This window comes from Algoriphagus alkaliphilus (genome assembly GCF_900103735.1).
Lineage (GTDB): Bacteria > Bacteroidota > Bacteroidia > Cytophagales > Cyclobacteriaceae > Algoriphagus > Algoriphagus alkaliphilus.
Genome location: NZ_FMXE01000003.1, coordinates 1 through 230,686 on the forward strand (window position 1 = coordinate 1; position 230,686 = coordinate 230,686).

185 protein-coding genes, 2 tRNA genes and 5 pseudogenes (1 of these 192 cut by a window edge) are annotated in these 230,686 nt (G+C 42.0%); 95 read left to right on the forward strand and 97 right to left on the reverse strand.

What is annotated here, in order from left to right:
- The 3 genes and pseudogenes from BLQ81_RS01525 to BLQ81_RS01535 all read left to right on the forward strand — a co-directional run.
- Positions 1–220: pseudogene (locus BLQ81_RS01525) on the forward strand (IS4 family transposase); the annotation flags it as partial.
- A 294-nt stretch (positions 221–514) separates the two neighbouring features.
- The gene (locus BLQ81_RS01530) at positions 515–1,231 is read left to right on the forward strand and encodes a hypothetical protein (protein ID WP_139183541.1); all 717 of its coding nucleotides are present in this window, start codon (positions 515–517) and stop codon (positions 1,229–1,231) included.
- A 27-nt stretch (positions 1,232–1,258) separates the two neighbouring features.
- Entirely contained in the window at positions 1,259–3,070 is a 1,812-nt protein-coding gene (locus tag BLQ81_RS01535) for a glycoside hydrolase family 2 protein (RefSeq protein ID WP_092728201.1), read from the forward strand.
- Between the two features lie 93 nt (positions 3,071–3,163).
- Here BLQ81_RS01535 and BLQ81_RS01540 read toward each other — a convergent pair whose 3' ends face one another.
- The 17 genes and pseudogenes from BLQ81_RS01540 to BLQ81_RS01605 form a co-directional block, all read right to left on the reverse strand.
- Positions 3,164–3,829, reverse strand: a complete 666-nt coding sequence (locus BLQ81_RS01540; protein WP_092728202.1) for a CAP domain-containing protein — start codon at positions 3,827–3,829, stop codon at positions 3,164–3,166.
- A gap of 215 nt (positions 3,830–4,044) precedes the next feature.
- A complete protein-coding gene (locus BLQ81_RS23065; RefSeq protein WP_092728203.1) occupies positions 4,045–4,230 on the reverse strand; it encodes an ATP-binding protein in 186 nt (61 codons plus the stop codon).
- Positions 4,163–4,591 (reverse strand): PAS domain-containing protein, encoded by a 429-nt coding sequence (locus tag BLQ81_RS22890; protein WP_262481035.1) that lies wholly within the window; start codon positions 4,589–4,591, stop codon positions 4,163–4,165. Before BLQ81_RS22890 ends, BLQ81_RS23065 begins: the two co-directional genes overlap by 68 nt.
- Positions 4,580–4,861 (reverse strand): annotated as a pseudogene (locus BLQ81_RS22895) (PAS domain S-box protein); the annotation flags it as partial. The pseudogene BLQ81_RS22895 and the gene BLQ81_RS22890, both read right to left, overlap by 12 nt.
- Positions 4,862–4,888: 27 nt before the next feature.
- Positions 4,889–5,683, reverse strand: a complete 795-nt coding sequence (locus BLQ81_RS01555) for a PAS domain-containing protein (protein ID WP_317042012.1) — start codon at positions 5,681–5,683, stop codon at positions 4,889–4,891.
- A gap of 574 nt (positions 5,684–6,257) precedes the next feature.
- Positions 6,258–6,506 carry an acyl carrier protein gene (locus tag BLQ81_RS01560; protein ID WP_092728206.1) on the reverse strand — a complete coding sequence of 83 codons (249 nt, stop codon included), beginning with the start codon at positions 6,504–6,506 and terminating at the stop codon, positions 6,258–6,260.
- Positions 6,507–6,510: 4 nt separating this feature from the next.
- Entirely contained in the window at positions 6,511–7,386 is an 876-nt protein-coding gene (locus BLQ81_RS22570) for an efflux RND transporter permease subunit (protein WP_245693124.1), read from the reverse strand.
- A 78-nt stretch (positions 7,387–7,464) separates the two neighbouring features.
- Positions 7,465–8,175: an efflux RND transporter permease subunit gene (locus BLQ81_RS22575; protein WP_245693125.1), complete on the reverse strand. Its 711-nt coding sequence runs from the start codon at positions 8,173–8,175 to the stop codon at positions 7,465–7,467.
- A 6-nt stretch (positions 8,176–8,181) separates the two neighbouring features.
- Positions 8,182–8,484, reverse strand: coding sequence for a WHG domain-containing protein (locus BLQ81_RS22580; RefSeq protein WP_245693126.1), 303 nt, complete (start codon positions 8,482–8,484; stop codon positions 8,182–8,184).
- Between the two features lies 1 nt (position 8,485).
- The gene (locus BLQ81_RS22585; protein WP_245693127.1) at positions 8,486–8,800 is read right to left on the reverse strand and encodes a TetR/AcrR family transcriptional regulator; all 315 of its coding nucleotides are present in this window, start codon (positions 8,798–8,800) and stop codon (positions 8,486–8,488) included.
- Between the two features lie 62 nt (positions 8,801–8,862).
- Entirely contained in the window at positions 8,863–10,011 is a 1,149-nt protein-coding gene (locus tag BLQ81_RS01575; protein ID WP_092728207.1) for a glycoside hydrolase family 26 protein, read from the reverse strand.
- Positions 10,008–11,624: a glycosyltransferase family 2 protein gene (locus tag BLQ81_RS01580; RefSeq protein WP_092728208.1), complete on the reverse strand. Its 1,617-nt coding sequence runs from the start codon at positions 11,622–11,624 to the stop codon at positions 10,008–10,010. The genes BLQ81_RS01575 and BLQ81_RS01580 overlap by 4 nt, the downstream gene beginning before the upstream one ends.
- The gene (locus BLQ81_RS01585; RefSeq protein ID WP_092728209.1) at positions 11,614–13,185 is read right to left on the reverse strand and encodes a tetratricopeptide repeat protein; all 1,572 of its coding nucleotides are present in this window, start codon (positions 13,183–13,185) and stop codon (positions 11,614–11,616) included. The genes BLQ81_RS01580 and BLQ81_RS01585 overlap by 11 nt, the downstream gene beginning before the upstream one ends.
- A gap of 368 nt (positions 13,186–13,553) precedes the next feature.
- Positions 13,554–15,209, reverse strand: coding sequence for a sodium-dependent transporter (locus tag BLQ81_RS01590; protein WP_092728210.1), 1,656 nt, complete (start codon positions 15,207–15,209; stop codon positions 13,554–13,556).
- 54 nt (positions 15,210–15,263) lie between these two features.
- Positions 15,264–15,758, reverse strand: a complete 495-nt coding sequence (locus BLQ81_RS01595; RefSeq protein WP_092728211.1) for a hypothetical protein — start codon at positions 15,756–15,758, stop codon at positions 15,264–15,266.
- A gap of 65 nt (positions 15,759–15,823) precedes the next feature.
- Entirely contained in the window at positions 15,824–16,168 is a 345-nt protein-coding gene (locus tag BLQ81_RS01600; protein WP_092728212.1) for a hypothetical protein, read from the reverse strand.
- Positions 16,169–16,235: 67 nt separating this feature from the next.
- A complete protein-coding gene (locus tag BLQ81_RS01605) occupies positions 16,236–17,699 on the reverse strand; it encodes a glycoside hydrolase family 32 protein (protein WP_245693128.1) in 1,464 nt (487 codons plus the stop codon).
- 129 nt (positions 17,700–17,828) lie between these two features.
- Here BLQ81_RS01605 and rfbA point away from each other — a divergent pair, with 129 nt between their 5' ends.
- The gene (gene rfbA / locus BLQ81_RS01610; RefSeq protein ID WP_092728389.1) at positions 17,829–18,689 is read left to right on the forward strand and encodes a glucose-1-phosphate thymidylyltransferase RfbA; all 861 of its coding nucleotides are present in this window, start codon (positions 17,829–17,831) and stop codon (positions 18,687–18,689) included.
- 101 nt (positions 18,690–18,790) lie between these two features.
- On the opposite strand, the gene BLQ81_RS01615 is transcribed toward rfbA, so the two are convergent.
- The 7 genes from BLQ81_RS01615 to BLQ81_RS01645 all read right to left on the reverse strand — a co-directional run bounded on the left by BLQ81_RS01615 (position 18,791) and on the right by BLQ81_RS01645 (position 23,848).
- Positions 18,791–19,222, reverse strand: a complete 432-nt coding sequence (locus BLQ81_RS01615; protein WP_092728214.1) for a response regulator — start codon at positions 19,220–19,222, stop codon at positions 18,791–18,793.
- A 343-nt stretch (positions 19,223–19,565) separates the two neighbouring features.
- Positions 19,566–20,447, reverse strand: coding sequence for a CorA family divalent cation transporter (locus BLQ81_RS01620; protein WP_092728215.1), 882 nt, complete (start codon positions 20,445–20,447; stop codon positions 19,566–19,568).
- An 85-nt stretch (positions 20,448–20,532) separates the two neighbouring features.
- The gene (locus tag BLQ81_RS01625; RefSeq protein ID WP_092728216.1) at positions 20,533–21,552 is read right to left on the reverse strand and encodes a hypothetical protein; all 1,020 of its coding nucleotides are present in this window, start codon (positions 21,550–21,552) and stop codon (positions 20,533–20,535) included.
- A 3-nt stretch (positions 21,553–21,555) separates the two neighbouring features.
- Positions 21,556–21,867: a DUF3817 domain-containing protein gene (locus tag BLQ81_RS01630; RefSeq protein ID WP_092728217.1), complete on the reverse strand. Its 312-nt coding sequence runs from the start codon at positions 21,865–21,867 to the stop codon at positions 21,556–21,558.
- On the reverse strand, positions 21,867–22,400 hold the full coding sequence (locus tag BLQ81_RS01635; protein WP_092728218.1) for a hypothetical protein: 534 nt from the start codon (positions 22,398–22,400) through the stop codon (positions 21,867–21,869). The genes BLQ81_RS01630 and BLQ81_RS01635 overlap by 1 nt, the downstream gene beginning before the upstream one ends.
- A 132-nt stretch (positions 22,401–22,532) precedes the next feature.
- Positions 22,533–23,057, reverse strand: a complete 525-nt coding sequence (locus BLQ81_RS01640) for an acyl-CoA thioesterase (protein WP_092728219.1) — start codon at positions 23,055–23,057, stop codon at positions 22,533–22,535.
- 134 nt (positions 23,058–23,191) lie between these two features.
- Positions 23,192–23,848, reverse strand: a complete 657-nt coding sequence (locus BLQ81_RS01645) for a protein-L-isoaspartate(D-aspartate) O-methyltransferase (protein WP_092728220.1) — start codon at positions 23,846–23,848, stop codon at positions 23,192–23,194.
- Between the two features lie 107 nt (positions 23,849–23,955).
- Between BLQ81_RS01645 and BLQ81_RS01650 the strand changes: the two genes are divergently transcribed.
- Positions 23,956–24,546, forward strand: a complete 591-nt coding sequence (locus BLQ81_RS01650) for a riboflavin synthase (RefSeq protein ID WP_092728221.1) — start codon at positions 23,956–23,958, stop codon at positions 24,544–24,546.
- Positions 24,547–24,844: 298 nt separating this feature from the next.
- Here BLQ81_RS01650 and BLQ81_RS01655 read toward each other — a convergent pair whose 3' ends face one another.
- The 5 genes and pseudogenes from BLQ81_RS01655 to BLQ81_RS22590 all read right to left on the reverse strand — a co-directional run.
- Positions 24,845–25,954: a formylglycine-generating enzyme family protein gene (locus BLQ81_RS01655; RefSeq protein WP_092728222.1), complete on the reverse strand. Its 1,110-nt coding sequence runs from the start codon at positions 25,952–25,954 to the stop codon at positions 24,845–24,847.
- A 38-nt stretch (positions 25,955–25,992) separates the two neighbouring features.
- The gene (locus tag BLQ81_RS01660; RefSeq protein WP_092728223.1) at positions 25,993–27,018 is read right to left on the reverse strand and encodes a hypothetical protein; all 1,026 of its coding nucleotides are present in this window, start codon (positions 27,016–27,018) and stop codon (positions 25,993–25,995) included.
- A gap of 269 nt (positions 27,019–27,287) precedes the next feature.
- Complete coding sequence (locus tag BLQ81_RS01665) at positions 27,288–28,013, reverse strand: LuxR C-terminal-related transcriptional regulator (protein WP_092728224.1); 726 nt, start codon at positions 28,011–28,013, stop codon at positions 27,288–27,290.
- A 6-nt stretch (positions 28,014–28,019) separates the two neighbouring features.
- Positions 28,020–28,835: an alpha/beta fold hydrolase gene (locus tag BLQ81_RS01670; protein ID WP_092728225.1), complete on the reverse strand. Its 816-nt coding sequence runs from the start codon at positions 28,833–28,835 to the stop codon at positions 28,020–28,022.
- A 115-nt stretch (positions 28,836–28,950) separates the two neighbouring features.
- Positions 28,951–29,186 (reverse strand): annotated as a pseudogene (locus BLQ81_RS22590) (IS1595 family transposase); the annotation flags it as partial.
- Between the two features lie 222 nt (positions 29,187–29,408).
- On the opposite strand from BLQ81_RS22590, the gene BLQ81_RS01675 reads away from it, so the two are divergent.
- From BLQ81_RS01675 to BLQ81_RS01760, 17 genes are all read left to right on the forward strand, one after another.
- A complete protein-coding gene (locus BLQ81_RS01675) occupies positions 29,409–29,987 on the forward strand; it encodes a hypothetical protein (RefSeq protein ID WP_092728226.1) in 579 nt (192 codons plus the stop codon).
- Between the two features lie 14 nt (positions 29,988–30,001).
- On the forward strand, positions 30,002–30,805 hold the full coding sequence (locus BLQ81_RS01680) for a hypothetical protein (protein ID WP_092728227.1): 804 nt from the start codon (positions 30,002–30,004) through the stop codon (positions 30,803–30,805).
- Between the two features lie 75 nt (positions 30,806–30,880).
- A complete protein-coding gene (locus tag BLQ81_RS01685; RefSeq protein ID WP_092728228.1) occupies positions 30,881–31,558 on the forward strand; it encodes a hypothetical protein in 678 nt (225 codons plus the stop codon).
- Positions 31,559–31,594: 36 nt separating this feature from the next.
- Positions 31,595–32,209: a hypothetical protein gene (locus BLQ81_RS01690; protein ID WP_092728229.1), complete on the forward strand. Its 615-nt coding sequence runs from the start codon at positions 31,595–31,597 to the stop codon at positions 32,207–32,209.
- A gap of 69 nt (positions 32,210–32,278) precedes the next feature.
- Positions 32,279–32,812, forward strand: a complete 534-nt coding sequence (locus BLQ81_RS21900; protein WP_139183543.1) for a hypothetical protein — start codon at positions 32,279–32,281, stop codon at positions 32,810–32,812.
- Between the two features lie 227 nt (positions 32,813–33,039).
- Positions 33,040–33,456 (forward strand): hypothetical protein, encoded by a 417-nt coding sequence (locus BLQ81_RS01705; RefSeq protein WP_139183544.1) that lies wholly within the window; start codon positions 33,040–33,042, stop codon positions 33,454–33,456.
- Between the two features lie 12 nt (positions 33,457–33,468).
- Positions 33,469–33,891, forward strand: coding sequence for a hypothetical protein (locus tag BLQ81_RS01710; RefSeq protein ID WP_092728233.1), 423 nt, complete (start codon positions 33,469–33,471; stop codon positions 33,889–33,891).
- A 161-nt stretch (positions 33,892–34,052) separates the two neighbouring features.
- Positions 34,053–34,445: a hypothetical protein gene (locus BLQ81_RS01715; protein WP_092728234.1), complete on the forward strand. Its 393-nt coding sequence runs from the start codon at positions 34,053–34,055 to the stop codon at positions 34,443–34,445.
- Between the two features lie 83 nt (positions 34,446–34,528).
- The gene (locus BLQ81_RS01720; RefSeq protein WP_092728235.1) at positions 34,529–34,903 is read left to right on the forward strand and encodes a hypothetical protein; all 375 of its coding nucleotides are present in this window, start codon (positions 34,529–34,531) and stop codon (positions 34,901–34,903) included.
- A gap of 21 nt (positions 34,904–34,924) precedes the next feature.
- Positions 34,925–35,143 (forward strand): hypothetical protein, encoded by a 219-nt coding sequence (locus tag BLQ81_RS01725; RefSeq protein WP_092728236.1) that lies wholly within the window; start codon positions 34,925–34,927, stop codon positions 35,141–35,143.
- Positions 35,144–35,789: 646 nt separating this feature from the next.
- Positions 35,790–36,542 (forward strand): formylglycine-generating enzyme family protein, encoded by a 753-nt coding sequence (locus BLQ81_RS01735; RefSeq protein ID WP_092728238.1) that lies wholly within the window; start codon positions 35,790–35,792, stop codon positions 36,540–36,542.
- A 199-nt stretch (positions 36,543–36,741) separates the two neighbouring features.
- Positions 36,742–37,497, forward strand: coding sequence for a formylglycine-generating enzyme family protein (locus tag BLQ81_RS01740; RefSeq protein ID WP_175454145.1), 756 nt, complete (start codon positions 36,742–36,744; stop codon positions 37,495–37,497).
- Positions 37,498–37,602: 105 nt separating this feature from the next.
- Positions 37,603–38,061, forward strand: a complete 459-nt coding sequence (locus BLQ81_RS01745) for an HRDC domain-containing protein (protein WP_092728240.1) — start codon at positions 37,603–37,605, stop codon at positions 38,059–38,061.
- Entirely contained in the window at positions 38,058–39,125 is a 1,068-nt protein-coding gene (locus BLQ81_RS01750; protein ID WP_092728241.1) for an RNA-directed DNA polymerase, read from the forward strand. Before BLQ81_RS01745 ends, BLQ81_RS01750 begins: the two co-directional genes overlap by 4 nt.
- Positions 39,046–39,312: a formylglycine-generating enzyme family protein gene (locus BLQ81_RS23070; RefSeq protein WP_139183545.1), complete on the forward strand. Its 267-nt coding sequence runs from the start codon at positions 39,046–39,048 to the stop codon at positions 39,310–39,312. Before BLQ81_RS01750 ends, BLQ81_RS23070 begins: the two co-directional genes overlap by 80 nt.
- 19 nt (positions 39,313–39,331) lie before the next feature.
- The gene (locus BLQ81_RS01755) at positions 39,332–40,087 is read left to right on the forward strand and encodes a formylglycine-generating enzyme family protein (RefSeq protein WP_092728242.1); all 756 of its coding nucleotides are present in this window, start codon (positions 39,332–39,334) and stop codon (positions 40,085–40,087) included.
- A gap of 204 nt (positions 40,088–40,291) precedes the next feature.
- Complete coding sequence (locus tag BLQ81_RS01760) at positions 40,292–41,044, forward strand: formylglycine-generating enzyme family protein (protein WP_092728243.1); 753 nt, start codon at positions 40,292–40,294, stop codon at positions 41,042–41,044.
- Between the two features lie 257 nt (positions 41,045–41,301).
- On the opposite strand, the gene BLQ81_RS01765 is transcribed toward BLQ81_RS01760, so the two are convergent.
- On the reverse strand, positions 41,302–41,877 hold the full coding sequence (locus BLQ81_RS01765) for a hypothetical protein (protein ID WP_092728244.1): 576 nt from the start codon (positions 41,875–41,877) through the stop codon (positions 41,302–41,304).
- A gap of 338 nt (positions 41,878–42,215) precedes the next feature.
- Between BLQ81_RS01765 and BLQ81_RS01770 the strand changes: the two genes are divergently transcribed.
- Positions 42,216–42,977: a formylglycine-generating enzyme family protein gene (locus BLQ81_RS01770; RefSeq protein ID WP_092728245.1), complete on the forward strand. Its 762-nt coding sequence runs from the start codon at positions 42,216–42,218 to the stop codon at positions 42,975–42,977.
- A 212-nt stretch (positions 42,978–43,189) separates the two neighbouring features.
- Positions 43,190–43,669, forward strand: a complete 480-nt coding sequence (locus tag BLQ81_RS01775) for a hypothetical protein (RefSeq protein WP_092728246.1) — start codon at positions 43,190–43,192, stop codon at positions 43,667–43,669.
- Between the two features lie 18 nt (positions 43,670–43,687).
- Here BLQ81_RS01775 and BLQ81_RS01780 read toward each other — a convergent pair whose 3' ends face one another.
- The 4 genes from BLQ81_RS01780 to BLQ81_RS21910 form a co-directional block, all read right to left on the reverse strand.
- Positions 43,688–44,230 carry an NIF family HAD-type phosphatase gene (locus BLQ81_RS01780; protein WP_092728247.1) on the reverse strand — a complete coding sequence of 181 codons (543 nt, stop codon included), beginning with the start codon at positions 44,228–44,230 and terminating at the stop codon, positions 43,688–43,690.
- Between the two features lie 261 nt (positions 44,231–44,491).
- Entirely contained in the window at positions 44,492–45,154 is a 663-nt protein-coding gene (locus tag BLQ81_RS01785) for a helix-turn-helix domain-containing protein (RefSeq protein WP_092728248.1), read from the reverse strand.
- A 760-nt stretch (positions 45,155–45,914) separates the two neighbouring features.
- Positions 45,915–46,003, reverse strand: a tRNA-Ser gene (locus tag BLQ81_RS01795).
- Positions 46,004–46,215: 212 nt separating this feature from the next.
- Entirely contained in the window at positions 46,216–46,500 is a 285-nt protein-coding gene (locus BLQ81_RS21910) for a hypothetical protein (protein WP_139183546.1), read from the reverse strand.
- Positions 46,501–46,725: 225 nt separating this feature from the next.
- Between BLQ81_RS21910 and BLQ81_RS01805 the strand changes: the two genes are divergently transcribed.
- A complete protein-coding gene (locus BLQ81_RS01805; protein WP_092728251.1) occupies positions 46,726–48,027 on the forward strand; it encodes a PAS domain-containing protein in 1,302 nt (433 codons plus the stop codon).
- Between the two features lie 12 nt (positions 48,028–48,039).
- On the opposite strand, the gene BLQ81_RS01810 is transcribed toward BLQ81_RS01805, so the two are convergent.
- The 4 genes from BLQ81_RS01810 to recQ all read right to left on the reverse strand — a co-directional run bounded on the left by BLQ81_RS01810 (position 48,040) and on the right by recQ (position 53,471).
- Complete coding sequence (locus BLQ81_RS01810; protein ID WP_175454147.1) at positions 48,040–48,495, reverse strand: gliding motility lipoprotein GldH; 456 nt, start codon at positions 48,493–48,495, stop codon at positions 48,040–48,042.
- The gene (locus BLQ81_RS01815; RefSeq protein ID WP_245693129.1) at positions 48,488–49,858 is read right to left on the reverse strand and encodes a PSP1 domain-containing protein; all 1,371 of its coding nucleotides are present in this window, start codon (positions 49,856–49,858) and stop codon (positions 48,488–48,490) included. Before BLQ81_RS01815 ends, BLQ81_RS01810 begins: the two co-directional genes overlap by 8 nt.
- A 130-nt stretch (positions 49,859–49,988) precedes the next feature.
- On the reverse strand, positions 49,989–51,278 hold the full coding sequence (purD, locus tag BLQ81_RS01820) for a phosphoribosylamine--glycine ligase (protein ID WP_092728254.1): 1,290 nt from the start codon (positions 51,276–51,278) through the stop codon (positions 49,989–49,991).
- 15 nt (positions 51,279–51,293) lie between these two features.
- Positions 51,294–53,471, reverse strand: coding sequence for a DNA helicase RecQ (gene recQ, locus BLQ81_RS01825; protein ID WP_092728255.1), 2,178 nt, complete (start codon positions 53,469–53,471; stop codon positions 51,294–51,296).
- A gap of 97 nt (positions 53,472–53,568) precedes the next feature.
- On the opposite strand from recQ, the gene BLQ81_RS01830 reads away from it, so the two are divergent.
- Positions 53,569–54,537 (forward strand): KpsF/GutQ family sugar-phosphate isomerase, encoded by a 969-nt coding sequence (locus BLQ81_RS01830; protein WP_092728256.1) that lies wholly within the window; start codon positions 53,569–53,571, stop codon positions 54,535–54,537.
- Positions 54,538–54,543: 6 nt separating this feature from the next.
- Positions 54,544–55,620 carry a mannose-1-phosphate guanylyltransferase gene (locus tag BLQ81_RS01835; RefSeq protein WP_092728257.1) on the forward strand — a complete coding sequence of 359 codons (1,077 nt, stop codon included), beginning with the start codon at positions 54,544–54,546 and terminating at the stop codon, positions 55,618–55,620.
- Positions 55,621–55,775: 155 nt separating this feature from the next.
- Here the strand turns inward: BLQ81_RS01835 and rlmB are convergent, their stop codons facing one another.
- Complete coding sequence (gene rlmB / locus BLQ81_RS01840) at positions 55,776–56,552, reverse strand: 23S rRNA (guanosine(2251)-2'-O)-methyltransferase RlmB (RefSeq protein ID WP_092728258.1); 777 nt, start codon at positions 56,550–56,552, stop codon at positions 55,776–55,778.
- Complete coding sequence (locus BLQ81_RS01845; RefSeq protein ID WP_092728259.1) at positions 56,525–57,760, reverse strand: GWxTD domain-containing protein; 1,236 nt, start codon at positions 57,758–57,760, stop codon at positions 56,525–56,527. Before BLQ81_RS01845 ends, rlmB begins: the two co-directional genes overlap by 28 nt.
- A 61-nt stretch (positions 57,761–57,821) precedes the next feature.
- Here BLQ81_RS01845 and BLQ81_RS01850 point away from each other — a divergent pair, with 61 nt between their 5' ends.
- Positions 57,822–58,619 carry a class I SAM-dependent methyltransferase gene (locus tag BLQ81_RS01850; RefSeq protein ID WP_092728260.1) on the forward strand — a complete coding sequence of 266 codons (798 nt, stop codon included), beginning with the start codon at positions 57,822–57,824 and terminating at the stop codon, positions 58,617–58,619.
- A 134-nt stretch (positions 58,620–58,753) separates the two neighbouring features.
- On the opposite strand, the gene BLQ81_RS01855 is transcribed toward BLQ81_RS01850, so the two are convergent.
- Entirely contained in the window at positions 58,754–61,738 is a 2,985-nt protein-coding gene (locus BLQ81_RS01855) for a glycosyltransferase family 117 protein (protein ID WP_092728261.1), read from the reverse strand.
- A 169-nt stretch (positions 61,739–61,907) separates the two neighbouring features.
- Between BLQ81_RS01855 and trxA the strand changes: the two genes are divergently transcribed.
- The 13 genes from trxA to BLQ81_RS01920 all read left to right on the forward strand — a co-directional run bounded on the left by trxA (position 61,908) and on the right by BLQ81_RS01920 (position 74,474).
- Positions 61,908–62,228, forward strand: coding sequence for a thioredoxin (trxA, locus tag BLQ81_RS01860; protein WP_092728262.1), 321 nt, complete (start codon positions 61,908–61,910; stop codon positions 62,226–62,228).
- A 210-nt stretch (positions 62,229–62,438) separates the two neighbouring features.
- Positions 62,439–63,863 carry an MBL fold metallo-hydrolase gene (locus BLQ81_RS01865; protein ID WP_092728263.1) on the forward strand — a complete coding sequence of 475 codons (1,425 nt, stop codon included), beginning with the start codon at positions 62,439–62,441 and terminating at the stop codon, positions 63,861–63,863.
- A 107-nt stretch (positions 63,864–63,970) separates the two neighbouring features.
- Entirely contained in the window at positions 63,971–65,386 is a 1,416-nt protein-coding gene (locus BLQ81_RS01870; RefSeq protein WP_092728264.1) for a hypothetical protein, read from the forward strand.
- A 29-nt stretch (positions 65,387–65,415) separates the two neighbouring features.
- Complete coding sequence (locus tag BLQ81_RS01875) at positions 65,416–65,997, forward strand: YeeE/YedE family protein (RefSeq protein WP_092728265.1); 582 nt, start codon at positions 65,416–65,418, stop codon at positions 65,995–65,997.
- A 291-nt stretch (positions 65,998–66,288) separates the two neighbouring features.
- A complete protein-coding gene (locus BLQ81_RS01880) occupies positions 66,289–66,780 on the forward strand; it encodes a DUF6691 family protein (protein WP_092728266.1) in 492 nt (163 codons plus the stop codon).
- A 251-nt stretch (positions 66,781–67,031) separates the two neighbouring features.
- Complete coding sequence (locus tag BLQ81_RS01885) at positions 67,032–68,201, forward strand: MFS transporter (RefSeq protein WP_092728267.1); 1,170 nt, start codon at positions 67,032–67,034, stop codon at positions 68,199–68,201.
- Complete coding sequence (locus tag BLQ81_RS01890) at positions 68,201–68,914, forward strand: acyl-[acyl-carrier-protein] thioesterase (protein WP_092728268.1); 714 nt, start codon at positions 68,201–68,203, stop codon at positions 68,912–68,914. The genes BLQ81_RS01885 and BLQ81_RS01890 overlap by 1 nt, the downstream gene beginning before the upstream one ends.
- A gap of 135 nt (positions 68,915–69,049) precedes the next feature.
- Positions 69,050–70,102 carry a c-type cytochrome gene (locus BLQ81_RS01895; protein ID WP_092728269.1) on the forward strand — a complete coding sequence of 351 codons (1,053 nt, stop codon included), beginning with the start codon at positions 69,050–69,052 and terminating at the stop codon, positions 70,100–70,102.
- Positions 70,102–71,454 carry a hypothetical protein gene (locus BLQ81_RS01900; protein ID WP_092728270.1) on the forward strand — a complete coding sequence of 451 codons (1,353 nt, stop codon included), beginning with the start codon at positions 70,102–70,104 and terminating at the stop codon, positions 71,452–71,454. The genes BLQ81_RS01895 and BLQ81_RS01900 overlap by 1 nt, the downstream gene beginning before the upstream one ends.
- Positions 71,455–71,832: 378 nt before the next feature.
- Positions 71,833–72,819: a fatty acid desaturase family protein gene (locus BLQ81_RS01905; RefSeq protein WP_175454148.1), complete on the forward strand. Its 987-nt coding sequence runs from the start codon at positions 71,833–71,835 to the stop codon at positions 72,817–72,819.
- Positions 72,820–72,831: 12 nt separating this feature from the next.
- Positions 72,832–74,016, forward strand: coding sequence for a DEAD/DEAH box helicase (locus tag BLQ81_RS01910; RefSeq protein ID WP_092728272.1), 1,185 nt, complete (start codon positions 72,832–72,834; stop codon positions 74,014–74,016).
- Positions 74,017–74,026: 10 nt separating this feature from the next.
- The gene (locus BLQ81_RS01915; RefSeq protein ID WP_092728273.1) at positions 74,027–74,287 is read left to right on the forward strand and encodes a cold-shock protein; all 261 of its coding nucleotides are present in this window, start codon (positions 74,027–74,029) and stop codon (positions 74,285–74,287) included.
- Positions 74,280–74,474 (forward strand): cold-shock protein, encoded by a 195-nt coding sequence (locus tag BLQ81_RS01920; RefSeq protein WP_092728274.1) that lies wholly within the window; start codon positions 74,280–74,282, stop codon positions 74,472–74,474. Before BLQ81_RS01915 ends, BLQ81_RS01920 begins: the two co-directional genes overlap by 8 nt.
- A 57-nt stretch (positions 74,475–74,531) precedes the next feature.
- Here the strand turns inward: BLQ81_RS01920 and BLQ81_RS01925 are convergent, their stop codons facing one another.
- A complete protein-coding gene (locus BLQ81_RS01925) occupies positions 74,532–75,527 on the reverse strand; it encodes a 2-hydroxyacid dehydrogenase (protein WP_092728275.1) in 996 nt (331 codons plus the stop codon).
- 101 nt (positions 75,528–75,628) lie between these two features.
- Between BLQ81_RS01925 and BLQ81_RS01930 the strand changes: the two genes are divergently transcribed.
- The gene (locus BLQ81_RS01930; RefSeq protein ID WP_092728276.1) at positions 75,629–76,060 is read left to right on the forward strand and encodes a Dabb family protein; all 432 of its coding nucleotides are present in this window, start codon (positions 75,629–75,631) and stop codon (positions 76,058–76,060) included.
- Here the strand turns inward: BLQ81_RS01930 and BLQ81_RS01935 are convergent, their stop codons facing one another.
- Positions 76,061–76,468, reverse strand: coding sequence for a hypothetical protein (locus BLQ81_RS01935; RefSeq protein WP_092728277.1), 408 nt, complete (start codon positions 76,466–76,468; stop codon positions 76,061–76,063).
- A 98-nt stretch (positions 76,469–76,566) separates the two neighbouring features.
- On the opposite strand from BLQ81_RS01935, the gene BLQ81_RS01940 reads away from it, so the two are divergent.
- Positions 76,567–77,172 (forward strand): alpha-ketoglutarate-dependent dioxygenase AlkB family protein, encoded by a 606-nt coding sequence (locus BLQ81_RS01940; RefSeq protein WP_092728278.1) that lies wholly within the window; start codon positions 76,567–76,569, stop codon positions 77,170–77,172.
- 219 nt (positions 77,173–77,391) lie between these two features.
- Here BLQ81_RS01940 and msrA read toward each other — a convergent pair whose 3' ends face one another.
- Positions 77,392–78,471: a peptide-methionine (S)-S-oxide reductase MsrA gene (msrA, locus tag BLQ81_RS01945; RefSeq protein ID WP_245693130.1), complete on the reverse strand. Its 1,080-nt coding sequence runs from the start codon at positions 78,469–78,471 to the stop codon at positions 77,392–77,394.
- Between the two features lie 240 nt (positions 78,472–78,711).
- Here msrA and BLQ81_RS01950 point away from each other — a divergent pair, with 240 nt between their 5' ends.
- Together BLQ81_RS01950 and BLQ81_RS01955 are read left to right on the forward strand one after the other, a co-directional pair.
- Positions 78,712–79,329 (forward strand): outer membrane beta-barrel protein, encoded by a 618-nt coding sequence (locus BLQ81_RS01950; protein WP_092728279.1) that lies wholly within the window; start codon positions 78,712–78,714, stop codon positions 79,327–79,329.
- A gap of 292 nt (positions 79,330–79,621) precedes the next feature.
- Entirely contained in the window at positions 79,622–82,282 is a 2,661-nt protein-coding gene (locus BLQ81_RS01955; protein WP_092728280.1) for a PQQ-dependent sugar dehydrogenase, read from the forward strand.
- A gap of 42 nt (positions 82,283–82,324) precedes the next feature.
- Here the strand turns inward: BLQ81_RS01955 and BLQ81_RS01960 are convergent, their stop codons facing one another.
- The 3 genes from BLQ81_RS01960 to BLQ81_RS01970 all read right to left on the reverse strand — a co-directional run bounded on the left by BLQ81_RS01960 (position 82,325) and on the right by BLQ81_RS01970 (position 86,077).
- Positions 82,325–82,828: a hypothetical protein gene (locus BLQ81_RS01960; RefSeq protein WP_092728281.1), complete on the reverse strand. Its 504-nt coding sequence runs from the start codon at positions 82,826–82,828 to the stop codon at positions 82,325–82,327.
- A 518-nt stretch (positions 82,829–83,346) separates the two neighbouring features.
- Complete coding sequence (locus BLQ81_RS01965) at positions 83,347–84,699, reverse strand: sensor histidine kinase (protein WP_092728282.1); 1,353 nt, start codon at positions 84,697–84,699, stop codon at positions 83,347–83,349.
- Entirely contained in the window at positions 84,689–86,077 is a 1,389-nt protein-coding gene (locus BLQ81_RS01970) for a sigma-54-dependent transcriptional regulator (protein WP_092728283.1), read from the reverse strand. The genes BLQ81_RS01965 and BLQ81_RS01970 overlap by 11 nt, the downstream gene beginning before the upstream one ends.
- A gap of 487 nt (positions 86,078–86,564) precedes the next feature.
- Here BLQ81_RS01970 and BLQ81_RS01975 point away from each other — a divergent pair, with 487 nt between their 5' ends.
- From BLQ81_RS01975 to BLQ81_RS01990, 4 genes are all read left to right on the forward strand, one after another.
- Positions 86,565–87,815, forward strand: a complete 1,251-nt coding sequence (locus BLQ81_RS01975) for an efflux RND transporter periplasmic adaptor subunit (RefSeq protein WP_092728284.1) — start codon at positions 86,565–86,567, stop codon at positions 87,813–87,815.
- 182 nt (positions 87,816–87,997) lie between these two features.
- On the forward strand, positions 87,998–88,696 hold the full coding sequence (locus tag BLQ81_RS01980) for an ABC transporter ATP-binding protein (protein WP_092728285.1): 699 nt from the start codon (positions 87,998–88,000) through the stop codon (positions 88,694–88,696).
- 402 nt (positions 88,697–89,098) lie between these two features.
- A complete protein-coding gene (locus BLQ81_RS01985) occupies positions 89,099–91,459 on the forward strand; it encodes an ABC transporter permease (RefSeq protein ID WP_092728286.1) in 2,361 nt (786 codons plus the stop codon).
- 511 nt (positions 91,460–91,970) lie between these two features.
- Entirely contained in the window at positions 91,971–93,359 is a 1,389-nt protein-coding gene (locus BLQ81_RS01990; RefSeq protein ID WP_092728287.1) for an arginine decarboxylase, read from the forward strand.
- Between the two features lie 123 nt (positions 93,360–93,482).
- Here the strand turns inward: BLQ81_RS01990 and BLQ81_RS01995 are convergent, their stop codons facing one another.
- From BLQ81_RS01995 to uxaC, 6 genes are all read right to left on the reverse strand, one after another.
- The gene (locus tag BLQ81_RS01995) at positions 93,483–94,205 is read right to left on the reverse strand and encodes a DUF5715 family protein (RefSeq protein WP_092728288.1); all 723 of its coding nucleotides are present in this window, start codon (positions 94,203–94,205) and stop codon (positions 93,483–93,485) included.
- A 1,051-nt stretch (positions 94,206–95,256) separates the two neighbouring features.
- Entirely contained in the window at positions 95,257–97,038 is a 1,782-nt protein-coding gene (locus tag BLQ81_RS02000) for an acyl-CoA dehydrogenase (RefSeq protein WP_092728289.1), read from the reverse strand.
- Positions 97,039–97,169: 131 nt separating this feature from the next.
- Complete coding sequence (locus BLQ81_RS02005; protein WP_092728290.1) at positions 97,170–97,748, reverse strand: O-methyltransferase; 579 nt, start codon at positions 97,746–97,748, stop codon at positions 97,170–97,172.
- A 376-nt stretch (positions 97,749–98,124) separates the two neighbouring features.
- Positions 98,125–99,306 (reverse strand): mannonate dehydratase, encoded by a 1,182-nt coding sequence (uxuA, locus tag BLQ81_RS02010; RefSeq protein ID WP_092728291.1) that lies wholly within the window; start codon positions 99,304–99,306, stop codon positions 98,125–98,127.
- Between the two features lie 136 nt (positions 99,307–99,442).
- On the reverse strand, positions 99,443–100,264 hold the full coding sequence (locus tag BLQ81_RS02015) for an SDR family oxidoreductase (protein ID WP_092728292.1): 822 nt from the start codon (positions 100,262–100,264) through the stop codon (positions 99,443–99,445).
- A complete protein-coding gene (gene uxaC / locus BLQ81_RS02020; protein WP_092728293.1) occupies positions 100,264–101,703 on the reverse strand; it encodes a glucuronate isomerase in 1,440 nt (479 codons plus the stop codon). Before uxaC ends, BLQ81_RS02015 begins: the two co-directional genes overlap by 1 nt.
- A gap of 183 nt (positions 101,704–101,886) precedes the next feature.
- Between uxaC and BLQ81_RS02025 the strand changes: the two genes are divergently transcribed.
- Positions 101,887–102,912: a LacI family DNA-binding transcriptional regulator gene (locus tag BLQ81_RS02025; RefSeq protein ID WP_092728294.1), complete on the forward strand. Its 1,026-nt coding sequence runs from the start codon at positions 101,887–101,889 to the stop codon at positions 102,910–102,912.
- A 368-nt stretch (positions 102,913–103,280) separates the two neighbouring features.
- Here BLQ81_RS02025 and BLQ81_RS02030 read toward each other — a convergent pair whose 3' ends face one another.
- The 4 genes from BLQ81_RS02030 to BLQ81_RS02045 form a co-directional block, all read right to left on the reverse strand.
- Positions 103,281–104,966 carry a RagB/SusD family nutrient uptake outer membrane protein gene (locus BLQ81_RS02030; RefSeq protein WP_092728295.1) on the reverse strand — a complete coding sequence of 562 codons (1,686 nt, stop codon included), beginning with the start codon at positions 104,964–104,966 and terminating at the stop codon, positions 103,281–103,283.
- An 8-nt stretch (positions 104,967–104,974) separates the two neighbouring features.
- Positions 104,975–107,995 (reverse strand): SusC/RagA family TonB-linked outer membrane protein, encoded by a 3,021-nt coding sequence (locus tag BLQ81_RS02035; RefSeq protein WP_092728296.1) that lies wholly within the window; start codon positions 107,993–107,995, stop codon positions 104,975–104,977.
- Positions 107,996–109,179: 1,184 nt separating this feature from the next.
- On the reverse strand, positions 109,180–110,532 hold the full coding sequence (locus tag BLQ81_RS02040) for a Gfo/Idh/MocA family protein (RefSeq protein ID WP_092728297.1): 1,353 nt from the start codon (positions 110,530–110,532) through the stop codon (positions 109,180–109,182).
- Positions 110,533–110,543: 11 nt separating this feature from the next.
- A complete protein-coding gene (locus BLQ81_RS02045; protein WP_092728298.1) occupies positions 110,544–111,911 on the reverse strand; it encodes a 3-keto-disaccharide hydrolase in 1,368 nt (455 codons plus the stop codon).
- Positions 111,912–112,082: 171 nt separating this feature from the next.
- Here BLQ81_RS02045 and BLQ81_RS02050 point away from each other — a divergent pair, with 171 nt between their 5' ends.
- Both BLQ81_RS02050 and BLQ81_RS02055 read left to right on the forward strand, forming a co-directional pair.
- Complete coding sequence (locus BLQ81_RS02050) at positions 112,083–113,243, forward strand: THUMP domain-containing class I SAM-dependent RNA methyltransferase (RefSeq protein WP_092728299.1); 1,161 nt, start codon at positions 112,083–112,085, stop codon at positions 113,241–113,243.
- Positions 113,244–113,272: 29 nt separating this feature from the next.
- Positions 113,273–115,477, forward strand: a complete 2,205-nt coding sequence (locus BLQ81_RS02055; RefSeq protein WP_092728300.1) for a TonB-dependent receptor — start codon at positions 113,273–113,275, stop codon at positions 115,475–115,477.
- Here the strand turns inward: BLQ81_RS02055 and BLQ81_RS02060 are convergent.
- Positions 115,461–116,204 (reverse strand): 3-keto-disaccharide hydrolase, encoded by a 744-nt coding sequence (locus tag BLQ81_RS02060; RefSeq protein WP_092728301.1) that lies wholly within the window; start codon positions 116,202–116,204, stop codon positions 115,461–115,463. The two genes, BLQ81_RS02055 and BLQ81_RS02060, sit on opposite strands and share 17 nt — an antisense overlap.
- Positions 116,205–116,304: 100 nt before the next feature.
- On the opposite strand from BLQ81_RS02060, the pseudogene ypfJ reads away from it, so the two are divergent.
- A pseudogene (gene ypfJ / locus BLQ81_RS02065) lies at positions 116,305–117,203 on the forward strand (KPN_02809 family neutral zinc metallopeptidase).
- Positions 117,204–117,333: 130 nt separating this feature from the next.
- Here ypfJ and BLQ81_RS02070 read toward each other — a convergent pair.
- The gene (locus BLQ81_RS02070; RefSeq protein WP_245693131.1) at positions 117,334–118,560 is read right to left on the reverse strand and encodes an Nramp family divalent metal transporter; all 1,227 of its coding nucleotides are present in this window, start codon (positions 118,558–118,560) and stop codon (positions 117,334–117,336) included.
- 87 nt (positions 118,561–118,647) lie between these two features.
- On the opposite strand from BLQ81_RS02070, the gene BLQ81_RS02075 reads away from it, so the two are divergent.
- The 13 genes from BLQ81_RS02075 (at position 118,648) to BLQ81_RS02135 (ending at position 139,829) form a co-directional block, all read left to right on the forward strand.
- On the forward strand, positions 118,648–119,658 hold the full coding sequence (locus BLQ81_RS02075; RefSeq protein ID WP_092728302.1) for an alpha/beta fold hydrolase: 1,011 nt from the start codon (positions 118,648–118,650) through the stop codon (positions 119,656–119,658).
- The gene (locus BLQ81_RS02080) at positions 119,648–120,889 is read left to right on the forward strand and encodes a DNA recombination protein RmuC (protein ID WP_092728303.1); all 1,242 of its coding nucleotides are present in this window, start codon (positions 119,648–119,650) and stop codon (positions 120,887–120,889) included. The genes BLQ81_RS02075 and BLQ81_RS02080 overlap by 11 nt, the downstream gene beginning before the upstream one ends.
- A gap of 158 nt (positions 120,890–121,047) precedes the next feature.
- Positions 121,048–122,394: a Trk system potassium transporter TrkA gene (trkA, locus tag BLQ81_RS02085; protein ID WP_092728304.1), complete on the forward strand. Its 1,347-nt coding sequence runs from the start codon at positions 121,048–121,050 to the stop codon at positions 122,392–122,394.
- A gap of 3 nt (positions 122,395–122,397) precedes the next feature.
- Positions 122,398–123,846, forward strand: a complete 1,449-nt coding sequence (locus tag BLQ81_RS02090) for a TrkH family potassium uptake protein (RefSeq protein WP_092728305.1) — start codon at positions 122,398–122,400, stop codon at positions 123,844–123,846.
- A gap of 222 nt (positions 123,847–124,068) precedes the next feature.
- Positions 124,069–124,680 (forward strand): RNA polymerase sigma factor, encoded by a 612-nt coding sequence (locus tag BLQ81_RS02095; RefSeq protein ID WP_092728306.1) that lies wholly within the window; start codon positions 124,069–124,071, stop codon positions 124,678–124,680.
- A 266-nt stretch (positions 124,681–124,946) separates the two neighbouring features.
- On the forward strand, positions 124,947–126,044 hold the full coding sequence (locus BLQ81_RS02100; protein WP_092728307.1) for a FecR family protein: 1,098 nt from the start codon (positions 124,947–124,949) through the stop codon (positions 126,042–126,044).
- A 159-nt stretch (positions 126,045–126,203) separates the two neighbouring features.
- Positions 126,204–129,608 carry a SusC/RagA family TonB-linked outer membrane protein gene (locus BLQ81_RS02105; protein ID WP_245693132.1) on the forward strand — a complete coding sequence of 1,135 codons (3,405 nt, stop codon included), beginning with the start codon at positions 126,204–126,206 and terminating at the stop codon, positions 129,606–129,608.
- A 20-nt stretch (positions 129,609–129,628) separates the two neighbouring features.
- Entirely contained in the window at positions 129,629–131,110 is a 1,482-nt protein-coding gene (locus BLQ81_RS02110) for a RagB/SusD family nutrient uptake outer membrane protein (protein ID WP_092728308.1), read from the forward strand.
- 260 nt (positions 131,111–131,370) lie between these two features.
- Entirely contained in the window at positions 131,371–133,686 is a 2,316-nt protein-coding gene (locus BLQ81_RS02115) for a PSD1 and planctomycete cytochrome C domain-containing protein (protein ID WP_092728309.1), read from the forward strand.
- Between the two features lies 1 nt (position 133,687).
- Positions 133,688–135,142: a DUF1501 domain-containing protein gene (locus BLQ81_RS02120; protein WP_092728310.1), complete on the forward strand. Its 1,455-nt coding sequence runs from the start codon at positions 133,688–133,690 to the stop codon at positions 135,140–135,142.
- Positions 135,143–135,149: 7 nt separating this feature from the next.
- Positions 135,150–137,264 carry a c-type cytochrome domain-containing protein gene (locus tag BLQ81_RS02125; protein WP_092728311.1) on the forward strand — a complete coding sequence of 705 codons (2,115 nt, stop codon included), beginning with the start codon at positions 135,150–135,152 and terminating at the stop codon, positions 137,262–137,264.
- A gap of 106 nt (positions 137,265–137,370) precedes the next feature.
- Positions 137,371–139,113 (forward strand): GMC family oxidoreductase, encoded by a 1,743-nt coding sequence (locus tag BLQ81_RS02130; protein ID WP_092728312.1) that lies wholly within the window; start codon positions 137,371–137,373, stop codon positions 139,111–139,113.
- Between the two features lie 11 nt (positions 139,114–139,124).
- The gene (locus BLQ81_RS02135; protein ID WP_092728313.1) at positions 139,125–139,829 is read left to right on the forward strand and encodes a gluconate 2-dehydrogenase subunit 3 family protein; all 705 of its coding nucleotides are present in this window, start codon (positions 139,125–139,127) and stop codon (positions 139,827–139,829) included.
- A 545-nt stretch (positions 139,830–140,374) separates the two neighbouring features.
- Here the strand turns inward: BLQ81_RS02135 and BLQ81_RS02145 are convergent.
- Genes BLQ81_RS02145 through BLQ81_RS02155 form a run of 3 tightly spaced genes read right to left on the reverse strand, consistent with a single transcriptional unit; the run spans position 140,375 to position 144,881 of the window.
- Entirely contained in the window at positions 140,375–140,779 is a 405-nt protein-coding gene (locus BLQ81_RS02145) for a regulator of G-protein signaling domain-containing protein (protein WP_139183548.1), read from the reverse strand.
- A gap of 60 nt (positions 140,780–140,839) precedes the next feature.
- Positions 140,840–143,299, reverse strand: a complete 2,460-nt coding sequence (locus tag BLQ81_RS02150) for a ligase-associated DNA damage response DEXH box helicase (RefSeq protein WP_092728316.1) — start codon at positions 143,297–143,299, stop codon at positions 140,840–140,842.
- The gene (locus tag BLQ81_RS02155) at positions 143,289–144,881 is read right to left on the reverse strand and encodes an ATP-dependent DNA ligase (protein WP_092728317.1); all 1,593 of its coding nucleotides are present in this window, start codon (positions 144,879–144,881) and stop codon (positions 143,289–143,291) included. The genes BLQ81_RS02150 and BLQ81_RS02155 overlap by 11 nt, the downstream gene beginning before the upstream one ends.
- 131 nt (positions 144,882–145,012) lie before the next feature.
- On the opposite strand from BLQ81_RS02155, the gene BLQ81_RS02160 reads away from it, so the two are divergent.
- Positions 145,013–145,525 (forward strand): hypothetical protein, encoded by a 513-nt coding sequence (locus tag BLQ81_RS02160; RefSeq protein WP_092728318.1) that lies wholly within the window; start codon positions 145,013–145,015, stop codon positions 145,523–145,525.
- A 70-nt stretch (positions 145,526–145,595) separates the two neighbouring features.
- Here the strand turns inward: BLQ81_RS02160 and BLQ81_RS02165 are convergent, their stop codons facing one another.
- The 6 genes from BLQ81_RS02165 to BLQ81_RS02190 form a co-directional block, all read right to left on the reverse strand.
- Positions 145,596–146,192 (reverse strand): hypothetical protein, encoded by a 597-nt coding sequence (locus BLQ81_RS02165; protein WP_092728319.1) that lies wholly within the window; start codon positions 146,190–146,192, stop codon positions 145,596–145,598.
- Between the two features lie 12 nt (positions 146,193–146,204).
- Positions 146,205–148,565: a TonB-dependent receptor gene (locus BLQ81_RS02170; RefSeq protein ID WP_245693133.1), complete on the reverse strand. Its 2,361-nt coding sequence runs from the start codon at positions 148,563–148,565 to the stop codon at positions 146,205–146,207.
- 420 nt (positions 148,566–148,985) lie between these two features.
- The gene (locus BLQ81_RS02175; RefSeq protein ID WP_092728320.1) at positions 148,986–149,420 is read right to left on the reverse strand and encodes a hypothetical protein; all 435 of its coding nucleotides are present in this window, start codon (positions 149,418–149,420) and stop codon (positions 148,986–148,988) included.
- Positions 149,421–149,487: 67 nt separating this feature from the next.
- A complete protein-coding gene (locus BLQ81_RS02180; RefSeq protein WP_092728321.1) occupies positions 149,488–150,669 on the reverse strand; it encodes a class I SAM-dependent rRNA methyltransferase in 1,182 nt (393 codons plus the stop codon).
- Positions 150,656–152,053: a sodium:solute symporter family protein gene (locus BLQ81_RS02185; protein WP_092728322.1), complete on the reverse strand. Its 1,398-nt coding sequence runs from the start codon at positions 152,051–152,053 to the stop codon at positions 150,656–150,658. Before BLQ81_RS02185 ends, BLQ81_RS02180 begins: the two co-directional genes overlap by 14 nt.
- Positions 152,054–152,064: 11 nt before the next feature.
- Positions 152,065–153,684 carry an ABC-F family ATP-binding cassette domain-containing protein gene (locus tag BLQ81_RS02190; protein WP_092728323.1) on the reverse strand — a complete coding sequence of 540 codons (1,620 nt, stop codon included), beginning with the start codon at positions 153,682–153,684 and terminating at the stop codon, positions 152,065–152,067.
- 125 nt (positions 153,685–153,809) lie between these two features.
- Here BLQ81_RS02190 and BLQ81_RS02195 point away from each other — a divergent pair, with 125 nt between their 5' ends.
- From BLQ81_RS02195 to galE, 4 genes are all read left to right on the forward strand, one after another.
- Entirely contained in the window at positions 153,810–156,989 is a 3,180-nt protein-coding gene (locus tag BLQ81_RS02195; protein ID WP_245693134.1) for a PKD domain-containing protein, read from the forward strand.
- Between the two features lie 52 nt (positions 156,990–157,041).
- Positions 157,042–160,185 (forward strand): PKD domain-containing protein, encoded by a 3,144-nt coding sequence (locus BLQ81_RS02200; RefSeq protein ID WP_092728324.1) that lies wholly within the window; start codon positions 157,042–157,044, stop codon positions 160,183–160,185.
- Positions 160,186–160,214: 29 nt separating this feature from the next.
- Entirely contained in the window at positions 160,215–163,352 is a 3,138-nt protein-coding gene (locus BLQ81_RS02205; protein ID WP_092728325.1) for a PKD domain-containing protein, read from the forward strand.
- A 62-nt stretch (positions 163,353–163,414) separates the two neighbouring features.
- Positions 163,415–164,425 carry a UDP-glucose 4-epimerase GalE gene (galE, locus tag BLQ81_RS02210; protein WP_092728326.1) on the forward strand — a complete coding sequence of 337 codons (1,011 nt, stop codon included), beginning with the start codon at positions 163,415–163,417 and terminating at the stop codon, positions 164,423–164,425.
- 178 nt (positions 164,426–164,603) lie between these two features.
- On the opposite strand, the gene BLQ81_RS02215 is transcribed toward galE, so the two are convergent.
- From BLQ81_RS02215 to BLQ81_RS02255, 9 genes are all read right to left on the reverse strand, one after another.
- On the reverse strand, positions 164,604–165,554 hold the full coding sequence (locus BLQ81_RS02215) for a YihY/virulence factor BrkB family protein (RefSeq protein ID WP_092728327.1): 951 nt from the start codon (positions 165,552–165,554) through the stop codon (positions 164,604–164,606).
- A gap of 807 nt (positions 165,555–166,361) precedes the next feature.
- Positions 166,362–166,784, reverse strand: a complete 423-nt coding sequence (locus BLQ81_RS02220; RefSeq protein ID WP_092728328.1) for a PPC domain-containing DNA-binding protein — start codon at positions 166,782–166,784, stop codon at positions 166,362–166,364.
- Between the two features lie 216 nt (positions 166,785–167,000).
- Entirely contained in the window at positions 167,001–167,636 is a 636-nt protein-coding gene (locus BLQ81_RS02225; RefSeq protein WP_092728329.1) for a hypothetical protein, read from the reverse strand.
- Positions 167,637–167,924: 288 nt separating this feature from the next.
- Entirely contained in the window at positions 167,925–169,619 is a 1,695-nt protein-coding gene (ggt, locus tag BLQ81_RS02230; RefSeq protein WP_092728330.1) for a gamma-glutamyltransferase, read from the reverse strand.
- 19 nt (positions 169,620–169,638) lie between these two features.
- Entirely contained in the window at positions 169,639–170,160 is a 522-nt protein-coding gene (locus tag BLQ81_RS02235) for a TlpA family protein disulfide reductase (RefSeq protein ID WP_092728331.1), read from the reverse strand.
- 77 nt (positions 170,161–170,237) lie between these two features.
- Positions 170,238–171,338, reverse strand: coding sequence for a porin (locus tag BLQ81_RS02240; RefSeq protein WP_092728332.1), 1,101 nt, complete (start codon positions 171,336–171,338; stop codon positions 170,238–170,240).
- A 94-nt stretch (positions 171,339–171,432) separates the two neighbouring features.
- Positions 171,433–172,122 carry a potassium channel family protein gene (locus BLQ81_RS02245; protein ID WP_092728333.1) on the reverse strand — a complete coding sequence of 230 codons (690 nt, stop codon included), beginning with the start codon at positions 172,120–172,122 and terminating at the stop codon, positions 171,433–171,435.
- 12 nt (positions 172,123–172,134) lie between these two features.
- Positions 172,135–173,883 (reverse strand): TrkH family potassium uptake protein, encoded by a 1,749-nt coding sequence (locus BLQ81_RS02250; protein ID WP_092728334.1) that lies wholly within the window; start codon positions 173,881–173,883, stop codon positions 172,135–172,137.
- 170 nt (positions 173,884–174,053) lie between these two features.
- Complete coding sequence (locus BLQ81_RS02255; protein WP_092728335.1) at positions 174,054–174,713, reverse strand: metal-dependent transcriptional regulator; 660 nt, start codon at positions 174,711–174,713, stop codon at positions 174,054–174,056.
- A 223-nt stretch (positions 174,714–174,936) separates the two neighbouring features.
- Between BLQ81_RS02255 and BLQ81_RS02260 the strand changes: the two genes are divergently transcribed.
- A complete protein-coding gene (locus BLQ81_RS02260) occupies positions 174,937–177,192 on the forward strand; it encodes a TonB-dependent receptor (RefSeq protein ID WP_217636639.1) in 2,256 nt (751 codons plus the stop codon).
- Between the two features lie 523 nt (positions 177,193–177,715).
- Here BLQ81_RS02260 and BLQ81_RS02265 read toward each other — a convergent pair.
- Genes BLQ81_RS02265 through sdaAB form a run of 3 tightly spaced genes read right to left on the reverse strand, consistent with a single transcriptional unit; the run spans position 177,716 to position 181,109 of the window.
- Positions 177,716–179,035 (reverse strand): efflux RND transporter periplasmic adaptor subunit, encoded by a 1,320-nt coding sequence (locus BLQ81_RS02265; RefSeq protein WP_092728336.1) that lies wholly within the window; start codon positions 179,033–179,035, stop codon positions 177,716–177,718.
- A gap of 3 nt (positions 179,036–179,038) precedes the next feature.
- Positions 179,039–180,391, reverse strand: coding sequence for a TolC family protein (locus tag BLQ81_RS02270; protein ID WP_092728337.1), 1,353 nt, complete (start codon positions 180,389–180,391; stop codon positions 179,039–179,041).
- 40 nt (positions 180,392–180,431) lie between these two features.
- Positions 180,432–181,109 carry an L-serine ammonia-lyase, iron-sulfur-dependent subunit beta gene (sdaAB, locus tag BLQ81_RS02275; RefSeq protein ID WP_092728338.1) on the reverse strand — a complete coding sequence of 226 codons (678 nt, stop codon included), beginning with the start codon at positions 181,107–181,109 and terminating at the stop codon, positions 180,432–180,434.
- A gap of 165 nt (positions 181,110–181,274) precedes the next feature.
- Here sdaAB and BLQ81_RS02280 point away from each other — a divergent pair, with 165 nt between their 5' ends.
- The 6 genes from BLQ81_RS02280 (at position 181,275) to BLQ81_RS02305 (ending at position 190,788) form a co-directional block, all read left to right on the forward strand.
- Positions 181,275–182,078, forward strand: a complete 804-nt coding sequence (locus BLQ81_RS02280) for an aminotransferase class IV (protein ID WP_092728339.1) — start codon at positions 181,275–181,277, stop codon at positions 182,076–182,078.
- 124 nt (positions 182,079–182,202) lie between these two features.
- The gene (locus BLQ81_RS02285) at positions 182,203–183,846 is read left to right on the forward strand and encodes a sodium/sugar symporter (protein WP_092728340.1); all 1,644 of its coding nucleotides are present in this window, start codon (positions 182,203–182,205) and stop codon (positions 183,844–183,846) included.
- A gap of 10 nt (positions 183,847–183,856) precedes the next feature.
- A complete protein-coding gene (locus tag BLQ81_RS02290; protein WP_092728341.1) occupies positions 183,857–185,365 on the forward strand; it encodes a xylulokinase in 1,509 nt (502 codons plus the stop codon).
- Between the two features lie 34 nt (positions 185,366–185,399).
- Entirely contained in the window at positions 185,400–186,713 is a 1,314-nt protein-coding gene (gene xylA / locus BLQ81_RS02295) for a xylose isomerase (RefSeq protein WP_092728342.1), read from the forward strand.
- A 329-nt stretch (positions 186,714–187,042) separates the two neighbouring features.
- Positions 187,043–188,794, forward strand: coding sequence for a glycoside hydrolase family 9 protein (locus BLQ81_RS02300; protein WP_092728343.1), 1,752 nt, complete (start codon positions 187,043–187,045; stop codon positions 188,792–188,794).
- An 89-nt stretch (positions 188,795–188,883) separates the two neighbouring features.
- A complete protein-coding gene (locus tag BLQ81_RS02305) occupies positions 188,884–190,788 on the forward strand; it encodes a sialate O-acetylesterase (RefSeq protein ID WP_092728396.1) in 1,905 nt (634 codons plus the stop codon).
- Between the two features lie 242 nt (positions 190,789–191,030).
- On the opposite strand, the gene BLQ81_RS02310 is transcribed toward BLQ81_RS02305, so the two are convergent.
- Both BLQ81_RS02310 and BLQ81_RS02315 read right to left on the reverse strand, forming a co-directional pair.
- Positions 191,031–192,098, reverse strand: a complete 1,068-nt coding sequence (locus tag BLQ81_RS02310) for an alpha/beta hydrolase (RefSeq protein WP_092728344.1) — start codon at positions 192,096–192,098, stop codon at positions 191,031–191,033.
- A 4-nt stretch (positions 192,099–192,102) separates the two neighbouring features.
- Positions 192,103–192,630, reverse strand: coding sequence for a hypothetical protein (locus BLQ81_RS02315; protein ID WP_139183549.1), 528 nt, complete (start codon positions 192,628–192,630; stop codon positions 192,103–192,105).
- Positions 192,631–192,848: 218 nt separating this feature from the next.
- On the opposite strand from BLQ81_RS02315, the gene BLQ81_RS02320 reads away from it, so the two are divergent.
- The 6 genes and pseudogenes from BLQ81_RS02320 (at position 192,849) to BLQ81_RS02350 (ending at position 200,393) form a co-directional block, all read left to right on the forward strand.
- Positions 192,849–193,421, forward strand: coding sequence for a hypothetical protein (locus tag BLQ81_RS02320; RefSeq protein ID WP_092728346.1), 573 nt, complete (start codon positions 192,849–192,851; stop codon positions 193,419–193,421).
- A gap of 381 nt (positions 193,422–193,802) precedes the next feature.
- A complete protein-coding gene (locus tag BLQ81_RS02325) occupies positions 193,803–194,393 on the forward strand; it encodes a hypothetical protein (RefSeq protein WP_092728347.1) in 591 nt (196 codons plus the stop codon).
- Positions 194,394–194,643: 250 nt separating this feature from the next.
- Positions 194,644–195,801: an acyl-CoA dehydrogenase family protein gene (locus BLQ81_RS02330; protein ID WP_092728348.1), complete on the forward strand. Its 1,158-nt coding sequence runs from the start codon at positions 194,644–194,646 to the stop codon at positions 195,799–195,801.
- A 75-nt stretch (positions 195,802–195,876) separates the two neighbouring features.
- Positions 195,877–197,568 (forward strand): AMP-binding protein, encoded by a 1,692-nt coding sequence (locus BLQ81_RS02335; RefSeq protein WP_092728349.1) that lies wholly within the window; start codon positions 195,877–195,879, stop codon positions 197,566–197,568.
- 332 nt (positions 197,569–197,900) lie between these two features.
- Positions 197,901–199,184: pseudogene (locus BLQ81_RS02345) on the forward strand (MATE family efflux transporter).
- 333 nt (positions 199,185–199,517) lie between these two features.
- A complete protein-coding gene (locus tag BLQ81_RS02350) occupies positions 199,518–200,393 on the forward strand; it encodes a sulfite exporter TauE/SafE family protein (protein ID WP_092728351.1) in 876 nt (291 codons plus the stop codon).
- Between the two features lie 40 nt (positions 200,394–200,433).
- Here the strand turns inward: BLQ81_RS02350 and BLQ81_RS02355 are convergent, their stop codons facing one another.
- Both BLQ81_RS02355 and BLQ81_RS02360 read right to left on the reverse strand, forming a co-directional pair.
- Complete coding sequence (locus BLQ81_RS02355; RefSeq protein WP_092728352.1) at positions 200,434–200,820, reverse strand: hypothetical protein; 387 nt, start codon at positions 200,818–200,820, stop codon at positions 200,434–200,436.
- A 372-nt stretch (positions 200,821–201,192) separates the two neighbouring features.
- Positions 201,193–203,739 carry a TonB-dependent receptor gene (locus BLQ81_RS02360; RefSeq protein ID WP_092728353.1) on the reverse strand — a complete coding sequence of 849 codons (2,547 nt, stop codon included), beginning with the start codon at positions 203,737–203,739 and terminating at the stop codon, positions 201,193–201,195.
- A gap of 181 nt (positions 203,740–203,920) precedes the next feature.
- Between BLQ81_RS02360 and BLQ81_RS22595 the strand changes: the two genes are divergently transcribed.
- Genes BLQ81_RS22595 through chrA form a run of 4 tightly spaced genes read left to right on the forward strand, consistent with a single transcriptional unit; the run spans position 203,921 to position 206,536 of the window.
- The gene (locus tag BLQ81_RS22595; RefSeq protein WP_245693135.1) at positions 203,921–204,448 is read left to right on the forward strand and encodes a chromate resistance protein ChrB domain-containing protein; all 528 of its coding nucleotides are present in this window, start codon (positions 203,921–203,923) and stop codon (positions 204,446–204,448) included.
- Positions 204,445–204,807 (forward strand): helix-turn-helix domain-containing protein, encoded by a 363-nt coding sequence (locus BLQ81_RS22600; RefSeq protein WP_245693136.1) that lies wholly within the window; start codon positions 204,445–204,447, stop codon positions 204,805–204,807. Before BLQ81_RS22595 ends, BLQ81_RS22600 begins: the two co-directional genes overlap by 4 nt.
- Positions 204,808–204,846: 39 nt before the next feature.
- Positions 204,847–205,224, forward strand: coding sequence for a hypothetical protein (locus BLQ81_RS02370; RefSeq protein ID WP_092728354.1), 378 nt, complete (start codon positions 204,847–204,849; stop codon positions 205,222–205,224).
- Positions 205,211–206,536, forward strand: a complete 1,326-nt coding sequence (gene chrA, locus BLQ81_RS02375; RefSeq protein ID WP_092728355.1) for a chromate efflux transporter — start codon at positions 205,211–205,213, stop codon at positions 206,534–206,536. The genes BLQ81_RS02370 and chrA overlap by 14 nt, the downstream gene beginning before the upstream one ends.
- A gap of 12 nt (positions 206,537–206,548) precedes the next feature.
- Here chrA and BLQ81_RS22175 read toward each other — a convergent pair.
- A tRNA-Cys gene (locus BLQ81_RS22175) sits at positions 206,549–206,618 on the reverse strand.
- A gap of 85 nt (positions 206,619–206,703) precedes the next feature.
- On the opposite strand from BLQ81_RS22175, the gene BLQ81_RS02380 reads away from it, so the two are divergent.
- The 5 genes from BLQ81_RS02380 to BLQ81_RS02400 all read left to right on the forward strand — a co-directional run bounded on the left by BLQ81_RS02380 (position 206,704) and on the right by BLQ81_RS02400 (position 211,410).
- Positions 206,704–207,933, forward strand: a complete 1,230-nt coding sequence (locus tag BLQ81_RS02380; RefSeq protein ID WP_217636638.1) for a peroxiredoxin family protein — start codon at positions 206,704–206,706, stop codon at positions 207,931–207,933.
- Complete coding sequence (locus BLQ81_RS02385) at positions 207,933–208,556, forward strand: chromophore lyase CpcT/CpeT (protein WP_175454153.1); 624 nt, start codon at positions 207,933–207,935, stop codon at positions 208,554–208,556. The genes BLQ81_RS02380 and BLQ81_RS02385 overlap by 1 nt, the downstream gene beginning before the upstream one ends.
- A 110-nt stretch (positions 208,557–208,666) precedes the next feature.
- Complete coding sequence (locus BLQ81_RS02390) at positions 208,667–209,542, forward strand: DUF1684 domain-containing protein (RefSeq protein ID WP_092728358.1); 876 nt, start codon at positions 208,667–208,669, stop codon at positions 209,540–209,542.
- Positions 209,543–209,602: 60 nt separating this feature from the next.
- Complete coding sequence (locus BLQ81_RS02395; protein ID WP_092728359.1) at positions 209,603–210,883, forward strand: YeiH family protein; 1,281 nt, start codon at positions 209,603–209,605, stop codon at positions 210,881–210,883.
- A 113-nt stretch (positions 210,884–210,996) separates the two neighbouring features.
- A complete protein-coding gene (locus BLQ81_RS02400; protein ID WP_092728360.1) occupies positions 210,997–211,410 on the forward strand; it encodes an RrF2 family transcriptional regulator in 414 nt (137 codons plus the stop codon).
- 50 nt (positions 211,411–211,460) lie between these two features.
- Here BLQ81_RS02400 and BLQ81_RS02405 read toward each other — a convergent pair whose 3' ends face one another.
- The 8 genes from BLQ81_RS02405 to BLQ81_RS02440 all read right to left on the reverse strand — a co-directional run bounded on the left by BLQ81_RS02405 (position 211,461) and on the right by BLQ81_RS02440 (position 219,758).
- Positions 211,461–212,738, reverse strand: a complete 1,278-nt coding sequence (locus BLQ81_RS02405; protein WP_092728361.1) for a hemolysin family protein — start codon at positions 212,736–212,738, stop codon at positions 211,461–211,463.
- 505 nt (positions 212,739–213,243) lie between these two features.
- The gene (locus tag BLQ81_RS02410) at positions 213,244–214,059 is read right to left on the reverse strand and encodes a peptidylprolyl isomerase (protein WP_092728362.1); all 816 of its coding nucleotides are present in this window, start codon (positions 214,057–214,059) and stop codon (positions 213,244–213,246) included.
- 60 nt (positions 214,060–214,119) lie between these two features.
- Positions 214,120–214,539, reverse strand: coding sequence for a c-type cytochrome (locus BLQ81_RS02415; protein ID WP_245693137.1), 420 nt, complete (start codon positions 214,537–214,539; stop codon positions 214,120–214,122).
- A 158-nt stretch (positions 214,540–214,697) separates the two neighbouring features.
- Positions 214,698–215,372 carry a hypothetical protein gene (locus tag BLQ81_RS02420; RefSeq protein WP_092728363.1) on the reverse strand — a complete coding sequence of 225 codons (675 nt, stop codon included), beginning with the start codon at positions 215,370–215,372 and terminating at the stop codon, positions 214,698–214,700.
- A gap of 176 nt (positions 215,373–215,548) precedes the next feature.
- Positions 215,549–218,209 (reverse strand): DUF7133 domain-containing protein, encoded by a 2,661-nt coding sequence (locus BLQ81_RS02425; RefSeq protein ID WP_092728364.1) that lies wholly within the window; start codon positions 218,207–218,209, stop codon positions 215,549–215,551.
- 197 nt (positions 218,210–218,406) lie between these two features.
- Positions 218,407–218,871 (reverse strand): hypothetical protein, encoded by a 465-nt coding sequence (locus BLQ81_RS02430; RefSeq protein ID WP_092728365.1) that lies wholly within the window; start codon positions 218,869–218,871, stop codon positions 218,407–218,409.
- A 99-nt stretch (positions 218,872–218,970) separates the two neighbouring features.
- Positions 218,971–219,330, reverse strand: coding sequence for a diacylglycerol kinase (locus tag BLQ81_RS02435; protein WP_092728366.1), 360 nt, complete (start codon positions 219,328–219,330; stop codon positions 218,971–218,973).
- Positions 219,331–219,566: 236 nt separating this feature from the next.
- Complete coding sequence (locus BLQ81_RS02440) at positions 219,567–219,758, reverse strand: hypothetical protein (RefSeq protein ID WP_092728367.1); 192 nt, start codon at positions 219,756–219,758, stop codon at positions 219,567–219,569.
- 386 nt (positions 219,759–220,144) lie between these two features.
- On the opposite strand from BLQ81_RS02440, the gene BLQ81_RS02450 reads away from it, so the two are divergent.
- Together BLQ81_RS02450 and BLQ81_RS02455 are read left to right on the forward strand one after the other, a co-directional pair.
- Positions 220,145–222,901 carry a carboxypeptidase-like regulatory domain-containing protein gene (locus BLQ81_RS02450; protein ID WP_092728369.1) on the forward strand — a complete coding sequence of 919 codons (2,757 nt, stop codon included), beginning with the start codon at positions 220,145–220,147 and terminating at the stop codon, positions 222,899–222,901.
- A gap of 185 nt (positions 222,902–223,086) precedes the next feature.
- The gene (locus BLQ81_RS02455) at positions 223,087–225,852 is read left to right on the forward strand and encodes a carboxypeptidase-like regulatory domain-containing protein (RefSeq protein WP_092728370.1); all 2,766 of its coding nucleotides are present in this window, start codon (positions 223,087–223,089) and stop codon (positions 225,850–225,852) included.
- A 205-nt stretch (positions 225,853–226,057) separates the two neighbouring features.
- Here the strand turns inward: BLQ81_RS02455 and BLQ81_RS02460 are convergent, their stop codons facing one another.
- From BLQ81_RS02460 to BLQ81_RS02475, 4 genes are all read right to left on the reverse strand, one after another.
- Entirely contained in the window at positions 226,058–226,573 is a 516-nt protein-coding gene (locus tag BLQ81_RS02460; protein ID WP_092728371.1) for a hypothetical protein, read from the reverse strand.
- Between the two features lie 385 nt (positions 226,574–226,958).
- Positions 226,959–227,300, reverse strand: a complete 342-nt coding sequence (locus BLQ81_RS02465) for a nucleotidyltransferase domain-containing protein (protein ID WP_092728372.1) — start codon at positions 227,298–227,300, stop codon at positions 226,959–226,961.
- Positions 227,301–227,528: 228 nt separating this feature from the next.
- Positions 227,529–229,622 (reverse strand): M28 family peptidase, encoded by a 2,094-nt coding sequence (locus BLQ81_RS02470; protein ID WP_092728373.1) that lies wholly within the window; start codon positions 229,620–229,622, stop codon positions 227,529–227,531.
- Between the two features lie 150 nt (positions 229,623–229,772).
- On the reverse strand, positions 229,773–230,686 hold the 3' portion of the coding sequence (locus BLQ81_RS02475; RefSeq protein ID WP_092728374.1) for an amidohydrolase family protein. Its footprint extends 388 nt past the window's final position; 914 of the gene's 1,302 nt are visible here — the last part of the coding sequence; its start codon lies off the right edge, out of view; the stop codon is at positions 229,773–229,775.

The following is a 230,686-nucleotide window of genomic DNA, read 5'->3' on the forward strand; positions in this document are numbered from 1 at the left end:
CCAAATCTGGACCGCTTTGATCACCATCTTACTGCTCAAGGTCATGAAAGCTACGGCTAAATTTGGGTGGCACCTGTCCAATCTGGTCGCATTTATCCGACTGAATATCTTTGTCAAAATTGAACTCCAAAAATGGCTCGACAAACCCTTTGAAAACCATGAAAAACCACCTGCAAAAAGCCTACAGGGGGTTCTGTTTCCAGATTTCTACAAAAAATAGTCTCAACAAAAGAAAAACCCATAACTTCAACAATCCCTAAGATTGTTTAGGACAGCATTGATCGAATATGATTTGCAATAGCGATTACAGGTGAATTTTATAAGAAGTGGATTTTTATATATTAGGATAAAAGTTACTTTAGAATCTAAATTACTTTGATTTCTAGCGTCTATGCCCTTTCAGTTCATAATTTCCATGATTTTGTTGGTTAGTCCAATTGCAAATAGTAACCATAGTGTTGTTCCAAATTTGGTTTTTAACTTCGCGGAATTTGTTCCTTCAGATAGGATTTCGGTGAGGGAATCAAATACCGAATTACAAGTCACTGTCGGGGAGAAAATTTTTGTTTTTGGAAAAGCAAGAGGAACATTGGACAAGGTGAAAGTGGGAATGCATGTATTGCATTTCTCCCAAGTGCCTAATAATGAAGGTAATTGGAGTACGTTTACTAACGTAAATTGGAAAAAATTAAAGGACGGCTCGATTCAAATCCAATCTTCTTATAGACCTTGGCCTCATGTCTTAACTTGGACAGTCTTGGAAAATGGACAATTGAAGATGGTAGCCTCTGCTCCGCCGTCTGACTTTTCGGATTTGGGATGGTTGGGCTTGGGGTTTAACTATCCTGACCAAATGCTCTATCAGGTTTCTTGGAATTCAGCAGGGGCTGGTTTTGGTCAATGGAAAAATCAGAATTTTACACCCATGTCAAGTCCAGAAATAGCGATTCAGTCAGAGGATCCCGGATTTTTTCAACCATTTCAGACCGCTAAGCTGGAATTTGAATCCGTGACAATTGATGTGAGTACCGAAACAGCCGGCTTATTTTTAGGTCTTGGCCAATCTCACTTCGGTAATTCCACCTTGCCTTTTCTAAAATCAGATTTGGCATTCTTATTTAATAGGCCTGAAACCCAGCCTGCCAAAGAACCTCAAACTCCTTCAGCACTCGGATCAACACATCAGAGAGTTTTTTCAAGCCCCCTTGTACTTTGGTTTCATTTTCAATAAGTTTAATCTTCACCGTCCTAACCTACTATGAGACCTTTTTTCTTTTTTGCTCTTTTCTTGTTTTCCACTGTCAGTTTATCACAAACCACCCTAAAAACTCCATGGACTGACTTGGTAAATCTTGAGAATCCCCATCCGGAGTATCCAGAGCCCCAATTGCTACGGCAAGCATGGCAAAGTTTAAATGGGTCATGGGATTTTGCGATTTTGCCAAAAGGCAGCAGTCCTGAGACAGGATTTGCAGGGAAAATCACTGTTCCGTTTCCTGTAGAGTCCTATCTTTCAGGGGTTCAGCTCACGGTGGGATCAGAAAATGAACTTTGGTACGAACGACGTTTTGATTTGCAGTTGAGTCCCAAAGGAAAGCGGATAATTCTAAAGTTTGGCGCGGTGGATTGGGAGGCTGAAGTCTGGGTTAACGAAAAAAATGTAGGAAAGCATCAAGGAGGATTTGATTCTTTCAGTTTTGATATCACTGATTTTTTGGTAAAAGGGAAATCGCAAAAAATTCGGGTGAGGGTTTGGGATCCAAGCGATGCCGGACCTCAGCCAAGAGGAAAGCAAGTTAAAGAACCAAAAGGAATTTGGTATACTCCGGTAACAGGCATTTGGCAAAGTGTTTACATCCTTGAGGTGCCCTCAACACATGTTTCCTCAATCTATTCAACTACAGATTGGGAAAATTCAGCGCAGATATTCTATCCTGAAATCACCAATCCAAAGCCGGGTCAGGAAGTTGAGGTAACCTTATTGGACGGAGGTAAGCTTGTGTCAAGCTTCAAAGCCCAGGCCAATAAACCGCTGCCTGTTCGCCTTCAAAATCCAAAAACATGGTCGCCTGATTCTCCATTTCTATATGAGGTTAGTATTAAAGTACTGGAAGGAAAAAAGATTGTCGATCAGGTTACCTCCTATGCAGCATACCGAGACATAAGAATGGGGAAAGACGAAAATGGACACCAACGAATGTTCCTAAATGGGAAAGCTCTTTTTCAATATGGAACTTTAGATCAAGGCTGGTGGCCAGACGGATTGTACACGGCCCCGACAGATGAAGCGCTCCTTTTTGATATCCAAAAAACGAAGGAAATGGGCTTCAATATGATCAGAAAGCATGTAAAAGTAGAGCCAGCCCGCTGGTATTACCATGCTGATCGGCTGGGAATGCTTGTTTGGCAAGATATGCCAAGTGGCGATATGGGCAACCGTTGGGAAATCCGACCCGGAGTGATCCGTGAGGGAATGAATAAAAAGCGAACCGCAGAATCTGAGGAAATCTTCAAAACTGAATGGAAAGAAATTATCAATGAATTTCGGTTTTTTCCATGCATAGTTGCTTGGGTTCCATTTAACGAGGCTTGGGGACAGTTTAAAACAACAGAAATCACCCAAATGACCCGAGAACTTGATCCCAGTCGCTTGATCAATTCTGCGAGTGGTGGAAACTTCGAAATGGAAGGCACAAAAGTGGTTGGAGATATCATGGATTTGCACAATTATCCGGACCCGGTGATGCCGGATCCCAGAATTTTTGGAGAGAAAAATATTTTGGTTTTAGGAGAATATGGAGGCTTGGGATTGCCAATCGAAGGGCATACTTGGCAGATCAAGGATAATTGGGGCTATCAGAGTTTCACTTCAAAAGAAGAGTTGAAGGCACGCTACATGATTTTGCTGGAAGATATGGCTGAATTAATACCAAAGGGTCTCGCTGCTGCCATTTATACCCAAACCACAGATGTGGAAGTTGAAACCAATGGGCTCATGACTTATGATCGGAAGGTTATAAAAATCGCACTAGAGGAGTTGAGAAAGGCCCACGAAAAACTGTACAAATAAAGACCACTTTGGAGAGGCCGATAGAGGTCTTTTAAAAAAAAAGCTTTGGCCGCAAGGCAATTTGGGGAAGATTAGAGCAGTATTTAGAGTTTATCAGCTTCCAAAATTTTGGACTACCATAAAGTAGGGCATATTGTAAAAGCTTTTTTCGAGGTAAAGTCTTGCGCCACAACCGAGTGAGGTAAAGTTGGGATTGAGGATGTTTTGGCGATGTCCCGGTGAATTCATCCAAAGTTTCACCACTTCTTTTGCAAAGGAAATGTAGGTGTGAGGAGGGATTTTTTCACGCTTGGAAGTAAGTGCATAAGTAAATTCTCCGGAAGGATAGGGGGGATTTACCTTTCGTCCACTCTGGTACTGTAACCCATAAGTTGAGCAAATATTTTCTCCATAATATTTTGGATTTAATCCTTCCAAGTGAAATCGATCCTGCACTGTTCTTTTGATACGTATACTGCTAGTATGAGAGTAAAAGCCATATTTGACCATATCCTGGGCGTGTCCGGCAGCGACATTTTCGATTTTGGATTGAAATTCAAAAGGCTTAAGATTAGCCTTTTTTCGTTCTTCGTTGGTGACATAGAAAATTGCTGCCTGGAGCAGATCAAAGTTTACTTTTTTGAAATCAATCACTTCGTAGAGCGATTCTAAGCGGTAAAAAGTGCTCTCATTATAAACTTTATAGGATTCAGGAGTCCATGTCTGAGCCTGTGCAATAAAAGAGAGCAAAGAAAAACTCAAAATCAGCGGTGTTTTCATCTGTTTATAATTTGATTTTTATTGGTCAGATGGAATCTCGCAAGTTTGATAACCATTCCAGTGTGGGTCGCCTCCGACAAGCTTGATTTCATCGTATCAGTTTCTTAGCATTAGGACGAAGATGAAGTCCGTTTATTTTTAAAAACTGAAAATATTTTTATTTGAAATAAGAAGGTCAATTTTGATTTCTTGAAATCGACCACTTTCAAAAAAAACTATTTTTTGATTGTGAATGTGAATTCTGTCCCTACACCCACCTGTGATTTTAAGGTGATTTCTCCTTCTAAAAATTCCACTGCCTTCTTCACGATTGAAAGACCAATACCCGTACCGTCAAAATCCTTTCTGCCATGTAGTCGTCGGAAAAATATCCTGCATTGCCCCGACCACTCTGGTGACATTTCCTAAGTCATCTCTTATAAATATGGCCTTATCCAGTACGATAGCATAGGTGCCATCACTTTTGAGAAAACGGTACTCTTCCAGCCAGTTTTTTTTCGATGACTTTGGATCGATGTAAAGCTGGATTAATCTGAAAATTCTGTTACGGTCATCCGGATGGATTAAACTGAGCAGAAATTCAAAGCTTGGTTCGATTTTGCTCGGATTGTAGCCAAAAAGAGATAAAAAGCCTTCTCCCCAATAGAGGCTATTTTTCTTTCTATCGTAATCCCAAATCGCATCACTTGTGGCTTGTGTTACGATTTGATAACGCTCGATATGTTGAGCTGTGGATTTGCGACTTTCTACTAGTTCACTGATATTTTGGCCAGTACCAAAGATGCAAATCTCATCCTGATAAAAAAACCGTGAAACTGAAAAGAAAAAGGGAGTCTTCTTACCTGTTTTAGAAAGTATTTCCAATTCAAGGTCTGTAGCCCCTTCATCTATTACTTTTTTGATATGATATTTGATGGTGAGATTATTCTCGCCTGCAAAAAATGATTCAGGTGACATCTTTGTAATTTCATCCGATGAATATTCCGATTCCTTTTCCAGTTGATGGTTCCAAAGCAGGAGTTTTCCTTCTGTATTGAATTGAAAGAATACACTTGGTAATTACTGGATAAGCGACTGATTGAGGTTGATTTCATCTTTAAGCGCTTGACTAATTTGCCTTTCTTTGGTGATTTCGACCATTAAGCCCTGCAATTTGTAAGGCTTTCCCTTCCTTGAGATTACTTTTACCCGATCATTGAACCAGATAATTTTGCCGTCTTTTGCCAAAAACCGATAATCAATGGCATGATCTTTTATTTTTTGTGTTTCGTTATGGCAAGTTTGAATAGAATACTGGCGGTCTGCTGGATAAATATGATTCTTCCAAAAGTCTTTGGTTGCAAGCCACTCCTTTGAAGAATAGCCTTTGATTCGCTTAACTTGTGGACTGACATAGGTGAATTCAAAAGTGTTAGCATCAGCTTCCCAAAAAATCCCGTCTAAATTTTCAATTAAAGACCGATTTTTCTTTTTAACTGTTTTGAGTTTTTCTTTTGTTTGGACGTACTCTGTGATGTTTTGAAATACACCAATCAATTTTTTCTGACCGCTTTTTTCTTCAGAAATAAGTTTGCCTTTGGAATTTACCAATATTATTTCTCCGTCTTTCTTGATCAGTCTTTTCTTGATGTTGTATTCTTGGTTTTGAGAAATAACCTCCTGCATATGAAAAATTGCTTCATCCCTGTCATCTTCATGAATGATAGAAACCGCTGTGTCAAAGTTTACTTCAAACTCCTGAGGTTCATATCCCAACATTCGAAAAACATTGTCAGACCACTGGGTGGTATCGGTGTCCAAATTATACTTCCATGTTCCAGAGTTCGTCAGTGACTCAAATTGCTCGAGTGGCAGATGATAGGAAGCCCGGAATTGAAATTTTTATTATCTTCCTCCATACTGTTAAGTTTTTGGTAGAACGCAACATTTTGAAATAGACGGAAGAGCTGCAAGGCCCTCCGTCTTATTTGTTTTGAACTATTCAAAGATGAAATTTATTGGAAGAAATTTTATCTCGGATGCCAGTAATTTTGAATGAAAAGCTATTTAACTGTCCAAAGATGATTGGAATATATGTGTATCCGCACTGATGCACGTGGACTAGATTTGGGGTATTTTGTATGCGGATACACGTCCACAGACGACTGTCAACAGTCCACAGCACATTCAATTGGAACTTAATTCTACCTTTATTTGGGTACGTGCAGCTAACCGAATACACATATTGGAATAAGCAAGTACTGGTTTTAAATGCCTTGAAATGTAAATTAAATCCCTTTTTTGGATCCGAGTAAAGGTTTTTGATTTGGAGATAATCGTGGGAAATATCCACACTATTGGAAAAAAAAATCCCCAAAAGAAAAAAAATAAGAACAATTAATTACTCGAACGAAAAACAAAAAAGCGGAGATAAACCTCCGCTTTTCGATTAATTATTTTGTGGAATCGTAAGCAGCATTCGTATAACTTCTCTTGGAGTGCAGGCTTTTCCGAGCATTTCATCTTGGATACACACCTGAAGGTTGTATTCTAATTCGAATATCAAGCCGTTTATAAAAACGGGGTCCATGTTCAGTTGCTGAACGAAATGGTCGTTTTTACGCTGACCTGAAAGTGAGATTCCGTAGGAGTGAAATACTTCTACGGCTTTTTTAAGTTGTGTGAAATGTTGGCTCATGTGATCAAATTTTAGGAGGTAATGATTTATACATCACCGGAGTGACGATTCTTGAAAGTAAAGTGGAACTGATCAATCCTCCAATCAACACGATAGCAAGTGGAGATATCAGCGGATTGGTACTTAATGCAATGGGAATTAAACCTCCAATCGCCGTAATAGTTGTCAAAACAATCGGCAAAAATCGAATTTCTCCGGCTTCCCGAATTGCCGCGTCTAGTTGTTTTCCTTCCAATCGCAACTGATTGGTGAAGTCAACCAGCAAAATGGAAGTTTTCACTTCTATGCCTGCTAACGCAATCAGTCCTATAATTGCTACAAAGGACAAAGAGTTTCCGATAATCCAAAGTGCTGTCAAGGCTCCAACCATTCCAAGCGGAATTACAGAAAGTACGATAATGGTGCTTTTGAACGTTTTGAACAGAAATATTAATACGGCGATGAAGAGGAATACCGTGATAATTATCACGGTGTTAAATCCGGCAAAGGATTCTTGACGGCTCTCATATTCTCCCCCCATTTTGTAAGAATACCCGACAGGAAGACTAACTGCGTCCATTTTTTTCATGACTTCAGAAATCACCCGGTCGGAAAGAAAACTTTGATCCACGAAAGTTGAAACAGATACTGACCGGACTTTGTCGAAGTGATCAATGGTCAAGATGCTGCTTTCCAGTTCCAAAGTGGCGATTTGAGAAAGTGGTACTCGTACTCCCGTGCCAAGTTGATTGGTGATGTATACACCATCCAGATTAGCTAATGTTGCTTTTTCAGCCCTTGAGGAGGTTAAGAGAATGTTGCGCTTTTGCCCTATTGGATCGGTGAAAGACCCGAGGTTCAATCCCGTCAGTGCAAGCCTTACTGTTCGGTCGATATCCACAATATTGATCCCAGCTGCCTTGCTTTTTCTTTTTGAATGGCAACACGGACATCTGTTTTTAAATTTGACACCGGGTTATTAACGTAGATTGTTCCCTGAGTTTCCTTGATAAAATGCGGTGATCAGATCGATATTTTCCGGCAATTCACTTTTAACTTTAGCGATGGCTAATTGATACTTTTCCTGCACTGTGGAAATGTTGTTGCCTTCTTTGAGTGCCGCAGTCACAAAAATTGACCGATAGCCATTCAGACGGGTGATGTGTTTCGTTTCCTCAAAATCATTTTTCACATCGGCGACATCTTTCAGCTGGATAGTTTTACCATGTCTCGAAAAGACTATGGTCTCACTGATTTCTTCGGCAGAGGTGTAATTCCCGCTGGTTTTTACATTGAAGGTTTTGCTTCCGGCCTCTACCTGACCCCCCGGAATATTGCTCAATTCACTTTGGATACTCCCAATAATGGCATTCAGTGGAATGTTCATTTCGGCAATTTTATCCAGTTTGAGATCTACTCTTACGATTTGATCAGGGAGGCCAAACAGTGCCACTTTTTTCAATTCGGTGATTTTCTCCAATTCTTCCTGAAGTCTTTCGCCGTATTTTTTTAAGAGGTCTCGGGAGGCGTTTTCGCTTATTAAGGCGATCTGAAGAATATTGACATCTGAAGGACGGGCTTTATTGATCCTGATGGAAAATATATCCTCCGGATGATCCGGGCGAAGCGTATTTACCTTCCGGACAAGTTCCTGGTATTTTTCATTGACATCCTCGTTATGATAGAGCAATTTTTTTTAGAGTCTATCCAGAATTTTATAGAATTCTTCAAGTCCATCGGCCACAATGTTCTCCTGACGATGGGGCAGTACTACTTCGCATCGCTTCCTGATATTCAAAGAAACCAGTCCATGAACTGTAGCCCAGATCATGTAAGACAGTGCCTCGGGTTCGTGACCTTTGAAATGGCCCGCTTCCATACAGTTGTCTATTGTCATTCGGAGGTAATTAAATGTTCCTCCGAATTCTTTCCAATGATCATGTTCAGAATTGAAAACATGATCTAAAGGCGCTTCCTTGATAAACATAAGATCATACATATCAGGGTTTTTCCATAGCGAATCTTATATAAATACTTCCCATGGCTTTCAATCGCTCCATTGGGTTTCTCACGGAAGCCAACACCTGCATTTTTTCCATTAATTGAAGAAATCCTCCCTGATGCAATGCGTGAAAAATCTCGTTTTTGTCCCTAAAATAGTGGTAGATTATTCCCGGGCTGTACTCGATTCGGTCTGCAATATTTCGGATTGAGGTCTTTTCGACACCTTTCTCAAGAAATAGTGATTTGGCGGCAACCAAAATCCGTTCTCTCAACCCCTCTTTGTCCCGCTCTTTTCGATCTGTGATCCCCATACAATTTTATTGAACAATCAACTTTAATTGAACACTGTTTAAATTTTAAAATATTTTTAAAATTATTTTAACCGAAAAAGATTTGATCTAATCGAATCCAGAACAGCAGGATCGGAGGTTATTTGCCAATTGAGGCTTTGGTAGGTTGTGCTTGCGTCATTTCCATGATGAAAAAACATAAGACCTTTGACGCTTGGATATTTTTCTTCAAAACCACGAAATGCATCAGCATACCATTTGGATCGATCTCCTCCTACTGCAAGAGAACCAAATTCAGATATTAAAATTGGTTTCTTGAAGGCTTCCAAACTCGGATAATGATTTCCGAAAATCTCTTCAAATGTCCACCATTGACTCCAAGGTGCTACTGTTCCATAATTCAATGTTCCTGTTCCTGTCCAGTCCACCCAATCTGAACCTGGGTAGAAGGCATCAAATTCACCATAGGCGAGATGTGGGGCCCATACCCAAACGATATTGGTTGCTTTCTCACGGCGAAAAAGCTCCACGACATGTTTCCAGGCTGCTACAAAATCGCTCGGCTCGTTATTTTGCGGTCCCCAAGGATAGCGGTATGGGTCATTCATTTCATGGCCCATCCTCAACAATAGTGTGACTCCGGAGTTTCTGGCTTCGATAGCCCACTGCCTGAGGTAGTTGTCATACTTTCCGTCCACAATTCTTTTAAGCCCGTTTTTATTCGGATCCTGAGTGGCAGTCAAATCGGAATTTTCTCCCTCCGTGAAGTCATTAAGCCAGGGTTCCCAGGTAATCACAGGTATGGAACCCAATGCTGAAATAGATCTTACCTTTTCAATGGGGAATTTCTGTTCTCTTTTGCTACCCCATGCAGTATAAATTTGGATCAGTGGAAAAGTGGTTTTTAATGAATCTTCCAGATCTACGATGGGTTGCAGTGAAATGTCGGATCTGTTATCATAAGCCCCCAGGAGAATTCCTTTGATGTTCTTAAGTGAATCAACATTTCTCAAAGCAGGAGCCAGCCAACTTAGTCGCTGAGCCCTTGATACCGTTCTCCTCTTTAGAATATAATCTCCTTCCAAATTATGGACGGATTTATTCAGGGAATTGAAAAAATCCTGAACCGGTCCAGTGGATTTGTCACCAAAGAACGCTAATCCAGAAACCAAAGCCACACCTATTGCAATTGCTCCTAAAACCAATATCAGTCTATAAATTATTTTTTTCATTGTGTGGGTTGGGATGGATCTTTGGCAGAAATAGATTCAATTTTGACGTCTTCCCATGGGGAAGTCACTTTAAGCCGTCCTGATTCCCAGACTGCATACAGCGAGAAAATTGCCATAAGGAATGGAATAAATGCAAAGAATAACATTCCATAGGTAATTTCGGTACTTGCTAGAATCTGAACCTCAGAAAGAATGTATATACGCTGATAAATAATCCAGCCAAGCGTAATAAAAAAGAGGAAAATCTGAATCAACAAAGGCTTGGCAAAAGGGGAGATTTTGGTAATGACCGCTTGCTTTGCGGTGGGGATATAGGGGATTTTTTTGTCCAAGATTGAAAGAATAAATCCCAAAAGGAACACTGGCCAGCAGGCAAATTTCATCACCATACCTCGCCAATGTAGGCCACTTTCGTGACTTGGATGACAAAGCCACTGCTGTACTTGCAGGTAAATAGCGAGAGAAATCAAGGCAATAGGAAAGCCGAATTTGAGGAATTCCATAAAGTACATTTGAGCCGGTAGCAGTCCTGTCCAGAAAAACAGGAAAGGAATAAGGAGATAGATCAGAGTGGTAAATCCCTCCAGATAATACGTGCCGATGGTCAGGTAGGAGAGTTTCTGCCAAATGCTGAGTTTGGCCCAAAGCTTGGGGACTTCATCAAAAAGTACTTCATGGACTCCTCTGGCCCATTTGAGCTGCTGCTTACAGAAGGAACCAAAATCCTCAGGCACCAAACCACGAGCTACAATGGCCGGGTGATATACGGATTTCCATCCTTGTGCATGAATTCGGATTGCTGTCACCAGATCTTCTGCCAAACCGGTCCCATGGCCTCCCGCTGATTCCAGTGCTTTCCTCCGAAAGGTGCAATTGGCTCCGATGGCCACTGCACAATTGTAACCGGACATTCCCATCTGTGTCGGCCCGTAGAAGGTGTATGTTTGTTCTGCTGCCGCTGCTGCGGTAAAAGAGCGATATTGGTTGTAATAGCCTTGGGAAACTTGTACATAGCCTACTGTAGGATCTGAAAAAAAGCCCAAAACCTCATCGAGAAAATTTGAAAAGGGGATGTGATCAGGATCTAACACCAAAATAAATTCTTCTTCAGTTTTGGCTAGTGCTGCATTGATTTTTCCGGCTTTGGCACCGGGGATTCCCACCAACTCGAGCCAGACTGCCCCATGCTTTTCCGCCACTTTCCTGAAGGCAGGATCCTGGGTATCGTCAAGCAGGTAAGTGGTATGTGGGTAACTGATTTTTGCACAGGCTTCCAGGGTTTTTTCAAACATGGAGAGTGGCTCGCCCGGACTGCTTGTCGTGAAAATGGCAACACTTAGGCCCTCTGGCGCGGGTATTTTCTCAGGCCGTCTAAGTCCCAGGTAATTGATCCAAATTAGTATCAGACGGAGCATTCCATACCATAATACCATGGAAAGGATGATGAAAAGTCCAAAATTCCCGATATGTTCTTCCCTGAACCACCAGTCTCCAAATCTGATAATAGAAATCAAACCAGCTATGATTAATCCGCCAAGGAGGAACTTTTGGGATTTCTTCACGCGTGCAGCCCGTCGATAGATCCAAAGATCTTTGGAGGATTTATTGATCATTCCAGATTCTAAAGTTGTAATTCAGATTTATTGAATTGCTATCAAAGAATATGGTTTTTTGATAGGCATAGGTCAACAGGAGGGCTGATTTGGGACTTATTTCCCAATTTAAAACAGCATTAAAATCCAAAGGAATATAAGACGTTTCCACCAAAACGAGACTAATATCTTTATTTGAAATTGGAGCATTTGGATTCATGCCAGTCGAGCCAAAAAAAATCATGTTGGGATTGTCAATTTTTGCTGAAAACCCATAGTTACCCGTAAGGCTTAAGGCGATATTTTCGGAAAAGTTGATGGCGACTTTCCCCAAGGCTCCATGGACTTGTTGGTTTATAGGAGTGAAGTAGGGGGTGTACAATCCGGGAATGACAGCTCCAATTTCGGTGTTTTTCGGGGTATTTCGGATCGGTAGCTCCTCGGAAAATCTGACCTCTTTGGAATTGGAAAAATTCAAGGAATAGCCAAAATCAATTCGAAAAGCCGCTTGTTTCAGAATTGGCACTAATAACCATGCACCTAAGGTATTCACCGTATTTTGGTCTTCGAAAATAGTGTTTTGCCATGAAATTTTCCCTGTCCAGCTATTTCCAGTTTCCCTTCCAAAACTTGTCCGAAAAGACATAGGAATGATCGGATCTACAAGACTTGCTAAGGTGAAGAAATAAGCTTCCTGATCAGCTGAGAGACTCAATTCAAGATTTTTAGGAATTTTTTGGCGAAACTCTGCTCCGTAAGTAAATGAGAAACCTTCCCATACCGATGATTTTGCCATTCCACCCCTGAGAAGCAGTGAAGTATTGGTCTTTGGAATGCTGAATTTATTCGTAGCCTGTGCGATTTGTAAAGCTATCCCTGAGCTATAAGATCTGAATTCTGCTGAAAAACCCGGTTGAAAAATTGCTGATTGGTAAAAATTCCCGGTTGTGGAGAGATTAACAAATTGAAGGGGCTGGGAATCTGAAAAATAACCACTTCCTACGCTCAAATAGGGAGAGGTGCCTGTTCTGATCTCTTTTTTCAGTGTGTTTGCCAGCTCATTGTCAGGAAACGGAATTAAAATTTCATCGAGGTAATCATAAGACTTTTTTGGGGAACCGCCTTTCCAATAATTTAGCTCGGCTAATTTCTGATTGGTTTCAGGCTCATGCGGATTGATTTTCAAGCTTTCCTTTAGAATTTCCTGAGATTCATTCCAATCATTCAATTCATACAGAATTCTGCCATAGTCCAACCTTGCCCAGTAGAGATTAGGGTAAGTTTTCAGACTATTTCTAAAGTATGCTCTCATCGCATTGAAGTCTTTGCTCCAATACAGGGCCTGTCCCTTGACGCGGATCAGATTTTCTTCTCCGGGATGCGCTTTTTCGAGAGTTTCTAGAAGTTCTAATGCAGTTCGGATATCGCCCTGATTCAATTTGGACCTTGCCATGTCCAATGAATCATAGAAACCCTGAGATTGACCAATTGCCACAGAAATAAAAAAGCTGAATTGAAATACACCCAAAATAAGCCAAAGGCTAGCGATGCGTTTTCCAAATAGGAATCGTGCAATCTTCATTTGAACAATTTTAGGAAAATATGAATTGGGTGAAATTCAGTCCAATTATACTTGTTAAAGTTCAATTTTGGGTTATTCCCATTTTTCAAACTCAAAAAAAGAAGCTGTCTCATAAGGCTTTCCGATGTTAGGCTGTGCGCCTGTAAGCCGTCAAGGAGTGTCGAAGGCATCTGGAACGAATTCAAAGGTATTTCTACTTCTTGCCAAGGGGGCAAGCAGGCGTTCAATGTGACATTCGGGGTGAAAGAGACAGCTTTTTATTAAATTTTATTTTCCGGCTGGTTTTCTCAAAACCAGGAAAAAACAGTAAAGTGTCGCAGCAAGGATGAGTCCTTGAGTGACTATTGCTAAAATCAAAGCGGAGGTGTTCATATCAGTGTTCTTTTGCGATTTAACGTTGAATACCAAACTATGGCAGTAATTGTCAGAAAGAGAAATACCAGTTGAACTCGCGCTAAAGTCGAATAAAACATCTTTTTCTCAAAGAATTCCGCTTTTTCTGGATTTAAAAGGATTTGGGCTTGGATATCATCATGGGTAATTTTGGAAATCAGTGAACTGGAATCCAAGGAATAAAACTGTCCGTCCAATAAAGTGGCGATTGCACCTGACCAGTTATTTCCTTCGGGAGTAAACAATGCACCCACGAAAACCATCAAAAGCATCACTGGGGTTACATACTTGATAATCCATTTATAGACCATTGGGATTTGGATATCGGCACCTCTATTGAGCTCTGTCCAGCCTTTATCTATTCCAAAAACCCAGGCAAACAAAATGATTTCCAAAAGCGCAAATACCACTAAACTGACTGTTCCTGCCCAGTAGTCGTACTCATCGAAGTAGCCATACTGGTAAAATAAAACAGTCGGTAAACCCATCGCCAGTGCGATTAGTCCAAATGACACAGCACCTTTGACTTTGCCCCAGCCAAATTCATCCTTCATAAATCCCATCCATGGCGTACCCATTGCCAGTGAGGAGGTAATTCCTGCAAAGAACAATAAGCCAAACCAACATACCCCAGCAAAAGCACCAAAGACTGCTCCCCACTGCTGAAAGAGGTAAGGCATTGTCTGAAATGCCATCCCGAAGCCTGCATTTTCCAATACCCAATCTAAACCCAAAAATCCGGCAGCGATAGGTATCACAATCGCGCTACCTAGAAGCACTTCTACAAATTCATTGGTAAACCCTGCCGAAAGTGAATTGAGTGCGATGTCTTCATTTTCTTTGACATAGGATGCGTAGCATTGGATAGAACCCATACCGACGGATAAGGTAAAAAATATCTGTCCGGCTGCAGCCAGCCAAACTTTGGGGTCTGCCAAAGAGGTGTATTGAGGAGTCCAAAGGAAATTTATTCCGTCCCAAGCATTTGCATCAGGAAATTCCCCAGTTGCAAAATCTGCGCCCATGGTCCAGCCTTGGTAAGCCAAAATAATCCCGAAGATGATAAGCAGTGGCATTCCGATTTTTGCTACTTTTTCTATTCCCCCCAGTCCTGTGGAAAGGATGTAAACGTTCACTCCCAAAACCAAAATGTAGACGATCAAAGGAAGGAGAGGAATTCCCAAATTTGAACCGGTAAGGTTCACATACTGATCAAAGAATAGACTGACTTCTTCTTTTCCCATTCCTGTAAATGTCCCAAATACGGTGTGAAGTACATAAATGAAAGTCCAGGATTCGATGTAGGTGTAGTAGGCGACCACAGCGATATTGGTAAATATTCCAAAAACTCCGATGTATTTCCATATGGGTTTTTTACTCATCGAATCCAGAATATATGGCGTACTGTGATTGCCAAATTTACCCCCGTAGCGACCGATCGACCATTCTGTGAAAAGCAGTGGAATTCCCAACAGCAGAAAACAAATTAAGTACGGAATGATGAAAGCACCACCACCATTCTGAACGGCCTGAACAGGAAAACGGAGAAAATTCCCAAGCCCTACGGCATTGCCTGCCATCGCCAGAATCAGCCCAATGCGCGAACCCCAAGATTCATTTGTTACGCTCATAATAGAAGATTTTCAAAAGAAAGAAGGGCCCCTGAACCAGGGTGCCCTTTATTCTTAATTGCTTAACTGTTGATTAATAATTTGCGCCCAATTGGAAGCCAAAACAGTCTCACCGAGTAAATCGGAGAAATCTTCAGCAGAGTAAATAGGGAGATTGAGGGCAGGTTTGCCCGGGTTTTTGAATTGGATTTTAAGGAAAAGGTTTTCGAGAACTTTTCTTGAAGTTGAGGATTGTACAAGTTCCCGAAAAACTTCGTGTACAACTACCTTGCTCACTTCAGGCAGTGAAATGGCTATTTTCTCCTCGCTTTTTCCAAAATCACAATAAACAAGCGTTTGTTTCTGCGGATCAATACCAAGGATGTAGCGATTCCGCCAATCTTCTATCTTTTCCGGTTTTAGATTCAATCCGGAAATGAACTGATTGAATTTATCGTGAAATTCCTTTCTTTCCTTTTTGCTTTTCAGAGAATAATAAATGAAAATGGCGGATACAGCAGCTATAAATACACTTGCTATAACAAGTGTGGGAATATCAATATCGAACATGATTTTTTGGTAGATAAAATTTAAAATGTCTTTTAAGGCTTAAGTGCCGGATCAAAAAACACAGTCTACCACGTATAAAAGAAATAGAAAAAAGTGATTAATACGTCAAATAGTGGCCTTGACTTTTTAATAAAAGAAGGCGTATGAGTTTTAACTTTTAAGGAAAGCAGTTGGATGTGCCTATCAGAACTGATCAGATCAAAAAATCTCCATTCCGCTTTGAATCCCGGTACTTCAGGAATCTCACCCGAAGTGCGGATGATGAGTTCCGGGGATGACCACTCACTTAATATAGCGGTAGAAGATCCGTGATCAGCGTCTGATTGAATGTCGGGGGGAAAAGAAAAAACTGCAATTAACCCTAGTAGCCAAGAAAGGCTCAAGAGTAAGGCGATTTTCTGTTTTTTCATTTTATTGATTTCCAATTAACCTTCAAATGTAACAGATAAATAAGTGTTATTTCAAAGTGTAGTTCATCTATTTTTTCAGATTAAAAATTGATCCCTTTTCGATTCCCTGATTGAAGCTTAATTTTTTCCAAGGCGAGCTTTGGAAAAGGAGAGAAGTCAAAACTAGTTCGCCGTTGTTTACAAAAACTTCAACAGAACTTGCATCCAGAAATATCCTCAGGTCCTTTGCTTTCCAGCTCATCGGGGCAGAATGCATTGCAGCAAAGTCAGGATGAAAAGTACTCCTTCCTGCCTTAGACCTGTCAATAGAAACCAATCCCATTTCTTTGTTGATGCCGAGACTTTCTCCAAGTTCATTGGTAAGAGTTAATGAAAAACTGTCACTCCCATCAAGTGTTGCAACAATTTCCACTGCCTGTGAGGGCAATCCACTGCTCAAATCCACATCGATTTTTTCTCCCCGAAGCTTTTCCAATTCCTTAACAGGGGCAGATTTCAAAAGTAAGACCCCGTTTATGTCAATCAGGCTTAGCTCCCTGGCAATGGTCATGGCTGATCTCCAGGATTGCGTAGGAACTACCTGAGCATACAGCCAATTGCTCATCCAGCCGATGAAAAGTGTTCTTGGGTCCGATTTGGGAAGATTTGACCAGGTTACACCTGCGTAGTTATCCGGTCCGTAATCCAGCCACCGGATCATCGTGTCGTCAGGTGTGAATGTTCCATTTTCAAAGCTTCCGATGAAATATTGTGTTGCGGAGCCTTTTTGGGGTCCTCCGGGATTAATGCTGACAAGCAGGACCCATTTTTGGTCTCCGTTTGGCGCGGTGAAAGGGATCAAATCGGGACATTCCCATACGCCGCCATGTGCTCCGATCCCCTGTCCAAATTCACTCAGCAAACCCCAGTTTTTCAGGTCTGTTGAAGCAAAAAATTGAATCCGATCCTGCGCGGCCAAGGTCATCACCCATTGCTTAGTTCCGTCTGCTTGTGCTATTTCAGACACTTTGGGATCTCTAAAATCCCGAATCCCCTGATTTGGTAAGACCGGATTACCCTCATATTTGACCCAAGTTCTGCCTTTATCCGTCGAAAATGCTATGCCCTGACTTTGATAATCGCTTGCTCCGGATCTTTCTCCCTCCATATTATGATAGGTGTAAATGGCAACTATCGGCGGATTGTCCGTTGTACCTAATCCGGAAGTGTTTCCCTGATCATAGACTGCACTTCCTGAAAAAATATATCCCAAACTATCAGGGTAGATCGCAATCGGCAATTCCTCCCAATTGACTAGGTCAGTAGATATCGCATGCCCCCAATGCATTGGCCCCCATACGGTGCTATCTGGGTAATATTGGTAAAACAGATGATATTCACCATCCAGAAAAAACATACCGTTGGGATCATTCATCCATCCTTTGGCAGGAGTAAAGTGGTATTCAGGCCGAAATTCTTCTAATTGAGAAGGAGTGAAGTTCACCTCTGAATTGGATTGGCAGGAGAAAATAAGGATTAACAGTAGTGACAATGTGAGGTTTGAAATCGACCGAATCGGCATATTTTTTAATTTTAGTAAATAGGATGGGCTATTGGATCACAATTTAGTGCCAAATTCAACTTATATGACTTAGTTTTGTCCGAACTTTTTTTTAAAAAAATGAAAGGAATTATTCTGGCCGGAGGATCCGGTACCCGACTTTATCCATTGACCATTGCCGTGAGCAAACAGCTGATGCCGGTCTACGATAAGCCCATGATTTATTATCCGCTTTCTGTATTGATGATGGCCGGGATTCGTGAGATATTGATCATCACGACTCCGGAAGATTCCGACTCATTCCAGAGGTTGTTGGGGGATGGTTCGCAGGTAGGTTGCCGTTTTGAATATGCGATTCAGCCGAGTCCGGATGGACTAGCACAGGCTTTTATTATCGGAGAAAAATTTATCGGAAGTGATAAAGTTGCTCTGGTATTGGGGGATAATATTTTCTACGGTTCAGGTCTTCACAATACGCTTCAGGAAAACACCGATCCAGATGGAGGGGTTGTGTTTGCCTACCATGTAAATGATCCGGAGCGCTATGGCGTGGTCGAATTTGATGAAAATCAAAAGGCGATTTCAATTGAAGAAAAACCTGCTGATCCAAAGTCAAATTTCGCTGTTCCTGGACTTTATTTTTATGATAATCAAGTCGTTGAAATTGCAAAAAATATAAAACCAAGCCCACGCGGTGAACTTGAGATCACTGACATCAACAATGTGTACCTGAAGATGGGCAAACTCCAAGTCGCCATTCTTAACAGGGGAACGGCCTGGTTGGATACAGGAACGCACCAATCCCTGCTTCAGGCGGCGCAGTTTGTGGAAGTGATTGAAGAGCGACAAGGCTTGAAAATCGGCTGCATCGAAGAGATTGCCTACCGTAATGGATTTATTGGCAACGAGGAATTGCTCAAAGCAGCCGATAAATTAGGCAAAAGCGGGTATGGAGGTTATTTGAGGCGCTTAGTAAAATAGCTTTGTTCATAATCGTACAAAAGCCTGAGAATTTTCTCGGGCTTTTGTACGATTTTATGAGGGGAAATTCCATCAGTAAAAGTTTTCTCTGTTCTTACTTTTCAATCCTCGTAGAGTTTATGTTTTTTCAAAAAGTCGATGATATGTTTACCAGAAAGAGGTTTGGTGATGTAATCTAATACTTCTGGATAGGAAAATGCTTTGATACGATCATTTGAATCTATCGAGCTGGTAATAATTGATATTAAAAATAATTTTTTGATTTTAGGGTCTAGCTTAGTGAATTCATCTAAAAACTCCCAAGCATCCATAACTGGCATATTTATATCCAAAAGCAGTAAAATCTGCTCACCAGTGTCCTCGAATTCGTTATTTGAGACTTTTTCGCAAATCTCATCCATGGCCTTTTGGCCATTTTCAAAAATTGAAATGGTCCTATCAAAATCAATATTTCTTAGAATTTTACTGGCCACCATTCTCACAATAGCATCATCATCAACCAAGTAAACTTCCTTTATTTTAAATGAACTCATTTTCTTCTCCAAGTCTTCAAAAATTATATATCAAAATTAATAAATATGTGTATCCGCACTGATGCACGTGGACTAGATTTGGGGTATTTTGTATGCGGATACACGTCCACAGACAACTGTCAACAGTCCACAGCACATTCAATTGGAACTTAATTCTACCTTTATTTGGGTACGTGCAGCTAACCGAATACACATATTAATAAATAATAGGACAAAGATAATTTCATTTAATTTTAATTTGATTTTGCATTGATAGTATTAAAAACATCTTTATAAAAAGATATAGTTAAAAAGTTGACTCTAGATGTTTTGACTGTAATTTAAAAACACTTTGCCTTAAAAATCACATAATCTTTTTCCTCTTGAACCAAAGGAAAATCACCAAAGAAATCCCAATCATTACAATCCAAGTCAAATAATAGCCATTTGCCCATTGTAGTTCTGGCATATTGTCAAAGTTCATTCCATAAACACCTACTATAAAAGTCAGGGGTAGGAAAAAAGCCGAAAAGACAGTCAAAAGCTTCATTACCTCATTACTTTTTTGGGTAGTGAGGTTGAGGTGTGTATTTAAAATTGAAGTACCATCTTCAATTACCTCATCAAAATGAAGAATAAGATTGATACAGGTTTCTTTTAGATCCTGCAAAGCAGAATAATGGGCTTCTTTGACTTGAATTTGATTTAATACAACCTGAGTCAGTTGCAGGATTTTTTTACTGATTCGCGCTTTTGATTTCTGATAATAAAGTGCCTGAACAGAAATTTTCCCATGCTTACCCAAGAATATTTCTTTTTCATAATCATCCATTTTATCACTTAACCAATCCAAAGGAGCTTGAAATGTGAGTAACATTTGTTGAAAAATAGCGAGCATCAATTGTTCCGGATCCTGAAATTCATCCTCATAGAGATTTTCAAGAAATCCAAACGGCTTTTGGTGAATGGTGATCAATCGTCTTTCATTCATCACAAATGCGATCTTATTGGTTAGCTTGGTGACTGTGGCGTAATTATGGCTGGGTTCTACAGAATAAGCTCTGATGATGACAAAGGTAGTCCCATCCTGTTTTTCAATTTTAGGCAAATGGCCTGTCTGAAGTGAATCTTCAAGCAGCTTTAGTTCAAGATGAAAAGGTTCGGTAACTTCAATCAGTTCGTTTTTCTTAGGTTTTTGAAGGTCTAACCATTCAAAGCTGCTGTAATTTTTGATAAATCGGCTCATAAGGATTAGATTTCTGGGATTAAGTTTTGAGTTATACCTTTTTTAAATTAAGTAAAAAATCAACCTGATTATAGAATTGTAATTGTTACCTCATGATCTGTTCTAAACTTAGGCGAAGTATTTCTGCCATATTTTTACACTCCAGAAAATCCGGGTTTTTGTAATGCTTTGAAAGTTCTTCGCGCAACTGCTCCACATTAAAGAAAGGAGCGATATGATCATGTTCCATGGCCCGAAGCACGTCTTCGATTTCTTTGTGAGAGGACTTGAATCTTGTCGCAATTAGTGCGCGCTCCTCGCGTTGATACTGCCGCATTGATTCGGGAGTGATGTATTTCATCCCAAGTTCGATGAGGATGTTATTTTCTTTAAAATATTGAGGCAGGTAAATGGATTTTTTGCCTTCATAGGACTGTTGGTCAAAATCAATCGCACGAATCCGATAATGGGTTTCCTCAAAGTCAGGGGTGACATCCACTACAAAATTGGAGCTGTGCATGTCTCCCAAAAGCCGCACAAAGCAGCGCTCATTGAATTTAACAAACTCCTTGGCTAACCGAATGGGATTGAGGTTAGGATCATCGTTAAGCTGACGCATGAATTTATCCCCGGGAATCCCCGCAATATGCTCCTCGATCAGCGTGTCTCGATGTACTAGGTAGCTGATGCGATTGGGGGAAAGTAAATCCTCCAATTCAAGTCCATAAACCCGGGAGGCATCGGCATTTTTGATGTAGAAGTAGTCAAAATTATCGTTGATCCGGTTTACAATCCGTACCCGGAAAGGTTGGGTATTGCCATAGATACATAGGTCTATTCGATCTACATAAAGGTGATTCATTACGCTCATGTCGCCTCCGGCTTTCAGCAAAGCATAGATTTTTTTGACATTCAAGTGAATCTCTTCCCGGTCACTCTGATCATAAAAAACTGTTTCCCAAAGCGTATCCTGATCTTTGGAATCATACAGCGCAATGGAATTGGTGTACCGCAACAGCTCATGGTAATGGATAGGAATGTCCACCTCGCGGGCATACTTCACCAAGTAGCGCCTTAGTCCGGTGCTGATTTGATAAATCTGCTTTTTTCTGCTGATCAAAGCCATCGCTTAGAGTTCTACCTTCTGACTTTTTTTCAGGTTACGATCAAAAATGAAAGGGCCGAAGGGGAGGACTGAGGCAATAAGCGCAAAGAAGGTTCTGCCAAATTCCCATTTTAAGCTGGTAGCGGTAGGAAATACAACATAGATGTAAATCACAAACAAAAGTCCATGAATCCATCCTACATAAGTGACTGCCATAGGCTCATCAAACATATACTTTAAGGGCATAGCGATGAATAGTAGTATTAAAAAAGAAATTCCTTCGATTAGGCTGATCCATTTAAATCGTTTCGCCCATTTGGTTTGTTCGGTGTTCATTATCTTCTTGGAGTGAGATTGAAAAGGGCTTGAAGTGCCGTCCAAAGCTTCTTTTTGAGTGCTTTGTCTTCAGAGATACTACTCAGCGAGTCCGCAAAAAGATATTCTGTTTCATTCTCAGAATAAACTTCATAGGAGTGTGCCGGGACGGCATTGATAGGGTGTTTGATTCGGCCAAATTTTAAAACAATATGCGCATTCAAAGACAGGAAATCTTCCATGCTGCGATCTTCCAATACTTCTGAAGATACCATACCGACTTCCGTCATAGAATGACCGACTGCATTGATCATATTGACCAGCATTCCCAATACTTCAGTAGAAAGCTCGCTTTCCTCGTGCAATATCAATACCCCTTTTGAAAAATTTCCTTTTACCTGAATGGGTTCAATAATCGATTCAGACGATTCTACTTCTTTAGCAGCTACTGTTCTTCCTTCTAATTGTGCCAAAATTGCTTCTTGATCCTCTGGAATCAAATAGAGATCTTCTGTAATCAGTGACTGGAGTTCTGCGATAGTGTCATTTACCATGGGAGGAATTTGGGTAAAAAATGCCGATTGGCAAAGTATAGAACGGATTAATAAAAAGAGGTTCCAGGAAAGTTAATCTCATCAAGTCAGAATTAACGAACAATACCAATTACCTTTTTTTCCTCACATTTTTTATTTCACATCCAAATTGAATATGGATCTCAATTCAACGGCATCCTCAGGCTTCATCCGCTTAGCTAAAACCAGACGAAGTTGCCTTCTTCTCAGCGCACCGTCAAAAAGGTCTTTTTCCTCATCCGATTCCGGCAGAACTTCGGGTACCTCAATAGGTCTCCCATTTTGATCTACTGCCACAAAGGTGAAAAACGCACGGTGGGTCATGATTTTTTTTCTGGCAGGGATATCCTCTGCTGTCACCTCAATAAAAACCTCCATGGATGAATTGAAAGCCCGAGTCACTTGAGACCTTAGGGTTACCACATTCCCAAGATTGATGGGTTGTTTAAATGAAATGCTATCTGCTGAAGCAGTTACTACGATACGGTTGGAATGTTTTTGAGCGGCGATGGCTGCCACTACATCCATCCAGTGCATCAGTCTGCCGCCCATGAGGTTGTTCAGTGTATTGGTATCGTTAGGAAGGACCATTTCGGTCATGATGACCATAGATTCCTTTGCAGTCTTTTGCTTTGTCATAAAATAGGATTTAAGCAAAAATAGAAATAAAATTTTGTCTCCCTAAATCAAAAATCGTATTTCAGAATTTTATACTGTATCGCTGGTGTGGGAATTGGAAATCGTTGATAAATTTTCAGTGAAATCTCTACCCACTATTTCCATCCTTCTTTTCCCAAGAGTGGAACAAATGCAAATCCGTCGAATTCCTCGCGTATGACTTCTTTCGCGGATTTTTTGGTGATTTTCACCATGGCTTGTCTTTTTCGATCGCCTACCGGAATGACTAAAATCCCACCCACTTTCAATTGTTGGATCAATGCTTCGGGGATAACGGGCGCACCGGCAGTGACAATGATTTTATCATATGGTGCATGCTGTGGCAGTCCGGCAGTACCGTCTCCATAGAATAAATGAAGATCGATGCCCAGACGTTTGAGAAATTGCTGAGTTCCCTCAAAAAGCTTCTTCTGATATTCTATGGTGTAAACTTCAGCGCCTAAAAGATGCAGAATTGTTCCTTGATACCCTGATCCTGTGCCGATTTCTAAAATTTTATCACCCTGTTTGACATCCAAAAGCTCAGTTTGAAAAGCGACTGTATAGGGCTGGGAAATTGTTTGGCCTTCACCGATTGGAAAGGCCTTGTCTTCATATGCATGAGAAATCAGGGCCGAATCAAAGAAAAAGTGACGAGGCAGATTATTAATAGCGTCCAAAACCCGCTCGCTTTTGATACCCTTAGTACGAAGCTCGGCTACAAGTGCACGACGTTTTCCTTTGTGAAGGTAAGTATCTTCAAGTTTTAGCATGATGGGTGGTTTGGGTTTTCGAAGATAAATGAATATTTGCCTTACTTTGAACCTCGGATGGCATTTATTGCTTATCCTTTTGATCTTTCGAAGTTTAATTTTCAATCATGTTTACAGGCATAATCGAGTCTTTTGGTACAATAGAAAAAATCACCCAAGAAGGGAGCAATTTTCATTTTGACCTCAGTTCGCCTATCAGTCAAGAACTCAAAATCGACCAATCACTAGCCCATGATGGGGTATGTTTGACAGTAGTCAATGTAAGTCCAGATACCTATCGGGTTACCGCAATTGATGAGACGATCAGTAAAACCAACTTGTCCGGCTGGAGAGTAGGGAAGAAGGTTAACCTAGAGCGGTGCATGCCAGCAAGCGGTCGATTTGATGGGCATATCGTCCAAGGTCACGTAGATCAAACGGGAATCGTCAAAAGCATAGTTGATCAAGACGGGTCTTGGGTTTTTGATTTTGAATTTGATCAAACCACCGGAAACGTTACAGTCGAGAAAGGATCAATCACCATTAACGGAACCAGCCTGACTTGCTTTAATTCCGGATCCGGAAAATTTTCTGTAGCGATCATACCTTACACCTATGAGCATACCAGTTTTCATCAGCTACAAGTTGGGGATTTGGTCAATCTTGAATTTGACATTGTGGGGAAATATATCGCTCGTATGATCAAAGGATACACCTAAGATAGGTGTCTGATTTACAGTGCTTTTTTATCTTGTTGATAATCTATTGATTAATAAGCTAGCACCTTATTTAGGATATTGTTTTTCCAAAAGATACAGATATGGCTGAAGGGCATGATGCTTGAATACCTTTTCCTTTTCATCAGGATAAAGAAGAGAAAATCACGGGGAAAGCTGTGCCATGCATGGATTTACCGTGGCAAGAACAATCATTAGAATGATGAATTTTTTAATTTTCATAGTGCTAAAATGAATTGGTTTTTTGAAAATCACACCTCTTAAAAAACTACAAAAAGATTTATTGGTTTGATCCCAATGTTTTATTCGCAGGATCTTTTACAAGGCGAAAACCTACATTGGAAGTGCCGGAATCATAGGCTGTACCCTGTCTTGCAGAAGGCCGATAATTTACACAATAGTTGGCAGCACAAAGAAATGAGCCTCCCTTCATTACTCTTTCCATAGCAAAGGGATTGTCCGGATTATAGCAAGGATTCATTCCCGCATCCAATTTGGGTGCCTGTCCGGCAAGCCGTGCATATTTTAGAAAATCATACCAATCGGAGGTTAACTCCCATACATTGCCGATCATATCATAAAGACCAAATGAATTGGGAGAAAATGAACCAACTGGAGCTGAACCCATAAATCCATCTAAGCCATCATTTTTATGCGGGAAAACTCCCTGAAAGGTATTTGCCAAATATTGACCATTTGGTGTAAGTTCATCACCCCAGGCAAATCGCTTTCCATTTACCCCGCCTCTTGCAGCAAATTCCCACTCAAATTCAGTGGGCAGTCTTTTTCCAATCCACTTGGCATAGGCCTCTGCATCTTCGAAGGCAATGTGTACCACCGGATGATTTTCTTTCCCTATGATGGAACTCTCAGGACCTTCGGGATGCTTCCAACTCGCTCCGTTTACCCATTGCCACCATAGGGAAATGTCATTAGTCGGTACGGCATAGGGGGGAGGAGTGAAAACCATGGATCCAGCTACCAAAATGGATTCTTCTGGCTTTGGGGTGCCGGGAGGTAGCTGCTTTTTAAGTTCTTCCCATTCCGGTTTGCGTTCCGCCAATGTGAGGTACCCAGTAGCTTCTACAAATTTTGAATAGTCAGCATTAGTCACTTCGTAAGCATCCATCCAAAATCCCTGCACTTCAACTTGTACCGCCGGTTTTTCTGCTGGATAAGCGTCTGCATCGTTGGTTCCCATGGTAAACTTCCCGCCAGGAATCCAAACCATATCCGGTTCTTTTTGAGTAGGTTGTGGATCTGAAAAAATAACTGGAGCGGGTGCCAGAGCATTTTCCGCTGTGTTTTTTTTTGGAGAATCGCAGGAAAAAGCAGGTAATACTAAAACAAGCGCAGAAATTGGCAGCAAATGAAATGCGGGTGTTTTCATTTTACCAAGGTAATTGAAAAAGTTTTTTGTAACCAAGTCTAAGGGCCGGTATCGATCTTAATATCAATTTTGGAAATTTTGCTCTCCACTTTTTTTCGAAGTTTATTGAAAAACTGTTTTCGTTCTTTTTCACCTGTGCCACTGATCAGGGTGGATCTTTTCATCAGATTTTCCAGATTTCTAAACATTGAGTCATTGAATTTCGGATCCATGGACCCGATAAAATACATGACGCTGTGGTTGAGATAGGTGATTTTTGTGTCTCCCAATTCAGCCATAAAAGTATTGTCACCGAGGACAATTTCATTTAAATACATTTTGTATTCGGCACTGTCAACAGTTGGAGACTGGCCCAAAATCGATTTTTTACCAGTTTCTGCCATTTTTTCCAAATGATCAATCACTTCCAATACACAATTATAAAGGAAAATTGTGTCTTCAGTATGTTTGATCAATCCCATTTCATGATACACTTCAATCTGCCGTAAGGTGGTATTTAGCCCCTCTTCATTCCAGATTTCTGAAGTTGGTACCCGGTTATAGATTTTGATTGTTTTTTGGGTGATCTCACGATATTTTTCAAAATGGTTGTCCTCAATTGAAAATTTAACACTTTTGAGGTTTTCAAAAAGGAGGATTGATTTCATCCAAAAAAAGAATTTGAACCCTGCCAAAGCGGGATGATAGTAATGATGAAAAGGAGGCATGTCCTTCACCAAAAAATAAACGTGCTTATGACTAAAGCTGTTGACGAGATTGAGTTGGGCAAGAACATCCTCCATCCACTCCATAAAACTATCTTCCTTATAGGAATTGGTTTTGCCTTGAAACATGATGGAGTCAGAATTCAAACTAAAAAACTTATCCAAGGAAATATTAAACCGTTGACAAAGAATTCTCAATTCTTCGAAATCGAGTAGCTTTTCACCACGAATTCTCCGGTAAGCACTATCCATGCTGACATCAAGCGTTTCGGCTACTTCATCCACCAAGGAAGCATAAGATGGAATGGCTGACTTAAAACTTTGGAAAAACTGCGCCTGAATCGTAGAAGAAATCGTCATAATGGGCTTGGTTCAGAATGTTATACACACAAAAATGTACTTCAATGTAAGAAAAGTAAAGCTGAGATTCAAAAATTTTAGAAATAAAGTTCGGTTTTAAGCTAGTTCTAATTAAGTATATTTGGAACTGATGGTGCATATTTATCCCGCAAACATTTAGTTTTCAATTAACACAATTCCGAAGGAGTTTTCCAAGAAGCCCTAATCAAGGTTGGCAATTGACAATATTCAGACTCACAAATATTGTTTAATTAAAAAATAAAATTGGTCTAAATCAACTTATTTCGGCTAGAAAAAGTTAGTAAATCATACATGTTTTTACATCCAGATTTACTTTTTATATTTCTTCTGTGCGTGTCAACAGTAAGTTTACTAATGAAAAAATGATCGGCTATTTTTGTGCTAGATTCTCCTTTTATAAAGTAAGGTATTAGCTTTAATTCCGTATTTGAAAAAATTTTTTTTATGTCGCCGCAGATTTTTTTTTCGAAGTGATCACTGTTTAAATTGTTCAATTTAAATGACCAATTCACATATCCAGGGGTTTGAATAAAACTGATATCACTAAGAATAGTCACATTCGTCGACATTCTATGGTTATCATCTAAATGATAGATTGTGGTTTGTTTTAAAACTTGTGCATAGGTACCATCCTTTCTTTTTAACCGAAAAGTCAGTTCAAGGCAACAATTGTGATCCATCATATCATCTTCAATGGCGTGTATAATGGCTGATTGAGTCACTGTATTTACTAAAATTTTATCATCAGGATGAAAATTGCTAGCATGTTCTATGGAAAACTCATCATCATTAAATCCTAATACGTTTGCATTTCTGCAATAAACAATTTGATTTCTTGGAAAATCGTATATATAAAAACATTGCGTATTCAGAATCGGAATTGTTTGAAATTTTTGAATATCCTCCGCCGAATAATCAACATGATTAACCTTCTCTTTAACCTTTTTAAAAAATTCCAATAAATTAGAATTCATAATAAATCAATTATTATCTGTTATAAAATCAAGAATTAATCTATTGATTTCTTCCGGTCGATCTAAAAATGGATTGTGTGAGCTATGCTCAATAATATTCACCTCACCTCTCCATTGATTTTTGAAGGGGTATTTTGAAAAATATCCGGGATTACAAAGTTTATCATCTTCCCCAATAACTAGTGCATAGGGTAGTTTAATTGCATTCAGTACCCCTATTTCATCCATATAATTTTGATTAATTATGGACTCCCCAATTTTTTGACGGGCAAGCGGATCAGCCGATTCAACTGAGTCAACAACCTCATTATGATGAATAGTACCAGCTACATTATTTGATAAATCGATTACTTCTTCCTTACTGAGCTTCGCTTGAAACAATAAATTAGCTACTGGATTGGGTTGAAATGCAGCTGGAATATCCGCTGGTATTCCAAGAGGAGGCGTACTAACTGCTATAAAACCTTTTATTTCGTTGACATACTTACCTGCGAATTCAATTGCAATATGTCCTCCTAACGAGTGACCAACTAAGTATATGTCTTCAAGACTCAATGCTTGAATTACACTCCTAATTAATTCAGCGTAAAATGGAACGTTATATTCCTTCGTGGGTTGATCAGATCTGGAAGACCCTCCGAAACCGACTAAATCAAAGAAAACCAATCTGTAGTTGTTGAATCGCTCGCTATTCAACTGATTTCGAAAAAGCTTCTTAGACATTGAATTTCCATGAATAAAAAGAACAGTCGATTTTTTTTCAGGATTGACTTCAAGATATGAAATTGAATGTCCCAAAACAGATAGGGTGTTTTCTTTCATTGTAATTTAAAAAGGTATCAAATGTGAAATTTAATATTCAAATATTGGATTATCAGTTACTCTGTGAGTGGGGTTGGATAGAAACTATAATAAGTCGATCGAATAGACTTTTTCACAACTGTTTTCGGTTTAGTTTGTGACAAAACCCGTCCAAATAGTTCTGGGGCATTCTTTCGGAGATCATTCTGTATTTTTTAGATCACTATTAAAGTTATTTTTTGCCGTATAGGTCCATTTCAGGTCGAATTTACCTTCCATTGTAGGGGATAGATCAGTGACATAAACTGCCATGAAATCTTCAAAATTAGAATAAGTCGTACTGTCATCGGTCTGAAGAATTGCATTTTGGTGTCACTAAATACGTTTTAGTGCCTTCGAAAAGGAAATTTTACCTACTTGTAGGTATTGTAAACATTAAGATTTGTGCAAACATTTGAGGAAAATCAAAATCAGTTTGGTGTGACTTCAATCTCGGTATCAAAATAACGAAATTTTGATTTCGAAGGTAGATTTCTCCGTTTTTGTTGTGATTAAAAAGAGTTTTCAACGATAATAATTCTCTTTCTTAAAACTATGAAGATAAATATTCAATTAGTTTTTTTTCTCTCTCTATTTGCCGAGACAGCTTATGCCCAAATACAGCTTGAGGAAGGGGTTTATACCTCAGCCGATGGATACTATTCATTTCAAATGAAATTTGTTCCAGATGGAATAAAAGTTATCGAGCCTAACAGAAGTAATATTTACAGGCTTAGTTCTGATGGTCTTTATCGTCATAGTGAACAACAATACAGTAACTTTTATATCCGGGTCATTTCATCTAGAGAACTTCGAACCGGTAATGGGAAATCGCCTGAGAGTTACTTTAAATGGACTTCGCAATTAAATGAGGGCGAATTGGAAAGCAGTTCTCTGGATGATAAGTGTTTGGGGCTGGTGGAGAAATATCAAAAACTTGCAGGTGAAGACTATGAAACTCAAGCCTGGGTTTTTTGTGCTGCCGCTGCATTAGTCAAATGTGCTTCAAGCCCCGAAGGTTTTGAGGAGTATGCAAAAGACATAGTGCTTAGTATGAGGGAAATTGTAGTAAATCAAAATCATTGTCCTTGTCAAGATGTCATTTCTACTTCAATTTGGAATAAGTATAAGTAACTAATGCACAGATTATGTCAAAAAATATTTTTCTGTTATTCTTTTTATTCTGCTCGTTGGGATTCACGAGCTCACTTTTTGGGCAGAAATATTATGCTTTGGGTTATTTTTCAAGGAATCAAAACATGGTCTGCGGAAAATATGAAATTGCTGTAAATAAAGAAATTGATTTGGGATCCATCAGTGTTTCAGAATATCAAAAACAGTTTCAAAACGAATTATACACTCGATATGCCGAGAAAAATATAAGTGAAAGAAAGGCAATTGTTGTTTCTCCAAAACAAGTATTGATTGTGTATGCCTATAAAACTCGGCCTGATAAATATTGGGACAACTGTGTGACAGACGGAATTAGTCATATTGTGGCCAATACCATAAAAGAAGCAGAGGGCATATATAATGCTCGCAAAGAAAACCCTCAGGTCAGCTCCATGAATGAGCTATTTCGCTGGCAAGGAAATGCCAATGAGGTGGGTAAGCCAGGATTAACGGCCAATTATGAAGGGGTCAAAGTTGAATATACCCGACTGAGAAATGGTTCTGTTTTGGCAAAAGGTACGAATACCAATACGGATGTAATCGCAGTGATTCGTTTTAAAACCAATGGTGGTTCTGAAATAGAAACAATCGAAGTTCCACCAGGTGGGGGTTTCCAAAAGCAGGTAGATGAAAGCGATTATAATCTGGAAATATCCTTCAAGCCCGGAGCAAATACAGGTGCAGGTACTCTTGAAAAAGTGAAAAAGTTAATCAAAGACAATATTAAAACTTCTCCAAATGGAGAAATCAGAAATAATACAACTGGAGTGCGTGGATGATATAAGCAACTTTATTTGCCTTTTTAGGAGGAATATTATTTAAGAGACACATTAACAACATACTTGCTAAGCTAAATGAAATTTTCTAACACATTAAAATGCGCTTGTTTAATTATTGCATTTGCTACTACAGATTTTCTATCAGCTCAGACAGACCCGATAGCTCCAGTAGGCGAGCGGGATGTGTTTTTTTATTATTCAGAAGGAAAATTAGTAAATGATGATCGTGTCAAAATACTGATGATTAGTCAATATATATACAGATCAAAATATTCCTTTAATGGATACAAGGAAGTATTTGGATTCGATGGAGGAGATTTTGGAACTGTCATAACTTCAGTCACTAATGCAACCTCTGAACGACTGGAAGAAATAGAAAAAAATGAATATAATTCTAAATCAAAGAATAGATTTCATCAAATACAATTCACCTACCCTAAATTTGTTCAGGCGTCTTATGGGTTCGATAAAGTGACTTGTTTTTGTCCTGTAAATTCAAATGAACCAAGTGAATATGATAATACCACAAGTAGTTTCCTTTTTAAATGTCGAGAACAATTAATTGCTGAGTACCTTAAAAAGGGTTACAAAATTGTATTGTTTGAAAGTGATCAAATGTTTGAGCGACATCGATTTGCGAAGGAAGCTAATTTAGAACGTATCAATCCTCTTTCTGGATTACTATATGAATATTATGATAAGGGAGACATTTTAAATTTAACTAGGCGGTTTCAGGAGGAGCAATCTAAATAGATTTTAAATTGGTATATAATTAAACTAATAATATTTATGCTTAAAAGTATCCTAACAACATTCTTTCTTCTTTTCTTTTCTTTCACGCATGCTCAAACAATTGAGGAAACTAAGGCCTGGTTGATTTCTAAGCTTAAAAAAAGTGATGTTGTGAGATTACATAACGTTGGTGATCTTTACCAATCTTATAATAATTACAATACCATTGAGCAGGGTGAAATCACAATAGCCAAGGTAGTAAACTGTGAACTTAAGAACCAATTTTTAGAAATATCATTTTACGAGGAAATAAGGCCTTTGGAAACTGTTAGAGTTGTTTATGAATATAGTTATAAGATTGATTTATCCAAATTGGATACTCTTAAAATGAATAATCGAGATGGACGGTTTCTTTTTACTAATGGTAATCATATTTCGCAAGCATTAAAACGTAAACAGTATAAGTTATACAGGCAATACAGGGGAGGCCCTTATATGAATCAAGACACAGAGCAAACTGAATATAATTGGTCATACATAGGGTATGATGATTCTTGCCAATTAAAAATAAATGATAATGCGGAGCCTGATATGTATAATAGAATAGTAAAAGCTATAAAACACTATAGCAGGATTATGCCGATTGTGAATGAGCGAAAGGAAGTCTTCTAGCTTATATTGAATAGAATGGTTAAAAATTTATTGCATTAAAAAAATAAAATCCTATTAAATTAATAAGAAATGAATGAATTTGAACTTGGAAGGATAATTGAAAATATTTCTTCCCGACTAGAAAAATTGGAAACGAGCTTAATGAATTTTGAAAATTCAGATGCTTTGGTAGAAGAAACTGTTGAGGATTGTTTCACTGTTGAATTGACACCGGATTCAATCGAAAGATTGGAAAATAATTTCATCGTTAGAATGGATGATAATACGCTCGCTCCTAGAATATTTCTTACTGGCCAGAAAACAACTGGACGTGATCGCGAAGGTCGATGGGGACGATATAGCGGAACAGTGTGGCTTCAGGATAATGTCGGTCGAAATTTGGTGTGGTTTTACATTGAAACTGGTTCAGATAACATTTGTAATTTATTGTACCCAAACTTTGCCTCAGGCAGGGGAGCACACATGGAAGCTCGCAATACTCATGTTTGTCGTTTTGGCTGGCGCGGTTTGTGGCGTCCTGGACAAGGAGGTGCTTCAAGTTGGGGTAGGTTAGTTGATAGTAGAGGAAGTGGTTGGATCTGTAGATGGGGTGCAGGGTGCTAAGAGTCCTAAAGATTTAGGACTCTTTATTCGGGATAGTATGAGTTCTATTTTCGAGATGTTGTTTGCTAATTGAACTATACTCTGCCGAAGCCTCCAAATTCTAATTCCTTTCCGCCAATTACAAATTCCACCTATTTCTGAAGGTTAAGCAAGCCTAATTTCAAGCCTAATAGGAAATCATGTTTAGAACCATCCTTTGTTCAATACAAACTAAAAATATAAATCACATGAAAAAATTACTTAAATCTTTAAAAGTTAGGATATTAATGCTTATCCTATTACTTCCTTTGGTATCGCTGCTTTATGCATTTATCCCTAATAGCAAGAACCCCGTCATGACAGAAATTTCTTTAGATGAGGGTAAGGCGTGGTGGTTTACTTATCATTCAAATGATTTTTCAAAAAAGGCATATGTATCCCGAGTTTACAATAATGACTGCAATCATTGTCGGAATGAGATAAATGCTGCGTTTAGAAAATGGCTGGTGATGAATGACTACTTAACTCAAGTAAGCGGGGATCTCTATAGTCAACATGATGCAAGTGAGTCGTCATTACAAAAGAGGCGAGATGAATATATTTATAAATACAAACAAATGGGATATAGTGTCATAAACGTTTCATTTACTTATACTGAAGACTAAAAATTAAAAAATATGAAAATTAAATTTATTATCCCTGCCTTATTGATCATGTCTTTAGCTACAGGATCAAAAATGAAATCTAGTTCTGAAAAGAATTCAAGAACTTATGACCGTACTGTCTATATTTTTGCATTTATGACTTTGGATGACAACAGTATTCTTGTATCGAATGTATATCCTATCACAGATCGAGATGAGCTTAATACATATGATGAAGCAATGAATAAACTTTCTACCAAACTTTACGAACATGCAATTAATGAATTAAAGCTAAAAGGAAGAAGAAGTGAAGTTGGAGCAAATTACGAGTTTACGGATCGTAATAAACTCGAATCACGTCGAAAAGAAATTATTGCCTACAACAAAGGTCTTGGAAGGAAAATAGTATATCCAGCTGTAACTTTTGGTTTTTCGTTTGATTATCGAAGAGATTAAATTAATTATTAGCTCAATAATTTTATCAAACAATATATTTGAAACTCATCTTTAAAAGATAAAAACAATATGAAATCGAGCATGACTAGTACCTCACACACTGGGATGATTATAATGCATGCGAAGATTCCATATGGCCACTGAAAAAAAATTATATTCATATGAAAAAAGCCCTTTTAATTCTTGTCTTTCTAATTTGTGGTTCTTCGCTCTATGCTCAAAAGCATTATTTGCTCATAATAAAAGGTATATCGAATTGTAATGGTTATTGTTATGACGGTCTATTAGAGGAACATGTATTAAACACCAAGCAAGATGTCTTTACTTTAGAAAAAAAAATGAGGAATGAGTTAAGAGGGTATCCTTCATTCTACACCATTATGCCAAATGAAACCGCTATTTCGTTTGAATATCTCGAATCTGCAGGTAATTGTACCTGTAAGAAAGTCAGAGTTGTTAAATCTACCTCATATGAGTCAGCCCAAAAGGCCTTAGAAGAACATCGAAATAAGAAAGGGTTTGCTATTAGAGCGACGTTTAATCCAAGTAATTGACGGAGTTTATTTCAGAATTTTGTTTCAACTATGTTTAACCAACCAGAATTAATTATAAATAATTATATTCAATTTACTATACAATGAAAAAAATACTATTATTTAGTTTTCTGATAACATTAGCGCTTCCAAGTCAAGCTCAAGAAGGTAAAGCAACCAAAGAACAGACGGTTGAATATATAATAGATTATTTTAAAAGCTTATGGATGATCACTGACAGGTGTGAAATAAGATATTCTAAAGTTATTTCGGTCTTTGAATATGAATTTTCTTCCTTTTTCACTTTTTTTAACAATTCAAAAAGTGCATTAACTATTAGAATGGTTGGAGCAAGGAATAAGGTCAAAATTTATGATGATGCAAGGGAGAGTCCTTTTGAAAAGGAAGAGGAGATAAACTATGAATATATAATTTATTTAAACAAAATTAAAAAAATAGAATTAGTTGGTTCACCTTAGATTTGTGAGAGTTTGGATGGCATGCAAAAGCCAGGTGCTACCTATTTAGAATTTACTTCAATAATTGGTTCATCTATAGAATGTAAAATTAATGGTATTAAAAATGAGTCTAAAGTGGTAACTATTCCCATCAAAAATGGTAATGTTTCAAGTGATAGCAATAAAGATATCCAAATAGCTAAAGCCTTTGAACACCTTCGCAAACTTTGTGGGGCTCCTGAACCTCTTTCATTTGAATGATCTCGCCAATTCCAATTGCTTATAATAATCGTAAATACGTACTTACTATAATAAAAACCAAAACCCTAAATTAATTATTTCATGAAAAAGTATTATTTCTTAACGATCGGACTGATAATATCAGTACTTGCATTATTCAGTTTCACCAGCATCAATTACTCGAAGAATGAAGCTACTTAAACATCGTTGAGCAGTACCAGTGCCCCTACTTGGCATATTGTTTACTATGTCAATCGTGTGGAAAAAAGGTATTATATGAGTAGACCATTTCTAAACGACTGTTATCCATGTAGGGATGCAATAACTAAAGCGTATGCCAATTATCTCAAACAAAGTGGTTATCAAAAGACTGTAATGTTAAATGATATTGTGGTGTATAGTGCCAGTAAAGAAAGTGATATCAATCAAAGGGAAGACATGGAGATCGATAAATTCTATGATCATTTTGAATTAATTAGAGTTGGGTTTTCTTATCCTTGATATGAACTACCAAAAACATTTGGTTTTCTTACATCCTATCTTTTCAGTTTTATAAGAAAATCGGTTAAATACAGCCATAAGTTTAAAGCCCATGGCTCGTAGCATTGGATAGCTATCTACCTTTCCGGATTGATATAGTTAAAATTTATAACAAATAACAAATTTCATGAAAAAGACCATTCAAATTTTACTTGTATTAAACTTTCTAGCTTGTACTGCCAGCTATGTCAAAGCCCAAACCTTCCCTGAGATGATCACTGTAGAAGGCGGTACCTTTTCGATGGGAGACCTACGTGGTGATGGAGGTGAAGATCAGCTCCCAGTTCATAATGTGACACTTAAAACTTTTAAAATGGCTAAAACAGAAACCACGGTAGCACAGTGGAAAGCCTTCTGCAACAGCACAGGGCGATCTATGCCTTTTAAACGTTCAGAATGGATAGACAGCCATCCAATAGAAAATATAAGCTACACCGAAGCGGTCGCCTATTGCGATTGGTTATCCAAAAAAACGAATGCCGAATATCGCTTACCGACAGAAGCTGAATGGGAGTATGCTGCCCGTGGTGGAAAGTTAAGTAAAGGTACTAAGTACAGCGGGGGAGTTGGAATTGACCCTACCGGATGGTTTGATGAAAATAGTGGAGGTAAAACACATTCGGTAGCTACCAAAAAGCCCAATGAATTGGGCATCTATGATATGAGCGGCAACGTTTCAGAATGGTGTAGCGATTGGTATGGTGATTATCCTAGCGGTGCGGTATCAAATCCTACAGGCCCCGCGTCTGGTACCGATCGGGTTTTCCGTGGAGGCGGATGGAATAGCTACGAGGAATACTGCGAAGTATCCAGGCGAAGCTTCTTTTCTCCAGACAAACGTAGTGGCACTCTCGGTTTTCGTGTGGTGCTTTCCCAGTGAACAGCCGGGAGGTTCCACCCCTCCTTTAAGCCAAGGAACTTTTGTCAAGAAAGGCTGAGGGACGAGGCCTTTCAAGGCAAAAGTTTGAGACTTATCCTTTTGAATCAAGAATAAGGTTCGATAAATGGATAGAAAAATTAACGCTAAAATACAGAGCACAAAATTTCCGCTTTTACTTCTAAATCAAAAACACAAAAAAATGAAAGCATTATTTACAATCCTTCTCTGCCTGTCTCTATCACTTGTTTTTTTTACACACATGACCTATGCCCAAACTCTTCCAGAGATGATCTTAGTAGAGGGTGGCACTTTCCAGATGGGGGATGAGTGGGGATTGGGAGATGAGGATGAACTTGTCCATGAAGTGACCCTTCGCTCCTTTTCCATCTCCAAGACGGAGGTGACTGTAGGGCAGTACAAGCGATATTGCAGTGAGAGCGGTGTGCGTATGCCAAATCCACCTAATTGGGGGTGGATCGATAGTCACCCGATGGTCAATGTCTCATGGTTTGATGCGGTCAACTATGCCGACTGGCTGAGTGAGAAGACCGGTAAGCTCTATCGCTTGCCTACCGAGGCGGAGTGGGAATATGCAGCCCGAGGAGGGAAACACAGTGCCGGCTATAAATATAGTGGAGGGCAGAGTCTTCCACTAGTAGGTTGGTTTGGAGACAATGCAGACGGAAAGACACATCCTGTGGCTCAAAAGCGAGCGAACGAACCTGGGATCTATGACATGAGTGGCAATGTATGGGAATGGTGCAGTGATTGGTATGGAGACTATCCTAGCAGTGCAGTATCCAATCCGCGTGGCCCCTCTTCCGGCTCCGACCGTGTCTTGCGCGGTGGCAGTTGGGACGGCTCCGCAGTCTACTGCCGGGTGTCTGACCGCCTCTACTACGACCCGTCTGGCCGTGACGGCAGCGGCGGTTTTCGTGTGGTGCTTTCCCAGTAAACAGTCGGGAGGTTCCGCCCCTCCTTTAAGCCAAGGAACTTTTGCCAAGAAAGGCTGAGGGACGAGGCCTTTCAAGGCAAAAGTTCAACTAAAATCTCTGAAAGGATGCAGATTAAGTTATTTACTATCCCGCTCACAGATGATGGCTCGGCTCAGGATGAAATGAACCGCTTCCTTCAAGCACAAAAGATCGTCAAAATAGAGAGCCAGTTTATTTCCGAATCAGGTGGGGCCATGTGGTGCTTCTGCGTGTCTTTTTTGTCCAATTGCCATGGAAGTCAGACAAGCTACCCACTCGGCAAAAAAGTGGATTACAAAAATTTGCTCAGCGAAGAGGCTTTTCAGCGATTTTCAAAACTCAGGGATATTAGAAAAGAGCTTGCTTCTGAGGATGCAGTTCCGGCATATGCGGTTTTCACGGATGTGGAGCTTTCGGAAATGGCCAAATCAGAAAATTTGGATGCAACTTCCATTTTAGGGATTAGGGGTATAGCTGGTAAGCGATTTGAAAAATATGGAAAGGCCATGCTTGAAAAATACAGCGGGCAAGTTTCTCAGATATGAAAAGAGCAAATGATCTGATGAGTAAAATTTGCAGCCTTGAGAATCTGTATCTAGCCTTTTGGAAAGCTCGAAAAGGCAAGAATGGATATTCGTATGTAGAAGAGTACCGGGATGATTTAGAATCTAACCTATTCATCTTATCAGAGGAATTAAAGACTGGCATGATTTCGATAGGCAAGTATCATTACTTTAAAATATATGATCCCAAAGAACGGGTTATTTGTGCTGCTGCTTTTGGTGAGCGGGTGCTTCATCATGCCCTGATGAATGTATGCCATCCTGTTTTTGAAAAGTACCAAATCCACGACAGCTATGCGAGCCGTAGCGGAAAGGGACAATATGCTGCATTGGACCGTGCAATGAATTATCAAAACAAGTATCATTGGTTTGTCAAAATGGACGTCAGAAAATATTTTGACAGCATAGACCACGAAACTCTGCTCACCCTACTCAAAAGAAAGTTTAAGGAGGAGGGTTTATTGCAAATTTTCTCCAAGCTTTTGGCGACTTATTCTACAGCAGAAGGTAAAGGACTCCCCATCGGGAATCTGACCAGTCAATACTTTGCCAATCATTACCTTGCTGTCTCCGATCATTACCTCAAAGAAGTGCTTAGGGTCAAAGGCTATGTGAGGTACATGGATGATATGGTGATGTGGGGAGATGACGCTCATGATCTTCTGAGATCTGCCGAGGAGCTCAAGGGCTTTCTTTCCGAATATTTGAAACTTGAACTAAAGCCCTTTTGTATGAATAAAACTCATTTTGGGCTTCCGTTTCTGGGGTATGTGGTGAATAAAGACAAGCTTTTTTTGAACCAAACAAGCAGAAAACGCCTCAAGCAAAAGTTAAAAGTTTATGAGGAATATTTGATGGATGAGGTGTGGTCAGAAACAGAATACCAAAAAAGAACAAGTGCCTTGCTTGCCTCTGCCAATCATGCAGACACATTTAATTTAAGAAAAAAATTTGTTAGTTTAAGGAATGGTAGTCGAGAAAGCCTCCAACCGTGTCTTGCGCGGTGGCAGTTGGAACAACTCCGCAGTCAACTGCCGGGTGTCTAACCGCAACAACAACGACCCGTCTAACCGTAACGACAACAACGGTTTTCGTGTGGTGCTTTCCCAGCTTAAAAGGAGGGGTGGATGCCCGCTGTTAAACCGACTGCTATTTCCGGACCTCTTTTCAGGGGCAAATCTTCAGTACAGCATCGGGCTGGTAGTGATTGCGAACGTCCGATGCTTATTTTAAATCCAAAATCATATCAAATATGAAAACTATAGTACTTTTATTTTTCTCATTACTGATGAGCATTTCAGTATCTGCCCAATCCCCCACTACCTTCCCGGATAAGCCTGAGGTGATCTTTGTACGAGGAGGGACATTCAGTATGGGGAGCAACTCAGGGGATGATGATGAACGTCCGGTCCATTCGGTGACGCTCAGTGACTACTCGATTGGTAAATACGAAGTGACAGTAGGCCAGTATCGGGCTTTCTGTGAGGATCTTGGGAGACGGATGCCGGAGGAGCCTGAGTGGGGCTGGAATGATCGTCATCCCATAGTAAACGTGACATACAATGATGCAGTGGCCTATTGCAACTGGCTCTCTGAAAAGTTTGGTGGCAATTGGCGCCTGCCTACCGAGGCCGAGTGGGAATATGCATCCAAGGGAGGAAGCCAAAGCCGGGGCTATATCTATGCGGGAGGAAATGATATGGATATACTCGGATGGTACACAGATAACTCCGGGGCTCAGACAAATGCGGTCGGCAGGAAAAAGCCCAATGAACTCGGGATCTATGACATGAGTGGTAATGTATGGGAGTGGTGTAGGGATTGGTATGGGGCCTATCCTAGCAGTGCAGCAGCCAATCCCCGAGGTCCTTCCTCCGCCTCCTACCGTGTCTTGCGCGGTGGCAGTTGGAGCCTCTCCGCAGTCGTCTGCCGGGTGTCTTTCCGCATCAGTGGCATCCCGTCTAGTCGTTTCGGCAACCACGGTTTTCGTGTGGTGCTTTCCCAGTAAACAGTCGGGAGGTTCCGCCCCTCCTTTAAGCCAAGGAACTTTTGCCAAGAAAGGCTGAGGGACGAGGCCTTTCAAGGCAAAAGTTTGAATTTTATCTCGTAAAATAAAGCTAGAGACTAAATTCTAGGAGGGTAAATTAGCTTCAAAACATGGGGCTATTAGGTCAATGAAGGCTTGAGTTTAATTTCTTTATCAAAACTAAAAATGATAGTATTAATTACAATATTTCTTTGCCTATCGATTTCTGTTGGCATTTATGGTCAATCATCCAGTTCGCTCCGAGGTATACCTGAGGTTATATTTGTTAAAGGAGGCACTTTCAGCATGGGAAGCACCGCAGGCGAAGATCGTGAACGTCCCGTACGTTCGGTGACTCTCAATGACTTCTCTATTGGTAAAAATGAGGTTACCGTTTTACAATACAGGGTTTTCTCTGAAGATACTGGTAAGAAAATGCCTGATGAGCCATCATGGGGATGGCAGGATAATCATCCCATTGTGAATGTGAATTATAATGATGCAGTCGAGTATTGCGACTGGTTGGGTGAAAAATATGGGGATAAATGGAGACTTCCTACTGAAGCTGAATGGGAATACGCTGCACGTGGGGGAATACAGAGTAAGGGCTATAACTATGCAGGTGGAGACGATCTAGACTTGGTTGGATGGTATGCAAAAAATTCAGGTAATCAGGCCCATTCTGTCGGTCGAAAAATAGCCAACGAGCTCGGAATCCATGATATGAACGGCAATGTGTGGGAATGGTGTATCGACTGGTACGGAGAGTACAGTGGCAGCGCTGCTTCTAATCCAAGAGGCCCGTCTTCTGGTGTTAGTCGTGTTTTGCGCGGAGGCAGTTGGGTCAATTCTGCTGTCTACTGTTGCGTGTCTACTCGCCGTCACCTTGGTCCTTCTTATAGAAATGATTACAATGGTTTTCGGGTAGTGCTATCTTAATAAACAGCTTCATTTAGGCTCAGGAGACCTTGTTATTCGGGACTGAGAAGGACCTAACTTCTTAAGGTAGAAGAGTGCTATAATGCAGATTTTAATATTTAAAGACTGCGAATGTGGATCTTCATTGTTCCCTTTTCAAAGGACTATTTTCATATTTGAAGTTCCAACGTCAACTGGCACTTCAAGAGTAATAGGCAGACTTAATTAGGTTGCTGTTTTCATTGTGTACTATAAAATCATATAACCTAATTAATATGCTAATTGTTTTGCTTACAAAGTCCATAGTCTGAATACTTAGATCCTGCGAGTTTAATCCGTGCACTCAATTGCTCACCAATTATCTGATCCTCCCCATCGACTACCTTGTATTTAATAATCAAAAATGTTTCGTTATTCCCTTTAAATAAATAGGTTCCTGTAATCTGCCCATCAGCATCAATGGAGGAGCTTTTTTCAATCTCCAAAACTTTTAACTTTAATCCATCCGGGTAATCATAACTAGTTAGTTCGATCATTGTCCCTTTAGAGTTAATCTTCCCCGAGTATCCATTTTCAAAATAGCAATCAAATGAATAATCCTCTTTTACATAATTTGAAGTAATATTCAAAAGTGAGTCTAACCTTTCAGCTAGATCTACAACTATTGGAGATGGTTCCGATTGACTATTTATTGCGGCTCTATACTCCGCTCGAGAGGCTTTAATTTTGGTTTGAACCAGCGCTAAAGATTTATCAATGTAATTATGGTTCGTGGAAATCTCTTGGGCATTGGAAATTATTGGTGTCAGCATTATCACAAAAGAATACAGAAACAAATTTTTTGAAATTTTCATAAAGAAGTGGTTGATAGAAATGTTTCAATTGAAAGGATTAATTTACAATAAAGTAATAAACTATTCTAATATTTAAATTTTATTTGAATTTACGGAAACTACTTATTTTGAAAGTGTATTTGGAAAATACATGGTCCCCTTTAAAAGATTGGTTTAGAACTATTTGGGTGTAGATCAATTCAAATAATCAGGAATACTTTGATAAAGGCTTAGAAACCTAAAGTATTATCAACCTCATCTAACCTTATAAATAGCAGAATTTCATGCTCTAAGATTTCAATCTTTTTAAAAAACTAAAACCTAGCGATTCACTGCTTTTAAGAACAAATAAAAAAATCATGAAAATAAGCCTAATGATGCTTTTAGGTCTGCTTATGCTGGCCCACCTACATGCCCAAACTCTCAGGACTCCGCCACTCAAACCGGAAGTCGTTTTCGTCAAGGGTGGAACCTTTAAGATGGGCACCACCGAAGAAAATAAAGTTGAAATGCCAGTCCATGCAGTTACAGTCAGCGACTTTTCTATAGGGAAATATGAGGTGACTGTATCTCAGTATCGAGCATTTTGCAAGGAAACGGGAAGGAAAATGCCTTCCAAACCAGATTGGGAGTGGGTTGACAACTACCCAATGGTTAAAGTGTCTTACTATGATGCATTGGCTTATTGCAAGTGGTTAGGTGAAAAATTTGGTGGTACTTGGAGACTACCCACCGAAGCGGAGTGGGAATACGCCGCACGAGGAGGATCAAAAAGACGGGGTTATACTTTTGCTGGAGGAGATGATGTCTTCCAAGTGTGCTGGTTCTATGAAAACAGTAAATTTCAGGCAAATCCGGTAGGGTTAAAAACCCCCAACGAACTTGGCATATATGATATGTGCGGAAATGCAGGAGAATGGTGTGAAGATTGGTTTTATGAAGAATATTACTCCAGCAGTCCTAAAATTAATCCCAAAGGTCCAACTGAGGGGACCGAGCGCGTTATGCGAGGCGGAAATTGGTATTTAGTATATTGGTGGATCACTTCGACTCGTCGTTCATTTTCCACCCCAGATGAAATTAGCAGTTATAATGGTTTTCGTGTCGTACTTTCCAATTAAAACCCGGATTATGCATTAGGTTTCGTTATGAGGCTTGTAATTGCAATAAAATCAGGCTGTTTGGAGACTGAGTCATAGCACCGCTATGGTGAAGTCGAAAACAGCATGCAATAACTGATTTTGAAGCAATTACGGGCCGCAATAGAATAGCTAATGCATATTTCGGGTTAATGATAACCGTTTCTCTTAGCGAGGCTCTACAAAAATCAAAAATGATAGAATTTAAAAGATCCTTAATCTCTGAAAAATATCACTCCATTCAGATTCTAGAATGTCCGACCGATGTGATTCTATTTGCTGCACGTTTGGGAAGCGAAATGGTGACAGTGGAAAACTACAACCATTATAGAAATCCTAATTCTTTGTCTATTCGGATTCACAATGGGAACTCGACCCTTACGCCAAAGCTTAAACAATTCACCGCAGATTTTCAGATTAGCAAATCAGACTTTATTTCACTTGAGAAAATTTGGGATACCCAGGGCTGTTTTGCCGTATTCCACGAGAGTGAAGAAATCAGATTCAAATTGACTGACCTGAATCAAATAGCTCGATACAAAAGACTCGATAATTTCCGATGGACTTTGGAAATTGCTATTCCTGACAGTGCCTCCGGTGGTTGGGGACAGATTTCATCCCCTCAGAAAAACACCATTGATGCCATTGAAAAATATCTACAGGATCGAATTTAGTAGTATGCGATTGAGCTTTTAAAACTTCCGCCAACCCCGCTTTTCAACCGCCCGCACATTTTCAACAGTTTTCAATGTAAGCAGGTAGTTGTATAAGTGGTTTAGTTCCTCGTCGGAGGGATCACCTGAAAATTCTTTGATGTAGACAGCGTTTCCATAATTGTTTCTGGATTTCTCAGGGGAGTCATCCACTATGATGATTTGCTCGAGGGAAAAACCTTTCTTTTTTAATTTGTCAAGACGCTTTTCAAAATAATAGCTGTCCAAATTAAAATCCCGCTTCACTGTGCATCGACTATTTCCCCAAATCAATTCAAATTCAACAGATTCAGGTTTTATGTTTTTCACGATTTCATCAACATAGGCGTCGTCTGCCGAACTCCAAATGCCCACTCTAAAATGTCTGGAAATATCAATCAGGAATCGATCAAGGTGCGGGCGCTTGAAAACACAATACTTGTCAAACTCAAAGTCTGAGTCTTTTCCCAAGTCTTGTTCAGTAGCAAAAATAAGTGTTTCGTCTAGGTCAAGAATTAAAAGTTTGTCCGATTTTGCTTCCATTTTTTGCGTAAAGATTTTTAAGCGAATTGTTAGGGTGCTTGTTTAACCAATTAAGTAAAGATTATAAACCAGCTTCTTTTTTCTTCTTAGCCTCTTCCAGATATCCACAAATTTAAACATTTCATCAATATCAAGTTTATCAGCAGTTTTATCCTGTTCTTAATATCTTAAATGTTCATTACAGAATTCCAAGGCAGTCTTATTATCTTTAAGGTCTAAAAGTTTATAGATCCCCTCGGTACAATAAGTTTTGCAAAGGAGCTAAATCAAATCAAAGGCATGGGCAAATCGGATGTAGTCATACTGAGATTTTGCCTGCAGCTTTTCCTTAATATTTCTTCGGTGAGTGGTAGCTGTCATATCTGAGATAAAAAGAATTTCTGAAATTTCAGGGGAGGAATGTCCTAATGCCAAAAGCCTCAAGACCTCTTTTTCCCTCGTAGAGAGTTTGGAGAAAATTTGAATGTTTTTTCGAAGAAAATTATTTTCATCCAATATTCGCTGAGACTTGGCAGCGATATGGTGTTGGGCATCTACAGGGATTGAGGTCGTCAGGGTTAGGACCGGTTTATTATCTTTATCTCTTAGCAATATTTTTATACTACTAAGAAACCAAGCCCACTCCATGTTTGGCATTTGACGGACTTGTTGAAAAAAACTGACTATTTCATCGTCGTTATTTCGTTCCAGCAAGCCGAGGATTTTTGGAACATAATCTTTGGCGTCTTCCGGGTTAAAAAACCGTTCATGGTACTCCAAACCCATTTCAATTAATTCTTTTAAGCTTACACCTAGACCCTGAAGTGCCATCTCAGACATATAGACTACTGTTGAATCACGGATATCATGAATGATAATCATAGCAGGCAGGTTTTTTTCAATAGACTTTATCTCCTCGATTTTTTGTTTGATCAATTCGTTCATTGGGAAATTCTAATTGTTCTGCCTTTCTTTTTGTCGAGGTTAATTTAATTACATCTAAGAATTAAAAATCAAAATTGTTTGAAGTGAAATTTGATTCTTATAGTTCACATCCATGGTTAACTTAAATTTGAACAAACGAAACACAAAGGGGGAAGAGTAATCCTCCGTTTTTTATGACATTATTGTTTTTTGTGGCTTGGGCGACTCTAAGTTTTAATCTTTTGAGCTAATGCTAGAACCGCTGCAAATCGTCACCTTATTCCTTGGAATTGGATTTATTCTCTCCTTGATTCAGGATGCACATTTAAGGAAGCCCTTTCTTTCCAAGGCTGGATTCAGACTGGTTAGTTTTGGTTCGTTCTGTTTTTTTCTGTTGGGCTCTTTCGCTTCTCTGAAGTTTCTTTTTGGGTTCTAAAGCTTTTTTCAATTCGTACACATCGTACACATCGTACACATCGTACCCCTCGCACGGTACGAATCGTTCGAGGTCTGAAAGGGCAATCGGTTCAAATGAATTTGATTTCGAAAAGCATTACGAACCTATCCCCGGATTTTTCCTGATTTACTTAGGTAATTGGCTCGCTGCTTTGAAGCATATTAAAAAATGATTATTTCTTGATCGCTACTAACGATGATGGGTTTAAAAAATTAGCAGAAGTATCGAATCCAAAAACCGTTCAAATTCGCTACTAATTTCGCTACTAAAATCAAAAAATAAACCCTAACTATCAATATTTTAGATAGTTAGGGTTTTTACTTGCAGAGGGTGGGGGATTCGAACCCCCGGTACAGTTTAACCCGTACGACAGTTTAGCAAACTGTTGGTTTCAGCCACTCACCCAACCCTCTAATCCGGTTAGCTCTTTGGCTTAAGTGATGCAAATATAATCCAATTGAAAAGATTTAAACAAGAGCTGAAGGCTAAACAACCATTCTTTCACTAAAATCAAATTAATGCCCTGAAAATCACTTCAATATTTCTTGATTTTTTTAAAAAAAATTGAAAAATACCCAGTACTGGGTATTTTTTTGACAGATACTAAAGCTAATTTTATCGAAACTTAACTTTCAAAATGATTATTCAAACTATTAATTGTGATTTTTTGATTGAGGAAAGCGGCCGAACCAACGGCTGTATTTCGGTATATTCTGATTCCCTGGATGAAATCCAGAGACTTTTTGGCTCCTTGGAAATTGAGCGTTTCGATCGTACGGACTGGAAATATAAAGTATGCACCTGCAAACAGGATTTGGCCAACGCTTTGATACTGATGGTAAAGGAAATTAACTATTCCGATTTTACTCAGTCTAGATTCCAACAGGCATAGGTGCTGATTATTTACCATTTCGGGTATTTGATTTAAAACTTAAAAAAAAATTCTGTCGCCTTCCTCATTCTTTTTTGGGATGAAAAACATTTTTTATTTCAGTAGCATCTTTTTAGTGTCTTGGTAAGAATTATCTACTGATTTATTGAGAAATGAGATATATAATTCCATCATTAACCCCTTTTTTTTAATAAAATTTTTTACTCAAATTTCGGATAGTCATTCATTTACCGACCGAAAGTTTTGATCAGCACAGACAGTATCGAAAGCCTTATTCCTGAATTCCTGATGGATTCAAATCACTTTTTTCTCCTTGTCTCAGACATTGAGGGTAAGGTGGTGAAGGTTAATAGAGGTTTTGAGCGAATAAATTCTAACCCGGTCGATTTTCAATTTTCTGATTTTCTTTCTCCAAATTCAGAGAAGGAATTTTCTTATTCCTTAGAATTGATGTTGGGATCGCCAAAAATTAGAAGGCATTTGATGCTTGATCATCCTGCATTAAGAAATGAAGGTTTCTCACAGATTTGGTGGGAGTTTTCAGTAGTGACCACACAAGAGATGGATGTTTCCGGGATTATTGGGATTGGCGTGGGAATGCCGTTCCTCGAACAGGAAATGCCCTGGAATAATCTTGTGGACGTTCTTGGTTTTGGTGAGATAGTTTTAGACCAGGAATTTAAGGTCTTGTCTTGGGATGATCGAATTTTAGAATGGTTTGACCCTAAAGCTGAAAATTGGGAAGGGAAGGAAATATCCAAAACTCTTTTTTTCAAGGATTTGAATCAGTTTAATCATTTGCTCTCTCAAATTTCCTCGGGAGACAAGCCAATGTGCTTTTTGATTAACACAGATTATCCGGGTAAATCTTCTTTTGCGGCCTTGGTTACCCTTTCGCCTAAAGGATTTCATCTTTTTTTGATGCCAAAGGCAATTCCTTTTTATTCTAAACCCGAAAAACCTTTAATTCAGAACCAAATGCTTGCGCTATTTACCGGATCTGTATTCATCCTAAATGATGCCGGAAAACTTATCCAACAAAACGAATCTGCGAAAAATCTGGGGAGAATTTGGAAAGGAAGGGCCTACTCCGAGGGGTTTGCCTTAAGTTTTCCAAACCAAGCCAACCGCTTTTCCAAGCTTTTAAGGGCTATAGAAGATGCGAAAAAAGGACAAACCGAAGAATTGGAAATTAAGTTGTTGATGCCTAATCAAGAATTTGCTTTCTGGAATGTAACCATTAAACCTATTTTTTCTGACATAAAAATAGTTGAAGGCGTTTTAATTCAAGTAGTTGATACCACTCCAATCAAGTCTCAATTGGTAGTCCTGAACAGGGAAAATGACCGACTACGAGACCTGGCCTTGAGTCCATCTCATATTTTGAGGGGGCCACTTTCTTCGATGATGGGAATACTTGAATTGATGGATTTCAAGCAGTTGGATAGCGAAAATCAAAAGTTATTCGCTTACCTTAAGCCACTGACAAAGGAGTTGGATCAGGTTATTCGGCAGCATGCAAAAAAAATGAGCACCTTTAATTAAGGTGCTCATTTTTTATTGAAGGATTTTGAGTCCGATTGCTTCTATTCCCGGAAGATTATCCTGTCTCATGTACTGTAAAAAGATCAATCTTTTGGTTTTTTCTGACAGTTCAAAAGGCAATGTGTCATAAAAAGTGAAAGTATTTCCAAAGCCCGTCCCCTTTGGTTTTCCATTTTTCGAATCAAATAAAGGGATATTGATCAATTTATTATCCAAGACTAATCCCGAGGAATCCGCACTTATAATACGAACATAGAAGTTAGAAAAAGGATAGGTTTCATTGAAGCGAACACCTATGAGCTTTTTACCGCTAATTTGATCCAAGTCCATTAAATCAAACGCTACACTGTCTTTTTCGTGCCATGAATTAGACTCGAAGGAATGAAATTCTTCAAATAACCGGCTCTCTGTGCAGGAAAAAAGGAATGGCAACAGTGCCAAAGAAAGTAGTTTACCCCACTTATTCATTGCCACCATTGTTTGGTCCCTGATTTCTTCGAGGAGGAAACTTCCGATTGCCTTCGGTTTTATTTTCGATCGGTTTATTGATTTGATTTTGAGGTTTTTGGCTGGTTTCCTGATTCGAATTCGGCTTGGGCTTGTTGCGGTTTTTATTTCGTTTTTTTCTTGCTTCATTTCCCTCTTTAGATTCTGCACGGGGAACTGCCTGTGTCTCCGGAGTTTTTTGTTTTTGGGCATTCCCAAGCGGACTAGTTCCCTTGCCTGAAGACTGAGTTGCTTGAGATTTTTGTGAATTTGGTATCACGGCCTGGGTAGTCTTGGAAATATCTCCGTTGGGCTGACCTTCCAAACGGCCTTTATTTCTGGGCTTTTTCTTTTTCTTTTTGGTGAATTTTTTATCCAATAGTTCTAATTCTCGAGTAGACTGTGCAGCCAAATCTACCACATCGGAAGAATTGTCAACTTTTAAGTTAAAGACTTTTATCCCTTGTTCGTTTAATTCCTGAATCTCTTTTACACGCTCGCAAGTGATGTTGTGCCAATCATTGTCGTTATTATAGCTAAACCACATCAGCTTACGGAAGATGTCTGTTTTTTGAAGCTTTGCGGGTCCCGATTCGGTTAAGAGTGGTTTTTCGACCTGAGGAATGTCTTTGATGGCATCCATGTAGGTGTCTAATTCATAGTTTAGGCAGCATTTCAATCTTCCACACTGACCGCTGAGTTTGCCGGGATTGAGTGAAAGGTTCTGATACCTGGCAGCGGAGGTGGTTACATTCTTGAAATCCACCAACCAAGTAGAACAGCAAAGTTCCCGTCCGCAAACACCCACACCTCCAAGCCTACCAGCCTCCTGACGAAGTGAAATCTGTCGCATTTCTACCCGGATTTTGAACTCTCCGGCAAGTGATTTGATTAATTCACGAAAGTCTACGCGATCTTCAGCAGAATAGTAAAACGTTGCTTTGGAATTGTCCGCTTGATATTCTACATCAGACATTTTCATCTGAAGTTTAAACTCTTCTACTATTTGTCTACAGCGATAAAGTGTTGGAATTTCCCGATTACGAGCTTCCTCCCACTTTTCCATATCTTTTTGATTGGCGACACGATAGATTCGGGTAATATTATCATCGTCTCGAACTTTTCGCTTTTGCATTTGCAGTCGGACCAATTCTCCCTGTAGCGAAACGTAACCAATATGGTGGCCACTCGGCACATCTACGACTACGGGATCACCCGTATTCAACGCGAGATAATCTACGTTACGGAAATACTCTTTCCTTCCGCCTTTGAATTTGATTTCAACAATGTCAAAGTTATCTACTTGAGGGATTCCCATATGGGAAAGCCAGTCAAAGGAGTTCATTTTATTGCAATCGCTCGTGCCGCAGCTGCCATTATTTTGGCATCCACCGGTACCTCCTGAGGAGGTGGAGCAGGTACTACATCCAGCCATAGTATATATTCAGGGCTTTCGCCTCGATTAGTTTTTAGATTTAATTCATCAATTTTAAGATATCTTGTCCGATATCTTTTCGGTAGTAGGCTTTTTCCCAGCTTATTTTTTCTACCGTGTTAAAAGCATTTTCCAATGCGGTTTCCAAATTTTCTCCAAGCCCTGTCACAGCAATTACGCGTCCCCCTTGATTGACTAATTTTCCTTCCGGGTTCTCTGATGTGCCGGCATGGAAAATGATGCTAGCGCTAGGATCTGAAGGCAATGAAATTGGAAATCCCTTTTCATATGTACCGGGATAACCTCCGCTGACCATTACCACCGTCGTAGCATAGTCTGGAGATATCTTCAGGTCGTATCCTGCTAAAGTCCCAGTGGCAATACCTTTCAAAAGTTCGACAAAATCACTTTCAATTCTTGGCAATACAGCCTCGGTTTCAGGATCACCCATTCGGACATTATATTCGATAACCGATGGGTTGCCATCATCATTCATCAGTCCAATAAAAAGGAATCCTTTAAAGTCAATTTTCTCCTTTTCCAGTCCGGCAATGGTAGGTTTTACGATTTGCTCTTCGACTTTTTTCAGGAATTCAGCATTTGCGAAAATCACGGGACTCACAGCACCCATTCCGCCAGTGTTCAATCCTGTATCACCTTCCCCGATACGTTTGTAATCTTTTGCCTCCGGCAATATTTTATAACTCTTGCCGTCAGTCGCTACAAAAATCGAAAGTTCTATTCCATTTAGAAATTCTTCTACCACAACTTTTGACGAAGCATCGCCAAATTTAGCCTCAAGCAGCATTTCTTTTAATGATTCTTTTGCTTCAGCCAAACTCAGGCAGATCAATACACCCTTTCCCGCAGCTAGTCCGTCAGCCTTCAACACTATTGGTAGATTTTGATTTTCTAAATAGGCCAATCCCGCATCTATCTGTGCTGCAGTAAAGGTTTCGTAGGCTGCTGTTGGTATATTATTTCGCTGCATGAAGCGCTTGGAGAAATCCTTACTTCCCTCCAATGTGGCCCCCAACTGTGTAGGGCCAACGATCGGAAGATTTGCTGTATCCGGCTTAGATCTGAGAAAGTCCACCAATCCTTTAACCAAAGGCTCCTCAGGTCCCACGACGACCATATCAATGGAATTATCCAGGATAAACTGATGGATTCCACTGAAATCAATAACAGAAAGTGCAATATTTTTGGCGATGTTAGCTGTGCCTGCATTTCCAGGTGCTACATAGAGCTGTCCGCATTGAGGACTTTGTACAATCTTCCAAGCAAAGGCATGCTCTCTGCCTCCGCTTCCCAATAAGAGTATATTCATTGACTCGTTTCGTTTTTAATTGGCATGCTCTGAGATGAACTTGATTCGATATACCCGCAGTTCGTCTTCTGCAAAGTCTTCATCGCCCAGCTCTTCCAATGCTGCTTTTATATGATCGGTTTCTGCATTCATAAAATAATCATGGAGGATGTCTTCCCGCTCGTCGTCCATGATGTGATGAATGTAGTAATCGATATTTAATTTAGTTCCGCTATAGATGATTTGCTCAATTTCTTGAAGCAATTCAACCATGGTGATGTTGAGATTCTCTGCGATCTCATCCAAGTCGATCTTGCGGTCAATCTGTTGAATTATTGAAATTTTAACTTTGGATCGGGCTCCAGCGGTTTTCACCACTACCTCAGCGGCGGTTTCGATCTCATTCTCCTCCACATAGGTAGCGATAAGTTTCAGAAATGGCACCCCAAATTTGACAACTTTTCCCATTCCTACACCATTGATCTGTGCCAGTTCTTCTTTTGTTGTGGGGTAGATCGTGGCCATTTCTTCCAAAGAAGGATCTTGGAATATGATGTAAGGCGGTAGGTTTTTAGTTTTAGCTACGCGCTTTCGTTCTGCCTTAAGTAATTCGAAGAGCTTCTCATCGTAGGCGGGTCCTGAACTGATTTGCATATCCTGGGTTTCTTCCTCCGATTCTTTTTCGAAATCATGATCTTTAAAAAGATCTACTGAATAGGGGGAATCAATGAAATCCAAGCCTTTCTGAGTGATACGAAGAATACCATAGTTTTCAATATCTTTTTCCAACAGCGCAGTAATCATGGCCTGACGGATGACTGAAGTCCAATGCTTTTCGGACTCCTCTTTCCCTTTTCCAAACACATCGAGGGTATCATGCTTGTAACTTTCGATGTATTCGTCCATTTCGCCTCGAATCACTTTGACCAAATGTTCTAGGCTGAACCGTTCCTTTGTTTTCTGAACGGCCTCCAAGGCAACAAGAAGGAAGTCCATGCCTTCAAATGTTTCCCTTGCCCGCTTGCAATTATCACAGAATCCGCAGTCCTCATTGAGCGTTTCTCCGAAATAATTCAAAATAAACTTCCTGCGACAAACTCCTGTTTCAGAAAAGGCAGCCATTTCACCGAGCAGAATCTTGGCGTTTTCACGCTCTGTGACCGCTTTGTCTTTGTTGAATTTATCCAACTTGACAATGTCCTCGTAGCGATAGAACATCAGGCAATGGCCTTCCAATCCATCCCGTCCTGCTCTACCCGTTTCTTGATAGTAGCCCTCCAGCGATTTGGGCACATCGTAATGAATTACATAGCGTACATCCGGCTTGTCAATTCCCATCCCGAATGCAATGGTTGCCACGATGACGTCCAACTCTTCATTGAGAAAATCATCTTGGGTTTTGATGCGAATGGATGAATCTAAGCCGGCATGGTAAGGGGCTGCATCTATCTGATTTACCCTGAGTAACGCTGCAATTTCTTCTACCTTTTTGCGGCTGAGGCAATAGATAATGCCTGACTTACCTTTATGTTGCTTGATAAATTTGATCAGGGATTTCTTTGATTCATTTTTTATTTTTGGACGCACTTCATAGAAAAGATTGGTCCGGTTAAAAGAGGATTTGAATAAATCTGCTTCCTCCATCTGAAGATTTCGCTGAATATCCTGCTGAACTTTTGGGGTAGCCGTGGCTGTCAGTGCAATGATGGGGAGGTTGGGGGCGATTTGGGCAACGATAGACTTGATTCTTCGGTATTCCGGGCGGAAGTCATGTCCCCATTCTGAAATACAATGCGCTTCATCAATAGCTACAAAACTGAGGTGAGCGGACTTCAGAAAAGCAATATTCTCTTCCTTTGTCAGCGATTCCGGAGCCACGTAGAGCAGCTTCGTGTTTTTTTTCAGCACCTCGTTTTTAACTTTGGTTGCCTCTGATTTTGTCAGTGTTGAATTCAGAAAATGCGCATTCACACCCACTGCATTCAATTGATCTACCTGATTTTTCATCAAAGCAATCAAGGGTGAGATAACAATGGCCGTCCCCTCAGATACCACAGCCGGAAGCTGATAGCATAGCGATTTTCCCGCCCCTGTAGGCATGATTACAAAGGTATTCCTCTGATTGAGCAGGTTGTCTATGATGAGTTCCTGATTCCCACGGAATTGGCTGAATCCGAATATTTTCTTAAGTTCTGCTTTTACTTTTTCTTCCACGAGAAGAAGTGGCTTAGTTAGGTGAAAATTGCCTGTAAACAGGAATGAACGATTAGTTTTATACCTTTGTCAAAATTAGTGATTAACCTAGGTAAAATTGAATTTAGCTAAAAATATTAGAAATACAGCCACTCGGGTTTTGCAAAACGAAGCAAATGCCATCTTAAAATTAATTGATGGCTTGGACGGTAGTTTCGAGGCTTGTGTGGAGCGGATTCTACATTCTAAAGGTCGCGTGGTGATAACAGGAATGGGAAAGAGCGCCATCATAGCAAATAAAATTGTCGCTACCCTGAATTCAACCGGTACGCCTGCATTATTCATGCATGCAGGTGATGCAATTCATGGTGATTTGGGGATGATCTTGGAGAATGACATCGTTATATGTATCTCAAAATCCGGAAATACGCCGGAAATAAAGGTGCTTGTTCCACTGTTGAAAAAGCTTGGATCTGTCTTAGTTGCAATGGTCTCTAATATGAATTCGTATCTGGCTGAGCAAGCTGATTTTGTCCTGAATGCGACGATTGGAGAGGAAGCTTGTCCCCACAATCTTGCTCCAACTACAAGTACTACCGCTCATTTGGCTTTGGGTGATGCTTTGGCTGTCTGTTTACTTGAGGCTAGGGGCTTCACTTCGGATGATTTTGCTAAATATCATCCCGGAGGTTCGCTTGGAAAGCAGCTCTATCTAAAAGTGGAAGACGTCTTATCCAAGGGGGTGATTCCGGTTGTCACAGAAGAAGCCGGACTGACTGAGGTGATTATTGAGATCTCAGGAAAAAGGTTGGGAGCTACTGCCGTAAATGACTCAAACGGAAATCTGACTGGCATCATCACTGACGGAGACTTGAGAAGAATGTTGGGTAAAACCCTGGACATCCAGTCGCTTCGGGCAAAGGATATTATGTCGGTCAATCCAAAAACTATTTCAAAAGGCGAATTTGCCATTCGTGCCCTGAATCTGATGCGCAATCATAATATTACCCAATTAGTCGCCTTGGATGAGGGAAAAATCGCCGGTTTTGTCCATATTCATGATTTGATGAAAGAAGGAATAGTCTAACCCAGCATGCAGGACAAACCCTACATTGTAATCATGGCAGGAGGAATCGGTTCACGATTTTGGCCATATAGCAGAAATAGCCGACCAAAGCAGTTTTTGGATATCCTTGGTACGGGTAGAAGTCTACTCCAAATGACCTATGACCGATTCAGGGAAATTGCCGAGCCGTCCCAGTTTATGGTAGTTACCAATCAAGGGTATTTGGATCTAGTCATTGAGCAACTTCCCGAACTGAAATCCCACCAGATACTATCGGAACCACTTCGGAAAAACACAGCTACCTGTATTGCCTATGCAGCTTATAAAATTTATGCTTTAGATCCTGAAGCTAAACTGATTGTGACTCCCGCTGACCATCTGATTTTGCAGGAAAAGCGATTTATTTTGACAATGAACAGGGCAATTCAGGCCTCCGAAACAGAAGGAAGGTTGATTACAATCGGGATTAAGCCCAATCGACCTGAGACCGGCTATGGGTATATCCAATATTTAGAGGGAGATAATGGTAATCCTGCCTTAAAGGTTAAAACCTTTACCGAAAAACCGAACATAAAACTTGCGAAGACTTTTTTGGATAGCGGCGATTTCGTCTGGAACTCAGGGATTTTTGTATGGAAGGCAAAAAGTTTGCTGGATGCCTTCACTGAAAACTTGCCCGACATTGCAGAGATTTTTGAAGAAGGAAAATCCCATTTTGGAAAACCGACCGAAAAGGATTTTATCAATAGGGCCTATACCATGGTCAAAAATGTATCCATAGATTATGGAATAATGGAGAAGTCGGACAAGGTTTATGTCATTTTGGGTGATTTCGGCTGGTCAGATTTGGGATCATGGCACAGCCTTCATGAGCTGCGGGAAAAAGATGAGAATAACAATGTGGTTGAGGCTAATGCTTTGTTGTATGACACAACGGATTGCTATATAAAAATGGATAGTGATAAACTGGTGGTGATCGAGGGCCTCGAAAATTACCTAATCAATGAATCCGAAAATGTTCTCCTGATCTGTAAACTTGGGGGAGAAAAGAAATTTAGAGACTTTGTGGCCAATGCAAAAAAGAAAGGGGAGGACTTTGTTTAAAATCTCCCCATCCCTTTAGTTTTACATTTCCGCCCTTATTTCTTGATTGACTGTATTTTAATGTTCAATTATCAAGCTCAATGTTCAATTTGCAATGCGTTTAGGTAAGACCTTGAAAATTGATCATTGCTTCCCGAAAATTGGTCATTGATGAACTATTTATTCCGCTGACGAATTGCCTCATAAATCGCCACGCCTGCAGATACCGAAACATTCAAGCTTTCAATATTTCCTGCCATCGGAATCTTTACTTTATCATCCACGATCCCAAATATCTCCTGAGAAATACCATCTTCTTCAGATCCCATGACCAATGCCACTGGTGAAGAAAAATCGGCATCATACATCACCTTTTCTGTTTTCTCGGTAATTGCTACCAGGGTTAAACCCATTTTTTGTAATTCACGACAGGTGTAAAACAGGTTTTTGACGCGGGCTACAGGAAGGAAATTCAAGGCACCGGAGGAGGTTTTAATCGCATCTGAATTGATTTGAGCACTTCCTTTCTCCGGAATTACGATCGCATCTACTCCTGCACATTCTGCAGTTCTGGCGATTGCGCCAAAGTTCCGTACATCAGTAATGTGATCAAGTACCAAGATGAGTGGGGATTTTCCCACGGCAAAGCAATTGTCGATCACATTGTCAAGCGAAGCATAGACAATCGAGGACATCTGCGCTACTACTCCCTGATGGTTCTTTCGGGTAATTCGATTGAGTTTGGCATCAGGAACTCTGACAACCGGGATTTTTTCTGCTTTGCAAAGCTGAAGCAATTCCTTGATCAAGTCATTGTTCAGCTCTTTTTGTACGAGTACTTTGTCGATTTCTTTGCCTGCATGGATGGCCTCCATTACAGATCGGGTACCGAATATAAAATCTTTTTCAGTGGCTGCTTTATCGATTAGAAAGCCATCCTTCCGCTTCTCCATTGGGAAATGTTTTTGAACCAGATAGGCTGATAGGCACGGGATCTGTTCAGGGTGTAGAAATGTGGGCTGAGTATTGTTTTAGCCCTCACAAAGGTAAACTTAATTTTTGAGCTTGCGTCCATGCCCGCATAGGACCAGACTTCCCTATCCAAGTAAAAATTCACTTCCTGTGGTGGCCCCATGACGATATATACCATTCCTCTATCTGTCTTCCAGCCTTCTTTGAAATCGGTAAATAGAATATTTGCAAATTCTACCAAGCGAAAATAATTACGAATCAGTTCCTTGGCGATTTCAGGGTTACGGGTCAGATTGATCCAGTATTCATCGAGTGCCTTTTTTTTGTCCTGGGCAAGAATCAGGGTTTCATGTTCTTTTCGGGTAGAAATGTAGGTGACCATCTGAACCATTTCTTCCCAGTCCTTTACCTTTGGAAATGATTCGTGTGTTGTTTTTAGTAAAAGCCCTGTCTGGGCAGTGGTGTCGGTTTGGAAAAAGTAATAGCCCTCTTCACTAAATTCCTTAGGGATATTGGACAAGAAGTCACCCATATTAATTACATTTAGTTCTTTTGGGATATCTGCGGGACGGGTCTCCATAGGAGGAAAAGGCACATCAAACTTGATCGGGTAAAAGAATGAGTAGATAGAGGGCGATGTTACTGTTTTGAAAAGCAAGGACTCTCCCTTATTTAAGTAGTTTTGATCAAACGGGATTTCATTGGCGTAATAAGCGCCAAAGTCAGGTTGATCCAAGACATATTGACTTTTCAAGTCAATGTGATAGACATATTCATCCCCTTGACGCGTATCCAAAACTGTCAATAGTGCGATCGCTGTTTTTTGGATTTCCGGGATTTCTACCATTTTTTCAAATATCCAATGTCTATCCGAATCCGCTTTTAGATCGTTTTCTGTCAAGAGATTGATTTTATCAGAGCCAATTTCCTGATCATAGGAATTGAGTATCGAATAGCTAAAGCTAAAATTTGTGAATACAGGAGCTTCTTCGATTTTTTCAATGACAAATTGGACTTTGAAACTTTCCTTACTGGTCTTTATCGGAATGATTTTCAATCCCAGGCGCGAATATAGCGAATACCTCAGAGCCTGATCTGTGGAAGATAGGGTTTTTTGGGCGAGTGAATGATGAGAAGTTATAAATGAAGCAAAAAGAAATACTACTAGCTGGGTGAGGATTGGATTCATTAGATCTTGATCTCGGTTTTTAAAAATTAGACTTACTTTTGCCAAAATACTAAATTTTCAAATGGCTACCTATACAACGGAAATCGCCTCTGACAAGTTGATCAGCGACAATCCTATCCATCAAAGACTTCTCAAAGCATATATCGCCGCCAAGCCTTGGATTTCCGGTAGTTTACTGGAAGTGGGCTGCGGAGAGGGAAGAGGAGTTGAGGAACTTTTGCCCTTGGCAGCGAGCTACATAGGTTTGGATAAAATCGGAGAGGTAATCACCATGCTAAAGGAAAAGTATCATAAAGTCGATTTTCGTCAGGCTGTGATTCCTCCATTTTTGGACTTTGAAAATAATTCTTTTGAGACGATTGTTAGTTTTCAGGTGATTGAACACATCGAAAATGATCATCTCTTCCTTCAGGAAATCTATCGCATGCTAAAGCCGGGAGGAAAGGCCATAATTTCAACACCCAACATCAACCATACCCTGTCACGAAATCCATGGCATGAGCGAGAATACAAGCCTCAGGAATTGATAGATTTAGCTGCCGGGATTTTTGACAAAGTCGAGGCAATGGGAATTGGCGGGAATGAAAAAGTATGGGCATATCATGAAGCTAATCGAAAGTCCGTCCAAAAGATCATGCGCTTTGATATTTTTGACCTGCAGCATAAGCTTCCTGCTTCGGTATTAAGGTTTCCTTATGAGATCCTAAATCGCAGGAACCGAAACAAACTTCATAAACAACAGGGCAGATCCGTGGTGGAGATCAGTCATGAAGACTTTCCACTGGTGGAGGATCCTGCAAAAGGACTTGATTTGTTTTTTATCCTTTGGAAAAAATCACGAGTAGTTTATTTGCCATAAAGGCGCTCAGGCACAAGTTTTTTCTTGAAAAGTCAATCTTCGTGGCTTTGTAGCAAAAAATTGGATACCATTCTGAAAAAATCAAAAAGGCGAGAAGTTTAATCCCGCCTTTTTTTGGTTTCCGTAAGAGGAATTTACCTCCGCTCTAATACTCCCGGCTGTGCGCTTTCTATTCCGATCAGATTTTCCAACCGCAGCTTTAGCGATTGAGCTTCTTCCTGATATCCTCTTTCTTCGAGAAGCGGAATGAAGTATTTTACCATTTCGATCGATATCATCATATCTCTGTCATATCCTCTGTTTTCCCGAGTATAGAAGTCGATCATATCCAGCGATCTTTTGGAGATTTTTTCAATGATGTCCAGGGCTTTTTCGTCTTCACCTACTTCAAAGAATAAAGGAACCGACTGTCCGCTACTGAGATCATAAGGCATAGCCTTATGAGGCATGGTTTCCAGACCATAATTGAGCAAAGTAGCTGCTTGTTCCATCTTATCCTCGTCCAAAAGCGCCATTACGATGGTATTCAGCGAGCTTCTGTGATTGGAGGCGAATCTTCTGTATTCTTCATCGAGGTAGGCATTGGGATCGTTCATTCCACGGAAAGCAAATTTTTCCATATAGTTCTTGAAAGCTATATCCGTATTGACCAGCTCCTCCCGCACGAATTCAGGTTTGCGGATAGGTAGTAGGCGATAAGTCATGCCTTCCATCACCACATGATTTGCCACATTGATTCCTATGGATGAAAGGGACGTGTTATTGAAGTAGATCGGCCTTTCCCAGTTATTGCTTACGATCAGGTCGATCAGCATCAAGGTTCCTTTGGTGACATATTGACCTTTTACTTGTAAGTTCATTTGTGTGGTGAAAAGATCCTTAAACTGAGGAGGAACAATTTCGTCATTTGAAGCAAAGCTGCTGTCCACTTCCAAAATCAGATTTCGTGATGGAACCATGTTTACCACACTTCTTCCTCCTGTCTTCATTTTTAAAAGATCGGAACCGGAATTCAACAATTTGAGGTATTCTGAAGCTGATATCGCACTCAAGCTTTCCTGTTCCATGACATAAAGCACATCATTGGTTCCTTTTTGGTAGCGTTCATTAGCCAAAGAGAATGGTAGCGCTGCTGATTCATTGACTGGACGTGTCATTTGCTGCACATACCAATCGGTATCAAAATAACTCAAGACAATTACTCTGACATCAGTTCGGAAGTTTTCCACTTCCTGTACATACCAGAGCGGGAAGGTGTCATTATCACCTCCGGTGAACAGAATTGCGTTAGGAGCGCAAGATGCCAGGAAGTTTCTGGCTGAATCAACTGAGAAAAAGCGTCCTTTTCGATTATGATCGTCCCAGTTTTCAGCGCCCATCAGACCTGCCACCGGCAAGGTGATCAAAGTAGCAATGATCGCTCCGGTACTGAGATTTTTGGTGGCTTTTCCGATTCCATGTGCTATGGCAAGCACTCCAAGTCCTGCCCAGATGGCAAAAGCATAGAAGCTACCCACATAGATATAATCCCGCTCCCGGGGCTCCACAGGGGGTGAGTTCAGGTAGAGTACCAGTACCACTCCCATCATCAAAAAGAGCATCAAATTGACATAGAAGTACTTTGGGTCTTTTTTGGCCTGAAAGAAAATCCCGATCAATCCCAAAATCAATGGGAGCATGAGGTAATTGTTGTGTCCCTTATTTTCTTTGATATAATCCGGGTATTTATCTCCAAATGCATCTGTCAATCCAATCCAAGGCGCATCTGAGAAGTCACTTTCCCTGCCGGAAAAATTCCACATGAAATACCTCCAATACATGTGTCCCAACTGATGGCTGAACATGAAATAAAGGTTATCACCAAATGTAGGTTCCTGTCCTTCCCTGAGGCCAAGCTTGGAGCGATAGATTCGTTTATGATTTTCCTGTGTGGAATAGATCCGGGGCAAAATGGTTGTCTTGGTAGGATCGTAGGTGTTTTTCAATTCGTAATCGACGATCTCATACTTGTCTTTGCCTTTCATATAGATGGGTACACCTTCTGTCTGTTCTACAAGTTGAGCAGTGAAATACTGACCGTAGAGCAAGGGCCGATAACCGTATTGTTCACGTTTCAGATAGGAGACAAAACTGATGATGTCCTTTGGGGCATTTTCATTAATAACCGGATCTTGATTTGATCTGACTATTACTAAGGTATAGCTTCCATATCCGATGAGGATAAATACCAATGATAAAAGGACGGTATTCAAGAGTATTTTTTCTTTTTGAATAGAATAGCGTATCCCGTAAACCAATGCTCCTAGGAAGAGAATAATGAAGAAGATAATGCCCGATCCAAATGGCAATCCGATGCTATTGACAAAGAAAATCTCCATCCAACCTGCAAGGCTTGGTAATCCCGGGATGATCAGATTATTAATGATAATCAGGGCAACTCCACCCAAAAACATAGCGAAAAAGGCTCCCTTTAGGGTTGCATTTTGATACTTTTTAAAATAATAGACCAATGCCAATGCAGGCAGTGTAACAAGATTCAATAAGTGAACTCCTATAGATAGTCCTACCAAATAGGCAATAAATATCATCCATCGGTTTTCTTCTTTTGGGTCTTTGATCACTTCCCACTTCAGGAATGCCCAAATCACAATAGCCGTAAAGAAGGAAGACATCGCATAAACTTCAGCCTCTACCGCTGAAAACCAAAAGCTGTCTGAGAAGGTGTAAATCAAGGACCCAACCATAGCTGATCCCATCAAAGCGATGATTTGGCCTTTCGTTTCTTTTCCTTCTTCGATGGTGAAGATTCTTTTCCCAAATAAAGTAATGGACCAAAAAAGGAAGAGAATAGTAAATCCGGAGAATAAGGCACTACCAATATTCATCCAATAAGCAACCTGTAATCCGTCTCCCATGGCCAAAAAGCCAAAAAATCGATAGATCAGCAAGAAGAATGGAGCTCCCGGAGGGTGAGGCACTTGGAGCTTGTAGGAAACTGCAATAAACTCGCTTGGATCCCAAAAACTAGCGGTTTGTTCTACAGTAAGAATGTACACCAGCGTGGCTACGGCAAAAATGACCCAGCCGGTAACGTTATTGATCTGCTTATAATTGAGCATTAAAACGGTAAATTAGTCGGGGCGAAAATATAAAATTTTACTCCATTTCAGGTTTTTTTAGCACTTTTTAAAAGTTTGGGATAACTGAGCAAAAATTTTCGTGTGACAAAAATTACGGTGTAACAGGCTTTGGTGAGCTATTTTTGTTGAGTATTTAATATTAAAATCCATGAGTACGCAGCCAAAAACATTTCAGGAACTAATTCAAGGGGATATTCCCGTTTTGGTAGATTTCTTTGCTACCTGGTGTGGACCTTGCAAAATGATGCAACCTATTCTGGAAGATACCTCCAGGCAATTAGGCGATAAAGTCAAAATCGTGAAGGTGGATATTGATAAAAATCCGCTTGCAGCAGGAAAATTTCAGGTTAGGGGTGTTCCGACATTGATCCTTTTTCACAAAGGGAAAGCGATCTGGAGACAATCTGGAGTGGTTCCTACGCATCAATTAGTTCAAATTATTGAATCCAATCGGGGTGCCTTTGCTTAAAACCAATGTGACAAAAGTCATTTTGAATTCAGTTTTTAGAAAATAATTTTGATGAAGTTTTAAAAGGAATTAATAAGACGAATCAAATAGATTAGAGGATGACGCTAACCTCACCCGCCGGATGATTATTAGTCATGAGCCATAGGCAATAAGGCCCAACATTTCTCCGGATGGCTATCAAGTTGAACACTAAAAAAAAATGATAATACTATGAAAATCGAACAAATCTATACCGGATGTCTTGCTCAAGGAGCTTACTACATTGAATCAGACGGTGAAGCGGCCATAATTGATCCGCTGAGAGAAGTCCAGCCCTACATTGAAAAGGCAGCCAGAAGAAATGCGAAAATCAAATATGTTTTTGAGACGCATTTTCATGCAGACTTTGTTTCGGGACATCAAGATCTGGCAGCAAAAACCGGCGCAAAGATTGTTTTTGGCCCAACGGGCATGAAGACGGGATTTGATGCTGTAATTGCTGAAGACAATCAGGAATTCAAACTTGGAAAAGCAAAAATCCGGGTGATTCACACACCAGGTCATACGATGGAATCGTCTTGCTATTTGCTGTACAACGAGGAAGGCAAGGCAGAGGCGATTTTCACAGGTGATACCTTATTCATAGGGGATGTAGGGCGTCCGGATTTAGCACAAAAAGTAATTGCTGAATTAACACAGGAAAAGCTTGCGGCTCATTTATATGATTCGTTAAGAAATAAAATCATGCCTTTGGCTGACGATCTCATCGTCTATCCCGCTCACGGCGCAGGTTCTGCCTGCGGAAAAAATATGAGCAAAGAGACATCTGATACCTTGGGTAACCAAAAGAAGACGAATTATGCACTTCAGCCAATGACCAAAGAGGCTTTTATCAAAGAAGTGTTAAGTGGTCTTACTCCGCCGCCTGCTTACTTTCCCCAAAATGTCTTGATGAATATCCAAGGATATGACAGCATTGACGAGGTGTTGGAAAGAGGGATACATCCTTTGACACCCGAAGAATTTGAGGTAGCAGCAAACGAGACCGGAGCAATGATTCTGGATACCCGTGATCCTCAAACTTTCGCCAAGGGGTTTATTCCAAACTCCATCAATATCGGTATCGATGGAAGTTTTGCAGTGTGGGTAGGAGCGATGATCCCGGATTTGAAGCAGGAAATCCTGGTAGTGGCAGAAGAAGGTCGGGAGGAAGAAGTTGTTACCAGGCTTGCAAGAGTAGGCTATGATTATTGCCTGGGATATTTGAAAGGCGGTTTTGCATCTTGGAAAAATTCTCCGATGCATGAAGTGGATTCCATTACATCCATTACAGTGGATGAATTGGATAAAATCAAAAAAGGTGATCCTGAGATCCATATTCTTGATGTTAGAAAGAATTCTGAGTTTTTGTCAGAGCATGTCTTGGACGCTGAAAACGCACCCTTGGACTATATCAATGACAGCATGCTGAAAGTGGACAAAAATAAAACCTACCACGTGCATTGTGCGGGAGGATACCGATCCATGATTTTCAATTCTGCTTTGAGAGCCAGAGGATATGACAATCTTATAGACGTAGCCGGAGGATTTCAGGCGATTAAAGAATCAGGGAAATTTCAGGTGTCGGACTACGTCTGTCCAACTACCCTACTTTAAGCTTTAGCAATACATATAAATTATTTTGAATGGCAGGCCTCCGGGCTTGCCATTTTTAATTTAAAACTATCCGATGTGATCAAAGTCACACGAATTAGTACCCAAACATGGAGAGATTTGCACTTGCTTTGAAGGGGATTGGGATGGTCTTTATTGTATTACTCAATCTGTCAATTCCTACTTTTTCCCAGCATCATGGAGAAATTATAGTTGACACCACTTCAAATGAAAAGTTATTTGGAGATAAATTGAAAACCGGGAATTTCGAATTTCATCTGCGTTCCTTTTACATGCATACAGAAAATCAAAAGGGGCTTTTGGATTATTCTACATGGGGGTCAGGAGCAGGGCTGGGGTATTTCAGTCCCCGGTGGAAAGGGCTTGGTGTAGGGTTCAGCGGATTCTTTGTTTTCAGACATTTTGAAAACAATATAATCCTTCCGGATCCGGCCACAGGACTTCCTAATCGGTATGAGCTTACCCTATTTGATGTCCACCATCCTGACAATTACCATGATATGGATCGATTAGAGGAGTTTTTTGTTTCCTACGAAAAGGAAAAATTCACTACTTGGGTTGGCAGGCATCATTTTGAAAGTCCATTGTTAAATACATCTGATAACCGGATGCGTCCCAATCTATTCAGTGGGATATCGATGGAGTATCAGCCTGGAAAGTTGAAGTTTACTGGAGCATGGTTTACGCATTTGATTTCCAGAGGATCTTTGAAATGGCTTTCGGTGGAAGAGTCAATTGGGGTTTATTCCACAGGAAGAAACCCAACTGGATCAGATAAAAATTATCATCATCACCTCGAATCAAAAGGAATCGGGGTGCTAGGTATAGAGTTTCAAACAAAGGATCTTCAATTGAAATCTTGGACTTACCTGTCAGAAGGAATTTTCACGACAACTTTTGGAGAAGCTTCAGGGAATTTAGCTTTAGCAAATGGCTCCCGCTTCGTTTATGGAGCTCAGGGATTTTATCAGACTGCACTGGACGATGGCGGTAATCCTGACCCAAGCTATGCCTATACTTTGCCGGGTGAATATACTTATGGAGCAGGGTTTCGTACTGGAATTCATTTAGGAAATTCAGAGTTAACTTTGAATTACTTAGGAATATCAGATAGTGGACGATTTCTATTCCCAAGAGAATGGGGCAGGGAAAAATTCTTCGTGAGTATGCAGCGGGAGCGATTTGAAGGTATGGGAGGGGTAAATGCCTGGGGGGTGCTTTATGATCAGACATTTATTCAAGATAAACTTAAGGTGAGTCTGGGAGCCAGTCAGGTAAATACGCCTGATTTAGAAAATATCGGTTTGAATAAATATGGGCTGCCAAATTATTATCACTTTACTGGACTGGTTGACTATCGATTTACCGGTTTCTTCAAAGGGCTGGTTTTGCAATTGCTAGTTGTACACAAAAAAGACGACAGTGATAGAAATATCCCGCTTGAATTTGTAATCAATCGAGTAAACATGACCAATTACAATCTGATATTGGATTATAGATTTTAACAAAAGGAATAAAACAACTAAACTAAAATATGAATCAATTTATTGAATGGATTTCTCAGCCTTGGCCTTGGTACGTGGCTGGGCCGATGATAGGATTGACCGTGCCTGCCCTACTGATTTTGGGTAATAAATCTTTCGGGATTTCCTCCTCCTTGCGTCATATCTGTGCTGCATGTGTACCGGCAGGTATTCCTTTCTTTTCCTACAATTGGAAGAAAGAAATGTGGAATCTACTATTTGTTCTGGGAGTAGGAATTGGTGGTTTTATAGCCATGAATTTTTTGGCAAACCCCAATACAATTGTTATTTCTGAAGCTACTCAGGCCGATTTGAGTGCCTTGGGAATAACCAGCTTTTCCGATTTAATGCCTTCGGATATTTTCTCTTGGAGCAATGTGTTTACCGCCAAAGGACTCCTTTTCTTCGTAATAGGGGGCTTTTTGGTAGGCTTCGGTACTAGATACGCTGGTGGATGTACTTCAGGCCACGCAATTATGGGTATCAGCTCATTACAATGGGCATCATTGGTAGCTACTATTTTCTTTATGATTGGTGGATTTCTGATGACTCATGTCTTATTGGAGCCATTAATGAAGTTGGTAGGTTTCTAAAAAAAAACAAAACATGAAATGCCCATGAGAAAGGCTTCTCACACAGGAGCATGATTATCTGGGGGTATTCCATGTGGCAATTAAAAACCAAATTATAAACACATGAAATACCCATGTCGAAAGAGCGACACACAGGAGCATGATTATCTGGGGGTATTCCATGTGGCAATTAAAAACCAAATTATAAACACATGAAATCGAGCATGATCCCGTATTTACAGGATCACACACTGGGATGATTATCGACCATGCGAGATTCCATGTGGCAATTAAAAACCAAATTATAAACACATGAAAGAAGCAGATAAAAAAATAGAAATTTTGGATCCGAACTGTGTGGCTCCAAATCTCAGTGAAAATCACGACAAAGGTCTTGAACTCTTGAAATACCTGATTTTGGGAACGCTGTTCGGAATCGTATTTGTAAAAGCCGAGATCATTTCTTGGTTTCGCATCCAGGAGATGTTTCGGCTCCAATCCTTCCATATGTATGGTGTGATCGGTTCAGCGATAGTGACGGGCATTATATCTATCCAGTTGATCAAGCGATTGAATGTCAAAACTATTCAAGGAGAAAGCATTGTGATACCGGATAAAGTTTTCAAAAAGGGTCAAGTGATTGGCGGCTTTATTTTCGGCTTGGGTTGGGCTATTACCGGTGCTTGTCCAGGGCCACTATTCGCGCAGATCGGAAGTGGTTATTCCGTTATTTTGGTTACGTTGATTTCTGCTTTGGCAGGAACTTGGGTATATGGTAAATTTTCGGATAAGCTTCCGAATTGAATAAAAGCAAAAATGAACAGTAGAGCCACCTTCAGAAAAAGGTGGCTTTTTTAGTTGAATACCTTTTTGAAAATGATCCTAATGAAAATTATGATAGTGATCAAAATGCTCCCTACAATGACAAACTCCATGCGCTTTGCTTTTTGTCAGAACTTATCCAAACCACGAATAGTTTTTCCTTTTCATGAAACTTTTCCCTAATCCAGACCAATATTTCTAAATTTGCCAGCCTATAAAACCTAAACACCCCCATGAATTACCTCTCCAAACGTAGAACTGCCTTAGGGGCTATGTTCTTTTTCGTAGGACTTTGTTTCGCGAGTTGGGCAGCGAGAATCCCTGATATCCAAGCCAAATTTGAGCTTTCTGAAGGACAGCTGGGTACGATGCTCCTTTTTTTGCCTTTGGGCTCATTATTGGGGTTGCCTCTTGCAGGATGGGCTGTCCATCAGTATGGCAGTCGTAGAGTAATCATGATTGGAAGTTTTGCCTATGCTATGACATTGCCATTGATTGGTTTGAGTCCCTCTGTTTTATTATTGATACCGGTTCTGATTCTTTATGGTTTACTCGGTAATGTGATGAATATTTCACTCAATACGCAAGCCTTGGATTTGGAAGATCAAATGGGGAAAAGTATTCTGGCATCTTTTCATGGACTTTGGAGTACAGCTGGTTTTGTGGGTGCGGGATTAGGTGCAGGAATGATTTTTATCAACATTCTTCCCGAACTTCACTTTTTGATCATCATGGGTATTTCATTTTTCATCATCATTGCTGCTCAGCGCTTTATTTTAAAAGAACAAAAAGTATCTGAGGGCAGTGGTTTGGTGATAAAGAAACCGGATTCTTTGCTGTTAAGAATCGGCTTAATCGCCTTCCTAGGAATGATGTGTGAAGGATGCATGTTTGACTGGAGTGGAGTTTATTTCAAAAAAGTCATTCTGGTGGATCCATCAATGATCGCTTTGGGCTATGTGGCATTTATGGGGGCGATGGCATCCGGAAGATTTGTTACGGATAAAATCGCCGCTCGATTTACGAAAGTTGCAGTCATCCAAGTAAGTGGAGTGTTGATTTTTGTGGGATTGGCTTTGTCAGTTGCTTTTCCTACCGTTTGGAGCGCAACCCTTGGCTTCTTGTTGGTTGGATTTGGAATTGCCTCCATTATTCCGCTTTCCTATAGTATCGCTGGTCGATCCAAATTATATAGCCCAAGTGTTGCCTTGGCCTTGGTGTCTACCATTTCCTTTTTTGGGTTTCTTTTAGGCCCCCCTTTGATTGGGTTTATCGCTGAGTTATTTGACTTGAAAACATCCTTTGCATTAATTGCAGTCAGTGGAATTGGGATTACTTTGCTGTCCAGCATCAGAAAGCAGGTTTTTTTGATTCCTCAAAAGGTTAAATCTATGGCAGCCTAATGTTAATTCCTGAAAATCTCCAGTTTCAACATGATTTCGAGGTTGGATCATTTCAGGTTCACCCTGATGGAGAGATCAGCTTAACATCATTGGCTGACCTACTTCAGGAGATTGCGTGGAGACATGCTGATTCGGCTGATTTTGGAAGAAATTTGATGGATACCCATCAAATGTGGGTGCTTTCCCGGCTTGAAGTCAAAGTGAATAAGTTTCCAAAATGGGGTGAGTCAATCCGGCTTTTCACAGGAGGAAGAGGTGCGGACAAGCTATTTGCCTTCAGGGAGTTTTTGGTTTGGGATCGAAATGATCAACTCTTGGCAAAAGGGATGTCCTCATGGCTACTACTAAATGCGGAAACCAAACGCATTCAACGCCCTGAGCAAGTTTTACCTCCGACACTTTTTGATCCGAAAATGAAACCCGCTTGGCAGCCCGGCAAAATAGTCACCGGAGGTGAGTTAATCGCTGAAGAGGAAATCAAAGTCAGGCTTTCCGATTTGGACCTCAACAATCACGTTAACAATACGAGTTACATCCGATGGGTAGAAAATCTACTTTTCGATCAGGGAATTCGTCCGGAGAACATCGCCGTAAATTATGTGGCCGAATGTATTCAGGGTGATAAAGTCGTCCTGAAACTTTTTGGAAAAGAGTCCAAATTTACAATAGAAGGTAAGGTGAATGAAAAAATCGTTTTTTTGGCTGAAGTCTAGCTAGTCAATTTTTAAGGGATCTTTTAGTGTAAATCTCTAAAAACATTTGGATAACTTTTCTCATGTGACCACTGTCACAATTTTTAATTTTTGAAAAGTCTGATTTTTGTACATTATCATGATAGTTCTAATCTTATGCTCCAGCCTTTTGTTAAATTGATCACTTTAATCGTGGCTTTACTCGGTTTAGCTACAGCACTTGTGGGAGTGATCGGTTTTGTTGTTTTTATATCCTACTCCGGTATCCAACTCCCGAGTTTAACCGACGAACAAAAATTAAATCCTCAGACTATTGCCGAAATCCCTGTAGTCAAAGCCTTGGCAGATTCTGCTGGAATGTGGAAATCTCCCGATTGGAATTCCGTAGATGCGGAACCCAATGCTATGGAAATTAAATACGGGAAGGAGCTGATAGCCAATACTTCTGAGTATCTGGGTCCAAATGGTAAAGTTAAAGCCATATCAAATGGGATGAATTGCCAAAACTGCCATTTGCAAGCGGGAACAGCTCCTTTAGGAAACAACTACGGTGCTGTGGCGGCGACATATCCGAAAATGAGGGCTCGCTCGGGAACTGAAGAGGATATTCAAAAACGAATAAACGATTGCTTTGAAAGAAGCTTAAATGGGCAGTCCCTCGAGCGGGATTCCAAAGAAATGGTCGCAATGGTTGCCTACATCACCTGGGTAGGGAAAGATGTACCAAAGGGGGAGATCCCCAAAGGATCCGGACTTTATGAAGTGCCGGTTTTGGATCGTGCCGCAGATCCATCAAAAGGAAAATTGGTTTACGAGAATCAATGTCAAAGCTGCCATGCAGCAGATGGACAAGGGATGGGCAGACCAGATGGTAAAGGATACACCTATCCACCTTTATGGGGTAAAAATAGTTACAATCATGGGGCTGGACTTTATCGACTGTCCAGGTTTGCAGGTTATGCGATCGCTAATATGCCCTTGGGTGCTTCTTTTCAAAACCCAATTCTCTCCGATGAGGAAGCTTGGGATGTCGCAGCCTACGTGAATAGCATGGATCGACCAAAAAAGGATCTTTCGCAAGATTGGCCTGACATTTCAAAGAAACCTGTAGATCATCCATTTGGCCCATTCTCTGATCAATTTACCGAAGCGCAACACAAATTTGGGCCATTCAAACCCATTCAGGAAGCGAAAGCAAAATCAAACTAATGAAGCAAATCTTTTTGATTTCATTCCTCATTTTTGGTTTCTATAATTCAGGATTTGCGCAGGAGAAAAAAGTGGAACTTAGTGTCATTCCGGATATTCATTTCCGATCGTTTTGGATGAATACAATTTATCCCAAAAATGATTTTAAGGAGGATTATGCTTTAGGAATGACCCTTAATCTCGGGGCCATTATTAAATATCAGGAAAATTGGAAGTTTCATGTTGGTTTTCGCTCTTTTGCAAATGTGGCAAGTTCAGAAATTTGGGAACTAGATCCAGCCACAGGCCAAGGAAATCGGTATGAAACAGGGCTTTTCGATCTTCTTGATACCAGAAGTCGATTTTTCGGCAAACTGGAGACCTTATCACTGGAGTTTTCGAAAGAAAAATTTGGAATAAAGGCAGGTCGAATGGGGATCAATTCGGATTGGATTAACGCTCAAGATGGGAGATTGTCTCCTACCGCAGTAGAGGGGGTTAATGCTTGGATTGCACCGGATAAGCGCTGGAAATTTTCTGTTTGGGGGATTGGCAGAATGAGTATTCGAGGAAGTAGCGAATGGCTTTCAGTGGGAGAGACAGTCGGTATTTATCCAGTGGGGAGGACTGTATCCGGAAAACCTGCCCAATACTTTGGGAATACTTCAAGCGACTGGTTGGGTATTTGGGAAATAGATCGAAAAATCGCTTCAGACTCCAAAATCCACTTTTCAAATACCATTGCCCAAAATCTCTTTTCCACCTATTGGCTTTCTTTTGAAAAAAACCGAAAAATTGAATCAGGTATAGTGATAATGGGGCTGCAAAGTGGATTTCAACATGGAATCGGAGAAGGTGGCAATCCCAATCCAGATCTTAAATACAAAGAGGCGGATGATATAAATTACGCGCTGTCAGGAAGAATAGGGTGGAAAAACATGAAATGGACTACGCATTTGAATTATACGCATGTAGGGGGTGAGGGGCGCTGGCTTAGTCCAAGAGAATGGGGGAAAGATGCTTGGTATACCTTTATTCCGAGGGAGCGGAATGAAGGCTTTGAATCAGTAAATGCCGTGGTAGCTTATGGAGAGTATCGTTTTCAGAAACCACAGCTTACCCTTTATGGACATTTAGGTTTTCATTGGCTTTCTAAAACTGAGGACGCATTCGGCAACAAATACAATTTCCCAAGTTATCGACAGGTAAACCTCGGAGTGAAATTGCAAGCTAACAAGGTTGCAAACCTGGACTTTCATTTTATTTTGGTGAGTAAAGAGCCTTTGACTTCTAGTGACTTAAGTCCAAATCAAATTTATAACAAGGTTGAATTATTGCATTTTAATGGGATAATTAACTGGAGGTGGAATTAATAAATCATGGCCTGATTAGGAATATTGAATCCTATTCCCCACCTTTGAGGGGTCGAAGAAATGTTTTCGATACTTGGTGACAAGTCAGCATCGGTAATACACCTGCTTAAGTAGTAAATCAAGAGTTCTCCATTACAGGTTTTAATTCTTATTATCCTACTTTTTTAATTCTTAAAATAACCTTATGTTGTTTACAGAATTAAAACCTGCAGTTTACAATCTTTACGAGAACCCTGGATTTTATTAACCCTAAATAATTTTATTATTAAGACTATTCGATTTTCGGAATCAGAACTATCTGATTTCTCAATTGCGCTTAAAAGTAGAGTCAATAACTACTTCAAATCTACCCAACAGTCCAAGTTTGCGAACAGAGAAATGATCATTAAGACTGTGGTCATGGTATCTCTTTATTTCGTGCCTATTATTTTATTAGCCACCGGAGTAGCAACTCAGACCTGGCATTTATTCGCTTGCTATATTCTTAGTGGTTTTGGAATGGCAGGAATCGGAATGGGTGTCATGCATGATGCAATCCACGGTTCGTTTTCCAAAAACCCTACGGTAAACAAACTACTCGGCTATACCCTTAACATGGTAGGAGCCAACGCTACTGTTTGGAAACTGCAACACAATGTACTTCACCATTCCTACACGAATATTTCAGAAGGTGATGATGATATCAATGCGCCATTCTTTCTCAGATTCTCTCCAAACGCCAAGAAAAACGCGCTACACCCGTACCAGCATTGGTATACTTGGTTTTTCTACGGTTTGTCTACTGTGTCTTGGGTGACATCTAAAGACTTTATCCGCTTCACAAGATATTATAATATGGGTCTTATGAAAGGCAAAAATGTCTACAGAAACTCGATATTGAAGATATTAGCTTGGAAATTAGTGTACTTTGCTTTCATCCTTGGTTTACCGATTGCATTCTCTCCTTTTGGAGTCGGTCAGATCTTACTCGCTTATTTAGTGCTTCATTTTATTACCGGATTGAGTATCTCTCTGGTATTTCAGACTGCGCACATCATGCCAAATGTGGATTTTCCAGAGGCAGATGAGCATGGAATCGTAGAAGGTGAGCGAATGCTGCACCAGTTAGTTACTACTTCTAATTATTCCGAAGGAAGCCGGGTATTTGCCTGGATGATCGGAGGATTAAATCATCAAGTAGAGCATCACTTGTTTCCCGATATTTGTCATGTACACTATCGGAAAATTGCCCCCATTGTAAAAGCCACTGCTGCTGAATACAATATTCCTTATCATACAAAAAAGACATTTTTTGATGCTTTGAAGTCCCACTATGAAATGCTCCGGTTCCTGGGCAATTCTGAAATGCTGCCTGCCAAAGCCTGATTTTATCCCACCATGAATAATACAAGAAATAACACTGCGCCTTCCAAAGCAGGTAATGCAGACAGAAGGCAAGTGAAAAAGAAAAAAGAATCCACCTTGGATCCAAAGCTTTTTGTCAAAAAAGCAAAACCAAGTGGACAAGCCGGATTTAGGACAGAAAAAGCTTTCGAAGACTTAAATTTGAATCCAAGACTTTTGTCAAACATTCTGGCAAAAGGTTACGAAACGCTTACCACCATTCAAGAACAATCCATCTTACCTCTTCTTGAAGGAAGAGATATGATGGCAATCTCAAAAACAGGTTCGGGTAAAACTGCTGCATTTTTGATTCCGATCATCGAGCATGCCCTGAAAGACCCAAGAAACTATACTGCATTGGTGGTTACCCCCACCCGTGAGTTAGCTCTTCAAATAGAGGAGGAGTTCAAAAGTTTGGTTTTGGGATTACAGTTGTATTCGGCCACTTTTATCGGAGGCACAAATATCAATTCGGATTACAAACAGCTTGAGCGTAAGCTTCAGGTCGTAGTAGGTACTCCGGGTAGATTACTGGATCTTGCGGCCAGGAAATTGTTGAAGCTCAATCAGGTTAATACCCTTGTTCTCGATGAGTTTGATAGAATGCTGGATATGGGTTTTGTCAATGACGTAAAAAAATTGGTCAATTTGATCGGTAAACGTGATCAGACACTGCTTTTCTCAGCAACACTTGAACCTGCACAAAAGCAATTGATTTCTACACTTCTTCAAAATCCAATTGAAGTAATAGTAGAAAATGCCGGTGGAACCAACGAGAATATTGAACAACAAACCATCAAAGTGCCCGAAGGTGCTGAGAAGTTTGATTTGTTGTCAGGATTATTTAAAAGTCCTGAGATGGATAAGGTTATCCTATTTACAGAAACTAAGAGACTGGCCGACAGGCTGGCAAAAAAGCTGAATCAAGTCGGTATAGCTGCAGGACAGATTCACGGAGATAAATCCCAGAATTTTCGGAACAAAATGATCGAAGATTTCAAAAAAGGGAATATACGGGTACTGGTCGCAACTGACGTTGCCGCCAGAGGTATCGATGTAGCTGATGTGTCCCATGTGATTAATTATCAGTTACCGATGACCATGGATGCATACATCCATCGTATCGGCAGGACTGGACGAGCCGGTAAAATCGGCCATGCCATCACCTTTGTAAACTAAAAAACGCCTAATGTCAAAAAATCAAAACACGTTCATTAAAAAGCAAAAGGCAGAGCTTAAGAAACGGAAGCAAAAGGAAAAACTTGAAAAAAAGTTGGATCGTAAGAGCCAGCCGAAAGATGGAAGCCTCGATAATATGATTGCTTACGTCGATGAGTTTGGAAACTTCTCCGATACTCCACCTGAACCGCCAATTGTCAAAAAGACAAACCCAACACAAACAAATCAAAACAGAGTAAAAACAAATCAAAATTTCAAAAATCATGAATGAAGGAACAGTAAAATTCTTTAACACTACCAAAGGCTTTGGATTCATCACTCCAGCAGATAACAGTGAAGATGTATTCGTACATCACAGCGGTCTGGTACACGAGATCCGTGAAAACGACAAAGTGAAGTATGACCTGGTACAAGGAAAGAAAGGCATCAATGCCGTTAACGTGAAAGTTGTACATTAATCCTTAATGTCTCACGAGGTGAAAACCCCACAGGTAGGCCTGTGGGGTTTTTCTTTTCTAAGTAGCTTTGATCTCGTTTTTTAATTTCAATCCTTTTTCAAAATCAGAAATATTGGACAAAGTGATTTTTGAGATTTGCTCTAAGGCCTCTTTTGTAAGAAAAGCCTGATGTCCTGTAATTAATACATTTGGAAATGTCATCAACCTGGATATTTCCTCATCTTGCATGATTTCCTCTGATAGATTCTTGAAAAAAATATGCTCTTCTTGCTCATAGACATCAATGCCTAAGTAGCCAATTTTTCCTGTTTTGAGAGCTTTGATCACTGCCTTGGTATCCACCAAGGCACCTCTACTCGTATTGATCAATGCTACGCCGTCTTTCATTTGCGAAATAGTTTCTGCGTTAATCATGTGGTGGGTTTCTGGAGTAAGCGGACAATGGAGGGAAACAATGTCGCTTCTGGAAAGTACTTTTTTTAGAGAATGGTAGGTTACTCCCAGTGTTTTCATTTCTTCATTTTCATAAACGTCATTTGCGATTAGTTGACAACCAAATCCTTTTGCAATCCTGCAAAATGCTCTTCCGATTGCTCCGGTGCCAATCACACCGATCGTTTTACCATGAATGTTTACGCCGGTAAGCCCATCCAGCGAAAAGTTGTTTTCACGTACCCGATTGTAAGCTTTATGAGTTTTTCGGCTTAATGTTAAAATCAGTGCAAACGCATGTTCAGCCACTGCTTCGGGGCTGTAAGCAGGCACTCTTACTACCGTGATTTCTTGTTCCGCTGCCGCATTTAGGTCGATTTGATTGTATCCTGCACACCGAAGTGCAATGAGTTTGATCTCCAATTTTTTTAATTCTTTCAGAATTTCAGCATCGATTTTATCATTTACAAACGAACAAACTACTTCATGTCCTGCTGCCAAGGATAGTGTGTCTTTGTCAAGCTTGACCTCGAAATAGCTAATATGATGTCCCGAGCCTGGCAAAAATTGATTAAAACTTTCCCTGTCGTATGATTTTGTGCTGAAGAATGCAATTTTCATTTGATGCGATCTTTGTGTTTGTTTTTTAAAATTGATAACCGTAATTCAAAAAGTAGAAAATTAAAGTCAATTTATTTTTAGTTTCAGGAAAAATTTCAAAAATGAAAAAGCTAATTTATTTCATTCCAATCCTTTTGTTCTACTCTTGCAATCAACCCAAGTCTGCCGAAGGAGAAGAAACCCCAACTAAAACTCAACCTATTTACGAAGAAGTAGCTATGCCTGATTCTGTACTCCGCCACGTTGTTCTTTTTGGATTCAAAGAATCTTCCAGCCCTGAAGATATCCAATCTGTAATTGATGCATTCAAAGCATTGCCGGCTCAAATCAAAGAAATCAAAGGGTTTGAATGGGGAACCAATTCGAGCCCAGAGGGTCTGAATCAAGGCCTTACGCATGGCTTCACGCTGACTTTTCATTCAGACGCTGATCGCGACGCTTACTTGCCACATCCTGCGCACAAGGCTTTTGGGGGCATAGTTGGCCCACATTTGGACAAGGTGACCGTTGTAGACTATTGGACTAAGCCCTGATTACTTGTCGTAAGGAAGGTCAGTGCTATTGGGTTTTACCAATTCGCTTGCATTGATCACTTCTGATACGACAAATTCGCTCGTGCCTCTCCATGGTAACATCCCGTTGTATTCTTTATAGCGCAACTCCAAGTGTTTGCCGGAGTTGCGCTCAAGGATTGCAGCAACTTCAGGATCAGTCACACTGAATCGAAACTCATTGCTTTGCAATGCTCCGGAAGTTGGGCTTTGGAAGCCCTCCTGTACCATACGGCCTTCCCAAGTTTTAAACATGACTCCTTTTTTCACAAAGTAATTGAGACTTCCTGCCTTGACACCTTCTCCAAACACGAAATAGAATTTCCACCAAAAAAAGATTCCGAGTACAAATACCAGAATCAGACCAGTGATCCAACCAAATTTTTTCATAGTTTAAGAATAAAGTTGACTAAAGATAACGAGGGGAAATTTCAAAAATAAACAGAGTGGAAAAATAACCCTATGAGATTAAAATTAGTTGATAGGGTATGCAAAAGTCCATTTTCACGCCAGACAATTCCAATCTTATACCCTTTCAGGGTGAAACAAAACTGGTTCAAGATTTTTTTTCAAAAAAACCGGCAGATTATTATTTCCAGAAACTTCAGAAATCGCTGGACTGGAAGCAGGAACCCATCCGGATGTTTGGGAAAATGGTGATGCAGCCACGGCTGACTGCCTTGTATGGGGATGCGGGTAGACCTTATGGATATTCTGGGATATCCATGAATCCCTCGGTCTGGACTACAGAGCTTTTGGAGATAAAAGAAAAACTTCAGGTGTTCTCTGGAATCGTTTTCACACACGTGCTCTGCAATTATTATCGGGACGGTCAGGACAGCATGGGTTGGCATCGGGACAATGAAGCGGTCTTGGGTAAGAATCCAAGTATAGCATCTATTACTTTTGGTTCAACGCGGTTATTTCAGATCCGACACTATGAAACAAAAAATCACAAAATTGACATTCCTCTTACGCATGGAAGTCTCCTGATGATGTCAGGTGAAAGCCAGCATCATTGGGAACATCAGCTTCCCAAAACCAAAAAAGTACTTGAGCCGAGGATTAATCTGACTTTCAGGAAATTGCTTTAGACTCTATTATTTCATTGAGTTCATTAGGATTCAAATCGGAATTTTAGTGCTTGTCTCGAATAGTGAGCAGGTAGATTGTTTGAGCTTTTAAATATAGATGAGCAACAGCTCTCGCTATTCCTCTTTTTACTTTTACAATTGAAGCAAATGGGAGACAGATTTTAAAGTAATTGTTTCAAAAAAAAAAGACCGTCAACTGACAGCCCCTTTTTCAAAATTTCAATCCACCAACCATAAATAATCTCCGTACCCTGCTGATTGCATATCTTGTTTTGGAATAAATTTCATTGCTGCAGAATTCATGCAGTACCTCAGATTGGTGGGTGCAGGGCCATCATAAAATACATGACCTAGATGACTACCGCCAAGCTTGCTCCTTACTTCCACCCGCGTCATTCCCAGTTCCCTGTCAATTGGCTTATCGATTACTCTTGCATCGATCGGCTTGGTGAAACTTGGCCAACCCGAGCCTGACTCATATTTGTCTTTCGAACTGAAAAGCGGTGCGCCGGACACGATACATACATAAATGCCTGATTCCTTATTTCCATTGTATTCATTTTGGAAGGCATATTCTGTGGCGTTTTCCATGGTTACTTCGTATTGAAGTGCTGTGAGATTTTTCTTCAATTCACTCTTTGGAGTAGCTTGATATTTTTTATCGCTCAATTCAGGCCAATTCGCTTTGATAAATGCGTCTCTACCACTTCCATTCCGATAAGCATAGTATTCCTTTGGACTTTTTTTGTAGTAATCCTGATGGTAATCTTCTGCAGCATAGAAATTGGTGTATTTGATAATCGGGGTGGCTACAGGTTTTTTAAACCTTCCGGACTTATCCAATCTTGCTTTGGATTCCTCTGCTACTTTTTTCTGCTCCGCATCATGGAAGAAAATAGCTGATTTGTACTGAGGACCTCTGTCGTAAAATGAACCTCCCACATCTGTAGGATCATAGGTTTGCCAGAAAATATCTACTAATTCAGAATAGCTGATCACCTCGGGATCAAAAGTGATTTGTACAGCCTCTTTATGTGAGGTTTTTCCCGAGGACACCTCACTGTAAGTGGGGTTCTTTTCCTTGCCTCCGGAGTAACCCGAAATCACCGAAATCACCCCGTCAAGATCTTCAAATGGCGCTTCAACACACCAAAAACAACCACCTGCGAATGTGGCCAGTTGAGTTTTGGAAGAAAAAACCACATTTGCCTCAGGCTCTACCTGTCCTGCGTTTAGCTTTGCGTTCTCGGAAGGTGAACTTCCACAAGCCATCAAGAGGCTCACTATCAGACTTATCATAAATATTGGGATATTTTGCAATTTTTGCATCTGGTGAAGGTTATACAGATTTATTTGAATTTTTGGTCAACTTTTTGACATGGGTTTAACAATCAAGATATTGCTTGTGTTTCAGCTGTTTTCTTAATAGTTATTAAATCTACTTTGAATAAAGTACGGCACAAACAGAAAATTGGATTGTCGGCTCGGTTACATTTCAGGCATTTGCTGCGACAAAGAACCAAATTAAACTCTGATAAGATGACTAATAATAAGATGACGAAAAGCAAAAAATCAGCATTTTTGATCATTATGAGCTTGTTTTTGGGTATTTCAGCTCATTCCCAGCAAGGCTCTGGATTTGGATTCAAAGGTGGAATGAATTTCAACACCAGCGGTAAATACTTCAAAGATGCGGGCCAGATTTTCTCCAGCCCAAGTGAAAACATGGGTTATCACCTGGGTGTTTTTTTTCAACTATCCAGTTACGATATCTCATTAAGACCGGAGATGATCTATACTAAGTCAAAATTTGAAACGAGTTTGGGTGCTGTAGATTATCAGAAAGTTGACCTGCCTGTATTGGTGAAAATGAGACTTTTTAAGGTTATTGGCTTTTCCATCGGTCCATCTCTGCACTACACCTTCGAGGAGAAGTTTTCGGTGCCTGAAAATTTCCAAAAAACCGAGCCCTTCGGTCTGGGTTTTCAGATGGGTTTGGGAGTCAATATTGGTCCCGTAGGCTTGGACTTGAGATTTGAGCGGGAAATGAATGAGCGCAAATACTCCTTTGAGAATGTTCTGGGAAAAGAAGATTACAAAAATCAACAGTTGATTCTCGGACTTTCTTTTATGATACCTGGGAAAAGAATCAAATAGAGATTTCTTTATTTGGTGTGGAGGATTTTGATTCCTTTTCAATTTCTATGTTATAATTGCCAGAGATGCACGGCTATTTATCTGTGCATCTGTGGCAATTAAAATTTTTAGTCAGGGTTTGCTTTGATTTGGCCAATCCAGTTTATCATCATGGTTGTTGCCCCTCGGATTGGTATAAGAGGGATCTCGGTCGTTTGAAGAAATTTCCTTGCTTGAGTTCTTCAAATAAAAACCCATTTCAATTTTCCATGATTTCTTTATCTTGACCGGGCCAAAATAACCAGCTCAGTTTATGATCAAAAAATTAATGGCACTTGGGCTTTTGAGCTTGATAATGTGGAGTTGTGCCAAAAAAGACGAAGATCCCTTCGCAACCATTCGACCTGAGGAAAGTCGTTTTACCAAAATCACCCTTGTCGAAAAACTCAATGAACCCATGGAATTGGAGGTTCTGGATAATTTTGACGTGCTTTTTATCGAGCGGGCCGGAAAAATCAGAAAGTTTGTTGCACAAAGCGGTGAAGTGGAGGAAATAGGATTTTTGGATGTCTATTCCCAGGCTGAGGATGGATTGCTGGGTTTGGCCAAAGACCCAAAATTCAAGGAAAATCAATGGATTTACCTATACTATTCACCGGCAGGGGATCTGGAAATCAACCGGCTTTCCCGCTTCACCTTGGTGGATGGATTTTTGGATAAGTCCACTGAAAAAATAATGTTGGAAATCCCGGTATTCCGGGGTTGCTGCCATTCGGGAGGATCGCTTGAGTTTGATTCCAAAGGCAATTTATTTTTGAGTTTGGGAGATGATACGACTCCTTTTGAATCCGATAATTACAATCCTATAGATGAGCGAAAAGGCCGACCGGCAAATGTAGACGCTCAAAAAACCTCAGGAAATTCCAATGATCTGAGAGGTTCAATCATTCGGATTACGCCACAGGCAGATGGAACTTACACCATTCCGGAAGGTAATCTTTTTCCCGTAGGAACTCCAAATACACGTCCCGAAATCTATGTGAAAGGCAATCGAAACCCTTTTCGGATCGGAATTGATCAGCGCAATGGCAACTTGTTTTGGGGCGAAGTTGGTCCGGATGCTTCGGTAGACAGTTTGAAGCGAGGGCCAAAAGGCCACGATGAGTTTAACCTAGCCACCAAACCCGGTTATTTTGGATGGCCTTATTTTGTGGGGAATAATAAACCGTATTGGAAATATGATTTTGAGAAGCAGGAAAGCCTTTTCGAATTTGAACCATCTGCGCCAAAAAACACCTCGCCCAACAGTACAGGAATTGAGATTTTGCCGCCCGCTACTCCAGCCCTGATTTGGTATCCTTACGATGAATCTACTGAGTTTCCTATGCTCGGTACAGGCGGAAGGAACGCCATGGCCGGGCCAGTTTACTACAGGGCAGACAATGAAGCCTCTGAGGTTCGTTTTCCTGGATATTTCGATGGGAAGGGCATTTTATATGATTGGATGCGCAATTGGGTTTTTACTGTGAGTCTGACAGATGATTATAAATATGATACCATGGAGCGCTTCATGCCATCCACTGTTTTCGACAAACCTGTCGATATGCAATTTGCCAAAGACGGTTCGCTTTATATTTTAGAATATGGAACCTTCTGGAGTTCCCAAAATGATGACTCTGGGATTTATAGAATTGAATTTGCGGCTGGAAACAGAAAACCACAAGTCAAAGTCAGTGCTGACAAAACCGTTGGTGCAGCTCCTTTAGCTGTGAAGTTTTCATCAGAAGGGACTGTGGATCTGGATCCGGAAGACCAACTTACGTATGTGTGGGATTTTGGCAAGGGGCAAAGTTCCAGCGATGCTAACCCAGCATTTATCTTTGAAAAGCCGGGTGTTTATCCTGTCAAACTTACGGTTAAAGATCGGGCAGGAGCCAGTTCAGTGGCAAATCTTGAGATCAAAGTGGGGAATGAAGCACCAGTTGTGAATATTGACTGGAAGCAAAACAAAAGTTTCTATTTCGGGCCTGAATCCGTCCCGTACCAAGTAATTGTAAGTGATCTGGAAGACGGTAAAATAGATCCTTCCCGAGTGAATTTTAGCATTGATTATTTAGAGGGTGGATATGATTTAATCCAAATTGGACATCAGCAGGAACAAATTCATCACGGGGAATCATATATTACTCAAGCTGGCTGTAAGGCCTGTCATGCCATAGAGAAGGAATCTGTCGGACCAAATTATACCGCGGTTTCACAGAAGTATAAAGATCGACCCGATGCCAATACCTATTTGGCAGGGAGGATTATCAACGGTGGAGGAGGAGTATGGGGCGAGCGGGTGATGCCAGGGCATCCCCAATTGGAATCTTCCCAAGTTGAAAAAATGGTCGAGTTTATTTTGGGCATTGCCAACCCTCAGGCTGGAAGTAGTGCTTTACCACTTCAGGGAAACTTTAAACTGGACAAAGTACAAAATCCGGAAGGTTACTATCTCATCCAAGCTGCATATGAAGACAAAGGTGCGAATGGAATTGCTCCGCAAAAATCGATGAGTCAATTGACCTTGAGAAACAGTTTGGTGCGTGCTTCTACCGCAGCTCAGCTTAAAGACGTAGCTAAGGCCAACGGTCCTCAATTTCAGTTTGTAAAGTTTACGGCCAGAAATTCATGGATCGTCTTTGACAAGCTGGATCTAACAGGAATTTCAGCATTGGAACTCGCTATAAATCCCGGAAATGCGAAAGGAACGCTACAGGTCAGAATCGGAAGTCCGGAAGGTAAATTGATCGCTGAGACGAAAGTCCTGAGTAAAGACGACCGTCCAAAAAATTTGGAAGGACAGTTTTTCAATGTGAAACTGAGCCTGGAGCCGACGTTGGATTTTCAGGATCTCTATTTTGTGTTTCAACCGGAAGGCGAGGTTTCCATTTGGAATACGTTCAACTTAAACACCATCAAGTTTGTCAGATAATTCTGGAAAGCCCGAAATCCAATAGTTTCGGGCTTTTTCCTATTACAAATGAGCTGAGAAGAAAGCTTTTAGTTTGACAGCTTCCTCATCATCTACTTTCTTGTCTTCAAGAACAGATGCAATCAAAGAAAACAGTTCATCGAAAGGTGTTGATTTTCTCAAATGTTCGTTCTTTTCCAGCCATTGATTGAGTTTGTAGATTTCATAGGTATTTACGTCTCCGCTGGCAAGAATTCCTTTAAAGATTCCGTTCAGAAAATATAGGTTGGGTTCTTTGTCATTTATTGACCCGGTTTCTTCCAAAAAGCTATTGAGGATGTTCTTTAGCGCCTCTATTTCTTCTTTATTGACTTTGCCGTCTTCTATAATAGGTTTGATTTGACTGTGAAGCCGTTGAAATGAATCCATTTCACAAAGTGGTTCATTTTCATAACACCAACTTTTCATTGCTTCATACTCATTTTTGGTAATGATCCCATCCAAGGCTATCCCATAAATTAATCCAGCCAGCTGGTAAGCCGCATTTCTTATCTCCTCATTTTTCATGTGTTTATAATTTGTTTTTTAGCTGTCACATGGAATGCCCTTTATAATCATTCCCCTGTGTGATCCCGTACCTACGGGATCATGGGCATTTCATCTGTTTATAATTTGTTTTTTAGCTGTCACATGGAATGCCCTTTATAATCATTCCCCTGTGTGATCCCGTACCTACGGGATCATGGGCATTTCATCTTTTTATAATTTGTTTTTCAAAGGCCATCCCGATAGCTATCAGGGCATCCCAGCGTGATCCCGTATTTACGGGATCTTGGGCATTTCATCTCTTTTTTTGAAAAGAATTTACAACCAATTCTTTAAAAAAGTCAGGGTCGGTGGAAATTAGTTTTTGAGTTAGTTTAAAATTGTTGAAACGCCCATGATCCCGTAGGTACGCAATCACACAACTTGTCCCAAACTGGTTTCGTGAGGGAAATGATTATTTAATATATTCCACCTGCCTGCCGGCAGCTGTGGCTATTAAAAACAAATTCAAAAAATAAATAAATTGAGAGACTTATTAGTCACTTAAAACTCATCGTAAACACCGTCTTCACTCCCGGTACAGAAGTTACCTGAAGACTGCCTTTGTGAAGGTTCATGATCTGTCGCGAAATCGCCAACCCAATTCCTGAACCGGTCTTTTTGGTGGTGTAGAAAGGAACAAAAATTCGCTCCAAGGCTTCAGGGATTATCCCCGGCCCGTGGTCCTCCACCTGAATAATTTTGCCCAAGTCTCCTTGCCCTAGAGCCCTTAGACAGATGGTTCGATCTGCTTGGTTTTGGATGGATTCGCCCGCATTTTTCACCAGATTGATCAAAATCATGGTAATCTGATCCGGATCACAAAGGACCTCCAAATCCCCCGGAATTATTTCAGTTTGGATGTCAATCTGATTTGACTTTAATTCTTCCTTCATCAATCCGATCACATTTTCAAATAGAGCCTTCACCGCAATTAGTTCTTTTTTGGGCTCCGGAATATTGGTGTAATCACGATAAGCATTTACAAAATTCACCAAACCCTTACTCCGGTTGGCGATGGTGTCCAACCCTTCCTGTATATCCTGAAAACCTTCTCTTTTGATCAAAAATCCCTCCTGTTGCACATAGCTATCCTCATCCAGAATCGTCCGGAGCGACTCCACCAAACTCGAAATCGGAGTGATTGAATTCATGATTTCGTGTCGAAGGACTTTGGTCAGGTTTTGCCAAGCCTCAAGTTCGTTAGACTGGAGCTCGGCGTTAATGTTTTGCAGGGAAAGGAGCGACCAACTTTGTCCTCCCATCTTCAGGGAGGCAGATTGGATGATGAGGTGGAGACTGTTGTTCACCTTAAATGAAATGCGCTGTCCCGGCTTCATTTCCATCACCTCCATCAATAATTTCGGCGATAATTTCCCCAGATCTTTGATGTCTCTGAATTGTGGGATTTGCAGTAAATGCTTTGCTGCATTATTAATGATCCCGATTTTTCCCTCAGCATTGAAAGATATAATACCGGAATTGATATGCTGAATGATGACTTGAAGGAATAGCATCTGTTCTTCCTTTTCAGCCCGTGTCTGTTTGAACACTTCCATGACTTCATTGAAAGCCAGGTTGACTTCCCGGAAAGAACCGCCCATTTTGCTGTCAGAGGTGAAAGAAGAGGAAAAGTCAGTGAATCGGATCGAGTCCAGAAAGCGGGCAAGTTTGTGGTTGATCGAGTTGACATAATAAATCATCTCACCGGCTAAAAAAGCGACAACCAAAGCCAAAATGCCCGGTGCTAGCCATAATTCCTGCACATAGAAAAGCCAAATTCCCGAAAAAAGACAAATGGTAATCAGAATTATTCGGACAATAATCCCTGTTGAAAACCGCTTATAGACCATATTTTTCCAATCTTCTGTAAAGGGAGGATCGAGTCAAACCCAATTCGTCTGCCGCACGGGTGATATGCCCATTGTGCTTTTGTAGCGCTTTGCGGATCAGGATCCGCTCTACATCTTCAATATTGAGGTGTTCCAAGGTTACCGATTCATCTTTCTGATCAGGCTGTGCCATTTTCTGCAAGAATAAGTCTTCAGGCTGCAGGACATTGTGATTGCTCATGATGACTGCGCGTTCGATGGAGTGCTGAAGCTCACGGATATTTCCAGGCCAGTGGTATTTGGACATGCGCTTTATCAGGGGTTCGGAGGCCTTGCGAATGTCTTTGTTGTATTTTTTGGAATAAAATGAGATGAAATGATCCGCTAAGACGGGAATATCCTCTACTCGCTCTCGGAGTGGAGGGAGCTGAATTTCGATGGTGTTGATCCGATAGAGTAAATCCTGACGGAATCCATTATCATAAACCATGTCGTGGATTGGCATATTGGTCGCTGAAATCAGACGAATATTGACATCGACCGGGCGATTGGTTCCGACTCGGGTTACTTGTCGGTTTTGTAAGACTGCCAGGAGCTTGGCCTGAAGAGGCAAAGGTAAATTCCCGATTTCATCCAAAAAAAGCGTCCCCTTATGCGCCTGCTCAAATCTTCCTGCCCGATCTTCTTTGGCGTCTGTGAAAGATCCTTTTTTATGCCCAAATAGCTCAGATTCAAAAAGAGTAGCAGTGATAGATCCCAAATCAACCCCCACAAATGCCTCCCGATTTCTTCGGGAATGTCGGTGGATTGCACGCGCGATGAGTTCCTTTCCTGTGCCATTTTCTCCCAAAATCAATACATTGGCGTCTGTTGCTGCCACTCGCTCGATCGTCTCGAAAACCTTCTGCATGGCTACACTTTGACCGATGATGTCTTTGAATTTATTGTCAATGTCCTGTTGTAGGGTGTCTTTTTGATCTTTGAGCAGGTTGACTTCCAATTTTTTTTGTCGGAGGTTCAGGGCTGAACTCAAGGTGGCAAGCAAACGCTCGTTTTCCCAAGGCTTTAATACAAAATCTGTCGCACCCTCTTTAATGGCCTTCACTGCCAAATTCACATCTCCATAAGCGGTAATCAATACCACCACTGCAGAAGGATCCAATTCGAGAATTCGATCCAGCCAATAGAAACCTTCCTGACCCGAACTGACATCTTTTGTGAAATTCATGTCAAGCAGAATCACATCATAGTTTTCATTGTGTGTCAGAATAGGAAGTAAGTCAGGGTTGGTCTCGGTGTCAACTTGAGCGAAATGTCGCTTCAGAAAGATCTTCGCTGCTTTCAGCAGGTCTTCGTTGTCATCCACGATGAGAATTTTACCAAATCTTTGATCATTCATGGGAGAGGACGGTTAAATTTATTGGTATTAAATTAAAATGGCAGAAGCCCGTATTCCGAAGAAGAAAAGCCATAAGTCAGCATTATTTAGAGTTGATTCAATATAAATCTACTCTCGCTTTAGCACTAAGTAGAAGGTGTACTTTTCCTGAACAAGGCTAACTGATAGTCCGACGCTGCGACTGATTACTGCAAACTGCCCACTGCCTTCTTGATCCAAAAGTTTGCCGATTTTTCAGAATGAATAAAAAGGAGTAAAAAGTGCCATTTTCGGTCGATTATGGCCGATTTTGGAATCAACTTTTATCTGAATAAGGTACTGAAAAAAAATCGGGATTGATCCACTTTTGTTCGGTGGCGGACGATATTGTTCGAGACTCGAAATTTACATTTTCTGCAAATCCTGATTTGGAGTGCCTGCAGGCTGTTTTTTGCATGGCACATCATTTGGCATAAAGAGGACAAGCCAATGAGGGCATTTTCACACAATGGACAGAAAAATAGAAAAGAAAACATGGACTCTTAAAAGAATCGCTGCCGTGATCGGAGGTGCAGTCTTGGTGGGAGGAATTATCTACCAAATTGGATATGCTGACCATCGATCCACGATGAATGTTGACAAGGATCGATTGAGTATAGCCGCCGTTTCAAAAGGAGAATTTACCGACTACATTCTCGTCTCAGGTCAGATAGAACCTGCCCGGACGGTATTCCTTGATGCAATCGAAGGCGGTATGGTCAATCAGGTCATAAGGGAATCAGGAGCTTTGCTTAAGAAAGGGGATACGATTTTGGTCTTGAATAACTCCAACCTTCAACTCGATGTCATGCAACGGGAGACCATGCTTTACGAGCAAATCAACAACTTGAGACAAACACGGCTTTTGCTGGATCAAAACGATTTGAATCAACAGGGGCAACTGGCCGAAATCGATTATCAGATCAGCTTGCTCAAGCCTCAATATGAGCGATTCAAACAGCTTCATGAAAAAAAACTGGTTTCCGACCGTGAATTCGAAGAGGTTAAAGAGCAGTATGAATACAATGTAAAACGCAAAAAACTCACCTATACGTCCTACCGAAACGATTCCATTGCCAGGTCATTTCAGTTGAGTCAGTTGCGCCAATCGGAGGGAAGAATGAATGCATCGCTCAATGGAGTCGGCAATATCCTGAACAATCTGGTGATCACTGCTCCCATCGCAGGGCAATTGGCTACGCCTCAGCAACTCGAAATCGGTCAGGCTATCAATCCCGGCCAACGCTATGGCCAGATTGATATTTTGGATGAATTCAAAGTGAGAGTACCTATTGATGAACTCTACCTCCCGAGAATCGGTCAGGGACTACGTGGTAAATTCACCTTAAGTGGACAAGATTACGAACTCGAAATCACCAAAATCTACCCAACGATCACCAATGGCCGATTTGAAGTAGATATGGCTTTTACCGGTGAAAATCCTGCCGGAATCCGACGTGGTCAAAGTGTACGAATCCGCCTTGAATTAGGTCAAAGTGAACAAAGCATGCTATTGCCAACAGGTGGGTTTTTCAAGGATACAGGAGGAAATTGGGTTTTTGTTCTCAATGCAGCTGGAAATGCAGAAAGACGAAATATTCGATTGGGCAGAAAAAATCCAGAGTTCTATGAAGTCCTCGAAGGCTTGGTTGAAGGCGAAAAAGTCATCGTCAGCGGGTATGAGAATTTTGGGAACAATGAGGTGCTGGAGCTTAGGTGATGTCGGACGTATGATTTCGGATTTCGGATTTTCATAACCCCGAGCTCTGAAAGTAAATCCGATATAATTGTATTGGTATAAAGAAGTTGAAAATCAATTAAATAGAAAAATAAATCAACAAAGTGGATCAAGACTTTGGGTTATAGAAATCCGAAATCTGAGATCCGAAATCCGAAATCCAAATGGTAAACGTCATCAAAACTGTAAACCTTCGCAAGCTATATGCTACCGAAGAAGTGGAAACCACTGCGCTGGATGGTATCCAAATTGAAATTAAAAAAGGCGAATTCGTCGCCATCATGGGCCCCTCAGGTTGTGGTAAATCCACGCTCCTAAATATCATCGGCCTGCTGGATAATCCGGATGGGGGAGAGTATTACTTTCTGGATCAGGAAGTGGCAAAATTCTCCGAACGTCAACGTTCTGCCTTGAGAAAAGGAAACATCGGTTTCGTCTTTCAGTCATTCAATCTGATTGATGAACTGACTGTGTTCGAAAATGTCGAATTGCCTTTGCTTTACCTCAAAATCCCTTCTGACGAGCGAAAGACTAAGGTGGAACAAGTGCTGACTCGTATGAACATCATGCACCGAAGAAATCACTTCCCACAGCAACTTTCAGGCGGGCAGCAACAGCGTGTGGCGATTGCCCGTGCGATTGTAGCCAAGCCATCTGTGATCCTTGCCGATGAACCTACCGGTAACCTGGATTCCACTAACGGCGAAGAAGTAATGCGCCTGCTCGAAGAGCTCAACAACGAGGGAACCACCATCGTGATGGTAACGCACTCTCCGCACGATGCCAACTACGCCCACCGAATCATCAATCTATTTGATGGAAAAGTGGTCACGGAGAATATCCGGGAGCAGTTTCATGTGTAGTAGGGATTGAAAGATTGAAAGATTTCAAAATTGAAAAATTGGGGTGTTATGATAAAAATAGAGCATAAACATAAATGACCTAAATCATTAAATTGATTATGTATATAAGCAAATACACCTGTAGTCAAATTTTATTTGATGCACCTCGACTTCGCTCGGTGTCCAGCGACGTCGTTTGAGGGGGAGGGGAGGGAAATGCGGCTGCCGCAATTCCCTCCCCTCCACTTTCAAAATAAGAGAATCGGTGGCCGAGCGAAGTCGAGGCCATTTTGTCAAAATGATTAGGTGGTAAGAAAGCGAATGATCATTTAATTGAATTTTAAATAATCAATTATAAATCAAGCCACTCTGGAAGTTCTAAATCTTTCAATTTTCCAATTTTCCAATCTTTAATTTAAAATCATGCTCCACCACTACCTCCTCCTTGCCATCCGCAACTTTAAAAAGTTCAAGTCCATTTTCTTGATCAACTTGTTGGGTCTTTCTTTGGGATTGACTACGGTTATTTTGATTGGGATGTGGGTGAAGGATGAGCTGTGTATCAATCGATACCATGCAAATTCGGATCGGATCTATGCGGTCATGACCAATCATGATAATGCCGGAGGAATCGTGACTTGGGGAGTCACCCCTGCGGAAATGGCTGAAGCAATGAAAGCTGAACTTCCTCAGGTGGAATTGGCTGCTGGAGTGTCACCTTTTATCAAGGGAATGATCTTCGACTCCGGTACGGATAAACTGGATGCGGAAGGTCTTTTTGTAGATCAGGATTACCTGGACATGTTCAGCCATGAGTTTATCATTGGAAATCGATCCAAAGCGCTGTTGGAAATCAACGCGATTTCCTTATCTGAATCTATGGCAAAAAATCTTTTTGGGTCTCCTGAAAATGCCATGGGAAAATCGCTGAAATGGCAGGTTTTTGACTTCAGTAATGAGGTGGAAGTCACCGGAGTTTACCGGGATTTTGGATCACTTGATGTAGAAAAGCCCGAGTTTTTAATGGCATTTCCTTTTTTCAAAGCTATGCTGGGAGATGGTGCTCATTGGGATAATTTCAACAGTTCTACTGTTGTCCTTTTGCGAGAAGGGATCGATGAAACGGCCTTTAATACTCAGATTGCAAGTTTCATTAAGGATAGAGCCAAAGGATCTAACGTGACTCCATTTGTTCAGCTTTATGCGGATACCTACTTGTATGGGACTTATGAAGGAGGTAAAGTAGCGGGAGGTCGCATTAACTATGTTTGGATATTTTCAGGTATTGCCCTATTTATTCTGCTGATCGCCTGTATCAATTTCATGAATCTGACCACCGCCCGATCTGTGGCAAGAGCCAAAGAAATCGGAGTAAAAAAATCCATGGGCGCATCCCGCATGGGGATTTTTGGCCAGTTTATGGTCGAGTCACTGATGCTTACCTTATTTGCCTTGGTGATTGCAATGATCGCTGTTTCAGTGTTGCAACCTGTCTTCAACAAAGTCACTTTGAAGGAGCTGAGTTTGAGTTTGGGAATGGAAGAAATCCTCATTTTGGTAGGATTTTGGGCGATAACCAGCTTGATAGCCGGGATTTATCCATCGCTCTATTTATCCAAATTCAAGCCCGTTCAGATCATGAAAAACAATCTGAAAGGGAGTGTTGGGGAACTTTTGGCCAGGAAAGGTTTGGTGATATTCCAATTCATGATCTCCATGCTTTTGATCATAGGCGTGGTCGTGATCGGGAAACAGATGAATTACATCCAAAATCAGAATTTAGGATACAATCAATCGCACTTGCTAAAGATTCCGGCTGAATCCATTCCGGCAGCACAGATGACTACTGTCCTTGATCAAGTCAAGGAAGTTGCAGGAGTCGAAAATGCCTCAAGCCTTGCCCATCCATTGGTAGGACTGTCAAGCTCCACGATCGGTTTGACTTGGGAAGGTAAAAATCCAGACGAGCAGGTCAAGTTTGAAAATATCTCTGTCAATATGGGTTTGATCGAAACGATGGATTTTGAGCTGGTGGAGGGAAGGTCTTTTTCCCCTGAATTCGGTGAAGAAAACACCAAAATCATTCTCAACGAAGCAGCTGTCCGCACCATAGGATTTGAAAATCCAATTGGTCAAATCGTCAATCTCTGGGGCAATGACATGGAGGTGATCGGAGTGGTGAAAAACTTCCATTTCGAATCGCTAAAAGAAACAGTAAAACCTGCCTTCATCAAATATGATCCGGGCTTTGCCCAAAATATTATGGTCAGAATTAATACAGCTGATCAACAAAGAACTATCGCCGGAATCACTGGAGTTTTCCAGACTGTCCTAGGGTTAAGAACCGAGATTTCTTTCATGGATGAGTCCTACCAGACACTCTACCTTCAGGAGCAGCGAGTTTCGGTTTTATCTGAATATTTTGGAGTGATTGCCATTTTCCTTTCTTGTTTGGGGCTTTTTGGCTTGGCCGCCTTCACTGCCGAAAGCCGCAAAAAGGAAATTGGTGTTCGCAAAGTACTCGGTGCCTCCATGACCGGAATCCTGAATTTGATCACCTTGGACTTCATCAAATTGGTTTTGATTTCAGTAGTAATTGCACTTCCATTGGGCTGGTATTTTGCCAATTCCTGGCTGGAGACTTACGCCTTTCAGACTAAGCTCAGCTGGTGGATTTTTGTAGGATCGGGTTTGATTTTATTGATAATTGCCATTATGACAGTAGGTTATCAGGCATACAAAGCGGCATCTTCCAATCCGGTCAATTCGCTTAGAAGCGACTGAAGGAAGTAGCAAGTATCAAGACCTTAGATTTTAAGAAACAAGAGCCGAGAAACAAGAGCCTCGATTTGTTCTCCGTCTGCCAGGATACGTCCCTACTTTCCACAAGTTTCTCGAAGGAAACTTCACTGGAATTCCCCGGAATTTTATTGAACAAACTCATAAGATATATATAGTTGATTTGGTTTGAATTTGTGTTGAAGTTAGCCAATAATACCTTCTTTTGTACCTCATTCCTTTGACTTAGCAATCCCTACCCGGGATTCAACTTTTGAAAAATTGTGAACACCACTAGCCGGATTTAGTTTACCGAAGCAAGCAAAAATGACACTTTGCTAAAAAAAGGCTAAGCCAGTTGTTTAAATTGTGCTTAATCCCCCAAATTCAATTTTAACACAACATTATCTTTTCCCATCAGTTTGATAGATGCCGGGTTTTTTTCATTTTCAATTTGATATCCCCCGATAAAAGCGCAATTTTTGCAGCCTCACATTATTCAAACAATCCCTGGTAAATGAACCGATACATTGATCTAATCCAACAGACTTTTGATTTCCCTACCAAAGAGTTTCATGTAGAGAACAATGAACTCTTTTTTAATGGAGTCAATCTGATGGGAATCATTGACACCTATGGCACACCGCTAAAGCTGACCTATCTGCCAAAGATTTCGGAAAGCATCCAAAATGCAAAAACCTTTTTTGGTAATGCGATTGAAACCCATAATTATCAGGGGAAATATACCTATTGCTATTGCACGAAGTCCTCGCACTTTAGTTTTGTGTTGGATGAAGCGCTAAAGAATGACATCCATATCGAGACATCCTCGACTTTTGATATTCCCTTGGTGAGAAGTCTTTTTGCAAAAGGGAAAATCACCAAAGACACCTTTATCGTCTGTAACGGCTTCAAGCGGGAACTCTATAAAAAATATATCACTGAGTTGCTCAATGACGGATTTCACAACTGTGTGCCTATCCTGGACAATATCGGCGAGATCGACTATTACCTGGAGCATGTGAAAGTTCCTTTTCAGGTGGGAATCCGTATCGCCGCAGACGAGGAACCTAAATTCGGTTTCTACACCTCCCGTCTCGGTGTGAGGTACAACGATATTCTGAAACTTTACGAAGAAAAAATCAAGGATCATCCTTTGGTCAGCCTGAAGATGCTGCACTTTTTTATCAATTCAGGGATCAAGGACACGGCATATTATTGGTCCGAATTGACCCGCTTTATCCAGAAATATGTAGACCTGAAAAAGATCGCTCCAACGCTCGATACCATGGATATCGGCGGCGGTTGGCCGATCAAGACGAATGTGTTTTTCGATTACGATTACCAATACATGGCCGATCAGATCGTCAAAAACATCAAATGGATGTGCGCCAAAAACAACACCACGGAGCCCCATATTTTCACCGAATTTGGCAGCTACACAGTAGGAGAGAGTGGGGCAGTGCTTTATTCCGTTCTGGAAGAAAAGCTCCAAAACGACAAGGAATTATGGTACATGATCGACGGTTCTTTTATTACCCAACTTCCGGACAGCTGGGGGCTAAACCAAAAGTACATTATGCTTGCGGTGAACAACTGGGATGAAACCTACCAGGGAATTTCACTTGGCGGCCTGACCTGCGACAGCATGGATTATTATAATTCCGAAGCTCACCAATTCAATATTTACCTGCCTAAAATCGAACCCGGAAGAAAGCAATACATCGGCTTCTTCCATACCGGGGCCTACCAAGAATCCTTGGGAGGCTACGGCGGGATACAGCATTGTCTGATTCCTGCACCCAAGCATGTCTTGATCGATCGGGATGAAAACGGAAACATCACGCACCGCCTCTTCGCCAAAGATCAGACAGAGGAGAGTATGCTGAAGGTGTTGGGGTATTGAGAGGAGAGACCCCGCCAAGGCGGGCAGGCGGAGACGGAAGACGGGAGGAAGTTGGCAGTGAGCAGTTGGCAGTGGGCAAATCCTTGAGAATTGAACATTGAATTTGAAAATTGATCATTTTCCTCACCTCACCGTCACATGATAGCAACTTTGCTTTCGCTCCTTAATGAAGAATATTTTGTTGGCGGCCTGAAATTCATTCAGCACTGTTTCCAGATCTTTTTGGGCGGAGCGGTTCCCGCCTTTTTTCCCATTGAATCGGATGTAGGAGATGTCAAAGGAGACTCCATAGGAATGCGAACTGATACCTGCTGTGGCATTTCGGTTTCGCTTTCTTAGGTTTTGCTGTTGTTCGGGAGTTCGGGTGACGGAAGAAACCGTAAAAAAACTTTCTTGCTTGGTAAGTGATTGAAAAGCTTGACCAATCTCCTCCAAAATTACTTTCGAGCGTGGAGTTACGAAAGGGTGGCTGTGAGTGAGTTCATCAACCAAGTAACCTGTTCCCTGACTTACTGGTACTAACTTTTTATTTTTGATCAACTGCTGAAAATGATCTTCACTTTCAATCAAGCCAAATCCATTGTTTTCGCCGGCGATCAGATGGTTGTCGTATTCTTTGGTTATCTCACGTGTCGGTAGCGTTATATTGAGTTCAGGAGTGGGGACTTCTACAATGATGGGTTCGAATTTCTCAACTGGCTTTGGAGGATCGGGTGTAGCCGTTAAGGCTGAGTAGGTTTTTTTGAGTTGCTTTTTTAGAGCTGGAAAATATTCTTCTGATGCCAATGCTGCTACAGAAAGCAACACGAAAAAAGAGGCCAATAGAATCAGTGGTAATTTTTTCATAGGTAATTCAATCCTCGGGATTTAACTAAATGGGCTTTCAATTCTGGGTGAATTAAAAATTATTAGTTAGCAAACATTAAACCATAAAACTCTTTTTTCTGCTTTTTTGAGAAATTGAATGGGATTTTTTGCTGAACGGCTTAAAAGTTTTCTGAAGGTCAGGGTAAAGATTTTTTGTTGGAGTTAGCTTAAGATTTCTCGATTAACCACAAAGTGAACCGAGGTTAACGAAAAGGATTTTCACCACAGAGGAGGGGAGGATTGCAGTTTTTAATTTATGGTTAATGATTTCCCGCGGATTGGTGCAGAAAAGGTCGCAGATGGTCGCTGATAAGTATGCCTTAGGCATGGTCTGTAAGAGCCCAGTGGGTCATGCTGGGTTATTTATCGGGAAAGGGCAAAAGAGTGCTGCAAGCACAAGCTGTAATTGATATCTGGTATAGGGGTATATGATAAATCAAAATATGACAAATCATAAACACATAAAATGCAAGACCCGGAATTGAGCATTGACAGGGCGCTTGAGCAAAACCTAATGCTAGGTTATTCTGAAAACTGGCACGACTGGAGTTGGAAGCCAAAACCGGTAAAAAGGTTGTAACCGAATTGAATGCTAAAGATGCAATTCTAGGAATAACAGCAAGTGAAGCACTTCTTAGAAAAAAGGGCAAGAATAAATGAATGTTTCTTTTTAAACATTTAGTGAAATATGAATATCCGCTTTCCTAACAGTATCCAAATAAATTAAGTTTTGTAGTTCCAAAAAACGAGCCGTGGACAGTTGACTGTCGTCTGTGGACGATTATCCGCAACTTCTAAAGCATATTTCTAGATTACTGGCAGGATTGCGGATAATCAGATAGTGAAATTTTGAGAATTGTCTGTGGAATCTTTGCGCACTCAATTAGAGCGTTAGCGACTAAAATAAACCTATTGCCGATTGTATATCCCCTCCTTTTTCCTTTGCGGTAAAAAAATCCCGCAGACCTGCTTGCATCTGGCAAGTTCTAACCCAAGTTAACTTATTCTGCAAACTAGATTTGCCACCACCTCAAAACCACTCCTTTTTCATATCAATTGTTGGATACGAAGTAGAATGAAACCGCTCGATCAGGCCCTTGATTTTTGGGAGTTCGTATTCCATAAAGTAGCGGGCGGTTTCGATCTTGCCGAAATAGAAATCCTGTTCGGCTGCACCAGTGTTCAAAGCTTTCTGTGCTGTTTTGGCCTGCTCAAGCCACATCCAAGCGATGCAGATGATTCCGCTTGCTTCCAGAAAAAGCGTGGCATCTGACAGAAAAATCTCCGGCCCCTGATTCATTTTGAAAAGCAGCTGTGCTGCCCCATGATTGAATTTTTTGAATTGATTTTCAAAGCTTTGTCTCAGTTCACCTAAAGCCGAATAGGCTCTAGCGGCATCCACACTTTTCTGGATTTCCCTTTGCAAAAGCTTCCAGCCCAAACCTTCCTGAATCAGGACTTTTCTCCCTAATAGATCCAAACCATGAATTCCTGTTGTCCCCTCATGAATCGGATGGATGCGTGCTTCACGGTAGTATTGCTCCACCGGGAAATCGGTGGTGTAACCTGCACCTCCCAAAATCTGCACTGCGGCTGAGGTACTTTGTACTCCCATTTCCGAAGGATAGCTTTTTGCAATCGGAGTCAACAGGTCCAAGAGTGCTTCCTGCTCTTTTTTGGTAGATGAATCGACCTCATGCGCGATTTTATCGGAAAGGATTGCGCAATAAATCAGCAGTGCCAATGATCCTTCTACCACGCTTTTCTGGAAAAGCAGCAACCGCTTTACATCCGCATGCTCGATAATTGGAACCTGCGCTTGGCTGAGGTCTTTTTCATTGATTTTGCGGCCTTGGGGTCGTTCCTTGGCATACGCCAAAGAAGCCTGAAACGCGGCCGAAGCGATCGCCACTGCATTCATACCCACTCCCAACCGCGCCTCATTCATCATCTGAAACATATATTTCAATCCCTGATTGGCCTCACCTAACAAATAGCCTTCACAGGCATCATTGCTTCCAATCATCAAATGGGCAATAGGTGCGCCCTTGTAGCCCATTTTGTGATAGATTCCCTGAGTCAACACATCGTTTGGCTCATTCGAGATCCGTTTTTTTGGGACGACAAACAGAGAAATGCCTTTGGTGCCGGCGGGTGCGCCCTGTATCCGGGCAAGCATCAGGTGGATGATATTTTCGCAGGCATCATGATCTCCTGCGGAAATGTAGATTTTCTGTCCTTTGATCCTGAAAACTCCCGGTGCTTCAGTTGGGAAGGCTGTGGTGGAAATGTCTGAAAGCGAACTGCCTGCATCGGGCTCGGTTAAGGCCATTGTACCTTGCCAAGCTCCGGAGTACATTTTCGGAGTGAATTTCTCGATTAATTCTTTTGATCCAAAGGTCCGGATCAGGTTGGCTGCACCGGTGGTCAAAAATGGAAAAACGCTGGCAGAGTAGTTAGCCGCCTGAAATATAAAGCCCGACGTAATGTGAATTGTCCAAGGAAGTTGCTGTCCGCCCTCTTCATATGAAAATAGCGCATTGATCCAGCCATCTTGACCAAATTGTCGGATGATGGTCTTCATGCCTGGGTGGATTCGAATTTTTCCGTCGATTAATTGAGGTTCATTTCGATCCATTTCAGTGAGAAGAGGGCGCAGAGACTTCTCAGCAATTTGTTCTGCTGAGTCCAAAACCAATCTAAACGTCTCCTCAGAATGATCCGCGAAATAGGGGATTTGGGTTAGTTCAAGACAGTTTTGGTTTTCAAAAAGCTGGAATTGCAGGTCTCTTTTGGAATAGAATCGGGTCATGAGGGTTTAGGCTTTCGGATAAATACCGGGTAATCTCTGAAATATTCCATTGGTTTTATTCTCTCACAGATTTCTCAGATGGGCACAGATAAATTTCCCATCTGTGGTGATCTGTGGTATCTGTGAGCCTTTTAATATTTTCTAGTAGCCACAATAATCCCTGTGGACCAATTGAGCTTTGTGATGTTTAAGAAAGGGTAAGACTCCAGTTTTTTGACAAACTTTTCTGCTTTTTCTGCATGTCCTTCCGGCCAGTTAGGTTGAGGCAACATGTCATCTACAATGTAAAAGCCACCGATTTTCAGCATTTCCAAAACTTCATCAAGCAGAAGATATTTGCCATGCCAGGTATCAGCGAAAATGTAATCAAATCGACTGTCCCTGTTAGACTCTACCCATTTTTCCCCATCAATCAATTCCAGTTTCAGGCGAGGATCACTGCCTAAAAATTTCCGGGCAATCGACAAAACTGAATCATCAAAATCGATAGAAGTAAGCATGGCGTTTTCATCCATTCCATCCAGTATCCAAGCCGTCGAAAGTCCTGTACCCGTACCCAATTCCAGAAATTTACCTCCAGGTTTGGTTACTGCCAAAGTTCTAAGCAGGCTACAGGCTTCCAAGTCTGAAGCCATGTTGAACCCACTTTCTTCGGTCGCTTTTTGGATTTCAAGATAGGATTGAGGTAAAGGATCGTAGCTTTCGTTCATAAGATTTGATTGTAAAAGGGCTCGTTTATAATTCGAATAAAAATTGAAAAATCCACCTGAATCGTTTCAGGCGGATCTATTGAAATATTAAGAATTTTATTGATCAACTATAGTCAATGTGTTTTGAAATTAGAACCCAGAGACAAAAGACAAGAATTTTAAATATCAGCTCCTCGATATTTACATTCTCGAGGTTATATCTATTTGATTTCTAATCCCTTTTGAAAGGATTTCATATATCGGTCATTCAGAGCTGGATTTAACAATGAAAGAAAGACGGTGAACACTATAAAACTTCATGCTGACTGCCTACTCACTACTCACCCTTCACCACTCACAACTTACAAACCTCCCAACTTTCTATCCTCCAAACCTCCTAGCTCCCCGCCTTTTTTACCCAAAGCAGCGCCTCTTCCACACCGCGGATTTCGGCCAGACCTTTAAGTCTGCCAATGGCAGAGTAGCCCGGATTGGTCTTTTTATGTAGGTCGTCCAACATCTGATGTCCATGGTCAGGACGCATGGGAAGACTCTTGCCGCGTTTTTCCTGCACTTTCAGAATCTCATCAATGACTTCTACCATGGGTACATTTCCTTCGAGGTGGTTGTCTTCGTAGAAGTTTCCTGCAGCGTCTCTTTTGGTGCTGCGCAAATGGATAAAGTGGATGCGATCCCCAAATTCACGAACCATCGCCGGAAGGTCATTGTCCGCCCGCACTCCGTAGGACCCGGTACAGAAAGTCAGTCCATTGTGATGGCTTGGAGTTTCTGAAAGTATTCTGCGTGCATCTGAAGCCGTACTGACGACTCTCGGAAGTCCATAAAGTGAGAAAGGTGGGTCATCGGGATGGATGCAGAGGTAGATGCCCACTTCTTCTGCAACGGGCGTGACCGCATCCAGGAAAAGCCTGAGATGTTCTGCCAGTTTTTTGGCATCGATTCCTTCATAGGTTTTGAGCATGGCCCGAAACTCATCTAAGGTATAGCCAATTTCAGATCCCGGCAGACCTTTCAGAATGTTTTCTTTGATCAGCTGCTTTTGCTCATGATCCAATCCTTCATAGTAGGACTTTACTTCCGCTATTTCTTCTGGGGAATATTCTGAGGCCGCTTCAGGTCTTTGAAGGATAAATAAGTCAAATGCCTGAACCGCCTTTTTTTCGTAAAGAAGTGCTTTTGCTCCGTTAGGAAGTTCATATTCCAGGTTTGTCCGGGTCCAGTCCAAGATCGGCATGAAGTTGTAGCAAACAGTGTAAACTCCTTCTGCAGCAAGATTCCGGAGGGTTTGCTTATAGTTTTCGATGACCTGCTCAAAGTCTCCAGTGCGGGTTTTGATCACTTCATGTACCGGAACTGACTCTACCACAGACCAAGTAAGGCCTGCTGCTTCGATTAGTTGCTTGCGCATTCGGATTTCTTCCCGACTCCAAACTTCCCCGTTGGGAATATGGTGAAGGGCATTCACTATCCCGGTGGCACCGGATTGTAGAATGTCCCGCAAACTTACCGGGTCTTTGGGGCCATACCAACGCATGGTCTGTTCCATTTTATGGCTCATGGAAATGGGGGTTTTGGTTATTTGGTTACTGGTTATTGAGTTATTAGTTATTTGGGATTAAGTTATTGGTTAAATGTTAAAAGTTAAGGGTTAATTCCTGCAACAATTAACTTATAACCATTAACAATTAACTTTTTTAAACTCCCGAATACGCGCTGAATCCTCCATCCACGGGAATAATCGTACCCGTAACAAAGGCTGATGCATCGCTGCAAAGCCATTGCAAAGCGCCCAATAAATCCTCAGGTTTTCCGAATCGATTCATCGGCGTATGGGTTTTGATTTGATTTCCACGCTGAGTCAAGCTGCCGTCTGCCTCTGTCAATAAGGTTCGATTTTGCTCGGTCAGGAAAAATCCCGGAGCGATCGCATTGACCCGAAAATCGGGGCCATGTTTTTGGGCGAGCTCCACTGAAAGCCATTTGGTGAGGTTGTCAATGGCAGCCTTGGCAGAGGCATAACCCATCACTCGGGTCATAGGTCTGCTTGCAGCCATTGAACTGACATTCAATATATTTCCTTTGCCTTGCTTAAGCATCAATGGAAGTAAAGCCTTGATTGGAAGCACCGTACCGAGGTAGTTTAAATCCATCACTTTTCTCAATGAAGCAGTATCCAAATCCAAGAAATTCTGATCGGGGCGGATCACCGCTCCGGGCATATTTCCACCCGCCGAATTGATCAAGACATCGATATGTCCATGGTGAGAATCGATGACTTTGGCGACTTTTTCAAGGGAATCCTCGTCGGTCACATCGGCAAAATAGCCGAAAGCCTTTCCTCCCGAAGCATTGATTTCACTGACTAATTGATCTACTTTTTCGGGGCTGCGACCAAGGATCAATAGCTCAGCACCTTGAGAGGCCAAGTGCAAGGCCATCGTGGTACCCAAGACTCCTGTAGCACCTGAAAAGGCGATTTTCTTTCCTTCCAAGGAAAAAAGATTAATAGAGGGCATTAAAGTTTATAGTTAGATGGAGAGAAATCGAAGTAATTTTTAGCGTTTTGATAGCAAATATCTGTAATAAGTTGACCGAGCCACTTTTCATCCCAGGGGAGTTCGCCGTTTTCTACGTCTTTCCCGAAGAGATTGCACAGGATCCTACGGAAGTATTCATGGCGAGGGAAGGAGAGGAAGCTTCTTGAATCTGTCAGCATGCCGATAAAACAGCTCACCAAGCCCATGTTGGAGAGGGTGTTGATTTGCTTTTCCATGCCGTCTTTTTGATCGAGATACCACCAACCCGAACCGAATTGGATTTTTCCTTTGACCGAGCCGTCGTTGAAGTTTCCGATCATCGTTGCAAAAACCTCATTGTCCCGAGGGTTTAGGTTGTAAAGTACCGTTTTGGCCAATTGATCCGAGGAATCGAGGTGGTTTAGAAAATCAGCCATGGCAGTGGCTTGATCATAGTCTCCGATGGAATCGAAGCCGGTGTCAGGACCCAAGGTCTGGAGCATTCGGGAATTTGTATTTCTCAATCCCCCCAGGTGAAACTGCTGTACCCAGCCTTTGGCATGGTACATTTTACAAAGCTTCTGAAGGGTTTTGAATTTGAAATGCTTGATTTCCTCCTCAGTCAGCGGGATGCCCCGAAGTGCTTTTGTCAGAATGCTATCTGAAGAAAGCTGTTCGTTCTTCGAAAAAACCAGATTTTCGAGGCCATGATCAGAAAGTCTGCAACCCCGACTGTGGAAGAAGTCCACACGCTTGGATAATGCCTCAATGAGTTTGTCAAAAGAAGTGATTTCGAAGCCTGCCGCGCTGCCTAATTTTTGGAGATAGGCTCGATATGTCTCTGAATTCTCAATCGCGAAGGACTTATCTGGCCGAAAAGCGGGGTAAAGTTTGACCTGTCCATTGGTAAGATGATACTTTTCATGTTGCTCCAAATTATCCGCAGGATCATCCGTGGAGCAAACCACTTCCACATTCATTCGCTCCAAAAGTCTCTGGGCACGAAAATCGGGATGTTGAAGCATTTCAGATGTTTGGTGATAAACGGCTGCGGCATTTTCAGCAGTGAGCAATTCATCAACTCCAAAATACCGCCTCATTTCCATGTGTGACCAATGATAAAGCGGATTCCGCATCGTGTAGGGAACAGTCGCTGACCATTTCTGAAATTTCTCCAAATCCGAGGCTCCACCAGTTATGAAATGCTCATTGATTCCAAGCGTCCGCATTGCACGCCATTTGTAATGATCGCCCGCAAGCCAGATTTTGGAAATATTTTCAAATTGCCTGTTTCCGGCGAGTTCAGCAGGAGGGAGGTGATTGTGATAATCGATTATTGGAAGATTTTTGGCGTAGTCGTGATATAGGATTCGGGCAAAGTCAGAGTGCAGTAAAAAATCCTCTGTAAGGAAGGAATTTTGGGTTTGAGTAGAGATCATATAACAGGGTCAGGAGGGGCTTTACAGAAATAGTATTACTAACCTAAATTTACCCCGAAATCGTACTTGGAAGTTATCAAAATACGGAAACGTTTGCGAAATTATTTAAGTGGATAAATTTCCTTATTTTAGAACAGTTGAATTTATTCGACAAAGTTAAAAGCATTATTAACCCAAAATACCATGAGTTCCGGAGTCAATTTAAAAGCACTTGCAGCTGAGCTGAAACTTTCACCCTCCACGGTGTCACGTGCATTGAATGACAGCTATGAGATCAGTGAGGCGACCAAAAAAAAGGTCGTATTCATGGCTGAGAAGATGAACTATCAGCCCAATCCGTTTGCCAGGAGTCTCAGAGAAAACAAGAGCAAGACCATAGCTGTGGTCATGCCGGAGCGGATGAGCAGTTTTTTTGCTAAGGTCATAGACGGAATAGAGGAGGTAACACAACAGCATGGCTACCATCTGTTGGTTTACAGCACGCATGAAGATGTAGAACGGGAAAAAAAGATCATCAACCTTCTGATGAACGGTCGGGCTGATGCCATCGTAATGTCTGTTTCCAGTCAAACAAGTGATGTGTCACATTTGGCAAGATTGCATGAGCGGGGCTTTCCCTTGATCTTTTTCGACAGGATCTGCCCGGATATACCCACGACCAAGTTCATTACCAACGACTATGAAAGCTCCTATGAAGGGACCAAGCATTTGATTCAACAGGGATGTCGGAAGATCGCCTTTTTGATGCTTTCCAAAGAGTTGTCCATCACCAAGGAACGGTATCGGGGTTATCTGGATGCGCTGAAAACTGCGGGACTTTCCCCTACACCATCCCTCCAAGTCACCTGTGCGCATGACGAAGAAAAAAACATTGAGGCAATTCGTGCCATGCTGACTTCTGCCGACCGACCGGATGGCTTGTTTTCCTCTGTGGAAAAATTGGCTCTTGCGACCTACCACGCCGTAAAAAGAACTGATATAAAAATCCCTCAGGATCTTAAAATCATCAGCTTCTTTTCCAATATCAGTATTGCAGGACTGTTGACGCCATCGCTCACCACCATCACTCAGCCTACGTTTCAGATAGGTGAAGAATGCGCCAAACTTTTGATCAAAAAGCTGACCAAACCCCGTCAGCCGGATTTGCCAAATCAGCTGATCAGTATTCCATCAAAGATTACCATCAGATCTTCTACAATTGCTGTTTAAATTGTTTGGTTTTCATGTGTTTATAATTTGTTTTTTAGCTGTCACATGGAATGCCCTTTATAATCATTCCCCTGTGTGATCCCGTACCTACGGGATCATGGGCATTTCATCTGTTTATAATTTGTTTTTTAGCTGTCACATGGAATGCCCTTTATAATCATTCCCCTGTGTGATCCCGTACCTACGGGATCATGGGCATTTCATCTGTTTATAATTTGATTTTTTTGGTCAGATGGAATGCACTGGATAAATATCCCCCTGTGTGATCCCGTAAATACGGGATCATGGGCATTTCTTATAACGGAAAACAGCTCCGAATTTCGGAGCTGTTTTTTTTGATAGACCTGTCAGATTTTAACGTTTTTACTTTAATAACCTGGGTTCTGAGGAAAACCACTTGGCCCACCTTCTGCCCGGTCAATTTGATTTTGAGGAATTGGTCGCAAGGCATGGAAGTCCTTGATGTTTGGAGCTCCCTGCGGATTAAATCGCTTCACGCGCTCCACCAGATTTCCCCAACGCTTCAGATCCAGCCAACGGGTTTGTTCCCCCATCAATTCACGAGCTCTCTCTTCCATCAGGAAGTCAAAAGTAAATTGAGCAGGTGTGATTGCCATCGCTGTTTCCCTTCCGGGAAATGCTGCTCTTCTTCTGACATTATTGATGGTGGTAGTCGCTTCGGCAATTTTTCCCTGGCGGAACTGAGCTTCGGCAAGAAGAAGATATGTATCTGCCAATCGCATCGCGATGTAATCGCGACCTCCCTCAAACTGTGTCAAATCTGCTCTTCCCGGATCCATGTGCTTCACCAAAGCAGGGAAGAGATTTTCTCTGTACATGCTCGGGGTTAGTACTTGGTACCTTTTAGTAGCTCGAACAGCAAGCGACATTTCAAAGCCAGGAAGAAAAATAGCAGTATCTCCCAAAGCAAATGTTACGGTCGGCTTACTTCTGTCAAATGAAGTGTTGAATGTACCCGGACGATTTGAACGATAAGTGTCTCTGAAAGTCTTTTTGTATCGACTATCATTGGTTCTTTCTCCAAATACGGTCTCCAAGGCATAGGTAGTAGGCATGTATCTTCTGAAAGGTCTACCGTTTTCGGTATCTCTTCTCATTCCTGCTTGGGTATCGTATTCCATTAAGAAGAATACATGGGCATTGTTACCTCCACCGTTGGTCAACTGGTTTCTCGTATATTGAACAGACCAAATCACTTCGTCATTGATTTCATTACCAAATGCATGGACAGAAGCAAAGTCGGGAAGTAATCTCAAACCATAATTGGCAATTACGCTGTTAAATAAAGGTTCTGCTTTGCCAAAATCATCTGCGGCTTTAGCTGATGAAGTACCTTTTGTTACATACACTCTGCCAAGCAGGTGTTCTGCAGCCCCTCTAGTAGCTCTACCATATTGAAGAGATGCTCTTCTAGCTTCTAAACCTGGAATGGCTTCTGTCAAGTCTTTGATAATAGCTGCATAGATTTCTGATTCTGGATTACGTTTTACCACTCTGGTCGGCACTTTGGTTTCCTCTAATCGCAATTCCACAGGTCCAAATAATTGTACAAGAAGGAAATAGTGATGCGCGCGGATGAATTTTGCTTCAGCTATCCGCTGAGCCTTTACCGCATCTGAGACTCCGGTAATGTTTGGAGCTCTCCCTATTACTGCATTACAGGTGTTAATTCCTCGATAGAACTCGTCCCATAATTCTCTCACATGGCCATTTTGAGAGTCAAATTCGGTAGTGTAGGTATTCATAAATTTCCAAGAACCGTCAGATCCATTGGTATAAACATCCGTCCCGAATTCCGTGAAATTGTTTCCTCGTTCGGTACCATACCAAGCTCTCATAGAGGTGTAGGCCGCATTTACAGCATCATCCAACCCTTTCGGAGAATTCAGATATTCTGATCCGATTTGAGATATTACATCCTCTTGCAGGGCATCCTGGCAGGATTGAGCGAATGCTAAGCTCAATGCGAAAGCACCAATTCTACCGAGATTTTTTAATTTATAGTTTATGCTCAGATTTTTCATTGTCTTCATGCTTAGGATTAAAATTTAGCACTGATACCAAAGGTGTATTGAACTACAGGAGGAGCGATGTTGGCGTTGATTACACCACCTTCTACACCTTGTTCCCCGTCAATAAAGGTCTCAGGATCAATTCCTTTGTGAACCCTTCTGTATTCGGAGAAGATAAATGGGTTTTGGATACTGGAGAATACCCTCAAGCTGGTTAACCCAATTTTCTTAGCGGCAGCTGCATCGAAATTGTAACCAAGATTGATGTTTCTTACCTTTATGAACGTTCCGTCAAAGTAGGACATAGACCTGCTATACTTCGGGAATTCCTGATTTTGATTTGGCCTTGGATACATATTGGTTGGATTATTTGGTGTCCAATAATCTACTGCCAGATTATTATATCTTCCGAAAAGCGAATTAAAGTTATCGTGGAATGCAGACCGGATCATGGACCCAAATCTCCCGAACACGAAAACAGAAAGATCAAAACCTTTATAGGTGAAGCGGTTGGTCATACCTAGTGAGAAATCAGCTACCGCCGAGCCCAAAATAACACGATCCAAGGAATTGATTCTTCCATCATTGTTGGTGTCCTGAATTTTGATTTCTCCCGGTCTGTCACTAAATCTAGCAGCTTCGTCGCGCTCTTCTGTCTGCCAAATACCAATTTTCTTCAGATCAAAGAATACTGTCAAAGGTTGACCAATGAATCTTCCAGCTGCGAGGTCATCTCTATTTCCTGGTAAAGAGACAATTTCTTCTCTATTGCGTGTGAAAATTAGGTCTGTAGACCAACTAAAATCACCTCTTTCAATATTTAAAGTAGAAAGGGAAAGTTCAATACCTCTATTTTGTGTTTCTCCAATATTGGTAAGGAATCCTCCGAAGCCGGTTGAATTTGGCAAGGGCTGTGGTGCCAAAAGGTCGGAGGTGTTGGTGACATAGTATTCAAGTGAACCAAATATTCTGTCTTTGAAAATAGAGAAGTCCAAGCCGGAATTGAAGGTGGTAGAAGTTTCCCATTTCAGATCAGGATTTCCGATTGTATTTGGTCGGTATCCAAAAGCAGCCGTATTATCCCAAGCGTAGGCAGTTCTGCCCAATAGTGCCTGAGTTTGATAGGGGGTTATTGCCTGATTTCCTATAGAACCATAGCTCATTCTTAATTTCAACAAGCTGATTTTAGAGGAATTTTTCAAGAATGATTCCTGATGTAAATTCCAGCCTACAGCTACTGAAGGGAAATAACCAAACCTATTATTTTCACCAAATCGAGAACTTCCATCGGCTCGAAGAGTACCTGTAACCAGAAATTTCTCTTTATAAGAATAGTTTACCCGGCCCATGTAAGAAAGAAGAGACCATTCAATCAGGTTTGTATTTGCTCCTGTAATCTGTGATGCGTCACCCAATCTATGGTAAAGCTGGCTAGGTGCCGGAATACCCAAAACACTCATGCTGGTTTCTTCAAATCTATCCTGTTGGAATGATTGAAGTGCAGTCAAATTGAGGTTATGTACCGACTTGAAAGTTTTATTGTAAGTCAGGATGTTTTCTAAGGTATAGTTGAACGTCGTTTGATCACTTACACTACCTGTTGCATCTCCACCTCTTCTTGCATTGGTTTGAGAACCGGTGAATCGACCATTTCTTCTTACTGTAAAGTCCGGACCAAAATTGACCCGGTAAGTAAGACCTTTGGCGATTTCCCAAGTGGCATAAATACTGGTGAAGATCCTTGTTCTGAAAGTTTCATCAACAATAGCTCCTGGAACTACTTCAGAAAATGGGTTGGTTCTCAAACCGTCAGAGGTAGGTTGGAAAATGATGTTTCCATTGTCATCAAACGGCTTTCCAAGAGGGTTTTCTTGAAGCGCACCACCCAGCGGGTTAAAGTTTTCACCGTTTCTTTCACTCATCGTAAAAAGTGTGGAAGTGCCAATGCTTATTTTCTTGTTGATTTTATGATCAAGATTGACCCGAAATGTTTTTCGAGAGAAATCCTGATTTTTTATTACACCCACATCTTTGAAATAGTTACCAGAGACGAAAAAGGTGGTCTTATCATTTCCTCCGGATACGCCTACCTGATGACTTTGGATATTACCTTGTCTCATCAGACCCGCCACGTAATCTGTACTTCTGCCCAATGCAATGCTTTCCAATTCAACAGGCTCAAAAATTCGCCTGTCAGCTTCTTCTGTCGCCGGACCTTCAGGATAATTGCCTACAGTTCTTCTGGATTCTCTTTTGTACTCCGCAAATGCTGGACCATCGAATACTTCGATTCGTCCCAATTCATTCGCTACACCATAATAGGAGTCAAGAGAAACCACCGTTTTGCCGGCACCACCACGCTTGGTGGTAATCAAAACTACCCCGTTGGATCCTCTTGATCCGTAGATCGCTGTAGCAGAAGCATCTTTCAAGACTTCCATCGAAGTGATATCCTGAGGGTTGATGTCTTCCAATCCACCCACTGTAGGAATTCCGTCTATAACGAAAAGAGGTTCGTTGGAAGCGTTGAATGAACGGCGACCACGGATACGAACTTGAGGTGCAGATCCCGGCTTGGAACCCGGCTGTACGACGTCAACACCAGCTGCACGGCCCTGAAGTGCTTGGCGGGCATCTGTGATAGGTTGCTCCTGAATTTCTCTTGAGCTGACCGATGAAATCGCGCCGGTTAATTGACTCTTTTTCATTGTACCATAACCCACAACGACCACCTCTTCGAGGTCGGAAAGATCAGGGCTTAAACTAACACTGATTTGGCTTCGGTTTCCGATTGTTTCCTCTATAGGATTGTAGCCGATAAATGAAAATACCAGCACGCCTGAGGCTGGACCCGAGATGGAATATTTTCCATCTAAATCTGTTGTGGTGCCTGTGGTGGAGCCTTTCAGGAGAATTGTCACACCCGGTAAGGATGCACCTGTTTCGTCTGAAACGGTCCCGGTCACTTGGACATTCTGTGCTTGCGTGTATCCTACACTAAGCAACAGCATCAACACCACCGATAGGCAGGTGTAAAATTTTGTACACATAAGTAAAAGGGTTTATTGTTATAAGATAGAATTGGTTCATTAATCAGGTAGAATTTGGTTATTCATTTTAAGGCTTTTCAAGATGACAAGCGGAAAATAACCTCAATTTTACTTCTTAAAAGGTAGACAGAAGGATAGGGATGATCAAATCCTGAAAGCCCGTAATTACGGAATCGATTGCGAGATGATTTCGGAATAGGTGGGAAGTTCCAGAATATTCTGTGGACGATGATATCAGTATCGGTTTATTCTAAAAAATATATGAGTATCCGCAAGGATGCACGTTGAATGAAAATTGGCCGAGTAAGTAGCGGACCCTCGTCCATGGTATATGGTCTATGGACTATGGACTATGGACTATGGTCAATAACTTAGCATATCTGTCCCCCAATCTAAATTACAATGGCTACGTGCAGGTTCACGGATACACATAAAAAAATATATGATTATCCGCAATTCTACCAGTTTGCTAAAATTGAAATTGCAAAAAGCGGATAATCGTCGACAGACGACCGTCCACAGTCCACAGCTCGTCTCATCGGACTTCTATCCTTATTTCCTATGGCTACTGGTAAGAAAGCGGATATACAGAAAAAAATATATGATTATACGCTATTCCGCCAGTAGGCAAATTTAATAACTCATTTGGGCCGGATGTCGGGTGTCCGATGTCCGATGAAGTCTAACTTTTTGTGTTTTTAGGTAATTTTAAGTCTATTCAAAAGCTACTGGCAAAGTTCCGTACATACATAAAAAATATATTAATATGAGGTCTACATTTTTCATTTTTGCAAAAAACTTGAGGGAAAATGAATATTAATTAGTTTGAAATGCCCATAATCCCGTATTTACGGGATCACACTGGGAGATGATTATCTGGGGTCAGTGATTTGGCTAAAGTAAGAGCACTTTTGCCAATGTTTAAACATCCGCTAAAGCTGGAGGGAATTGATCAGGGGATCCAATTTGATTTTACAACTATCAATAGGAATGTGGCTTTAGCCCATTCCTATGGGAATTATTAGCTCAATCGGGTTTTAGCCAAATTCCTTTTTTTGAATTAATTGTAAAAAAACACCTGCCTCCGAATCGGAAGCAGGTGTCCGGAATTAAGAAAACCAATCTTTATTTCTTACTGTATGAAGTCCTGATTTGAATTTTCACACTGTGGATTTCCAACCGGCTTAGACCTTTGGCGGTTCCCAGCCTTTTTCATATTCCCTAGTCCAAAGGGCTTTGGCTTTTTCCGAGTTTTGAATGTGGCCATTTTTAGGATCACAGATCAAGCTTTCTCCGGTTCTGCTGCTGATATTGGCCAAATGGCAGAGCAGGGTGGACACTGCACCTTCCTCAATATTGGAGTTTTGCTTTTCCAAACCTCTTACAGCATTAAAGAAATTGACTACGTGCGTGGTACTCATGTCTCCTCCTCCTCCTCCGAGTTGGGTGCCGCCTTCAGTACCTCCGCCCATATTCTCCTTCACCAGTTTTCCGCCTCGGTCAAACTGCTTGTAACCGCCTCTGTCCACATAGACCGAACCTTCAGTGCCGTAGATGATTGTTCCTCGGTCAGAGCCGTAGGTTTTGTAGTTGTTTCGGCTTTTCCCGTCCCATTGGATGATTTTTTCGGAACCAAATTTGAACGTGGCGTCCATGGTATCGTACATGGTCCAGCCGTCTTCGGGAAAGTGCATTTTACCGGCAACCACACTTACTTCTGATGGATAATCCACTTGAAGTGCCCAACGGGCTACGTCCAATTCGTGAGTAGCATTATTTCCCGTTTCGGCTGTACCATAATCCCACCCGTACCAGTGCCAGTTGTAATCCCAGGTATCGTGCATGTATGGCTTGCGGGGAGCAGGACCCTGGAAGAGCTCCCAATCCAAACCGGCAGGAGCGGCCTGTGCTTTAGGGTTAGGAACTACACCTCTATTATTGCTGTAGAAAGCCTTTGCCATAAATGCCTTTCCGATAGCTCCGTCATGAATGGCGGCGATGATCTCCCGGCTTTCAGGCGCAGAGCGCTGCTGATTCCCCATTTGCACTACTTTGTTGTATTTCTTTTGCAGAGCAATCAGCAATTCGCCTTCGCGTGGATTGTGCGAGCAGGGCTTCTCCACATAGACGTGCTTTCCGCGCTCTAAGGCCAGCCAAGTTCCCGGTGCATGCCAATGATCCGGAGTTGCATTGATCAGGACATCGACTTCCTTGTCATCGAGTACTTTCATGATGTTTTGCTCCTGTTTAGGAGCATAAGTGATGTGTTTCTCGAAGTTTTTGGCAGCTTTTGGCATCTGAGACTGCATGGCATCGCAGAGATAGAGCAAGTTTACATTACTGGAAGTCAATCCGATTGGTTCGTAAAATGCACCCAATCTCCTTCCCAGGCCTGCGATTGCAACGTTAAGGCGTTCGTTTGCACCGATGATTCTGCCGTAGGATTTTGCAGAAAAACCAACTGCACCAAGAGCCGAAAGGCCCAAGGTAGCCGCAGTGCTTTTCTTGATAAATTCTCTTCTGTTTTGCTTACCCATAATTTTGAGAATTACTTAAGCGTTTTGATTTTGATGTTTTTAAAACTCACTTCGTCACCGTGGTCTTGCAGTAGGATATGACCTTCTTTGGCCTCACCAAAGTCTTTCCATACTTTATATTTACTGATAGCTACGAGATCTCTATATTCTTGTGAACCTCTTTGGTACTCGATTACTTTCACCCCGTTGATATAGTGCTCCACTTTGTTATTGGGATATACGACAACTCGGCCTTGGTTCCATTCCCCGGGTTTTCTGACAAATCTTGGTTGTTTATCTGCTTTGATCAGGTCGTATAATGAAGCTAGAGTTCGATTCCCGTTGATGCCTTGCTTGGCATCAGGATGGTTGACATCATCCAGGATTTGGTATTCCAAGCCAATGGCTGAACCTGTATTTCCTTCCGAAAGGGTTACGAAGTATTTTACACCGCTGTTTGCGCCCTCAGTGATTTTGAAATCAAATGCCAGATCAAATGCGCTGTACTTGTCTTTAGTGACAATATCTCCTGCGTTTTGGGATTCGCTTCCGTCGGTTTTGGCGATTGTCAGGATTCCATCCTTAACTGACCATCCGGTAGTCGGGAAAGTGGTCATTCGGGCACCTCTCCAGCCATCACTGTTTTTTCCGTTGAACAATAATTTCCAACCGTTTTTCTTTTCCTCATTCGTCAATTCATTTTTCAAGGTGCTTACTACAAACACATCTCCTTTGAAAGGAGTGGGCTTCAAGTTTGCGGTTTGGATTCTGACATTTCGGAAATAAGTTTTTCTCCCCTCATCTTCTTTATTTTGGATGCTGTGCACCTGTAGGCCGATAAAGCCTTTGGAATCCATATCATCCACAAAGTAGGCGACCTCCTGACCATTTACCCAAGTTTTAAGCGTATTGCCAATGGCTTCGATTCGATAGGTATTCCATTCTCCCATTTTAAAAGCTGATTTTGCAGCTGGATTCAAATCTAAAGGGTAATACCAACCTCTACGTGCTTCGTCATAGATTCCACCGGACCAAGCTCTTGGGGTAGGGTCGGCTTCTATCTGGTAACCAAATACCAATCCCTTACCGTCACGAGCGGCCGGATCAAACTGACCCCTTGCCATGATGCCACTGTTTGAAGAAATATGATTGATCTTGAGATCTACCTCGAGAATAAAATCCGAGTACATCGCTTCTGTAATTAAAAAAGTATTGCCGGTACCGTGTACAGCAGTGCCTTCAATCACTCCGTCTTTGACTTCAAAGGTCGCTGCGCCTGCCACGGTTTTCCATCCGCTGAGATCTTTGCCGTTGAAAAGGTTTTTCCAATTACCATTTTGGGCCTGAGTCGCCTGGGTGAGAATTGCAAGAAATAGGAAGCTGACTAGTTTGAGTTTCATTAGTTTTAGGTTTATTGAATTGGTTAAAATTCAGGAAATCGATTGGGTAGGGCAATGGATAAGATTTTCAATTTACGGAAACGATTGCGAGTTATCTTTACCAATTATGGATAAATGGTCTTTTACTGGCATTTTTCAGGGAACTCCCAAATCACTTGCTTACTTTTGCGCATGATTGATTTTAACCTGAAAGGAAAAGTTTTTATCACCTGCAAAGATCGCTCGGTGAGTTATCTGGAGCATGAGCTGCGGGAGTTGGGATTTGTACCGTCTGCTGTCATCCGTACGGGCATCGAACTCCGGGCCAGTTTGGAGGACTGCATGGATCTCAACCTCCACCTTCGGACTGCATCTCATGTGCTCTATGAGATCAAATCTTTTTATCTCCAAAATGCGGATGACATCTATCGCAAATTCAAGTCTATTGCATGGGAGGAATACATGGATGTAGACGGCTACTTTTCTGTCAACTCTGTGGCCGAAAACGAATCAATCACGACACCCCTGATTGTCAATGTAAAAGTGAAAGACGCCATCGTAGACCGTTTTCGGGAGCAAAAGGGCAGAAGGCCGGACTCAGGTTCTGATTTTGATGGCTTGGTGATTCAGGTTTATTGGAAAGAAACGCAGGCTTCGGTCTATATCAATACATCCGGTGAAACGTTGGCAAAGCATGGCTACCGTAAAATTCCCGGCAAAGCACCGATGATGGAAGCTTTGGCTGCTGCCACAATCTATGCCACGGAGTGGAATACCCGGGTGCCTTTTATCAATCCGATGTGCGGGTCTGGTACATTGGCGATCGAAGCGGCACTGATGGCGACTAAACGCTACCCCGGCCTCTTTCGAGATCATTATTCCTTTCAGCATGTCCTGGGCTACAGTGAAGAAGCTTTTTTGGCCAAAAAGAAAAAACTCGAAAGCAAGATTGTGGAGGCAACCGAAGTTAAGATCATCGCTTCGGATATTTCCTTGCAGGCGATTTCCTTTGCCAAAGAGAATGCGGTCTTTGCCGGAGTGGACCACATGATCGAGTTTCAAACCTGTGATTTTGCAGAAACAGAAATTCCCGAGAAACCCCGGGGAGTGATCATGTTCAATCCCGAATATGGAGAGCGACTAGGGGAAGATGAAGAGTTGGCACTTACCTACAGGCGGATGGGGGACTTTATGAAGCAAAAGTGCGCCGGATATAGGGGGTATATTTTCACCGGAAATCTGGAACTGGCCAAGAAAATCGGCCTGAAAGCGAGTCGAAGGATCGAGTTCTGGAACGGGACCATTGACTGTCGCTTGCTGAAGTATGAGATGTATGAGGGGAAAAGGGAATAGTAAATACCTGTTTCGCCTATATTTGGAAAATGAAGCTTTCAGTTTTATCCCTGATTTTCCCGGTTCTTTGGCTTGCTGTCCTTCCCTGCGGCGAAGCTTTTTCACAAACCAATTTCATCTATCGTGCACAGATTATCGACGAAGAGTCAGAATTGCCCTTACCGGGGGCAACACTTCATCTTTTAAACGCGCCGCTGTCGGCGGTTGCTGATGATGATGGAATGATTAGGTTAAACGCTGTTCCTTCCGGGACCTTTACGGTTGAAGTTAGATTTTTGGGTTACAGAACAGCCCGGTTTGAGCGAACTTTTCCAAATGACACCAACAAAGTGGAATTGATTGCCCTTCATCCTGAAGAGGAAGAAATGGAAGCCATCGTGGTGCAATCCATGCGATCCAGTCGGCTGATTGATGATATTCCCACCCGGGTGGAAGTCATCGCAGGGGAAGAACTCGCCGAAAAAGGCAATATGAAACCGGGTGACATCCGAATGCTGCTCAATGAAAGCACGGGAATCCAAACCCAGCAAACTTCTGCCACAAGCTACAATTCCAGTATCCGAATTCAGGGCTTGGATGGCAAATACACCCAACTTTTACGGGATGGCTTGCCCTTGTATTCAGGCTATTCGGGGGGATTGAGTTTGATGCAGATTCCCCCATTGGACCTGGCACAGGTTGAGGTGATCAAGGGCTCGGCTTCAACACTTTATGGTGGCGGGGCGATTGCAGGACTGGTGAATCTGATCTCCAGACGACCAGAGGAAGATGGTGGTTTGAACTTAATGTTGAATGCAACTTCAGCCTTGGGAATGGATGCCAGTGTATTTTATTCCGATCAAGCCGAAAAAGTAGGTACTACTTTATTTGCCTCTTTCAATAAAGGGACCGCTTACGACCCTTCTTCGGTTGGACTGACCGCTATTCCCAAATTTGATCGAATCACGGTCAATCCCAAAATTTTTTGGAATCCCAAAGCTGATACTGAACTGATTCTGGGGTTTAACTGGACCAAAGAAGATCGCTTGGGTGGAAATATGAAATACATCAAAGGTGAACCGGTTTCGGAACCTTACTTTGAGCATAATCAAACCGACCGCTTTTCCACACAAATGAGCTATCGGAAAAATTGGGGAGAAGATCTGGTTTTGGAGTTTAAAAACAGTCTTAACTTTTTCAATAGGGAGATTACATTGCCAGATTTTCTGTTTGGAGGAAAGCAGTTTTCTTCCTTTTCCGAACTGAATTTTCAAAAGCAAAATACGGAAGGGGAATGGACGGCGGGAGTCAATCTCTGGACGGAAAATTTTGACCAAAATCAGGGAGATTTCATCAATCCGCTCGATTATCAATTGAATACGGTGGGAGCGTTTGCCCAGAACATTTGGAATCTGGCGGAAAGGTGGACACTGGAATCCGGTTTTCGGCTCGATTATCAGCAGGACTATGGGCTATTCCCTTTGCCAAAAATATCCCTGATGGTAGAGCCAAGTGAGTCGCTGACATTTCGGTTGGGCGGGGGGCTGGGCTACAAATCGCCGACGGTATTTTCAGAAGAGGCGGAGCGGTTGTCTTTCAGAAATGTGCTTCCGATAGATCCCACACAGTTTCAGGCAGAGCGTTCGGCTGGAGGCAATTTTGATGTCAATTTTAAATCAGCACTGGGGGAGGAAGTCACGCTGAATACCAATACTTTGTTTTTCTATACAGCCATTCAGGATCCGCTTAAGCTACTAGCTACGGAAAAAGGCTTTGAATTTCGTCAGGCGGAGGGTCAGATTCAAACACGGGGCATGGAGCTCAACCTGAAATGGACTTACCGGGATTGGAAGTTGTTTTTGGGTTATACTTATGCGGATGTGAACGAGCGACAAAGGGGAGTCAATAGCCAATTTCCCCTTGTCGCCAAACATAGGCTCAATAATGTCCTGATGTATGAAAGGCATGAGCGCTTTTGGATAGGACTCGAGGCCTATTATTTCAGTCCGCAGCTGCTCAATGACGGCATGACGGGTCAGTCCTATTGGATTTTAGGCTTGATGTCGGAGAAAAAGTTGGGAGAGAAGACTTCTGTTTTTCTCAACTTTGAAAATTTCCTGGACACCCGTCAGACGGCTTTTGATACAATCTATACCGGTTCGATCAGCAATCCGCAGTTTCGGGATATTTATGCTCCTGTGGATGGGTTTGTAATCAATGGAGGAGTTAAGGTTAAACTTACTTCACGGCCTTAATCCAGATATTCCGGTAAAGTACATCATGTCCCTCAGCCTGAAGTTTCAAGCCTCCGGGCGTATCTGTAATTCCTTTTCCTCCATCATTTCCCCCATCTATTCCGGAGTTAGGTCCGCCCCATACTTGGGTAATTTCTACATCATCGTGGATTTTAACCCCGTTGAAGAAGACCGTAACCCGAGCTTTTTCGGTCTTTTGGCCATTTTCAAATCGCGCTGCACGAAACTTGATATCGTAAGCATTCCATTTTCCAACTCCATTGTATTCTTCCGAAGTCGGTAGGTGCTCATTAATTACAGCAGCCAATCCATGAAGTCCATAATCTCCATCCAGGATTTGGATTTCGTATCGGTTCTGAAGGTAGACTCCACTGTTTCCTCCTTCATTTTTAATTAAAAACTCTACATGTGCTTCGAAATCACGAAATTCCTTTTTTGTCACAATATCGGCAGCGCCATATTTTCCTCCGGCACCTGCAGGATCATTGCTGCTAATTGCTTTGCCACCTGTCTCAGGATCTGTTACTTCGGGCCACTTGATCGGCATTTCTGCGGCAAAGCGGGGGCCTTCCCAATATATCCAGTTTTTCTTTAAAGATTTGGCCGTTCCGTCCAGGTAGACTTTGGCTCCTTTTGGGGCTTTTGTTCCTAGATAGGAAGCTTCCTGGGCAAGGGCTGACATGGAAACTAGGAGTGCAATCGCACCCGCAAAAATTTTAAGTTTCATAGGTTTTGGGTCTTTTAGATTTAATTTTTGAATATCTGTTCAACATGGTATTAACAGCATTCAATTTGGTTAAATTTAAATGATTTCAAATGAAAAAATTATGAAGTGGCAAGGAAGAAGACAAAGCTCGAATGTAGATGACAGACGGGGGCAGGGTGGTCCAAGAATGGGAGCAGGTGGATTTAGTCCCATGTTATTGGGTCCGCTGTTGAAACTGCTGTTTTCCAAAACCGGGATGATCATCGCCGGTGTTTTTATAGTGGGCTCCATGGTGATGGGGTACAACCGCTCAGTCTTTTGGGAAATCTGATGGGTGGTGGAGGACAGGGATTTGCCACAGAATCAAATTATACTCCAACAGCTGAGGAAGATGAACTGGCGGCCTTTTCTGCAACAATGCTTGCTGATACGGAAACTGTCTGGAACGAACTTTTGGAAAATTATCGAGAGCCAACTTTAGTATTATACACAGGTTCGGTGGCATCCGCCTGTGGATCAGCGTCCAGTGCTACGGGTCCGTTTTACTGTCCCGCCGACGAAAAATTGTACATAGACTTGAGCTTTTTTCAGGATATGGAAGCGAAACTTCGGGCAGGCGGAGACTTTGCCTATGCCTATGTGATCGCGCACGAAGTAGGCCATCATATCCAAAAAATCATGGGATTGACCGATAAAGTGCATAGCATGCGTGGCAAAGTGAGTGAAAAGGAATACAACCTCAATTCCGTTCGGTTGGAGCTTCAGGCTGATTTCCTGGCAGGAGTATGGGCGCATCACAGTCAGCGAAAAGTAGGTATGATGGAGGCAGGTGACCTAGAGGAAGCACTAAATGCAGCCAATGCCATCGGCGATGACCGACTTCAAAAACAGTCCTCCGGTCGGGTGGTACCGGATTCATTTACCCACGGCACCTCGGCCCAGCGAATGAAATGGTTCAAAAAAGGATTTGACACGGGAGATTTGAGTCAAAGAGACAGGTTCAGTACTCGGGATCTATAATACCGAAAATCCTTTTAACCATATAGAAATTTGAAAGCATCAAGTCTTTGAAAATTAAAATCCGGTGAGTGGAAAAATGAATTGTAAAAGCTTCTTCACAATTCCCATAATGCGTTGATGATTAATATTCTTAAAACCAGCCAAAAACAGCTCCCACGCTTTTCACACCCAATACCAGCGTGATCAGCCAGATAAAAATGGCTATTCCTGTGGCAAGAGGCGTGTTTTTGTTTTTTTCCAAAACGGAATGCTGAGCCGCAATCCAGATAATCCAGCCGCTGATTACCGGAAGAAGTATCCCGTTGGCCAATTGGGCGAGGGTAATCAATTGAACCGGTTTGATTCCAAAGGAAGAAAAAAGAAGTCCTAAGCCTACAATAATTCCCATGGTGACACGCATAGGCTTGGATCTGATTTCCTGGTCCCAAGCCATAATTCCGCAAACCACGAAACCCGCTGCCAAGGGTGCGGTGAGCGAAGAGGTCAATCCTGCAGCAAGCAAACCAAAGCCCATCATATAGCCTGCAAAACTCCCAAACACAGACTCCAATCCTTTTGATACATCAATTGCGGAAGTGATTTCGGTGCTGGTATTTGCTGCGCCGACGATTAAAATGGCCATGGAGACTATTCCTCCCAAAACCACCGAAACCACAATGTCTCTGCGCATTAGCGGAATATCAGCCTCCTTTTTCCATCGCTTGTTCACCAGAGAAGCATACAGGAAAAGATTGTAAGGAACCACTGTCGTACCGATCAGTGCTACCAAAGTCGGGATTTCGGCTTGGTTCCATTTTGGAATAAATCCCGATATAAGTGAAGAAAAATCCGGTTTGGTCAGAATGGCGGTGACTGTAAAAGCAACAGACATCAATATCACCAAAGCTACGAGTACCCGCTCCAGCATTTTATAGCTTCCTGTCCAAAGGAGTAAAAACGCAATCAGTCCCAAAATGAAGTTTCCAACCTGCAGCTGAAGCCCAGCGAAACTCCATGTAGGGGCTTCCCAGTAAAATGCAAGACCCAGGTTAGCCCCTGAGATATTGCCGGATTCATAGGCGGCATTGCCCAATACGATCGCCAAAAGCACCAAAACCATGGAGAAAAACCTGAACACCCGTTTTCCTTTTTGATTTCTCAGCAAGGTGCTTAAATCTGAACCTGAGACAATCCCGATTCTTCCGGACAGTTCCTGCAGGATCACGGTAGCAATGATGGAAAGCACCATCGCCCAAATCAGGGAAAACCCGAAATTTGCGCCAGCCAGTGTACAGACCGTTACCGTACCCGGGCCTATAAAAGCGGCGGCGATGAGTGGACCCGGACCAATGGATTGAATGAATTTTTTAAGGATCAATTGGGTAAATTTTCGGAAAATAGGTAATTGGTGAGAATATTTGTAAGCTTTCGTGTTTAACGTAGGTAAATACCCAGAACCCATTTTATGATTTGGATCAAACGAATAGGGAAGCTTTTAGCCGTTTTGCTTCTGACTTGTGTTTTCTTCTTGCTCTTGCTTTACAGAAGTGATATTCCTGCGGAGGAAATTTCCGCAAAATACCGAACAGCTGAATCACATTTTATTGAAATTGACGGGGTCAATGTTCATGTTCGATTCATGGGAGAAGGGGATCCTATTTTTTTACTTCATGGGAGCTTTTCTTCCCTGCACACTTGGGATGTTTGGCAGCAGGAGTTGAGTTCTTATTTCATGACTATTTCCTTGGATTTCCCAGGTCATGGCTTGACAGGTCCGGACAAATTAAAGCGCTATACAATACAGGATTACAGTGAGTTGATCCTGGCTTTGGCAGAAAAGCTTAACCTGGAAAAGTTTCACTTGGCAGGCAATTCAATGGGAGGGGCAGTGGCGCTTCAGGTGGCTACCTCAAGACCTAATCAAGTGTTGACTTTAAATTTGGTGGATGCTTCTGGCGCTCCCCGGATTCAAACCCGAAGTATTGATTCCACCCAGACTTCAAGTAGAGGAGCTTGGGTGTTTAAACTGATCGAGAATCCGATCTTTTCGCAAGTTTTTCTGAAGTGCACACCAAAGTTTCTTTTTGCCATGAATATGAAAGAAGTCTATGGCGATGCTTCAAAAATCCGTGCTGAAACGACAGAGCGATACTTTGAGCTGATGCTTCGTGAGGGAAACAGAGCAGCGACCCTGGATCGTCTGAGTATGCCAAGAAAATCTGCCATCGATTTTAAAAAGCTCACGATGCCGACATTAATCCTTTGGGGCGGCAAGGATTCTTGGATACCTGTTTCGCAGGCTTATGCTTTGGAAAAGGCGATTCCAGGTTCCAACCTGATTATCTTTGATGAGGCCGGTCATGTACCTATGGAAGAAATCCCGACGGAATCTGTCGCAGAATACTTGTCCTTTTTAGGGGTGGAGGTAAGAAAAAACTACCTTGAACCACCTAAACAAATGGTCTATGTCGATTGAGATTTTACTTTTTGCAGTACTTGCTTTCCAGGTATTAATCATTGGATTGGTTCTTTTTCGTGGGAAAAATGATCGTGAAAGGCTTTTCCTCCAATCTGAACTCTCCCAGATGAGTAAAGAATTGGCTCAGGCTTTGGGCGAAGCCCGAAAGGAATCCAATGAAAATCTGTCCCAGCAGTTTCGCCTTATTTTTGATAATCAGCGTGCGGGGGCAAGGGATCAGAGCGAGGCACTAAAGGGATTTGGTGAGGTGGTGAGGGGCACGATGCAGGATTTGAATTCGCTTCAGCGGGAAAAGTTTGGGCAGTTGACGCTCAAGCAGGATGAATTGGTGAAAAACACCGAAATGCGACTGGAGAAAATCCGCGAAACAGTCGAAGAAAAACTCCAAAAAACGCTTGAAGTGAGGCTTGGACAATCTTTTGAATTGGTGAGTAATCAACTTCAGGCAGTCCAAAAAGGACTCGGTGAAATGCAATCCCTGGCCAATGGGGTAGGAGATCTCAAGCGGGTTCTGAGCAATGTGAAAAGTCGGGGGATTTTGGGAGAATACCAGTTGCAGGCGTTGCTTGAAAATATGCTTGCCCCAGATCAGTATATTCTGAATGCTGCTGTCAACGGAACTCGTGACCGGGTGGAATTTGCCGTGAAAATGCCGGGTCAGGATGAAATAGTGCTGCTTCCGATCGACTCAAAATTTCCCCAGGAGTCCTATCTGAGATTGGTGGATGCCTATGAGATAGCGGATAAGGCCGCGATTGATTTTTACAGACAGGAACTGATCAAGGCGGTGAAAAAGTCCGCTTTGGAGATTCAAGGAAAATACATTCATCCCCCTGCGACGACTGATTTTGCGATTCTTTTTCTTCCGGTGGAAAGTCTTTACGCGGAAATTCTCCGGGAACCCGGTTTGGCTCAACAAATTCAGCAGGATTTTAAGGTAATCGTGACCGGGCCGACTACACTTTCGGCGATTTTAAATTCCCTTCAAATGGGATTCAGAACTTTGGCAATCCAAAGAAGAAGTTCGGAAGTATGGCAGGTTCTTGGGGCAATCAAAACGGAATTTGGGAAGTTTGGGGAATTGCTGGAAAAAACTCAAAAGAAAATCCACGAGGCCAATTCCGAACTGGATAAATTGGTAGGAGTCAGAACACGCGTGATCCAACGCAAACTGAAAGAAATTCAAGAACTGCCGGAACAGGAAAGCAAAAATCTATTAGAAGACTAACCAATCGATCACTTAAAATTAAATAGAAATAGAATGGGAGCGAAAGGAGCTATTTCTTTATCTTTTGTGTCATTTGGTAAAAGAAAAAGCTTAAGAACTGAATATCATTCAGAAAGCTTCTAATTTTGCCAACCTTTCGAATTACTCTAAAAACCTCTATGGGGATGCACATTGTAATTGCCGGCGCAGGAGATATGGGATATCACTTAGCCGAGCGATTGAGTTTTGATAATAAGGATATCACCTTGATAGATACAGAGCGTGATGTCTTGGATTATGTGGCCTCCAAGCTAGATGTGATGACCATCCAAGGTGATGCGACCTCATTCGATGTTCTCAAGCAGGCCAATGTGGGCCGGGCAAGCATGGTTCTCGCCGTCACTACCTCAGAAAAAACCAACATCGTTACGGCCGTATTGGCAAAACAGCTGGGTGCAAAACGGGTAATGGCACGAGTAAGAAATCACTCGTATTTGAATGAGGAAAATGTACCTTATTTCCATAATCTGGGGATTGACAATCTGATTTCTCCTACCATGCTATGCTCGAGGGAAATTTATAATATGATCGAAAATTCCAGTTTTACGGAAGTTTTCGACTTTGGGGGTGGGAAATTGAACATTGTAGGCATCACATTGGATCAATTTAGTCCGCTGGTCAATCAGCGGATCATGGATACGAAAGCCGATCCCACCTATGAGGATATTCGGATTATAGCCATTGTTCGGGATCAAAAGACGATGATTCCAAGAGGAAGTACGATCATCAGAAATAATGATCACGTATTTTTTATTTCGAATAAGAAAAACACCGAAACCATCCAGGAAGTCTTGGGTCAAAAAAAGGTCAAGATCAAGAACATCATGATCATAGGTGGAGATGACATGGCGGTGACCACGGCGATTAAGCTTCAGGATAAATATCGGGTAACCCTGGTCAACAAAGACAAAGAACGATGCAAATGGCTTGCAGAAAATCTTCCGGATACCTTGGTTATAAATGGTGATTACAAAAATATTGAAATGCTGGTGGAAGAAGGCTTAGAGCAGATGGATGCATTTCTTGCCTTAACGGAGTCATCTGAGACCAATATTATCACGAGTCTTTCCGCAAAAAATCACGGAGTTTATAAGACGATTGCTCACGTGGACACCCGCGAGTACATTCACATTTCGCACAGTATTGGGGTTGACTCTCTGATCAACAAAAAGCTGGTGGCGGCAAATGAGATTTCAAGATATCTGAAAAAAGGTACAGTGGAGGCTGTTTCGGGTATTTATGGGGTCGATGCCGAATTCATTCAATACAGCGTAAGCCGAAACAACCGCTTGACTAAGCATCCGCTGAAGGATTTGCACTTTCCCGAAACTGCCATCGTTGCCGGGGTGATCCGGGGAGATAAGGTGTTTATCCCGGATGGAGATTTTTTACTTCAATTAAATGATAAGGCCATTGTTCTGGCACTTCCTGAGGCTAAGTTGTCACTAGAAAAACTCTTCCACTAAGGGATGCTGCATTTTAAGGCAATCGGTAAAATCATGGGAGCCCTCCTTTTTTTGATTGGGGTTCTGATGCTACCTGCGGCGGCTATATCCTGGATTTATGAGGAGAATTCCAACCCCATTATGATCTCGGCGGCGATTTCACTTTTTATCGGAATGATTGCTTTTTTCTCTTTTTCCAAATACGACCAATTGGTCAGAAAACGGGAAGGCTACTTGATCGTAGTACTAAGCTGGATTTTCATGACGGGTTTTGGGATGCTCCCCTTTATCCTGTCCGCGGAAGTGACTAGCGTTTATGATGCACTTTTTGAAACTGTTTCAGGGCTGACCACCACAGGAGCATCTATTCTGACAGACATCGAAGCAATACCCAAAGGTTTACTCTTCTGGAGAAGTATGACACAGTGGATTGGGGGTTTGGGTATCATCGTTTTGACCGTCGCGATTTTCCCTTTGTTGGGAATTGGTGGAATTGAGCTATTTGTAGCAGAATCTCCCGGACCTACTTCCGATAAAGTTCACCCCAGAATATCTGAGACAGCCAAGCGACTTTGGTATGTGTATGTGGGTCTGACGGTTGCAGCTTCTTTGCTCTATTGGGCAGGGGGAATGACATTTTATGATGCGGTGAACCATGGTTTGACCACCTTGGCTACAGGTGGATTCTCGACCAAAAATGCCTCAATGGCCTATTATGATTCGGCTTTTATTCAGTATACGGCTATCTTTTTTATGTTTTTGGCAGGCACCAATTTTACCCTGATTTACTTTGGTTTGATCGGGAAGTTTAGTAAGGTAATCCGAAGTGATGAATTTAAAGCCTATACTTTTGCTCTTCTATTTTTGTCTGTGATTCTCTTTCTTCCGATCTATATTCAGTCAAACATCAGTGCAGAATTTGCCTTTCGAAAGGCTGCTTTTCAGGTGGTGTCCCTTGTGACCACCACCGGATTTGTCTCAGATGATTATACCGGCTATGGTGAGGGAGTTGCTTTTGTTTGTTTTATGTTACTCTTTTTGGGAGGTTCGGCAGGTTCTACGGCAGGTGGGATCAAGTTTGTGAGGCATGTGACCTTTTTGAAAAATTCCTGGTTGGAATTCAAGCGGATTGTGCATCCAAGAGCCATCGTACCATTGATCATCAATGGGGAAATGGTTACGGGAAGGATCATCAATAATATCATGAACTTCCTGTTGATCTATCTTTCGACCTTTGTCATCGGCTCACTCATTATTTCCCTTTTGGGCTACGATTTGGCAACCTCATTGGGCTCTGTGGCTACTTGTTTGGGAAATGTTGGTCCTGCTATCGGACAAGTGGGGCCTGTTGATAATTTCGCGTTTTTTTCTCCCGCCGCCAAAGTGGTTTTATCCTTTCTGATGCTCTTGGGCAGACTGGAATTGTTTACGATTTTGATTTTGTTTACCCCTTTCTTTTGGAGGGCGAATTGAATTATTTTAGTTTTTAAAAATTTCCTCTTTCCAAAATAAAATGAGCCTTGGGAAATAATTTTTGTTTCAAAATTTAAAATGAGGAGAATGAGTTGATATTTTCTGATGAGTTTTTGTATCAATTTTAAATTAACTTTTTCTCAAACAGGATTCTTTTTTTAAAAAAAAAGAATATGTTTAATAATCCTTAAGTTTTAATTCCAAACTTTCTTTTAGCTCACAATGCGTAGTGAAAAAGCTGATATTCTTGTTTTTAGCGAATTTGATGAAATGGATCTTTGGCTTCAATTGAAGCGGGGCGAAAAGGGTGGGTTGGCCGGGATTTATTCAAAATACTCCAGTGACCTTTTTAGGTATGGCATGGCTGTCAAGCCAAATCGAAGTTTTATAAAGGATTGTATTCAGGAGTTGTTTATTGATCTTTGGAAATACAGGGATACTTTATCCCAGACTGACAATGTTCGTGTGTATTTGATTAGATGTTTATCAAATAGGATCAATAAGGAGATTACAAGAGAAAAAAAGCTGATTTCGGAGAGTGAGATTTCGGCCTTTGAAACTGTTTTTATGGAGGAATCAGTAGAGGATAGGCTGATTGATTTTCAACGTGATCAGGATCTTCACACCAAACTTAAAAAAGGATTGGAAAAACTTCCGGCCAGGCAAAGGGAGGTTATTCAACTCATATTTTTTGAAAAGCAGGGCTATGAAGAATCTTCTAAAATCATGGGTATTAATGTCGATTCCTGCTATACATTGGCTTGGAAAGCGATCAAAAGCCTGAAAAAAAGTATCATCCTTGCCTTTTTTTTGATGATTGTTATCGGGATTTGATTTTTTAACAGATACTCACGCAAAGCTCATTTTCCAAATTCTATTTTCAGGTCTTGAATCTTTTTTTTACTGGTGAAATTAAGAATGATTTGACATTGCTGAGAATGGAATTTGATTTTCAAAAAGTCAATGAAAGATCCAATAAATTATTTTTTATCCAGTATAAGTAGAAGAATTTTAATGAAATTGAAAAAGTAAAAAAATTCTTTGAAATAGGAGGATAGAATATAAGGTTTTGATCCTTTCTGATTTAAAGAATAAAAAAATTGGATATTTCAAAATATACAGTAGAAGATTTTGCGCTGAATAGGGAGTTCAGAGCCTGGGTTTTTTCCCCATCCCAAAGCCTAAATAAATATTGGGAAAGGCTTTTTGAGAAATATCCTGCTCAGGTAAAAAATGCAAAAATTGCCAAAGAGATTTTATTGAATCTCAATTATCCAAACCATCAATTTTTGGAAAGAGAGTATTTGGAAGTTTGGGATAGGATTGATCGCGAAACCGAGGAATGGGAGAAAAAAAAGACAAAAACAGTAAAAGTTGTTTCGTTGAATTCACAATCCCTGTTGGGTAAGTATGAGAATTCAGGAAAACAAATTGTTTGGTTTTCTCAAGAGTTAAGGGTTGCTGGAATTTTACTTGTAGCCTTTAGTCTTAGTTTGATTTTCGGTCTTTTTTTTAAGAAAGAGCCTGTTAAGACAGAATATATCGCGGACGCGGTTTATGAGGAATATTCGGCACCTCCGGGAGTTAAGTCAACCCTTACAATGCAGGATGGGTCTAAAGTGTTGTTGAATTCCGGCAGTTCAGTAAGATTTATCAAAAATTTCGAAGAGGATAAGCGGATAATTTACCTTGAAGGGGAGGCCTATTTTGAAGTTGCCAAAGATACCCTGAGACCATTTTCAGTAATTACAGGAGAGGTAACAACAACGGCCTTGGGTACCTCCTTTAATATTTCGGCATACCGGCATGAAGTTTTAAAAATTGCCCTTGTTGAAGGAAAAGTCGCAGTGGATGTAGTCCAAACAGAGGATTCCAGAGTTTTACTGGAAAAGGGGGAGGCATTAAAAATAAATACGAATTCAGGTGAAGTTAAAAAAGAAATGTTTGATTCTGAATTGGTCATTGCTTGGACCAAGAAGAAGATAATTTTTCAGCGTGTAAAATTGGCTGAGGCAGTTAGAATCCTTGAAAACTGGTATGGAGTGAAATTTAGGTTTCAAAACACTCCAAGTCCTGATTTGGTGCTTTATGGCGTTTTTCAAGATGAAACCCTTGAAAATATTCTTGAGGGATTAAGTTATTCAGCACGATTTCAATATAAGATTAAGAATGATGAAGTAATAATAATTTTCAAATAACCCATATAAGAAAGCCTATGAGAAAAAAACAAAAAGAAACCGGAGATGCGCCAACATCCCCGGTTAAGTTAAAATCCGGAACCCAAATCAAGCAATGATGAAATTCCGGAAAAGTTTATTAAACCAAAACGTATTAGTTCAAACAAACCATGTAAAAGTATGAAAAATCGTTTATTGTTATTTGTTATCTACATGACAAAACTATTTACCCTCGTATTTTTGGTCCAATGTCTTACGATGACTTTTGTGTTTTCCCATGATGGAAAAGCACAAATAAAAACCATTGATGAGGTAAAGATCAAATTAAACTCTAAAGAGTCAACTGTACTCCAAGTGTTCACACAAATTGAGAAACTTACCAATTTCAACTTTGTTTATACGAACAAGGAAATTGAAGGTCTGGATAAAATTTCTGTATCCAGTGATAATCTTACATTATATGATGTATTGGTGGACATCTCTGGTCAAACAAAACTGGAGTTCAAGCAGATCAATCAAAATATAACTGTAAAAAAATCCACCTCTAATACTAAACCGGAGACCATAACCATGGTTGTTGAGGATAAGATAGTCACAGGTAAAGTTGTGGATGAAAATGGCGAACCTCTTCCGGGAGCAACTGTTTTAGTTACAGGTACAAGTACAGGTACTGTTACTGATTTAGATGGTAATTTTTCCATCTCTGTTCCGGATGGTGGATCTTTGACATTTTCTTACATAGGATACACTTCCACAAGGGTCGTGGTGGGGGGACAAAACGTGATTAATGTCACCCTGACACCAGACGCGAAGTCCCTCGAGGAAGTAGTTGTAATTGGTTATGGTACTGTAAGAAAATCAGACCTTACCGGATCAGTAGGATCTGTAAAAGGTGATAAGTTGATTGACCGTTCCCAAACCAATGCCGTTAAGTCGCTTCAAGGTCGAATAGCAGGGGTGGAAGTTTTAAACACACAAAATGCTCCAGGTTCAGGTGCCAGAATCCGAATTAGAGGTATCAACTCAATCAGCTCGGGTGTTCAGCCGCTCTTCGTTATTGACGGTATCATTGGTGGTGACCTCAATATGATCAACCCCGCAGATATTGAATCCATGGAAGTGTTAAAAGACGCATCTTCCGCAGCGATTTATGGCGCGCGAGGCGCAAATGGTGTAATCATGGTGACTACGAAAAGAGGCAAGAAAAATCAAAGTCAGGTTATTTATGACAATTTCTTCTCTGTATCAACCCTTGCAAACAGCGTTCCTAGCTTGAACTCTACTGAGTTTATGGAGATCTACAATCGAGCTTTTGACAATGCAGCCAAATATGATCCTTCGGGATTTGCACAAGGAAGATACAGAAGAGCAGATCCAAAAAATTACCCTAACCTTTTCGACTCCAATGGCAAACCTATTTACAACACCAATTGGGAGGATGAAATTTATAATGCCGCTTTGGGACAAAACCATAACCTGGCATTCAGAGGTGGGTCAACTAATACTGCATACAATGTTTCTCTTGGTTACACCAATGAAGACGGTATCATGATGGGATCTGGATTTGAGCGCTTCAACGGGAAGATTACCATAGACTCCGATGTGAAAAAGTGGTTGACTGTAGGAGGTAGTATATTGGGTACAAAAAGTAAAAGAAACATCGTTGACGATGGAAATGGAAGTTTGAATGTTCCGCGAATGGTAGCGGAAGCATTGCCAATTATTCCTGTAAAATATCCTGATGGAAGATGGGGAGCTAACTCAGATTGGCCAGGAACAGAAGGTGCTGAAAACCCTGTCAACATCGCTCAAAATAGAGGTACTGAGGCAAACGTAACTCAGTTTTACTCAGATGTTTATTTGAATTTCAAAATTTCTCCGGAATTGGAATTCAAAACCACTTTCAGTGCCATTTTAGAATCAAACAAAAACAATTTCTATTCCTCCAGAAATCTAAGACTTTTGTCTGCCGACCAAAGAGGTATAGCAACTGTGGGAATGTCAGATAGAGTCTACTGGCAGAGTGAAAACTTCCTGACCTGGAACAAGCAGATTGGAGAGGACCACAGAATCAACTCCATGTTTGGATTTAGCTGGCAGAAAGATTCATTTGAAAATTTAAGTGTAAGATCTGAAGGATTTATTGACGACTTCTTCAGCTGGACCAACATCCGTGCAGGAAACATTATTCCAATTGCCGGGATCAACGGAAACGTGGGAGCCTCTCAATTGAACTCTTACTTTGCACGAGCTAACTACAGCTTCAAAAATAAATACCTAGTTACTGCTACAGGTAGATACGATGGCTCTTCCCGATTTGGTATCAATAATCAATATGCCTTTTTCCCTTCAGTAGGTGTGGCTTGGAGAGTTTCTGAAGAAGGATTCTTCAATAAAGGTGGAGTAATGAACGACTTGAAAGTCAGAGCAAGTGCTGGTAGAACAGGTAATCAGGAAATCGGTAACTTCAACTCTCTTCAGTTCTTAGGAACATTCAATGTGCTGAAAGCAGCAGGAAATGAAATAGCAATTTCCCAAACTTCCTTCGGAAACAGTGATTTGAAATGGGAATCCACTGATCAATATGATATGGGTCTTGAAATGAGTTTCTTCAATAGCAGATTGAATATTGAGACCGATGTTTACTACAAAGTAACCAACGATTTGATTCTAAATGCACCACTTCCGTGGTCCACTGGTTTTGGATCAGTCAGCCGAAACATCGGTAGCGTTGAAAACAAGGGTATAGAATTTACCATCAACAGCGTCAACGTAGAAAAGGGAGATTTCTCTTGGTCTACAGACCTGAACTTTGCTTCTAACCGAAACGAGATTTTAAAACTTGGAGCAAATAACGCAGATATATTCCCTGGCCCTAATTTCTTGGGACCAACCAATATCTTAAGGGTAGGTGAGCAAATCGGTAGTATTTGGGGTCGTGTGAGACTGGGTACTTGGGGTACTAATGAAGCTGATGAGGCAGCTCGATATGGATTAAGGCCTGGAGATGTCAAATGGGAAGATCTTAACAACGATGGTAGAATTGACGGAAGAGACTCAAAGATTATTGGCAGAATGTATCCAAAATGGACAGCTAATATAACCAATACGTTTACCTACAAGAATTTTGACTTTTCTTTTGAATTGAGAATTGTGGAAGGTAATAATGTCATCAATGCTACCAAACACTCCGTAGAAGACAGACAAACTTTGGCAAATAGTTATGCAACTGTACTTAATGCCTGGAGACCCGACAACCAGAATACTATGATTGCTGAAGTTAGAGCATGGGGTACCCCATACCTGACCAATGGTGATACTCATTGGATGGAGGACGGTTCCTTTGTCAGACTTCAAAATTTGATGTTGGGCTACAACTTGCCATCTACCTTATTGGATAAGTGGAAGCTTACCAAAGCAAGAGTCTTCTTCAGCGGTCAGAATTTATTTGTATTGACTGATTATACAGGTTACGATCCTGAAGTAAACACTTTCGAAGGTTCAGGTCAGCTTCCTGTTGGTCTTGACTTCTTCCCGTTTGCCAGACCAAAAACCTTCAGTGCAGGTCTTAATTTGAGCTTTTAATTCTTAAAAAGGAAAATCAAATGAAACGATATATTAAATACCTCTTATCCTTAGTCATTGTAACAGGGGCTGCGTCCTGTAATGAATTTTTGGAAGAAAGCCCAAATACGCTGACTACTCAGGCTAACGTAACAAGTATTGAGGCGGCAAGAGCCTTTTTAGCAAGTATTTATGGCAATGTCAACTTCGTGGCTACCGGTTCCGGTGGTTGGGGTGGTAATACGCTTTCTCTTTTGGAATTTATGTCTGGAAAAGCAGATGGCGTGGCTCAGACAGAAGCCTTCCGATTTAATCAGCTGACTCATGATGCACAGGCATTTTACGTTGATACCTATTGGCAAAGTACCTATCAAGGTATCTTAAGATGTAATGTGGCCTTGAAGCAAATTCCAACCTTTTCTGTTCTTAACGAGACTCAGAAAAACGAATTTCTGGCAGAAGTTCGTGCCATGCGAGCACTCTACTACTTCTACTTGGTAAGGATGTTTGGTGATGTCCCCATGGTTACAGAACCTATTGCAGGTCTTGCTAATGTAAACACCCCCAGAACTCCGGTAAAGCAAATTTATGATCAATTAATCATTCCTGACCTTTTGGAAGCTGAAAAAGTTCCATTGCCATGGAGAAGATCAAATGGTGAGGTTTCAAGAGGTCTTGTTAAGGCGCTGCTTGCTGATGTATATTTGACTTATGCGGGATTCCCCGTTAATGCGGGTCAGGCCGCTTATGCGGAATCTGCAAAGCGTTCCAAGGAATTGGTTGATTTAAGAACCACTACTTTCCCTCTGTTTAAAGAGTATAGAGAAATGATTCTTCCGGCAAACAAAAACACAGGAGAATTCATTTTCCAGGTTCAGTTTGACAAAATAAACAGAAATAACCCCTTGACTCCTGTGGTATTACCTACTTTTGCAGGTATTTCCAGATATGCCAATGAATTTGGAGGATTGGTACCGAGAATTGAGTTTATCAGATCCTATGACCCGAATGATAAGCGTATCAAGGAAAAACAGTATTATTTTACTGAATACAACGGTAAGCAGTTAGGTGGACATTTCATTTATAAGTGGTTTGATGTAGTAGCGATAAATAATGATACTCGTTCTGAGCTTAATTTCTCCATCTACAGAATGCCGGATGTGATGTTGATGTATGCAGAAGCTTCAAACCGGGCTGAAGGATCTCCTAACCAATTGGCAAGAGATGTTGTGAACGAAATCCGCGCTAGAGCTGAATTGGCCCCTATTGGTAATTTGAACAGAGATGCTTTCGAAAGAGAAGTATGGAATCAGCGCTATTTTGAACTTAGCTTTGAAGGCAAAATCTGGTTTGACATGTTAAGAACACGAAAAGTGCGTAATGATATTTCTAAAAATTACGACGACTTCATTGGTCATAGAAACGTTTTTGGAGCTACTTTCTCTGAAAAAACGCTCTTGTTGCCAATTCCTTTGAGAGAGGTTCAAACCAATCCTAATCTTACTCAGAATCCAGGATTCTAATTGCGTTTAGAATTATTAATTGAAGATTGCCCCCTCGATTGGGAGGGGGCTTCTTTATCTTGAAAATAATTGCTGTTGCCCTACCTTCCTTCTAACGAAACCCAGTATTTCATTTCGCCCTTAAGGTTTACCAATAGGAAGGAATATTACCTTCCTACTTTATCGATTTCAATATTATTTACTGGCGATATTTAGTAAGATCTGATCGCTAACTCATTGATCAAATGGGTAAAATCACCTTACAATAAAAATTTCACCCAATGCCCAGAATTCACCTGCCTTCATTTCTGCTGTTGTTTTTTGCAGCATTGTTTGCTTTATCTTGTAAGAGCAAGGAGACGGATTTGCAGTTACTGGCACCCGGAGATCAAATCAGTTACAATTTTCACATCCGTCCGATACTTTCGGACAAGTGTTTTGCCTGCCACGGACCAGATGCCAAAAAGCGGGAGTCAGACCTTCGTCTGGACACCGAAGAGGGAGCCTTCAAAGCTCTAAAAGAAAGTCCTGGCAAATTCGCTCTAGTGTCAGGTAAGCCGGAGCTTTCCGGGGTTTATCACAGAATTCTTTCCACAGATCCCGGGGAGCTTATGCCTCCGCCGGAGTCCAATCTAAAGCTTAGCCCCGAAGAAATCGAACTCATTGAAAAGTGGATCGAGCAGGGTGCCAAATATGAGCCTCACTGGGCATTTTTGAAGGTGGAAAAACCCTCAGTTCCCAAAATTGACTGGGGAACAAATGAAATCGATGCCTTTACTTTTCAAAAGATGCGGGCTAGAGGATTGAAACCCAATCCTGAGGCTAAACCACACGAACTCATCAAGCGGGCCAGTCTGGATCTAACCGGACTTCCCCCAACCCCTGAAACACTGGTCAAGTACGCAGGATTTTCGGGTTCCAATAGCTACGAATCCTACCTGGACGAACTGCTAGAGCAGCCCGCCTATGGAGAAAAACTGGCAATCCTTTGGCTGGACATCTCCCGATATTCTGACAGTTACGGCTACCAAGACGACGAAGTCCGATCCCAATGGCCCTACCGGGACTGGGTGATTAATGCCTTCAACAACAACCTTCCTTATGATCAATTCCTTACTTGGCAGCTTGCCGGAGATTTGCTTCCAAATGCTACTAAGGAACAGATTCTGGCCACGGCCTTCAACAGAAACCACAAATACACCGAAGAGGGTGGCATCATCGAGGAGGAATACCGAATTGAATATGTGCTGGACAAGACCAACACCTTCAGCAAAGGGATTTTGGGTCTGACCATGGAATGTGCTCAGTGTCATGACCACAAATACGACCCTGTATCTCAGAAAGAATATTATGAGCTGTTCGCCTTTTTTAACAACTCCAAGGAAAAGGGATTTGAAGGGGATGTGTCCAGATCCAAACCTGCCAAGACCCCGATCCTATGGATTGATCGCCAAGACCTGGACGGTATCATGCACTTCATCAACCACCCCGACACAAGTAGGTTGAGCGTGTCGGTGATGGGTGAACTGGGACCTGATGAAAAGCGAACCACCTATATTCTGGACCGGGGAGTTTACGACGCCCCAACGGTACCGGTGGAAGCCTCTACTCCCTCCTCAATATTGAAATTTTCCGAAAACCTGGAGAAAAACCGATTGGGATTGGCTCGCTGGACTACCGACAGGAACAATCCGCTTACCAGTAGGGTTTTTGTTAATCTTATTTGGCAGGAACTGTTTGGAAGGGGGATCGTAAAATCAGCCGGGGACTTTGGTATGCAAGGCGATTTGCCTACTCATCCCGAATTGCTTGACTGGCTGGCTGCGGACTTCACGGAAAATGGTTGGGACATCAAGAGATTGCTCAAGCAGATCATGCTTTCGGATACCTATCGGCAGTCGGCAGCGATCAGTTCGGGTCACCTGCAAAAAGACCCTGACAACATTTACCTGGCAAGAGCTCCTCGCCTTAGACTTCCTGCTGAAAATATCCAGGACTTGGTATTGGCAAGCAGTGGATTGCTTGTCAATCAGATTGGAGGCCCTAGCGTGAAGCCCTATCAGCCTTCCGGACTCTGGGAGGCCGCCACCTCCGGACGAGGCACGCTTGCCGCCTATGTTCAGGACAAGGGAGACCGGCTATACCGCAGGGGGATTTACAACTTCATTAAGCTGACTGTTCCACCTCCCAAAGCCATCATTTTCGATTCCAGCAACCGAGACAGATGTGAAAATGCCAGGGGAAGGACAAATACTCCTCTGCAGGCCCTAGTAATGATGAATGATCCGATGGTGCTTGAAGCTTCCCGAGTGCTGGCCACAAAACTTGCTGAAAAACACGAGGATATGGGTCAAGCTGTTGAGGAAGCATTTAACCGAATCCTTTGTCGCGAGCCCAAATCCAAAGAGCGGAGCCTGCTGATGGACTATTTCGAGTCAGAGCTGAAAGAATTCTACTCCGATCCCCAACTTGCTAAATCAGTGCTGGATGTCGGAGAATACCCGATGGACGAAAAGGCCATCACTCCCAAGACCGCCGCACTGATGCAGGTGATTGTGAGTATGTACAATCTGGAAGAAACCATAACCAAGAGCTGAGATGGAAAAGGAAATATTAGAGCAGGGGCTTAATCACAATAGGAGGAAGTTTCTTTCCCGACTGAGTCTGGGAATAGGAAGTGTGGCTTTGGGTTCACTGTTGATCCCGGATTTGTTTACCGGAAAACAGGAAGCCGAGGACGGCCTGATGCTGGCATTGCCTCACTTTGCACCAAAGGCCAAAAGGATCATTTATTTATTTCAAAACGGGGCTCCTTCACAGCTGGAGACCTTTGATTATAAGCCCCTGCTGGTGAAAAATTTTGGAGAAGAACTTCCCGAATCCATCCGAGGAGGGCAACGTTTGACAGGTATGACCTCCGGTCAGAGCTCCTTTCCGCTGGTGGGTTCCTATTTTCCTTTTCAGCAATACGGAGAGAGCAGGGCATGGATCTCCTCGCTGTTTCCGCACATCTCAGGGGTGGTGAACGACCTGCTGATTGTCAAATCCATGCATACCGAAGCGATCAATCATGATCCAGCGCTGACCTTTTTCCAGACCGGTGCCCAAGTGGGCAACCGCCCCAGCATGGGTTCTTGGCTGAGTTACGGGCTGGGTAGTGAAAATGCTAACCTGCCGGCATTCTGTGTGCTGCTAAGTCGAGGAAAAGGCAACGGGCAAGGGGTGTACTCCAAGCTCTGGAGCAACGGCTTTTTGGACGCCACCCATCAGGGTGTGCAGTTTTCCAACTCCGAGGACCCTGTCTTGTACCTGAAGGATCCTCAGGGTATGAGTAGAGAGCAGCGCAGGAAGATGATTGACCAGATATCAGTGATGAACGAGCTGAACTATAAGGAGTTTAACGACCCCCAGATCACCGCAAAAGTCCAGCAATATGAAATGGCCTACCGTATGCAGACGGCCGTACCCGAGATCACCGACACGTCACGGGAGCCAGACAGCGTGGTCAAGCTCTACGGGCCCGACTGCCTGGTGCCGGGCACCTATGCAGCCAACTGCCTGCTGGCCAGAAAGCTCTCCGAGAGCGGGGTTCGCTTTGTGCAGCTCTACCACCAAGGCTGGGATGCTCACGACAACCTACCCAACCAAATGATCGGTCAGGCCAAAGACGTGGATCAATCCACTGCAGGCCTGATCACCGACCTGAAGCAACGTGGATTGTTGGATGAGACTCTGATTATCTGGGGAGGTGAATTTGGACGAACCAACTACTGCCAAGGCAAAATTCAACTGGACAATTATGGGCGTGATCACCATCCGAGAGCCTTTTCCATCTTCATGGCTGGAGGCGGGGTGAAATCAGGTATGGTTTACGGAGAAACAGATGAGTTCGGCTATAACATTACCGAAAACCCTGTGCACGTTCATGACTTTCAGGCCACAGTGATGAACCTGATGGGGATAGACCATGAAAAGCTTACCTATAAGCACTTGGGTAGGAGGTATCGTCTGACAGACGTACACGGTAAAGTAGTAAAAGACTTGATTGCTTAATTCCCCTATGCCCAAAATATTACGGATTATTCCGCTTCTTGAAAACCTGTTGTTCTTCTGGCTTGGATTGGCCTTGGTGCTTAGTCTTGCCGGAGAGCGACTCGAAATTCCTCCTGTGTTACAGGTTATGGGAAGAACTCACCCATTGCTTTTACACTTTCCTATTGTATTGCTCTTGATCGCTGTTGGTCTTTTCTGGGTTGCAGAAGGAAAACTCAAAACCGCTGCCGGGCAGTTATTGCTAGCTGGAGCCAACCTTACCGGAGTCACCGTAGTGGCAGGGTTACTTCTGGCAGCAGAAGAATACGGAGGTGAAGCCTTAGTATGGCATCAGTGGCTGGGTTTGATTTCTTTAGGCCTTTCAATCCTGATTTACTTTTACAGAAATGAGTCTGCAAGATTTTTGAAATTATCCACTCTTACCTTGGCAGTTGCAATTACGCTGACTGGACACTTTGGAGCAAACCTTACCCACGGGGAAGACTTTCTTCTGGCTCCGATTCAGTCAAAAGAAACCGAATTCGTTGCCATGGAAGATGCTGAAGTGTTTCGGCACCTGGTTCAGCCAATTCTGGAAGCTAAGTGCATTGCCTGCCACAAAGAAGGTAAAATCAAGGGAGAGCTGCGGATGGACGAAATCGCAGGGCTACAGAAAGGCGGGAAAACCGGCCCCTTCGTTGTCCCTGGTGATCTGAATGAATCCCTATTGATCCAAAGAATTAACCTTCCTAAAGATAATGAAGAGCACATGCCTCCCAAAAACAAAGCCCAGCTTACCGAGCAAGAATTGGAAATACTTCAGCTGTGGGTGGCATCCGGTGCTTCCTTAGAGCAAAAAGTGACTGAACTAAAACAGGAGGAGCCTTTATTCCGGTTTGCATCCGAAAAATTCACTGTTGAGAAAACTTATACCTTCAAATCCGCTTCGGAGTCAGACATCAAATCTCTGAATAACTTCTTCAGAAAGGTGAGTCCAGTTTATCCTGGATTTCCGGCACTGGAAGTTTCCTATTTCGGAACCTCGGCCTTTGATCCCTCATCCCTGAGGGACCTAAAAAAAATCAGTGGGCAGACCGTGAAGCTAAATCTCAATCGCATGCCTTTGGGAGGGGTGGACATGGGATTTCTGAAAGATTTTGAAAATCTAGAGGAACTCCAACTCAACTTTACCGGAATCCGTGGCGGACAACTTACTGTTCTTTCTCGCTTGGAAAACCTAAAGAACCTCGCCATATCCGGGAATGAGTTGGGAGATGGAGCGGTTACTGAACTTGGTAAGCTCAAAAACCTGAAAAGGCTGTTTTTCTGGCAATCTGGCCTGGATGATAATCAACAGGAAGAACTTAAGAAAGCCCTTCCTCAGACCATCATCGATTTTGGATTTAGTGGAAAGGGACTTCTTTACGAACTCAACGCACCAAAAATTGGAATTGAGGCAGCCATTTTCAAAGATAGCATCGAACTTAAGCTTAGTCATCCGATACGAAGCACGGATATTCGCTATACCCTCGACGGTACTGTGCCCGATAGTTCAGCGAGTCCTAAATACAGTCCTGGAATTTGGATCAAGACCTCCACTGAGATCAGGGCCAGAGCATTTGCTCAGGACTGGATCGGAAGTGATGAAGCCACAGTTTCGGTGTTTAAGTCAGGAATTAAAGCCAAAGAGGTCAGCCTCCGGAAGGATCCCATCCCACGCTACAAAGCCAATGGTTCGATTACGCTCATTGACGGTATTAAAGGAAAGGCAAATCATACTTCTGGCGAATGGTTGGGATATCAACTCACCCCTTTAGAAGCGGAAATAGACCTTGATACGGGACAGCGTCCCATTGAACTTACTTTGAGTCTGCTTTACCATGAGTCGGCACACATCTTTACTCCGGAAAAGGTAAATATTTGGTTGTACACCGGAACTGGATGGGATAAAGTACCGACAGAGATTCCATCACAACCCACGAAAATAAGGGAAACCCGATTTGGACTGCTTAAGTATCCTCTACCGGAGAAGGAGTTTTCGAGAATTAAAATCGAAGTAATTCCAGTATCAAAGCTCCCGGCATGGCATCCCGGTGCAGGTTCTAAAGGCTGGGTGTTTATGGATGAAATATTATTAAACTAATAAACTGCTTTTCAATAGCCCTTTTCCCCTCATATTGAAGTAATAGAATAGAGAGAGAACCAATAAAAAGGAAGTTGACTTAACCCCAAGATACCAATAAGAAACTATGAATTTCCAAATAAAACCAAGTAAAGATTCCTATGATGTCATTATCGTCGGCTCAGGAGCCGGGGGAGGTATGGCTACAAAAATATTGTCAGAAGCAGGTCTTTCCGTTGCAGTGGTGGAAGCCGGAGGCGATTGGGATCCCGCAAAAGAGGAAGATCGAACGCAACTGAGATTTCCCTGGGAATCACCAAGACGAGGGGCCAGTACACAGATAAGACCTTTTGGTGACTTTGATGCTGCCATTGGCGGCTGGGATATGCCGGATGAACCCTACACCCGAAAAAACGGAACCCAATTCGACTGGTTCAGGTCAAGGATGCTGGGAGGCCGAACAAATCACTGGGGAAGAATTTCGCTTCGGTTTGGACCTGACGATTTTAAGAGAAAAAGCATCGATGGATTGGGAGATGACTGGCCTATTGGTTACGATGAGATTAAGCCTTATTATGACAAAGTCGACCGGTTAATTGGAGTTTTTGGTTCCAGGGAGGGTATGAGAAACGAACCGGACGGGAATTTTCTTCCTCCGCCCAAACCGAGATTACATGAAATGTTTTTGATGAAAGGGGCAAAAAAAATCAATGTTCCGATTATCCCATCCCGCCTATCCATCTTAACCAGACCCATAAACAAGGATCGTGGTGTGTGTTTTTTTTGCAGACAATGTAACAGAGGTTGTCAGGTTTATGCCGATTTCTCCTCCAGTACATGTCTGGTAAAACCAGCCATGAAATCGGGTCAGGTTGATTTATTTACCCATTGTATGGTCAGAAAGGTCACTTCAGACGATTCAGGGCTTGCCACAGGGGTATCCTATGTGGATAAAAGGGACATGAAAGAGTATAAACTAAAAGGGAGGATCGTGGTCTTGGGTGCTTCTGCCTGTGAATCTGCTCGTATCATGCTCAACTCCAAATCTAAAGTCCATCCCGACGGAATGGGCAATTCCAGCGGAATGGTGGGCAGGTATCTCCATGATTCTACTGGTGCGAGCCGTTCGGGAATTATACCCGAACTGATGCACCGAAAGCGGTACAATGAAGACGGGGTGGGAGGCATGCATATCTATACACCCTGGTGGTTGGACAATAAAAAACTTGACTTTGCCAGAGGATATCACATTGAATTTGGAGGAGGGATGAATATGCCTTCCTATGGCTTCGGATCAAATATGGATGCAGTAAGAAAACATATTCTTGATGAATTTGGGCAACCAAGTCCAAATGGTGGCTATGGCGAGGGTTTGAAAAGGGACATTAGGGCAATGTATGGAAGTACGGTAAGCATGTCAGGTAGAGGTGAAAGTGTGCCTCAGTATGACAACTACTGTGAGATTGACCCCACGACGGTAGACAAATTTGGGATTCCTGTCCTGAGATTTCACTACAATTGGACTGATAATGAAATCAAGCAGGCAAAGCACATGCAGGATACTTTTGAGGAATTGCTTATAAACTCAGGTGCCAAATTATTAGGAACAAAACCCGGTGTAGAGACTCAATATGGGCTTTTAGCTCCTGGAAGGATCATCCACGAAGTAGGCACCACCCGCATGGGGAGCAATCCGGCGACTTCAGTGGTCAACAGCAATTGTCAGGCACATGACTGCAAAAATCTCTTCGTGGCGGATGCGGGCCCTTTTGTCTCTCAGGCCGACAAAAACCCAACTTGGACAATTTTGGCTCTTTCCTGGAGGACGTCCGATTTTATCATCAAAGAACTGAACAGCAAAAACCTTTAATCCAAAGAATCATGAACAGAAGAGAAAATCTAAAGCTTTTATTCGCTGGTTCTCTGGGTACTGGACTGGTGCTGACAGCATGCAGTCCTGAGGAAAAATTGGCGGATCTATCTCCCAAAATAGGAGGTACACCGGGAGGCAGGGTTCCGGAGGAGGTCGAAAGGGATAATTCCCTGCTTTCAGGTAGGTTTTTGACCGACCTGGAAATGGAACAGGTGAAAATTCTGGTGGACATTGTGATTCCCAAAGACGATGTCTCCCCGGGTGCATCGGAGGCAAAGGTCCCCGATTACATTGAATTTATGCTGAAAGACCAGCCGGGAAATCAGACGGCTTTCAGAGGTGGCCTGATGTGGTTGAACTTGGAAGCCTATGAGCGTTTTTCAAAGTCGTTCATTGAAATCTCCCCGAGCCAGAGAATGGAACTCATTGAAGAAATTGCCTGGCCGGATAAAGCGAAAACAGAGATGGGGACTGGGGTAAGATTTTTCAACCTCCTACGGAATATGACTGTTTCCGGCTTTTACACTTCGGAAATCGGTTTTAAGGATATTGGTTATGCAGGAAATATTCCCAATGTATGGGAAGGGGTGCCACAGGATGTGATGGATCAGTATGGGCTATCATTGGACGAAAAATACCAAAGTGTTTATCTGAAATCGGAAGATCGAGGCACCATTCCTGACTGGGATGATCAGGGTAATTTGATAGCTTAACCAAGCGAAGAATAAAAAAAATTAATTAGATAGATTGGGTAATTCTTGAAAACCTGTTCAGCTTCTGGATAGGTTTTTTTCTGACTTCCGCGCTGGGACACCCAAATAAAATCCGAAGAGTTTATGTATTGATTTTTGCTCTTCTTTCAGGATTATGGTTTTGGTTATTACTTCGTAGTTGGGAGTGAAAACAGTAATTTCATAAATGCTTTCGATGACCTTAGCAGGACTTAGCCCAGATGGCTTTGTCCGTGATGATGCTCTTGGGCAGACTGGAATTGTTTACGATTTTGATTTTGTTTACCCCTTTCTTTTGGAGGGCGAATTAATCGTTTTCATTGTTCTTTTTCTTGATTTCCCTAATATCAACAAGATCCTGAGGTCTTCCAGATGCAGATTTATTTCAGAAATTTCAATCCAAATATCCAGATCTCCAGTGTTTCTCGGCTTACCATGAAAAGCCAAAGCATAACCACCAACTACCATGTAGTCAACCGAATGAGCGTTTAGGAGCCCAATAAAATCTTCAAAGTCGGGAAATAGAATCATCCTTTCAATTTAAACTTTTGGACTACTTGCTTATCCATCTTGGTATCAATAGGAATTCCCTCCGATGCAAGTTTCGTCACTGCATAAATCCTTGTTTCAGGTTCAGCAGCAAGCCAAAAATCCAGATTTTGTTCTCCTTCATCATGAACTGCTTGTTCGTATCGAGTTACTACAGCCTGAATCGATCTTGCTTTCTTCAAGATCGGCTTTGAAAATAACTCTTGTCTGGTAAGCAGTAATTCTTGATTTTCAAAGGGAGACTTAGCTTTTCCGAGATAATTATTTAACGTGTTGTAGCTGAAATTGGGATAGGATTCACAGAAAACCTTGAGATTTGAAAAAACTTCAATTCTCCGGTCGCTCCTATTTTTCCAAACGGCAACTACTACACGTTTTGACATTTTCATTTTTGGCTCCATTCTCAAAATTAACCAATAAATCAAACATATTGGTTAAAACACTCAATCGATTACCTCAAACTGGGCCATGATTTTAGACACTTTATCCTCTACCGTTTCGGAAGAAATATTGGTCCGGCTGAGTCGGTCTACCAGGATTGGAAAGGAAAATGGAGTAAACTGCACCGGGTGCTTGACCACGATCTGCTTTTGGTTAAGCTTTTTGATGGCTGTGATAAACATGTCCTGCTCCATTTGCTGATTGAGTGCTTCTTTTTTGGCTTGCCTCAGCAAAAAATTATCCGGATCATATTGCTCAAAAACTTGATAAAGCAATCCTGAGTTGGCCTGAATATGCTTAAATGTCATCGGCTTACCGGGATAGCCCTGAAACACCAATCCGGCTATACTGGCAATTTCACGGAATTTCCTACGGGACATTTCGCTCTCGTTCACGCAGTGTAGGATGTCCTCCTCGATGTTTTTCAGTGAAAAAATATCTTCTTCCAAAATATCCTCAGCCGATATCGCAGTGTCTGTCAGCAATTCAAATCCATAATCATTCATGGCCATGTTGAACGAAATCGGAAAATTCAATGAAATCCGGTAGGCGATCAAAGCACTCATTAACTCATGCATCATCCTGCCCTCAAAGGGGTAAAAAAATAAATGATACCCTTCCTCGCTTCGATGCGATTCGATCAAAAAAGTGTGTTGGTCCGGCACAATCGAGAGCTTGTCCTGCAAGTCCAGAATAGGTAAAACCCTTCTCAATTCCTCGGATTTGATAATTCCGGAGTTGTATTCCTGAAAGATGTCCAGAATCTTATCTGAAAGCATCGAAGAAAGGGACATCCTCGCACCCATCCAACTCACCACGTTATTGGTCTTTTTCTCAGATAGCCTAACAAAGGCATTGAGGTCTTTCACTTGTAGCAATTCCAAAGGTCTGCCTGCAAAGAAAAATCGATCCCCAATCTTCATTTTGGCAATGAAATATTCCTCAACCGTCCCGAGATAGGCACCATTTTTAAATTTTACTTTCAGCATCGCATCTGAGACGATCGTCCCCATACTCAGGCGATGTTTCATGGCAATTCGCTTGTTTTTCACTTTATACAAGCCATCATCATCCTTACTCACTTTCAAGAATTCCTCGTAATTGCCCAGCGAATTTCCTCCCTTGGTAATGAAATCCATCATCCAATTCATCTCTTCCTGCGTCAGTTCGGTGAAGGAGGCGGCCCCTTTTACTACTGAGAAAATAAAATCGGGATCAAATCCTTCTCCTACGGCCAAAGTCACCAGAAACTGAATCAATACGTCGTAGGGCAATTGCGGTGTAAACTGCGATTCCATTTCCTCCTTTTCGATCGCATCCCGAAGCGCGGCGGCTTCGATCAGTTCCAGCGAATTGGTGGGGACAAAAAATATCTCGGATGGCAATCCCGGCTGATGCCCTGCACGGCCGGCACGTTGGACAAACCTTGAAACACCCTTTGGACTCCCAATCTGTATCACTCGATCCACGGGACGGAAATCAACTCCCAAGTCTAGACTGGAAGTACAGACAACCAATTTAAGTTTTCCTTCATGCAGTGCATTTTCGACCCATGCCCGCACCGAATTATCCAGTGAACCGTGATGCATGGCGATCCAACCTGCCCAATCTGGTCTGGCTTCGAGGATTTTTTGGTACCAAATCTCAGTTTGTGATCGGGTGTTGGTAAACAATAAAACTGTCCTTCCAGCCTCGATAATCGGAATGACTTGATCCAACATCCGGATTCCCAAATGCCCGTGCCAGGGGTATTTTTCTATTTCCTCCGGAAAAACTGACCGAATCAGAATTTCCTTTGCTACTTTGGCCTTGACGATGTGGATGGGGTGATTTTCTCCTAAAAGTGCCTTGGCAGCATCCTGAAGGTTGCCAATCGTCGCTGACACCGCCCAACGCCGAAAAGTCTGAGGTCTGATCGCCTGAATGTACTCCAAGGCAAGCTGAACTTGGACGCCCCGCTTATTGCCAACCAACTCATGCCATTCGTCCACGACAACTACCTGAAGAGATTGGAATAATTCTTTATGGTCTTTCTGTGAAATCAGGACATGAAGTGTCTCCGGAGTAGTGATGAGGCATTCCGGTGGATTTCGCTTCATCGCGGCCCGGGTCTTGGCGTCGGTGTCACCGTTTCGCACCATCACCTGCCAGGGAAGCCCGATGGTTTCGCAGACTTCCTGCATGGCTTTTTGGATATCTTGTGCCAAAGCGCGTAATGGAGTGACCCAAATCAGCTGAATCCCGTTTTTTTGAGGCTTTCTCCAGGTAGTGGGATGGTTTTGGATGTATTCCAAAAGGACGGGAAACCAAAGGGCGAAGGTCTTTCCCGAACCTGTAGGCGCATTGAGAAGCCCTGATTTTCCATCCAAATAGTCCTGCCAAGTCTCAATCTGAAAAGGAAATGGTGTCCATCCCTTTTTATGGAAATAGTCGAGTCCGACCGAAAGTCGCTTATCCTCCATACGTTTTCAACAGGGCTTTCAAATCTTCCAAGGTGTTGGCTTCTTCTTTGGGTTTATCCTTCCTCCAGCGCAATATTCGTGGAAATCTCAGTGCAATCCCACTTTTGTGACGGGGACTGTCCTGGATTCCCTCAAAGGCAATCTCAAAAACCAATTCGGCCTTTACCGTCCTCACCGGACCAAATCGTTCTCTTGTGTTTTTCTTCACAAATGCATCAACTTCACGCATTTCGGCATCCGTGAGGCCTGAATAGGCCTTGGCGAAAGGGACCAGATTTTCTCCATCCCAAACTGCAAAGGTGTAATCGCTGTATAAATCCGCCCTTCTGCCATGCCCCTTTTGCGCATAGATCATTATCCCGTCTATGGTCAGTGGCTCGATTTTCCATTTCCACCAACTGCCCCGCTTTCTCCCGGTTTCGTAGCTTGAATCTGCCTTTTTCAACATTAATCCCTCGGCAAGATTTACCCGGGATTGTTCCCGGAATTTGCCTAAGGCTTCCCAAGTGTTTGCCTTAATCAATTGAGGGACTTGAAGTCGCTCGTGAGGGTGATTTTGATAGATTTCCACCAATAATTCCCTCCGTTTGCTGATCGGAAAACCTCGGATGTCCTTTCCTTCAAATTCCAAAAGGTCATAAGCTAAAAGACTTATTGGAGCCTCTTGAAGCTGTTTTTTACTGATATTTTTTCTTCCGATGCGAGTTTGGAGAAGGGCAAAGGGTAGGGGATTGCCGTCCTTAAAAGCAATGATTTCTCCGTCAATAACTGTTCCGTTGGGAAGGTTTTCGGCCATCTTCAGCAACTCAGGAAACTTGTCATTGACCAATTCCTCGCCTCGACTCCAAATGAATGTTTCACCATTTCTACGAATCAATTGTCCTCGGATCCCGTCCCATTTCCATTCGGCTTGCCAATCTGCGATGTCGCCCAGTTCATTTGTTGTGGTTTCCAGAGGATAAGCGAGGAAAAATGGGTAGGGTTTAGAGCTATCCTTTTTTATTTCCTCCTGATCGAAAATTGCAGGAAAACTAACTTCTTGTGGATTCCAATTCCCCATCAAGGCATGCGCAATGTTGGATTTGTCAAGTTGGAGTACCTTGGCAAGTGCCTGACTCATCAGACTCTGACTGACCCCGATCCGAAACCCGCCCGTAATGATTTTGTTAAAGACAAAACGCTCAGAATAATCTAGCTTTGACCAAGCATTCTGGATATTTTCCTTTTTTAATTCTTCAGGAAGCATTTCCAAAGCTTGAAGAAATTCAATCCATTGGCCTAAATTTTTATCGTTTTCATGAGTTGTTTTGGGTAAAAGTAAGGCAATGGTTTCCGCTAAATCTCCCACAGCATGGTAGCACTCGTCAAAAAGCCAATCAGGAATTCCGGCCAGCTCCTGGCACCAATTCCTCAGCTGTTTTGTGGACACTTGTCTTTTTGGTCTTCTGTGAGAAAAAATGGCAACTGCCCAGACTTTTTCTTCATCTGCGGCTTTTTCAAAAAAATCAACCAAAGCCTCGACCTTGTCACCTGTTTTGTTGCTTTGATCCAGACGGGTAATCAGTTCGGCAAAATACTTCATGAATCGAGTGAGTGAATTTTTTTTGCTTTGGTGACTTTAGACACGCTAAATGTAATTGAATGTGATAATTTTAATGCGTAATCGAACAGCAGGCGAAAGCTTTTCGTTACCCATTCAAAACACCGACAAGTATGAAAAAGTTAATCTTTGGTTTGATGATTGTAATGGGCCTTTGCTCTTGCACTTCACAAGAACCCGATCGATATACTGGCCAATCTTTGGAATTTGAACTATTCAAGTCCAGTGAATTTGACTACAATGGGACTTTACTGGTTCGGGAATTGACCTCGGGTGACTTGGAGTTTGTGATTCAACTGGAGGGGGCTAAGTCCTCTAGTTCGATTTCATTTCCAAGCCACCTTCATTTCGGAGGATATGATGAGGCTGAAGCGCTGATTGCGCAGCTCTTGACACCTGTTTCTGGAAGTGATTTGAAAAGTGTAACAGTCCTTAACTTATTATCAGACGGATCAAAATTGACTTTTGATAAAATGAAAAATTTTGACGGTCATGTTAAAATTCATTTGGCGAATGACGGTCCTGACTATAGCGTGATCCTCGTAGCAGGGAATGTTGGTGCCAATTTCAATGCAGAATCAGCATTCGATCCCTCAAAAATTACAGTGTGCAGTAAAAATTTCTGATCTAAAATTTTTGATAAAAACTAAAAAAGGCAGCCAATTGGCTGCCTTTCCTTTTTTCAAACTATTCAAATTAATTGATTACAACAGGAAATGTGATATCCAAGTCAGTTTCACCACCCGCTTGTACAAAATTGGTGAAATTTGGATTGGAGGCACCTGGGAAGTTTTTGTCCAAATCATGTCTGAGGATCACTCGCATCTGAGCATTGTTGGTGCCTGGGGAAGAGGACACCACAAGCTTATTGCTTAACCCTAAGCGTTTTCCACTTTGGTCATCATAAGTGATGGTCATGATATTTCCTGAGAATGCTGTACCCAGGAAAAAGAACTGATGCTTATCGGCTTCTTCGAGGATTTCTTTGGTGATATCTTCCTTCTCTATGCTATTGTAAACCTCAATAGACATTCTGTAAGTCTTCCCCTTAGTCAAATTGATAGTCTGAATAGTTGGCGAAGTTCCAACTTCAATTCCCTGAGGGTCGCTTGCCTTGAATGAAGTAATAATACCTATTGGACTTCCACTTGAATTCAATTCCTGAAATTTAAGTGTCACGTCAGTGATTACTTCACCGTCATTCTCTTCTTCAGGATCATTACTTTCACAAGAAGCGAAGCCTAAGGCCAAAGCGGCAAATAAATAGATGGGTAGTTTTTGTAAATTGTTCATACTAGTAATTGGTTAAAATTGATAATTGAGTTTGAGTAATATATTCCGACCCATGTCCGCAGTGAAATAGCGAAAACGGTTCATGTATTCTTTGTATTCTGTATTAAAAACATTATTTATCTGTACACCAATATTCAATTGGTTTTCAGCTAATTGTAATTTTTTCTGATATCCTAAATTGAATAGTGCATAGGCAGGAGGAGCAGGTGCCAAATCAAAGTCAGGTTCTCTTTTTTGTTGAGCTACCAGCACGTTTCCAATTGTTATCCGATCTGAGTTGGGATTAGAGTTTTTCCCAAAAGCAATGGAAATCCCCCAATCCATTCTGTCTGAAGGAATGAAAGGGAAGTAGTTTCCTTCATCCAAATTCTTTGCCCGGATGATTGATCCTTTCAGATAGCCATTTATTCTTTCTGAGAAAGTATAGCTTCCTGATAGGTCAAATCCATAGAAAAAAGCATCAGCCTGTAAGTATTCGTACACATTGAAAGTACCCCGTAGTGATACAAATGTTTCACCGGTTGGGCTGAGGAAGATGTAGTTTTTGATATGATTGGCATAAGCGGTGAGCTCTACGAGTATTTTTTCACTTTCATATTCCAGTCCATTTACCCATTTCAGGGAATTTTCCGAAACCATAGTTGGGTCTCCAATTTCCACCGCAGCGGCACCGTGATGAAGTCCCTGACTAAACAGCTCATTTACATTAGGCGGTCTCCAAGCAGTTCCAAAATTACTTGTAAAAGCAAAGTGTGGGCTTAAGTGATAGAGTCCACCGAAGAAAGCGGAGAAATTTTGATATTCAAGTTCAGCTTCTTGGAGTTCTCCACTTACAAATCTTGCCGCATCGAATGTTCGAAAATCATATCTTAGTCCGCCCTCTAGTTCCAAAGGTCCTTTGAGATATTTTTCGATCACATAAATACCAAGATTGAGCATGTCATAATTTGGAATCAAAGGCGTAACTCCCGTTCCGGGAATATTGCTATTGGCCTGTTGAATTACATTCAATCCAAAGGAGCCGCTCCAGTTGGTTTTAAGCTTGTGATCCAAAAAGATATCCACAGTATTGGTGAAAAGCTCTAAATCCAAGCTTGGTCTTGAATTTAATTCACCTCTCCGACGGTCAAATTCCTGGCGGCTATTCAGCTGAAAACCATATTGAAAATTAAGTTTCCAGTCGGTATTTAGGTGGTAGTGTGATTTTATTTTAGCCAAATGATGTAATACAACCTGCTTTGGATTATCAATTTTATAGGTGAAATCCGCATTTGTAAAAGGCCTGCCGTTTTCAATAATGTTTACCAAATCCGAAAGATTTCCTGTATGGGCGTCTCTCAAAATCCCCAATTCGGTATTGAAGAAGCTGTAGTATGCTTCAACTCCCAATTTCTTTGAGCTGTAGCCGACAGATCCGGAGAAATTGTATTCAGACATGCCTGTATTTGCCTGAATATAGTCAGGAGATTGTACATTCCCTGCTCTTTTTACCGATCCTTGAAGTCTATAGCCGAGGCCCTTTATTTTTTCAGAACCACCCAAATGAGATGCAGCAAAGTTTCCCATTCGGCCATTGCTTGCACCAAGGAGATGGATTTCTGTTGAATGCTTTTTGGATGTTGGTAGGGAAGGAGGATTGACCAAAATCACGCCTCCCATAGCTTCTGGCCCATATCGCACCGTTTCAGCACCTTTAATTACGGTAATTTCATCTGCCAGAAATGGGTCAATTTCAGGCGCATGTTCAGCACCCCATTGCTGTCCCTCCAAGCGAATGCCATTGTTCAGGATCATGATCCGATTGCTGTGCATTCCGTGTATGACAGGTTTGGAGATGGTATTTCCTGTGGAAAAAGTGGTCACACCAGCAATCCGTTTTAAGCTTTCTCCAAGACTTTCGCCACGGGACTGAAGCAATGCTTCTCCGTACAAAGAGGTCACCGCAGTGGTAGTTTGTACAGCTTCGCGATGGCCATGAACCTCAACTCCGCCGAGATCCAATGATTCCTCTTCCATTCGGAACGTTTGGTTTGTGGTGCTTCCTGTCAAATTCAGCGTTTGACGGATTTCCTTATGTCCAAGATATTGAACTGTGATCGTATAAGTGCCTGGGCAAAGGTCTCGAATGATGAAGTTTCCGTTTTGATCTGAAACAGCCCCCGTTCGAGTCTCCAAAATCCAGATGTAGGCTGCTTCAATGGAATTGTCATTTTCCCGATGAAGGATTTTTCCTCTCAGAATGAGATTACATTTCTGTGCATAGGATTCCTTGCTGAACAGCACAAAGACGGCTAAGAATAATATGACTTGGTAGTGTAACACGGTTGCAAAAGTAAGTGCTTCGAAAGAATTAAACCAAAGTTTATGAAACAAAGTTGCAAAAAGTGTTGAATGGTGAAAGATGGATTTCGGATGTTGCGATGTCGGATGTCGGATTTTTCCAAACAGCTAAGTAGAATAGTGATCCCGAAGGGATGAAATAATCATAAAAAAAATTTAAGGAAGTATAGTTTTAAAACCCCAAAGGGGAGATATTATTCAATCCATCCAAAGGGGATTGTTTTAAATACAAAATGTCACCCTTTCAGGGTTTTGGAAAAAGATTCTAATCTGATTTTTCTACAAGAATTACATCCTTTCGGGGTTTAAGAACTTATAGATTATACTTCAAAACCAAAAATCTGTTTAGATCTGTGTCTTTTTCTGTGACAATTTACCTGCTGCATCCGGGTCTGTGGGACCTATCAAAAAAAAATCCGGCTGTCGGCCGGATTTCAATGGGATTTTAGAAAATTAATACAGCCAAGTTGCCCAGGGAATCCTGCTTAAAATCAGTACCAATCCAATGGCGTACATCATGTAGATGCTTCGGAATTTGGATCTTGAAACAAGCATTTTTTTTGACCGGATGTAACCCACACTGATCAGGGCGATTGCGATGATATTGATCAGTGGATGTTCCAATGCAGTAAGTCTTGCAGCAGAATCTGACATTGCTCCTCCGGCAGTAAGGAGAGAAAAACCAAGTGGGCTTACAAAATACAGGATCAATCCCACCAAAAGTTGAACATGAGCGAAGATAAAGGCGATCATTGCGATCTTTCGATCCTTCTCGGTGAATACTCGTCCTGAAAGTGAACCGATCAGTGCATAAATAATGACTAAAACCAGCGTAGCTAAGGCGAGATAGGCTATTCCAGAGTGTAAATGTTGAAGTCCGGTGTACATGGTGTTGTGATTTTTGGGTGAAATTAATGCAAAAGAAATTAGGGAAAGCGTTAATTGGTATAAAATCTCACTCAATATAGAGCACTAAGCCTTTGAGGTATTCTGTTTCGGGATGGAAAATGTTGATCGGATGATCCCCGGGTTGGGAGAGTTGATGCAGGACTTTTACTTTTCTTCCAGTCTCCATGGCTGCTGCGGCGATGGTGTGTGTAAAGAGACTTTTATCCACCACCTGACTGCAGGAGAACGTGAAAATGATTCCTCCCGGTTTGATTTTGCGGATTGCTTCCGAGTTTAATCGCTTATAAGCCTGCACCGCATTGTGTCGGGCTTTGATGTTTTTTGCAAATGCTGGGGGATCAAGTACGATCAGATCAAAGTCATCACCAATTTCCCGGATATATTTGACTACGTCTGCCACGATAGACTCATGTTTTCCTTTAAAACCGGGGTTTAACCCGACATTCTGTTCAGTGAGGGCAATGGCTTTGGACGAAATATCAATTGAATGGACTTCTGAAGCACCTTCCTTTAGGGCCAAAACGGAAAATCCACCGGAATAGCAGAAGGTATTCAATACCTTTTTTTGGTTCGAATAAGTCGAAACCAATTTTCGGTTCTCCCGCTGATCAATGAAAAATCCGGTTTTTTGTCCTTTTTCCCAATCAATGCGATAGGTCGCTCCGTACTCCTGCACCAAATCGGTCTCTGCTCTTCCCCAAACCCATTCAATGGATTCGATGCCAAGATTCTTGGGTAGCGTCTCCGCGCTTTTGTCATAGACTCCCTTCAGCTTTTCTCCCAAAACAACCTGAAGTGCAGCCGAAATCTCAGCGATGTGCTTGTGAATTCCGATATGATGTGCCTGAATTACCGCTGTTCCATTGTAATAATCTACTATCAAACCCGGAAGCAGATCTCCTTCTCCATGGATCAATCTAAAAACGTTAGTCTCTTCATTATCAGTAAGTCCAAGGTTTTTTCTTAAGGCATAGGCTGAAGCAATTTTTTCATTCCAGAAGGCTTGGTCAATAGCTCTATCTTCAAAGGAAATAATCCGAACCATAATCGATCCCTGAGAGAAATGCCCAATTCCGAGGAACTCGTCTTTGGCAGAATATACCGATACCAAATCACCACTTTCCAATCCGGGATCTGCCTTGGCAATAGCACCTGAAAACACCCAATGATGACGTCGCTGAAGGGAAAATTCCTTGCTTCGCTGAAGAATAATTTTAGGATAACTCATAAGTCTCTGTGGGCTTGTTTGGGAAAAGGTAACTGCCAAAAATCATGGCAAAGATACTGGCTAAAAGTCCAAAAATATGGGATGCAATTTCAAAATCGAATTTATCGCAAATCAGGTAAGTGCTCATCCCGATAAACATGGACAGAATTGCTCCTGTTTTGGAGGCTTTTTTCCAATAAAGTCCTGCCGTCAATGGTGCAAATAAAGAAACCAGCAAAAGAATTGATGCGCCGGCTACCAGTTCGTAAATGTTGGAATCACGGGAAGCCATGTAAGTGGCAAGGAGGGCTACAAACAAAACACTAAGTCTCAAGATCCAAAGTAAATGAGCGTCTTGGAGATTTCCTTTGAACAGGGGGCGAATCAGGTTCTCTGAAATCAAAGCTGCCGGAGCCAGTAAACCTGAACTGGCTGTACTCATAATCGCTGAGATTAAAGCACCAAAGAAGATGATCTGAACGGGCAAACCGCCATGTGCCAAAACCATCGATGGAAGTAACATCTGCTTGTTTTCGAGGTAGAGTTCGGGATAAAGCACCTTTGCTCCCAATGCAATAAATAGGGGTAAAAGCCCAAAAGTGAGGTAAAAGCCCCCCGCCAAATAAGTGGATTGAACGGCGACTTTTTCAGATTTGGCAGACATGACCCGCTGATATATGTCCTGACTTGGAATACTACCAAGGCCCAAGATGATCCATGCCCCGAAATAATTTACCCAGGATGTAAAGCCTGAGTCGGGAAAAAACTGAAAACTTCCTTCGGGAGCCTTCGTCAAAATCTCAGTGACGCCACCTGCTTCCCTGCTGATCATCACTGTCACCCAAACTAATCCAATGACAATCATTGCAGTCTGAATGAAGTCAGTAATTGAAATGGCCCACATTCCTCCGAGAAAGGTATAAATCACAACAATAGCCGCGGAGAGTATGATTCCCTCCAATAGACTCAAATTGGTAACAGTGCCAAAAATTAAACTCAGGGCAACCAACTGGGCAGCGACGTAGCCAAAAAATACGGGAACCATGAAAATGGTCGCAAAGAACTCGACTTGTCTGCCAAATGCTTTTTTGAACACATCTCCGATGGTCAATACCCCCATTCTGTACATCGGGCGCAGGTAGAACATACCGAATAAAATCAGGCAAAGGGCTCCTCCGAATGGATCTTCTATAACACCCTGAAGACCCTCTTCTAGGAAGACAGAGGATGCTCCGAAGATTGTTTCGGATCCAAACCAGGTAGCAAACAGGGCAGAGGCAGAAAGAAAAAGAGGCAGGGATCTCCCTGCCAATACAAAGTCGTTCGAATTTTTAACCAACTTGGAAGCCCAAGCTCCAACTGCAACTGTAATTGCCAGATAGAGGATGATCGCAGTCAGCAGCAATTTATTAGAGCTTAGCTTTTTCCATACATTTTTTCGCGAATTGCCTTGATCTCCTCACTTGCGAGGTAATCATCGTATGGCATACGGCGATCTATTGTTCCTTTCGGGGTAAATTCGATGATTCGGTTACAGGATGACTGCACAAAGGCATGATCATACGAGCTCATCAAAACGGTCCCATTGAAATCTATGATTGCATTGTTAAAAGCCGTGATAGATTCCAAATCGAGGTGGTTGGTCGGTTCGTCCATCACCAGCAGGTTTGGATTTTGCAACATCATACGGGAGACCATGCAGCGGACTTTTTCACCACCTGAAAGGACCGCACATTTTTTAAGTGATTCTTCTCCTGTGAAAAGCATTCTACCCAGGAAAGTCCTCACGTGTGCTTCCTCCTGATTGCCGGAATATTGTCTAAGCCAGTCGATCAGGTTCAGATCAGTCTGGAAGTATTTGGAATTGTCATTGGGTAAATATGCCTTATTGATCGTCACTCCCCATTTCATTGAGCCTTTGGTTGCCGGTATTTCTTCCATAATGGTTTGGAAGAATTTGTTGACAGCCTGTTTGGTTTTGGAGATGAAGGCGATTTTGTCGCCCTTGTCCACCATCAGGTTCACGTCAGTAAAATAGGTTACGCCGTCTGCTTTCAGTTCCAGATTTTCAGTCATAAAGATCTGGTCCCCGGCTTCGCGCTCCGGCTTGAAGATGATGCCCGGATATTTTCTGGAAGAAGGCTCGATATCATCGATATTGAGCTTTTCGATCATTTTTTTACGTGCCGTGGCCTGCTTGGACTTCGCCACGTTGGCAGAGAATCGATCGATGAAGGACTGCAATTCCTTGCGCTTGTCTTCTGCTTTCTTGTTGGAATCCGATCGCTGCTTGAGTGCTAGCTGAGAAGATTCGTACCAAAATGTATAGTTACCGGAGTAGATTTTGATTTTGCTGAAATCAATATCCACCACATGTGTGGAAACAGTATCCAAGAAGTGTCTGTCGTGGGAGACGACGATCACGATATTTTTGAAGTCGAGAAGGAAGTTCTCAAGCCACTCGATGGTATCGGCATCCAAATCATTGGTAGGTTCATCGAGAATCAGGATATCAGGGTTTCCAAAAAGCGCCTGTGCCAGAAGAACACGTACTTTTTGATTGCCGGCCAATTGATTCATAGGCAGGTAATGCAGATCCTCGGAAATCCCCAAACCGGAGAGGAGGGAAGCTGCATCGGATTCGGCATTCCATCCGTCCATTTCGGCAAATTCTGACTCCAGTTCAGAAGCTCTTAATCCATCAGCTTCGGTAAAGTCCTCTTTGAGGTAAAGGGAATCTTTCTCCGACATGATGGCATAGAGTTTTTGATGTCCCATCAGGACCGTCTTCAAAACCTCCACTTCATCAAATGCAAAGTGGTTTTGGCTCAAAACAGCCATTCGCTGTCCCGGAGTAATATTTACTGATCCACTGGTGGAGTCGATCTCACCGGAAAGGATTTTCAAAAAGGTGGATTTTCCCGCACCGTTGGCACCGATCACCCCGTAGCAATTGCCATGGGTGAACTTGAGGCTGACCTCATCAAAGAGAGTACGCTTGCCAAACTTGAGGGATAAATTATCTACTGAAATCATGGAGGTATTTTGCTTTTAAGAGGCGCAAAGATAGGAAAATTAATTTTTTTAGTCTTATCTCAAATAGAGTCATCTTCACCTCTTTTCGGCATTCATCATATTTTCCCAAAGAATAATTTTTCAGATTGTTATATTCCACCTTTCTTAAAGGCCCTGAGATTGATATGAAGTTTTTGATTACGCGGTTGATTTTGATTTTCTTGCTGTTGGGCTGTGGCTTTTCGGCATTTGGTCAACTTTCTACCGTTGGTAAGGAGTTTTGGGTTGGCTTCATGGAAAACAACCGTGTCCCCGGTTCGGGCAATAATCCCGGTTCTCCTGATTTTGCGGTTTTGGTTATTACGGCCAATGAGAACACTACCGGCGTTTTGGAATACCAAGGGAATTCGACTGCATTTTCGCTTACAGCCGGTCAGCAATATACACTCAGGGTTCCTTCACAGGATTTGGATCTGCTTCACCGAACTTCGGGAGTGGTGGAAAACAAAGGAATTCACATCACCTCCACCGGGAAAATTGCGGTTCATGCATTTAATGAACGTTTTCGGAGTGCTGACGGTACGGTAGTGCTACCTATAGGTGCCTTGGGAAGAGATTATTATGTCACTTCGCATTTTGAAGCACTTACTGCGAGTGTGAATTACAACGGGAATATCAATAATGAAAGTACCCTTCTCGTAGTAGCGACAGAAGATAATACAGAAATCGAAGTCACTACGAGTGTCAACTCCATCAGTGGCAACCAAGCCGGTACTCCATCAACAATTACTTTGAATCGTGGACAAAGCTATCAGATCAAAGCGAGGGGTGACCTGACTGGCTCGAGAGTGCGGGTGATTGGTAATAATGCGGATGAGTGCAAGAAAATCGCTGTTTTTGGAGGAAATAAGTGGACCTCGGTGGGGAATTGCGGTCAGGCAAACGACCATCTTTTCCAGCAGGCATACCCTGTAAATACTTGGGGGACGAGTTTTGTGCATGTGGCCTTATCGGGAAGGACTTCCGGGGAATTGGTAAAAGTACTCGCGTCAGAAAATAATACAGTGGTGAGGGTTAATGGGACTTCGCGCGGAATCATCAACAGAGGGGAGTTTTTAACCCTGGATTTTGGGATCAATGAATCCGGGAAAATTGATACCTCAAAGCCCGCTTCGGTTTCTGTTTTCTCCAAAAGTATGGCCTGTAACCAACCCAATGCTCCGGGTGAAATGACCGGTGACCCATTTATGATCACTTATAGCCCAAGTGAGCAATTTTTGACAGGCCTGACTTTTAACGCCATTAATTTGCCATCGATTACCAATCACTATGTCAATGTGGTAGTGAAGGCAGGAACTGAGAATTCAACTTTTCTCGATGGGCAAAATGTCGGTGGATTTTTTTCTACCCTTCCTGGTGACCCTTCTTTCCAATATGCTCGAATCAATATTTCGCAGGGCGTGCATCAACTTCGCAATGTAAAGGGATTTGCGGCCTATGTCTATGGGTTTGGAAATTTGGAATCATACGGGTATGCGGCCGGTGCCGCCCTGGATAATCTAAATTTTGTGGCAGATGCAGCCTATGAATTTGATGTGGAAGGGGAAAAAGTCGCTTGTCTCAATCAGGAGGGTACCTGGACGATCAATTCTGAAAATCCCGACTTCGAATACTTTGTTTGGGACTTTGGAGATGGTACGCCCACAGTGATTGGTCAGGGGGTAGGGCATACATTCGAAAAGCCCGGTCTCTATGAAGTAAAAGTTTTAGCGGCCTTGTCTCCCAATTCATGCGATGAGCAAGAAGAAGTAACTTTTGAGATAGAGGTTTTGGAAGCTAAAGCCGAGCTATTGGGAGAGGACTCAGTTTGCCCGGAAGTGGAAGAGGTAATGTACCGGATAAAAGATCTCCTCAACATTTCGCGGGGTACTTTTGAAGTGGAGGGGGGAGTGATCGTGGAAGATTATGGGGATTCGGTGTTAGTCAACTGGGGCTTAGCAAATCCGGATGCCAAACTGATATTGATTCCATATTCTGATAATGGCTGCCCCGGAGCTCCTGTAGAATTGCCGGTAGTCATCAATCAAAGAATAGTAGTAAACGCCGCATTAGGAGAGAAAAAAGTTTGTTTTGATCCGGCGGTCCCACATCTCTACACCGCACCCAATGCCGTAAGTGGCAGGGGATATGACTGGATTGTAACAGGAGGTCAGATTATTTCCGGTCAGGGACTATCAAAAATCGAGGTGAGTTGGGATCAACCGGGACTCATTGGGACTGTAGAGTTCACTGCTTATAGTATAGCAGATACTCAATGTGAAGGAAAAGCGGCATCCATTCAAGTGGAGGTCGCAAATGAGTTTTTAGCCGAAGTTAAAGGAATCACAGCAGTCGGATGCTCGGGCGAAAAAACAGGTCAGATTACATTGGATATCCAGGGAGGTATAGGGCCTTACAAGTATACATGGCTTCATGACCCTTCGCTGAATTCCCCGACAGTCTCCAATCTTTCGGCTGGCACATATTCCGTAAAAGTTTTGGATCAATTAGGCTGCGAACGCTTGATTGAAAATATTGAAGTCGAACAACCTGCGCCATTGGCGGTCACACGTCTCACACCTGTCGGAGCTTCTTGCTATGGCAAGCCGGATGGTCAATTGACCTTGAATGTCACTGGTGGAGCAGCTCCTTATATTTTTAATTATCAAGGAGTAAAAACATTTTCAGGATCGATTTCTTTTGCTGATTTGCCTCAGGGTAACTATGCCTGGGAAATAATAGACAGCAATGGTTGTGTCATCCCTGTGAACTTTGAAATAACCTCTCCTCTTGCCTTGGAAGTTGAAGTCAGAATGGAGAAGCCTGCCTGTCCGGGAGGATCTAATGGAGAATTGTTTGCTTTTCCCAAAGGAGGAGATGCTCCATTTATCTACCTCTGGAGAGATACCAGACTGAGCGGAAGCGCTGTAACTGGACTCAAGGCAGGTACTTATGATCTTGAGGTTCGGGATGCCTCAGGCTGTGTTAGTATTGGGGAAGGAACAGTAAAAGAAGCAACTCCCGAAGTGCGGATGCCGACCGGATTTGATCCAAGGCAAGCTCCGGGTGTCTACATGGGAGTTTCAAACTGTGAGACCGAATTTGAGTTATGGATCTATAATCGCTGGGGTCAACTTATTTATTCCGGAAATTCCGGCTGGGATGGCACGGTTTCTGAGAGTAAGGCCCCAACCGGAACCTATTCATATACTGTCACTTACCGATATGTTTTGGAAGGGAAGTCAGAAGTGACTAATATCAAAGGATCTTTCACCCTAGTAAGATAAAAAAGTACTAATTGCCCTAACCCCAACCCATTGAAAAAGTTATTTTATTGAAATGAAGCACAAAGAGAGATTAATGATCTTTTTCTTGTGCATTTCATTTTTAGTAAGCTTCAGAGCCAATGCTCAGCTTAGCACACTTGGTAGAGAATTTTATGTGGGATTTATGGAGAATAACAAAACCTCCACTGCTCCCGATCAGGCCTTAATTAGCATTACGGCCAATGAAGATGCCACCGGTACCTTAACCTACGGTGGTAATTTGATTCCTTTTGCTCTTACAAAAGGAAAAGTTTTTACACATGCCATCCCTTCTCAGACATACGATTTGCTTCATCGGAATTCTGAGGTTATTGAATCCAAGTCGCTAAAAATTTCTTCAAGCGGAGACATCGCAGTTCACGCTTTTAATCTGAGGACCAATAGTGCTGACGGTACAGTTGTCTTACCTATTACCTCCCTTGGAAAAGAATACTTTGTCACTGCGCATTATAATCCTAAGTCTAATACATCCTCCGATTTAGAAAGTACACTTTTAGTAGTTGCCATAGAGGATGATACCCGGGTGGAAGTTACTCCCACTACTTCCACGGTAAAGGGAAACCCTGCCGGTAACCCCTTAATCTTTACATTGAACGCGGGCCAGACTTATCAAGTCAAAAGTGAAGGTGACTTGACAGGGACTCGTGTGAGGGTGATCAATGGGACGGATGGGGACTGTAAAAATGTAGCTGTTTTTGGAGGAAATAAAATGACTTATGGGGGCAGCTGCGGCCTGAGTGGAGATCATCTTTTTCAACAGGCTTTTCCTGTTTTCACTTGGGGAAAATCTTTTACTCATATTCCGCTTTTGGGTAGGACCTCCGGAGAAATCGTCAAAGTTCTTGCTTCTGAAAACGGAACCGAAGTCATTGTCAATGGCCAATCCAAGGGGATAATCAATCAAGGGAATTTTCTTCAAATGGAATTTGCGAAGGATGAAGTCGCTATAATCGATACCTCTAAGCCAACAGCTGTTTCCGTGATTGCAAAAAGTATGGAATGCAATGAGGCATCCAATGATTTGTTCGGGGATCCATTCCTTTTGACATACAATCCTAACAATCAAAAAATTGAGCAGACAATTTTTAATTCTTTAAGTGGAACTGGTTTTATCAATCATTTCGTGAATATACTTCTTAAAACTTCCTCGATTAGTGCTACTCGACTGAACAACAAGCAAATAGATTCTGAATTTAAACCCGTTCCGGGCAATCCACAATTATCGTTTGCAAGAATCAAACTGGCAGCAGGGCCAAATTCAATTTCCAATCCCGATGGATTTATCGCCTATGCTTATGGATCCGGATTAAGATCCTCGTATGGGTTTTCGGCGGGTGCAAATCTGGAGAGTACCAAGTTTGAAGCGGCTAGTAATTATGATTTTGAGGTGATAGGAGACCAGGTGGCTTGCATGAATCAGGAAGGCATTTGGTCAATTAATCCTGAAAATGAAAACTACACGCTTTTTACCTGGAACTTTGGAGATGGATCAGCTTCAGTGAATGGTCAGGAGGTAGCTCATACTTTTAAGTCTGAAGGCAAATTCCAAGTAAAGGTTCTCGCTTCTTCTGGGAGTGCTAGTTGTGGGGTAGAGCGAAATTTCGTTTTCGAAGTGGAAGTGAAAAAAGTTTCTGTAGATCTGATAGGTCCAGAAAGTACCTGTTCGGCGCTAGCTACAACGTATACCTTGGAGAATTCATCGAATTTTGACCGGATCATTTTGGAGGCGGTGGAAGGAGGGGAAATAGTATCCCAAACAGAGAAATCCATTACAATCCTATGGCAGGAAGCGTCTGAGGAGGGGAAAATTGTTGCAATTCCGGTGGCTGAAAATGGCTGCTTGGGTGATGCAATTGTGAAAACGGTGAAACTTGGAGTAGCCCAGTCCGAAGATAGCCCAATTGGCCCGACTCAAGTCTGTGGGCCAATTTTGTCAGAAGTTAACTATGAAGTCCCAAATGCTTCATCACAAAAAAAATACGAGTGGAGCATAGTAGGGGGTGAAATTAAATCCGGTCAAAACACCTCGAAAGTGGAGGTGTTGTGGGGCATCAATTCTCCTGAATTTTCTATTTTTTATACTGAGACGCCATTGGAAAATACCACTGAGGCCTGTCCCAAAATATCCAAAACTCTTGTAGTCGATAAAATCGAACCTTTGAAGATCAATACAATCAATACCACTGCTCCCAATTGTCCCGGAGAGGGTGGAGGTTCTATTGTTATTAAAGTTTCGGGTGGATCGGGAGAGCTAGATATCATTTGGTCACATGTGCCTGACTCAAACTCCGGAACTGCAGATAATCTGAAGGCTGGTCTATACAAAGTCACTGTAAAAGACCGCTCAGGCTGCGGAATTTTAGTTCAGGAAATTGAATTAAAGGAGCCGGAAAATTTAAGGTTGATTGGAGAACCGGAGTATTTCCCAATCACATGTTCAGGTGCAAGTGACGGTGGATTTATGGTTAAAGTCCTCGGTGGCTTTCCGCCTTATTCAGTCGAGGGGATTGAGTCAGCTTGGGATGGTGATTTCTTGACTGTTAGCGGATTGGCCCAGGGGAAATTTTCACTTTACCTAGTAGACGCAAAGGGATGTAGTCTCCCTGTTGGAGGAGAGATTAAAGGAGTTCAGCCACTTGCCTTGAATTTTGTTCAAGAAAGTCCACGTTGTCCAGGAGGAAACAACGGATCTCTTTCGGTCGTCGTCACAGGTGGAGTTCCTCCCTATAAATATTCATGGGCTGAAAGTGGTGTTTCCGTAGCTTCTTTTACCGGTAGGTCAACTTCCAATAGCAGTGCAGTACTCAGAGCAATTCCTTCCGGAGAATATACGGTAACAGTTACTGACTTTAATGGTTGTAGTTTGGTGTCCTACGGAATTGTAGAGGAAGTTAAGCCTCAAGTTAGGATGCCAACTGGATTTAAGCCTCAAGATGGATCTTTTAAGCCAGTTTCGAATTGTTATCTAGACTTCAGAATGCAGGTGTTCAACAAATGGGGTCAGGTTGTATATTGGGGAACTGAGGGCTGGGATGGAATGCTAAAGGGTAAAGAAGCACCGGTGGGAACTTATTCTTATAGAGTAATTTATCAATTCCCTGTGAATGGGGAATTCCAAGTTGAAGAAATTCATGGAGGTTTCGCTTTGATCAGGTAAATTGAAGCAGATTGTGGGGAGGAGAAATTATGAACCCAAAATGGTGGATTAATAAATTATGCCTTTTACTGTTTTTCGCTCTGGGAAACGGTTTTTTTGCGTTAGCCCAGCTTAATACAGTGGGTCGTGAATTTTACATTGGTTTTTTGCAGAACGGCAGAAGTCTGGATTCTGTGAATGTCCAGTCTGAAAAAGCGGTGTTGATTATCACTGCAAACGAAAAATCTTCCGGCACCATCCAAACACCCCTTCAGACAGTTTCATTTGATCTGGCCAAAGGCCAACGATTAATACAGGAATTTGACGGGATGGCTGAAGGATTGATTCACACCGAATCCGAGCGGGTCAGTCAAAAATTTCTGCACGTGATTTCTACAGGCAATATAGCTGTTCATGCCTTGAATGGCAGGTCTTACAGTACAGGTGGTACGGTTGTTTTACCTGTAGAATCGCTCGGCCTCAATTATATGGTCATGTCGCATCATGAAAAACCATTTGTTTCCAATTCCAGCCTGAATCATACCACACTCGAAAGTTCGATGGTCATCGTGGGGACAGCGGCAAATACACAGGTAGAGATCATTCCTTCGGTTCGGACCTCCACAGGAGTACCGGCCAATTATTCCTTGAAAATAGTTTTGAACGAAGGGGAATCTTATCAGATCAAATCCGATGAGGATCTGACGGGGACCTTGGTTAGAGTATTGAATGATAATAATACAAATTGTAAAAATGTTGCTGTCTTTGCCGGCAACAGGATGTCCAGTTCGGGTACTTGTGGGACGACCGGAGACCACTTTTTTCAGCAAACCTATCCGAGCAAAACCTGGGGTAATTCCTTTATTCATGTTCCTCAAAAAGACAGGACTTCGGGGGAATTTGTGAAGGTTTTGGCTTTGGAGAATGGTACCCGAGTAGCTGTCAACGGTGTCTTAAAAACCACCCTAAACGCCGGGAAATTTATTCGGCTTGAGTTTGGAAAAAATGAAGTGGCCAGCATCGTGACCTCCAAACCCAGTTCGGTTGCAGTCATTTCCAAAAGCGGTTTTTGCAATGAGTTTTTTGCTGCCTCACTCGGTGACCCCAACTTTTTTTCCTATTCCCCAAACGGGCAAATGATCAAGGAAATCCAATTTTCGACTGGAATTCTTTTTGGTCGCTTCAACCCTAAAATCGACCATTTTCTGAATATTATCATTCCAAAAGGTGCTTCTAAAAAGACCTTGTTGAATAGTCAAAATATCAGCAGTCAGTTTAAAGTGGTCCCGGGAAGCAATTATGAGTTTGCGCAGGTTCAAATTCCCGAAGGGGTCAATCAGCTGGTAAATCCCGAGGGGTTTATCGCATATGCTTACGGATCGGGTCAAATTGAATCTTATGGCTTTGTGGTAGGGACAGGAGTGGAAAGTATTCAATTTGAAACAGACACCAAATATCCCTTTGAGGTTATCGGGCAAAAAGTGGCCTGTTTAGACCAATTGGGAACTTGGGAAATTTCTCCGGAAAACAAGACTTACACGGAGTTTACCTGGTCGTTTGGAGACAACACACCTGTAGCGGTCGGTAAAAAAGTCTCTCACCTTTTCAGAAAACCGGGAAAATTTATTGTCACAGTCCTCGCTACAACCGGTGAAGGACTTTGTGATAAGCAGGAGACATTTCGCTTTGAAGTGGAAGTAAAGGATCTTAATCCTATCCTGATCGGACCGACATCTGTTTGTCCTTTGATAGATGAATTCACCTACACACTTGAAGACACAGCCAATATGGATCGGGTCAGTTGGGAGATCAGTGGAGGTGTTATTCTTGAAAAAACACCCAACTCGGTGAAAGTTAAATGGGGTGCTCCCAATCCAAACGCAAAACTGACGGCAACTCCATATACAGATCAGGGATGCCCTGGCAAGTCATTGGTGTTGAATGTGGCAATTACAGAGTCGATTGAGCCCGCCTTGCCCCTTGGCAACTCCGGACTATGTGGCCCAAATGAGGTTTTGATTTATAAAGTGCCTTTTCAGACTTCAGGAAGGACCTATACTTGGACGGTTTCCGGTGGAAATTTGATATCAGGTCAAAATTCCCCCCAAGTAGCAGTTCTCTGGGAACTCAACGCCCCATCAAAAACCATTTTCTTCGAGGAAACCAGTACGCTAAACAGTGCATGCGCAGGAATTTCTGAAGTGTTGGAGGTGAAAATCTATCCGGAATTCAAGATGAATGCCTCGGATGTACTAAATCCGGCTTGCCCTGGTGAGAGTAATGGAAGCATCAGATTAAATCCTGTTGGAGGATCAGGAAGCTATAAATTTCATTGGAAGCATGATCCAAATTTGAAAATCGGAAAAGCCGAAAACCTGCCTAGCGGCATCTATGAAGTGACCGTTTTGGATCAGACAGGATGTGATTCCAAGCTATTGAAGTTTGAATTGGCTCAACCTGAGCCTTTGAGTTTGGCAGGACCTGTTGAGGTGTATGAGAATTCTTGCTTTGGCACTTCAGATGGGGGATTTATCATCCCCTTAAAGGGAGGAAATCCCCCCTTTGTAGCAGTGGGTTTTGAGTCCATGTGGGATGGAAAAGAGTTAAGAGTTTTTGGTCTTGGAGCTAAATCATACGATTTGACTGTGTTGGATAGCCGGGGTTGTTCCATTAAGATTTCAGCCACTATAGAAGGACCTGAAGAGATTTCAGTTATTGCAAAAGTCGGAAATCCGGGTTGTGAGGGAAGTTTGGATGGTGAACTGGAACTCAAAATAGAAGGGGGAGTAGGGCCTTATACTGTGCTATGGGAATCCGGTCAAACTGGACCGACGATCACCGAACTTCCATATGGAGAATTTGGATATACCGTAACGGATGGAAACGGATGCGTCCTGAAAGGAATGGCTGTAGTAAATCAGGCAAGACCAGAAGTGAGAATGCCTACTGGATTTAATCCGAAGGAAGGAGTTTATCAGCCCATTTCCAATTGTAGTATTTCGTATCGCTTGACTATTTGGGATCGTTGGGGAGGGATGATTTACTATGGAACCGAGGGTTGGAATGGTTTGATTAGAGCGGTCGAAGCGCCTTCCTATACCTATTCTTACCACATTCGATACACCTATTTTTTAGAGGGGAAAGAGACCTCCACTGAGAAAAGCGGAACTTTTATGTTAATCCGCTAAGTTTTTGCCCATCCGTCTGGAGTATTTGAATAGTTTTGCTTCAGAAAGATTTTTAAACACCCATGAAGAAAATTTTAATTACAGGAGGAGCCGGATATATTGGTTCTCACACTGCTGTTGAACTGTGGAAAGCAGGAATGGAACCGATAATATTAGATGATTTATCCAATTCAGATCCTACGGTTTTGGATCGGCTCGAAGAGATTACAGGGAAAAGATTCGCCTTTTATCAGGGAGACTGTAATAAAAAATCCTTACTTAAGTCAATCGCTGAAAAATATAAAATTGAAGGATTGATTCATTTTGCAGCGTTCAAGGCAGTGGGGGAGAGTACGCAGCAGCCTTTGAAGTATTATAGAAACAATGTGGGTTCATTGCTTGTCTTGTTGAAATTTATGGAGGAAAAAGGCATTAAAGATCTTGTTTTTTCTTCCTCCTGCACGGTGTATGGACAGCCGGAGGTGCTTCCTGTAACAGAATCCACTCCAAGGCAGGAGGCGGAAAGTCCCTATGGAAACACCAAAAAAATCTGCGAAGATATTTTGGTTGACTGTGTCAAAAGTAAAATGGGGATTCGGGTGATTTCGCTTCGTTATTTCAATCCAGTCGGAGCACACCCAAGTGCAAAAATCGGAGAATTGCCTTTGGGAACTCCAAACAATCTGGTTCCTTTCATTACACAAGTAGCTGCAGGAATCCGTGAAAAATTGACTGTTTTCGGGGACGATTACGATACAGTAGATGGCAGCTGTGTACGGGATTACATTCATGTGGTGGATTTGGCAGAAGCTCATGTCAAGGCTTTGGCCTATCTCAATAAACAGGAGAATAATTTTTACGATGTGTTCAATGTGGGCACTGGCAATGGAAATTCAGTTTTGGAAGTCATCCATGCATTTGAAAAAGTAAGCGGAGTGAAGCTTGACTATCAGGTCGGTCCAAGAAGACCCGGTGATGTAGTGAAAACTTGGGCAGACACCACCAAAATAAATAATGTCCTAGGTTGGAAGGCAAAGTATTCCCTGGAAGATTCCATGCGTGACAGCTGGAACTGGCAGAAGAGTTTAGACTGATAATTTGGACCTTCCTCGGAAATTTCATTTTCGAGGAGGAGTTCTAGGGTTTCAAATCCGATTTTTTTGGGTTGACAGACTACCAACCCACAGAAATGATGTCAGGATTGCAATTCTTGAAGATCGGAAATCCGCGATCTAAAATTATTTTTTGGGTAAGGGTACCCTGAACCTGTGTCTAGGAATCTGAATTACCCAATTCTTCGCTCCCCTTTTCGATAATGACCTCTTTTGTCACCACTTTCATGGCGAAATCAGAAGGGTGGATTTCCGCCTCGTACTTCTCTGCATATACTCTGGTAAATGCTGCTCCAAAGAAAAGTATAAGGCAGGAATAAGACACCCAAAGTAATATCAGGACCACCGAGCCTGCTGCACCATAAATCGAATCGGGATTTGCAGCTCCAAAATAAAAAGAAAGCAATATTTTCCCCAAATTGAACAGTAAGGCGGTCATAAATCCTCCAAGCCAAACTGATCTCCATTTGATCTCCATGTCAGGCATAAATCTGAAAATCAACACAAACAATAGTCCCAAAACAAAAGAGGATAAACCAAACTCAAAGCTCTGGGCCAGATAAACTAAGCTTGGTCCCCAAAGTTGGGAAAGAAATTCGCTCAATACCGTCAATGCCGTGGAAACCACAAAGCTGATGATCAATAGAAAGGCAATCACCATCACAAATCCCAAACTCAAGGCTCGGTCTTTTACTACTTTCCAAATTCCCGCATCCGGATCTAACTTGACACTCCAGATTTCATTCATTGAAATCTGAAGCTGATAAAATACCCCCGTAGCGCCAAAAATCATTATTGCGACCCCCATTATGGTGGCAAAGACGGACTGTCCATCATTTTTTGAATTTTCGATAATGTCCACTACCGATTGGGCAGCCTCGGGGCCTATGGCCTCTGAAATCTCCTCAGTGATCTCACCCTGCACGATTTCAGTACCCCAAAAAGTACCCACCAAATTGATGATAACGATAAGTAATCCGGGTAAGGATAACACCGCGTAATAGGCGACCACAGCTCCCAATCTCCATGGATTGTTTTTATTCCAGAGCTTACCTGTCTCCAATAAAAGTTTGGGAAGGTGCTTTATTTGAAATCCTTGTTTTTTTGCCATTATGCTATTTCTTGGGGTTTAAATAGGCAAGAAAGAAGCCAAGAAACGATTTCGATCAAAATCATTCCATACAAGGACTTTAATCTAGTGAAGGTGAGATCCGTTTAAATAGCTGAAATTTCTGTTTCAAAAAGAATTTAGGCTTGGATTGGAGTTTGCCTATCGCGTAATCTAACATCTGTTTAGTTGAGGAAAAACAAACTTTGCCTAATTCCCGATTGATCGATTAGAGGATTTTCCTATTTCCAGATAATCAGGAAGAAAAAAGGATTAAAACAAATAATACGGGTAAACTTTGGTTGGTCATGCATCGGTAATTTTTGTATTTTGAAAAATATATACTGAACAAAATATCTTTTGTCCCGATGGGACTTATCTCCGATTTTGTCATTAATCAAGGATTAGGGGCTAAAACCTTCGGCTAAAAGATGATTCGTCCATACGGGACTAAAATGAGGAAGCAACGACCTGTGTTACAATTTATCATTGTTTATCTGGGTTGAACCATATTGCTAGAAAGACCAATTGTCGTCCATAAAAATGTCGTAGGCATGAGTGATTTCATCTGTTTATAATTTGATTTTTTTGGTCAGATGGAATCTCGCATTTCGGATAATCATTCCAGTGTGTGATCCCGTAAATACGGGATCATGCTCGATTTTATCTGTTTATATTTTGTTTTTTAATGGTCAGATGGAATGCCCTGGATAATCATTCCCCTGTGTGAGAAGCCTTTCTCATGGGCATTTCATGTTTGAAAAATTACCTGATTAGAACCGCACAAAGTTCCATTTATCGTATCGATGACTACTGCTCCCATTTATTTATATTCTTCACCACCAGCTCTTTATACCCAAAAGTGGGGTCTGTTTCTCGATGGTAAATTTGATTTGGATCTTCGCCGATCACTACTTCCAAAGTTGTGTAGACAAGGTTGCCATCGAGCAAATGTCCGCCAATTGTGCGCCCGGTACTATCGCTCACCGCGAGGTGAATATGATTTCCCTCAGTACTGAGCAAACCAGTAAGTGACACCACTTCAAAATGTCCTTCCCCTTGACTGCCATCAGGCTGATTGGCAAAGCGAAGGTTATATTGGGTAAGACTGCCTACGGCCGACATAATAAAACCCGCTTCGATCTGATTTTCTGCAATAAATTTCTTTAACTCAGGCAACACATCATCACCGGGATGAAGGCGGATGGTATGTACACGAAGGGAAGAATTCATAGGTGCAGGATTTTGACATTGAAAGAATAGCAGACAAAAAACAAGGGTTAAAATGATTTGAAAAGGCTTCATACTAGGGTTATTCGGGATTTCTTTCTGCTCTGCTTTTCCACTCCCCGGAGTTTAAAAACCTCGAGAACCTAACCGAGGATTTTAAATCCTCGATAGCAACTTTAAATTTCAAATTTGGATCAGCTGGATCATGCTAAAATCAATTTAGGGAGTCCATCCTACAATCCACAAACTGTCTCTCATGGTAAAGGCCACCAGTCCCAAACGCTTGACTAAGTAGATTTCCTGAGGTTGATTTTTCGGGTTAAACTGGCTGATTTTAAAAACATTGTTGAATTGCTTTCCATCGATTACCAAGCTCGGGAAATTCTCGTAAAGATATTCCTCGGAATCGTCCACCGTAGGGTTGATTCTTTTGCCGACTAGTGTTTCATTGACAATATCCAAGCGAAATCCCATTTGCTGAAAATAAATGTCCATAAATCCCAATCCAGAGGTTTTTCCATAGCCGACTTTATTTGAAAAAGTGGCCCAACCGTCCTCGGTGCGATAATAGGACTGGTATAAGCCGTAGCACTGACGTTCTCCCTGCTGCACCAAAACTGGGTTAGATTCTATCGTAAATGGTTCGGTGATTGTATAATCGGAGATCACCTTCCTAGTTTTTTCTCCGCTTTGGATGGTGTAATTTACTCCAGGAACTAGAAGCATCCAATCTCTTGCCGGGATAGTAAAATCAAATCCTTCACAAGATTCGTAGAAAAGTTCTTCTTCCTCGGGTACACAGGCCAGTGAGCAGGTCAGGAGAAAAATGGTGAGCGGGAAAATCAAATACTTCATGGCGGATAATTCGAGTAGGTTTCAGATGATCCTTAATATAAAGATTTTTTAGGTGGTTAATCTAAAAGTTTGAATGGAATTGGTTTACATTCAATTAACGAATCGAAAGAAAATATGCTACAAACAAAAGGCATTGTTTTCCCTCAATTCCATATTTATCCAAAAAAAATCCCCATTCCCTCAAGTTTCCGAGTTTCTCGAGGTTTGACACCTCGAGTTTTTTTCCTTAGAATCAAAATTCAGATATAAGACCTCCAAATTGCAAATTTGGAGGAGCGAAAAGAGCTATTAATACCCTGCCGCCTGTCCGTCTTTTCTGGACTCCGATGCGCCGATATAGACTTTTCGGGCCTTGTCGTAAAAGATCGCTTGATAGCCTCCGTAGGGTCCAATGCTGTACTCAATGCGGTGGCCCATTTCTTCCAGTTGACGGATGACTTCATAAGAAAAACCGCTCTCCAGGTTGAGTGAACCTCCTGTGGTCATCTGTGATCCTGTGGGTTCGGACGAACCGTTATGCCGCATTCGCGGTGCATCGCCCGCCTCTTGGAAGTTCATCCCAAAATCAATCAGATTGACCACAATCTGTGTATGTCCCTGCGGCTGCACCGAACCTCCCATCAAACCAAAGCTTAGCCAGGGACCTCCGTCCTTGGTGATAAATGCCGGAATAATTGTGTGAAATGGTCTTTTGCCCTTGGCCAGCGAATTCCAGTGGTTTGTGTCTTGTACATTGAACTGTTGTCCGCGGTTTTGAAGGACGAAACCCAGTCCATCCGGCACCATTCCCGACCCAAACTCATCGTAAATGCTCTGAATAAAGGAAACCATATTGCCGTCTTTGTCCGCCACGGTCAGGTATGTGGTATTACCCTTTTCGATATCGCCTGCAGGGTAGGATAGGGCGGCTTTGTTGGGATCGATGAGTTTGCGGCGTTCTGCTGCGTATTCTTTGGAGATCAGCAGCTCCACAGGGATTTCATTGAAAGCCGGATCGGCATAGAACTTTGCCCGATCTTCAAAGGCCAATTTCTTCGCCTCTGTGAGTACATGTAAGTATTCCGCACTGCCAAAGCCCATGGACTTGATATCATATCCTTCGAGTATGTTAAGCATTTGGAGCACGGCGATGCCCTGACCGTTTGGGGGAAGTTCCCACACGTCATAGCCCCGATAATTGGTACTGATGGGATCCACCCATTCCGAAGTGTGCTTTTTCAGGTCTTCATAGCGTAGATATCCTCCGTTTTCCTTCATAAAGCGATCGATGATCCTGGCGATTTCTCCTTCATAAAAAGCCGATCTGCCTTCCTTAGCAATTAGAGCATAGATCCGGGCAAGGTCGGGATTTTTGAAAACCTCGCCTTTTTGCGGAGTAGTCTTCCCGTTGGGCATGTAAGTTTTGCGGAAACCGGGAATGTCCTGCATTTCCGGCCAATGTCCATTCATCTGCCAGGCGATTACTTCTGAGACGGGGAAACCACTGTTTCCGTAATCGATGGAAGGCTGAAGGATTTCCTGCATGGTGAGTTTGCCGAAGCGCTTGTGCATCTCAAACCAACCGTCCACACAACCCGGAACTGTAACTGGAAGCGGGCCAAGAAGCGGGACATAGCTTAATCCTTTTTCCTTGAAAACCTCCATTGTTAGACTTTCCGGAGCCCTTCCGCTGCCGTTAAAGCCGTAGAGTTTCTTGGTCTTTGCATCCCAAATGATCGCAAATACATCGCCTCCGATTCCGCAGGCATTCGGTTCTACCAAGCCAAGCATGGCATTGGCAGCGATAGCAGCATCCATGGCTGAACCTCCTTTTTTCAGGATATCCAAAGCGACTTGCGTGGCAAGTGGTTGGCTGGTTGCGGCCATTCCGTTTTGGGCTAAAATTTCGGATCGGGTGGTGAAGGTTTTTCCGGTGACCCGGTCTTGGGAAAAGGAGAGTAAGGGAATCAGGATTCCAGCGAGGAGGAGTGATAAGGCTTTCATTTCTTACAAAGTGTTATTTTCAATTCTTTAATTTTCTGATTTCGTCCTCAAACCAGTCAAGGGTTTTGAGTTCTGGAATAATGGGCGCGGTAAGTTTACCCATTAAGACCCCATTTTTAATCAGGAAATGGGTTGGCGATAAAACTACTCCGAATTTTTCTTTGACCTCTTCTCTACCCAGGGAGATGTTTTTATAGCCGATTTCTCCGTTCTTCTTCAGGTATCGCTTAATTCGTTCTGGCTTGGTCATGCAAAATCCCAAAAATACGATGTCTTCATCATTTTGATATAACTCGGTTACTTTTCTCAAATAAGGCTCTTCCTGCTTGCAGCCCGAACAACCGACAAACCAAATGTTGACAATCACAATTTTGTCCGCAAGATCCTTAGAGCTAACCGAATCCCCGTCAATGGTCGCATAATCAAATTGTGGAAAAGAAGAATTGTCTGGCGGACCCTGAGATTCAAAGCCAAAATTCTGTCCGGGAGAACTTAGGCTGATCAATAAAAATGAACCCACAGAAAATATTGTTTTGATCATAATCTTCGGTTTTGGCGACTAAGTATTTGCAAATTAATCCGTATTTAGTTTCTAATAATAATCAGCATCTTTTTATCTTAAAAACCTCCCGAAAACCTAATTGCCATCGATGCCCCTAGGATGAAATTCTTTCTGGAAGTACTGGTTTTGGTATCAAAAATCGCATCCCCACCGGTCATCCTCCGACCTTCAATTCTGCAGATCAGAAACGGGGAAGGCCTGTAATCCAGATTCATGGAAAGTCCGGAAGTCCGAAAACCATTCCGCGTTTCTGTTGGTATTAGAATTCCTTTTTGATCTTGATAATATTCTGCACGCATTGCTGCTTTCCATCTTTGATCAATTGAAAACTGCGCTATAATTACTGGACTTAACCAAATGTCATAGTCGGAACTTCCCTTAAACTCCTGTTGGACACCGAAGTCAAATCCTGTGATCAACCCAAAGCGGTCTGTCAGTTGAAATTGCCCATAAAAATTATTGAAATATCTCATCCTTCTCAATTGATCGGGATCAACCGTTCCGATGAATGTACTCCAGTTCAGAGTAGTGGATTCATTTGGGCTAAATTTCAATTGGGTACCAAAAGAGGGCAGAGAATTTCCTTCCAATCGCTGAATTCGTTGCCAACCATTCAGAATCAACCCTGCGAGTTCCCATTTTTCATTTGGATTGAAAGTCAATTTTGCACCTGAGGAATAATAAGGTGAGTTTTCAGCCAACAATGAACGTGTTAAGGTCCAATTATCCATCGAAATCGCACTCTCAAATCCAATATGTGAAGGCATAATCCCCGCATCAAGCCAAAGATTATTTTTCTCATTCAGTGAAATTCCAATGTTGGCCTCAAAAATATTCTTCAAAAGTCCAGGCTCAGAAGCATAGTTGTCATTGCCATAAGTACCGGCATGTAAGGAGAAATTAGCTCTGTACTTTGAGTGTTCCAGATAAAGTTTTATTAGTCCTAAGTTTAGATTGAACTCGTTGTGTCTATTGTGATTAAATAAAAAAGCCTGTCGCTTAATACTCGCGGGTTGATTGAAATCATATACGTAATACACATCAGCTAACCCCGAAAGGTGTAAAGTAGGCTGATGTGACCAACTACTATCCGCCTGATTACGGGCAAAACCGTTACCTCCGGCTAAAAATAAGATGACAAACAGGATGGATCTCATAAGTATTGACAAGCTTAAATAGGGTAAATATTCCGATACACGGGCTAAATGACAGCCACCCATTACTTAGAAAAAAAGTATTCAAACGGACTATTTACATTTTCTTCTTCAGGAAGGTTTGTAAATCTTTGTTGGAGCCGTAGAGTGCCAGAATGTCATTTGGTTCAAGAATATTATCCGCAGATGCCACGCCCTGAATTTGAGTTTCAATCTTGGTTTTGCCCAAATTGCTCTTAACCTCTACTTTCTTGATAATGGTTAAGACCAACAAGTTAAATTCCTTTCGAAATCCGACTTCTCTGACAGTTTTTCCTACGTAATCGACCGGAACCTTGGCCTCTATTATGCTATAATCATCATTAAGTTCAAAAGAGTCCACCACATTGTGAAGGCAAAGTTTTTTGGCCCATCGCTCGGCTGTTTCTTCTTCCGGATGCACTATTTCGTCCACTCCGATTGCCTGTAGAACCTTTTCGTGCAGTGGATTGATAGCCCGGCTGATGAGTCTTTTTACACCAAAATTTTTAAGAATTGCTGTGGTCATAATATTCGCCCCCTGATCTTCTCCGATGGCTACAAGAACGATGTCAGTTTCTTTCAGTGGAAGTCCTGCGACTGTAAACTCGTCAGTGGAATCCATGCAGATGGTATGGGAGACTTTCTCCTTATTTGCATCCACCTTGGTCATATTTCTGTCGATTCCTATGACTTCATTTCCTTCCTCTGTCAATTTTTGTGCGAGTGATGCGCCAAAGTTTCCAAGTCCAATGATGATATATTTCATTATATACTAAGCTTAATTGATTGTTATTTCCTCTTTTGGATAGCTATAGTTCGTGTATTTGACTTTTCTAAATACAGCAATTACTAAGGAAAGCATACTTATTCTTCCCACAAACATGACTATAATAATTATAAACTTACTTACCTCACTCAGACTTCCTGTAATGCCCAGACTTAGTCCCACCGTACTGTATGCTGAAAAACATTCAAAAGCAATATTCATCAACGTCTTCTCGGGGTCAAAAAAAGCAATAAGCATAATTGAAAAACCTATGACTATCAAGGATAAAGAGATAATGGCAAATGCCCTTCTCACCGATACATCCGCAATTTCACGCCGGAACACCTCTATTCTGGTTTTTCCTTTAGCAAGGCTTAGGATATTCAACGTGGCGATGGCAATAGTGCTGGTCTTTATTCCACCTCCGGTAGATTGCGGGGAAGCTCCAATCCACATCAACAGAAATATCATCATGGTTGTCGGAAATGTCATAGACACCGTATCAATGGTGTTAAAACCCGCAGTTCTTGGAGTAGTGGCTCCAAAAAGTGCCGTGACTATTTTTCCAAAGCCATTATGCTCACTTAACGTATTGTTATATTCTAGGAAATAGAAAGCGAAAAAAGCTATGAACGTAATAGAAAGTGTGGTAATCAGGGTGATTCTGCTGTTTAAATTTAGTACCCACGGGCGGTGCTTATTTTTTCTTGTCTTGAATAAAAACAGTTGGGAAATTTTGTATTGGAAAAATGACAGGATATTGACCACAATCGGGAAGCCCAGCCCGCCCAACCCAAAAGATAAGATTATTACGATCTGAAAAAAATAGTTGAACCGGAAGCCCTCATCAAACAACCCGACGCTCAATGTGGAAAATCCCGCATTGCAAAAGGCCGAAATCGAATGGAATACTGCAAAAAACACTTTGTCTGAATGTGTTAAGAAATTACCGGAGTCTATACTGATGTAAATCAATAAGCCTGCAATGAATTCGATCCCGAAGGTGATGAAAATGATGTATTTCAGGGTAGAAAATACCTCTCCCAATTTCCGCGAGCTTGTCATGTCACTTAAAATAAGTTGATTTTCATAGGTTGTACCCCCTCTGAAAAAATAACTGAAATAACTCGCAAAGGTCAGAATCCCCAAACCACCCACCTGGATTAAAAACATAATAATGGTCTGACCCAAGCCGGTAAAATGGGTTCCTGTATCCACTACCACCAGGCCTGTGACACAGACCGCGCTTGTGGCTGTGAATAAGGCATCAATGAAAGATATTCCATTGTGGGTTGCATTTGGCAACATCAGCAGAAAAGACCCCAAGATTATGATGACCAGAAAACTCAAAATAAACAGCTGAGCGGGATTGAGGACTGTTCTTTTGAAATTTATACGGAGGTCTGAAAATTCTCTGATGAAGGTCATCGAAACAGCAATTTTCACCCAAATGGGATTCTCCAGCAATAAATCCGTCTCAAAAGGGGTGCCGACAAACAGGTACATGTGGAAAACCCAAAGCGTGAAAACAATCGACAAAAAATCAAAGATGAATACCTTTCTGTCGAATAGGATGCTTTTTTTGATATACCTGGTGAAGGTAGAAATCAACCCGAATGCCAGAACAAAAAAGTAAAACCCGTCCAGAAGGTTCTGTGAAAATTCAGTTTGAGAAAAACCAAAATCAGTGACAATTGCAATAAGACCGATCAGGCTAATCCCGAAGGTGAATTTGTAAAGCGTTTTTAAGTTAAAATCCATTACTTTTTGTTTCCCAGTCTTAGATTGAATTTTGATGAATAGCAGTTTTAAGTCTGATTCCGGACTGAGATCTGGTTCATTTGGAAATTTTGAATGGTTTTATTGGAATTAGGCAATTCGGCAGACCAAAGTAAGGTTTTTGGATAAGACCGGAAGAATCGGCCGGATTTTTATTCCAAAATTCTAACAAGTAGTCTCTCTGATGCTTTTTCACTCAGAGTTTCAATGGGGTGATCCGGATAGCTGACTACAATACTCTGATCGTAGGCTTCCCGCGAAATCACTTTCAGATGGACTCCCAGACTTAGCTTCCTGCTGTTTAGAAATTCCAAAAATTCCGCCGAAGAATTTGTTAAGGCTGTAAGTTGAACTTCCTGTCCGGGTTTGCAGGCCGAAAGCGGGGTGTAAGAAAATTCTTTCATCCTTCCCTGATTATCGGGAATCGGGGATCCGTGGGGATCAATGGTCGGATATCCGAGCATTTCATCCATGCGGTCAAAAAATTTCGGGGAGTGGATGTGTTCGATCTGTTCGGCTACTTCATGCACTTCCTCCCAGCCAAAGCCCATTTTTTTCACCAAAAACATTTCAGTCAAACGATGCTTGCGTACTATCAAAGCGGCTTCTTTTTGACCTTTTGGAGTAAGGATGACAGGTTTGTATTTCTCATAAATCACCCAATCACTCTTCTGAAGGCTTTTTACCATGCTATTCGCTGTGGGCATGCTGACTTTTAAGCCATTTGCCAAATCCGAAATATTGACCTCTCCTTGCCCATTTGAAAGGTTATAGAGTGCCTTTAAATAGTTCTCTTCGGTAGAGGAAGCCATAGCTGGGAATTTGATCCGGTCAAAAGTACGACAACGTATATTAGAAAAACAAATTTGTTAGATTGTTCTAACTTATTACTTTTGTGTATCTAATAAAAATATCACTCGAAAATTTTCAATGCTGTTCTCCAGTCCATCCATAAATTTTAAGATCTCTTTTTCGGAAAATTCAATTAAATGCAATAATGTTGCATTTATGATTCAATCAATTCGAAGAAGCTCAATGCTTATGCTTTTATTTTTCACCCTGAATTCAGCTCTTGCACAGCAAAGTGTGAAGGGGAGAGTCTTGAGTGCGAAGGGTCCCTTGGAATTTGCCAATGTCCTGATTAAGGAGAAAAGCCTCGGTGCGATAACTGACAGCCTTGGGAATTTTGAAATAAATAAGCTTGAAGCGGGTCTGTATACCATTCAGGTTTCCTTGATAGGCTATGAAAAACAGACAAAAAAGATCACTGTACCTCTAGAAAGCAATTTTTTAACTTTTGACTTGTCTACCCTTGACGGTTCTTTGGATGAAGTAGTGGTAAGCGGTACGATGCAGGAAGTTTCCAGGCTGGATAGCCCTGTGCCGGTTGAAGTGTACAAAGCCGCCTTTTTCAAAGCAAATCCTACACCTTCCCTTTTTGAATCTCTGCAAAATGTCAACGGTGTCCGTCCACAAATCAACTGTAATGTTTGCAATACCGGTGATATCCATATCAATGGTTTGGAGGGTCCATATACCATGATTTTGATTGACGGGATGCCGATTGTAAGTGGATTGGCAACAGTATATGGCTTGACTGGAATTCCGCAATCGCTGATTGACCGGATCGAAGTAGTCAAAGGTCCGGCTTCCACGCTTTATGGTTCAGAGGCAGTCGGTGGCTTGATCAATGTGATCACCAAAAGACCCGAAATCGCCCCATTGGTATCTGTGGATGCTTTTGCAACAGGTTGGGGAGAAGTCAATGCTGATCTGGGGATCAAAAGTGTCCTATCGAAATCAATCCAGTCACTGAGTGGAGTGAATGTGTTTTGGTATGATAATCCCATCGACAACAACGGAGACGGGATTACCGACCTGACTTTGCAAAAGAGGATTTCGCTTTTCCAGAAATTTGAAATTCGACGAAAAGGAGGAAGAGCCTTCAACCTGGCAGGTAGGTATGTGAATGAAAACCGCTGGGGAGGTCAGATGAACTGGATCGAAGCTGATCGGGGAGGGGATGAAGTGTATGGAGAAAGTATTGTGACTAATCGCTGGGAAGCCTTTGGTACCTACCAATTGCCGGTAAAAGAACTGGTTAATTTCCAGTTTTCAGCAAATGGACACAAGCAGAATTCTTACTATGGAACGACCTTTTATTTGGCAGACCAAACTATTGCTTTTGGGCAACTGACCTGGGTAAAGGAGGCGGGAAAGCATAATTTACTTTTGGGTTCAGCCTATCGGTACACCTATTATGACGACAATACTTCCGCTACTTTCAAAGAAGGAGGAAGCGAAAATTTTCCTTCTGAGATCCATTTACCGGGGATTTTTGTGCAGGACGAGATTCGCTTCAATTCCAGTCAGAGTTTATTGGCTGGGATCCGCTACGATTACAACAGTGTTCACGGCAATATTTTTTCTCCTAGAGTCAATTTCAAGTGGGTATCTCAGGACAGAAGAACGGTGTTTAGGATTTCGGCCGGTAATGGATTTCGGGTAGCCAATGTTTTCACAGAGGATCATGCGGCTCTGACCGGTGCTCGGGAGGTAGTATTTGCAGAGGAATTAGCTCCGGAAAGAAGTTGGAATACCAATTTGAATTTGGTGAAAAAGATCTATTCGGATCAGGGAAATTATTTCGGATTGGACGGATCGATTTTCTACACCCATTTTACCAACCGCATCCTGCCCGATTACGAAACAAACCCCAATCAGATCATCTATGCCAATTTGGATGGTAGCGCAGTTTCCAAAGGGATATCTTTGAATGTGGATGCAGTTTGGAACTCGGGTTTCAAGGCATTGGCCGGCGCCACCTTGATGGATGTAAGTTTGAATGAAGGTGGAGAAAAAATACGCCAACTGCTCACTGAGCGTTTTTCGGGTGTTTGGACCATTGGCTATGCGTTTCAAAACTTGGGTTTGAGCATTGATTACACCGGCAATGTGTACAGTCCGATGCGACTGCCGCTTTTGGGTGAATTGGACGATCGCCCGGAGTTTTCTCCTTGGTGGAGCATTCAGAATATCCAGTTGACAAAATCATTTGGGAAAAAGTGGGAGGTCTATGGAGGAGTGAAAAACCTGCTGAATTTCACTCCTCCTGCCAATAGCATTGCGCGGTCATTTGATCCTTTTGACAAGGGAGTGGAGTTTGATCGGGGAGGAAATGTGATTCCTACGCCAACTAATCCCAATGCATTGACTTTTGATCCGACTTATGTCTTTGCCCCGAATCAGGGAATTAGAGGATTTCTTGGGCTGAGGTTTACCCTTCTTTGATGTGAGTTTGAAATGGAAATTGGAAAGAAGGTATTAATATGGGATTGGTCCGATGTAACCAAGCTGAACTAGATAACTTTCTATGAATAGGGTGGTGGCTTTAGCCCGTTCCAAAGTGGGATTTTATGATCGCATAAGGCTTTAACCCAAATATGAATTTGTCCATTGGGCTAAATCCCGACTCGAGTTGTCAGCTATTCTAATTCTTCCACTCAAAAACCGGAGGCAATTCATAGGCTAGTAATTTTTAATGAAACCAATGAATTGGGATTCAATACCAAACCCGGTGGAATGAAATATATGCTAGACAGTTATAACGATGAGGGTGTCTTTATCGGGTGGTTTGCCGTTTGAGGTGCCATTCCCAAACAAGTCGTTTTGTTAGAAGCAGGAAATAATGAGCTAAAAATGGAGTTCTGTCATTCATTTTATTCAGAGGGCCACTAGATCCGGTGAATAAAAAAAAATAATCCCCGCGTTTTTTAGAAGCGGGGATTCAATTTACTTGTAGGGAAGAATCAAATTACTTCGCAGCAGTTGCTCCCGGTTTGGTAGGGGAGGCCATCTTTTTTACCGGATCTCCTTCTTTCAATTCCTTGCTTACAATGAAGTATGGGCCAGAAATAACTTCATCACCCTCTTTCAGACCTTCCAGAATTTCAATGTTTTCATAATCTGAAATTCCGGTTTTGACGGTTCTGATTTTTGCCACCCCATTTTCACTGACAAATACCAATTCCTTAGCTTTGGTGGTGCCTCCAGCCAAGGTGTCCATTTGGGTTTCTCGGGTGGTGACCGAACTGAGCGGTATGGCAAGTGCATTGGTTTTTGAGGTGGTGATGATTTCCACTGAGGCAGTCATACCGGGACGGAAAGGATATTTTTTCCCTTCCTTGACCAGGTCCACGTAAGAGCTGTTTAGAATTCTGATTTTCACTTTGAATTCTGTCACAGCGTCTGATGAATTTTTGGTGTTAGCGGTATTGGCGATACTGGTTACAATACCCTTGAATTTTTTTCCTGTAGAGGAGTAAGAATCCACGTCAATGATGGTGGTATCTCCGAGACTTAATCTCACAATATCATTTTCGTTGACATCTACTCTTACTTCCATTCTGGAAAGATCCGCGATAGTCATCATTTGTGTACCCGCCATCTGCTGCGTGCCAACGACACGTTCACCTTGCTCTACCAGCAGGCTGGAAACAATTCCGGAAACCGGTGAATTGACATTTGTCAATCGCAGATTCTCGGAAGCTTCGTTGACAGAGGCTTGGGAACTCTTAATGACAAACTCGGATGCGATTACATTTTGCTTTGCAGCTTCCAGGTCTTTTTCAGCACCTATGTAATTTGCCCTTGCCGTTTCATAATCGGAATCAGAAATGGCTTTTTGCTCCCACAGGCCTTTTTGTCTGTTGTAATTAAGCTGAGCTTGCGCAAATTGGGCTTCAGAGCGCTGAAGAGTCGCTCTCGTCTGAGCCAAATTTGCCATTTGTTGGTTGAGATTAGCTCTGCTTCGCTCCAAGGCTGAGACGAAGTTGTCAGGGCGAATTTTCACCAGGAGTTTTCCTACTTCTACAGAGTCACCCTCGGCTACGTTAAGTTCGATGATCTCACCGGCTACGTCCGGGGAAAGTTTTACCTCAATTTCAGGTTGGATTTCTCCGGAGGCACTGACCTTTTCGATAATGGCAGTTTTCTTTGCTGTGGAAAATTCCACTTCAGTTTCCTTTAATCCGCCTATCCAGCCTGCAGATCTTCCGATTACAGCAAGGACAATAATGAGACCGACTGCACCCAGAAGGTAATACAATAGTTTATTGGACTTTTTAGTAGCCATGGTTTAGTTTAAGTTGATGGGGTTACCGAGATAAAAATCGAGCACTTTAATTCTGAAGATATAAGTATATTTTGCGTTGAGAAGGTCTGCCTGTGCATTAAACAAGTTGGCCTGTGCCACTTGAAAGTCTACAGAATTGATCGCACCAAGGTCAAAGCGCTGCTGTGAAACACGGAAAGATTCCTGAAGACTCTTGACGCGGACCAAGGAAGCCTCATAGGACAATTTGGACGCAACAGCATCGGTGTAGGCACTTTCAATATTTTGTCTGAGTTGATTCTTTGCTTCCTGAACCGTGACTTCGCTGATTGCTTTCTGCGCCCGGGCTCTCTGAATTGCTGATTTGTTGTTGAAATTAGAAAAAACAGGGATGTTCAATTGAAGGTTGGCCGACTGGGAAACATTGTTTTGAATTTGTTCTCCAAAGGGTGTGATTTCCCGCTGATTAAATCCGGGCTGATCTACATAGTTGGAGAATAAATTTGCTCCGATTCCAAGTGTTGGGAGAAAAGCTCCTTTGGCAATCTTTACCTGGTATTCTGCGCTTTCAACTCCGGCTTCTGCTGCCTTGATTTCAGGCATCAATTCAACAGCGACCTCATAGATTGCATTCGGATCTTCGGAGACCATCGTTGAATTTTCGACATTAAACTCAGGCTCGATTACATCAAAATCATCTTTAAAAGGGATCTGCATCGCCTGAGCCAGATTAAGTTTGGCGATTCTGTAATTGTTTTGCGCTCTGATCACTTCAAGTTGATTGCTTGAATTTTGAGATTGGAGATCCAGCTGATCGGAGATGGGTAAAGATCCCGCAGCGACTAGTTTGCTTGTTCGCTCAAATTGTTCTGTTGTTGTTTTTAGCTGATTGGCAGCAATTTTAACTTGCTCCCGGTTGAATACAACATTGATGAAGAGGTTAATAATATTCAATGTGATGTCGTTTCGGGTTGCTTCCAAATTGAATACACCAGCCTCAAGATCCTTACGAGCTTGCGATATGGTATTATTGATTTGGTTCCCTCTAAAAATCGGAGCACTTGAGTTTGCAAATAAGTTGATGTTTCCAATCCGATTGTTTTCAAACAAGTTGGTCACTGGGTTGATCGAACGACCCCATCTATAGCCCGAACTTGCTCCTGTACTGAAAGATGGAATTCGCTGTCCTTGGCTTTGGAGGAGATTCGCTTCCGTGATCTGTTGGTTTAGCTCGGTCCTTTTTAATGTCAGGTTATTTTCCAACGCAATATCGACGCAAGTTTGAAGGTCGAAGGGTCCCACAGGTTGGTTGTTTTGGGCAAGCGAGAGGAAAGAGATCCCAATAGTGAGAATGACTCCCAGAAAAATTTTTGGCATAGTTTGTTAGTTGGTTTGGTTATGATTTGGTCAAAATAGTTTATAAATCAATATCGGGAATATAAATTAACTCAGAAACCCATGGTAATGATTTCAGGTATTGGGCAGTAATTTCCCTGATGCCTGAGTCCATTTCAATAACATGACAAGCCACGTCATTTTTTCCCTTACGGGAAACAGACATCGTCGCGATATTGGTTTTTTCCTGAGCAATTACCCCGGAAATAAATGCGATCGCACCGGAGATATCGCTAGCCTTAATGATGAGGGTATGATTCTGTGCCGAAAAATTAGCTACAAAACCGTCCAATTCTGCAATATTGATCACTCCACCCCCTAAGCTCTCTCCAACAACCTCCAATTCTATTTCTCCCTTTTTTAGGTTTAACTTGATGGTATTAGGATGGTGAATAGAGGAATTCCCGATCGATTTGAATTTGTAAATCAGGCCTTTTTCGGCGGCTATCTCCAAAGCGTCTTTGATTCTTGGGTCATCAGTATTGAAATCCATCAAACCGCCCAAGATCGCCCTGTCGCTTCCGTGTCCTTCGTATGTCCTGGCGAAAGAATTATAAAAAGTAATATTTGCCTCGTCGGGCATACCCCCCAAAAGGCGTATGGCAGCACGGGCTATTCTGACCACACCCGCAGTATGCGAAGACGATGGTCCAATCATCACCGGTCCGATCATATCGAATACACTACTTTTGTTTGCCATAAGCCGCTTTCGTCCAATATTAATGCTAACACGTTTGCTGACTCAAGATTAAGTTATTTTTTACTTTCTTTCCGCATTTAAAGACACTAAAGGTGGTTTTGTTTACTACTTTTAACAAGAGCCTAATAGAACAAACATTATTTCTGATCGTATACGGACACTTTTATGAGCGAAATTGATACAGTTTATGTATTCCTATCCACAGAACAAGCCTGGCGAAAGATGACCGACTTTCCGGTACCAAATCGGGCGATGAACTTTGGCGATGGTTTATTTGAAACGATGGTGTTTGATGGAGAAAAAATCAGATTTTTCAGCTTTCACTTAGATCGATTGATTCGAGGAATGAAAATGTTGAGACTGGAGGCTGATAAATCCGGTTTTGAGAAATTGGAATCTTGGATTGCAGAAAAATATGCAGGCAAAAAGCTGAGGATTCGTTGGAATCTATTCAGAAGTGGATCCGGAAGATATACTCCTGAAACCAACCAATCTTTTCAAACCTTACATTTTCAGGAATTAACCTTTGCACCAGCGGTCAAATCCCTTGCTTCCTTTGCTGAAAGTATTTCCCTTTACCCTTTTCCATGGAGTAGGTTTAAAACGCTCAACGCTCTTCCCTATGTCATGGCAGCACAGGAACGGGAGGACAGGAAGCTTGATGAACTGATTTTGCTGGATCATACCGGAAAAGTTGCCGAAGCGAGTGCCTCGAATATTTTTTGGAGAAAGGGGAAAAAAGTCTATACACCTGCATTGAATAGTGGGTGCATCGAAGGAGTGGGAAGACAGGCGATTATTTCTAAAATCCCCCGACTGATTACCGAAGGAGTTTTTGGTCCCAATGATCTTCTGAAGGCAGATCAGGTATGGGTGTCTAATGTGACCGGAGTAAGTTATTTGGAAAAAATCGATTCTTTAGAATTTTCTACCGACAAATGGGATCCCCTCACTGAGATTTTCCAATAAATATGAGCTTCCCCGTTTTTTTGTGCAGACGTTTGCATCAAACTCTTATCTTTAACGACCTTAATTTGTAAATTTTAAACTACAAGCACTTAACATTACCCAAAACCTCAATCAACCTACCTCCATGCTATTAGAACCAATTGATTTAATAGTCTTCTTCGGCTATTGCTTCCTTATCATAGGAATGGGCATATATGTCTCCCGTGAGAAAAAAGGACACATCAAAAACTCCTCTGATTACTTCCTTGCATCAAAGGCACTTCCCTGGTGGGCTGTTGGTGCCTCACTGATTGCTTCCAATATTTCCGCGGAGCAATTTATAGGTATGTCAGGTTCGGGCTTTGCGCTTGGACTTGCAATCTCTACCTATGAATGGATGGCGGCCGCTACACTCCTGGTAGTAGCGATCTTTTTTCTTCCTGTATATATGAAGAAGGGGATTTATACCATGCCTGGATTCCTGCTGGATCGGTACGATACACGTGTTCGGACGACGATGGCTGTCTTTTGGCTGTTGCTGTATGTTTTTGTAAACCTTACCTCCGTTCTCTACCTGGGTGCACTGAGTCTCAATACAATTCTGAATGTTCCCCTGACGTATGGGATTGTGGGATTGGCACTTTTTGCCATGATCTATTCCATCTACGGCGGCCTTAAAGCAGTGGCCTGGACTGATGTGATTCAGGTCGTTTTTCTTATTGCAGGCGGTTTGGCTACGACTTACATCGCCCTGCAAATGGTAGGAAGTGGTGATGCCTGGGATGGAATAGGTATTCTGAGAAAAGCCGCTCCGAAACACTTTTCTATGATTTTAAGTGAAGGCGAAATGATGATTCCTGACGGAAAAGGCGGGACACGCGATGCCTATGGAGATCTTCCTGGACTTTCCGTTTTGATTGGTGGAATGTGGATTACCAATTTGAGTTATTGGGGTTTCAACCAATACATCACACAGCGCGCCTTGGCAGCAAAGAGTTTGGATGAGGCCCAAAAAGGGATGATCTTCGCCGGATTCTTAAAGCTTTTGATGCCATTGATCGTGGTTGTACCTGGGATAGCAGCATATGTTATAGTCAAAGACGGAATTGATATCAGCTTTATCGAGTCAATGAAAGACCCGGTGACCGGTATTATCAAATCTGACCGGGCATATCCGACTTTGCTTCAGATTTTACCAACCGGATTGAAAGGTTTGGCCTTTGCAGCTTTGACAGCAGCGATTGTTTCCTCCTTGGCTTCCATGGCAAACAGTACTTCGACCATATTTACGATGGACATTTACAGTAAATATTTTGGAAAAGGTGCCTCTGAAACCAATCAGGTAAGAGTTGGAAGGATTACGGCAGTTGTGGCTTTTGTCATTGCTGCAATTGTAGCCCCGGCGCTGGGGCAGTTGGATCAGGCATTCCAGTTTATCCAGGAATATACCGGATTCATTAGCCCCGGTGTTTTTGCGATTTTCTTCTTTGGCGTATTCTGGAAAAAAACCACGTCAAATGCCGCCTTGGTAGGTGCGGCTTTGAGTATTCCCTTATCAGTCGTATTGAAAATAGTTTTCCCTGCCTTGCCGTTCCTCGATAGAATGGGGGTTGTGTTCCTAGTATTGGCAGGCTTGATGATTACAATCAGTTTGGTAGAGGGTAAAGGAAAAGACCATCCGAACAGCATTGACATCAACGCTGACCTTTTCAGTACGAGCACAGGTTTCAAAATCGGTGCGATATTAATTGCGGGAATTATTGCTGGCCTTTACACCATCTTCTGGTAAATAATTGATTATGAGAAAATTACTTTTAGGTATTGATATCGGAAGTTCCTCGGTGAAAGCCGCACTTTTGGATGCTGGTACAGGCAAGTCGATTGTATCCAAAGCTTTTCCTGAAGAAGAAATGACAATCAATGCACCTCAAACTGGTTGGGCCGAACAGGATCCGGAGATGTGGTGGAAGTATGTCAAGGAGACTATTGCTTATGTCACCAATAAAGCTGAAGTCAAAAAAGGCGAGCTAAAAGGTATCGGTATTGCCTATCAAATGCATGGACTTGTATGCGTGGATAAGAATTTGAAAGTGCTCCGACCTTCGATCATCTGGTGCGACAGCCGGGCTGTTGAAATAGGCGAAAAGGCTTTTCAATCACTGGGGAAAGATTATTGCCTTCCTCATTTGCTTAATTCACCGGGAAATTTTACAGCCTCCAAACTTCGATGGGTAATCGAAAATGAACCGGAACTTGCTTCCAAAATTCATAAAATCATGCTTCCGGGAGATTTCATCGCGATGAAGTTGAGCGGAGAAATTCTTACTTCCGAGACAGGTCTTTCCGAAGGGATTTTCTGGGATTTCATTGAGAATGGATTGAGTAAAAAGCTCCTCAAGCAAATGGATATTCCAAAAGAATGGATCCCTGAAGCTGTTCCTTCTTTTTCCGTTCAGGGAAAAGTCAGTAAAGAAGCGGCAAAAGAGACAGGCTTGGAATCAGGTGTTCCCATTTCTTATCGAGCCGGTGACCAACCCAACAATGCGTTTTCCCTTCAGGTATTAAAACCCGGAGAATTGGCAACCACAGCGGGTACTTCGGGAACAGTCTATGGCGTGTGTGATTCACCCCTTTACGATCCTTTCTCACGTGTCAATACCTTCGTTCATGTCAACCATTCAAAGAAAAAGCCTTCTTACGGAGTATTACTTTGTGTAAATGGCACTGGCATTTTGAATTCCTGGCTTAAAAAAGTCATGGGAGGAAAGTGGATTGCCTATGAAGAGATGAACGCAATGGGAAGCGGTGCGCCAATTGGATCAGAGGGTTTGACATTCTTGCCCTTTGGAAACGGAGTGGAGCGGATTATGCAAAACAAAGCGGTAGGAGCTCACTTACTTGGTTTGGATCTCTTAAAGCATGATAAAAAGCATGTGGTCAGAGCGGCACAGGAAGGTATTGTTTCTTCATTGACGTTTGGATTTCGGATAATGAAAGACATGGGGATGAACCTGAAAACAGTGAAAGCCGGAAAGGCGAATATGTTCTTGAGTCCATTGTTCAGAAAGACTTTCGTCCAAATGAATGAAGTTAATCTGGAGCTTTATGACACAGATGGTGCTCAGGGAGCTGCAAGAGGTGCCGGAATCGGCGCAGGAGTGTTTGCCTCAGAAAGTGAGGCTTTTGAAGGATTGAGTTTACTGGAGACATTGGAGCCCAATCCCAACTTTAGTCAGCCCTACCTTGATGCTTATTCGGCTTGGGAAGGCAAATTAAATGAATTACTAAAATCCGGTTTGGCCGGCTAAGAATAACCTATTTACCTAAATAACCCAGAAAATCATGGCTAAGACCTATTTTCCAAACATCGGAAAAATCCCATTTGAGGGAAAAGAAAGTGACAATCCGATGGCTTTCCGCTTTTATGATGAAAACCGGATCATCGCCGGTAAAACCATGAAAGAGCATTTCAAATTTTCGATTGCCTATTGGCATTCCTTCTGTGGCACCGGTGGGGATCCATTTGGGCCGGGAACCATTGTACATCCCTGGGATGCCAGTCCGGATCCGATTCAGCGTGCCAAAGACAAAATGGATGCAGCGTTTGAATTTATTTCCAAAATCGGGGCAGAGTATTACTGCTTTCACGATATCGACCTAATCGATGAGGGTTCAAGTCTGGCCGAATATGAGAAGCATTTGCAAATCATTTCTGACTATGCCTTGGAGCATCAGAAAGCCTCAGGAATAAAATTGCTTTGGGGAACTGCCAATGTATTCAGCAATCCCCGGTACATGAATGGGGCTTCGACCAACCCGAATTTTGACGTTTTGGCTTTTGCAGGCACCCAGGTTAAAAATGCCTTGGATGCTACGATCAAACTTGGCGGTGAAAATTATGTGTTTTGGGGTGGTAGAGAAGGCTATATGTCCTTGCTCAACACTGACATGAAGCGGGAGACGGAACACTTGGCTAAATTTCTGACAATGGCTCGAGATTATGGGCGCAAGAATGGTTTCAAAGGAACTTTCTTTATCGAGCCAAAACCAATGGAACCAACCAAACATCAATATGATTTCGATGCTGCGACGGTTGTTGGATTTCTAAGACATCACGGCTTGGACAAAGATTTCAAATTGAATCTGGAGGTAAATCATGCCACCCTTGCAGGGCATACGTTCCAGCATGAATTGCAAGTTGCAGCCGATGCAGACATGCTTGGAAGTATCGATGCCAACAGAGGTGACTATCAAAATGGCTGGGATACGGATCAGTTTGCACTCAACCTTCAGGAGCTTGCAGAATCGATGCTGGTCATCTTGACTTCCGGAGGTATCAAAGGTGGCGGAGTCAATTTTGATGCAAAAATCCGAAGAAATTCTACCGATCCTGATGACCTGTTCCTTGCCCATATCGGTTCGATGGATGCTTTTGCCAGAGGGATGCTGATCGCAAGCGATATTTTGGAGAAGTCTGATTATCTCGAAAGAAGAAAGAATCGCTATGCAAGCTTTGACTCCGGAAAAGGAAAAGCATTTGAGGATGGTAAACTCACTCTGGAGGACTTGAGAAGCTATGCTTTCGAAGTGGGCGAACCTGCTCAAATCAGCGGCAAACAAGAATATTTCGAAAACCTGATCAACCGTTTTATTTGATCAAACTAGTTAATGTAATTTTGAAAAGTCTGGCCAAAATCATTTGGCTGGACTTTTTCTTTTTCAGGGAGTTTACTCACCTTATTCATATTTTTAAGAAGCGATTGCTTGAGTACCTTCTCAATTGTATGGTAATTTAAAACAATATGTATATCCGCTTTTCTACCAGTAACCCTATTAAATATCGTTTGAAGTTCCTTAGAACATACTGTGGACCGTCGACCGTTGACTGTGGACGATTAGCCGCAACTTCTCAAGCATATTTCTTAATTTCTTGCAGGATTGCGGATAATCAGATAAAATAATTAAAATCAGACCCCATTATGCCTATGAAGCCTATCTTTATTTTTACCCTTTGTTTGATATTCACCTCATTTTTCACTGAAAAAAATGGAAATAATCTAGAACTGAACGAGTCAATCCGGCTCAATCAAGTTGGTTTTTATCCCGATCAAATCAAAGCAGCTGTTGTTCTTTCAGAAACCCCTATTGACCGTTTTTTCATTTGGGATAAAAATAAAGGAAAGATTGTATTTGAAGGGCTAGTTTCGAAAAGCGAGTCCAAAACCCTTTCCGGCAAAACTGCCTGGAAGGTTGATTTTTCAGGATTTTCGGAGCAGGGAGTATTTGAAATCGGAATTCCGGATTTTGGAAAATCTCATCCTTTTAAAGTAGATAATCAGGTTTACAGTGAGTTGGGAAAAGCTTCATTGAAAGCCTTTTATTTCCAGCGTGCATCTGTTGACATACCCGAAGAATATGCCGGAATTTGGGCAAGAAAAGGAGGACATCCAGATAACTTGGTGAAAATCCATCCCTCAGCGGCAAGTCAAAGCAGACCGGAGGGTATGACCCTTTCTTCCGCCAAAGGTTGGTACGATGCAGGCGACTATAATAAATACATCGTCAATAGCGGAATCACAGTGGGTACCCTACTGTCACTGTATGAGAACTATCCCAAGTATTTTTCAGAACTGAATCTGACAATTCCGGAGTCTCAAAACTCAATCCCAGATATTCTGGATGAGGTGCTTTGGAATCTGGACTGGATGCTGACTATGCAAGATTCGGCAGATGGAGGCGTTTACCATAAATTGACTACAGCGAAGTTTGAAGGCATGGTAGAACCACATTTGGCTGTCAATCAGCGTTATTTTGTCCAAAAAAGCACAGCAGCTACACTGGATTTTGCCGCAGTGATGGCCCAAGCCTACCGGATTTATAAACCCTTCACTCCTGAAAATGCCGATGTTTACCTAAAGGCAGCCAAAAAAGCATGGAAATGGGCATCGGAAAACCCGGAGCTGTATTATCGGCAGAATGAAATGAATGAAACTTTTGATCCCGATGTGGTCACAGGTGCCTATGGTGATCAGAATCTGAGTGATGAGTGGATTTGGGCAGCCTCCGAGATGTACATTAGTATCCAAGGCTTGGAATATTGGGAAATTCTAAGAGAGGCAGATTTGAAATACCAGCTTCCTTCTTGGTCCCAAGTGAAGTGGTTGGGATTTTATTCGCTAATCCGAAACGAAAAATATATTCCCCAAATTCCTGAAGCATGGATGTCAATGCTCAAAAACAACCTGATCGCTATGGCAGATTCTATTGATCTGGCAGGTCAAAGACAGGTTTTTTTAGCACCTATGGGAGCGGATCCAAAGGATTTCATTTGGGGGAGTAATTCGGTGGCATCCAATCAGGGGATTTTGCTTTTGGGAGCATTTAAGCTATCTGGTAAAGCGGAATACCTCCAAAGTGCTAAGGGTAACTTGGATTATATTTTGGGAAGAAATGCGACAGGTTATAGTTTTGTAACGGGATTTGGAAGTAAGACTCCCCGTTTTCCGCATCATAGACTGGCTACCTCCAGACCTGATTTGCCTCCCTTGCCCGGCTTCATGGTGGGAGGCCCCAATCCTTCACAGCAAGATAAGTGTGATTATCCGAGTGATTTTCCTGATGAATCATACACTGACCTATCCTGCAGTTATGCTTCCAATGAAATCGCAATTAATTGGAGCGCAGCTTTCGCCTTTTTAGTCAATGCAATTCTGGCAAATCAAACAAAAATCCCATAAATGGATCTTTTTGAAATGCTTCCGAATTTGGATTGTTAAGAAATCAGTTTTTTTCAGGAAATTACCCAATTAAATTACTGACCCTTCCCTTGAAAAAACAGCTATTTGTCCTGCTCTTATTCCCCTTGGTTTTCGCCTGTGGATTTGATAAGCCTGATTCAGAAGTCCAGTTTCCAAAACTGATTTCCCAGGGAATGGTCTTGCAGCGAGATGCGCCGATCAAAATCTGGGGTCGTGGAATTCCCGATGAAAAAATCCGTGCAAGTCTTGCAGGGGCTATTGGAAGTGCGAAAGTGCTGCCGGATAGTACTTGGACTGTTCTTTTGCCTCCATTAGTTGCAGGGGGTCCCTATGAGCTTCAAGTCAATCTCCAACTAGTCAAAGACGTCTACATTGGAGATGTTTGGCTGGCAGGTGGTCAGTCTAATATGGAGTGGCCATTGAAGCAGGGAGTCATTGGCGCGGAAGAAGAGATCGCGAATGCTGATTTTCCTATGATTCGATTTTTTAAGGTAGAAAAAGATTACAGTGCTGAGGAGAAAAAGGATGTTTCCGGTGGAGAATGGAAAGTGGCAAATGCTGATAATCTTCCGAATTTCTCGGCTGTGGCCTGGTTCTTTGCTAAGCAAAATCACCTGGAGAAAAAAGTTCCTGTAGGAATCATTGAATCCAATTGGGGAGGGACTCCTGCCGAAGGATGGACGGAGGCTAAAATTCTGTCAGCACTTGAGGATCGATCTTATACCAAAGAATCAAAGGAGCTTATTGAAAATTCGCAAAAATGGACTGAAATCCTCGCTGAAAATGAAAAACGCAGAGTACTGAGAGATTCAATGGTAAGACAACCGGATGCCGCAATTGCAGGTGAAGTTTCCTCCACCAACTACAACGATGGCAACTGGAGATCTATCAACCTTCCTTCAGCCAATCCGCTCGAGCACATTGCGTGGGTAAGAAAAAAATTCAACTTAACGGCTACCGGTGAGGCTTTTCTTACTTTTCCATCCATCGAGCAGATGGCTTACATCTACGTCAATGGTGTCCAAATTCATTATAAAAACTGGGGAGAATCTGTACCTGAACTCAAAATCCCCGCAGAAATCCTTAAAAAAGGTCAAAATGTGTTGACCATCCGTGCAATAAACACTTGGAATAACAAGCCTGTAATTGGAGCGAAAGACCGGATGTTTTTAACACAAAACGGAAAAGTTGTCAAGTTGGAAGGTGCTTGGACATATTCCAATTCGATTGTTGAACCGCTTCTTCCAGTGGTGGAATATCACAATTGGAAACCCGGTTTTATGTTCAATGCCATGATTGCCCCATTGACCAAGTTTGCGATAAAAGGGGTAATCTGGTATCAGGGTGAAAGCAATGCCAGTAAGTATGCCGAATATCGTGAACTGTTTGGCACGATGATTACCAATTGGCGAACCCGCTGGGAAATCGGAAATTTCCCGTTTCTGTTTGTTCAGTTGGCCAATTATATGGAACGAAAAGAACTTCAGCCTGAAAGCAATTGGGCACATTTAAGGGAAGCGCAAAGGGCGACTTTGGAACTCCCATTCACCGGGATGGTGACGACCATTGATATTGGAGAAGAAAAAGATATTCATCCCCGCAATAAAAAAGATGTGGGTGAGCGACTTTGGCTTCAGGCCAGAAAAGTAGCTTTTGGAGAAAAAGTGCTTGCCTCAGGGCCAGTTTTCCAGGATGCGAAAATTGAAGGTAAAGACCTAGTGTTGACTTTTTCGGAAGTTGGAAAAGGGCTGAAGCTTAGTGCAGGAGAAGAAGTCAAAGGCTTTATTCTCGAGGGTACAAAAGGTGAATTTCATCTTCTGAAAGGGATAATCTTGGGTAAGGATCAATTGAAACTCAGTATTCCCGAAGGAGTAGAAGCTGCAGGTATTCGCTATGCTTGGGCCGACAATCCGGAGGTGAATTTGGTCAATGAGCTGAATTTGCCTGCAGTACCGTTTAGGGCTGAATTGTAAGAAATAAGGTCTAAGAAACAAGAAGCAAGAGTCTGGACTTTTTCTCGTAAGTCATGAGGGGATAATTTTCAAAGAGTTCTCCCGTTACCCAGCTTTAGTAAGGGCTTGATTTTAATTGTCCCAACTGGACAACTGGTCGGTATAACAAAGGTTAAATTATAGTTATTTGCGTTCCAGCCGAACACGTGGTATAATGACAAGTCCAAGAATTAAGTACCAAGAGAAAGAGAATTCTTACACTTTTACCGTTTGCCTTCCATCACTCCCTTGGCTTCTATCAGTTCATCGATCTGGTTTTTAAACTGCGCGTTCGCAGGAACCTTGGCTACTTTTTCCAGAAAATCGATAGTAGCAAACAATACTCCTTGCCAGTCTTGAGAGGTGATGGATGATGCGATGACATGATCACCCGTTTTGGGAAATGCCTGCTCTTTCTTTAGATTTTCCGGCGTTCCGAGCTGACTGTACATCTCCAGCATTTTAGGCACGGAGACGACAAAATCCTGTTCTTCCGCAATTTTATAATAATAACCCAGGAATAGCGGCTGCTTGATTTTGGAGAAAGTTTCAGGTTTCATCTCACTGTAGATGAGAGTCGCCAAGCTTTCATAGCCATTGATATGATAATCCTCCGACCAATACGCTTTCTTTTCGTTAACTCGATCCTGATGGATCACCTTGTTTTTCATCACTGTTTTTTCCATCAGAAACTTCATCCATGGTTTGAAAAATCCCTCCAGTCGCTCTCCTCCATCCCGGATTGCAGGGGAGTAAACTACCACTGCTTTGATCTCAGGTTGCTGGCTGGCAAGTAAAAGTGATAAAGCTCCACCCATCGAAGTACCGACCACGATCACAGAATCGCCAAGGCTTTTCCCGATTTGATAGGCTTCTCCTGCAGCATCGGCGAGCTTTTGTGCGGTCATGTATTCCATCCCGTTTGCCCGATTGATTCCATGCTCGGGAAGTCGTGTTACGAAAAGATTGGCTCCGAAGTGAGATGCTAAGAAACGATGAACCGGATCACCTTCCATCGGGCTAGCGCCAAATCCATGGATGTAGATGATTGAATAAGGTGTCTTGGCTTTGTTGCTGCTGTCTGCCCATTGGATATAGGCTTCATTTCCGGATTTTAAGCCGATGACAGAATCTTCCCTGTTTTTGACATATTGGCTAAGTTCGCTGAGCCGGGTAGGCACCTCCGGAAATTGAATGATCAATTCCTTTCTTTCAACTTTTGGACCAAGCATATACACAATCATGAGCACCATGGCTGTGGCAAAAATCCCAAGGAAAATTTTTCGAAGCATTTAATTAGTTGGTTTTGAGAAAAGGTGAGGTTGAGTCAACAAACTTTTGGGTTCCGTTTTTCAGAAATAGAAAGGTCCGGGTTTTTAACTGTGAGTAATTAGGAGGTTTTAATTCCAAGCTAGTACCAAAAAAAACAGACACATTTCCAAAATCTCTGAGTTCTGAAATTCGTTTTTTATCGGGGGTGAAGAGTAAATACGAAATATCTGTTCCGATAGGTAATCCGGCAAAAGGCGCCGTAAGGATCACCGAAATATTCGAAATGTTTTGCAGGCTAAAAGTTTGGATACAGTCAAATTTTTCGGAATGCAATGGGAAGGTGCTTGAATTCTGATTTTTTTTTATCAAAATTTCCAATTCAAAATTGAACCGAAATTCTGAAAATAGCACAGTGTCTAAAGCTGTCGCGTAGCGTTGAGCTTTGTAAGGACTAAAGAAAACCTGTTTGATTCCGGTAGCATCCGCCTGAGTTGGTATGGGGCATCCTTCCTTATTTCTAGTATCTTCGCCCTCGAGGCATGCGCTGGTCATGAAAAGTAAAAGGTAGGCTACACCAAGCCCAAGGGGTACTAGAACCTTTTTAAATGATTCTTTCCGAAAGAAACGCATCGATTTCATAGTTAAAAGTAATCATTCTGGAGTTTTTTTTCTGATGCTGAATTAAAAACCGGATCAATCTTATTCATGACAGCAACATTCTCGTCCCAAGTTTCCGTTAGAACACTAAGTTTCATCTTCATTACTCATTTATGAAAAAATTAATAACAATTGTTTTCCTTTTATTTTGTTCAAGCTATGCCAAGGCCCAAGACCTGATTCCTACTCGGTCAGTTTTTTTGGAACTCGGGGGTGCAGGACTTCCCTACAGTTTTAATTATGATTTTCGTTTTGATAAAACCAAAATGGATTCTTGGGGGATGCGTGTTGGAGTAGGCGGTTATGCGACCGAGAATGAGTCGTTCTTTTCCTTACCCGTGATGGTCAATAAGCTTTATGGCAAAGGTCCTCATTATTTTGAAATGGGTTTAGGCATGACCTTTTTTGCTTTTGACGAGAACAGGTATAATTATTCCTATTGTGCTAATGGATATTATGATTCCACCGGAAATTATATCTGTAACACCATGGTGAATGAGCAGTATAAATATGAGTTTATTTTACCGGTGGACGGGTCACCAAGTGTGATGGGTACCATGAACTTTGGCTATCGGAGAGTTCCCGTAGATGGAGGTTTTACCTGGAGATTGAATCTGACACCGATTTTCAATAACAATGGTTTCTGGCCACTTTTTGCCGGAGCGGGATTTGGATATGCTTTCTAGAAATTAATTTTTGTCCCTATTTCCGTTTCCAAACGGACAAAACCTGTACGCTTCCGTACAGGTTTTTTGTTTTCAAATAATTTGTTTTCAGTCACTTATATTTTTTTTAAAATTAAATTTTGGTAATAGTCAACAATACGGTGTAACCTGAATTTTTCCTGAATTACCCGAATTTTGTCCGCTTCTGTGACAGAAAAACGCCGAAATCCCAAATTCGATCAAAGCTTGATTCTCAAATCATGGATAGAACAAAAAAATATTTGGTAGAAATTCTTAATTAAGGTTTATGCCCAATCTGAAATTTGCTTGAGTTTGTGTGAGCCGAATTGGGTTGGTATGTGCTTCGCATAAGTAGAATCACAACACTAAACCAACACATTTATGAAAACCTTATTCACATTAGCACTTGCAGGCGCATTATCTTTAAGCAGCTTTGCAGCAACAGCAGCCGAGGATTTGATGGCCATGTCAAACGTTCAGGCAAAATTCAAAAAAGTAATTGTCTTACTTAAAGGTGGCTTGGGAGAAGCAAAGATCTCTCTTTATAATGATGCCGGAAAAAGACTTCATCAAAAGAAAGTTAAGGTAGGAGAAGGGGATATTGTTATTCCTTACAATTTAAACGGACTTCCATGTGGGGAATATCAAGTGAAGATTGCCAATGCTGATGAGGAGGTAGTCTACACTGTCGCTACTTTCGAAAAACCAAGCCCTGCGGTCGAACTCCCACTTATGGCTTACGGCAAGGTTTTGGACGATCAAACTTTAAATCTTACTGTAATAGGTCTGGAAGAGCCTGGAGTAGACGTCGAAATCCGTCTTGAAGTGACTAATAAACTGCTGCACCAAGAAAAAATTTCTCAAGCAGAAGGCTTCCGAAAAAACTACAAGTTGAGAGGAGTTTCGCCCGAAGATGTTTACCTTAATGTATCTGATACAAAAGGCAGAAGTAAAACCATCCACTTTGAATAATCAAATCCAGCCTGTTGTAGAAAAGCTCCGGATCCTAGGGTTCGGAGCTTTTGTTTTTACATCTCTCAATTACCCGGTACCGACGGTGTTTGCCTCCATACCACATTTCATATAAAATGAATCAAATCAACCTCAGTTTGAAATCGTATTACAAGAAAAACAGAGTTTCTTTGGTTTTTGTCTGATAGGTGGCAAAATACAAACCAATCAAATTCCCTAATTTTGATGCAACACATAAAAAAACCCAAATATGTTCGGATTATACAGATCACTTTTTAATGAGGAGCATGACCTCTTCCGTGAGAGTGTCAGAGCTTTTATTGCCAAAGAGGTTTCTCCTTTCAATGCAGAATGGGAGAATCAAAAGATGGTTTCCCGTGATGCTTGGCTGAAACTTGGAGAAAATGGTTTTTTGGGGATTCAGGCCCCCGAAAATCTTGGAGGAATGAATATCAAAGATTTCAGATACAATGCGATTCTTATCGAAGAGTTGGGCTTGAGCGGTTGTTCCGGTCCTGCCATCGGTTTTCCGCTACACTCAGACATAGTTATGCCCTATATCTTGCATTATGCTACTGAGGAGGCGAAAATGAAATATGTTCCCAAAATGGTCAACGGGGAATATATTGGAGCCATTGCCATGACTGAACCAGGTGCAGGTTCCGATCTTCAGGGAATGCGAACTACCGCGATTGATGCCGGAGATCATTACCTCGTCAATGGGTCCAAGACATTTATTACCAATGGGTGGCTTTCAGATGTTGTAGTAGTGGCAGTAAAAACTGATCCTGGCAAGGGTGCCAAAGGAATCAGTCTGTTGGTTCTTGATAAAGACATGCCGGGTTTTACCAAAGGGATTCCCTTTGAAAAAGTAGGGCTCCATGCCCAGGACACCTGCGAGCTTTTCTTTGAAGATGTCAAAGTGCCGAAAGAAAATCTACTTGGGAAAGTAGGAGAGGGCTTCAAATACCTGATGACAGAACTTGCCCAAGAGCGATTGGTCGTATCTCTGGCAGCTGTTGCTTTGGGTGAATACATGCTACAGGCTACCATTGACTACGTGAAGGAGCGAAAAGCATTTGGGAAAAGTATTTCTGATTTTCAGAATACCCGATTCAAACTGGCCGAAATGACCGCGGCTTTGGAGCAAGGAAGAATTTACTGTGATTATTTGGTTTTGCTTCACAATGACGGAAAGCTTGACCCTGCGATGGCTTCAGCAGCAAAGTATAACATGACCGAACTTCAGTGTAAAGTAGCAGACGAATGTGTGCAGCTTCATGGAGGATACGGTTACATGTGGGAATATGGGGTAGCCCGGGCCTATGCAGATGCGCGGGTTCAGCGAATCTATGCAGGCACGAATGAAATTATGAAGGAACTGATCGCGCGGAAGATTCTGAAGTGAAAAGAAATTTTTGGCTAAGCCCAAATAATTTAAGTAATTGTAGGACTTTGATAATCACCCAAAATAATCACCGATATGACCAACTTCCCATGGCATAAGCATTATCCGGCATCTGTAGATCAAGAAGTCAATTACGAGGCGTATTCCAGCATCGTAGATCTCTTTGATGAAAGCGTAAAAAAATTTGGGGGCTCCGTGGCTTTTGAATGTATGGGGAAAACCATGACTTTCGCTGAATTAGATGCGCTCAGTATTCAATTTGCCAATTACCTCACGCATGTATTGAAATTGGAAAAGGGATCACGTGTTGCAATCCAGATGCCCAATATCCTTCAATACCCTGTCGCGATGTTTGGAGCTTTGCGTGCAGGAATGGTCGTGGTCAACACCAATCCGCTTTACACGCCTTCTGAGATGAAGCATCAGTTTAATGATTCCGGTGCAGATGTGATTGTCATAGTGGAGAATTTTGCTTCAAATCTTGAGAAAATCCGATCTGAAATTCAGGTTAAGCACATCATCACCACAGAATTGGGCGATTTGCTGGGAGTCCTGAAAGGCTTTATTGTCAATGTGGTGGTGAAGCATTTGAAAAAAATGGTTCCCGCATTCTCTCTTCCGGGTTCCGTTTCTTTTAAATCGACCTTGTCCAAAGGAGCTTCGTTTTCCTTTAAGCCCGCTAAAATGAGCCTATCAGATCCGGCCTTCCTTCAATACACCGGTGGGACTACAGGCGTATCCAAAGGTGCGGAGCTGACCCATGGAAATATCGTTGCCAACATGCAGCAGATTTCAGCCTGGATGAAGCCAAAGTTGAAAGAAAGTGAAGAGATCGTCATCACGGCATTGCCGCTTTATCACATTTTTGCGCTGACGGTTAATTGCCTGGCAATGCTAAAAATAGGAGCTCATAACGTACTGATTACCAATCCAAGAGATATGAAGGCCTTTATTGGTGATTTAGCCAAAAAGAAATTCACCGTAATGACTGGAGTCAATACCTTATTCAATGGATTGCTCAATCAGGAAGCCTTTAAGGCACTTGATTTTTCAGCTTTGAAAATAGCAGTAGGAGGTGGTATGGCTGTGCAAAAAGTAACCGCTGAAAAATGGAAAGCAGTCACCGGAGTTCCATTGGCTGAAGGGTACGGATTGACAGAAACTTCCCCCGTCGCTTCATGCAATCCTATCGATGGTACAGAGCGGATCGGGACGATCGGTGTTCCGCTGCCAAACACAGAAATAATGATTGCTGATGACGCAGGAATTCCGCTTCCGATAGGAGAGCGGGGAGAAATATACATCAAAGGTCCGCAGGTGATGAAGGGGTATTGGAATAGACCCGAGGAAACCGCCAATGTCATGCAGGGAGATTGGTTTAAGTCGGGTGACATCGGAGTGATGGATGAAGATGGATTTGTGAAAATCGTGGACCGCAAAAAAGAGATGATCTTGGTATCCGGCTTCAATGTCTATCCCAACGAAGTAGAAGACGCAGTCGCATCCTGTCCGGGAGTGCTCGAGGTCGGAGTCATCGGGATGCCGGATCCGAAATCCACAGAAAAAGTTGTGGCTTATGTGGTTAAAAAGGAGGATGCTGTTTCCGCAGAAAAAATTATTCAACATTGCAAAAACTCACTCACCAATTACAAAGTGCCCAAAGAAGTCTACTTCACCGATGAACTTCCCAAATCAAATGTGGGTAAAATCCTCCGGCGAAAAATCAAGGAAGCGCACATGGAAAAAATGGGAATAAAGCCTGAATAGCATATTTAAAGACAAAAAATCATAATGCTCAAAAAACCGCAAATCGCGGTTTTTTTTGTTTTTTTGCATCCTGATTTTCATTCCATCTCTCATCGCTTTGATGCGGATCAAAGTAAATCTTCCATGCAGCCACGGCGGACAAGTTCTTCTAATCTTTCAATTTTCCAATTAAGAAATCTCCAACTATTTCAATTTTCCAATTTTCCAATCATCCCATCTTCTAATTTTTCAATCCAATGACCTGGCAACTCATCAAAGAAGCAATTCTCGGAAAGGAACAGGATTTTACCAGTCTTCCATTGAAGACGGCAATCTTTGTTTTGGCGATTCCCATGATCTTGGAGATGATGATGGAGTCAGCCTTTGCGGTGGTCGATATTTTCTTTGTCGCTAAACTGGGCGAGCATGCCATCGCCACGGTTGGCCTGACCGAATCCGTCATCGTATTGACTTATGCGATCGGCTTCGGAATCAGTATGGCTGGCACAGCATTGATTGCAAGACGTTTTGGAGAAAAAGAGTACTAAGAGGCAGGTACAGCTACATTCCAACTCTTGATTGTTGGATTGATCATTTCAATATTTCTAGGAGTAGGAGGATGGTTTTTTGCCGAAGACTTGCTTCGGGTGATGGGTGCCGAAGAAGCCGTCGTGAAGTCGGGTACCAACTATGCGAGAATTGTTTTTGCTGGAAATACAGCGATCATGATGCTTTTCTTGATCAATGGAGCTTTCCGCGGAGCGGGTCAGGCACATTTGGCTATGCGATCACTTTGGATAGCCAATGGACTTAATATTATTCTTGATCCACTATTGATTTTCGGAATTGGGTCTTGGGCTGGCTTTGGATTGGATGGAGCTGCTATTGCCACTACGTTTGGAAGAAGTATAGGCGTAGTTTATCAATTTTATCACCTATTTAATGGTAAGCATAAGCTGAAAATCCTAGGTCGAAATCTCTTGGTAAGGTGGGAAACTATAAAGAAGATCATTGACCTTTCCCTTGGAGGAATGGGGCAATTCCTGATAGATTCGATTTCATGGGTCGCATTAACCCGAATGAATGCAGAGTTTGGTTCAGCAGCTTTGGCTGGGTATACGATTGCTTTTCGGGTGTTGATTTTCACGATTTTACCGGCCTGGGGACTATCCGGTGCTGCGGCTACTTTGGTTGGACAAAATTTGGGAGCAAAAGAGGTCGATCGTGCCGAAAAAGCCGTTTGGCTGACCACGCGCTACAATGTGATTTTCATGGCTTCGGTGACCGGTATTTATCTACTATTCAGTCAGCAGCTTGCAGGGTTTTTCACGGATATCCCAGAGGTACAAGAGATCGCTGCGCAGGGACTTTGGGTAATATCGATTGGTTATGTGTTTTTTGCGGTTGGGATGGTCCTCACTCAGGCATTTAATGGGGCAGGTGATACCAAAACTCCGGCTTGGATCAATACCGGTGTCCTCCTAGCCATGGAAGTTCCCTTGGCCTACTTTCTTGCATTTCCGATGGGCTTGAAGTATCTCGGGATATTTATTGCCATTGCTTTTTGCCATTCCTTTCATGCTTTAGTTTCGCTTTATTTCTTTAAGAAAGGAAAGTGGAAGACCAAGATGGTTTGATTATGAATTAAGATATATGATTATACGCTATTCTGCCAGTAAGCAAATTTAATAACTCTTTTGGGCCGGATGTCATGACATTCCATCACAAGTTGCTTTAATTCAGCACCATTTGGAGTTACTGGTAAAGAAGTACTTTTTTCCATAGAGGATTGATAGATTTCGTAGAATATTGGTTTAAACCCGCTTATTTTTTTGAAATAATTCACTATTCTTTTAAGGTTGGATAGATAGTTCTGTCAATATTTAATTTATTTATTCCTATAAAAATGGTAGGAAATATAGATTAAGTTTTACTTTTGGGGCATATTCGCTTATCAACCTATAAAATCCATGCAGAAACTTATTCTAAGGCTCAAGACTGAACCTTTTTGGACCATGTTCTTTGCCTTTGCCGCTATGATTTTTTTCCTGATGGTCACACAGACACTCACCCAGTCAATCAAAAGCTGGGAATTGGATACTGAAATGTTCCTTTGGTTTTTGCTTGTGGGGTTTGTAGCTCAGAGTATTGACGGAGCACTTGGAATGGCCTATGGGGTAAGTTGCAATTCGATTCTTTTGGGAATTGGGATTCCTCCCGCTTCAGCCTCAGCGTGGGTACATTTTGCACAGGTTTTTACAAGTTTGGCCTCTGGGATCTCCCACTGGAAAATGGGAAATGTGGATTGGAAACTTGCCAAGAAACTCTTGATTCCAGGAGTTATTGGATCGATGATTGGCGCATTTCTATTGTCCAATGTCGATGGAGACATGGTTAAGCCAGTTATTGCCGTTTACCTGTTGGTGATGGGTGTTGTGATCTTGAGAAAAGCCAGAAAAAGCCACCATGCAACCAAATTCAATCGTGAAAGTAGAAGCCTTCCGGTTTTGGCTACCACAGGCGGTTTTGCAGATGCAATCGGTGGGGGAGGTTGGGGCCCAATTGTAAACAGTACCCTACTGAGCAAGGGGAAAATTGCCCGTTATGCAATAGGGACAGGTAATTTTGTGGAGTTTTTTGTGTCCTTGGCCAGTGCATCCACTTTTTTGTTTTTTGTGAAAGAGCTTAGCCTCGCTCCGGTTCTGGGTTTGATTTTGGGTGGGATCATTGCTGCTCCTTTTGCAGCTTATATATGTAAACTAATCAAGCCAAAGTACTTAATGGTTGCCGTAGGGATTTTGATTATTATTCTGAGTATTCGGACATTTTATTTGGCGATTTTTTGACAGGATTTTAATCCTTAAACTCAATATTTTTTGAACTGACTCAGTTGGTTTTACGATGAAATTTGTAGCCAATCCCAATTGATCCTATCCACTCATCCGCTGTATCGCGATGGAAAAAAGGGGCGATCAGTACAAGGTTTTTGTAATCAATACGAGGTGACACGCCAAGTCTAGCTCCAAGTTTACCGTCGAGAGAATACAGTGAAGGTAAAGCACCAACTCCAATTTTTAGATCTTTGGTAAGCGTAAGAAACAATGCTGGACCACCAACATTAACTGAATAAAAGTTTTTTCCAAAGGATACACCAAGCATACCTTCCAGACCGACCTGCCATTTTCCATTTTCATTGGAAGCCGTTTCCTGAGCAAATGAGGATTGAAAAAAACAAACGGCAAACAGCAATACTAAGATCTTTCGAAATTTCATTTTTTTACTGGTTTAAGTTTTGTCTTATTTCCAAAAAAAGGAAAAATTTAAGAAATCTGATTATGATTATCCGCAATTCTACCAGTTTGCTAAAATTGAAATTGCAAAAAGCGGATAATCGTCGACAGACGACCGTCCACAGTCCACAGCTCGTCTCATCGGACTTCTTCCTTATTTCCTATGGCTACTGGTAAGAAAGCGGATATACAGAAATCTGATAATCATAATCCTGAAGTTTTGCGGAAGAGGTTGATTATGATCTCTTCATAATGAAAAGACTATGGTAAATGATTTCAGAAAATTTTTTGAAAGGGGAAAAAACCGAACTAAATACAGTCCGGCTTTCAATTAACAATAAGCCCATTTTTATTTTTAAAATGCATATTTTAAAGTAAGTCCATAAGTCGCCGGATCACCCAAAACGGCGGCATAGTGGCCGGCATTACCGGCGGCTGGCAAAAGCTGCTCATAATAGTCTTTGTTCAATAAATTTCTGGCCCAGATGAAAGCCGAAAACCCCTCTTTCACTCGAAATCCTGTCCTTGCATTGACCAATGCATAACCATCTACATTTAGAAACTGAGAAGGAGAGGGGCTGGATGAAAATTCAGACCTGAAGAACACATCTGAACCAATGAAGAAATTACCGGATTTACCGAAGAATTGGGCTGATTTTGAATATTCCCCACCAAAGGAACCTGCCCATTTGGATACACCGGGAAGTCTTCCTCCCGAGATATCCTTGAATGCAAATTCTCCGCCGGTCTCTTCCAGAGGAACCGGTGCATTTGTGAAGGAAACATAAATAGCATCTGTGTAGGCTAGGGCCGCATTCAATGAGAATGTAGGGCTGATTCGCACGCTTCCATCCAACTCTACGCCGAGTACCCGAACTTCCTCGGCGTTGGCCAAGTAGCCACGGTTGACACCAACCTCAGCAGTCTGCACGAGGGTCTGATAATCCTCGATGTTGGTGTTATGGAAAACCAGATTTAACGTAGATCCCTTAGTTGGTGAGGTTTTTAAGCCAAATTCATAATGTTTTACAAATTCCGGTTTTACTTCGGCTAATTCCAGCAATGGTTGGCCTGCGGCAGTAGGTAATCCTCCCAAGTTGATCCCTACAGGCTTGTAGCTGGTGGAGAAGGTTCCGAAGGCATTGATTTTGGTATTGAACTGATAAGCCAAAGTGCCCTGGCCCGACCAGTTTTGATCTTCCACATTGGCAACAAAACTCTGTGGGGAATAAACTGAACGCTTGATCGCTAATAAAGCAGGATCAGTTGTTTCCAAGCCACCGTAAGTTACCCGATTGAAATCGACATCTTTTTTGTCATAGTTGAATCGGATTCCAGGCAGGAAATGGAGTTTCTCGGTGATCGCCCAATCCAATTGGCCAAAAACTGCCGAACTTACAGACTCCAACGTAGAAGTGGTCCGTATTCCATATCCTTCAAGTAGCCCGGGAGTAGCCCATAGTGCACTGGTGGTGCTTTGGGAAAATCGGTATTGAGCACTTCCTGATTCTTCGGTATGGTAAGGGGAGGTTTTGAGATTTTGACTCAGGTAGAATACTCCAAAAACCCCGCTGAGCTTTTTGGAAAAATCTCCAGCGTATCGGATTTCCTGCGAAAACTGATCATGGCGCGAGGGTGCCTGCGAAAGTGTCAGTACGGGTAATCCTGTAAAATCCCGATCATTGGACGGACCCCAATTCCAATATCTCCAAGCAGTAGTGGAAGTCAAGGTTCCTTCTCCCAATTGAATATCCGCGTTCAATGAAATTCCTCCCAAATCGTTGTTTGATCTCCAAGGTGTGTCGTGATCGACTTTTCGGTCAAATGCATTTCTTGTTGGTAAATCGTAGTTCAAATCAGCTATAATTTGCTCAAAGCGTCGGTAAGGAGCACGCTTGGTTTCAACCACACCAGCCACTACTTGGGCATAGCCATCAGGACGCTGGGAAGTAACATCCCCTGCAAGGATAATTTCAACTTTGCTGTTAGGATTGTAAAGTAATTGTCCTCTGAATCCAAGATTGTTCATGTCATTTATGAATTTCCCGGTGCGAACATTTTCAATAGTACCATTTCGCTGAGTTCCCGAGAATGAAGCTCTTGCGGCTAGTTTCTTGGATAAAGGATCTGTCACAGATGCTCTAGCCTGAACAAATCCAAAATTACCATAGCTCAATTCTACAGTTCCTCCAGTAGTATAGCTTGGAAGACGAGTAGAGATATTGAATGCACCAGCAGTGGTATTTTTTCCAAAAAGTGTTCCCTGAGGGCCACGCAAAACCTCTATTTGTTCGATATCGATGAAATCCATCGCAGTCACCGCCGGTCTGGCATAATATACACCATCCACATAAAAACCGACCCCGGGATCAATCCCATCATTGGTCAAGCCAAAGGTTGAACCCAATCCGCGGATATTCAGCGTGGTATTTCGTGGATTGGAGGAGTAGAGCTGTACCGTGGGTACCAGTTCCTTGACCCGATTGACGTTGAAGGATCCCGATTCCTCGATTTTGGGCCCGCCAATTACGGAAATTGGGATTGGCACTTTTTGGATTTCTTCAGATCTTCTTCGTGCAGTGATCAGGACTTCTTCCAATTCCAGATCATCGACCAATTGGATCACTAGTGATTCTGATGGTGCCGATGCCAGGTTGAGACTATATTCCTTGAACCCCACAAAATTGACTTGAAGTCTTGCGGGATATGAGCCCGGCGATTGGAGTGAGAATTCTCCATTTTCGTCGGTCAATGCATATATATTGGTTCCTTTGATCAAAACAGTGGAACCAATAAGCGGTTGACCCGTCGCATCATTTACTTGCCCTTTTATTTCGGTTTGGGCTATGGCGAGGCTAAACAATGCAAAACTCGCAAGGAAACTGAGTAGCGTTTTCTTCATAAACATTTTTATAGGTCTGAGTTGTAATCTCTGTTAAATCTATAATCCCTATCAGTTTGGTAGGAATTATCGGCAAATATATATTTCATTTGGATATCTAAATGATTTTTTAATTTTTTTTTTCAAGAAGTTTAAAAAAAGGAATATTTGAGGGGTTTATATTTTGAATGTTATCAAAAAAATGAAGTGGATCACCCGAGAAAACCCGAAAATTGACCGGATAGCCAGTCCTTGGCTGATCAAGCGGTTTATTGATTTAGAGGCTGAATTTTTCTTTTTCCCCGCCGAAAAAGTGTTGGAAAAAGCTGAGGAACTTTCTGCTATCCCATTTGACATACCTCAAGTGGAATATACCCATTACAGGGAAGAATGTACTTTTGACTATATCATTAAAAAATTTAATCTCACAGACCCGCCACTAGTGAAACTTGCTTCAATAGTGCGTGGAGCAGATACGGATCGGCATGATTTGGCCCCTGAAGCTGCGGGGCTTTTTGCCATTTTCTCTGGATTATCGCATACCATTCCAGACGATCATGCCCTATTGAACTTAGGCTTTCAGCTATATGATGGGTTGTATTTTTTTTTAAAGCATATTTCAAAAACCCGACATTTGGAAAACAGCCCATTTGAGAAGCAGCTGCATGAAGTTTACCAGAAATTTTTGTCTGAAAAAAAATCAATCAAGGTTCCAAGCCCAAATGGGTGAAAGAACTTAAAGAGTTGATTCAAGACCACTTGGATTCCCTGTTTTCTTTGGATCTAAACCAAGTTGCGCAAGTGCTTCAAATCAATCCCAGTTATCTATCTAGGGAATTTTCAAGACATTTTGAGGATATGAATTATGGGGATTACATCCGGGTCAAGCGGATCGAGCGAGCCGAGGAACTTATCTTAACCTCAGACTATTCGCTTACCGAAATTGCGTATTTGACGGGGTTTTCGGATCAAAGTCATTTCACCAGGATTTTCAAGCAAGTAAAAGGGTGCACTCCAACCATCTTCAAAAAAAATCAAAATAAAAGTAAAATCGATACCAAAGGTAAATATCCTTCTAGCCTGAGGTGAAATAGAATTGCTCTTTTGTTGAAAAATTATCCTTAGGTCATGAGAAAATATGTAATTATTGGAATGTTGGTATTTGGAATTTGCGGTTTTACTGTAGCGCAGGAAAGTAAAAACGAACACTCCAATTTTAAAGTTGGACTGGAGGGAATGTTGGGTATGAGCTTTGCTGATAACTTCTTTTCCGTCAATATCGGTGGGCCAACCTTGATGCTGCGGGTGGCTCAAGAAATAAAAGTTGGGGTAGGGGCCTTTCCTTCTGTTTATGTCAAAGAGAGTAAATCAGGAGCCAGATTGGGTGTAGGGCCCAGAGTTGACGTTAAAAACTTTGTTCTCTTTTCATCTTTTTTTCATTTTGACAGAGCTGATTTTTGGCAGGGTTCAATAGGCATAGGTTATAAGTTTCATGGAAAGAAATAGGATGCCGAAAAAGCCAACCCTTGGCGAAGCGACCCGATTTTGGCTTAAACTGGGATTCATTAGTTTTGGAGGGCCTGCCGGCCAAATCGCCATCATGCACGAATATTTGGTCGCTAAGAAAAAGTGGATCAGCGACTCCCGATTTCTTCATGCGCTAAACTACTGCATGGTATTGCCGGGGCCTGAAGCCCAGCAGCTTGCCACTTATTTAGGCTGGCTACTTCATGGGACTCGAGGGGGGTTGATAGCGGGATTGCTATTTATTTTACCTTCTCTGCTGATTCTATTGGGCTTGAGTATTGTCTATGTGACTTTTGGAAAAATTCCATGGGTGGAGTCGATTTTTGAGGGATTGAAGCCGGCAGTGATTGCAATTGTGGTGGTGGCTTTGATTAAAATCGGAAAAAAATCTCTGCTTAGTTATTTTCACTATGGAGTGGCTATAATTGCCTTTGCACTGATTTTCTTTCTGAATATTCCCTTTCCATTGATCATACTTGGAGCAGTGATACTTTCTTTTGTTTTTCAAAAGGTGGGGTGGATTCCAAAAGCTGGATCCGGAAAATCCAAAACAATGGATGAGGAATTGGAGAAATCCTATTTTATCAATGAATTCAGTCCACGAAAAAAATCCGGAAATCCTTGGAAAACCATCCCGCGGCAATTGGCGGTAGGGATTGTGTTATGGATTATTCCGATTTTGCTGTTTTTGGTCATTTCGGATAATTTTCAATTCTGGAAAACGATATCCCTGTTTTTTACTCAGGCGGCTTTAGTCACTTTTGGAGGGGCTTATGCTGTATTGCCATACGTTGCTCAGGTTAGTGTCGAAAAGTACCACTGGTTGGATAGTTTTCAGATGCTAGATGGGTTGGCTTTGGGAGAAACAACCCCGGGACCTTTGATTATGGTTTTGGTCTTTGTGGGTTTCATGGCTGGTTATAACAGCTTTGAACATTCGATTCTGATGGGCACATTGGGTTTGTTGACGACCACTTATTTCACTTTTCTTCCTTGCTTTCTGTTTGTGTTGGCAGGTGCCCCATGGATTGAGTTGACAAGGGAAAACAAGCAACTAAAATCCCTACTTGCAATCGTGACCGCAGCAGTGGTAGGAGTAGTGCTTAACCTTACCATTTACCTGGGAAAAGGTGTGTTTTTTCCGACGGAATTGGCTGGGAAACCAAACTATCTGGCCATTGCCTGGACAGTTGTCTCATTTTTTGCATTGTATCGGTTCAAAATTAATATGTTAGCTTGGATCGGAGTCAGTGCCATCTTTGGTATGGTTACTTATTTGATTTCAAATTGATCAAGCACTAAAAAATCAAAGGGGGATTCGAACCCCGTACATGGTTTTGCAGACCATTGCCTACCCTCTCGGCCATTTGATCTTTCAAAAATAATAATTCATACTAAATTGGTATAATAAATATGAAATAAATTATTTTTGCAGAATGATCAGCAATCATCCAATTGTTGAAATCGAATTGGCACGCTATAATTTTTGGGCTAATTGCGCTTTTGACATCCTGTTCTGCACCTCAGTCAAGGATTGCTGAAGGAAATTGGCGTGGGGTATTTTCTGAAAATGGCAAGGAAATTCCATTTAACTTTACTATTAGTTATTTAGGATCTTCTCCAGTCCTTACTTACCGAAATGCTTCCGATCACTTTGTGGCAGATTCGGTAATCGTATCAGGTGACACACTTATTTTTCCTGTAGAGGTGTATGATTCAAGATTGACAGTAATCAGGGATAGCAATAAGTTGTCGGGATATTGGTCAAGAAATTCAGATTCTGACCGTAAGCTTAGCTTTGAAGCTCATCCTGATGAGGAGTTCCGGTTTTGGATTCCTGAGGAGATTACTTCGTCGGAGTTTGATCCTACAGGAAAATGGAATGTGAATCTGATCAATGCCGACAGTTCAATTACTCCCGCAGTGGCCGAATTCAAAAACGAATCTGGTAGAGTCACCGGAACTATTCTGACTACAACCGGTGATTATCGGTTTCTGGAAGGGCAGATTAAGGATGGGAAATTAAAACTCTCCTCTTTTTCCGGCGGTGCTGCTTCGCTTTTGGATCTTCAATTTGAAGGGAAAGATTCACTTTCAGGCTCATTTGGGGGGATATTTGCTACCAGGAAATTTTTTGGAAAAAGAGACAGTCAGGCAGCTCCTCCAGACGCTTATTCTCTGACATTTCTCAAAGAAGGATACGAAACCTTGGACTTTTCTTTCCCGGACCTAAGTGGAAATCCAGTAAGCCTGAGTGATGATAAGTATAAAGGCAAAGTTAAAATAGTAACCATTATGGGAACATGGTGTCCAAACTGCATGGATGAATCAGCGTTTCTGGGGCCTTGGTATGAAGAAAATAAGGATCGTGGTGTGGAAGTGATTGCCTTAAGTTTTGAGCAAAAAGATGATCTGGCATTTGCCCAATCCAGGTTTGAAAAGTTTTCCAAGCGGTTTGGAGTTACATATGATGTTCTATTTGCAGGAAAAGCCGATAAAAAGGCTGCTGCGGAAAAGCTTCCTGCTTTGAATCAGGTTTGGTCTTTTCCAACAACCGTATTCATAGATAAAGCAGGGAAAGTAAGGAAAATACACACCGGATTTGCAGGTCCTGCTACAGGAGTTCATTTTGAACAGTTTAAGGAAGAGTTCAATTCCTTGGTGGATCAATTGGTAGCTGAGGGATGATGAAGAAAATCTGCTTTTGTCTGACCGGCTTGGTCTTTCTGATTGTACTCAGTGTACCGATGCAGGCGAGCGCTCAGTCGGATCTCTTGCAAAAGTTTTTGGGTAGATTTGCAGGTACCTATTCCTCTGAGCGAATGGCTAGCGAAAATCCATCTCGTGTGCATGTGATCCTGACTATCAAACCTATCTGGAAAGACCGAAGCGATGGAGCTTGGTTTTACTTGGAGCAGGCAGCATACCACCAAAGAGAAGTTCCTTATCGTACCGCTGTATTGAAGGTTTTCGAGCAAGATGGAAAAATCATCTCCAGAAACTACACCTTTGAAAACAAAGATATTTTTTTGGATGGGGAGGAACGTCCTTTTCCTATTGAGCGATTTTCTCCCTCCGCCTTGGATGCAAAATATTGTGACATCTTATTTGAAGTTGACTTCTCAGGCAATTTTGTAGGAAAGACACCAGATGGAGGTTGTCAAAACTCATTTAAAGGAGCTCAAGTTTTCACAAATGAAAGCTATCTGACCAAAGAATTTCTTATATCCCGGGACAGGGGATGGTCGCAAGAGGGTAAACAGCTGTGGGGTCCGGAAGACTTTGGCTATTTGTTTGAAAAGATTGAATAAAAGATAGGATTGGTTAATCAACAGACAGGGTTTAATGTTAATGGGTACAAGGGGGTCTGTTTCAGACTCTCTTGTCTTTCTTTACCTTTGGACTATAGTACCAGATAAAAATGAAACGGGAAATCCTTTTGCTTACGCTCATGACTCTGTCTATCACGGTGGGTTTTTCTCAGGTTGAAGATCATGAGCAATGGAAAAAAGACAGGTATTCAGAACTTGTCGCAGAAGATGGTTGGATAAATCTAGCTGGATTACTTTGGATAGATTTGGAGCATGTATACCTCAATCGAGTTGATAAGGATAATTTGATTTTGTCTTCAGTTAGAGGGGAAAATAATGTTGGTTTTTTTGACCTCACAAAGGATTCAGTTTGGTTTAATTTTAATCCGAAAATTGTCCGAAAGAGTAAGTTGAAATTGGTTAAAAAAACGCTCCAATATCCTGTAAAAGACTACGGTAATGGGGCAGTTTACCATGACCATTGGAAATGGACTGTAATTAACAGGGGAGGGCAGTTTGCGATGCGACTGAGGGATTTGCAGCATCCGGGCTTGGCCAAATTTCAACCTATTCCCTATTTTGATTACAACACAGCATTTGCTGTAGAGGCTTTTTTCGTTCCTAAGTTTAATGAAACCATCAATATTACAAATGTCCTTGGTCAGGTGATTGAATGGACGGTCATGGGGATATTGAAATTTCAGCTAGATGGCCAATCTTATGAATTAACAGCCTTAGAGGATTCGGGGAAATTGTTTGTAATTTTTTCTGATTTAACCAACGAGACTGAAACATACCCTACCGGTCGTTACCTGCACGTCAATTATCCTGATAAAAGTGGCACTACGAGTCTTGATTTTAATTACTCTTACAATCCACCCTGTGCCTTTACTGTATTTGCTACTTGCCCGATCCCCCCTAAAGTGAATCGGCTTCCTATCGCAATTGAGGTAGGAGAGAAGGAACCAGAGGGACATAATAGGTAAATTCTGTATCCAACTTAGAAAAAAACTTCACTTTTTGAATCAAGCTTCTTTTATTTAAAGATGGAAAAGTTACAGGTGCCGAAAGAGTCCTCAACTCTTAAAAACTGGCCTATCAACGAAGACTGGGCATCAGTTTTAGCTGGAGGCGGAGTGATTTTGACGGTTTTGTTCCTGTTTAATATATCTTCTCCAAGTTACAATTGGACTACTGGTCCTGAATTTCTGGGCATCATTTCCAATTCTGAGAATATATTCCGTCTTCTTGCCCAATTGGTACTGGTATTGGTATTTTCTTCCATAGCGGCAGTTTTGATCGGGAAGAAAATCCAGCACTTTGCATTTACTTTTCTGGGTGTTTTTTTATTGACGCAATTGGCTTTGTTGGTAGCGGGAAGTGGGGTAGCCCGTCAGTTCAATTTGGAAGCGGTGATTTTCAGTTTGAGTTTTGGCTTGTTGATCGGGAATTTGTTTAACCTCCCCGAATGGTTTAAGAAAAACCTGGCGACAGAGCTATTTGTCAAAATCGGACTTGTTCTACTTGGGGCAAGTGTCATTTTCGGTGATATTCTGAAAGCAGGAAGCTTGGGCTTAATCCAGGCTTTAGTGGTGGTGGTTTCGGTGTGGTATTTTGCTTTCTGGGTTTGCAAAAAGCTCAAAGTCGATGAGGAACTCCAAATGATGATTTCCTCTGCGGTTTCCATCTGTGGTGTATCTGCAGCCATAGCTACTTCAGGGGCCATTCACGGAGATCCCAAAAAGTTGTCGTATGTGATTTCTATGGTGCTAATTACTGCCATTCCGATGATGCTTTTGATGCCGCTTGCAGCGGAATGGATGGGATTGTCTCAGGAAGTGACCGGCGCTTGGCTGGGTGGAAGTATCGATACTTCCGGTGCGGTGGTGGCCAGCGGATCCTTAGTTGGAGAAAAGGCACTTCAGATCAGTACGATTGTCAAATTCTCTCAAAACGTTCTGCTGGGAATCGCTGCTTTTGCAATTTCTGTTTACTGGACTTACACCCAAACCCCGGAAGGTCAGCATTACGAAAAGCCCACTTTAGGTGTGATTTGGGATCGGTTTCCCAAGTTTGTTCTGGGATTTTTGGGAGCGTCTATACTCTTTTCCTTTTTCATCGAAACTGAAATCTACAATGAGGTAAAGGGAGGGCTGAAAAGCTTTCAGAACCTTTGGTTTGCCTTGGCATTTACCGCGATTGGTTTGGAAACCAATTTCAAAGACTTGATTCAGGAAAGTAATCAAAAGCCACTTTTTGCCTTTTTGATTGCTCAGGGATTTAATGTATTAATCACGTTGGGGATAGCTTATTTTCTTTTTAGCTAAGTACCATTTATTGAGGTTATGTTTTGGTTTAGGATTTCTGGGAGATTTTCCTGTTGGCATTTCGCCCTAAAAGCTTTCTTTTTTTGTACTTTGGCAGGATCTAAGAATAACCTATGCTATCCAAAAGAGCCAAATACGCGATTAAAACCATTCTTTTCTTACAAGATCATCCGGAGCTTGTTCCTGCTTCGGCCAAATTGATTTCAGAACGGGAAACCATCCCCTATAAATTCTTGGAAAACATCCTCCGTGATCTCAAAACCCATCAATTGGTCAAAAGTGTGCGGGGTGCAGAGGGTGGGTACGCATTGGCAAAAGATCCGTCAATGATCAGCATTGCGCAAGTCATGCGTGCCATGGATGGTCCGATTGCGCTGATTCCCTGTATTTCGGAGCGGTTCTATGAATCTTGCCCCGAATGTACGGATGAGGAAACCTGCCGGATCCGAAAGCTTTTTGCTGAAGTGCGCTCCGAGATGGTCCCGATTTTGGAAAGGCCGATTACTACTTTGGCAAAGTCTGGCTAAAAAAATGAGTTGAAATTTTGGGATAGGATTGTTTGATAGAGAGATTGGTATCAACTTGAAATCCTCGTCACCATAATCTTATCAATTCGCTGTCCGTCTTTGTCGACCACTTCCAATTCGAAGTTTTCAATGACTACCCGATCGCCAACTTCAGGAATACTTGCGGACTTGTGTATCATCAAACCGGCCACGGTTGTGAATCCCTTATTTTTTAAGAGTATATTCAGATCAAAATATTTGACGAAATCAATCATGGCATATTGCCCGTCCACCAGCCAGCTTTTCTCGTCCCGTTGGGTTATCTGATATTCCTCCTGATCTGAATCACTGGAATCACCTACCAAGGCATCCAATACATCGTCCATTGATACGATCCCCATGGTGCTGCCATATTCATCGATTACAATGCCATAGTGCATCCGCTCTTTTTTGAAAAGCTCCATTACTTGGTAGGCAAATGAATTTTCGTTGATAAACAGGGGTTTGCGGGAGACTTTTCGTATTTCAAAATTTTGCTCCAAACCCGGTGCAAATAAATCTTTGACCAAGACCATTCCGATAATGTTGTCTAAATCATTGTTTCGACAAACGGGATAGGCCGAATGCTTTTCAGTGTTGATTTTGGTACGGATTTCTTCCCAACTATCTGAAAGGTCAAAGTAAACCAATTCTGTGCGATGGGTAAAAAGTGTATTTACCCGTCTGTCACCGAGTTCAAAAACCCGCTCTACAATATCCTGTTCGATGTCAGTGATCTCTCCGCCTTCTGCACTTTCTTTAATGATTGCTTTGATTTCCTCTTCCGAGACTTTGGATTCGGTAGTGTGTTTGATACCAAAGAGGGTGAGGAGAAAATCATTGGAAATTGAAAGTAGCCATACAAATGGTGCGGTGATTTTGGAAAGCAATCTCATCGGTTTGGCAACGAACATTGCGATTGGCTCCGGAAAAGTCATTCCAAGCCGTTTAGGGAACAATTCTCCGAATACAATCGAGAGGTAGGTTACCAGAAGAACAATTAGGCCAGTTGCAATCGGACTTGCATAGGGAGCCAAAAATTCGATTGATGCAATTTTTACTGCCAAATCTGTAGTGAGGTTTTCACCGGAATACACTCCGAGCAATATTCCAATTAGTGTAATTCCGATCTGGACTGTAGACAAAAACTTGGTTGGGTTTTCTGAGAGTTCCAAGGCCATTTTTGCATTAGAACTACCTCGACGCTTTGCATTTTCCAGTTTGAATTTGCGTGCTGAAACTAGGGATAACTCTGACATAGCAAAGATGCCATTGAGCAATACAAGCATTAAAATAATTAGAAGTTCCAATTCAGGTTTGTGTGATTTAAGCAAAATTCAATAAAAAAACAGATCCTTTGTAAGGATAAGTGATTCTGATCTTTTCAAAATTTGATTATCCGCAATCCTGCCAGTAAGAAAGATTAGGCTATATAAAGTTGCGGATAATCGTCCACAGACGACTGTCAACAGTCCACAGCTCGTTTTTTGGAACTTCAAACCTTATTTTATTTTGCTACTGGCAAGAAAGCGGACATACATATTTCAAAATATTAAAGGCAGGACTAGCCTGCCTTTTATATTATAAATTCTGTATGCGATTAATTGAGCAGAGAGCTCAATCCCGCTTTTTACTTTCTTTCTTTGCGGCTTTGTCGGCACGCTTTTCTTTTAATGTTTTGGTGGCTTTAGATTTGTCGTCTTTCTTTTTGCCTTCTGGTTGTTTTGCCATGTGAATGTATGTTTACAGTGATGTTTTGATTTTCAACTTTCAGGAAGTTAGGCAATAGTTAAACTCAATTTCAAAATCATGTAATTATTTTTTTGTCAGGAGTCGCATGCTGAGAATCCTTACCTCGGTGACCGGTCGATCCTGTCTGTTAGTCATTACGGCTGCAATTGAATCGACCACTTCCAAGCCTGAACTGACCTCTCCAAACACAGTATAGTTTTGATCAAGATGCGGCGTGCCGCCGATACTTTTGTAGACTTCTCGCTGAGATTCGGAGATTTGATACTTTTCATAATTCTGGTAGTTTGCCAAAATTCCATTTAACCGGGTATTGAGCCCTTGCACCAAAGCAGTGTCTTTGTCAATCCGGGCCTTTTCCAAAGAATCGATTAGGGGCTTATGGGCTGGATCATTGATTCCATAATGACGGGCAAGCATTTGGTTGATCCGGCCTTCATTGTGATTGAGAAGACTGTCATTTTGGACTTTACCCTGCACGATGTAAAACTGCGTGCTACTGGATGCCCGCTGGGGATTGTTTGTCCGGGCGGCTGCCAAGGCACCTTTTTTATGAAAAAGTCCGGGAACAATCTCTGCCGGAATCTGATAGGGGAGATCACTGCTGCCCAATCTGGCTACCGAATCTGCATATTTGCCTTGAACATCCCCGCCCTGTATCATAAAACCCTTGATCACCCGATGGAAAAGTAAACTATCGTAGGTTCCGGCTTCCACGAGTTTGATGAAATTGTCCCGATGTAGGGGTGTTTGGTCAGAGAGCTGAAGGATAATCGTTCCATAATTGGTTACTAATTCGATTTGTACGGGACTTTGATTTTTAGGTCCTGTAAATCCAAGAAGAAGAAAAATAGGAAGGATAAATGTGAATAATTTTGGCATTGATACGCTGTTTTATCGGGCTTAATTAAAGTCTAAAATTCGGAAATTTTTGAGTTTTGATTAGGATTTACTTTTCTCAAGTGAAAGAATATAAGTAACCATAATTTTCGCGTCCTCCAGTGATAATTTGGGGTGGGAGCTCATTACGGGATAGCCCCAAGTACCCGAACCTCCCGAAATGATCTTTCGAGCCAAAAGATCAATATAAGCTTGCTGCATGGGATAGCGCCTGGCAATATCAGCGAATGAGGGGCCTTTGAATTTGCCTTCTTCTTTATGACAATGGTAGCAATCCGAATAGGCAACAAGGACTTCTCCTTTCTTGATAATTTCGGGTTCGATAGATTCATCTTCCCCCGGAACCACAAAGAATTCCTTGGCTTTAGGTTTGGAATTTTGTTCTAATTCTGAACTTTTTGAATTGCAAGAAAAAACCAGGAGGAGCAAAAGGATTTTCACCAAATAAGTTTTGGGCTTCATTTTGTTAAAATGCGCTTTTTTCTTTGACGAAGAAAAGGAATTTTGAAATGATCAAAGCGTAAAACAAAACTAACCTACGCCGAGCGGCTTGCCCGCAGCGGAGGGAAGTCTAGGTGAAACCTAATAAGATTTGGCTCCTAACAGAATTGCAATAATGACTAACTCATCAGTCGATCCAAAAACTCTTTCCATGCCGCATTTTCCATCAGAACGAGAATTAGGGCAATACCAAGAAAAATTAAAGCTGATCCAATTATAGTAGCTGGATGGATTTTTTTCTGACTCTTAAGATCAAAAACACCCATTACCAGCACGAGTAAAATCCAAAGTGGGACTGATAAGTATTCATTGAGGTTTAATCCTAAAATAATTCTTGCCAAAGCAGGAAAAACAGCTGCAAGACTCGCAAAAGTCATATACCTCTTATGAAATTCCGACTGATGACGATTAATCAATGCCAATGAATAGAGGATGATAAAATTGATTAAGATGAACATATTAATCGTGCTGAATAGGAATCCATCCGGTCTGCTGTAGTGGGCCATACTCATCCAGATACCAGTGATTACAATTCCCAGTGCAAGAAGAAGGCTGCTTTTTCCAAGCTTTTTATGAAGAGAAATTTTCCTTGATCTGACCAAATTGGATTGGACAACGATCAGAATATACCAAAGAAACATGATCACCCCGTGGATATAAACTAGAGCTGAGGCAGGGGGAAGCGTATCAGGATGAACAAGTGCATTTATTACAAATCCTCCTATGGCAAGGATCAGGATGAATAGATTGAAATAAAAATAAAAGGAAGTGCGGTGGTTCGATAAGTTATTCATAGGCAGTGGTTTGGGCTTTGAATTTAAAATTTTATTCCAAAAATTCATCAATCTCTGAATTCAGAAAAAATGATTTGACTTCAAACCCCTTAGGGAATAAATTTTTAAAAATTGGTCAAAACCAAAAAAGCCGGAGTTTTCCGGCTTTTCGGTTCCTATGAGGTGATCAGCCTGAATTATTTCTGCTGAGATAAATATGTGACTAAAGATGCCAATTCCTCATAGGAAAGTGAATTAGCCAATCCGGCAGGCATCATGGAGTTTTCCAATTCTTTCCGCTCTTTGATGTTTTTCTTTTCCAGTTTGGTCGCATTTCCGGCGATATCGCGTATGCTCAGCTCCTGAGCTGTCTCAGCGGTGACAAAGCCCATGTAGAATTTCCCGTCATTCGTAGTGATTTGGATCGAAGCAAAACCTTGGGAAATCGAAGCGTTTGGTTTTAAAATTGACTCGACAATCTGATCCCGGTTCATGATCGATCCTATCTGCCCCATAAACGGACCTTTCAAGGGCTGACCTTTTTCGATGCTGTGACAGGCAAGACATCCTTGGCTGACAAAGAGACTTTTACCTAAAACTGGATCTCCCTTCAAATCGGCAACTGCCAATACCACATCTTCGATGGATGATGCACCTACTTGGCCCTTTTTGTTTTTGATGGATTCCAGGTCTATCCCTGCCTCTTCAATTGCCGGGGCAGCAGTTTCGGTTCCGAGTTCTACGATTCCCAGTCGCAGGCGGTCATTCAGAACCGCAAAGATTGATTTTTGAGATCCTTCAGCGCTGTTTGCTTGGGCTAACAGGAAGTTTTTGATCCTGTCAGAAGCTTCCCAATTTTCTGCTTTGTAGTAGGGACCATGTGTATCAGGACGGGTTCCCCACCACCAGCTTCCGTCGTAAGGTGCTTCTTTTTGATAAAGTCTGGAAATGGTGCTCAGTATTTCAGCTTTTTTAGCTGAATCATCTGTTTTTTCATAAGCAGCCAGCAGTCCATCCAAAGCTTTGGGATCATGCATATAGCGCAATGCCCAAAGCGCCAATTTGTAATTTTTGGAGTCGATAGCTTTCACCGTGGCATCCACCGCCTTTAATTCTACCAATGCCTTGACCGCCAAATGGGGGAGGATGATTTCCGAATTCGGGGTAGCATGTGGGCCTTCGGTGTCTTTCGAAGGGATGCGAGCAGAAGCCGGAACTGGAAATTCCAGAAGGACTTTGCTGGCTTTAAGATCACCCAGTCTTCCCAAACCAACTATTGCTGCCGCCTGAACTCTCGGATTTGCATCTTTTGCAGCGGCAATGAAAAGGTCTACAGGAACAGCATCAAGACAGCCTTTCCGATCAGCTATAGCTCGAAGTGCAAACTCACGGACCTTATCCTCTTCGGTAAGTTTGATTAATTCTTGTATTCCATCGGAGCAGGTAAGCTGTGCATAGGTGAATATTCCGGCTACACGTGAATCAAGTGGGAGAGAGGTATCTTGAGCAACTTTAAGTACGGCTTCAGAAGCTTCATTCGTAGATCGTTTCAATAATTCCTGCTGTGCATCGAGTCGGGTGACGGAGTTTCTGGCTTTTACCAGTTCAGCTAATTCTTTTACGGATGCATTTTTTAAGTCCGGATAGGCTTCATATGCCCAATTGGTTGGGACCACTCTTACCACATAGCCTTTTTCGGGATTACCCCGGTAGCCAGCACCATCCCAAGCTGCGAGGTACATGGTTCCGGATCCGTCTACATCCACATCAGTGATTTGTGGTAGTCTGATGAAGTTTTCATCGGCCTGAGTAAAACTGGGTCCATCCATTGTTACACGATGAATATACAGTTGACTTTTCCCCCAATCCGCCATCATTGGGACCTGATTGTATTTGTCAGGCCATCGGCTGTCGTCCATGAAATAACTTCCTGTGCCGGAACCTCCACCCACATCCACCAATGCAGGAAGAATTTCGTCCGTGAAATGTTTGAATAAGCTTGGATAGCCGTATTCTCCACTTTGAATATGATGGATAAAACGGATATTCCAACCACCACCGTCATTGGTATTGCCGCGGGTGTAGATGTTCATGAATGGATCAATGGCGACATCATAGATATTTCTAGTACCATGGGTGTAAACCTCCATTTCCGTTCCATCAGGTCTTACACGGACAATTCCACCGCCTAACATGGTCAGTTTGGTGCCTTCACGGTCTACGGCATCCACAAATCCAAAATCACCAACTGCGATATAAATCCAACCGTCGATGCCCATGCGAATGCCATTGGTCGAGTGATCTGTTCCTCGGCTTCGAAGTTGATTTTGAGTACTGATATTGGTAATTAGCGACTTGGAAGGGCCATCTGCGACGCCATCCTTGTCCTTGTCTTCAAATACCACCAAGTCCATTCCCTGTGCCAGGCTATCCGCTCCGAAAACAGTGTGCAGCACAAACACTTGATCCCCCATTGCAATTATCCCGCGAGGGTTATCGACTTTGGCAAATTCAGTATGAGAATCAAGAATGCCATCGTGATTATTATCCACGAGCTTTACGATGCTTCCTTTACCTGGAGTTTTCCCCAAAGAGCCGATCATATCTACTCCGACATACACCTCACCGGTAGCCGCTACAGCCAAGCAGGAAGGGCTTGGGACTAGATCCGGTCCGGCAAAATTTGTGAGGATCAATTCGGTGCTGTCTGCACCAAGACTATCGATTTCAATTCCTTCTGTAGAGAAGTATGCGTTTAGCTCTGCCAAATCGACGGTTTGGGATGGCTTGTATTGATTACAGCCAGCCATCAGGGTTAAAGCTAAAAGGCTTATAAGTGCTTGGGTGATTTTTGACATGTCAAAAACTGGATTTGGTTATTTAGGTTGAATTGATTCAAGTTTTAGACGAAGTTATCGGATTCGGTATGTCGGACTTTCCTGTTTTCAGTCAAAACTTGAGTGTAATCGGTCAGTTTTGGTGGATTAAATTAAAAGATGCCTAATCTGGAGAATCAGATCAAAAAAATCATTTATACATCAGTGAAGAATTGACTTTAGGTCACATTAAAATCCAACTGTCTTCCTTCTTTTTTGGCTTTCATATCCAAGGAAGTACCCAATGCTACACCAATAGCCAATCCGATGGGTAGTCCAAGGGCAAGTAGCGCCATATTATCCACCATCATGCCTAAAGCGGCACCCAGGGGCAACCCGAAGGCCGACATTCCTACAATCATCCACAAATTGCGAAAATGATTTTTGGGAACGAGTTGGTGATCTTTTTCAAGTCTCTTTAGTAGATCTTTTTGAACATGGTCAAGCTTCTTGATTGTTTCTGCGGTCGTGCCCGGAAATACTCCTATTTTTTCAATTTCATGATTGATTTGGAGTACCAGGGAATCAGGAAGAGAATGTTTTCCGGCAGCAAAAATCAGGTTACTTAAGCTGGTAAATTTTTTAGTAAGCTTTGGTTCTAAGATATCTGCAGATGGAGAAAGAAAAATAGGCTTGATGTTCATGGGAAAAAAATATTTAGTCCGAAAATGACTGATTATGTGGAGTTTTCAAAGAAAAATCCTTTCAAATTTCTCTTTTTGAAAAAGATCTTATGTCAAAATCTACATCAAATAAGGTGAATAAATAAGTACAGCGACCGCAAATGCAGTCAAAGCAGCAAATGTCACCGCTCCGGAAGCAATATCTTTGATAAATCCTATTTTCTCATGGTGTTCAGGATGGATGAAATCACAGACTTTTTCCACGGCAGTATTTAAGCTTTCAATCGAAAGGACTAATCCAATAGCCAAGATTTGAAGGGCCCATTCTACTCTGTCGATATCCAAATAAAAGCCCAATCCCACAAAAATCAGTGCAATTACGCTTTGGGTAATAATAGCATTTTCGGTGGCAAGCAAAAGGAATAAGCCCTTGACGGCATACCTGATACTTTTGATTCGGCCGATAATAAATCCTGACATAGGCAGAGGGGTTGAATTTGGCTGGGAAATTAGGGAAAAATGAATTCACTCTCGTTTTTGAAACCCTTCTACTTTGCCTTGGGGTAATGATGAATTGCAGTTCTTTAAAATTGACTCAGGAAATTGGCTTTATGTCTAGCTGGCTTTCAGGCCAGACAGCTCGGCATTTGCCGCTGTCATTTTACTGTTCACCGCGTAGAACTTTCCTGCTACCGCTTCAGGGGATTTCTTGGGCCCTATTTTACCCCTGCCAAGCGGAAGGGAAGCATAAAGATATTCCTGACCAAATCAAAACTTAAATCCACCGCAAAACCCAACAAACGAAACGGAAGCAAAAGCAACCAAACAAAGGGATAAAGAATCAGTGCGGCGATGGCGATAGGCCAACAAATAATAAAGAGGATAAGCCAAAGAAGAAAGGTCAGCATGGTCAAATTGGTTTACTAGCATTACTCAAAATACATTCCAAGGATAAAAATCCATGTTTAGGATAAACAGAATGGGTTTTCTTAAAATGAATGCACTAAAACCGGACAGTTTTGTTCGGACGGTTTTTTACCGCAAAGTGCAACAATGGAAACCGAATCCTTGTAATCCTTTTGAAAAGAGTGCCAAAGAAACAGCCTTTAGAAGCCAGGCATGCAATGACGGGAAATGTGGCGAATCTTTCATCAGAGCACTGTAGGTGCGATCCATTGGTATCCTATCTTCAAGGATTTAGTATTTATTTTCTCTCAATTAATCTAAAAAAGCTCAGACTATCATCTATTTAGTTTACTTTAAGTATTCAAGTAGCCCAAAATTACAGTCCTACATGCGCCAATTCTTTTTCATTTGGTTTTTTCTTCTCTCTGGACTAAGTTTTTCCCAAACCATCACCGGTACCGTCAAGGAAAAAGGATCAGGACTCCCACTTCCTTTTGCAAATGTTTTTATCAACAATACCACTCAGGGTGTGGCAACAGATGCGGAAGGAAAATTTAGACTTTCCGGTAATTTTTCAAATGAGATCGAATTGGTTGCCTCTTTTGTAGGCTATGTGACCGAAGTGAAAACAGTTTCTTTTCGGGGAAAAAATGAGGTTCAAATCGAATTCCAACTCGCCTTCAATGAATCCAATCTTTCTGAAGTTGAACTTAAAGCAAAGCGAGATAAATCCTGGGAGCGGGAATTGCGACGTTTTGAAGAAGCATTTTTGGCATTGCCGGACGATCCTTATAAAGCAGATATTGAGATTCTCAATCCATGGGTTTTGGACTTTGGAAAAGTCAAAGCCAACAAAGGCCCAAATTACCTACAAGCCACAACTCAAGAACCTCTTAAGATCAAAAACAAGGCACTGGGATACGATATAACCTATTATCTCCAGGATTTCCGGGTGATGCGTAACGGTACCCGGTTTTTTGGACAAGTTTTTTATGAACCCATCAAAACTGTAAATCCCCAAGAATCTGAACAGTGGATTAATGCAAGGGAAAACGACTACCATAGTTCTCTTCGCCATCTTAATCAATCCATACTTCTCAATAGCAGGGATTCGATTCATTTCAGTATCTATCAAGTTTTGCCTGAAAAGATGGATCGTAGGCGAACCAACGATTTTTATGAAGAATTGAATAAATCCATCGTCTCAGTTACTAAAGACTCGATATTAAGAAGACCAATGGGAGATGGGACTTATCGAGTCTTTTTACCTGGAAGGATGGAAATCCACCATTTGGATAAGCCTTGGAGGAATGATTATTACACCAATGTATATCATGCCATCAGTTGGATCGAAGCACCGGAGAGGTATTACGACATAGACCTTAGGGGTACTTTGATCAATCCAACCCAATTAGTACTATCCGGATATTTGAGCAGGCAACGGGTTGCCCGAACTTTACCGTTGGATTTTGAGCCAAATAAAAATTTCATTGTAGAAAATCTTCAGACTGAAGTTATCACAAGTCCTGCCTTGAAATTAAACAGGCTTCGGGAGAAGGCTTGGCTGACAACTAATAAACCGTATTTCTATCCCGGTGAAACTGCTTGGATTGGTGGTCAGATGCTGTATCAAGATCAGACTTTGGCCGATTCACTTAGCAGGGTGCTGTACGTGGACTTGATCAATTCCAAAGCTGAAATCATTCAATCGGCCACATTTCCGATTGAACAGGGGAAAATTTCCGGTGGAATGAGTTTATCGGCGGAATTGGCTCCGGAGGATTATGCGCTGAGGGGGTATACCCATTGGAATCAGAATTTTGGACAGAAAGACCAGTTTATTACTCCAATCATAATAATGAATCCAGGTTTTCAACCTAAAGTTGAATCTACCGATTCAGAGCCCTTATTCGGCGGGGTTTCCATGATTCCTGAGTTTTCGATTAGTGATTCATTGAGTTATCGGGTGATGGATTTGAAGTTGGATTTCTTGGATGAGTTTCAAAATCCAATTGATACCGAATTCATTTTATCCTTGGTAGATGGAGAAGCAGTAGTGGAAGTTGATTCCTTGAGTTCTTTGGAAAAGGCAATGGACTGGTTGGATGAGCCGCTTGAGGATGACTTTAATTCGGAGCTTTCCAGCTCGATCGAATATGGAATATCGATTCGGGGAAAGTTTATTCCAAGCAATAAGCGGCAACCCCTGATAAATCCAATCACTGTGGTGCGCGGAGATTTGGAAGATTATGGTCAGGTGATGACAGATTCTTCCGGGAATTTTTGGGCGACAGGATTGTATTTTCAGGATACTTCCATGATTGCGATTGCTGCAATGGATGAGAAGCGGAGGCCTTTTGGGTCTGTGGAGATTTTCCCGAGAAAAGCACCTTTAGTTTCTCGGACTATCCCAAGTTATGCTTATACTACAGAACTAATAAAAGAGGAAGACAGGCTGTTAGATGTATCTGGAGATTATATTCTCTTGGAGGAATTTGTGAAAGAAGAGGTCAAAGTTCGGGAGACGATGGCTGAGCGGAATTATGGGTATGGTCCGCCTTCTCGAGAAATGGGTCAGGAAAGATTGGAAAAAATGGCGACTTGGGAGCAAGTATTTCAATCTATGGGTTTGTTTAGCAATTATAACTTTGGCGAAAAAACCGGTCCCCCAATGGTTATTTTAGATGGGCAAAAGTTTCCTTTTATACACCCAAGTGAGATTTTAGAAGGTCTAGTGCCTTCAGAGTTAGAGTCAGTCAAAGTGTACTCTGATCCCATAAGTTTAGCAATTTTTGGTATGCTAGGCTATGGAGGTGTGATTATGATCGAGACCAAAAAGGGCTTTAGAACCGGACCTGATTCCGATAGAAAATTCAATTCCGAAGGCTTTCAGATCTTCGATATTGCAGGTTTTACCGAATATCAGGAGTTTCCCAAAAACCCTCCCTCAGACCAATACCTAAAGAAAAAGCCCACTATCTATTGGGAACCTAATGGTCAAACTAAGGATGGGATTTATCAAGCCAAAGTGAAAGTGCCTTATGGTGTCAAATTGATTCGAATAAAAGTTGAAGGGAGAACACAGGATGGGGAAGTGGTTTACCATTCCTCGACTTTGGATTTAGAAAAACCGATATTGAGATGAATGATTATCCGCTAATTTGGCAGTAGTGCTGTAATGGAGGTTTAAAAAGCGGATAATCGACAACAGACAACGGACGACACTAGTCCGCCGTGGTGGAGTCCACAGCTGATAGAATTTAGCTTCAGACCCTTTTTCATTTGGTTTGTGGCAAGAAAGGAGTAATCATATAGAAATAGTCAAAACTTATGAGAGGAATTGTCCTGCTTTTTATTTTCATTTTTCATTTTTCAGCCCAATCGCAGACCATCACCGGAACTGTTTTGGAAAAAGGCTCGGGACTTCCACTTCCCTATGCGAATGTCTTTGTCAACAATACCACCATAGGTGCAGCGACAGATATAGACGGCAAATTCATCATCAGCGGAACTATTCCCGATCAGTTTGAGCTGGTCGCTTCATTTGTGGGATACAGTACAGTCAGCGTGACGATTAACCGGAAAGGGAAGCTGTCGATTGTTCAAAATTTTGAGTTGGAACTGCTGGAAGATAAGCTTACAGAAATTGAACTGAAGGCAAAGCGGGACAAATCCTGGGAACGAAATCTCAATAAATTTAAGGAGGTTTTTCTGGCTGTACCTGACGATCCCTATGGAAAAGACATCGAAATTTTAAATCCATGGGTATTGGATTTTTCGACGGTGAAACCGGACAAGGGTTTCAACTATACCCAAGCCACTGCACAAATGCCCTTGCAGTTAGTCAACAATGCTTTGGGTTATCAGATTGATTTCTATTTACAGGATTTCAGAATGCTTCGCAATGCTTCACGATTTTTTGGACAGGCGTTTTACAAGAATCTTGCTTTGGAAGATTCACTGGTAGAATCGAAATGGAAGGAGGGAAAGGAACTGAATTATCAAAATTCCGTGAGACATTTGGCGCTTTCGCTTTTGCTAAAAAATTCAGGTTCTCAGGGCTTTGAATTTTACCTGGCAAATGCCGGTGTTCCAAAAGAGAACCGAACAAATGATTTTTACTACGAGCTGAAAAAATCCATTATTCCGGTCAATCTGGAACTCATCTATACCAAACCGCTGGGCAATGGGGTTTATCGGATTTTTCTTCCGGAGAGAATGGAGGTCCATCATTTGAAAAAGCCCTGGCCCAATGATTACTATACCAATATTTATCATGCGATTTCTTGGATTTGGGCGCCTTCGGGCTATTTTGATGTAGATCGAAATGGGACTTTGCTTCATCCGACTCAGTTGGTCCTTTCAGGATTTATAGGCAGGCAGCGAATGGCTCGCTCACTTCCTCTGGATTTTGTACCGGACAAAAGCTTTGATGGATTATTGGAGGATTTGGAAGTCTTTCAAAACCGATACATCACGCTTAACAACCTTCGAGAAACTCCATGGATCAGTTTAAATAAATCATTTTACTACCCCGGCGAGAGTCTTTGGCTGGGTGGTGAAATGCTCTATCAAAACGCCACCAAGCAGGATACTCTCAGCAGGGTGGTCTATGTGGATGTTCTGAATGACCAATTGAAGGTAGTTCACCAAGAGGCCTATCCCATTGTAAACGGTAAAATAGCAGGTGGTCTGACGCTATCTGATGCGCTAAAAAAGGGAGATTACCTACTTCGTGCTTATACCCGCTGGGGCCTCAACTATGGTGAACGAGATATTTTTCAACTCCCTTTTCCTATCCTTAATCCCAATGAAATCATCGAACATCGGGAAGAAACCGAGGAAGAACTGTTCGGAGATATAGCGGTAGTATATGATCATTCGATTTCAGATTCTGTTTTTTATAGGGTTTTGGATTTGGTACTGAATTTTCAGGATACGGATGAAAATTCGGTAGATGCCAATTTTTTGATCACAGCTTTGGAAGAATCAGTTGCTGTAGAACTAGACCCAAAATTTCGATTGGAAAACCGTTTGGATTGGTTGGACAGGGCCTTGCCAGTGGGTTTCGATAGTAGATTACCATTTGATATTGAATATGGGATCTCTGTCGAGGGGAAGTTTACTCCGGATAAGAAACGGGCTAGCTTATCTACTGTGATCACCGTTGTAAGGGATGATTTGGAAGATTTTGGTCAGGTAAAATCAGATTCTTCGGGGAGATTTTGGGCTTCGGGGCTTCAGTTTTTGGACACTGCCCATATCGCTATCGCCGCTGTCGATGAAAAAAGGAGACCTTATGGTAAGGTGGAATTGCTACCGTTCAACTCACCTTTGTTCAAAGGTTACTTTCCCAAGGCGAGGTACCAATTGAAGGAGATTTCCAAAGAATCTGAGTCGCTGTTTGATCTTGCCGGGGATTTCATTCTTTTGGAGGAATTTGTGAAAGAGGAGGTCAAAGAAAAGGAAACGATGGCTCAGCGAAACTATAGCTATGGGAACCCCAATCAGGAGATCGGTCCAAGTGATTTGGAAACCAAAACCATGGCTGAAATTTTGGGCCTTCTGAGATTTAATATAGCCTCCTTGAAATTCAGAAACTATACCTATGGAGATTCAACCGGATCACCGCTATTGATCATAGATGGGGTTTCAATGGCATTTATGGAAAAGGATGCTTTCAGGGAAATGCTCTTGGGTTTCGAACCTTCACAATTGCACTCAATTAAAGTCTATAATGACAACATCAGTAATGTCATATTTGGGATGGCAGGCTATTCCGGAGTGATTATGATCGAAACCAAAAAAGGCGCTAGAACTGGCCCGAATTCAGACCGAAAGTTTAATTCTGAAGGCTTCCAGATTTTTACGGTAAAGGGATTTTCAAGCTTTTCTGAATTTCCCAAAGATCCTCCCTCAGACCAGTACCTGAAGAAAAAACCGACCATCTTTTGGGATCCGGATGCTCAAACTTCAGATGGGATTTATAGGACGAAAGTAAAAGTGCCTTATGGAGTAAATAAGCTCAGAATAAGGGTTGAGGGAATGACTTTGGATGGAGAGGCTTTTTACAAGATTTTAAAAATCGAGATATGAATAAATAGATATAGGGCTGTCTGAGATTTAGATTTAAAATCAAACTTTAAGTATATCTGCAATCTTATCAGTAGCTTAAATTATAGCATAGAAAATTCTAGGAAATACTTGATTTTGGACTCATCGGATATCTGTGATCCAACATCCGATCCCTAACCAATCGAAAATTCGCTTACTAGTGGAAAAGTGGATAATAATATAAACTTTATTCAGAATCTTGATTTTGTCTTGACTTTTCTTCCTCAAGTTCATTTTGGACATCAATAAGTTCCCGCATAAGTTTCCGCTCCCTTTCTATGCTATTTCTTTTATGCCGTTCAAAATCCTCTTCAATTTGTTCCAAGCGATCGATGTGGGTTTTAACTCCAATTTTTTGACTAAGGAGCTTTATAGTGATCACCACTCCATAAATAATTAACAGTCCAAGGCTAAGAGCCAATATCGGGATGGTGAAATCTGAAGGGTTTTTTGGGTTTGTGTCTGGTTTAGCGTCCTGAATGTTTGCGGAAATTAGGACTTGTTGAATCGAATCAACTTTAGCGTTGTATTTTTTCTGTTCTCGAATAATCAACTCCTCATTTTGCTTTAAAGAATCGATCCAGATTTTTCTAAGCCTGTCCCAATCGGCTTCTTTTACTACCAGATATCCCGGTGAATTAGTGGCACGCCGGAAAATTGTGTCGGAAGCTTCAATGGAATATTCTTTTGATGAAAAACTCACTTGTTCCGACTGCGCTGGGGAACAAAGAAATAATAAGATTAGCGTTGACAGCCGGAAAGTGTCGGCAACAGTAGTAGAATTTAGCACGGATTCTATTTATTTAAGGGTGAAAATCACTACTAAAGAACGATAAAATATTGTTAAAAAAAATTAAGTTACTATTAAGAATATGTAATGAAAGAATTGAAGGTCAATTCATTAACCTATACAGCGTGAAGCTGAAAGGAAAACTCATCCAGACTGAGACCTTAAAATTATGGTAGCCCAGAATTGTCAAGCACAGCGGAAATTTATTGAGTTAAAATTAGGATTGAGGTATTAAAGCCTTGCATATACGGTAAGGAAAAACGGGCTAGGCTTTTGGGAAATGAATCATTCCACAAAGCTAAATTAAACGTCTGTAGACCCTTTTCCCGAGGCGTTCAATATGTTCCAAAAGAGATTCATTCTGGATTTGATGTAGAATCGACACGTCAAAAAAGTAAGGTTGATAGCTGTCGTCCAAGTCATTCCAAAAGGAGAGTTGGTCTGCCAGTTTGAGATCCTTTCCCACCAAAACCAAATCCACATCACTAACAGGCCGATAGGTTCCTTTTGCCCTTGAACTGTAAATAATTACTTCTTCAATAGCCGGAATTTTTTGTGCAAAGCTTCGGATTTCCTCCAATTGTTCATCCTTCAATCCCAATTCGGATGCGGTAATTTCTTGTAGGGTGGAGGACTTCATAGTATTTCTTCCAAATCAGACCTTGCCGTTCCAACTCATTTAAATCAGGAGTGTTAACTGCCTTTTCCAATTGGTAGAATGCTTTTTTGAAATTTTGAAATCGTTGCTTCCAACGAATATCCTTGTTTTCCATGTGTTTAATTTAAGCACATCTCTTTGAATGAAAAAACCGCCGAGTGGAAACTCGGCGGTTTAGAATTTTCAAATACAGATTACTGCCTTTTTCACCTACAGCAACTTACTCAGCTTGTCAATCTTTTTACTCAAGTTCAAAATTGCCCTGGCGTATCGCGTGTCCCATTCTTCCAGTCGTGCGGTATTTTTGATTGCCACCTCATATTGGATGCCGGGTAAAATCCAGGAGGCATAGCCTGAAAAAGGATCATTGCACACATAAAGCGACTTGTACCATTCGCCATAATACATTCCTTTGGGATCAATCCAACTTTTCTCCAAACTGATCAGCCCGGTATTGACCTTTTGGAGCTTTTTGGCAGAAACCTTTCCGGATACAAGTGCTCCATTCAATGCGCTTTGATAAGCTGTCGAACTTGCTTCCAGTTTCGCTAAAGCTGTATTGACCTGATCAAATTCAGCGAAATTGGCATCAATAGTTTTTACATTTTTCACGGCTTGCTCAAAGTGACCTTTTAGATCTTTTGCGTAGCGCGGCACATCATAAGGGATCACGGCTGCGTTTGCCTGCCTGATTGCTACCAAACCAAACAGTTGGGCAACTGCTCCACCCATCTTGAAGCTTGGATCCGAAAACTTGGAGTAATAATGGAAGTTGTCATAGTTGGAATGGTAGGCTGTAGGTCCACCAGAGCCTCCGCTTAAAGAAGGAATACCGACATGCATGTAGAATGCAATATGGTCAGAACCGCCCCCAAGATTACCGATACCGGGTTCGGGGTTTTTACCGGCCCAGATTTCAAATACTGTTTTGGCAGAATCCGGATACATGACTTCTTTGGAGGCGTCAATGATCAATTTTTTAAGGGTAGGAGCGGCAGAGGCACCGAAATTTCTACCTGAAACTCCCGCGTCAAAGTTCATGTAGGAAATGGCTTTGGCACCGAGTTCATTCTTGAGATGCTCCACCCATTCAGTGGAACCGATCACGCCTTGCTCTTCCGCATCCCAATGACCGATTAGGATTGACCTGGCAGGCTTTTGACCGTTTTTATACAATTCGCCCAAGGCTTCTGCAAAAGTCAGGAGCATGGCTGTACCTGAATTGGGATCTGTGGCACCAAAGCTCCAGGCATCGTAGTGGCTTCCCAGAATGATCCATTCATCCGGAAATTCACTTCCCTTGAACGTTCCGACGACATTGTTTGCGCGGATAAAGTCAGGCTTTTGATCGACCATTACACGGACCTTCAGCTCTTCTCCGCCTGTGATTCGGTACTTAAATGGTAGGCCGCCCTGCCAGGATTCAGGAACTTCAGAACCAGTCATTCTACTCAGGATTTCTTTGGCAGCACCATATCCGATAGGAGTCACAGGAATGGTGTGGAAAGCGACATCCTTTGGATCCAGACGTTTCACTTTCTCAGGGCCATCCAAGGGAAGAGCGGGGACATTGGGTGTCAATGGATCTCCGGTGTAGTCCAAGGTCAACATTGAGCCACGCTGGATGGTGGTTTCATTGAAAAACGGCCCTTTGGGATAAACCTCTCCGCGGGTAAATCCACCGTCCTTAGGATCGGTGTAGACTACAAGCCCGATCATGCCGTATTGCTCAGCGTATTTGGCTTTGTATCCCCGGAAGTTGCCGCCATAGCGCGCGATGGCTACTTTTCCTTCGAGCGGCACACCCATTTCTTCCAGTTTCTGAAAATCTTCCCGAGTTCCATAATTCACATAGACCACTTCTGCAGTGACATCCCCACTTCCGGAGAAAGCATTGAAGCCCAAATGAAGTCTTGGATCCTTTGAAAATGGATCTTCCTCAATTTCTCCTTCTTTTTGGGAGAGGGTCATCTGAACCGGTGAAATTAGCTGCAATTCTGATTTGCCGGGATGGTTAGGCAGATAGACATCGTAAGGCCAGACTTTCACAGCCATGCCCGCTTCTCCCATGATTTTGACCAGATAGTCTTTGACCAATTCATTTTCAGGTGTTCCTGCGATGTGCGGGTTTTTGGTCAGTTCGGCCAAATGAATTTTGAATCGATCATAATCGACCGCCTTGAGATAGTCGGATTCAAATTTCTTTTGATTTGCCAATTGGCTGGACAGAAATCCATCCTGCTGGGCAAAAGCACTCAAGGATAGGAGGGAGGCGGCTGTTAAGGTGAGTAAGGTTTGTTTCATGGTGTGGATTGAAATATTACAAAATTGAAAGATTGAAAAATTGGGTTTTGAATCAAAATCAGGAAATGGAATTTTCCAATTTTGGAATTTTCCAATTTTTCAATAAAAACTAAAAAGGCCATAGAATAAGTTTCCATGGCCTTTGTGAGTTTAATTAGCTTTCAAGCCAGGTGATCGCTCAAGAAATTCCTGATACAATCGAATATGTCTGTTTGACATCGGAATCATGTATCCGTCAATAAAGACGTGCAAAATCTGGGACTTGGTCTCCAAGGGATCTCCGGTGGATATTATCAAGTTTGCCCGCTTTCCGGCTTCCACAGATCCGTATTGGTCAGCGATACCAAAGATTTCGGCTGGATTGATCGTAATCGCCCTCAGGGCGTCTTCCTTTCCCAGTCCATAGGCAGCAGCAAATGCCGCATGAAAAGGCAGATTTCTTACGTTTTCTTCTTCATCTGTACGCAGTGCAACTTTTACCCCAGCTTTAGCCATTTTGCCTGCATTGGCATAAGGTGTGTCATAGCGGTCAGACTGTCGTGTAGGAAGATCCTGTACAGGTCCTGTGATGACAGGTATTCCGGCTTTTGCGATCTCATCCGCCACTCTCCATCCTTCGGCAACACCGGAGAAAATCACCTTGATGTTTTTACCTTCCACCCACTTGATGGCATTTTGAATGTCGGAGGCTGCATCCACTACAATCAACAATGGAAGTTCTCCTGAAACTGCTTTTGCCAATTGATCCATTTCAGGATAGAACTGCAACTCAGCACCTGATTTTTTCAGCTCCAAGTACTTACTTGCATTTCCCCAGATTTCATTGGCTTCTTTTAATGCTTTTTCGGAATCCTTCTGCACATCTTCATCTGATCTGCGGTCAAATCTACCACGACGTCCTGAGCTTGGGAAGTTCATCACCACAGCTTTGAAACCACCATACATTTGATCCGGCGTATAACCATTGAGGTTTATCAGTGCTGCTGTTCCCGGGAAAAGCCCGCCTGTCGGGACAGTAAGTACAGTTGTTACTCCGGAAACCCGGGTGACTCCAATGGCTTCTG

What these genes read in the sequence shown, in the direction of transcription:
- BLQ81_RS02190 (WP_092728323.1), bottom strand. Translation starts at nt 153,684, where the DNA reads ATGATTTCAGTAGATAATTTATCCCTCAAGTTTGGCAAGCGTACTCTC.
- BLQ81_RS01995 (WP_092728288.1), bottom strand. Translation starts at nt 94,205, where the DNA reads ATGAAAAAATTACCACTGATTCTATTGGCCTCTTTTTTCGTGTTGCTT.
- BLQ81_RS02050 (WP_092728299.1), top strand. Translation starts at nt 112,083, where the DNA reads ATGATTGATTTTAACCTGAAAGGAAAAGTTTTTATCACCTGCAAAGAT.
- BLQ81_RS01980 (WP_092728285.1), top strand. Translation starts at nt 87,998, where the DNA reads ATGGTAAACGTCATCAAAACTGTAAACCTTCGCAAGCTATATGCTACC.
- BLQ81_RS01905 (WP_175454148.1), top strand. Translation starts at nt 71,833, where the DNA reads ATGATCATTAAGACTGTGGTCATGGTATCTCTTTATTTCGTGCCTATT.
- BLQ81_RS02235 (WP_092728331.1), bottom strand. Translation starts at nt 170,160, where the DNA reads ATGATCAAAACAATATTTTCTGTGGGTTCATTTTTATTGATCAGCCTA.
- msrA (WP_245693130.1), bottom strand. Translation starts at nt 78,471, where the DNA reads ATGATAAGTCTGATAGTGAGCCTCTTGATGGCTTGTGGAAGTTCACCT.
- BLQ81_RS01950 (WP_092728279.1), top strand. Translation starts at nt 78,712, where the DNA reads ATGACTAATAATAAGATGACGAAAAGCAAAAAATCAGCATTTTTGATC.
- BLQ81_RS02045 (WP_092728298.1), bottom strand. Translation starts at nt 111,911, where the DNA reads ATGAAACTCAAACTAGTCAGCTTCCTATTTCTTGCAATTCTCACCCAG.
- BLQ81_RS01680 (WP_092728227.1), top strand. Translation starts at nt 30,002, where the DNA reads ATGTCAAAAAATATTTTTCTGTTATTCTTTTTATTCTGCTCGTTGGGA.
- BLQ81_RS02300 (WP_092728343.1), top strand. Translation starts at nt 187,043, where the DNA reads ATGAAGCCTATCTTTATTTTTACCCTTTGTTTGATATTCACCTCATTT.
- BLQ81_RS02435 (WP_092728366.1), bottom strand. Translation starts at nt 219,330, where the DNA reads ATGTCAGGATTTATTATCGGCCGAATCAAAAGTATCAGGTATGCCGTC.
- BLQ81_RS02060 (WP_092728301.1), bottom strand. Translation starts at nt 116,204, where the DNA reads ATGAAACTTAAAATTTTTGCGGGTGCGATTGCACTCCTAGTTTCCATG.
- xylA (WP_092728342.1), top strand. Translation starts at nt 185,400, where the DNA reads ATGGCTAAGACCTATTTTCCAAACATCGGAAAAATCCCATTTGAGGGA.
- rfbA (WP_092728389.1), top strand. Translation starts at nt 17,829, where the DNA reads ATGAAAGGAATTATTCTGGCCGGAGGATCCGGTACCCGACTTTATCCA.
- BLQ81_RS02285 (WP_092728340.1), top strand. Translation starts at nt 182,203, where the DNA reads ATGCTATTAGAACCAATTGATTTAATAGTCTTCTTCGGCTATTGCTTC.
- BLQ81_RS01705 (WP_139183544.1), top strand. Translation starts at nt 33,040, where the DNA reads ATGAAAAAATTACTTAAATCTTTAAAAGTTAGGATATTAATGCTTATC.
- BLQ81_RS02115 (WP_092728309.1), top strand. Translation starts at nt 131,371, where the DNA reads ATGCCCAGAATTCACCTGCCTTCATTTCTGCTGTTGTTTTTTGCAGCA.
- BLQ81_RS01720 (WP_092728235.1), top strand. Translation starts at nt 34,529, where the DNA reads ATGAAAAAAATACTATTATTTAGTTTTCTGATAACATTAGCGCTTCCA.
- BLQ81_RS01780 (WP_092728247.1), bottom strand. Translation starts at nt 44,230, where the DNA reads ATGGAAGCAAAATCGGACAAACTTTTAATTCTTGACCTAGACGAAACA.
- BLQ81_RS01615 (WP_092728214.1), bottom strand. Translation starts at nt 19,222, where the DNA reads ATGAGTTCATTTAAAATAAAGGAAGTTTACTTGGTTGATGATGATGCT.
- BLQ81_RS01535 (WP_092728201.1), top strand. Translation starts at nt 1,259, where the DNA reads ATGAGACCTTTTTTCTTTTTTGCTCTTTTCTTGTTTTCCACTGTCAGT.
- BLQ81_RS01940 (WP_092728278.1), top strand. Translation starts at nt 76,567, where the DNA reads ATGCAAAAGTCCATTTTCACGCCAGACAATTCCAATCTTATACCCTTT.
- BLQ81_RS02255 (WP_092728335.1), bottom strand. Translation starts at nt 174,713, where the DNA reads ATGGCTTCCTCTACCGAAGAGAACTATTTAAAGGCACTCTATAACCTT.
- BLQ81_RS02000 (WP_092728289.1), bottom strand. Translation starts at nt 97,038, where the DNA reads ATGACCCGATTCTATTCCAAAAGAGACCTGCAATTCCAGCTTTTTGAA.
- chrA (WP_092728355.1), top strand. Translation starts at nt 205,211, where the DNA reads ATGGAAAGAAATAGGATGCCGAAAAAGCCAACCCTTGGCGAAGCGACC.
- BLQ81_RS01875 (WP_092728265.1), top strand. Translation starts at nt 65,416, where the DNA reads ATGAATCAATTTATTGAATGGATTTCTCAGCCTTGGCCTTGGTACGTG.
- BLQ81_RS02415 (WP_245693137.1), bottom strand. Translation starts at nt 214,539, where the DNA reads ATGAAGCCCAAAACTTATTTGGTGAAAATCCTTTTGCTCCTCCTGGTT.
- BLQ81_RS01750 (WP_092728241.1), top strand. Translation starts at nt 38,058, where the DNA reads ATGAAAAGAGCAAATGATCTGATGAGTAAAATTTGCAGCCTTGAGAAT.
- BLQ81_RS02220 (WP_092728328.1), bottom strand. Translation starts at nt 166,784, where the DNA reads ATGAATTCTTCCCTTCGTGTACATACCATCCGCCTTCATCCCGGTGAT.
- BLQ81_RS02320 (WP_092728346.1), top strand. Translation starts at nt 192,849, where the DNA reads ATGAAAAAATTAATAACAATTGTTTTCCTTTTATTTTGTTCAAGCTAT.
- BLQ81_RS01630 (WP_092728217.1), bottom strand. Translation starts at nt 21,867, where the DNA reads ATGAACACCGAACAAACCAAATGGGCGAAACGATTTAAATGGATCAGC.
- BLQ81_RS23065 (WP_092728203.1), bottom strand. Translation starts at nt 4,230, where the DNA reads ATGTCACCAGAGTGGTCGGGGCAATGCAGGATATTTTTCCGACGACTA.
- BLQ81_RS01930 (WP_092728276.1), top strand. Translation starts at nt 75,629, where the DNA reads ATGAAAAAGCTAATTTATTTCATTCCAATCCTTTTGTTCTACTCTTGC.
- BLQ81_RS01660 (WP_092728223.1), bottom strand. Translation starts at nt 27,018, where the DNA reads ATGACGATTTCTTCTACGATTCAGGCGCAGTTTTTCCAAAGTTTTAAG.
- BLQ81_RS01785 (WP_092728248.1), bottom strand. Translation starts at nt 45,154, where the DNA reads ATGAACGAATTGATCAAACAAAAAATCGAGGAGATAAAGTCTATTGAA.
- BLQ81_RS22585 (WP_245693127.1), bottom strand. Translation starts at nt 8,800, where the DNA reads ATGGGGATCACAGATCGAAAAGAGCGGGACAAAGAGGGGTTGAGAGAA.
- BLQ81_RS02095 (WP_092728306.1), top strand. Translation starts at nt 124,069, where the DNA reads ATGCGTAGTGAAAAAGCTGATATTCTTGTTTTTAGCGAATTTGATGAA.
- BLQ81_RS02440 (WP_092728367.1), bottom strand. Translation starts at nt 219,758, where the DNA reads ATGCTGACCTTTCTTCTTTGGCTTATCCTCTTTATTATTTGTTGGCCT.
- BLQ81_RS01900 (WP_092728270.1), top strand. Translation starts at nt 70,102, where the DNA reads ATGAAGCAAATCTTTTTGATTTCATTCCTCATTTTTGGTTTCTATAAT.
- BLQ81_RS01715 (WP_092728234.1), top strand. Translation starts at nt 34,053, where the DNA reads ATGAAAAAAGCCCTTTTAATTCTTGTCTTTCTAATTTGTGGTTCTTCG.
- BLQ81_RS01965 (WP_092728282.1), bottom strand. Translation starts at nt 84,699, where the DNA reads ATGGTCTATAAGCGGTTTTCAACAGGGATTATTGTCCGAATAATTCTG.
- trkA (WP_092728304.1), top strand. Translation starts at nt 121,048, where the DNA reads ATGGGGATGCACATTGTAATTGCCGGCGCAGGAGATATGGGATATCAC.
- BLQ81_RS02455 (WP_092728370.1), top strand. Translation starts at nt 223,087, where the DNA reads ATGAGAGGAATTGTCCTGCTTTTTATTTTCATTTTTCATTTTTCAGCC.
- BLQ81_RS01770 (WP_092728245.1), top strand. Translation starts at nt 42,216, where the DNA reads ATGAAAATAAGCCTAATGATGCTTTTAGGTCTGCTTATGCTGGCCCAC.
- BLQ81_RS02260 (WP_217636639.1), top strand. Translation starts at nt 174,937, where the DNA reads ATGCTTATGCTTTTATTTTTCACCCTGAATTCAGCTCTTGCACAGCAA.
- BLQ81_RS02430 (WP_092728365.1), bottom strand. Translation starts at nt 218,871, where the DNA reads ATGAACATCAAGCCTATTTTTCTTTCTCCATCTGCAGATATCTTAGAA.
- BLQ81_RS01920 (WP_092728274.1), top strand. Translation starts at nt 74,280, where the DNA reads ATGAATGAAGGAACAGTAAAATTCTTTAACACTACCAAAGGCTTTGGA.
- rlmB (WP_092728258.1), bottom strand. Translation starts at nt 56,552, where the DNA reads ATGGAGAAGCGGAAGGATGGCTTTCTAATCGATAAAGCAGCCACTGAA.
- BLQ81_RS01975 (WP_092728284.1), top strand. Translation starts at nt 86,565, where the DNA reads ATGGACAGAAAAATAGAAAAGAAAACATGGACTCTTAAAAGAATCGCT.
- BLQ81_RS01760 (WP_092728243.1), top strand. Translation starts at nt 40,292, where the DNA reads ATGATAGTATTAATTACAATATTTCTTTGCCTATCGATTTCTGTTGGC.
- BLQ81_RS02355 (WP_092728352.1), bottom strand. Translation starts at nt 200,820, where the DNA reads ATGAAATTTCGAAAGATCTTAGTATTGCTGTTTGCCGTTTGTTTTTTT.
- BLQ81_RS01775 (WP_092728246.1), top strand. Translation starts at nt 43,190, where the DNA reads ATGATAGAATTTAAAAGATCCTTAATCTCTGAAAAATATCACTCCATT.
- BLQ81_RS01735 (WP_092728238.1), top strand. Translation starts at nt 35,790, where the DNA reads ATGAAAAAGACCATTCAAATTTTACTTGTATTAAACTTTCTAGCTTGT.
- BLQ81_RS01835 (WP_092728257.1), top strand. Translation starts at nt 54,544, where the DNA reads ATGCAGGACAAACCCTACATTGTAATCATGGCAGGAGGAATCGGTTCA.
- BLQ81_RS01960 (WP_092728281.1), bottom strand. Translation starts at nt 82,828, where the DNA reads ATGAAAAATGAGGAGATAAGAAATGCGGCTTACCAGCTGGCTGGATTA.
- BLQ81_RS02035 (WP_092728296.1), bottom strand. Translation starts at nt 107,995, where the DNA reads ATGTGTACAAAATTTTACACCTGCCTATCGGTGGTGTTGATGCTGTTG.
- BLQ81_RS01725 (WP_092728236.1), top strand. Translation starts at nt 34,925, where the DNA reads ATGCAAAAGCCAGGTGCTACCTATTTAGAATTTACTTCAATAATTGGT.
- BLQ81_RS01600 (WP_092728212.1), bottom strand. Translation starts at nt 16,168, where the DNA reads ATGAAAAAACAGAAAATCGCCTTACTCTTGAGCCTTTCTTGGCTACTA.
- BLQ81_RS01675 (WP_092728226.1), top strand. Translation starts at nt 29,409, where the DNA reads ATGAAGATAAATATTCAATTAGTTTTTTTTCTCTCTCTATTTGCCGAG.
- BLQ81_RS02400 (WP_092728360.1), top strand. Translation starts at nt 210,997, where the DNA reads ATGCTATCCAAAAGAGCCAAATACGCGATTAAAACCATTCTTTTCTTA.
- BLQ81_RS02200 (WP_092728324.1), top strand. Translation starts at nt 157,042, where the DNA reads ATGAAGCACAAAGAGAGATTAATGATCTTTTTCTTGTGCATTTCATTT.
- BLQ81_RS01620 (WP_092728215.1), bottom strand. Translation starts at nt 20,447, where the DNA reads ATGAGCCGATTTATCAAAAATTACAGCAGCTTTGAATGGTTAGACCTT.
- BLQ81_RS22595 (WP_245693135.1), top strand. Translation starts at nt 203,921, where the DNA reads ATGAAGTGGATCACCCGAGAAAACCCGAAAATTGACCGGATAGCCAGT.
- BLQ81_RS01740 (WP_175454145.1), top strand. Translation starts at nt 36,742, where the DNA reads ATGAAAGCATTATTTACAATCCTTCTCTGCCTGTCTCTATCACTTGTT.
- BLQ81_RS01690 (WP_092728229.1), top strand. Translation starts at nt 31,595, where the DNA reads ATGCTTAAAAGTATCCTAACAACATTCTTTCTTCTTTTCTTTTCTTTC.
- BLQ81_RS02270 (WP_092728337.1), bottom strand. Translation starts at nt 180,391, where the DNA reads ATGCCAAAAATTTTTCTGGGAGTCATTCTCACTATTGGGATCTCTTTC.
- BLQ81_RS21910 (WP_139183546.1), bottom strand. Translation starts at nt 46,500, where the DNA reads ATGGTAAATAATCAGCACCTATGCCTGTTGGAATCTAGACTGAGTAAA.
- BLQ81_RS02080 (WP_092728303.1), top strand. Translation starts at nt 119,648, where the DNA reads ATGTCGATTGAGATTTTACTTTTTGCAGTACTTGCTTTCCAGGTATTA.
- BLQ81_RS02325 (WP_092728347.1), top strand. Translation starts at nt 193,803, where the DNA reads ATGAAAACCTTATTCACATTAGCACTTGCAGGCGCATTATCTTTAAGC.
- BLQ81_RS01585 (WP_092728209.1), bottom strand. Translation starts at nt 13,185, where the DNA reads ATGAAGATTGCACGATTCCTATTTGGAAAACGCATCGCTAGCCTTTGG.
- BLQ81_RS01925 (WP_092728275.1), bottom strand. Translation starts at nt 75,527, where the DNA reads ATGAAAATTGCATTCTTCAGCACAAAATCATACGACAGGGAAAGTTTT.
- BLQ81_RS01845 (WP_092728259.1), bottom strand. Translation starts at nt 57,760, where the DNA reads ATGAATCCAATCCTCACCCAGCTAGTAGTATTTCTTTTTGCTTCATTT.
- BLQ81_RS01590 (WP_092728210.1), bottom strand. Translation starts at nt 15,209, where the DNA reads ATGAGCGTAACAAATGAATCTTGGGGTTCGCGCATTGGGCTGATTCTG.
- BLQ81_RS01670 (WP_092728225.1), bottom strand. Translation starts at nt 28,835, where the DNA reads ATGAAAGAAAACACCCTATCTGTTTTGGGACATTCAATTTCATATCTT.
- BLQ81_RS01560 (WP_092728206.1), bottom strand. Translation starts at nt 6,506, where the DNA reads ATGAGCCAACATTTCACACAACTTAAAAAAGCCGTAGAAGTATTTCAC.
- BLQ81_RS02105 (WP_245693132.1), top strand. Translation starts at nt 126,204, where the DNA reads ATGAAAAATCGTTTATTGTTATTTGTTATCTACATGACAAAACTATTT.
- BLQ81_RS02160 (WP_092728318.1), top strand. Translation starts at nt 145,013, where the DNA reads ATGAAAAAGTTAATCTTTGGTTTGATGATTGTAATGGGCCTTTGCTCT.
- BLQ81_RS02030 (WP_092728295.1), bottom strand. Translation starts at nt 104,966, where the DNA reads ATGAAGACAATGAAAAATCTGAGCATAAACTATAAATTAAAAAATCTC.
- BLQ81_RS02055 (WP_092728300.1), top strand. Translation starts at nt 113,273, where the DNA reads ATGAAGCTTTCAGTTTTATCCCTGATTTTCCCGGTTCTTTGGCTTGCT.
- BLQ81_RS02310 (WP_092728344.1), bottom strand. Translation starts at nt 192,098, where the DNA reads ATGCTTCGAAAAATTTTCCTTGGGATTTTTGCCACAGCCATGGTGCTC.
- BLQ81_RS01855 (WP_092728261.1), bottom strand. Translation starts at nt 61,738, where the DNA reads ATGCTCAATTATAAGCAGATCAATAACGTTACCGGCTGGGTCATTTTT.
- BLQ81_RS02150 (WP_092728316.1), bottom strand. Translation starts at nt 143,299, where the DNA reads ATGGAGGATAAGCGACTTTCGGTCGGACTCGACTATTTCCATAAAAAG.
- BLQ81_RS02470 (WP_092728373.1), bottom strand. Translation starts at nt 229,622, where the DNA reads ATGAAACAAACCTTACTCACCTTAACAGCCGCCTCCCTCCTATCCTTG.
- BLQ81_RS01645 (WP_092728220.1), bottom strand. Translation starts at nt 23,848, where the DNA reads ATGCTAAAACTTGAAGATACTTACCTTCACAAAGGAAAACGTCGTGCA.
- BLQ81_RS01580 (WP_092728208.1), bottom strand. Translation starts at nt 11,624, where the DNA reads ATGATCAATAAATCCTCCAAAGATCTTTGGATCTATCGACGGGCTGCA.
- BLQ81_RS02155 (WP_092728317.1), bottom strand. Translation starts at nt 144,881, where the DNA reads ATGAAGTATTTTGCCGAACTGATTACCCGTCTGGATCAAAGCAACAAA.
- BLQ81_RS02290 (WP_092728341.1), top strand. Translation starts at nt 183,857, where the DNA reads ATGAGAAAATTACTTTTAGGTATTGATATCGGAAGTTCCTCGGTGAAA.
- BLQ81_RS01650 (WP_092728221.1), top strand. Translation starts at nt 23,956, where the DNA reads ATGTTTACAGGCATAATCGAGTCTTTTGGTACAATAGAAAAAATCACC.
- BLQ81_RS01895 (WP_092728269.1), top strand. Translation starts at nt 69,050, where the DNA reads ATGCTCCAGCCTTTTGTTAAATTGATCACTTTAATCGTGGCTTTACTC.
- BLQ81_RS02165 (WP_092728319.1), bottom strand. Translation starts at nt 146,192, where the DNA reads ATGAACAATTTACAAAAACTACCCATCTATTTATTTGCCGCTTTGGCC.
- BLQ81_RS02075 (WP_092728302.1), top strand. Translation starts at nt 118,648, where the DNA reads ATGATTTGGATCAAACGAATAGGGAAGCTTTTAGCCGTTTTGCTTCTG.
- BLQ81_RS02280 (WP_092728339.1), top strand. Translation starts at nt 181,275, where the DNA reads ATGAGCGAAATTGATACAGTTTATGTATTCCTATCCACAGAACAAGCC.
- BLQ81_RS01540 (WP_092728202.1), bottom strand. Translation starts at nt 3,829, where the DNA reads ATGAAAACACCGCTGATTTTGAGTTTTTCTTTGCTCTCTTTTATTGCA.
- BLQ81_RS02040 (WP_092728297.1), bottom strand. Translation starts at nt 110,532, where the DNA reads ATGGGTAAGCAAAACAGAAGAGAATTTATCAAGAAAAGCACTGCGGCT.
- BLQ81_RS01810 (WP_175454147.1), bottom strand. Translation starts at nt 48,495, where the DNA reads ATGAATAAGTGGGGTAAACTACTTTCTTTGGCACTGTTGCCATTCCTT.
- BLQ81_RS02350 (WP_092728351.1), top strand. Translation starts at nt 199,518, where the DNA reads ATGCAGAAACTTATTCTAAGGCTCAAGACTGAACCTTTTTGGACCATG.
- BLQ81_RS02450 (WP_092728369.1), top strand. Translation starts at nt 220,145, where the DNA reads ATGCGCCAATTCTTTTTCATTTGGTTTTTTCTTCTCTCTGGACTAAGT.
- BLQ81_RS02245 (WP_092728333.1), bottom strand. Translation starts at nt 172,122, where the DNA reads ATGAAATATATCATCATTGGACTTGGAAACTTTGGCGCATCACTCGCA.
- BLQ81_RS01890 (WP_092728268.1), top strand. Translation starts at nt 68,201, where the DNA reads ATGTTAATTCCTGAAAATCTCCAGTTTCAACATGATTTCGAGGTTGGA.
- BLQ81_RS02090 (WP_092728305.1), top strand. Translation starts at nt 122,398, where the DNA reads ATGCTGCATTTTAAGGCAATCGGTAAAATCATGGGAGCCCTCCTTTTT.
- BLQ81_RS02360 (WP_092728353.1), bottom strand. Translation starts at nt 203,739, where the DNA reads ATGAAGAAAACGCTACTCAGTTTCCTTGCGAGTTTTGCATTGTTTAGC.
- trxA (WP_092728262.1), top strand. Translation starts at nt 61,908, where the DNA reads ATGAGTACGCAGCCAAAAACATTTCAGGAACTAATTCAAGGGGATATT.
- BLQ81_RS01665 (WP_092728224.1), bottom strand. Translation starts at nt 28,013, where the DNA reads ATGAATTCTAATTTATTGGAATTTTTTAAAAAGGTTAAAGAGAAGGTT.
- uxaC (WP_092728293.1), bottom strand. Translation starts at nt 101,703, where the DNA reads ATGATCTCTACTCAAACCCAAAATTCCTTCCTTACAGAGGATTTTTTA.
- BLQ81_RS01915 (WP_092728273.1), top strand. Translation starts at nt 74,027, where the DNA reads ATGTCAAAAAATCAAAACACGTTCATTAAAAAGCAAAAGGCAGAGCTT.
- BLQ81_RS01870 (WP_092728264.1), top strand. Translation starts at nt 63,971, where the DNA reads ATGGAGAGATTTGCACTTGCTTTGAAGGGGATTGGGATGGTCTTTATT.
- BLQ81_RS02465 (WP_092728372.1), bottom strand. Translation starts at nt 227,300, where the DNA reads ATGAAGTCCTCCACCCTACAAGAAATTACCGCATCCGAATTGGGATTG.
- BLQ81_RS01990 (WP_092728287.1), top strand. Translation starts at nt 91,971, where the DNA reads ATGAACCGATACATTGATCTAATCCAACAGACTTTTGATTTCCCTACC.
- BLQ81_RS02315 (WP_139183549.1), bottom strand. Translation starts at nt 192,630, where the DNA reads ATGACCAGCGCATGCCTCGAGGGCGAAGATACTAGAAATAAGGAAGGA.
- BLQ81_RS02330 (WP_092728348.1), top strand. Translation starts at nt 194,644, where the DNA reads ATGTTCGGATTATACAGATCACTTTTTAATGAGGAGCATGACCTCTTC.
- BLQ81_RS02225 (WP_092728329.1), bottom strand. Translation starts at nt 167,636, where the DNA reads ATGAAGTATTTGATTTTCCCGCTCACCATTTTTCTCCTGACCTGCTCA.
- BLQ81_RS02180 (WP_092728321.1), bottom strand. Translation starts at nt 150,669, where the DNA reads ATGAGTTATCCTAAAATTATTCTTCAGCGAAGCAAGGAATTTTCCCTT.
- BLQ81_RS01815 (WP_245693129.1), bottom strand. Translation starts at nt 49,858, where the DNA reads ATGAACTCCTTTGACTGGCTTTCCCATATGGGAATCCCTCAAGTAGAT.
- BLQ81_RS01935 (WP_092728277.1), bottom strand. Translation starts at nt 76,468, where the DNA reads ATGAAAAAATTTGGTTGGATCACTGGTCTGATTCTGGTATTTGTACTC.
- BLQ81_RS02240 (WP_092728332.1), bottom strand. Translation starts at nt 171,338, where the DNA reads ATGAGATCCATCCTGTTTGTCATCTTATTTTTAGCCGGAGGTAACGGT.
- BLQ81_RS01985 (WP_092728286.1), top strand. Translation starts at nt 89,099, where the DNA reads ATGCTCCACCACTACCTCCTCCTTGCCATCCGCAACTTTAAAAAGTTC.
- BLQ81_RS01685 (WP_092728228.1), top strand. Translation starts at nt 30,881, where the DNA reads ATGAAATTTTCTAACACATTAAAATGCGCTTGTTTAATTATTGCATTT.
- uxuA (WP_092728291.1), bottom strand. Translation starts at nt 99,306, where the DNA reads ATGAGCCATAAAATGGAACAGACCATGCGTTGGTATGGCCCCAAAGAC.
- BLQ81_RS02135 (WP_092728313.1), top strand. Translation starts at nt 139,125, where the DNA reads ATGAACAGAAGAGAAAATCTAAAGCTTTTATTCGCTGGTTCTCTGGGT.
- BLQ81_RS01885 (WP_092728267.1), top strand. Translation starts at nt 67,032, where the DNA reads ATGAATTACCTCTCCAAACGTAGAACTGCCTTAGGGGCTATGTTCTTT.
- ggt (WP_092728330.1), bottom strand. Translation starts at nt 169,619, where the DNA reads ATGAAAGCCTTATCACTCCTCCTCGCTGGAATCCTGATTCCCTTACTC.
- BLQ81_RS02175 (WP_092728320.1), bottom strand. Translation starts at nt 149,420, where the DNA reads ATGTACACCGGACTTCAACATTTACACTCTGGAATAGCCTATCTCGCC.
- BLQ81_RS01850 (WP_092728260.1), top strand. Translation starts at nt 57,822, where the DNA reads ATGGCTACCTATACAACGGAAATCGCCTCTGACAAGTTGATCAGCGAC.
- BLQ81_RS01625 (WP_092728216.1), bottom strand. Translation starts at nt 21,552, where the DNA reads ATGGCTTTGATCAGCAGAAAAAAGCAGATTTATCAAATCAGCACCGGA.
- BLQ81_RS01865 (WP_092728263.1), top strand. Translation starts at nt 62,439, where the DNA reads ATGAAAATCGAACAAATCTATACCGGATGTCTTGCTCAAGGAGCTTAC.
- BLQ81_RS02145 (WP_139183548.1), bottom strand. Translation starts at nt 140,779, where the DNA reads ATGTCAAAACGTGTAGTAGTTGCCGTTTGGAAAAATAGGAGCGACCGG.
- BLQ81_RS02410 (WP_092728362.1), bottom strand. Translation starts at nt 214,059, where the DNA reads ATGCCAAAATTATTCACATTTATCCTTCCTATTTTTCTTCTTCTTGGA.
- BLQ81_RS02110 (WP_092728308.1), top strand. Translation starts at nt 129,629, where the DNA reads ATGAAACGATATATTAAATACCTCTTATCCTTAGTCATTGTAACAGGG.
- BLQ81_RS02125 (WP_092728311.1), top strand. Translation starts at nt 135,150, where the DNA reads ATGCCCAAAATATTACGGATTATTCCGCTTCTTGAAAACCTGTTGTTC.
- BLQ81_RS02120 (WP_092728310.1), top strand. Translation starts at nt 133,688, where the DNA reads ATGGAAAAGGAAATATTAGAGCAGGGGCTTAATCACAATAGGAGGAAG.
- sdaAB (WP_092728338.1), bottom strand. Translation starts at nt 181,109, where the DNA reads ATGGCAAACAAAAGTAGTGTATTCGATATGATCGGACCGGTGATGATT.
- BLQ81_RS02385 (WP_175454153.1), top strand. Translation starts at nt 207,933, where the DNA reads ATGAAGAAAATCTGCTTTTGTCTGACCGGCTTGGTCTTTCTGATTGTA.
- BLQ81_RS01655 (WP_092728222.1), bottom strand. Translation starts at nt 25,954, where the DNA reads ATGAAAACACCCGCATTTCATTTGCTGCCAATTTCTGCGCTTGTTTTA.
- BLQ81_RS02025 (WP_092728294.1), top strand. Translation starts at nt 101,887, where the DNA reads ATGAGTTCCGGAGTCAATTTAAAAGCACTTGCAGCTGAGCTGAAACTT.
- BLQ81_RS01755 (WP_092728242.1), top strand. Translation starts at nt 39,332, where the DNA reads ATGAAAACTATAGTACTTTTATTTTTCTCATTACTGATGAGCATTTCA.
- galE (WP_092728326.1), top strand. Translation starts at nt 163,415, where the DNA reads ATGAAGAAAATTTTAATTACAGGAGGAGCCGGATATATTGGTTCTCAC.
- BLQ81_RS01745 (WP_092728240.1), top strand. Translation starts at nt 37,603, where the DNA reads ATGCAGATTAAGTTATTTACTATCCCGCTCACAGATGATGGCTCGGCT.
- BLQ81_RS01765 (WP_092728244.1), bottom strand. Translation starts at nt 41,877, where the DNA reads ATGAAAATTTCAAAAAATTTGTTTCTGTATTCTTTTGTGATAATGCTG.
- BLQ81_RS01640 (WP_092728219.1), bottom strand. Translation starts at nt 23,057, where the DNA reads ATGACAAAGCAAAAGACTGCAAAGGAATCTATGGTCATCATGACCGAA.
- BLQ81_RS01970 (WP_092728283.1), bottom strand. Translation starts at nt 86,077, where the DNA reads ATGAATGATCAAAGATTTGGTAAAATTCTCATCGTGGATGACAACGAA.
- BLQ81_RS02335 (WP_092728349.1), top strand. Translation starts at nt 195,877, where the DNA reads ATGACCAACTTCCCATGGCATAAGCATTATCCGGCATCTGTAGATCAA.
- BLQ81_RS01635 (WP_092728218.1), bottom strand. Translation starts at nt 22,400, where the DNA reads ATGGTAAATGACACTATCGCAGAACTCCAGTCACTGATTACAGAAGAT.
- BLQ81_RS02395 (WP_092728359.1), top strand. Translation starts at nt 209,603, where the DNA reads ATGGAAAAGTTACAGGTGCCGAAAGAGTCCTCAACTCTTAAAAACTGG.
- BLQ81_RS02265 (WP_092728336.1), bottom strand. Translation starts at nt 179,035, where the DNA reads ATGGCTACTAAAAAGTCCAATAAACTATTGTATTACCTTCTGGGTGCA.
- BLQ81_RS01955 (WP_092728280.1), top strand. Translation starts at nt 79,622, where the DNA reads ATGATCAAAAAATTAATGGCACTTGGGCTTTTGAGCTTGATAATGTGG.
- BLQ81_RS01595 (WP_092728211.1), bottom strand. Translation starts at nt 15,758, where the DNA reads ATGTTCGATATTGATATTCCCACACTTGTTATAGCAAGTGTATTTATA.
- BLQ81_RS21900 (WP_139183543.1), top strand. Translation starts at nt 32,279, where the DNA reads ATGAATGAATTTGAACTTGGAAGGATAATTGAAAATATTTCTTCCCGA.
- BLQ81_RS02425 (WP_092728364.1), bottom strand. Translation starts at nt 218,209, where the DNA reads ATGTCAAAAATCACCCAAGCACTTATAAGCCTTTTAGCTTTAACCCTG.
- BLQ81_RS01575 (WP_092728207.1), bottom strand. Translation starts at nt 10,011, where the DNA reads ATGAAAAAAATAATTTATAGACTGATATTGGTTTTAGGAGCAATTGCA.
- BLQ81_RS02005 (WP_092728290.1), bottom strand. Translation starts at nt 97,748, where the DNA reads ATGAACGAAAGCTACGATCCTTTACCTCAATCCTATCTTGAAATCCAA.
- BLQ81_RS02390 (WP_092728358.1), top strand. Translation starts at nt 208,667, where the DNA reads ATGAAACGGGAAATCCTTTTGCTTACGCTCATGACTCTGTCTATCACG.
- BLQ81_RS02205 (WP_092728325.1), top strand. Translation starts at nt 160,215, where the DNA reads ATGAACCCAAAATGGTGGATTAATAAATTATGCCTTTTACTGTTTTTC.
- BLQ81_RS02215 (WP_092728327.1), bottom strand. Translation starts at nt 165,554, where the DNA reads ATGGCAAAAAAACAAGGATTTCAAATAAAGCACCTTCCCAAACTTTTA.
- BLQ81_RS01880 (WP_092728266.1), top strand. Translation starts at nt 66,289, where the DNA reads ATGAAAGAAGCAGATAAAAAAATAGAAATTTTGGATCCGAACTGTGTG.
- BLQ81_RS02130 (WP_092728312.1), top strand. Translation starts at nt 137,371, where the DNA reads ATGAATTTCCAAATAAAACCAAGTAAAGATTCCTATGATGTCATTATC.
- BLQ81_RS22580 (WP_245693126.1), bottom strand. Translation starts at nt 8,484, where the DNA reads ATGTATGATCTTATGTTTATCAAGGAAGCGCCTTTAGATCATGTTTTC.
- BLQ81_RS02250 (WP_092728334.1), bottom strand. Translation starts at nt 173,883, where the DNA reads ATGGATTTTAACTTAAAAACGCTTTACAAATTCACCTTCGGGATTAGC.
- BLQ81_RS02370 (WP_092728354.1), top strand. Translation starts at nt 204,847, where the DNA reads ATGAGAAAATATGTAATTATTGGAATGTTGGTATTTGGAATTTGCGGT.
- BLQ81_RS01910 (WP_092728272.1), top strand. Translation starts at nt 72,832, where the DNA reads ATGAATAATACAAGAAATAACACTGCGCCTTCCAAAGCAGGTAATGCA.
- BLQ81_RS01710 (WP_092728233.1), top strand. Translation starts at nt 33,469, where the DNA reads ATGAAAATTAAATTTATTATCCCTGCCTTATTGATCATGTCTTTAGCT.
- BLQ81_RS02420 (WP_092728363.1), bottom strand. Translation starts at nt 215,372, where the DNA reads ATGAATAACTTATCGAACCACCGCACTTCCTTTTATTTTTATTTCAAT.
- BLQ81_RS23070 (WP_139183545.1), top strand. Translation starts at nt 39,046, where the DNA reads ATGGTAGTCGAGAAAGCCTCCAACCGTGTCTTGCGCGGTGGCAGTTGG.
- BLQ81_RS02015 (WP_092728292.1), bottom strand. Translation starts at nt 100,264, where the DNA reads ATGCCCTCTATTAATCTTTTTTCCTTGGAAGGAAAGAAAATCGCCTTT.
- purD (WP_092728254.1), bottom strand. Translation starts at nt 51,278, where the DNA reads ATGAATATACTCTTATTGGGAAGCGGAGGCAGAGAGCATGCCTTTGCT.